The sequence below is a fragment of the Mycoplasmopsis californica genome, from assembly GCF_000695835.1.
Taxonomy (GTDB): domain Bacteria; phylum Bacillota_I; class Bacilli_A; order Mycoplasmatales; family Metamycoplasmataceae; genus Mycoplasmopsis; species Mycoplasmopsis californica.
In genome coordinates this window covers 461,371-692,056 of the sequence record NZ_CP007521.1, presented here as the reverse complement: position 1 = coordinate 692,056, position 230,686 = coordinate 461,371, and the positions used below count along the sequence as shown (strand labels likewise).

Annotated in this window: 193 protein-coding genes, 7 tRNA genes, 4 rRNA genes, 1 other RNA gene and 1 pseudogene (1 of these 206 cut by a window edge); 105 read left to right on the top strand and 101 right to left on the bottom strand. The window is 31.5% G+C overall.

What is annotated here, in order from left to right; all coding sequences use genetic code 4:
• The 3 genes from gpmI to secA form a co-directional block, all read left to right on the top strand.
• Positions 1-1,304: the 3' portion of a 2,3-bisphosphoglycerate-independent phosphoglycerate mutase gene (gpmI, locus tag MCFN_RS02860; protein WP_038562152.1), read on the top strand. 187 nt of this gene lie to the left of the window's left edge; only the last 1,304 of its 1,491 coding nucleotides appear in the window; its start codon lies beyond the left edge, outside the window; the stop codon is at positions 1,302-1,304.
• 8 nt (positions 1,305-1,312) lie between these two features.
• Entirely contained in the window at positions 1,313-2,176 is an 864-nt protein-coding gene (locus MCFN_RS02855; RefSeq protein ID WP_220094635.1) for an HAD family hydrolase, read from the top strand.
• Positions 2,177-2,307: 131 nt separating this feature from the next.
• The gene (secA, locus tag MCFN_RS02850) at positions 2,308-4,860 is read left to right on the top strand and encodes a preprotein translocase subunit SecA (RefSeq protein ID WP_051604586.1); all 2,553 of its coding nucleotides are present in this window, start codon (positions 2,308-2,310) and stop codon (positions 4,858-4,860) included.
• Positions 4,861-5,178: 318 nt separating this feature from the next.
• On the opposite strand, the pseudogene MCFN_RS03725 reads toward secA, so the two are convergent.
• The 8 genes and pseudogenes from MCFN_RS03725 to rplM form a co-directional block, all read right to left on the bottom strand.
• Positions 5,179-6,194, bottom strand: a pseudogene (locus tag MCFN_RS03725) (IS30 family transposase).
• 163 nt (positions 6,195-6,357) lie between these two features.
• Positions 6,358-9,048 carry a cation-translocating P-type ATPase gene (locus tag MCFN_RS02840; protein ID WP_038562146.1) on the bottom strand — a complete coding sequence of 897 codons (2,691 nt, stop codon included), beginning with the start codon at positions 9,046-9,048 and terminating at the stop codon, positions 6,358-6,360.
• 73 nt (positions 9,049-9,121) lie between these two features.
• A tRNA-Ser gene (locus tag MCFN_RS02835) sits at positions 9,122-9,212 on the bottom strand.
• A gap of 176 nt (positions 9,213-9,388) precedes the next feature.
• Positions 9,389-9,928 carry an NUDIX domain-containing protein gene (locus MCFN_RS02830; RefSeq protein ID WP_038562143.1) on the bottom strand — a complete coding sequence of 180 codons (540 nt, stop codon included), beginning with the start codon at positions 9,926-9,928 and terminating at the stop codon, positions 9,389-9,391.
• A 22-nt stretch (positions 9,929-9,950) separates the two neighbouring features.
• Positions 9,951-10,835 (bottom strand): UTP--glucose-1-phosphate uridylyltransferase, encoded by an 885-nt coding sequence (locus MCFN_RS02825; RefSeq protein WP_038562141.1) that lies wholly within the window; start codon positions 10,833-10,835, stop codon positions 9,951-9,953.
• 214 nt (positions 10,836-11,049) lie between these two features.
• Positions 11,050-11,126 (bottom strand) — tRNA-Ile (locus MCFN_RS02820).
• Positions 11,127-11,185: 59 nt separating this feature from the next.
• Positions 11,186-11,587 (bottom strand): 30S ribosomal protein S9, encoded by a 402-nt coding sequence (rpsI, locus tag MCFN_RS02815; protein ID WP_038562138.1) that lies wholly within the window; start codon positions 11,585-11,587, stop codon positions 11,186-11,188.
• A gap of 1 nt (position 11,588) precedes the next feature.
• Positions 11,589-12,023: a 50S ribosomal protein L13 gene (rplM, locus tag MCFN_RS02810; protein WP_038562136.1), complete on the bottom strand. Its 435-nt coding sequence runs from the start codon at positions 12,021-12,023 to the stop codon at positions 11,589-11,591.
• 270 nt (positions 12,024-12,293) lie between these two features.
• Here rplM and MCFN_RS02805 point away from each other — a divergent pair, with 270 nt between their 5' ends.
• Genes MCFN_RS02805 through MCFN_RS02785 form a run of 5 tightly spaced genes read left to right on the top strand, consistent with a single transcriptional unit; the run spans position 12,294 to position 16,928 of the window.
• On the top strand, positions 12,294-13,451 hold the full coding sequence (locus MCFN_RS02805) for an aminotransferase class V-fold PLP-dependent enzyme (RefSeq protein ID WP_235619435.1): 1,158 nt from the start codon (positions 12,294-12,296) through the stop codon (positions 13,449-13,451).
• Positions 13,452-13,476: 25 nt separating this feature from the next.
• Positions 13,477-13,866 (top strand): iron-sulfur cluster assembly scaffold protein, encoded by a 390-nt coding sequence (locus tag MCFN_RS02800; protein ID WP_038562541.1) that lies wholly within the window; start codon positions 13,477-13,479, stop codon positions 13,864-13,866.
• The gene (locus MCFN_RS02795) at positions 13,853-15,091 is read left to right on the top strand and encodes a Y-family DNA polymerase (RefSeq protein ID WP_038562132.1); all 1,239 of its coding nucleotides are present in this window, start codon (positions 13,853-13,855) and stop codon (positions 15,089-15,091) included. Before MCFN_RS02800 ends, MCFN_RS02795 begins: the two co-directional genes overlap by 14 nt.
• Complete coding sequence (locus MCFN_RS02790) at positions 15,091-16,182, top strand: nicotinate-nucleotide adenylyltransferase (RefSeq protein WP_038562131.1); 1,092 nt, start codon at positions 15,091-15,093, stop codon at positions 16,180-16,182. Before MCFN_RS02795 ends, MCFN_RS02790 begins: the two co-directional genes overlap by 1 nt.
• 5 nt (positions 16,183-16,187) lie before the next feature.
• Complete coding sequence (locus MCFN_RS02785; RefSeq protein WP_051604584.1) at positions 16,188-16,928, top strand: pseudouridine synthase; 741 nt, start codon at positions 16,188-16,190, stop codon at positions 16,926-16,928.
• 6 nt (positions 16,929-16,934) lie between these two features.
• Here MCFN_RS02785 and MCFN_RS02780 read toward each other — a convergent pair whose 3' ends face one another.
• A complete protein-coding gene (locus MCFN_RS02780) occupies positions 16,935-17,849 on the bottom strand; it encodes a DHH family phosphoesterase (RefSeq protein ID WP_038562126.1) in 915 nt (304 codons plus the stop codon).
• A gap of 191 nt (positions 17,850-18,040) precedes the next feature.
• On the bottom strand, positions 18,041-19,444 hold the full coding sequence (rmuC, locus tag MCFN_RS02775; RefSeq protein WP_038562124.1) for a DNA recombination protein RmuC: 1,404 nt from the start codon (positions 19,442-19,444) through the stop codon (positions 18,041-18,043).
• 143 nt (positions 19,445-19,587) lie between these two features.
• On the opposite strand from rmuC, the gene MCFN_RS03555 reads away from it, so the two are divergent.
• Positions 19,588-19,755, top strand: a complete 168-nt coding sequence (locus MCFN_RS03555; RefSeq protein WP_158419990.1) for a hypothetical protein — start codon at positions 19,588-19,590, stop codon at positions 19,753-19,755.
• Positions 19,756-20,138: 383 nt separating this feature from the next.
• Here the strand turns inward: MCFN_RS03555 and MCFN_RS02765 are convergent, their stop codons facing one another.
• A complete protein-coding gene (locus MCFN_RS02765) occupies positions 20,139-20,861 on the bottom strand; it encodes a phosphotransferase family protein (protein ID WP_038562118.1) in 723 nt (240 codons plus the stop codon).
• 67 nt (positions 20,862-20,928) lie between these two features.
• Between MCFN_RS02765 and lepA the strand changes: the two genes are divergently transcribed.
• The 15 genes from lepA (at position 20,929) to hpt (ending at position 35,655) form a co-directional block, all read left to right on the top strand.
• Entirely contained in the window at positions 20,929-22,725 is a 1,797-nt protein-coding gene (lepA, locus tag MCFN_RS02760; RefSeq protein WP_038562116.1) for a translation elongation factor 4, read from the top strand.
• Positions 22,726-22,793: 68 nt separating this feature from the next.
• Entirely contained in the window at positions 22,794-24,542 is a 1,749-nt protein-coding gene (locus tag MCFN_RS02755) for an MAG1210 family protein (protein WP_038562114.1), read from the top strand.
• Positions 24,543-24,594: 52 nt separating this feature from the next.
• Positions 24,595-25,266 carry a LemA family protein gene (locus tag MCFN_RS02750; protein WP_038562111.1) on the top strand — a complete coding sequence of 224 codons (672 nt, stop codon included), beginning with the start codon at positions 24,595-24,597 and terminating at the stop codon, positions 25,264-25,266.
• Positions 25,267-25,381: 115 nt separating this feature from the next.
• Complete coding sequence (locus MCFN_RS02745) at positions 25,382-26,404, top strand: nicotinate phosphoribosyltransferase (RefSeq protein WP_038562109.1); 1,023 nt, start codon at positions 25,382-25,384, stop codon at positions 26,402-26,404.
• The gene (plsY, locus tag MCFN_RS02740) at positions 26,397-27,173 is read left to right on the top strand and encodes a glycerol-3-phosphate 1-O-acyltransferase PlsY (RefSeq protein ID WP_051604583.1); all 777 of its coding nucleotides are present in this window, start codon (positions 26,397-26,399) and stop codon (positions 27,171-27,173) included. The genes MCFN_RS02745 and plsY overlap by 8 nt, the downstream gene beginning before the upstream one ends.
• Positions 27,174-27,383: 210 nt before the next feature.
• A complete protein-coding gene (efp, locus tag MCFN_RS02735; RefSeq protein ID WP_038562106.1) occupies positions 27,384-27,947 on the top strand; it encodes an elongation factor P in 564 nt (187 codons plus the stop codon).
• The gene (locus tag MCFN_RS02730; RefSeq protein WP_038562105.1) at positions 27,947-28,249 is read left to right on the top strand and encodes an MMB_0454 family protein; all 303 of its coding nucleotides are present in this window, start codon (positions 27,947-27,949) and stop codon (positions 28,247-28,249) included. The genes efp and MCFN_RS02730 overlap by 1 nt, the downstream gene beginning before the upstream one ends.
• A gap of 62 nt (positions 28,250-28,311) precedes the next feature.
• A complete protein-coding gene (gene mnmA / locus MCFN_RS02725; RefSeq protein WP_038562102.1) occupies positions 28,312-29,427 on the top strand; it encodes a tRNA 2-thiouridine(34) synthase MnmA in 1,116 nt (371 codons plus the stop codon).
• A gap of 8 nt (positions 29,428-29,435) precedes the next feature.
• Entirely contained in the window at positions 29,436-32,054 is a 2,619-nt protein-coding gene (alaS, locus tag MCFN_RS02720) for an alanine--tRNA ligase (RefSeq protein ID WP_038562100.1), read from the top strand.
• Positions 32,047-32,475 carry a Holliday junction resolvase RuvX gene (ruvX, locus tag MCFN_RS02715; RefSeq protein ID WP_038562097.1) on the top strand — a complete coding sequence of 143 codons (429 nt, stop codon included), beginning with the start codon at positions 32,047-32,049 and terminating at the stop codon, positions 32,473-32,475. Before alaS ends, ruvX begins: the two co-directional genes overlap by 8 nt.
• Positions 32,475-33,167 carry a BC85_0335 family putative methyltransferase gene (locus MCFN_RS02710; RefSeq protein ID WP_038562095.1) on the top strand — a complete coding sequence of 231 codons (693 nt, stop codon included), beginning with the start codon at positions 32,475-32,477 and terminating at the stop codon, positions 33,165-33,167. The genes ruvX and MCFN_RS02710 overlap by 1 nt, the downstream gene beginning before the upstream one ends.
• 56 nt (positions 33,168-33,223) lie before the next feature.
• Positions 33,224-33,712 carry a transcription elongation factor GreA gene (gene greA / locus MCFN_RS02705; protein WP_038562092.1) on the top strand — a complete coding sequence of 163 codons (489 nt, stop codon included), beginning with the start codon at positions 33,224-33,226 and terminating at the stop codon, positions 33,710-33,712.
• A 43-nt stretch (positions 33,713-33,755) separates the two neighbouring features.
• Positions 33,756-34,424, top strand: coding sequence for a deoxynucleoside kinase (locus MCFN_RS02700; protein WP_038562088.1), 669 nt, complete (start codon positions 33,756-33,758; stop codon positions 34,422-34,424).
• Positions 34,390-35,088 carry a deoxynucleoside kinase gene (locus MCFN_RS02695; protein ID WP_081817285.1) on the top strand — a complete coding sequence of 233 codons (699 nt, stop codon included), beginning with the start codon at positions 34,390-34,392 and terminating at the stop codon, positions 35,086-35,088. The genes MCFN_RS02700 and MCFN_RS02695 overlap by 35 nt, the downstream gene beginning before the upstream one ends.
• A gap of 33 nt (positions 35,089-35,121) precedes the next feature.
• The gene (gene hpt, locus MCFN_RS02690) at positions 35,122-35,655 is read left to right on the top strand and encodes a hypoxanthine phosphoribosyltransferase (RefSeq protein ID WP_038562086.1); all 534 of its coding nucleotides are present in this window, start codon (positions 35,122-35,124) and stop codon (positions 35,653-35,655) included.
• Positions 35,656-35,791: 136 nt separating this feature from the next.
• Here hpt and MCFN_RS03690 read toward each other — a convergent pair whose 3' ends face one another.
• The 4 genes from MCFN_RS03690 to MCFN_RS02670 form a co-directional block, all read right to left on the bottom strand.
• On the bottom strand, positions 35,792-35,920 hold the full coding sequence (locus tag MCFN_RS03690) for a hypothetical protein (protein ID WP_268745192.1): 129 nt from the start codon (positions 35,918-35,920) through the stop codon (positions 35,792-35,794).
• A 293-nt stretch (positions 35,921-36,213) separates the two neighbouring features.
• Positions 36,214-36,450, bottom strand: coding sequence for a hypothetical protein (locus tag MCFN_RS02680; RefSeq protein ID WP_038562080.1), 237 nt, complete (start codon positions 36,448-36,450; stop codon positions 36,214-36,216).
• Between the two features lie 295 nt (positions 36,451-36,745).
• The gene (locus tag MCFN_RS02675; RefSeq protein WP_038562077.1) at positions 36,746-37,012 is read right to left on the bottom strand and encodes a hypothetical protein; all 267 of its coding nucleotides are present in this window, start codon (positions 37,010-37,012) and stop codon (positions 36,746-36,748) included.
• Positions 37,013-37,066: 54 nt separating this feature from the next.
• Positions 37,067-37,285 (bottom strand): hypothetical protein, encoded by a 219-nt coding sequence (locus MCFN_RS02670; protein ID WP_038562075.1) that lies wholly within the window; start codon positions 37,283-37,285, stop codon positions 37,067-37,069.
• A 563-nt stretch (positions 37,286-37,848) separates the two neighbouring features.
• Between MCFN_RS02670 and MCFN_RS02665 the strand changes: the two genes are divergently transcribed.
• The gene (locus MCFN_RS02665; protein WP_038562072.1) at positions 37,849-39,207 is read left to right on the top strand and encodes a hypothetical protein; all 1,359 of its coding nucleotides are present in this window, start codon (positions 37,849-37,851) and stop codon (positions 39,205-39,207) included.
• 384 nt (positions 39,208-39,591) lie between these two features.
• Here MCFN_RS02665 and MCFN_RS02660 read toward each other — a convergent pair whose 3' ends face one another.
• The 3 genes from MCFN_RS02660 to MCFN_RS02650 form a co-directional block, all read right to left on the bottom strand.
• Positions 39,592-40,602, bottom strand: a complete 1,011-nt coding sequence (locus MCFN_RS02660; protein WP_038560885.1) for an IS30 family transposase — start codon at positions 40,600-40,602, stop codon at positions 39,592-39,594.
• Between the two features lie 396 nt (positions 40,603-40,998).
• On the bottom strand, positions 40,999-42,387 hold the full coding sequence (locus MCFN_RS02655) for a variable surface lipoprotein (RefSeq protein ID WP_158419989.1): 1,389 nt from the start codon (positions 42,385-42,387) through the stop codon (positions 40,999-41,001).
• Between the two features lie 226 nt (positions 42,388-42,613).
• Complete coding sequence (locus MCFN_RS02650) at positions 42,614-43,054, bottom strand: hypothetical protein (RefSeq protein WP_038562068.1); 441 nt, start codon at positions 43,052-43,054, stop codon at positions 42,614-42,616.
• Between MCFN_RS02650 and MCFN_RS02645 the strand changes: the two genes are divergently transcribed.
• Complete coding sequence (locus MCFN_RS02645; RefSeq protein ID WP_038562065.1) at positions 43,008-43,862, top strand: hypothetical protein; 855 nt, start codon at positions 43,008-43,010, stop codon at positions 43,860-43,862. The genes MCFN_RS02650 and MCFN_RS02645 overlap by 47 nt on opposite strands.
• Positions 43,863-44,257: 395 nt before the next feature.
• On the opposite strand, the gene MCFN_RS02640 is transcribed toward MCFN_RS02645, so the two are convergent.
• The 4 genes from MCFN_RS02640 to MCFN_RS02625 all read right to left on the bottom strand — a co-directional run bounded on the left by MCFN_RS02640 (position 44,258) and on the right by MCFN_RS02625 (position 44,680).
• A tRNA-Val gene (locus MCFN_RS02640) sits at positions 44,258-44,333 on the bottom strand.
• Between the two features lie 3 nt (positions 44,334-44,336).
• Positions 44,337-44,412 (bottom strand) — tRNA-Glu (locus MCFN_RS02635).
• 5 nt (positions 44,413-44,417) lie between these two features.
• Positions 44,418-44,492 (bottom strand) — tRNA-Asn (locus MCFN_RS02630).
• Positions 44,493-44,606: 114 nt separating this feature from the next.
• Positions 44,607-44,680, bottom strand: a tRNA-Gly gene (locus tag MCFN_RS02625).
• A 306-nt stretch (positions 44,681-44,986) separates the two neighbouring features.
• Here MCFN_RS02625 and MCFN_RS02620 point away from each other — a divergent pair.
• Positions 44,987-46,165: a coiled-coil domain-containing protein gene (locus MCFN_RS02620; protein ID WP_038562062.1), complete on the top strand. Its 1,179-nt coding sequence runs from the start codon at positions 44,987-44,989 to the stop codon at positions 46,163-46,165.
• 192 nt (positions 46,166-46,357) lie between these two features.
• Here MCFN_RS02620 and MCFN_RS02615 read toward each other — a convergent pair whose 3' ends face one another.
• The 5 genes from MCFN_RS02615 to MCFN_RS02595 form a co-directional block, all read right to left on the bottom strand.
• A complete protein-coding gene (locus MCFN_RS02615; protein ID WP_038562059.1) occupies positions 46,358-47,506 on the bottom strand; it encodes a hypothetical protein in 1,149 nt (382 codons plus the stop codon).
• Positions 47,507-47,637: 131 nt separating this feature from the next.
• Positions 47,638-48,330, bottom strand: a complete 693-nt coding sequence (rnc, locus tag MCFN_RS02610; RefSeq protein WP_038562532.1) for a ribonuclease III — start codon at positions 48,328-48,330, stop codon at positions 47,638-47,640.
• Positions 48,323-49,327, bottom strand: a complete 1,005-nt coding sequence (gene plsX / locus MCFN_RS02605) for a phosphate acyltransferase PlsX (RefSeq protein ID WP_038562057.1) — start codon at positions 49,325-49,327, stop codon at positions 48,323-48,325. The genes rnc and plsX overlap by 8 nt, the downstream gene beginning before the upstream one ends.
• Positions 49,327-50,946, bottom strand: coding sequence for a DAK2 domain-containing protein (locus MCFN_RS02600; protein ID WP_038562054.1), 1,620 nt, complete (start codon positions 50,944-50,946; stop codon positions 49,327-49,329). Before MCFN_RS02600 ends, plsX begins: the two co-directional genes overlap by 1 nt.
• On the bottom strand, positions 50,939-51,229 hold the full coding sequence (locus tag MCFN_RS02595; protein WP_038562053.1) for a hypothetical protein: 291 nt from the start codon (positions 51,227-51,229) through the stop codon (positions 50,939-50,941). Before MCFN_RS02595 ends, MCFN_RS02600 begins: the two co-directional genes overlap by 8 nt.
• Before the next feature lie 239 nt (positions 51,230-51,468).
• Between MCFN_RS02595 and recO the strand changes: the two genes are divergently transcribed.
• The 6 genes from recO to MCFN_RS02565 all read left to right on the top strand — a co-directional run bounded on the left by recO (position 51,469) and on the right by MCFN_RS02565 (position 56,975).
• Positions 51,469-52,152, top strand: a complete 684-nt coding sequence (gene recO, locus MCFN_RS02590; RefSeq protein ID WP_038562050.1) for a DNA repair protein RecO — start codon at positions 51,469-51,471, stop codon at positions 52,150-52,152.
• Between the two features lie 161 nt (positions 52,153-52,313).
• Positions 52,314-53,282, top strand: coding sequence for a DHH family phosphoesterase (locus MCFN_RS02585; protein ID WP_038562047.1), 969 nt, complete (start codon positions 52,314-52,316; stop codon positions 53,280-53,282).
• A complete protein-coding gene (locus MCFN_RS02580) occupies positions 53,282-54,268 on the top strand; it encodes a DHH family phosphoesterase (protein ID WP_038562045.1) in 987 nt (328 codons plus the stop codon). Before MCFN_RS02585 ends, MCFN_RS02580 begins: the two co-directional genes overlap by 1 nt.
• 8 nt (positions 54,269-54,276) lie before the next feature.
• Complete coding sequence (locus tag MCFN_RS02575) at positions 54,277-55,467, top strand: phosphopentomutase (protein WP_038562042.1); 1,191 nt, start codon at positions 54,277-54,279, stop codon at positions 55,465-55,467.
• Between the two features lie 121 nt (positions 55,468-55,588).
• Positions 55,589-56,518, top strand: a complete 930-nt coding sequence (gene msrB, locus MCFN_RS03715) for a peptide-methionine (R)-S-oxide reductase MsrB (RefSeq protein WP_038562041.1) — start codon at positions 55,589-55,591, stop codon at positions 56,516-56,518.
• A gap of 118 nt (positions 56,519-56,636) precedes the next feature.
• Positions 56,637-56,975, top strand: a complete 339-nt coding sequence (locus MCFN_RS02565; protein WP_038562038.1) for a DNA methyltransferase family protein — start codon at positions 56,637-56,639, stop codon at positions 56,973-56,975.
• 320 nt (positions 56,976-57,295) lie between these two features.
• Here MCFN_RS02565 and MCFN_RS02560 read toward each other — a convergent pair whose 3' ends face one another.
• Positions 57,296-58,996, bottom strand: coding sequence for an amino acid permease (locus tag MCFN_RS02560; protein ID WP_038562036.1), 1,701 nt, complete (start codon positions 58,994-58,996; stop codon positions 57,296-57,298).
• A gap of 134 nt (positions 58,997-59,130) precedes the next feature.
• The gene (locus MCFN_RS03575; protein WP_051604581.1) at positions 59,131-61,512 is read right to left on the bottom strand and encodes an MAG6410 family transglutaminase-related lipoprotein; all 2,382 of its coding nucleotides are present in this window, start codon (positions 61,510-61,512) and stop codon (positions 59,131-59,133) included.
• Between the two features lie 180 nt (positions 61,513-61,692).
• Here MCFN_RS03575 and MCFN_RS02550 point away from each other — a divergent pair, with 180 nt between their 5' ends.
• On the top strand, positions 61,693-62,520 hold the full coding sequence (locus MCFN_RS02550; protein WP_038562033.1) for an LlaMI family restriction endonuclease: 828 nt from the start codon (positions 61,693-61,695) through the stop codon (positions 62,518-62,520).
• A gap of 12 nt (positions 62,521-62,532) precedes the next feature.
• Here the strand turns inward: MCFN_RS02550 and MCFN_RS02545 are convergent, their stop codons facing one another.
• The 9 genes from MCFN_RS02545 to deoD form a co-directional block, all read right to left on the bottom strand.
• On the bottom strand, positions 62,533-63,519 hold the full coding sequence (locus MCFN_RS02545) for an NAD(P)H-dependent glycerol-3-phosphate dehydrogenase (protein ID WP_038562031.1): 987 nt from the start codon (positions 63,517-63,519) through the stop codon (positions 62,533-62,535).
• Between the two features lie 39 nt (positions 63,520-63,558).
• On the bottom strand, positions 63,559-63,939 hold the full coding sequence (locus tag MCFN_RS02540) for a hypothetical protein (protein ID WP_038562028.1): 381 nt from the start codon (positions 63,937-63,939) through the stop codon (positions 63,559-63,561).
• Complete coding sequence (gene rsmA / locus MCFN_RS02535) at positions 63,939-64,721, bottom strand: 16S rRNA (adenine(1518)-N(6)/adenine(1519)-N(6))-dimethyltransferase RsmA (RefSeq protein WP_038562026.1); 783 nt, start codon at positions 64,719-64,721, stop codon at positions 63,939-63,941. Before rsmA ends, MCFN_RS02540 begins: the two co-directional genes overlap by 1 nt.
• Entirely contained in the window at positions 64,708-65,475 is a 768-nt protein-coding gene (locus tag MCFN_RS02530) for a TatD family hydrolase (protein ID WP_038562023.1), read from the bottom strand. The genes rsmA and MCFN_RS02530 overlap by 14 nt, the downstream gene beginning before the upstream one ends.
• A gap of 6 nt (positions 65,476-65,481) precedes the next feature.
• Complete coding sequence (mnmE, locus tag MCFN_RS02525) at positions 65,482-66,819, bottom strand: tRNA uridine-5-carboxymethylaminomethyl(34) synthesis GTPase MnmE (RefSeq protein WP_038562020.1); 1,338 nt, start codon at positions 66,817-66,819, stop codon at positions 65,482-65,484.
• A 76-nt stretch (positions 66,820-66,895) separates the two neighbouring features.
• Positions 66,896-66,969, bottom strand: a tRNA-Gly gene (locus MCFN_RS02520).
• A 150-nt stretch (positions 66,970-67,119) separates the two neighbouring features.
• Positions 67,120-67,782, bottom strand: coding sequence for a deoxyribose-phosphate aldolase (gene deoC / locus MCFN_RS02515; RefSeq protein WP_038562018.1), 663 nt, complete (start codon positions 67,780-67,782; stop codon positions 67,120-67,122).
• Between the two features lie 14 nt (positions 67,783-67,796).
• Positions 67,797-69,095 (bottom strand): pyrimidine-nucleoside phosphorylase, encoded by a 1,299-nt coding sequence (locus MCFN_RS02510; protein ID WP_038562015.1) that lies wholly within the window; start codon positions 69,093-69,095, stop codon positions 67,797-67,799.
• Entirely contained in the window at positions 69,095-69,808 is a 714-nt protein-coding gene (gene deoD / locus MCFN_RS02505; protein ID WP_038562012.1) for a purine-nucleoside phosphorylase, read from the bottom strand. The genes MCFN_RS02510 and deoD overlap by 1 nt, the downstream gene beginning before the upstream one ends.
• 393 nt (positions 69,809-70,201) lie before the next feature.
• On the opposite strand from deoD, the gene MCFN_RS02500 reads away from it, so the two are divergent.
• Positions 70,202-71,050 carry a Cof-type HAD-IIB family hydrolase gene (locus tag MCFN_RS02500; RefSeq protein WP_038562011.1) on the top strand — a complete coding sequence of 283 codons (849 nt, stop codon included), beginning with the start codon at positions 70,202-70,204 and terminating at the stop codon, positions 71,048-71,050.
• Positions 71,051-71,122: 72 nt separating this feature from the next.
• The gene (obgE, locus tag MCFN_RS02495; protein WP_038562009.1) at positions 71,123-72,388 is read left to right on the top strand and encodes a GTPase ObgE; all 1,266 of its coding nucleotides are present in this window, start codon (positions 71,123-71,125) and stop codon (positions 72,386-72,388) included.
• 76 nt (positions 72,389-72,464) lie between these two features.
• Here obgE and hisS read toward each other — a convergent pair whose 3' ends face one another.
• On the bottom strand, positions 72,465-73,775 hold the full coding sequence (gene hisS, locus MCFN_RS02490) for a histidine--tRNA ligase (RefSeq protein WP_038562008.1): 1,311 nt from the start codon (positions 73,773-73,775) through the stop codon (positions 72,465-72,467).
• Between the two features lie 178 nt (positions 73,776-73,953).
• Here hisS and MCFN_RS03435 point away from each other — a divergent pair, with 178 nt between their 5' ends.
• Together MCFN_RS03435 and MCFN_RS02485 are read left to right on the top strand one after the other, a co-directional pair.
• The gene (locus MCFN_RS03435; RefSeq protein ID WP_051604580.1) at positions 73,954-74,139 is read left to right on the top strand and encodes a hypothetical protein; all 186 of its coding nucleotides are present in this window, start codon (positions 73,954-73,956) and stop codon (positions 74,137-74,139) included.
• A gap of 30 nt (positions 74,140-74,169) precedes the next feature.
• Positions 74,170-78,072 (top strand): DEAD/DEAH box helicase, encoded by a 3,903-nt coding sequence (locus MCFN_RS02485; protein ID WP_051604579.1) that lies wholly within the window; start codon positions 74,170-74,172, stop codon positions 78,070-78,072.
• Between the two features lie 72 nt (positions 78,073-78,144).
• On the opposite strand, the gene tpx is transcribed toward MCFN_RS02485, so the two are convergent.
• Entirely contained in the window at positions 78,145-78,630 is a 486-nt protein-coding gene (tpx, locus tag MCFN_RS02480) for a thiol peroxidase (RefSeq protein WP_038562006.1), read from the bottom strand.
• A gap of 187 nt (positions 78,631-78,817) precedes the next feature.
• On the opposite strand from tpx, the gene MCFN_RS03430 reads away from it, so the two are divergent.
• The 8 genes from MCFN_RS03430 (at position 78,818) to glyA (ending at position 88,888) form a co-directional block, all read left to right on the top strand.
• Positions 78,818-79,288, top strand: coding sequence for a helix-hairpin-helix domain-containing protein (locus MCFN_RS03430; protein WP_051604578.1), 471 nt, complete (start codon positions 78,818-78,820; stop codon positions 79,286-79,288).
• Positions 79,213-80,589: an MAG0480 family ComEC-like protein gene (locus tag MCFN_RS02465; RefSeq protein WP_408633504.1), complete on the top strand. Its 1,377-nt coding sequence runs from the start codon at positions 79,213-79,215 to the stop codon at positions 80,587-80,589. Before MCFN_RS03430 ends, MCFN_RS02465 begins: the two co-directional genes overlap by 76 nt.
• Before the next feature lie 81 nt (positions 80,590-80,670).
• Positions 80,671-82,449, top strand: a complete 1,779-nt coding sequence (dnaK, locus tag MCFN_RS02460) for a molecular chaperone DnaK (protein WP_038562002.1) — start codon at positions 80,671-80,673, stop codon at positions 82,447-82,449.
• A gap of 166 nt (positions 82,450-82,615) precedes the next feature.
• On the top strand, positions 82,616-83,839 hold the full coding sequence (locus MCFN_RS02455) for a replication-associated recombination protein A (protein WP_038562000.1): 1,224 nt from the start codon (positions 82,616-82,618) through the stop codon (positions 83,837-83,839).
• A complete protein-coding gene (pheS, locus tag MCFN_RS02450) occupies positions 83,826-84,785 on the top strand; it encodes a phenylalanine--tRNA ligase subunit alpha (protein ID WP_038561998.1) in 960 nt (319 codons plus the stop codon). The genes MCFN_RS02455 and pheS overlap by 14 nt, the downstream gene beginning before the upstream one ends.
• Entirely contained in the window at positions 84,772-85,446 is a 675-nt protein-coding gene (locus MCFN_RS02445) for a uracil-DNA glycosylase (RefSeq protein ID WP_235619434.1), read from the top strand. The genes pheS and MCFN_RS02445 overlap by 14 nt, the downstream gene beginning before the upstream one ends.
• 2 nt (positions 85,447-85,448) lie before the next feature.
• A complete protein-coding gene (locus MCFN_RS02440; protein WP_038561996.1) occupies positions 85,449-87,626 on the top strand; it encodes a phenylalanine--tRNA ligase subunit beta in 2,178 nt (725 codons plus the stop codon).
• 8 nt (positions 87,627-87,634) lie between these two features.
• A complete protein-coding gene (gene glyA, locus MCFN_RS02435) occupies positions 87,635-88,888 on the top strand; it encodes a serine hydroxymethyltransferase (RefSeq protein WP_038561994.1) in 1,254 nt (417 codons plus the stop codon).
• Between the two features lie 67 nt (positions 88,889-88,955).
• Here the strand turns inward: glyA and MCFN_RS02430 are convergent, their stop codons facing one another.
• The 3 genes from MCFN_RS02430 to MCFN_RS02420 all read right to left on the bottom strand — a co-directional run bounded on the left by MCFN_RS02430 (position 88,956) and on the right by MCFN_RS02420 (position 94,328).
• Complete coding sequence (locus MCFN_RS02430) at positions 88,956-91,145, bottom strand: MSC_0775 family lipoprotein (protein ID WP_038561992.1); 2,190 nt, start codon at positions 91,143-91,145, stop codon at positions 88,956-88,958.
• Positions 91,135-91,968 carry an MAG4940 family membrane protein gene (locus MCFN_RS02425; protein WP_038561990.1) on the bottom strand — a complete coding sequence of 278 codons (834 nt, stop codon included), beginning with the start codon at positions 91,966-91,968 and terminating at the stop codon, positions 91,135-91,137. The genes MCFN_RS02430 and MCFN_RS02425 overlap by 11 nt, the downstream gene beginning before the upstream one ends.
• 137 nt (positions 91,969-92,105) lie before the next feature.
• Positions 92,106-94,328 (bottom strand): hypothetical protein, encoded by a 2,223-nt coding sequence (locus MCFN_RS02420; RefSeq protein ID WP_038561988.1) that lies wholly within the window; start codon positions 94,326-94,328, stop codon positions 92,106-92,108.
• 539 nt (positions 94,329-94,867) lie between these two features.
• On the opposite strand from MCFN_RS02420, the gene MCFN_RS02415 reads away from it, so the two are divergent.
• From MCFN_RS02415 to MCFN_RS02405, 3 genes are all read left to right on the top strand, one after another.
• Positions 94,868-96,380 (top strand): 16S ribosomal RNA (locus tag MCFN_RS02415).
• A gap of 308 nt (positions 96,381-96,688) precedes the next feature.
• Positions 96,689-99,570 (top strand): 23S ribosomal RNA (locus tag MCFN_RS02410).
• Together the 16S and 23S rRNA genes form the textbook arrangement of a ribosomal RNA operon.
• A 934-nt stretch (positions 99,571-100,504) precedes the next feature.
• Positions 100,505-100,690: a hypothetical protein gene (locus MCFN_RS02405; RefSeq protein ID WP_038561986.1), complete on the top strand. Its 186-nt coding sequence runs from the start codon at positions 100,505-100,507 to the stop codon at positions 100,688-100,690.
• A gap of 695 nt (positions 100,691-101,385) precedes the next feature.
• Here the strand turns inward: MCFN_RS02405 and MCFN_RS02400 are convergent.
• From MCFN_RS02400 to recA, 5 genes are all read right to left on the bottom strand, one after another.
• Positions 101,386-102,261 carry a glycosyltransferase family 2 protein gene (locus MCFN_RS02400; protein ID WP_051604577.1) on the bottom strand — a complete coding sequence of 292 codons (876 nt, stop codon included), beginning with the start codon at positions 102,259-102,261 and terminating at the stop codon, positions 101,386-101,388.
• A gap of 51 nt (positions 102,262-102,312) precedes the next feature.
• Positions 102,313-102,645 carry a glycosyltransferase gene (locus MCFN_RS03425; RefSeq protein ID WP_051604576.1) on the bottom strand — a complete coding sequence of 111 codons (333 nt, stop codon included), beginning with the start codon at positions 102,643-102,645 and terminating at the stop codon, positions 102,313-102,315.
• An 803-nt stretch (positions 102,646-103,448) separates the two neighbouring features.
• Positions 103,449-103,829 carry a hypothetical protein gene (locus tag MCFN_RS02395; protein WP_038561984.1) on the bottom strand — a complete coding sequence of 127 codons (381 nt, stop codon included), beginning with the start codon at positions 103,827-103,829 and terminating at the stop codon, positions 103,449-103,451.
• A 196-nt stretch (positions 103,830-104,025) separates the two neighbouring features.
• Positions 104,026-104,190, bottom strand: a complete 165-nt coding sequence (locus MCFN_RS03550) for a hypothetical protein (RefSeq protein WP_158419988.1) — start codon at positions 104,188-104,190, stop codon at positions 104,026-104,028.
• 150 nt (positions 104,191-104,340) lie between these two features.
• Positions 104,341-105,327 (bottom strand): recombinase RecA, encoded by a 987-nt coding sequence (gene recA / locus MCFN_RS02390; RefSeq protein ID WP_038561982.1) that lies wholly within the window; start codon positions 105,325-105,327, stop codon positions 104,341-104,343.
• A 243-nt stretch (positions 105,328-105,570) separates the two neighbouring features.
• On the opposite strand from recA, the gene MCFN_RS03420 reads away from it, so the two are divergent.
• From MCFN_RS03420 to MCFN_RS02250, 28 genes are all read left to right on the top strand, one after another.
• Positions 105,571-106,089, top strand: coding sequence for a hypothetical protein (locus MCFN_RS03420; RefSeq protein ID WP_051604575.1), 519 nt, complete (start codon positions 105,571-105,573; stop codon positions 106,087-106,089).
• Between the two features lie 9 nt (positions 106,090-106,098).
• Positions 106,099-109,245: a hypothetical protein gene (locus MCFN_RS02380; protein WP_038561980.1), complete on the top strand. Its 3,147-nt coding sequence runs from the start codon at positions 106,099-106,101 to the stop codon at positions 109,243-109,245.
• Entirely contained in the window at positions 109,193-114,823 is a 5,631-nt protein-coding gene (locus tag MCFN_RS02375) for a coiled-coil domain-containing protein (protein WP_038561977.1), read from the top strand. Before MCFN_RS02380 ends, MCFN_RS02375 begins: the two co-directional genes overlap by 53 nt.
• Positions 114,816-120,881: a hypothetical protein gene (locus MCFN_RS02370; RefSeq protein ID WP_038561975.1), complete on the top strand. Its 6,066-nt coding sequence runs from the start codon at positions 114,816-114,818 to the stop codon at positions 120,879-120,881. The genes MCFN_RS02375 and MCFN_RS02370 overlap by 8 nt, the downstream gene beginning before the upstream one ends.
• Positions 120,882-121,146: 265 nt before the next feature.
• Positions 121,147-123,543, top strand: coding sequence for a hypothetical protein (locus tag MCFN_RS02365; protein ID WP_038561973.1), 2,397 nt, complete (start codon positions 121,147-121,149; stop codon positions 123,541-123,543).
• Between the two features lie 416 nt (positions 123,544-123,959).
• Complete coding sequence (gene rpsJ, locus MCFN_RS02360) at positions 123,960-124,271, top strand: 30S ribosomal protein S10 (RefSeq protein WP_038561971.1); 312 nt, start codon at positions 123,960-123,962, stop codon at positions 124,269-124,271.
• A 52-nt stretch (positions 124,272-124,323) separates the two neighbouring features.
• A complete protein-coding gene (gene rplC / locus MCFN_RS02355; protein ID WP_038561969.1) occupies positions 124,324-125,130 on the top strand; it encodes a 50S ribosomal protein L3 in 807 nt (268 codons plus the stop codon).
• Entirely contained in the window at positions 125,130-126,125 is a 996-nt protein-coding gene (gene rplD, locus MCFN_RS02350; RefSeq protein WP_038561967.1) for a 50S ribosomal protein L4, read from the top strand. The genes rplC and rplD overlap by 1 nt, the downstream gene beginning before the upstream one ends.
• On the top strand, positions 126,125-126,562 hold the full coding sequence (rplW, locus tag MCFN_RS02345; protein ID WP_038561965.1) for a 50S ribosomal protein L23: 438 nt from the start codon (positions 126,125-126,127) through the stop codon (positions 126,560-126,562). The genes rplD and rplW overlap by 1 nt, the downstream gene beginning before the upstream one ends.
• A 63-nt stretch (positions 126,563-126,625) precedes the next feature.
• Positions 126,626-127,471 carry a 50S ribosomal protein L2 gene (gene rplB / locus MCFN_RS02340; RefSeq protein ID WP_038561963.1) on the top strand — a complete coding sequence of 282 codons (846 nt, stop codon included), beginning with the start codon at positions 126,626-126,628 and terminating at the stop codon, positions 127,469-127,471.
• A complete protein-coding gene (gene rpsS / locus MCFN_RS02335) occupies positions 127,471-127,746 on the top strand; it encodes a 30S ribosomal protein S19 (RefSeq protein WP_038561961.1) in 276 nt (91 codons plus the stop codon). The genes rplB and rpsS overlap by 1 nt, the downstream gene beginning before the upstream one ends.
• The gene (rplV, locus tag MCFN_RS02330; protein ID WP_038561958.1) at positions 127,746-128,078 is read left to right on the top strand and encodes a 50S ribosomal protein L22; all 333 of its coding nucleotides are present in this window, start codon (positions 127,746-127,748) and stop codon (positions 128,076-128,078) included. Before rpsS ends, rplV begins: the two co-directional genes overlap by 1 nt.
• 10 nt (positions 128,079-128,088) lie before the next feature.
• Entirely contained in the window at positions 128,089-128,742 is a 654-nt protein-coding gene (gene rpsC / locus MCFN_RS02325) for a 30S ribosomal protein S3 (RefSeq protein WP_038561956.1), read from the top strand.
• Positions 128,742-129,170: a 50S ribosomal protein L16 gene (gene rplP, locus MCFN_RS02320; protein ID WP_038561954.1), complete on the top strand. Its 429-nt coding sequence runs from the start codon at positions 128,742-128,744 to the stop codon at positions 129,168-129,170. The genes rpsC and rplP overlap by 1 nt, the downstream gene beginning before the upstream one ends.
• Positions 129,160-129,354 (top strand): 50S ribosomal protein L29, encoded by a 195-nt coding sequence (gene rpmC, locus MCFN_RS02315; RefSeq protein ID WP_038561952.1) that lies wholly within the window; start codon positions 129,160-129,162, stop codon positions 129,352-129,354. The genes rplP and rpmC overlap by 11 nt, the downstream gene beginning before the upstream one ends.
• Positions 129,354-129,623: a 30S ribosomal protein S17 gene (rpsQ, locus tag MCFN_RS02310; protein WP_038561949.1), complete on the top strand. Its 270-nt coding sequence runs from the start codon at positions 129,354-129,356 to the stop codon at positions 129,621-129,623. Before rpmC ends, rpsQ begins: the two co-directional genes overlap by 1 nt.
• Positions 129,623-129,991, top strand: a complete 369-nt coding sequence (rplN, locus tag MCFN_RS02305; RefSeq protein WP_038561947.1) for a 50S ribosomal protein L14 — start codon at positions 129,623-129,625, stop codon at positions 129,989-129,991. The genes rpsQ and rplN overlap by 1 nt, the downstream gene beginning before the upstream one ends.
• An 8-nt stretch (positions 129,992-129,999) precedes the next feature.
• Entirely contained in the window at positions 130,000-130,326 is a 327-nt protein-coding gene (rplX, locus tag MCFN_RS02300; RefSeq protein ID WP_038561945.1) for a 50S ribosomal protein L24, read from the top strand.
• Between the two features lie 2 nt (positions 130,327-130,328).
• Positions 130,329-130,874 carry a 50S ribosomal protein L5 gene (gene rplE / locus MCFN_RS02295; protein WP_038561943.1) on the top strand — a complete coding sequence of 182 codons (546 nt, stop codon included), beginning with the start codon at positions 130,329-130,331 and terminating at the stop codon, positions 130,872-130,874.
• 2 nt (positions 130,875-130,876) lie between these two features.
• Positions 130,877-131,062: a type Z 30S ribosomal protein S14 gene (locus tag MCFN_RS02290; RefSeq protein ID WP_038561942.1), complete on the top strand. Its 186-nt coding sequence runs from the start codon at positions 130,877-130,879 to the stop codon at positions 131,060-131,062.
• Between the two features lie 2 nt (positions 131,063-131,064).
• Positions 131,065-131,460 carry a 30S ribosomal protein S8 gene (gene rpsH / locus MCFN_RS02285; RefSeq protein WP_038561939.1) on the top strand — a complete coding sequence of 132 codons (396 nt, stop codon included), beginning with the start codon at positions 131,065-131,067 and terminating at the stop codon, positions 131,458-131,460.
• Between the two features lie 9 nt (positions 131,461-131,469).
• Positions 131,470-132,009 (top strand): 50S ribosomal protein L6, encoded by a 540-nt coding sequence (rplF, locus tag MCFN_RS02280; RefSeq protein ID WP_038561936.1) that lies wholly within the window; start codon positions 131,470-131,472, stop codon positions 132,007-132,009.
• Positions 132,010-132,023: 14 nt separating this feature from the next.
• Entirely contained in the window at positions 132,024-132,386 is a 363-nt protein-coding gene (gene rplR, locus MCFN_RS02275; RefSeq protein WP_038561933.1) for a 50S ribosomal protein L18, read from the top strand.
• A complete protein-coding gene (gene rpsE, locus MCFN_RS02270; protein ID WP_038561930.1) occupies positions 132,386-133,006 on the top strand; it encodes a 30S ribosomal protein S5 in 621 nt (206 codons plus the stop codon). Before rplR ends, rpsE begins: the two co-directional genes overlap by 1 nt.
• 70 nt (positions 133,007-133,076) lie before the next feature.
• Entirely contained in the window at positions 133,077-133,517 is a 441-nt protein-coding gene (rplO, locus tag MCFN_RS02265; RefSeq protein ID WP_038561927.1) for a 50S ribosomal protein L15, read from the top strand.
• A 123-nt stretch (positions 133,518-133,640) separates the two neighbouring features.
• Positions 133,641-134,597 carry a hypothetical protein gene (locus tag MCFN_RS02260; RefSeq protein ID WP_038561924.1) on the top strand — a complete coding sequence of 319 codons (957 nt, stop codon included), beginning with the start codon at positions 133,641-133,643 and terminating at the stop codon, positions 134,595-134,597.
• A 256-nt stretch (positions 134,598-134,853) separates the two neighbouring features.
• Positions 134,854-136,367 (top strand): 16S ribosomal RNA (locus tag MCFN_RS02255).
• 307 nt (positions 136,368-136,674) lie between these two features.
• A 23S ribosomal RNA gene (locus MCFN_RS02250) occupies positions 136,675-139,556 on the top strand.
• A gap of 164 nt (positions 139,557-139,720) precedes the next feature.
• Here the strand turns inward: MCFN_RS02250 and MCFN_RS02245 are convergent.
• The gene (locus MCFN_RS02245) at positions 139,721-140,104 is read right to left on the bottom strand and encodes a hypothetical protein (protein ID WP_038561921.1); all 384 of its coding nucleotides are present in this window, start codon (positions 140,102-140,104) and stop codon (positions 139,721-139,723) included.
• A 41-nt stretch (positions 140,105-140,145) separates the two neighbouring features.
• On the opposite strand from MCFN_RS02245, the gene MCFN_RS02240 reads away from it, so the two are divergent.
• From MCFN_RS02240 to MCFN_RS02190, 11 genes are all read left to right on the top strand, one after another.
• Positions 140,146-140,913, top strand: a complete 768-nt coding sequence (locus MCFN_RS02240; RefSeq protein ID WP_038561917.1) for a F0F1 ATP synthase subunit A — start codon at positions 140,146-140,148, stop codon at positions 140,911-140,913.
• 9 nt (positions 140,914-140,922) lie between these two features.
• Complete coding sequence (atpE, locus tag MCFN_RS02235; protein WP_038561915.1) at positions 140,923-141,150, top strand: ATP synthase F0 subunit C; 228 nt, start codon at positions 140,923-140,925, stop codon at positions 141,148-141,150.
• Between the two features lie 9 nt (positions 141,151-141,159).
• Positions 141,160-141,711 (top strand): F0F1 ATP synthase subunit B, encoded by a 552-nt coding sequence (gene atpF / locus MCFN_RS02230; RefSeq protein WP_051604574.1) that lies wholly within the window; start codon positions 141,160-141,162, stop codon positions 141,709-141,711.
• Positions 141,711-142,256, top strand: a complete 546-nt coding sequence (gene atpH / locus MCFN_RS02225; protein ID WP_038561912.1) for an ATP synthase F1 subunit delta — start codon at positions 141,711-141,713, stop codon at positions 142,254-142,256. Before atpF ends, atpH begins: the two co-directional genes overlap by 1 nt.
• Positions 142,256-143,836, top strand: coding sequence for a F0F1 ATP synthase subunit alpha (atpA, locus tag MCFN_RS02220; protein WP_318023851.1), 1,581 nt, complete (start codon positions 142,256-142,258; stop codon positions 143,834-143,836). The genes atpH and atpA overlap by 1 nt, the downstream gene beginning before the upstream one ends.
• A complete protein-coding gene (atpG, locus tag MCFN_RS02215; protein ID WP_038561907.1) occupies positions 143,837-144,688 on the top strand; it encodes an ATP synthase F1 subunit gamma in 852 nt (283 codons plus the stop codon).
• 8 nt (positions 144,689-144,696) lie between these two features.
• Positions 144,697-146,127, top strand: a complete 1,431-nt coding sequence (atpD, locus tag MCFN_RS02210) for a F0F1 ATP synthase subunit beta (protein WP_051604573.1) — start codon at positions 144,697-144,699, stop codon at positions 146,125-146,127.
• A complete protein-coding gene (locus MCFN_RS02205; RefSeq protein ID WP_038561901.1) occupies positions 146,114-146,533 on the top strand; it encodes a F0F1 ATP synthase subunit epsilon in 420 nt (139 codons plus the stop codon). Before atpD ends, MCFN_RS02205 begins: the two co-directional genes overlap by 14 nt.
• Before the next feature lie 329 nt (positions 146,534-146,862).
• The gene (locus MCFN_RS02200; protein ID WP_038561898.1) at positions 146,863-148,041 is read left to right on the top strand and encodes a M20 metallopeptidase family protein; all 1,179 of its coding nucleotides are present in this window, start codon (positions 146,863-146,865) and stop codon (positions 148,039-148,041) included.
• A 1-nt stretch (position 148,042) separates the two neighbouring features.
• On the top strand, positions 148,043-148,660 hold the full coding sequence (locus tag MCFN_RS02195) for a trimeric intracellular cation channel family protein (RefSeq protein WP_038561896.1): 618 nt from the start codon (positions 148,043-148,045) through the stop codon (positions 148,658-148,660).
• A 249-nt stretch (positions 148,661-148,909) separates the two neighbouring features.
• Entirely contained in the window at positions 148,910-149,920 is a 1,011-nt protein-coding gene (locus MCFN_RS02190) for an IS30 family transposase (protein ID WP_038561894.1), read from the top strand.
• Between the two features lie 305 nt (positions 149,921-150,225).
• Here the strand turns inward: MCFN_RS02190 and MCFN_RS02185 are convergent, their stop codons facing one another.
• The 8 genes from MCFN_RS02185 to MCFN_RS02150 form a co-directional block, all read right to left on the bottom strand.
• Positions 150,226-151,554, bottom strand: a complete 1,329-nt coding sequence (locus MCFN_RS02185) for a hypothetical protein (protein ID WP_038561890.1) — start codon at positions 151,552-151,554, stop codon at positions 150,226-150,228.
• A 13-nt stretch (positions 151,555-151,567) separates the two neighbouring features.
• Positions 151,568-151,846 (bottom strand): hypothetical protein, encoded by a 279-nt coding sequence (locus MCFN_RS02180; protein ID WP_038561887.1) that lies wholly within the window; start codon positions 151,844-151,846, stop codon positions 151,568-151,570.
• Between the two features lie 3 nt (positions 151,847-151,849).
• Positions 151,850-152,878, bottom strand: a complete 1,029-nt coding sequence (locus MCFN_RS02175; RefSeq protein ID WP_038561885.1) for a carbohydrate ABC transporter permease — start codon at positions 152,876-152,878, stop codon at positions 151,850-151,852.
• The gene (locus MCFN_RS02170; protein ID WP_038561882.1) at positions 152,787-153,887 is read right to left on the bottom strand and encodes a carbohydrate ABC transporter permease; all 1,101 of its coding nucleotides are present in this window, start codon (positions 153,885-153,887) and stop codon (positions 152,787-152,789) included. Before MCFN_RS02170 ends, MCFN_RS02175 begins: the two co-directional genes overlap by 92 nt.
• Complete coding sequence (locus MCFN_RS02165) at positions 153,880-156,021, bottom strand: ATP-binding cassette domain-containing protein (protein WP_038561879.1); 2,142 nt, start codon at positions 156,019-156,021, stop codon at positions 153,880-153,882. The genes MCFN_RS02170 and MCFN_RS02165 overlap by 8 nt, the downstream gene beginning before the upstream one ends.
• Positions 156,022-156,134: 113 nt before the next feature.
• Positions 156,135-156,968: a thermonuclease family protein gene (locus MCFN_RS02160; RefSeq protein ID WP_038561877.1), complete on the bottom strand. Its 834-nt coding sequence runs from the start codon at positions 156,966-156,968 to the stop codon at positions 156,135-156,137.
• Between the two features lie 74 nt (positions 156,969-157,042).
• Positions 157,043-159,310, bottom strand: a complete 2,268-nt coding sequence (locus MCFN_RS02155; protein ID WP_081817284.1) for a P68 family surface lipoprotein — start codon at positions 159,308-159,310, stop codon at positions 157,043-157,045.
• 200 nt (positions 159,311-159,510) lie between these two features.
• Positions 159,511-160,755 (bottom strand): hypothetical protein, encoded by a 1,245-nt coding sequence (locus MCFN_RS02150; RefSeq protein WP_038561871.1) that lies wholly within the window; start codon positions 160,753-160,755, stop codon positions 159,511-159,513.
• Positions 160,756-160,860: 105 nt separating this feature from the next.
• Here MCFN_RS02150 and MCFN_RS02145 point away from each other — a divergent pair, with 105 nt between their 5' ends.
• Both MCFN_RS02145 and pgsA read left to right on the top strand, forming a co-directional pair.
• Positions 160,861-161,373 carry an MHJ_0274 family protein gene (locus MCFN_RS02145; protein WP_038561868.1) on the top strand — a complete coding sequence of 171 codons (513 nt, stop codon included), beginning with the start codon at positions 160,861-160,863 and terminating at the stop codon, positions 161,371-161,373.
• On the top strand, positions 161,351-162,241 hold the full coding sequence (gene pgsA, locus MCFN_RS02140) for a CDP-diacylglycerol--glycerol-3-phosphate 3-phosphatidyltransferase (RefSeq protein ID WP_051604572.1): 891 nt from the start codon (positions 161,351-161,353) through the stop codon (positions 162,239-162,241). The genes MCFN_RS02145 and pgsA overlap by 23 nt, the downstream gene beginning before the upstream one ends.
• A gap of 14 nt (positions 162,242-162,255) precedes the next feature.
• On the opposite strand, the gene MCFN_RS02135 is transcribed toward pgsA, so the two are convergent.
• Complete coding sequence (locus MCFN_RS02135; RefSeq protein WP_162471739.1) at positions 162,256-162,474, bottom strand: hypothetical protein; 219 nt, start codon at positions 162,472-162,474, stop codon at positions 162,256-162,258.
• Positions 162,475-162,510: 36 nt separating this feature from the next.
• Positions 162,511-165,588: a hypothetical protein gene (locus tag MCFN_RS02130; RefSeq protein WP_038561863.1), complete on the bottom strand. Its 3,078-nt coding sequence runs from the start codon at positions 165,586-165,588 to the stop codon at positions 162,511-162,513.
• 33 nt (positions 165,589-165,621) lie between these two features.
• On the opposite strand from MCFN_RS02130, the gene MCFN_RS02125 reads away from it, so the two are divergent.
• On the top strand, positions 165,622-166,350 hold the full coding sequence (locus tag MCFN_RS02125; protein WP_144238977.1) for a hypothetical protein: 729 nt from the start codon (positions 165,622-165,624) through the stop codon (positions 166,348-166,350).
• A 7-nt stretch (positions 166,351-166,357) separates the two neighbouring features.
• On the opposite strand, the gene MCFN_RS02120 is transcribed toward MCFN_RS02125, so the two are convergent.
• The 11 genes from MCFN_RS02120 to tuf all read right to left on the bottom strand — a co-directional run bounded on the left by MCFN_RS02120 (position 166,358) and on the right by tuf (position 174,822).
• Positions 166,358-166,876 (bottom strand): hypothetical protein, encoded by a 519-nt coding sequence (locus tag MCFN_RS02120; RefSeq protein ID WP_051604571.1) that lies wholly within the window; start codon positions 166,874-166,876, stop codon positions 166,358-166,360.
• 337 nt (positions 166,877-167,213) lie between these two features.
• A complete protein-coding gene (locus MCFN_RS02115) occupies positions 167,214-167,501 on the bottom strand; it encodes a hypothetical protein (protein ID WP_038561857.1) in 288 nt (95 codons plus the stop codon).
• Positions 167,502-167,574: 73 nt separating this feature from the next.
• Positions 167,575-167,966, bottom strand: a transfer-messenger RNA (tmRNA) gene (ssrA, locus tag MCFN_RS03505).
• A gap of 98 nt (positions 167,967-168,064) precedes the next feature.
• Complete coding sequence (locus MCFN_RS02110; RefSeq protein ID WP_038561854.1) at positions 168,065-168,976, bottom strand: YwaF family protein; 912 nt, start codon at positions 168,974-168,976, stop codon at positions 168,065-168,067.
• A complete protein-coding gene (gene ffh / locus MCFN_RS02105; protein WP_038561850.1) occupies positions 168,976-170,331 on the bottom strand; it encodes a signal recognition particle protein in 1,356 nt (451 codons plus the stop codon). The genes MCFN_RS02110 and ffh overlap by 1 nt, the downstream gene beginning before the upstream one ends.
• On the bottom strand, positions 170,324-171,133 hold the full coding sequence (locus MCFN_RS02100) for a GNAT family N-acetyltransferase (protein WP_051604570.1): 810 nt from the start codon (positions 171,131-171,133) through the stop codon (positions 170,324-170,326). Before MCFN_RS02100 ends, ffh begins: the two co-directional genes overlap by 8 nt.
• A 77-nt stretch (positions 171,134-171,210) precedes the next feature.
• On the bottom strand, positions 171,211-171,450 hold the full coding sequence (locus tag MCFN_RS02095) for a YdbC family protein (RefSeq protein WP_038561847.1): 240 nt from the start codon (positions 171,448-171,450) through the stop codon (positions 171,211-171,213).
• Positions 171,451-171,669: 219 nt separating this feature from the next.
• Positions 171,670-172,602, bottom strand: coding sequence for a tRNA (adenosine(37)-N6)-threonylcarbamoyltransferase complex transferase subunit TsaD (gene tsaD / locus MCFN_RS02090; protein WP_038561844.1), 933 nt, complete (start codon positions 172,600-172,602; stop codon positions 171,670-171,672).
• Positions 172,603-172,605: 3 nt separating this feature from the next.
• Entirely contained in the window at positions 172,606-173,154 is a 549-nt protein-coding gene (locus MCFN_RS02085) for a peptidase M22 (RefSeq protein ID WP_038561841.1), read from the bottom strand.
• Positions 173,154-173,546, bottom strand: a complete 393-nt coding sequence (tsaE, locus tag MCFN_RS02080) for a tRNA (adenosine(37)-N6)-threonylcarbamoyltransferase complex ATPase subunit type 1 TsaE (RefSeq protein ID WP_038561838.1) — start codon at positions 173,544-173,546, stop codon at positions 173,154-173,156. The genes MCFN_RS02085 and tsaE overlap by 1 nt, the downstream gene beginning before the upstream one ends.
• An 85-nt stretch (positions 173,547-173,631) precedes the next feature.
• Positions 173,632-174,822: an elongation factor Tu gene (tuf, locus tag MCFN_RS02075; protein ID WP_038561836.1), complete on the bottom strand. Its 1,191-nt coding sequence runs from the start codon at positions 174,820-174,822 to the stop codon at positions 173,632-173,634.
• A gap of 362 nt (positions 174,823-175,184) precedes the next feature.
• Between tuf and aspS the strand changes: the two genes are divergently transcribed.
• The 3 genes from aspS (at position 175,185) to MCFN_RS02060 (ending at position 178,660) form a co-directional block, all read left to right on the top strand.
• Complete coding sequence (gene aspS, locus MCFN_RS02070) at positions 175,185-176,894, top strand: aspartate--tRNA ligase (RefSeq protein ID WP_038561833.1); 1,710 nt, start codon at positions 175,185-175,187, stop codon at positions 176,892-176,894.
• Positions 176,895-176,897: 3 nt separating this feature from the next.
• A complete protein-coding gene (pip, locus tag MCFN_RS02065; RefSeq protein ID WP_038561830.1) occupies positions 176,898-177,845 on the top strand; it encodes a prolyl aminopeptidase in 948 nt (315 codons plus the stop codon).
• Between the two features lie 119 nt (positions 177,846-177,964).
• Positions 177,965-178,660: a hypothetical protein gene (locus MCFN_RS02060; RefSeq protein WP_038561827.1), complete on the top strand. Its 696-nt coding sequence runs from the start codon at positions 177,965-177,967 to the stop codon at positions 178,658-178,660.
• Between the two features lie 39 nt (positions 178,661-178,699).
• Here the strand turns inward: MCFN_RS02060 and MCFN_RS02055 are convergent, their stop codons facing one another.
• The 5 genes from MCFN_RS02055 to MCFN_RS02035 form a co-directional block, all read right to left on the bottom strand.
• Entirely contained in the window at positions 178,700-179,470 is a 771-nt protein-coding gene (locus tag MCFN_RS02055; protein WP_038561824.1) for a hypothetical protein, read from the bottom strand.
• Complete coding sequence (locus MCFN_RS02050; RefSeq protein WP_038561822.1) at positions 179,471-181,189, bottom strand: GIY-YIG nuclease family protein; 1,719 nt, start codon at positions 181,187-181,189, stop codon at positions 179,471-179,473.
• Positions 181,189-181,530: a thioredoxin domain-containing protein gene (locus tag MCFN_RS02045; protein ID WP_038561820.1), complete on the bottom strand. Its 342-nt coding sequence runs from the start codon at positions 181,528-181,530 to the stop codon at positions 181,189-181,191. Before MCFN_RS02045 ends, MCFN_RS02050 begins: the two co-directional genes overlap by 1 nt.
• Before the next feature lie 14 nt (positions 181,531-181,544).
• Positions 181,545-183,248, bottom strand: a complete 1,704-nt coding sequence (locus MCFN_RS02040; RefSeq protein ID WP_038561817.1) for an ABC transporter permease — start codon at positions 183,246-183,248, stop codon at positions 181,545-181,547.
• Positions 183,249-183,399: 151 nt separating this feature from the next.
• A complete protein-coding gene (locus tag MCFN_RS02035; RefSeq protein ID WP_038561815.1) occupies positions 183,400-184,230 on the bottom strand; it encodes a deoxyribonuclease IV in 831 nt (276 codons plus the stop codon).
• Between the two features lie 312 nt (positions 184,231-184,542).
• Here MCFN_RS02035 and rpoB point away from each other — a divergent pair, with 312 nt between their 5' ends.
• From rpoB to MCFN_RS03415, 3 genes are all read left to right on the top strand, one after another.
• Complete coding sequence (rpoB, locus tag MCFN_RS02030; RefSeq protein ID WP_038561812.1) at positions 184,543-188,163, top strand: DNA-directed RNA polymerase subunit beta; 3,621 nt, start codon at positions 184,543-184,545, stop codon at positions 188,161-188,163.
• The gene (rpoC, locus tag MCFN_RS02025; RefSeq protein WP_038561810.1) at positions 188,156-192,547 is read left to right on the top strand and encodes a DNA-directed RNA polymerase subunit beta'; all 4,392 of its coding nucleotides are present in this window, start codon (positions 188,156-188,158) and stop codon (positions 192,545-192,547) included. The genes rpoB and rpoC overlap by 8 nt, the downstream gene beginning before the upstream one ends.
• Before the next feature lie 184 nt (positions 192,548-192,731).
• Positions 192,732-195,596 carry a coiled-coil domain-containing protein gene (locus tag MCFN_RS03415; protein WP_144238975.1) on the top strand — a complete coding sequence of 955 codons (2,865 nt, stop codon included), beginning with the start codon at positions 192,732-192,734 and terminating at the stop codon, positions 195,594-195,596.
• Between the two features lie 495 nt (positions 195,597-196,091).
• Here MCFN_RS03415 and MCFN_RS02015 read toward each other — a convergent pair whose 3' ends face one another.
• From MCFN_RS02015 to rpsF, 9 genes are all read right to left on the bottom strand, one after another.
• Positions 196,092-197,660, bottom strand: a complete 1,569-nt coding sequence (locus tag MCFN_RS02015) for a hypothetical protein (protein ID WP_038561805.1) — start codon at positions 197,658-197,660, stop codon at positions 196,092-196,094.
• A 156-nt stretch (positions 197,661-197,816) separates the two neighbouring features.
• A complete protein-coding gene (locus MCFN_RS02010) occupies positions 197,817-198,710 on the bottom strand; it encodes an aromatic motif membrane protein (RefSeq protein ID WP_051604568.1) in 894 nt (297 codons plus the stop codon).
• Positions 198,700-199,527, bottom strand: a complete 828-nt coding sequence (locus MCFN_RS02005) for an aromatic motif membrane protein (protein ID WP_038561800.1) — start codon at positions 199,525-199,527, stop codon at positions 198,700-198,702. Before MCFN_RS02005 ends, MCFN_RS02010 begins: the two co-directional genes overlap by 11 nt.
• Positions 199,514-200,503, bottom strand: a complete 990-nt coding sequence (locus tag MCFN_RS02000) for an aromatic motif membrane protein (protein ID WP_038561798.1) — start codon at positions 200,501-200,503, stop codon at positions 199,514-199,516. The genes MCFN_RS02005 and MCFN_RS02000 overlap by 14 nt, the downstream gene beginning before the upstream one ends.
• On the bottom strand, positions 200,481-201,185 hold the full coding sequence (locus tag MCFN_RS01995; protein WP_038561795.1) for an ABC transporter ATP-binding protein: 705 nt from the start codon (positions 201,183-201,185) through the stop codon (positions 200,481-200,483). The genes MCFN_RS02000 and MCFN_RS01995 overlap by 23 nt, the downstream gene beginning before the upstream one ends.
• 2 nt (positions 201,186-201,187) lie before the next feature.
• Complete coding sequence (locus tag MCFN_RS01990) at positions 201,188-202,999, bottom strand: ABC transporter permease (protein ID WP_038561793.1); 1,812 nt, start codon at positions 202,997-202,999, stop codon at positions 201,188-201,190.
• Positions 203,000-203,176: 177 nt separating this feature from the next.
• Positions 203,177-203,494 (bottom strand): 30S ribosomal protein S18, encoded by a 318-nt coding sequence (gene rpsR / locus MCFN_RS01985; RefSeq protein ID WP_038561790.1) that lies wholly within the window; start codon positions 203,492-203,494, stop codon positions 203,177-203,179.
• An 11-nt stretch (positions 203,495-203,505) separates the two neighbouring features.
• On the bottom strand, positions 203,506-204,072 hold the full coding sequence (locus MCFN_RS01980) for a single-stranded DNA-binding protein (protein WP_051604567.1): 567 nt from the start codon (positions 204,070-204,072) through the stop codon (positions 203,506-203,508).
• A 46-nt stretch (positions 204,073-204,118) separates the two neighbouring features.
• On the bottom strand, positions 204,119-204,538 hold the full coding sequence (rpsF, locus tag MCFN_RS01975) for a 30S ribosomal protein S6 (RefSeq protein ID WP_051604566.1): 420 nt from the start codon (positions 204,536-204,538) through the stop codon (positions 204,119-204,121).
• 323 nt (positions 204,539-204,861) lie between these two features.
• On the opposite strand from rpsF, the gene topA reads away from it, so the two are divergent.
• From topA to MCFN_RS01940, 7 genes are all read left to right on the top strand, one after another.
• Positions 204,862-206,688 carry a type I DNA topoisomerase gene (gene topA, locus MCFN_RS01970; protein ID WP_038561788.1) on the top strand — a complete coding sequence of 609 codons (1,827 nt, stop codon included), beginning with the start codon at positions 204,862-204,864 and terminating at the stop codon, positions 206,686-206,688.
• Positions 206,689-206,803: 115 nt separating this feature from the next.
• Complete coding sequence (locus MCFN_RS01965; RefSeq protein WP_158419987.1) at positions 206,804-207,727, top strand: ABC transporter permease subunit; 924 nt, start codon at positions 206,804-206,806, stop codon at positions 207,725-207,727.
• Entirely contained in the window at positions 207,715-208,806 is a 1,092-nt protein-coding gene (locus tag MCFN_RS01960; RefSeq protein WP_038561782.1) for an ABC transporter permease subunit, read from the top strand. Before MCFN_RS01965 ends, MCFN_RS01960 begins: the two co-directional genes overlap by 13 nt.
• The gene (locus MCFN_RS01955; RefSeq protein ID WP_038561779.1) at positions 208,799-210,919 is read left to right on the top strand and encodes an OppA family ABC transporter substrate-binding lipoprotein; all 2,121 of its coding nucleotides are present in this window, start codon (positions 208,799-208,801) and stop codon (positions 210,917-210,919) included. The genes MCFN_RS01960 and MCFN_RS01955 overlap by 8 nt, the downstream gene beginning before the upstream one ends.
• Positions 210,919-212,823 (top strand): MAG3240 family lipoprotein, encoded by a 1,905-nt coding sequence (locus MCFN_RS01950; protein ID WP_038561776.1) that lies wholly within the window; start codon positions 210,919-210,921, stop codon positions 212,821-212,823. The genes MCFN_RS01955 and MCFN_RS01950 overlap by 1 nt, the downstream gene beginning before the upstream one ends.
• On the top strand, positions 212,813-213,367 hold the full coding sequence (locus tag MCFN_RS01945; protein ID WP_038561773.1) for a hypothetical protein: 555 nt from the start codon (positions 212,813-212,815) through the stop codon (positions 213,365-213,367). Before MCFN_RS01950 ends, MCFN_RS01945 begins: the two co-directional genes overlap by 11 nt.
• On the top strand, positions 213,368-214,396 hold the full coding sequence (locus MCFN_RS01940) for a ZIP family transporter (protein WP_051604565.1): 1,029 nt from the start codon (positions 213,368-213,370) through the stop codon (positions 214,394-214,396).
• Between the two features lie 139 nt (positions 214,397-214,535).
• On the opposite strand, the gene MCFN_RS01935 is transcribed toward MCFN_RS01940, so the two are convergent.
• The 16 genes from MCFN_RS01935 to MCFN_RS01875 all read right to left on the bottom strand — a co-directional run bounded on the left by MCFN_RS01935 (position 214,536) and on the right by MCFN_RS01875 (position 227,969).
• Positions 214,536-216,824: a DEAD/DEAH box helicase gene (locus tag MCFN_RS01935; RefSeq protein WP_038561770.1), complete on the bottom strand. Its 2,289-nt coding sequence runs from the start codon at positions 216,822-216,824 to the stop codon at positions 214,536-214,538.
• Entirely contained in the window at positions 216,818-218,248 is a 1,431-nt protein-coding gene (locus MCFN_RS03570; protein WP_187468863.1) for a site-specific DNA-methyltransferase, read from the bottom strand. The genes MCFN_RS01935 and MCFN_RS03570 overlap by 7 nt, the downstream gene beginning before the upstream one ends.
• Positions 218,206-218,547 carry a hypothetical protein gene (locus tag MCFN_RS03590; protein ID WP_081817282.1) on the bottom strand — a complete coding sequence of 114 codons (342 nt, stop codon included), beginning with the start codon at positions 218,545-218,547 and terminating at the stop codon, positions 218,206-218,208. Before MCFN_RS03590 ends, MCFN_RS03570 begins: the two co-directional genes overlap by 43 nt.
• 17 nt (positions 218,548-218,564) lie before the next feature.
• Positions 218,565-219,176 (bottom strand): ORF6N domain-containing protein, encoded by a 612-nt coding sequence (locus tag MCFN_RS01925; protein WP_198763705.1) that lies wholly within the window; start codon positions 219,174-219,176, stop codon positions 218,565-218,567.
• The gene (locus MCFN_RS03710) at positions 219,113-219,370 is read right to left on the bottom strand and encodes an ORF6N domain-containing protein (protein ID WP_198763704.1); all 258 of its coding nucleotides are present in this window, start codon (positions 219,368-219,370) and stop codon (positions 219,113-219,115) included. Before MCFN_RS03710 ends, MCFN_RS01925 begins: the two co-directional genes overlap by 64 nt.
• Positions 219,310-219,444 carry an ORF6N domain-containing protein gene (locus MCFN_RS03595; protein ID WP_220094637.1) on the bottom strand — a complete coding sequence of 45 codons (135 nt, stop codon included), beginning with the start codon at positions 219,442-219,444 and terminating at the stop codon, positions 219,310-219,312. Before MCFN_RS03595 ends, MCFN_RS03710 begins: the two co-directional genes overlap by 61 nt.
• A 789-nt stretch (positions 219,445-220,233) precedes the next feature.
• Positions 220,234-220,839 (bottom strand): variable surface lipoprotein, encoded by a 606-nt coding sequence (locus tag MCFN_RS01920; protein WP_038561767.1) that lies wholly within the window; start codon positions 220,837-220,839, stop codon positions 220,234-220,236.
• An 88-nt stretch (positions 220,840-220,927) separates the two neighbouring features.
• On the bottom strand, positions 220,928-221,521 hold the full coding sequence (locus MCFN_RS01915) for a variable surface lipoprotein (protein ID WP_038561764.1): 594 nt from the start codon (positions 221,519-221,521) through the stop codon (positions 220,928-220,930).
• A 74-nt stretch (positions 221,522-221,595) separates the two neighbouring features.
• Positions 221,596-221,844 carry a Smr/MutS family protein gene (locus MCFN_RS01910; RefSeq protein ID WP_051604564.1) on the bottom strand — a complete coding sequence of 83 codons (249 nt, stop codon included), beginning with the start codon at positions 221,842-221,844 and terminating at the stop codon, positions 221,596-221,598.
• Positions 221,844-222,668: a DNA-formamidopyrimidine glycosylase gene (gene mutM / locus MCFN_RS01905; RefSeq protein WP_038561761.1), complete on the bottom strand. Its 825-nt coding sequence runs from the start codon at positions 222,666-222,668 to the stop codon at positions 221,844-221,846. The genes MCFN_RS01910 and mutM overlap by 1 nt, the downstream gene beginning before the upstream one ends.
• A gap of 7 nt (positions 222,669-222,675) precedes the next feature.
• Positions 222,676-223,374: a 16S rRNA (uracil(1498)-N(3))-methyltransferase gene (locus MCFN_RS01900; RefSeq protein WP_038561757.1), complete on the bottom strand. Its 699-nt coding sequence runs from the start codon at positions 223,372-223,374 to the stop codon at positions 222,676-222,678.
• Positions 223,375-223,480: 106 nt separating this feature from the next.
• Positions 223,481-224,593 (bottom strand): cell division protein FtsZ, encoded by a 1,113-nt coding sequence (locus MCFN_RS03410; RefSeq protein ID WP_051604563.1) that lies wholly within the window; start codon positions 224,591-224,593, stop codon positions 223,481-223,483.
• Between the two features lie 12 nt (positions 224,594-224,605).
• On the bottom strand, positions 224,606-225,766 hold the full coding sequence (locus MCFN_RS01890; RefSeq protein ID WP_038561754.1) for an MAG3720 family protein: 1,161 nt from the start codon (positions 225,764-225,766) through the stop codon (positions 224,606-224,608).
• Between the two features lie 15 nt (positions 225,767-225,781).
• Complete coding sequence (gene rsmH / locus MCFN_RS01885) at positions 225,782-226,684, bottom strand: 16S rRNA (cytosine(1402)-N(4))-methyltransferase RsmH (RefSeq protein ID WP_038561751.1); 903 nt, start codon at positions 226,682-226,684, stop codon at positions 225,782-225,784.
• Complete coding sequence (locus MCFN_RS01880; RefSeq protein ID WP_038561748.1) at positions 226,684-227,115, bottom strand: division/cell wall cluster transcriptional repressor MraZ; 432 nt, start codon at positions 227,113-227,115, stop codon at positions 226,684-226,686. The genes rsmH and MCFN_RS01880 overlap by 1 nt, the downstream gene beginning before the upstream one ends.
• 182 nt (positions 227,116-227,297) lie before the next feature.
• The gene (locus tag MCFN_RS01875; RefSeq protein WP_038561745.1) at positions 227,298-227,969 is read right to left on the bottom strand and encodes a potassium channel family protein; all 672 of its coding nucleotides are present in this window, start codon (positions 227,967-227,969) and stop codon (positions 227,298-227,300) included.
• A gap of 70 nt (positions 227,970-228,039) precedes the next feature.
• On the opposite strand from MCFN_RS01875, the gene MCFN_RS01870 reads away from it, so the two are divergent.
• Positions 228,040-229,578, top strand: coding sequence for a TrkH family potassium uptake protein (locus MCFN_RS01870; protein ID WP_038561742.1), 1,539 nt, complete (start codon positions 228,040-228,042; stop codon positions 229,576-229,578).
• Between the two features lie 609 nt (positions 229,579-230,187).
• Here MCFN_RS01870 and MCFN_RS01860 read toward each other — a convergent pair.
• Positions 230,188-230,574 (bottom strand): hypothetical protein, encoded by a 387-nt coding sequence (locus MCFN_RS01860; protein WP_038561736.1) that lies wholly within the window; start codon positions 230,572-230,574, stop codon positions 230,188-230,190.
• Positions 230,575-230,686: the final 112 nt, after the last annotated feature.

Here is a 230,686-nt window from a genome sequence, read left to right as displayed (position 1 = left end):
GTCATTTAAATATTGGTGCTGGCCGTGTTGTTTATACAGGCTTAAGTTTAATTAATCATTCAATAAAGACGGGTTATTATAGACAAAACAAAATATTTTTAAATGCAATGCAAAGTGTAAAAGATTCTAATAAGACATTGCATTTAATCGGGTTATTGAGTCCAGGGGGTGTGCATTCACACGAGGAACACCTATTCGAATTAATTGAGATCGCGCATCTTCAAGGATTAGAAAAAGTTTCGTTGCATTTAATTGGAGATGGGCGTGATGTTGCGCCTAAATCAATAATGAATTCAATTGAAAAGGTTAATTCACTGTGTGAAAAATACGGATATAAAATTTCTTCAATTGGGGGTCGTTATTACGGTATGGACCGTGATAAAATGTTCGATCGCGTGCAATCGCATTTAGATGCAATTTTAGGAAAAACTTCTCAGGAGTTTGAAGATATAAAAGAATATGTTTTATCAATGTATTCACAAAACATCACTGATGAATTTATTGTGCCGGCAAAGCAAAAGAATGGTTTATTTATTGAAGACGGTGATTCAGTAATTTTCTTTAATTTTAGACCAGATAGAGCACGCCAACTTTCTCACTGTTTAATTGGATCTCAATTATTTGAATACATTCCTAAAATAAAAGTTAAAATCGCAAATTTTGTGACAATGATGAAATATGAGGGCATTGATTCGCAAATTGCTATTGAAGAAATGAAAGTTAAAAATCCTATTGGCGAGGTTATAAGTAAAAATAATTTAAAACAATTAAGATTAGCAGAAACACAGAAATATTCACACGTTACATACTTTATGGATGGTGGTGTTGATGTCATTTATCCAAATTCAGATCGTATTATGGTTGATTCATTAAAAGTTGCAACATATGATTTAGCACCACAAATGAGTGCAAGGGAAATTACTGATAATTTAATTAAAAAAGGATTAAATTATGATTTAGTTATAATGAATTATGCTAATCCTGACATGGTTGGTCATACAGGTAATTTAACTGCATCTATTAAGGCTGTTGAAGTGTTAGACACTCAGCTAGAGCGTGTGCTTCAATGAGCGAATGAGCACGATGTTACTTTATTTATTACAGCAGATCACGGTAATGCCGAAGTTATGATAGATAAAAAAGGCGGTCCAGCAACCAAGCACACTGATAATCCAGTTATGCTAGTTTGCACAGACAAGCAAGTTGTATTAAAAGATGGTAAATTAGGAAATGTAGCGCCAACTATTTTAAAATATATGGGAATTGAAAAACCGGTTGAAATGACTGAGGATTCATTAATCTAATGGGAAATTTGGAGTTTAAAAGAATTATTTTTAGTGATGCTGACGGAACAATTTATGAATTTCCAGGTCATAAATTGTCTTCTGCGACTAAAAAATCAGTACTCGAAGCTAAAAAACAAGGCGTGGAATTTGTCATAGTTACTGGAAATCCATTGTATCAAAAAATAAAAGACTTAGCGACTGAGTTAGAATGTAGATATGTTGTGTGTTCAAACGGTGCCGAGATTTATGATATGAAATATCAGGAATATGTTTTTAAAAATATTATTCCTGAGCAAGATTTAGAAAAAGTTATGGCCATTGTTGAAGCGAATAATGGTGCGATATCTTGAAATTCTGAAACGGATTTTGGATTATATAACACAAGCTCAAAAACTAGAGAATTTTATGAATTTTTCAATGATTTCAGTAACTATAATTTAACCAAAAGTGCAATAAAAGGAGTATTTAAGCTCGAAGTTATTGAACCGGTAGAAAAAATGAAAAGTATTTATAAACAAATAATTGAAAAAAATGTAAGTGCTGAGGTTGTGCTACTGGATTCGCACATTGAAATTACAGCAAAGGGAATTTCAAAAGGGAATGCTCTTAAATATTTGTGTGAAAAGATTTTCAAAACATCAATAAATAATGTTATGGCAATAGGCGACAGTGAAAATGACTTGAGCATGCTTGCAATTGCAGGATATTCATACGCAATGGATAATGCTTCGCAGAAGATTAAAAGCAAAGTAAAATTATATGCTGCTTCGGTAGAACAAAACGGCTTAGGTGATGCGATAGTGGATTATATTTACCGTACTCGTCTGGAGTTTGAGAAAGCTGAGATAAGTGCAAAAATTGAGCGTCAAAAAGCTAAATTAAATCGATAAAAAACGCAAAAAAGCGTTTTTTATTGACGGTTTACAGTATTATCACTATTTAATCGCCAATCGTAATTTTAGAATCAATTGTCTTTATAATATATAAATTTTAATTTATATTTAAGGTAAAATATGTAAATATGAAATTATTTGAATTTAAATCAACAGAAATGCGTATTGCTGAAAAAGCTTTAAAGAAAATTAATCAGTACGAGCCAATAATCTCTAAATTAAGTGATAGGGATTTGCAAAATAAAACAGTTCAATTTAAAGCTCGTTTATCAGCGGGTGAAACATTAGAATCGATGCGAGCTGAAGTTTTTGCAGTTTCAAGAGAAGCGACAAAACGTGTTCTTGGCAAAAGACCTTATGACGTTCAAATGCTAGGCGGTTTGCTCCTAGATATGGCATCTGTTGCCGAGATGAAAACCGGCGAGGGTAAAACAATAACCTCTATTGCCCCGGTTTACCTAAACGCTCTTGAAGGGAAAGGAGCTATTGTCTCAACTGTTAATGAATACCTTTCTGAGCGTGATGCGATTGAAATGGGACAAGTTTTTAATTGATTAGGAATGAGTGTTGGCATAAACAAAGCTCAAATGGATCCTGAATCAAAAAGAGCAGCTTATGCAGCTGACATTACTTACTCAGTACACTCAGAATTAGGATTTGACTACCTACGTGATAATATGGCTTCATCAATGAGTGAAAAAGTTCAACGAGGACTGAACTTTTGTTTAATTGACGAGGCTGATTCTATCCTGATTGACGAAGCTAAGACCCCATTAATTATTTCTGGTGGAGAGGGCGAGGATACCAAGGAGTATTTTTTAGCCGATCGTTTTGTTCGAACTTTAACCGAAGATGATTATGAGATTGATGAAGAAACAAAAGCTATTTTATTAACTTTTAGTGGTGTTCAGCGGGCTAATTCATATTTTGGTTACAATGATTTATACAGTTTTGAAAACAGCGAAATGGTACACCGGATTCAAAATTCATTGCGAGCTCATAAAGTTATGCGCGAAAATGTTGAATACATTGTTCGTGATGGGAAAATTGAATTAGTTGATGCTTTTACAGGTCGTATAATGGAAGGTAGAGCCTATTCAGAGGGGTTGCAACAAGCGATTCAAGCGTGTGCTGGTGTTGAGATTGAAAATGAAACAAAAACATTAGCAACAATCACTTACCAAAACTTTTTCCGTATGTTTACAAAGCTTTGCGGAATGACAGGGACAGCTAAAACAGAAGAGCAAGAATTTATTGATATCTACAACATGCGTGTTAATGTTGTTCCGACAAATAAACCGGTTATAAGGAAAGATTTGCCAGACTCAATTTTCGCAACTGCATACGGAAAATGAACTGCTGTAACTGAAAAAATTAAAGAACTTTACGAAAAAGGGCAACCTGTTTTAGTTGGTACAGCTCAAATTGAAGATTCTGAGATTTTACACTCATTTTTATTGCAAGCGATGATACCTCATACAGTTTTAAACGCTAAACAAAATGCTTCAGAGGCACAAATTATTGCAGATGCTGGGCAAGTTAAGTCAGTTACTATTGCAACAAATATGGCTGGACGTGGTACAGATATTAAATTATCACCAGAAGCAAAAGAATTGGGCGGATTATATGTGATTGGTACTGATCGCGCGGAAAGTCGTAGGATTGACAACCAATTACGTGGGCGTAGTGGACGTCAAGGTGATCCTGGCACCTCGAAGTTTTATGTATCCTTAGACGACCAATTAATGCGTCGTTTTGCTAATTATCTTGAATTTAAGGAACAATTTAAAGATAAAGGCGATTCAGAGATAACTACTAAATCATTAATTTCGGGTTTTGAAGCGGCTCAGAAAAAAATTGAGGGTTTTAATTACGATTCTCGTAAAAGTGTGTTGCATTATGACGATGTTATTCGCCAACAAAGGGATGTTTTTTATACTCAACGTGATTTAATTCTGGTTCAAGAGGATATTAGCCACATAATTGAAAGAATGATGAAAAATGCAGCGAATTCAATTGTTAATCAAAAAGAATTCTTAACTAAGACTGGTACATTTATTCATGATCGCTTGTTAAATTACTTAAACAATCAATTTTTAGGGCGAGGAGTTCGAGATAAATTCAATCTAGATGAAATTTCAAAAATTCATGAAAGTGATATGAAAGAATATTTAATTGAAAAAATAATCGGTATGTATCAACATTGACGCGAAAATTATGAGAATTTTTTATCGAAAGATTATTTACTTTATACTGAAAAAAACACAGTTTTATCAGTGTTAGATAGATATTGACAAAATCATATTAATACTATGGATAAATTACGTTCTAATGTTAATTTAGTTCAGTATTCTCAAAAAAACCCTTATCAGGTTTATACTGAGGAGGGAAGCAAAAAATTTGATCAAATGCTGGCTAATATTGCTACAGATGTTTCTAGGTCGATATTCGATGATCGCCAAGGAGCAGACACATTAATCCCTGTTGAAGTGAGAAACGACCCTTTATTTTTGAGTATTCGAAGCATTATTAATTTTGACGACGATAATATGAGTGATGTCGAAAAAGAAAAACAATGATTGGAATTATATTATGTCGCCAAAGAGAATCAGGAGCTGGCGGAACAGCAACAAGAAGTTGCAAATACAGAAGTTAACATTGATTTTCTTAACGAGAATTAAATTTAAACTTAATAAAAGCTGACATTGTAAAGTGTTAGCTTTTTTGTTGAAGTGTATAGGTTTTCAGAATAAAAAACACAGCTTATGCTGTGTTCCTAAATAGTAAGTTCAAGTGCAACACATGCACTTGGCTTTTTTTATTTTAACATTTTAATGATTTTTTTCTCATTTTTTGCAAATATTAGTTACGATAAAAGCCCCTTATGCAAGGGGTTGGGGGTTAGGAAGAAAGAAAAGTCCCTTTTCAAGGGGTTTGGGGTTAGAAAATAAAGAGGCGGATTGTGTAAGCGGATAGAGCTTATGCAACATAATAAGCGACTATCATACTAGGCCGTAAAAGTTAGCCTCGATAAATAAATCATTGGCAGATTTTCAACCCAAAATTTCTCTTGGCATATCATTTATTCTTTTGGTAATTTGGTCTAATATTTCTTGCGAAATTTGATTAAAATCAAATCCTTTTTTGTATTCGCGTCTTATAAGTCCATTTCAGTGTTCGTTTGATCCTCTTTGAAAAGAGGCGTATGGCTCAGCTCTATATATTTTTATATCGAGTCATTTTGCCAAAATACCTATTTTTTCGAATTCTATGCCATTATCAATAGTTATAGTTTTTACTATTAATTGTCTTTCTAAAAGGAGTTTTCTTAATGCTGCATTCACCTTCATTGGGTTTTTACTTGGTATCAAAATCGCAAAACCGACTCTGGTTTTTCTCTCTGTTAAAGTAAGAATGTTGTTATATCCAGTAGCTCTTTTCCCAACTATCATATCAGCTTCTCAATGACCATATTCTTCACGATTATCTATCGATTTGGGTCTTGTTCATATCGGGAATACATAATCAGCTGATGTTACAAGGCGACTAATTACGCTTGCATGTCTTTTTCCACCCTTTTTATATGAGGAACGCAATAAATTTGATCTTTTGATTATTCATTTATTTGTTTTGATTCAATTGAATACTGTTTTTAAGCAAGGGATTTTAATTTTAAAATTCTCTTTTATATATTTATGGGTAAGTTTTACCCCATAATATTTTTTGTCAAATTTTTTTACTAAAGAAATAATTCACTAAATTCACTATATTTACTATTCAAAAATTTAAAATAATATTTATGATAATGACGTCTTTGGGCTTTGATATCAGCATAAAATGGGGAATATTTCCCAAATTTATCTAAATTTCTTTTTATTTCTCTACTTACTGTAGATGGGTTTTTATGTAATATATTTGCAATTTTTCTTATTGATAAATTTATTTCTAAATAACTTTTAATTGCTTCTCTATCACTTTTTGTTATATGGGTATATTTTTTAATGCTATAATTCATATGAAGTTCCTGGCCAATTTGGAGCTTTTTTCTTTTTTTATTTTAAAGAATAATCGAAACAAAAAAGTTCAAGCCCCACAATTTAATTTTACATTAATTTGTGTTGCACTTGAACTTACAATCAAGCAACACAGCTTATGCTGTGTTTTCAAGTTTTTTTAACTTATTTACTTAATTTAAAATTTATTATTTGCTTAACAATTTTAATTATTTCATGGGTTATAATCAAACATAAACCAAGACTTAATGAACTAATAATAAGTTTTGGATGTTGAGTTATGTCAGCCATTCGAAAAACGTGTGAAAGTGAAGGGATTAATGCAATTAGTAAAATAGTTGTTGCTGAAAATATTATTGCGACTCATACTAATCAGTATTTTTTAATTGAGGACATAAAAATGGATTTTTCACTCACAAAATTAATCGTGTTAATTCCGCAAGCTAAACCTAATGTTATAAAACCACAAGTTGATGCTACTTTTGCAAGATCCAGATTATTTGCGATAGCATATTCAGCACCAATAACATATGAAACAAGAGTTGCAAGACTTAATAGGGTTGATTGTCAAATTAAATATGTACCCATTCCACGTGAAAAAATACTTTCTTTTTTATTGTATGGATTTCTATTCATTACGTCTTTTTCGCTCTCAACTAGTCCAAGAGCAATTGCTGGCAATCCGTGTGAAACAAGATTAATTCATAAAAGTTGGCTTGCTCCAAAAATATAAAATTCTTGGTATTTTCCCTTGTAAGCGAAAAAGAAAGCGACCATACCAACAAGCATAACTACAATTTCAGCAAGTGAAGAAATTAGCAAGTTCATAATAATTGTTTTAATCTTGTCAAATGTCGAGCGTCCATTTTTAATAGCACTAACAATTGTGTTAAAGTTGTCATCTACTAGGATTAAATCTGAAGCTTGTTTTGAAACATCGGTTCCAGTGATACCCATTGAACAACCGATATCAGCAACTTTTAAAGCCGGAGCATCATTCACGCCATCACCAGTCATTGAAACTACTTTTTCGTGTGATTGTCAAGCTTTAACAATTCTAAGCTTATCTTCGGGGTTTACGCGAGCATAAACACTGATTTTAGACACGTTTTCTCGCAATTTGACATCATCTCAGCTTGACAATTCTGAGCCACTAACACACATGTCTCCGTCTTCATAAATACCCAAATTTAAAGCAATAGCTTTTGCGGTTGTGATGTGATCCCCTGTAATCATCACTGTTTTAATACCAGCTTTTTTAGCGGCGAGCACGCTCTCTTTAACAAGTTCTCTTGGCGGGTCCATTAAAGCGATCATTCCGATAAATTCAAAGTCATCTTCATCAACAAAATCAATTGACGACGCAGTGATTTTTTTACGCGCAAGAGCAATAACTCTATACGATTGTGAAGATCATTTTTCATTGATTTCAGCTATTTTATCTTTATTAATATTGTTTGATTTAGCAATAATTATGTCAGGAGCACCTTTTGTTATCATAAACTGCTGATCATTATGTTTAACAAGTACTGAGTGCATTTTCCGATCACTATCAAAAGGTATTGAATGAACTATTGTATATTGATTTTTTAATGATTCCTTAGTGATTTTATACTCATTCGCTCAAATTAACATTCCGGTTTCAGTTGGATCTCCAACCTCGTTAAATTTCTTATTTTGCTCGTCAAAAGTAATAAAAGCATCGTTGCACAAGGTTAAATACGTTGCTATTTGCTCAAATTTTTTAGTGTTTTCAGTATTTAACTCTTCGTCATTCACAAGATTATACGCGTTGACAACTTTCATTTTATTTTCAGTTAAGGTACCGGTTTTATCAGTACAAATAATTGAAGCTGAACCTAGTGTTTCAACAGCTAAAAGGTTTTTGACAAGAGCTTTTTCCTTCGCGAGATTTTTAATGCCAACGGATAATATCACAGTTGTAAATATTAAAAGACCTTCTGGAATTGCGGCAACAGCTAAACTAATTGCCGTAACTGTAGCGTGAGTATAAATGTCTAGATTGCTTCAAGATCCAGTGGTTAAATTGTTTAATAAAATTTGAATAATTAAACTGATAAACAGCAAAATAATTCCACCAATTCCAAATCATTTGCCTAATTTATTCAATTTATACTGTAAAGGCGTGATATTTTTACCCTGTTTCTGAATTAAATCATTGATTTTACCAATTTCAGTATCTACCCCTGTTGCAATTACAAGTGCAATGGCTTTTCCATTAGTCACATAAGTGCTTGAATATAATAAGTGAGTATTTTCGGCTAAAATTGCGTTTGCAGGTTTATTAAAGTTAGCTTTTTTATTAACAGGCAAACTTTCGCCGGTTAAAGAAGCTTCAACAACCATTAAATTAGATGATTCGATTATTTTACAATCAGCACTTATTGTATCGCCGGCAGCTAAAATAATCACGTCCCCTGGAACTAATTCTGTTGCTTTGATTTTACGCACAACTCCATCGCGTACAACATTCGCATATGTTTCATTTAATTTTTCAAGTGCTCTAACAGCACGGTCAGATTTTACTTCTTGATATGCGCCCAGCAATGAGTTTAAAATAATTACTAACATAATAATTGCTGGTTCAACATAGCTAATAACCAAGTCTGCACCAGTTTTTTTACCACTGACGTGTTCAAAAATTGATAAACCTAGTGAAATTGTCGCACCAATAATTAAAAGAATTATCATAGGATCGATAAATTGCTTGAAAAAAGCAACAATCGGATTAATTTTTTTATTTTTAATTAGTGCGTTTTCGCCATATTTCGCCAAGGCTTCTCGAACTTGTTGAGAAGTTAGTCCTTGTTTTAAATTCGGGTCAAGTTGGCTCATAATTCCTCGCTTATTTATTTATTATTAATATTTTAATATTTTGTAAAAATTGTATAAAAAATAATAAAAAAAATGGCGGAACAGAGAGGATTTGAACCTCCGCGGGTGTTGCCACCCCTACAGTCTTAGCAGGACCGCCTCTTCAGCCACTTGAGTACTGTTCCGTATTTTTGCTTTTAAATTATATATTAAAAAATATTTTAATTAATTAAAAAAGCAAAGAACATTAATTTGTGTAATAGTTTAAATGAATGCGAAATAACAAAAATTGCATTTTTAAATGCTTTATTAAATAATAAAGATTATTTTTACTGAGGTTTATTTTAAGAAGACTAAATTCCTAAGAAATAGATTTTAAAAATCATAAGTATAAAGTGTGAAGTGAGCTAAGGGTATATTCATTTAATAAAATTGATTCAAACTCCTCCTGATCTACTCATTTATTAAATGCAACAGCTTCAAAAATTGAGCCGTCAGTTTTTGGAGGGAATTGTTCTAAATTTGTTACATCAACTAGAAGGTTGAATACCTGTTCATTCATTTGTGTTGTAGCTATATTTTTGATTATTTTCTTTATATTTAATCTATTTATGTAAAACCCGGCTTCTTCTTTCACTTCATTTATACAGCAATCAATTGGACTTTGATTGTCTTCTATACTGCCGGTGATGGGACATGCATAAGGCTGGTCTCAATATTTTTTTTGTTTAATTTCGGGTAAAGGTTGATAGTGGATTAAAAATTCATATTTGCCATTAATCATTCTGTATAGTAACGCAGCAATAGAATCGACACTTTTACGCTGGCAATATGTAAATCCTTTTTCGGATTGATAAACACTAATCCATTCATTTCTAAATAATTCAGAGTTTTTACTCATTTTTACTCCGTTTTAACAATATTTATAGATTTTTCGCTCTTATATAGTCGCTGATGCTAGCTTTAATTTCATCGTTTTCTAAGGCGTAATCAATGGTAGCTTTAACAAATCCATCAATTGAACCCAGATCGTATCTTGTGCCTTCAAATTCAAAGGCGTATATTTTTTGTTGAAATTCATTTTGCAATTTTGCAAATGCATCAACTACTTGAATTTCATTTTTGCCATCATATTCTAGGTTAGAAAGAATATTTAAGATTTCAGGATTGAATACATAACGACCTAATATCGCTTTATTTGAAGGTGCTGAGTCAAGTGTTGGTTTTTCGACAGCGCCTTTTATTTCAAATGATTTTAAATCCTTTTCTCCGATATTCAAGGGTTGCACAATGCCGTATTTATGTACATTTTCGTCTGTGACGCTTTGAACTCCTAAAATATTAACCCCTGTTTGATTGTAAAAATCTATTAGTTGTTTTATTGCAGGAATGCTAGATTTAATTAAATCATCCCCTAAAATTACTGCAAAAGGCTCGTTACCGATTAAATCTTTTGCACAAGCTAAAGCGTGACCTAATCCTTGTTGTTCTTCTTGGTATACAAATTTGATTTTGTTTTGACGGTTAGTCAATCTTACTTCTTCAAGTAATTTGATTTTGTTTTTTTGAGATAGTTCTATTTCTAACTCTTGATTAGGTTGGAATAAATTTATAATATTTTTTTTACGTTCGCAAATAATTAAAATTATTTCTTCAATTCCAGAATTTAAAGCTTCATCAACAAGTAAGTCAAGAGAAGGGCGATTTAAAATAGGAACAAGCTCTTTATGTACGATTTTAGTTAAGGGTAGAAATCTAGTTCCTCATCCGGCGGCTGGAATTATTAGTTTTTTTACAGGTTTTATCATTATTTCTCCTAATTTTTACTGCGTTTATTGTCGCTTATGTTGCATTAATTTTTAAGCTAAGTAGCTAGGTAATTTTATTAAATGACAATTAAGAAAATCCATTTAATAATTTAACCTACTAAATAAATTTTAAATTATTATTTAAATTGCATAATAAGTTTACTTAATTCAAATAAAAAAAGCCAAAAAGGCTTCTATGATCACTGTTGTGAAATGGTGCGAACGAATGGACTTGAACCATCGACCTCACGATTATCAGTCGTGTGCTCTAACCAGCTGAGCTACGCTCGCATAATACATTGCGGGATTATTATACCGCAACTTTTTAAATTTATAAGAAAAAAATAAAATTAACGTTTTGAGAATTGACGTGAACGACGAGCTTTACGTAGACCTGGTTTTTTACGTTCTTTAACACGTGCATCACGAGTTAACATTCCCGCAGGTTTTAATTTAGCTCTATATGAATCGCTAGCTAATAATAACGCACGAGCAATTCCTAAACGAATAGCTCCTGCTTGACCACTTAGACCACCACCACGAACATTAACAGAAATGTCAAATTTTCCAACTGTTTCAGTTAAAGTTAAAGGTTGTGAAGCATCTTGTAAAAATAAATCTGAAGCTAAATATTCTCTCGCATCACGAGTATTAATTTTGAATGACCCATTACCTGGTCTTAAAATTACACGCGCAGTTGAAGATTTACGACGACCTAAACCACGGTATTCAATTGTTGATTTTGTAGCCATATTATTTTACCTCTAGACTTTCTGGTTTTTGTGCTTCATGTTTGTGTTCTGGACCGGCATAAACAAATAAGTTTTTCATTTGTTTGTTACCTAATTTTGTGTGAGGCAACATACCTGCAATAGCTTTTTGTACTAACGCTGTTGGTTTTTTTACTCTTAATTTAGCAGCGTTAATACTTTTTAGACCACCAGGGTAACCTGAGTGGTGGTAATACATTTTATCTTCTTCCTTATTAGCTGTAAGAACAACTTTTTCAGCATTGATAACAATTACATAATCACCCATATCTGCATTAGGTGTGAATGTAGGTTTATTTTTCCCTCTTAAAACAGAGGCGACCATAGCTGCTAAACGTCCTAAAACTTGCCCTTGGGCGTCAACAACGTATCATTTCTTGTTTGCGTTTTCTTTATTTACAATAGTTGTTTGTCTCATTACGACTTCTCCTCAATATTTTGATATTGGTTTACCAATTTCGTTAACGGGATTTTTTACTGGATTTTGCTCGTCGAACCAAGCATTTATAACGAATATAATGACACAATTTATTCGATATAAATAATAATATACAACAAAACTTAAAATTTCAAAACATTTATTTATTAAGGTGTTTATAGTTTAAGAAAATTTAAATAAATTAATCATAAAAGATCAATGAATATTTCGAGCTTACGATTTTCTAAGTGGTAAAATTTATATTAAATTATGAAAAAGATACGTGATTACTTTAAAATGGTTAAAAAAATTATTTATTTCGACAGTGCTGCTTTATCATTAAAGCCCGATATCGCTGTTCGAGCGTGTTCAGATTTTTATAATAAATATTCAGTTAGTGTTCGAACCTCGAATTCACCTCTTGGGATAAAAAATAATAGTTTAATCAGTAATTTACGTGTAAAAATTGCTAATTTATTAAATACAGACACGAACAAAACTGCTATTATATTCACTTCCGGCGCAACTGCATCATTAAATTTATTTGCACAATTGTATTCTTCTAAAATTTCTAGTTCAGATGAAATTTTAGTTTCAGCATATAATCATTCTTCAAACTTTGTTCCTTGGATAGAAATTGCTAAGCAAAAAGGGGCGAAAGTTGTGGTTGCTGAAGATATAATTAGCAAAATTAATGAGAAGACAAAAGTCATTGCGATTTCGCAGTTAACTAATAATTTTGATACGCAAGAAAATATAGATTTAGTTTATAAACGCGCACAAGAAGTTAGGGCAATTGTGGTAAATGATGCAGCACAGGCGATAGTTTATGAACGGGTTTATGCTCGTGAGAATGAAGTAATAGCTTTTAGTGCGAATAAATTTTATGGTCCCACAGGATTAGGTATTTTGGCACTTGATAATAATTTGCTTAGAGAACTTGATCCAGTGAATTTTGGCGGGGGATCAGTATTAAATATCGATTCGCAGTGTAGCTGAGTAAAAAAAGATTCGATCGAACTCTTTGAACCTGGAACGGCAAATTTTTCTGCAATGTATATGTTTGATAAATCCCTTGATTTCTTTAATGAAAAAATTGGTTATGAACTAACCTCACATAAATTGAGTGAATTGAGTATTTATGCACATAAAATACTAAAAAAAATACCAAATATTAAGATTTATAGCAAGCCGGGTAGTCATATTATTTTATTTAATGTAGATGGTGTAGATAGTCATGATGTAGCTCACTATTTAGGAACAAATAATATTTATGTTCGTTCTGGGTTGTTTTGTGCTCATTATGTGCGAAATATTAAAAACGAGAATTCATATGTTAGGGTTTCATTAGGGATTTATAATAATAAAAACGAAATAAGAAAATTAGCAGATGTATTAAAGAATGGAGGTGATTTCCTTGTCATATAATCAAAATCAAAAGCGAGAGCTGATAATGGCTCATTATACTAAGCCTATTTATAAAAAGGAAATTAACGGCGACAAAATAATTAAACATGGACAAGCGTGTGCTGATTATTTAGAATTTAATTTTGAGATAAATGATGGCAAAATTCAAAATTTAATTTTTGATGGAAGAGGATGTGCTTTCATGATGGCGTCAACTGACTTATTAATTAAACAAGTTGATAATAAAAATATTGAGTTTGTACTGGATTTTATTGATAAATACGATGATTTTGTTAAAAATAAAAATTCAAAAGTGAGTGAAAATCATTTAAGGGAAATGGCAATATTTAAAAATGTGAACGAACATCCAAATCGATATTTTTGTGCAACAATGCTTTCAAGTGCTTTAAAAGAAAAAATAAATGAGCAAAGATAAAATAATTTTTCATATGGATTTTGATTCATATTTTGCTTCTGCACACAGGGTTATAAATCCACAATACGATAATAAACCAATAGCTATTGGCAGGAAACAAAGACGTTCAATTGCGTGTTCAGTTAGCTATGAGTTAAAAACAAAAGGGGTAAAATCAGGCTGACCTAATTTTAAAATTTTACAGGTGGAACCCAGAACGATTTTTATAGAACCTAATTTTGATTTGTATATAAATTTGAGCAACAAAATTTTTAATTTTATTGCTCAAAAATACACAAAAAAGATTGAGGTATACTCAATTGACGAGTGTTGAATGGATGTAAGTGATATCTGCGATGAACTAAGCGCAAGACAATTGGCAAGGCAGATACAAGTAGATATCAAACAAAAATTTAGAATACCAGTTTCCATTGGTGTGTCTTACAATAAATTTTTGGCTAAAATTTCAACAAACCTAGCTAAGCCATATGGAATTTTGCAAACAACAAAAGAACACATTGAGCAACGTATATGGCCATTAGAGATTGAAGAGTACTTCGGAATAGGGAAATCAACTGCGAAAAAATTGCGTTCAATTGGTATTGATACTATTGGAAAATTAGCTCACGCCAATAAAGATGATATTGAAATATATGAAATTTTTAGGTCTCAAACTAGGTCATTTATTCAACAAGCCAAGGGTGAAGGGTCTGATAATTTAAACTATGAACACAATGAACTTAAATCAATCGGAAATGAATTAACTTTTTTAAGTGTGGACCTTGATGATCGCAATGAAATACTGAAAATATTGTATAAATTGTGTGAAAAAGTTAGTCTTAGAGCCCAAAATCGAAATTTAAGAGGTTATGTTATTACATTAAGCATCCGTAGTTTAGATCGTGCTTGAAAACGTAAGCAAATAAGTCTCAAAACACCTATAAATAACGTAGAAGAAATTTATGACGAGGGAGTAAAAATATTTAATAAATTGTTCAACGACCAACTTATTAGAGGAATAGGTATTAAATTAAGCTCGTTAGTAAATGAATTGGATTTAGCTCTGCCCCAGTCACTTTTTGACAATAATATCGAACAAAAAAGCGAACTTAAGAATTTAGTTGATAAAATAAATTTAAAAATAAAGAAAAAAAGTTTGAGCTTGGGCAATGAATTTGCAAAAGACGTCACAAAGAATTCGATTCATACTCGTTTTATGGATGAAGACAAGGGAGGAAAAGTATAATGAAAATAGGTTTATTTGGTGGCAGCTTCAATCCTATTCACAATGGGCATATTAAAATTGCGATTTATGCTTATGAGCATTTAGGTTTAGATAAATTAATTTTTATACCAGCCGCAACTAATCCATTTAAGAAAAAACAAAAAAATGCTCCAGCTGAAGATCGTATTGCGATGATTGAACTTGCAATTAAAGATCTAACACAAAATTTTGAAATAAGCCAATATGAAACTAAAAAAGGTGGCTTGAGTTATACATATCAAACGATAAACTATTTTAAAAATAAATTTCCTGACGATGAGTTATTTTTTATAATCGGCTCAGATTCCTTACCGTCGTTGCACAAGTGAGAATTTATTGAAGAAAGCACACAAAAAGCACGTTTTGTTGTGTTTAAACGCTCAAACAATATAGATAAAATAAATATTAAAAAATTTAATATTTTAAGATTAGACAACCCACTCTACGAAGAATCCAGCACAATGGTTAGAAAAGGCGCTCTAGAATTCACTCCATTAGCAGTAAATCAATATATCGGAAATCATAAATTATATGCAAAAGAAATTGTTCATTCAATTCTTTCAGCTTTGCGCGCTAAACATTCAGTTGCTTGTGCCCAGTTCGCTGGTAATTTAGCTAAAGCGCACGGATTGAGTTATAATCAAGGATATTATGCAGGATTATTTCACGACATAGCAAAAGAAATAAAAGAAGAACAATCACGAGAGTTCATAAGTTTTTTTGGTTTCGATGGCTATGACAAGAAATTATATCCATGACACAAATTGCACCAGTTTTGTGGTTCTCTTTGAGTAAAAAATATTTATCAAATTAATGATCCTGAGATCGTTGAAGCAATTGCGTGTCATACAACCTTAAAAATGGATTTAAGTAAGTTAGATAAAATATTGTTTATTGCTGACAAAATTTGTGACGGCAGAGCTTTTAAAGGAGTGCAAAAATTACGTCAATTAGCTTTAGAAGATTTGGATACCGGATTTCAATCTGTTGTCTCAACAAATTATCAGTATAATCTTAATAAAGGTGTTATTTTTGATGAAGAAGCTGATGCAATTTACAAAAAGTGAATGTAGGATTTATGGAAAAATTAATTAGAGTGCAAAAAATAATTTCAAATAGTGGATTTGCTTCACGCCGCGAAGTTGAAAAAATGATTGCTGACGGCGAGGTTACAATTAATGGACGTATCGCAATTCTGGGAGATAAAGCCAAAAATACTGACGCCATTACTGTAAAAGGTAAACTTTTATCACTTGAGCAAAGCCAAAAGGTTTATTATGTATTAAACAAGCCTCCCAAAACAGTTTCAACATCAAAAGATCAATTTAATCGCCGTACGGTTGTTGATTTAGTCCCTAATACTTATCGAGTTGTACCTGTTGGTCGGCTAGATTATAATACGACAGGAGCTATTTTATTGACAAATGATTATGAACTAGTTAATAATTTAATTCATCCAAAATATCAAATAAAACGTGTCTATCGAGCCCGTTTAGATAATCCGCTGACGCTAAAAGAATTTCAACAGCTAAATAGCGGTGTAATTGTTAATGGTAAGATCTCACATCAAATTGTAGATCAAGTTGAAAATAAATCATATATGGTTACTTTACACGTAGGAACCTATCATCACGTGAAGAAATTATTTGAAGCTGTCGGCCGTAAAGTTGTTAATTTAAAACGAATTAGTTATGCAAACATTGATGTAGCAAAAATGCCCGAGGGTTATTGACGGCCACTAACTCTTAAAGAGTTAAAAGATTTGAAAGCGATAGTTCGTGAGCAAATTCAAAAATATAATGAAAATAATGAAGAGTAAACTTCATTATTTTTGATTAATTCTTTTTAAAACAACACTTAATTCTTCGAGATTGCTAATATTGAATCCGGCTGAGTTTTTATGTCCTCCTCCACCAAATTCTTTTGCCACTTTCCCAACATCATAAGAATCGACAGACCTTATTGAACATCTATAAAATCCACCTTTTTGTTTTAAAGCAACCAGGCCAACCTCAGTATTTATTAAAGACAAGAATTGATTAACAAGAGGGCGAACTATATCATTTGATATTTCTTCCTCAGACACCAAAAAAGACACATTGCCGTCAATTTTTAAGGTAGAAATAGTTTTAAAAATAAGTCGTTTTTCTTCAGGGTTTAATTTCAGCTTTTGAAGAACTTTTTTGTACTCTAAACCTTGCGACATTAAAAAAGACATGGCATCAAAAGTTGTTGATGATATATTACGCTCGGTAAAATGAGCTGTATCGGTAATTAGTGCTACGGCTAAGCCTTCCAGTGCTTTTTGGTTAGTTTGCAAATTAAGCTCCATTATCATTTGAGTTAATAATTGACCCGTCGCCGGTCAATTATCGCCTCCGATACCAAACAAAAATTGGTCTTCAACAGGATGATGGTCAAATTTTAGCGATTCAGAGGCAATAACTCGCGAATCAAAAACACGTTTTACTGTTGATGTATCTACAACTACTTTTAGCGATTTAGCAAACATTTCTTCATCAACCAATCCAAGACCTTCAGGGATTAAAAATTCAAGGTTGCGTGGACAATCGCCACCACTTATTTTAACTTTTTTTACGTTAGGTAAATTTAGCTCAATAATTTCTTTGAAAGCTACTGATGAACCAATTGTATCTCCATCTGGATTTTTATGTGTGCATAACGTGATATATTCATGTTGGCTCAGTATTTGCCAAAACTTTTGAAATTCTTTTCTCATAATTTTAATTATATTCAAATAAATTAAATTGCAGTTTTGAAATATTTGGATGTAGAAATTGGCGTAAATAACTGAAAAATTGAGTTTTTAATAAAATCTATCTTAAATTTTTGTTGTGTCAGTATGATTAAAGTGATTTTAATATTGGTGATTAAACGAAAAATAAATAGCAAAAATTATACTTTTTCTATTTATTTTTCGTCATCAGAAGCTTCTAATTTAATTCTTTCTATATCCTTTTTCTCTAAACTTAATTCTTTTGCTTGTTTATTTATTTTATTCATGACAGCATCAGAGTGTGATTGAGCAGTTAAAAGTTTTTTTCTAGCACCATCTACTCCTTTGATACTTTCATTTATACTTTTAGTTAATTTAAAGTATGTATCCTGAACACCCACGAATAAATCACGAATTTTATCTATTTGTTTCGAAATATTATGAGCTTCTTTTTGCATAGAAAAGTTATATATAAATGCCATAATACTTGTTGGACCTAGAATAAAAATTTTGTGATTGTGAAATATGTTTTGAACAAATTGAGGATCGTTTTTAATTAATTCTAAATAAATTGTTTCAGCTGGTAGATACATAATGGCTCATGGCGTAGTATTATTTGAAGCTTTTACGTATTTTGTGGAAATGCTTTTTGCTTTTTCAGTTATATTATTTTTGAATTCTTTAAAGAGCCTGCTTTTTTCGCTTCCATTTTCCTTTTCGTCATAAGCTCTTCAGCTTTCTAGTGGGAATTTAGAATCGATAGGAATAATAATGTCTTGTTCAATGGGACCGTTTTTTTCCTCTTTCACACTGATTGATTTAATAGCGAAATCAACTTTTTCAGATGAGGATGGATCAAGTGCATATTGTTCAAATCAAAGTTTATCTTTTAAATCTGAAAAAACGTGTTCAAAAATTTGCGATAAACTAAACTCACCATATGTACCAATGTTTTTATTTGATTTGAATACTTTGTTTAAATCAATAACGCTTTGTTGAACAGTTTCGAATTGCGTCATCCCTTTATTCATTTCATCCATTGAGGTTTTGATATTTTGAAATTGTTCTTTAATATGCTTTGTTAGTTTATCTTCAAAGTGTTCGTCAATTTTTTTCTTAATATTTTCAAATCATTCATTGTTTTTCTTGTCAATATCTGTAATTTTTGCTTCAATTTTATTGACTAATACTTCATTCGCTTTATTGTTTTGATCTGCTATGTTGTCTTTAAGTTTTGTGAAATTATCATTTAGCGATTCCTTAAGCTCGCTAAACTTATTAGTGTTATTTTCGTTCAATTCAGTAAATTTTGTTTTTTGACCTTCTAAATTGTTGTTGATTATTTTTTTCAATTCATCAAACTTTTCATTTCTGCGGTCTTCGTTTTCAATGTTATTTTTATTAATCTCATCTTTTAAAATATTCAAGTTTTCCAAAATTATATTTTTAACTTGTGTGTTTAAGCTATCAAATAGCACATTCAAATTATCTTCTTTTATATTTTTATGTTTTTTAAAAGAATTATGAATCAAAATAATTAAGGTTGCAATTCCTATCAAAACTAAAAATAATAATACTATTAATATGGCTATACTCATTTTACCCTCTTCAAAATAATTTTAACTAATAAGTTTATTGTCACAAGGTTTTTTACTTTACTTTGCATTATTAATTATAAAATTATTAAGTAGAACAATTATTAGTGTATTGAATAATGGCTAATGATAGTGAAATTTTTCTTATGGCAATATTTACGTTGCAGAAATTAACATCCAATGCTGAAAAACGTTATTTATTCCAGTTAATAAGCCTTAAAATGGATACATCTATTTCTATAGATAATAATGAATTATCTAATCTTATTGAAAAAGAAAAGGAAGAAATTATGGAATATGCAAAAAAATCATAAACGATAATTCTAGCAATATTAAAAAAATTCAAGAATCTTGAATCGAATTAAAATCTATAAATAAAGATACAAAATCAATTGATAAAAAATGACGGTATAAAACTGAATGTAAATTTTTCAGTTTTTTTCTCTATCTCTATTATGACCTTGCTTGCGTGATTGTTATTTGTTGATATCGTATGATTTAGACAACAAAAAAACATATATTTTGAAAAGCACGTAGAATGGAATATGAAGTACCAATAAAATATTATCAATGCTCGATGTGAAGTATAGAATCAGTAGAATTAATCCCGGCGACTAACGAGTAAATTTTACTTGTTAGTTGCTTCGAAAAATTAAATAATTCTTTCTATTAATGTGTGTAAAACACTGAAAAATGACTAATACATTTCTTTTAATTGCTTGTCAAGTTCATAAATTTTTTGTTCAAAGGGAGTTGTATCAAAAGGTATATTTTCTTGAGCATTTGCTCACAAGACTACAAGATAGTTTACTAATATTTTGTGTCTTAGCAAAAATAACGGATTATACTCACCATAGGTTTTTAAGAATAATTTTTCACACTCGCCAGTAATTCTGGTAGCTTCAATTACATAAGCTAATTCAAAATGTTTATCGCCCATGCAAGCATATTCTCAGTCAACAAAATATATCTTGTTGTCTTTAGAAATCATGTTGAAAGGTCATAAATCATTGTGTAAAGGAGTATTTTTACTCATTTTGGCAAGTGTTTGGTTTACAGGACGATAAAAATCATCAAGCACTTTAACACGCCGTCCAAACTTTTTTAAATCTTGGCGATATTTTTTAATTCGTGCTGCGTGATTTGAAGGAGGAAATTTAATATTGCTTTTGTGAATCTCGAGAATTTGTTTAGCTAATAATTCAACATTATCAAGGCATATTACTGGTTCATCACCTTCAATAAATTCTCATTTTGTGTATTCGTTAGTCGCCTCTAATAGACGTGGCACAAAATTAAATTTTTGAATCAAATTATAGTCAAGGTGATGGTTAAAGCCGTTGTACATTTTTTGTTGAATAAAAACATCTCCATCGCGGAATGAAATATTAGTAAAACCTTTATTTATTTGTGTTTTCATGATATACCTCATACAAAATTTAGTTTATATTATACAATTATAAATAAATTGAAATAAGGAGTTTAAAATGGATAAATCAAAAATTAGAAACTTTGCTATTATTGCTCACATCGATCATGGGAAAAGCACCCTTGCCGATAGAATTTTAGAGCTTACAAATACCGTTGCAAAGCGTGATTTAGAAGAACAAATTCTTGATACTATGGATCTTGAACGTGAGCGTGGCATCACTATTAAATTAAATGCAGTGCAAATTAAGTATAAAGACTATATTTTTCATTTAATCGATACTCCTGGACACGTTGATTTTACATATGAAGTTTCTCGTTCTCTGGCAGCAACAGAGGGTGCATTACTGATTGTTGATGCTACACAAGGGATTGAAGCTCAAACATTAGCAAACGTGTATTTAGCACTCGAAAATGACTTAACTATTATTCCTATAATTAATAAAATTGACTTGCCGTCAGCTGACATCGAAAGAACAAAGGAAGAAATCGAACGTGTTATTGGATTACCATGCGATAATGCAGTAGCTATATCAGCGAAAACAGGTATTAATATTGATAAAGTGCTTGAGGCAATTGAGCAATATATTCCGGCGCCAAGCAATGCAGATGATTCAAAACCTTTAAAAGCTTTGATATTCGATTCATATTTCGATGAATATCGTGGGGTAGTGATGCTTGTTAGAATTGTTGAGGGTAAACTACACCGAAATGACAAAATAATGTTTATGTCTTCTGGAAAAATTAATCAAGTTGCTGAACTTGGGGTTAAAAATCCATGAGAAGTTAAAAAAGATTTTCTTGAAGCAGGTGAGGTTGGTTGAGTGGCGGCCACAATTCGCGATGCCCGTGAAGTCAGTGTCGGTGACACAATTACTTTAGCTGACAATCCCGCCGAAAAGGCTTTAGCTGGTTATAAAAAGAAACAGCCAGTAGTTTTCACTGGTTTTTACCCAATTGACACTCGTGATTACATGGAATTGAAAGAGAGTTTGGAAAAGATAGCGCTAAGTGATAGTTCAATATCTTGGGCTCAAGAGACATCAAAAGCCCTAGGATTTGGTTTTAGAGTTGGTTTTTTAGGTATGTTGCATATGGAAATATTGCAAGAGAGACTTAATCGTGAGCATCATATTTCCGTGATTGCAACGAGCCCTTCAGTAGAATATAAAGTTTATCGTACAGATGGCACAATGGAGATGGTTTCAAACCCCTCTTTATTACCCGACCGCACATATATCGATCGAATTGAAGAGCCATACATTTTTGGCACAATTATTGTGCCAGATGAGTATATCGGCAATGTAATGGAGTTATGTCAAGGTAAACGTGGTGTGTATCGCGATATGGAATCGCTTGAAGGTTCACGAAGTAAAATTACTTATGAAATGCCATTAGCAGAAATCGTCGTTGACTTTTTCGATCGCTTGAAATCTTCGACAAAAGGTTATGCATCGTTTGAATATGATTTATTTGGCTACAAAGAAACAGATTTGGTGAAGGTTGATATTTTACTAAATGGCGACAAGATTGATGCATTTACTATTATCACGCACAAGGATAATGCTTATGCCAGAGCACGTGATTTATGTGTTAAATTAAAAGACGCTATACCACGTCAAAATTTTGAAGTTCCTGTGCAGGCTGCTATTGGCGGAAAAATAATTGCTCGTGAAACAATAAAAGCTTATCGTAAAGATGTTACAGCTAAGCTTTATGGTGGAGATGTTACGCGCCGTCAAAAACTTCTTAAAAAACAAAAGGAAGGTAAAAAACGGATGAAAATGCTTGGTTCAGTTGAGGTTCCACAAGATGCTTTTTTAAAAATTTTGAAAACAAATATTGATGATAAATAACTTATGTTTATCCGTATTTAGGTCAAAAATAGTAAAATTTATACATAAACGTGATAAAAAGGGGTTTTATGGAAGAAATCGTATATATAAATGAACCATTAAAAGAGTTCGGTTTTTATGCTGAAAAACACCAATACAACACAGAAGATTATCTTGCTCGCTTAGTTAGAAAGTCGAAATTAAATATTGATGAGAATAGAGCACAAGCTAAAAAAGTAGATAATCTAGAAAAAAAATTATCTTCTGCTTTTAAAAGTTTAAAAAGATGAAAAATTTTTAAAAAAGTTAATATTGCTTTTTTAATTATTTCATTGTTATTTTTTGCCGGTAGTTTAGCCATTGCAATTTTGAATAAATATATTGCTTCTATTATTTGTTCAGTTATATTTGCGCTTTTATTTATAACCACAATTCTAATTCACTTTTTATGAATTAGAAAATCGTTAAAATCAGCTGACCAAATACATACAAAAATAAAAAATGAATACAACAGGGAAAAAGAAATTGCGCAAGCGCAGGTTCTTCCCTTGTTGTCATTGTTTAGACCAGGTATGAAAGTTGCGTTGTTCAACAAAACACTTCCTTTTGCTAAAATGGATTCATACTTAAGTAACGAGCGATTAGCACAATTAATTGAACAGTATAATTTTAATGTCGATACTGGCAATGAATCAATGATTCAAGCAATGCAATCAGGTTCTATTTATGGTAATCCATACGTATTTTTTAAAACATTAAATCATACAATGGGCACTAAAACTTATACAGGATCAATCCAGATTAGTTGAACAACTTATTCATATAGCAACGGAAATCGTATAGCTAATCACCATACACAAACGTTGACAGCGTCAATAGACAAACCATATCCTTATTTTGATGATAATTATTTTATGATATTTGGTTCGCACGCTTGTCCTGATCTTTCATTTACTCGCGAGCCTAACTCATTGCATTTAATGAGTGAAAAAGAATTGGGTAAATTTGTAAAAAAACGCGAAAAAGAAATAGCTAAGTTAAAAGAAAAAAAACCTGGCTTCACTCCGCTTGCAAATACAAAATTTGAAGCTCTATTCAATGCGTTGGATAGAAATAATGAGCACCAATACAGAATGTTATTTACCCCGCTAGCTCAACAAAATATTAGTACTTTATTGCTGGATTCAAAAGAAGGTTATGGCGATAATTTTATATATCACAAGAGCGCCCGTATCAATTTGTTTAAACACAAACACCTTAATAATTTATCGCTAAATGATGAATTGCACCAATATGTAGCTGACTATTCTTATGATGTCATTAAAGAAAAATTTATTAATGAACAAACAGAATACTTCAAAAAAGTTTATTTTGCATTAGGTCCTTATTTCTCAATCCCAATTTTCCAACAAACAAAAACGCTTGACTATATTTACAGAAGAGTAAATGACGCACAATTAAATGAATTAGAATATGAGTGCGCTATTTCAAGAATGGATGATTCAATTTTTAAAGATCCACGTGTAAAAACAAGACAAATTAGTAAAACTCAATATCTACAACAAGTAAATGGCAATGACAATATTGTGGTTCATAATTTTGGCTACGACATTGAAGAACGTGTCGAATATGTGTCGAAAATTGGGGGAGATGGTAAAGTTCACCAAATTCCAGTTTACTGAGACGAATATATCCGTTATGATAATACATCACAAACTGAGGTTAGTGTTCCTAGATACGAAATTGAATATGGAGAAGATGAGGAAATAGTTGAATCAGAAACCGAATCAAAAATGATGAATGTGGAACAAATTAAAATTACAGACACAATAGAGTAAAATAATTTTAAATTTAATATAATTAAATAACCAAAATATAAAAGGAGTATTAATGGCAAATCAATTAGATGAAATGAATGGTCCAGTAATGGAAAATGGCCGTGATATCAACGTTATTAATCAAAGAATTCCAGTTAAAACAGGTGTTGGTTCAGTAATTTTCGAAGTAATACTATGGCTTCTATTTATTATTCCCGGAGTTATTTTCTTGTTTAAGAAAATTAAAGCAAAAAACTATTTAGCACAAGTTGAACAACGTATTCAACACAACGCTTCACAAATTGATAACTACTTAGAACAACGTGTTCAAATTATGCAAAATATGGTTTCAATTGTTCAAAAATCAGTTGATCTAGACACAGAAGTGATGACAAAAGTAGCTGCATTACGTAGTGGATTGAATTTAAATGATGAAAATAGAAGTACTAGCGCAGCAAATATTGATGCAGTCGTTGGCGGAATTAATGTTCAATTAGAAAGATACCCTGAATTGCAATCGCATGGTGCTTTAAGAGAAGCTTTACAACAAAATGCTTATTTACAAAGAGAAATTACAGCAGCAAGAGAAATTTACAATGATACTGTTTTTGAATGAAACAGAGCAATTAATGAATGACCAACAAAAATGATTGTTGCATCTAAAAATGGATACACAACCAGAATTCCATTTGCGACATCAATAGAAGTTAAGGAAAAAGCGCGTTCAAATTTCTTTGAAAAATAACTATAAAAAGCACGCTTCGGCGTGTTTTTTATAACCTGACGCACTTGCACAATCGTTTAAAAAGACACTTTTATGATATAATTTCAAAACAATAATATGAGATAAAAGGGGCTTTATGAGCACTAAATATGACAAGTATATTTCATCTTATTTCCATCGTACTAACGAAATAATTGAAAAATACAAGCCAAATAACGTAATTAAATTACAATTTTTTCAGCGAACTGACAATTGCTTATTAGCTGGAATGGATGAGGTTTTAGATTTACTAAAAAATAACACTGACACAAGCAAATATACGATTCGTCACCTACCTGAGGGAACAATTGTAAATAATTTAGAAATAGTGTTAGAGTTAGAAGGTCAATATCAGTATTTTGGCAAATATGAAGGTATGATAGATGGTATTTTATCTCGTTCTTCAAACATTGCAACAAATGCTAGAAATTGCGTTTTAGCAGCTAATGGTAAAGATATAATTTTTATGGGCGATCGAGCCGATCACTGAATGTTACAAGAAATTGATGGTAAAGCTTGCCGTTTAGCCGGATGTACTTTAATGTCGACTGAGGCTCAAGAGGCGCCGGGCATAAAAGAAGCCACATTCGGTTCTGTTCCGCACTGTTTGATACAAAATTTTGATGGTGATGTTGCCTCAGCAATGCAAGCATATATGGAGCTATTCCCACAGGATAAATTAATTTCACTGGTCGATTATCACAATGATGTTATTGCAGATTCCCTTGCTTCGTATAAAGCTATTGGACAAAATTTATACGGCGTTCGTGTTGATACATCAAAAAATATGAAGGATCACATGTTTGATAATGAACCAGACAATCCAGAGTTTTATGGGGTTAATGTTGAACAAATTAAAAGATTACGCCAAGCTTTAGATAATGCTGGTGCTAAAAAAGTTAAAATTGCTGTAAGTAGTGGTTTTAATGCTGCTAAAATTGCAAAATTTGAAGCATCTAATGCACCAGTGGATGCTTATGGAGTAGGTCAAGCAATTTTTAAACCGATCGTTTCATTTTCAGCAGATGCTACGTGACTAAATGGCCACGCCCAAGCCAAAGAAGGTCGCTGATATCGCCAAAATAACAAATTAATTACCTACAAACCTCAAAATGATTAAGTATCCAAGTAATATTGAACAATTTCTTTGTATCATCGCTTTAAATATTGGCATAATTCTTGTGGGATATTTAATTGGTTCATTTAATACTTCAATTATTCTTTCACGAAGATTGAAAAAAAGTGATATTCGCAATCATAATTCGCAAAATGCAGGGGCAACAAATTCATTACGAACATACGGGTTTAAGTTCGCAATCACTGTTTATTTAATTGATTTTTTAAAAGTAGCTTTACCAACTATGGTTTTTATACTTATGCAATATTACGTGTTTTATGACTTTGCAAAAGTATATTGAATGAGTCCCCAGAGTATTGGTTTTGGTGTGATCATTGGGCATTGCTGACCTATTTTTTACAAATTTAAAGGTGGCAAAGGTGTTGCATGCACTTCTGCCTACATTTTAGTAATTAATCCAGTATTTTTTATAATTGCTGCAATTATTTTTCTCACAACGGTTATTAAAACTAAGAAAGTTTCATTGGGCTCAATTATTACTCCCACAATCCTTACGCCGTTATTATTTATCCCTTGATTTACTCAGGGAATTACTGGTTTTTGACTGAATTTTGTTAATTATTCTGACAATATAACACCTTCACAATTACAACCTTATTGATTTGTTACGCCTTTATACTTCTTAATTACCACAGTTATTGTCATCACATTGCACAGAGGGAATATTAAACGTTTAATTGCTGGTAGCGAATCACAATTAAGCTTTAAAAATAAGCATTCTAGCAACTTGAGTAATCCTCAAAAAAGCTAAATGCTTATTTATTTTTTCTGTAAAAAAGCCAAATTATACACATAAAAGACTGCTAAACACTCGATTTAATCGAAGTGAGTTTGCTAAATCTATTGGTACTCAATGAAAATTTAAATCAATAACATAAAATTTATTTTTATAATGACGCTTTTATAATAAAATTTGAATATTAAATTTAATTATTAAATTACAACTCTAAGGAGAAAATCTATGATTAATGTTAATACATTTAAAGGCGGAATAACATTTGAAGATGAGGGAGAAATTTTTGTAGTTATTGAAGCTCAGCACTCAAAGCAAGGTCGTGGTCAAGCAAACGTTAAAGCTAAGGTTAAAAATTTAAGAACTGGGGCAATCACAATCAAGTCATATACTGGCGGAACAATGATTAAGAAAGCTCACATTGATAAGAGACCAATGAACTTTTTATATTCAGATGGTGCTAATATTATTTTGATGGATAATGAAACTTATGAACAAGTTGAAATCCCGACTAAAAATGTTGAATGAGAATTAAATTTCTTAAAAGAAGGTGCAACAGTCAAAATTAGAAAATTTGGTGATGAAATTCTTGATGTCGAACTTGAGTCATCAGTAAATTTACAAGTTACCGAGGCTCCTGACGCTGTTAAAGGTAATACAACAACCAATCCTCAAAAAAGAGTTACAGTTGAAACCGGCTATGAATTAGACACTCCAATGTTTATTAAAGAAGGCGATATTATTACCATTTCAACAGAGACCGGTAAATACCTAAGTAGAGGAAAAGAATAATGAAATTCATTACCGTTTCGTGTGGTTATGATCAATCATATTCAGTGTCTGAAGATGTTTTACGTCAATTAATTCAACAGTGTGCAAATAATACTAAATTTTTAAAACTTGAAGGAATGCCGCGTATTGAATTAAACAAAGATAATTCCAATGCATCATTTATTATTGATGTTAAAATCAAAAAAAATAAATCTTTAAGCGAGGTAATAGACAATTTTATTAAGGATTTTGAAACTCGTTTTGTAAGTTTAATTGATATTAAGCCGCAAGATATAAGAATTTGCTTTAGCGGTAGCTACTAATCCCAACCGCACTTGTGGTTGGCTTTATTATTTAAATTGGTTAATTTGTGAAAGGAGGCTAAATGAAGAAAAAAGTTATTTTAGGTATGTCGGGCGGCGTTGATTCATCTGTTGCCGCTGCACTTTTGATTGAAAGTGGTTACGATGTTGAAGGTCTATTCATGCGTAACTGAGATTCGTATGTAAATAATGATTTTTTAGGTAATGAAGACATAAATAAAGAAATTTGTCCGCAAGAGCAAGATTATCAAGATGCTTTAGCAGTTGCTCAAAAACTAAATATAAAATTGCACCGCGTTGACTTTATTAAGGAATATTGAGACAACGTTTTTGAGAATTTCATTTCTGAATACAAAAAAGGAAGAACTCCCAATCCTGATATTTTATGCAATAAATACATTAAATTTAGCGCTTTTGCTGATTATGCATTCAATGTTTTGCGTGCTGATTATATTGCAATGGGTCATTATGCTGACGTGCGTGAAGGACACTTATATCGTGCCAAAGATCAAAATAAAGATCAGACTTACTTTTTAGCTCAATTAAGTAACCAGCAACTACAACGAGTCATTATGCCTCTTGCCTCATTTACTAAAGAACAAATACGCCAAAAAGCAGCTTCATTAGGTTTAGTTACGGCTACCAAAAAAGACTCGACAGGTATTTGTTTTATTGGAGAGCGTAATTTTACAAAATTTTTACAAAATTACATTCCCGCACAGCCAGGTAAAACTGTTTCCATTGTTTCAGGAGAGGTGGTTGGAACTCATGATGGGTGCTATTACTATACATTAGGTCAAAGAAAAGGCTTAAATTTAGGCGGTATGAGCGAACCACACTATGTTTGCGGTCATGATGTTGCTCAAAACATAGTTTATGTCGCCCCGGCATCAGATATGTCTTATCTAGAATCAGATGCACTGATAGCTAGTGGCTTAACGTTAAATAATACAGATTATAATCCAGAAAATTTAAGTGCTAAGTTTCGCTATCGTCAAAATGATATTAAGGTCAAAATAGAGATACTTCCAAACAATCACGTTAAAGTAATTTATCCCGATAAATCTCAGGCTGTTACACCAGGCCAGCAAGTTGTCATATATGATGGTCAAAAATGTATTGGTGGTGCAACAATTGAAAAAATATTCTTAAATAATACTGAAAAAACATATGTTTAGGAGCTAAAATGAATTCAAAACAAATTAGAGAGCAGTGGTTAAAATTCTTTGAATCAAAAGGCCATTTAATAATTGAAAGCAAGAGCTTAATTCCAGTAAATGATCCATCATTGCTTTGAATTAATTCTGGAGTTGCAACTCTGAAAGATTTCTTTAGTGGTAAAAAAATACCACCACATAATCGCTTAACAAATGCTCAAAAAGCAATTAGAACTAACGATATCGAAAATGTTGGCGTAACTTCTCGTCATCACACATTTTTTGAAATGCTTGGCAATTTTAGTATTGGTGATTACTTCAAATCAGAAGCTATTGAATTGGCTTATGAATATATTACTACAGTTTTAAAGCTAGACTTAAATAGAATATATATTACTTATTTTAATGAAGATGAAGAAACGAAGAAAAAATGATTATCATTAGGCATTGATCCAAATCATCTTATTTCTGGTTCAAGGGATACGAACTTTTGAGATGTAGGTTCTGGCCCTTGTGGTCCATGCACAGAAATTTTTTATGATCGAGGACCTAAATACGATACACACGGCCCTGAATTAATTAAAGAAGATATTGAAAATGACCGTTTTATTGAAATCTGGAATATAGTTTTTAGCCAGTTTAATAATGAAGGCGACAATAAATACACTGAGTTAGCACAAAAAAACATTGATACTGGCGCGGGTTTTGAGCGTATTGTTTCAATTATGCAAGATGCTCCAACAAACTACGATTCGGATTTATTTCAAAATATTATCCATGAAATTGAAAAATTCACTGAATTCAAATACGATATTAACAACTACTTCACAAAAGAGCCCGTTCAAAGGGAGATAAACACTAATTTTAAAATCATTGCCGATCATATTCGCACAGTAGCAAATGCGTTAGGAGATGGCGAAACAATCTCGAACGTTGGACGTGGTTACATAATTCGACGTTTAATAAGACGTTCAATTTATAAAGGGATGCAATTAGGTATTAAAGATTTATTTTTATATAAAATTGTTCCAGTTGTGAAAGAATCATTGCCTTTTGAATATGATGTTTTTTCAGTTCAAAAAGCTATAAAGGATGAAGAAGAATTATTTGCTAAAACAATTGAAAATGGTAAAAATTTACTTCAACAACATGTGGTAAAAAACACTAAAATTTTTGATGGAACTATTGCTTTTCGCTTATTTGAAACATATGGTTTTCCAATCGAGTTAACAAGCGAAATTTTAGCTAAGCAAGGTATTCAGGTTGATTTAGATGAGTTTGAAAACGCTAAAGCAAAACACGTTGAAGCAAGTCGGAGCAACAAACAAGCAGGTATGCAGAAAGCTATTAATTCACTATCATTAATAACTGCTAAGATTTCACAATTTGTGGGTTATGATTACACTCAATATAAAGCGAATATTATTGAATTGTTTGACACTGAAAAACGTATTGATTCGTCAAATGTACAATCATATGTTATTTTGGATAAAACACCATTTTACGCAACGAGTGGTGGTCAAAAACATGATGAAGGATACTTGTTACAAAACGGCAATAAAATTAAAATTTTAGATGTTTTTAAAGATAAGTTTGGCAATCATATTCACGTAGTTGAAGGTCAAATTGAAAAATCTAGTCCTGTCGAATGTTTTGTTGATGAATATGTTCGTTTAAATTGTGCTCGTAATCACTCAGCTACGCACTTAATGTTTTCAGTGATGAGAAAAGTGTTAGGTAATCACATTAAACAATTAGGTTCGGATATTAATGAGCAAAGATTTACTTTTGACTTTCCAGGTGATGCTCGTCCAACTGATGCACAAATTAATGAAATTGAGCAATCAATGCACAATATTATCAAAGGCGATATTCAACGTGAATATATTATTGCAACAATTGAAGAAGCAAAAAATTTACACGCAGTAATGACAATTGAAGAAGATCAATATATGGACCCTAAGGCAGTAAGGATTGTTAAATGAGCTGATGTCACCTCTGATTTATGTGGCGGAACACACTTGCCTCATAGTGCTATAATGGAAGATTTTAAAATTACAAGCGTAGAAAAAAAACAAGCAGGCGTGTATCGTTTCAGGGTAGTTACTTCACATGAATTAGTCGATAAATGATTAAGCGAGCAAATTGAAATATCGCTAGAAGAGTTCAATAATATTGTTGCTAAAATTAAAGATTTAGAACCAGAATATATGCCTGTTTTAGTTTTAGATAAAGATTTACGCACCAGCTTAAAATCTATTCAAGAAGCCATTACACAAGCTCGAGAAGATTTCAAACGAGCAAATAAACAAAAATCTCAAGTGGAATTTGATTATGAAACAATTGAATTTCAGAAAATTGGGAATTATAACGCTTATATTAATTTAAATGTTAATCCCGCTCAAGTTAAAGTAATTGCCTCTACATTGAGAGAAAATTATCCAGACGCACAAATTATTTTAGGTTCTCCTTCGGATAATCAAATATTAATTGCAGTAGCTTCTAAAACATTGAATTCGAACTTAATTTTTAACAAAATAGCTTCAAAAACCAATGGACGTGGTGGAGGTTCGGCTATTTTAGCAATGGGAAAAGTTGAAAATAAAGACGATATTAAAGAAATAATTATTGAGGCTTTAAATGCGTAAATTAGCATTTGATTTAGGCACCAAGACGTGTGGATTTGCAATTACTGACTCAATGTCTTTAATTGCTAACTCACTTGAAACTATATATTTTGCTGATCAAGATTTTGCGCCAGTATTCAAGAAGGTTTCGCAATTTTTGGTTCAATATAGTGATATAGATGCCTTTGTTGTTGGGTATCCATTGCGTAGTAACGGTACTAAAAGTGAGCGTACAATTATGATGGAAAAATTTGCATTGGACTTAAAAAAGAAATTTAATATAAATGTTTATTTAGTTAATGAATATGGATCAACAATCAAGGCTGAGAATACTTTAAAATCATCGAAAATGAGTGCTAAAAAAAGAAAAGCGTTAAAAGACACAGTATCAGCAGTAATTATTTTGCAGGAGTTTTTAGAGTATGGAGGTATTAAAATATAATGGGTATTTTAGTTCCTGTCTGAGTTAAAACATTATTGATTGCGTCATTTTTCATTGTTGCCGCTTTTGGTGTTGGTGTTTGATTTTGGTCTCGTTGAAAAGTTAATCAAATTAAAGCTCGATATGCAAGTGAACAAGAAAAAATAAATCGGCAAAAATTAATCGAAAAACGTGGGGACAATTGAAATAAAGTTCCTTACGAACTTAAAGACTTTTGAGACTCAAAAACGGATGATAATGACTTAGAAAACTGAATCAACAGTGTTTATTTAAATGATGCCCAAGAGGTTTTAGTGGCAACAGAATCACTTGAATATGAGACTGCAACTTTATTAACGCAAACGCAGGCAAATATTAGCACTATTTCAGCAAATATCAAGGTGAATTGGTGAAATAAAATGGTATCAGAGTTCCCGCATTATTTTAAACGAGAACTAAGTCTAGTTGAGCATTCAACGCTACAAGACAAAAAGTTTAATTTGATTTTAGCGAGCAATTTACATCAGTCAAATATCAGTATTTATGAGTATTTTTATTCAAAATTAACTGATAATGGCATGATAATTATTCGTCAAGATAAAGTCAAAAAGAGCGATTTAAAAGAACTAGCTTCATTACTTAAAACTAGCCAAATTACTCATGAAATTTCAAGTATCAAAAGTAAATTTATATATATAGTTAAAAATATGTAATCTATTTTATGAACAAATTGATAAAATAAATATTAATAATTTATAAGGAGTCTAACATGGCAGAAAAAGCACTAGAAAAAATTTATTTAGCACAAGAAACCCTAGATAAATATAAAGCAGAATACCAAGAATTAGTTAATATTAAACGAAAAGAAGTGCAACAAGCCCTAAAAGAAGCCCGTGCGCAAGGTGACCTTTCCGAAAACGCTGAGTATGATGCCGCTAGAGAACTTCAAGGTAGTGTTGAGGGCAGAATTCGTGAACTAGAAGCGATTTTAGAGCGTGCTGAGGTTATTACTAATGATGATAGTAGAGGTACTACTAAGATTGGTGTTGGTGCAACTGTTACATATCGTAAAGTTGCTTCTGGTGAGGTTAAAAAAGTAACAATAATGGGTGTGCACGATAGCGATCCCTTAAATAACAAAATATCAAATGAATCTGCTTTAGCCTTGGCTCTTGCAGAAGGAAAAATTGGTCAAGTGGTGGAGGTTGACGTAGCTACAAAATACTCAATCGAAATTCTTGATGTTGAATACAGGTAATTATTAATTCATAATTACTTTTTTTATATCTTTGGAGGCTTAAATGTTAATTGGGATTAGCGGAATGATCGGCAGCGGTAAAAGTGTTTTGAGTCAAAAATTACTGAACTATTTTCATAATTCAGTGTTACTAAAAGAATTTGACGAAAAAGATCCAGTGTTCAATCAATTTTTATCATGATTGTATCAAGGGACACAAAACCTTTCGATGAGTTTTCAAGCTTATGTAATTGAGTCGCATAGTTTTAATCTTAGTCAAATTCTTGCAGATTTTCACAGAAAAGGACACAAACATAGCCAATGTCATATTTTTTTAGATCGTTTCAGTATTGAACATTATATTTTTGCCCAAGTTAATCTCGCTGATAAACCAAAATACTTGCAAGCTTACAAAGAAATGTTTACCGAAATATTTACATCTGAACTTATACCCGATTTAGCAATCTATCTTGATATTAATTTTGATACGTTTAAAAAACGTCTTTTTGCTCGTGGGCGAGAAGTCGAAATTGCAAATTATGCTCAAAATCAAAAATATTTTGCCAAACTGCTTGCAGTGTATAAAGATACATTTATTAAGCTGGCAAATCATTTTAAAATGAACTACATTATAATTGATGCAAATCAACTTAGTGAAGATGAAGTATTTCAAAAGGTAAAAGATATAATCACTAATTATGATTTCAGTTCTTGTGAAAGGGCGAATAATTAAAATGATTGTTAGTATAAGTGGTTTTATTGGTGTTGGTAAGTTTAGTTTAGCTCATAAACTTAGTCAGCATTATAAAAATTCAATATTGATTGATGATTTAAATAATTCAAATGATATTTTTGAGATTTTTCTTAACTGATTTTATAACAAAAAAGAAAATATTAATCTTGGTTTTCAAGCATATATTATTGAAGAAACGACACAAAAATTTAATAATGCATTTTTAAAATTCCAAAAATCTAATTTAAGTAGTCAAGGTAATTATATTTTTTCAAATCGTTTTAACCTGGAACACTATATTTTTGCACTAATTTCAATGAAAGATAAACCCCCAAAATATTTACGAGCTTTCGATAAAATGTTTGTAAATATGGTTTATCCAAAGCACAATCCACAACTAGCAATATTTATTGACGTAAATTACGAAATGTTTGAAAATTACATATTTTCAAACCCTGGGTCAATAGAATCGCAGTTTTACGCTGATAATATTGAGTATTTTAAGGAGTTATACGCACTATACCGTGATTTATATGCTAACTTAATGCAACGCTGAAATATACCATTTGCAATTATTGATGCAAATAATAAAAATGAATATGAAATACTGGGAGAGGCTATTAAAATTATTGACAATTTCAATTTTAACTGAGTAAATGAGTAAACAAGTAAAATATATAATAAAGAGGTAATAATTATGGACAAAAGATTTACAAAAATTTTATATACAAGAGAACAAATTGAAACTAAAATTAAAGAACTAGCTCAGTGAGTTAATGAGACATATAAAGATTCTAAAAACTTAGTATTAGTAGGTTTATTAAAAGGGGCTGTCCCATTTATGGCGCAACTAATTAAAGATATAGATGTTGAATATGAAATGGCATTCATGATAGCTTCAAGCTACCAGGGTGGTACTGAGTCAAGTGGAAATGTTAAAATTATTATGGACATTGAAACCGATATCCTAGATAAGGATGTTTTGGTAGTCGAAGATATTATTGATTCAGGTATAACATTGAGCAAAATATCAGCAATATTGAAATCCAGAAATCCACGTTCATATAAAATTATTACTTTATTAGATAAACCAGCTAATCGAAAAGTTAATCTTAAACCAGATAAGTGTGCATTTGTAGTTGAAGATGCCTTTTTAGTTGGATACGGTCTTGATTATCAAGAAAAATTTCGAGGTACACCATTTATTGGTATTTTTGATCCTAAAAAATAGATAGAGAAAAGAGAATATTTATATAAAGGGTGGTTTATAGCTTTTTTGTTCTGCATTTGTCCATAGATATACATTAAGTGGTAGACTTGCGACAGCCTCAGAAAGTATACGGACATATAACTATATGGGTGGCTTTTTACATAGTTGAACGTTCATTTACTATTCTTCATGATGACGACACACAGAGAAGAAAACTATATGAAGATCCATTTGTTCTATTTGTGGGGTTATTTTTACTTTTAAATAAACAGCTTATTATTCCCATACAATTTCCTCCTAATTTTTGATAAAACAAAAAAACTACTGTAATTTGTAGGTGCTTTCCCTTAATATCATATCATCCCTTAAAAGAGCTATTAATTTAAGAAATTTTTATTAATTAAAGTTGTTATTACTTTTAACTGTTTTTGTAAATATTGATTAAAAAGTTTTGTATATATTTCTTTGTTAATGTGTTCGTATTGATCATATTGCTTTTGAGTATGTAATAATACGTCCATGGTCTTTAAGAGGCGATTTCATAAAGGATTTTTTTTGACTAAGACATCTTTTTTGTTTTTATCTTCACCTTCATATTCTTTTTTCAAGTTTTTGAACTAAATAATTAAAGTTTTGAGTGTCTTCAATTGTAAAATCATAGTTCTTGGCGACTAGTGATTCAAATTCTTTAATTTGTTCTAAACTTGTACCTATTTTTGTATATTCATTAATTTCATCTTCATTACTATCAATAATTTGTGGTAATAATGTGGTAATTGGGGTCGAAATAAAATAATCACGATCATAAAAGTTCATTGTTGAAGGAAGAGTAAAAGGATTTATAGTTTAATTCAGCATGAATGTGAATATCTTGTTCATCTTCATTGATGATGTTGTCAGCGCTTAACATTACTTTTTCACTGGGGTCATAAGAATCGCTTTCGCCTTTTAACCCTTGTGATGAATATACTTTTAGTCCATATTTATTACTATTGTTATATTCTTTAATTTTAGCTATTTTGTCTTTATCTCCTGATAAGGTAAATGATAAATACTTTCTATTGGTTTCATAATTTGAGACAGTAATGTCTTTGAATAACTCTTGTAACTCTTATTTAATTTTCACTAACTCTTGTGCTTTGTGGACTATTTTATCAATGTCAGGGATGTTTTTAATATCATTGATCAACTGAATAGGTTGTTTATATACAAGTTTTTCATGAGTGGTTAATTCACTGATTTTATCAATTGCTAAGTAAGCTTTATCATACGACTCTTGTAATAATTTGTTATTTTCATTTAAACCATTAATAACTTTTCCGATGTTATCATTGATTGTTTTTTCAAACGGTATTTGTATTTGGTGATTTATGTACATGCTTCAAAATATTTAAGACTTTTTCTTTGTTTTTCTCAATTTTGAGATAAATATTTAATTTTTTATCATCCTTTTTTCTTTTTTAAGTGATAATTTTTGGTTGTCTTTATGTTGTTTTAGAGGTGTTTTAATAGCCTTATTACCATCAATTTTAGTTAAAGGTATAGTTTTTGAACTCTTTTTATTTTTAATTATTTTGAAGGCATCAATTATGCCTGAAGGATGTGTTTGTTGAGCATCGATTTTAGTAATCGGGTTTTTATCTTTGGTCACTGCGACCACTGTAACAGTCCCGATTATGGCTAAAGTGGCTAGCGGCAGACTAACCCCTAGGATTATTTTGGTTTTTCTATTTATTTTTTCCTTTCATATTAAGAGAAGTGAAGCTTATCATTTCTTTTTTTAATAGATGCACAACTATCATAAAAAAAGGAAGCAAATAGCGCCCTTTTCCATATTTTTGCATTTTTTATAAAAAACAATATTTATAATTAAAGTAAAATTAACCTATTCTGAGAGTGCATTGTTTTATAATTTATTTTTATATTGTATTTTATAGGGGGTGCTAAAAATATAATGTTTATATATTCTTAAAGTAAAGTACAACCTTCTTAAAAACTAAAAAATGATCTCAAAGTTTCAAAAATCGCTAAGGTTTACAAAACGCCTCACAAAACCATATAGACTTATAATCTAAATTTTTATCCATTTATTCTCATTAAAATAAAGACACCATTAAAACCTGAGATCAAGCTCAAATCGATCAACTAAAAGCTCAAATCGAAGCTCAAAATAATGCTAAGGTATCTACTAGAACAACTAAAATTGCTTTATTAATGGCATTAAGTGCCCAAGAACAAATTAAAACTGAAAAAGAATTCTTAGAAAAAAGCTATCCAAAATTAGCTCAAGCAAGAAAAGCTAAAGAAATGATTGCTAAACTAGAAGCTGAAATCGCTGCTAAAACTAAGGAAGTGGAAACTAAAACTGCTGAAAAAGTTGCTAAGGAAGCTGAATTAACTAAAGCTCAAGCTGATGTTAAAGCAAAAGAAGAAGCTTTAAATAAAGCAACAGAAGCCAAAACCAAGGCAGATGAAGTAGTTAAAGCCACTGAGGGTTCACAAACTGAATTAACTAAAGCTATTGAACAACTAAAAGCCTCAATTAACAAATTCAAAGAAGAGCTAGAAAAAACTACTGACGAAGCTAAAAAAGAACAAACTAAAGCAACTATTACAACTCTTGAAGAACAATTAAAACTACTGGAAGCTGGTAAAGGTGAAAAACTAAAAGTAGCTAAAGATGCGCAAACAGAAGCTCAAAAACTTGTAACCCAAGCTACAGAAGCAAAAGATAAAGCTGAATCTAGCGTTAAAGAAATTGAAACTCAAAAAACTAAACTTGAAGAAGAATTGAAAAAACTTGAAGCAGAACTAAAAGAAAAAACTGCTGAAAAAGTTGCTAAGGAAGCTGAATACACCCAAGCTGACAACGCTACACCAGATTCAGTGAAAAAACTTTTAGCTAGCCTAGAAGCAATCGAAGCTAAAATCGCTGAATTGAAAAAAGAAGCAACTCCTGAAGAATTAAAAGAAGTTGAGCATTATTTAGCAGTGGCTAAGGAATTAGAAAGAGTAAAGGGTGTGGAGAACAAAATTGAAAAATTAGGTAAAAAAGACCCTGTATTTAGAGAAATCTTAGAAAAAAATCCAGAATTATTAACTCAATTAGATGAAGATGCTGAGTATCTAGATGAACTAGTTAAAAATGATGAAGAATTTAAGGATTTGGTAAAAGGATTATTAAAACAAAAAGAAAATAAAGATATCAAGAAACTACACGAAAATGCCAAAATCGTTGGTAGTGCGGATGACATTATTGAAAATAATGATGAACTTATTGATTCTCTAATAGATTATATTCAACAATATAGTTCTGATTACGATCTTGAACAAGGTTATAAAAAATTCTTTGATCCTAAATTTGACAAAGTTACAGCAATTAAAAAATCATTAGAACTTGGACATATTAAAGAAAAAAAACAAAATCGAAAAATTAAAGAACAAATTGAAACAATTGAATCTTTACAAAAAATTATTAAAAGTAAAAAATTAATAGAATTTTATAAAGAAGTTTTATTAAATAGAGAACTGGATGATAAAGGAGAATATCCAAATCATTTAGCATATTTATAATGATAAATTTATTATATTTTCATTATAAAATACATTTTAAAAAATAAGCTTTAAATATTAAGTATCTTTTACAAAAAAGATCAAGCTAATATAGTGCTTGATCTTTCCTAAATAGTAAGTTCAAGTGCAACACATGCGCTTGGCTTTTTTATTTTAACATTTTAATGATTTTTTTCTCATTTTTTGCAAATAGTAGTTACTATAAAAGCCCCTTATGTAAGGGGTTGGGGGTTAGGAAGAAAGAAAAGCCCCTTTTCAATGGGTTTGGGGTTGCAAAAAGATAATACAACTTATGATGAAAAGCCCCTATGTAAGGGGTTTGGGGTTAGAAAATAAAGAGGCGGATTGTGTAAGTGGATAGAGCTTATGCAACATAATAAGCGACTATCATACTAGGCCGTAAAAGTTAGCCTCGATAAATAAATCATTGGCAGATTTTCAACCCAAAATTTCTCTTGGCATATCATTTATTCTTTTGGTAATTTGGTCTAATATTTCTTGCGAAATTTGATTAAAATCAAATCCTTTTTTGTATTCGCGTCTTATAAGTCCATTTCAGTGTTCGTTTGATCCTCTTTGAAAAGAGGCGTATGGCTCAGCTCTATATATTTTTATATCGAGTCATTTTGCCAAAATACCTATTTTTTCGAATTCTATGCCATTATCAATAGTTATAGTTTTTACTATTAATTGTCTTTCTAAAACGAGTTTTCTTAATGCTGCATTCACCTTCATTGGGTTTTTACTTGGTATCAAAATCGCAAAACCGACTCTGGTTTTTCTCTCTGTTAAAGTAAGAATGTTGTTATATCCAGTAGCTCTTTTCCCAACTATCATATCAGCTTCTCAATGACCATATTCTTCACGATTATCTATCGATTTAGGTGTTGTTCATATCGGGAATACATAATCAGCTGATGTTACAAGGCGACTAATTACGCTTGCATGTCTTTTTCCACCCTTTTTATATGAGGAACGCAATAAATTTGATCTTTTGATTATTCATTTATTTGTTTTGATTCAATTGAATACTGTTTTTAAGCAAGGGATTTTAATTTTAAAATTCTCTTTTATATATTTATGGGTAAGTTTTACCCCATAATATTTTTTGTCAAATTTTTTTAGAAATAATTCACTAAATTCACTATATTTACTATTCAAAAATTTAAAATAATATTTATGATAATGACGTCTTTGGGCTTTGATATCAGCATAAAATGGGGAATATTTCCCAAATTTATCTAAATTTCTTTTTATTTCTCTACTTACTGTAGATGGGTTTTTATGTAATATATTTGCAATTTTTCTTATTGATAAATTTATTTCTAAATAACTTTTAATTGCTTCTCTATCACTTTTTGTTATATGGGTATATTTTTTAATGCTATAATTCATATGAAGTTCCTGGCCAATTTGGAGCTTTTTTCTTTTTTTTATTTTAAAGAATAATCGAAACAAAAAAGTTCAAGCCCCACAATTTAATTTTACATTAATTTGTGTTGCACTTGAACTTACAATCAAGCAAAAGATCAAGCTAATATAGTGCTTGATCTTTTTTGTAAATATAATAATGTTAATCCTAACTATTATTTTTGCTTTCCGATTTCTTTTTTAATCCGTCGACAAATTTTTTCAATTTAGTTAAATCAGGATTCTGATTTACTACATCGATAAATTCGGGATTATCGGCAAGAAGTTTTTTTACCTCACGTGAAATATTTTTATCTTTTAGATTAGTGATTTTGGAATTAATATCCTCTTCCTCTTTTTTTAATCCATCTTTTATATCTTCTATATATTTTTAAATGAATCTGGGTCATTTATAAACTCTTCATTTAATGTGGGGTCTTCTTCAAATAATTGTTTAAGTTCTGGTTCAGAGTGTTTTAAATTATCTATCTCAGTAATCACCCTTTCCTTTTTAGCCAATCTGCCAAGACTATCTACCCAAGGTTTTGACTTAATGAATTCTGGATTTTCTAAAATAAATTTTTTAAATTCAGGTCTTTTTTGTAATAGTAAAAGAATGTCTTTATTTCCTAAAGCAAGAATTTTGTTCTCCACACCCTTTACTCTTTCTAATTCCTTAGCCACTGCTAAATAATGCTCAACTTCTTTTAATTCTTCAGGAGTTGCTTCTTTTTTCAATTCAGCGATTTTAGCTTCGATTGCTTCTAGGCTAGCTAAAAGTTTTTTCACTGAATCTGGTGTAGCGTTGTCAGCTTGGGTGTATTCAGCTTCCTTAGCAACTTTTTCAGCAGTTTTAGTTTCCACTTCCTTAGTTTTAGCAGTAATTTCTTCTTCAAGTTTAGTTTTTTGAGTTTCAATTTCTTTAACGCTAGATTCAGCTTTATCTTTTGCTTCTGTAGCTTGGGTTACAAGTTTTTGAGCTTCTGTTTGCGCATCTTTAGCTACTTTTAGTTTTTCACCTTTACCAGCTTCCAGTAGTTTTAATTGTTCTTCAAGAGTTGTAATAGTTGCTTTAGTTTGTTCTTTTTTAGCTTCGTCAGTAGTTTTTTCTAGCTCTTCTTTGAATTTGTTAATTGAGGCTTTTAGTTGTTCAATAGCTTTAGTTAATTCAGTTTGTGAACCCTCAGTGGCTTTAACTACTTCATCTGCCTTGGTTTTGGCTTCTGTTGCTTTATTTAAAGCTTCTTCTTTTGCTTTAACATCAGCTTGAGCTTTAGTTAATTCAGCTTCCTTAGCAACTTTTTCAGCAGTTTTAGTTTCCACTTCCTTAGTTTTAGCAGCGATTTCAGCTTCTAGTTTAGCAATCATTTCTTTAGCTTTTCTTGCTTGAGCTAATTTTGGATAGCTTTTTTCTAAGAATTCTTTTTCAGTTTTAATTTGTTCTTGGGCACTTAATGCCATTAATAAAGCAATTTTAGTTGTTCTAGTAGATACCTTAGCATTATTTTGAGCTTCGATTTGAGCTTTTAGTTGATCGATTTGAGCTTGATCTCAGGTTTTAATGGTGTCTAATTTAGTTTTTAATTCGGGAACTAGTTTTTTTAGTTCAGCATTACTACTTTGTTGAGATTCAAGAGTAGAGATTTTTTGTTCTAATTCAGCAATTTTAGGCGCGCTAGAATCTTTGCTTCCACAAGAAGCAGCGACAAATGGTACAGCAGCAACTGATGTTAATGAACCTAAAATTAAGCTAGTTTTAAATTTTTTCATTTGTAGTCCTTTCATACTAAATATTTTTGCTTAAATTATACTAAAATTTAATTGTTTTTTTTTTTTTTTTGTTTTTGATGCTATGATACGACAAGATTTAATTTAAGTTACAGAAATATAGCCAAATAATTTATAAAAGAGATAATAAAAATCATATTAATTAATGTTATTTTGTATGATAAAATATAAATCTTTTATAGTGGATATAAATTTTAGTTTTTTCTTATTATCAATTCAAGGAAACTAAATCTAGATCTAACGAAGCCAAAACCAAGGCAGATGAAGTAGTTAAAGCCACTGAGGGTTCACAAACTGAATTAACTAAAGCTATTGAACAACTAAAAGCCTCAATTAACAAATTCAAAGAAGAGCTAGAAAAAACTACTGACGAAGCTAAAAAAGAACAAACTAAAGCAACTATTACAACTCTTGAAGAACAATTAAAACTACTGGAAGCTGGTAAAGGTGAAAAACTAAAAGTAGCTAAAGATGCGCAAACAGAAGCTCAAAAACTTGTAACCCAAGCTACAGAAGCAAAAGATAAAGCTGAATCTAGCGTTAAAGAAATTGAAACTCAAAAAACTAAACTTGAAGAAGAAATTACTGCTAAAACTAAGGAAGTGGAAACTAAAACTGCTGAAAAAGTTGCTAAGGAAGCTGAATACACCCAAGCTGACAACGCTACACCAGATTCAGTGAAAAAACTTTTAGCTAGCCTAGAAGCAATCGAAGCTAAAATCGCTGAATTGAAAAAAGAAGCAACTCCTGAAGAATTAAAAGAAGTTGAGCATTATTTAGCAGTGGCTAAGGAATTAGAAAGAGTAAAGGGTGTGGAGAACAAAATTGAAAAATTAGGTAAAAAAGACCCTGTATTTAGAGAAATCTTAGAAAAAAATCCAGAATTATTAACTCAATTAGATGAAGATGCTGAGTATCTAGATGAACTAGTTAAAAATGATGAAGAATTTAAGGATTTGGTATTAGAAAACAAAATCAAAAATTCAGTCGATGAAAACAGTCTTTTACTATTAGAAAAAAGACCAGAATTAAAAGAACTTATTTTAGAAAATCCAGAATTCATTAAGTCAAAACCTTGGGTAGATAGTCTTGGCAGATTGGCTAAAAAGGAAAGGGTGAAGGATGTAGAGTTAAAAATCCAGGAATTAGGTAAAAAAGACCCTGTATTTGAAGAATTATTCAAGGAAGAGCCTGCATTAGTAGAAGAATTCAAGAAAAACCCGGAACTATTTAATGAATATTTAAAAGACATCAATAATGGATTAAAAGAGGAAGAGGAAAAAATATTAGCTGAAATAAAAGAAAAATTCAGTTTTGAAGATGCTGTTATTGAAAATATTAGAGATTTCTTACAAAAAAGACCTGAATTTAAAGAACTTATTTCAAAAAATGAAGATTTAATTAAGTCAAAACACTGAGTAAAAAGTTTAAGAAAACTTGCTGAGAAAGAAAATTAATACTTTTTCCAGACTATAAAAATATATTAATTTTAATAAAAAAATAAGCTAAGTCATTCACTGATTTAGCTTATTTTTTATTTTGATATATCAATTTTAACTTCTTTTAATAAATTAGCTAAGGACAATCAAATTTGGCATACTTTTTTATTTACTGATATTGAATGCTTTTTCAATTCTAAAATAAAGGGTATAAATGTGTTGATATTAGAGGTAATTCCTTTAATTTTTTTCTTTTCTTTTGTTTCTTTTAGTGTCTAAAATAATTTATTTTTTTGAGTATAAATATTTAAAGTGCAAATAAAAAGCCCAAAAAGAACTTAACTCAAAAACTCGGAAAAATAAAGAAAAAAGCTATAAAAAAACTAGCTTAAAACTAGTGGCGCATTTACAAATGGTGGAGAATAAGGGGCTCGAACCCATGACCTACGCCTTGTAAGGGCGCCGCTCTCCCAACTGAGCTAATTCTCCAAATGGCAGTCTGTACGGGGATCGAACCCGTGTATGCATGGATGAAAACCATGTGTGTTAACCGCTTCACCAACAGACCATATATGGCGCCGATTGCGGGGATCGAACCTGCGACCAACTGGTTAACAGCCAGCTGCTCTACCGCTGAGCTAAATCGGCATTGCAAAACATGCTTCATTATTATATAATAAATATTTTTTAAAAGAAATATTTTTATAATTTTAAACACTTTTGCCCAATTTCGTAGATATTTCTACTTGGTGTTTACACATATGGAGCAAACGAGGGGAATCGAACCCCCATTACTAGCATGGCAAGCTAGAATTTTGCCATTAAATTACGTTTGCAAGTGCATATAAATAATAATACTTTTTTTAAAAAAAAGAAATATTTTTTTATATATATTCTTAAAGTAAAGTACAACCTTCTTAAAAACTAAAAAATGATCTCAAAGTTTCAAAAATCGCTAAGGTTTACAAAACGCCTCACAAAACCATATAGACTTATAATCTAAATTTTTATCCATTTATTCTCATTAAAATAAAGACACCATTAAAACCTGAGATCAAGCTCAAATCGATCAACTAAAAGCTCAAATCGAAGCTCAAAATAATGCTAAGGTATCTACTAGAACAACTAAAATTGCTTTATTAATGGCATTAAGTGCCCAAGAACAAATTAAAACTGAAAAAGAATTCTTAGAAAAAAGCTATCCAAAATTAGCTCAAGCAAGAAAAGCTAAAGAAATGATTGCTAAACTAGAAGCTGAAATCGCTGCTAAAACTAAGGAAGTGGAAACTAAAACTGCTGAAAAAGTTGCTAAGGAAGCTGAATTAACTAAAGCTCAAGCTGATGTTAAAGCAAAAGAAGAAGCTTTAAATAAAGCAACAGAAGCCAAAACCAAGGCAGATGAAGTAGTTAAAGCCACTGAGGGTTCACAAACTGAATTAACTAAAGCTATTGAACAACTAAAAGCCTCAATTAACAAATTCAAAGAAGAGCTAGAAAAAACTACTGACGAAGCTAAAAAAGAACAAACTAAAGCAACTATTACAACTCTTGAAGAACAATTAAAACTACTGGAAGCTGGTAAAGGTGAAAAACTAAAAGTAGCTAAAGATGCGCAAACAGAAGCTCAAAAACTTGTAACCCAAGCTACAGAAGCAAAAGATAAAGCTGAATCTAGCGTTAAAGAAATTGAAACTCAAAAAACTAAACTTGAAGAAGAATTGAAAAAACTTGAAGCAGAACTAAAAGAAAAAACTGCTGAAAAAGTTGCTAAGGAAGCTGAATACACCCAAGCTGACAACGCTACACCAGATTCAGTGAAAAAACTTTTAGCTAGCCTAGAAGCAATCGAAGCTAAAATCGCTGAATTGAAAAAAGAAGCAACTCCTGAAGAATTAAAAGAAGTTGAGCATTATTTAGCAGTGGCTAAGGAATTAGAAAGAGTAAAGGGTGTGGAGAACAAAATTCTTGCTTTAGGAAATAAAGACATTCTTTTACTATTACAAAAAAGACCTGAATTTAAAAAATTTATTTTAGAAAATCCAGAATTCATTAAGTCAAAACCTTGGGTAGATAGTCTTGGCAGATTGGCTAAAAAGGAAGCGTTGATAATTAACAAAAAATATTCTAGTCTTAGCGATGAACAGCAGAAAAAAATAAAAATAATATTAAATAAACAACCTAGTTTATACGAGACATTATCTTCTGATCCAAAAGTCATTGAAAATATCAATAAAATAAAAGCTGAAAGTTCTGATCTTCTTGATGAATTTCTTAAAAAACTAGAAAAAGATCCAAAATATATTGAATTAATAAAAGAATAAAAAAAGTTAAAAAATAGGTTAAACTTATGTATGGTTTAACCTATTTTTATTGTCTGAAACTGGGAAACTAGGAAAGCAATATGTTTTTGGATATCATCCTTTGTTACTTTACTTATTTATTCGCTTATAATGGTTGTATTCCGTCTACATTCCCTTTTGGGGGTTCGTATGTGCTACTGGTCTTGGTTTTTCTTAAGCGGGTGTTGATTCTTTAACATTTTCTTCATCAAGCACTAAACCTTCATCCTCTATATCCTCAGCCTCTTCAGAGTCATCGATTTTATAGGTTTCATCGGTCTCTTCATCGTCATCAAGTGCTAAACCATCGTCTAAATCGTCAAGTTCTCCCTCAGAACCATCACTTACTAAACCTGTTTGCGGAACAATTTGTGTTTCTATTAGTGAGTTTAGTTCTTTTTTAACTGCATTAAAGTGTTGATTTATTTGGTTTATTAGAGCGTTATCCATTGACAGTGATAAGTTATCTTTTTTACTGATTAATAAGCTGATAAGATTAGAAAAAGCATTATTGAACTTATCAATTTTGGTTGTGATATCAGGCGTAGATTTTGCTAGATGTTCATATCCTAACATATTAGTTCCTTCGATTAACGAACTTAAAATTTTGAAGACGATAAGTTGTGCTTGTGGTTTGTCTTTAATTGAATTAATTAATTCTTTTAAGGTAGCTTTTTTGTTATCAGTATTTAATTGTGCTGATTTATTTGAAATTTGTGTTATTTTTTCAAGATAAATATCTTTATCCTTAATTGATGAGCTCGCAAGTTTCATTGTTTCTAATTTAAGTTGGAACTCAGATATTAGTTTACTTAAAACAGATGGAACATCAGCGGCTCCCTTAAATGGATCTAAAAGAATTTTTTCTATATCTGTATTTTCGATGAAATCCAATAATACTTGTAATGATTTTTCAAATTGATTTACTTGATGTAAAATGGCACCATCTTTTTCGCTGACCGAATTAGTGATAAATTGAGATACATATTTTAATCATAATAAGTGTTGTAATATTTCGAATGCTTCTGGTTTATCAATGCTTTTATCAATATAAGAGTCTATACGGCTTTGTGCATCCTTGATTGATAATAATGAGTCTTTTAATTTTTCGTTTGTTTCTAAATCTTCTTCCTCATTATTAATTTCAATGCTGTCAATATTTTTATTACCTTGATTTTCTCGCTCCGTTTGTACTTTTGAATTATCTGTTGATTGAGGCTGCTTTTGTGGTTTTTGTTCTATGGCTTGATTGCCACAAGCGACAGCAATCAACGGCAATGATAGAGGCATTAGCCCTAAGATTAATTTATTTATTTTTTTCATAGTTATCCTTTACTTATAAAAAATATTATAGAGATTTTTGTTTTTGTATTTATTAAGGGAATCTATGATGAATGCTAAATCAACGGTAATATTACCATTTTAAAAAATAAATCCCGTCTGCACGAGATGAATTAATTTTGTTTGATTGCCATCTTATCTAAAGCATCTTTTGCGGCGTTTTCTTCAGCTTCTAATTTACTCGCTCCATAACCTATGCCGTATATTTGGCCATCATGATTTAGTTCGGCAAAAAATCGTTTTTCACTTTCCTGGATTGTATTATAAATAGCAGCAATTCGCGAAAAAGATTGAACATATTCTTGAAAGCGTGTTTTTGAATCCTTCAGGGTAGTAGTGTCAATTTGCGTTTGAAATAAAGTTTGATTTAAAAATGAATTAACTTTTTGTAATCCTTGGTCAATATATAAAGCGCCAATAAACGATTCAAAAACATCAGCGCCAACCTTAGCAGAAGTTAAAACATCCTTTTGAATTAAGCCCGGACCAGTTAAAAGAAATTGTTTTAAGCCTAAATCGTTTGAAATTCTATTTAGGTTTTTAGTTGAAACAAGTTGAACACGCATTAATGTTAGTTGACCTTCATTTTTATTTTTGTATTTGCTCATCAGATATAGACTAGATAAGAATTGCAACAAAGAATCACCTAAAAATTCAAGTTTTTCGTAATTAGGCACTTTGGAGTTTTTACCAAACTTAAAGTATGAGGGATGAGTGAAAGCAATTTCATAGTGTTCTATTTTTTTAATATTTATGCCAAATTTTCGTGTAAATTGAATGAATTTATCTAAATTGTTTTTATTCATTTTCAATGGCCTTTTTGACCTTAGCTAGTATATTATTTTCCAGTGCTATTTTAATTTGATTCAACGCACCTAAATAAGCTTTTGAGTCGCTGCTTCCATGTGACTTAATAGCCACGCCATTTACACCAATAACTCAGGCTGCACCAACATTTCTATAATCTAAGGTTTCAGCAACGTCGCGAAAGGCGTTTTTAGCAAGTAAAAAGCCTAATTTACGAGTAGGTGTCATCATAATTTTTTCTTTAAGGAGTTTTTTAAAGCTTAATATTGCCCCTTCAAGACTTTTTAGAACTAAATTTCCACCATAGCCATCAATAACAGCGACGTCGCAAACATAGTTTAAGATATCGCGGGGTTCACGAAAGCCAATATAGTTTAAGCTTTTATCATTTTTTAAAATTTGATGAGCTTCACGCACAACCTCAGTCCCTTTTGAATCTTCAGTTCCGATATTGATTAATGCTATATTAGGTTTTTGTGTATTTAAAATCACCTTAGCAAAAACGTTGGCGATTTTAGCTCATTCTACTAAAAAATCAGATTTAGAATCGATGTTGGCACCAACATCCAAAAGTAGGAATTTACGACCAATAATTGTAGGTATAATCGGCATAAAAGCCGCACGAGAAATATTAGGTAGTCTTTTTAGTTTAAAAGTAGAGGTTGCTAAATATAATCCGCTATTTCCTGAACTTAAAACTGCATCAGCTTGTTGATTTTTAACTAACTCAATAGCTTGATTCATTGATGTGTCTTCATGCAATGAGGCACGAATGTTATCTGGATTGGAAGCGATATTAGGGTTATCTATTATAGAGATATTTTGAGGAAATGTTGAGTATTTTTCAGTAATTAAGTCTTGAATTTGACTTTGTGGACCAATTAAAATTATGTTGAAGTGAGGGTTTTTTTGCGCGAATTCCACACTAGCTTGTATGGCAGCAAAAATACCATTATCATTGCCATTAATATCAAAGGCTATCTTGTAGGAATCCATTATTCAAATCCTAAAATAAAGTGGTAATTTGGCTGAGCTCCATTAATCACTTCAACATCAACATCATATTCACTTGTGATGAAACTTTCAAGCTCAAGAGCGTCAGCTTCGCTTATATCATTTCCATAAAAAATTGTAATTAGTTCATGTTCATTTTTAATTGTTCTTTTAACTAATTCCTTGGCTGCATCAATATAATTAGGTTGAGAAAGAATAATTTTATGATCAACAATCCCTATATAATCGCCTTCTTTAATTTTTACATTATTCATTTTTGTTGAGCGAATAGCTGTGGTAATTTCTCCTGTAATAACTGTATCTATAGCCTCAGTCAGTAATTTTTTATTTTCGTCTGCACTTGATTCACTATTGAAATGCATCATTGCAGCAATACCTTGAAGTTGTGAACGTGTTTGAATAATATAAACGTTTTTATCATCAATAATTTGGGCTGCTTGTTCAGCGGCTAAGAAAATATTTGAATTATTCGGCAAAACAAAGACATTATGGGAATTGACTGAACGGATTGCATCAACTATATCCTGTGCTGATGGATTTTGAGTTTGACTACTTTCAATTATCGCATCACATCCTAGATCTTTCATGCGAGAAATAATTCCGTTACCTAAATTGCAAGAAACGATTGCACACTCTTTAGCATCTTCGGTTGACTCATTTAAAACTACATTTTTATTTCTGCTTTCTTGTGCTTGAAGTGACATGTTTTCTGATTTAATTTTGATAAACTCACCAAATTTTTGACCGAAGTTTAACAAATCACCTGGACGCAAGACGTGGCCGTGCACTTTTAAAATTTCCCCATCTTGAACAACTACTAAGCTAGTTGCAAAACGATTAACAGCTTTTTCAAAAAGTGGTTTTTTAAAAGTATTAGCATCTTTTAGTTCAACAATGAATTCTGTGCAATAACCAAATTCACCATCATAAACCTCACCGTCTTGAATAAATGTTTCAATCGAGTTTGATTCTTCTTTAATTGGGACTGGAATCCCTTTAATAAATGAGTTCATACCAGCCATAATTGCGTAAAATCCTTCTCCACCTGAATCAGTTACACCAACTTCACGAAGTAATTTTAAAAGGTTAGGTGTATTGTCACAGGCTTTACGAGCAAATTTTTCCGCTAATTCAAAAAATACTTCAAAAGTTGTTGTGTTATCAACAATTTTGCTTAATTCTTCTGTAGTTTGACGAATAACTGTTAAGATAGTTCCCTCAATAGGTTTTAAAACTGAACTGTAAGCTTTTTCTGTTGCTTTTTTAAAGCCTGTTAATAAACCTTCAACATCTGTGCTTTCTTTATCCTCGAATGCTAGGGCAAAACCTTTAAAAATTTGACTTAATATTACTCCACTATTGCCACGAGCACCAAATAACATGCCCCTGGCAAAATCTTTAGCTACCTGTCCTAAATTATCATTATTACGCGATATTGATTCAATAGCAGACTTAACTGTGGATGACATGTTTGTACCAGTATCACCATCAGGTACTGGAAAAACGTTTAATGCGTCAATACGATTTTTATTATTGATCAAATTATTTGCACCTGATAGACAAAGGTCATAAAAAAGTTTTCCATCTAATTTTTTAATCATTGCTTAAACCCCCTACAAGTATGTTTAATTTTCCAAGTTTTTGGCCTTTTTTACGCAATGCAAAACGTAAAGCTGATGAAATTGATGTTACAATATTTTTTAAATTACTATTTTGTAAAATGGTAATTGCAGCAGTTAAATCTCAAATATTTTTAGAAACATTATGAACAATTACTGAGTCTGTGCTTTTATTTTGTTCTTCAAAAAGATTTTGAATACTATAGACCCCTGGCGTCGTTTCAAGGATATTAATAAAAACTTGACTAACCTCAGCTTTCTCCATCTCACCTCCTTAAAAATAATATTAAGAATTATATTCGAATTATTAATTTATAATAGCACAAATATTGATGAATTTTTTGAAGAACGAACTGAAAAATTAATTTAAAACAATTTAATTTTCAGTCTTTTACACACAAGTTTTCAATTTAACTTATTGGAAAATAAAATAAGAATATTCATAAAATGATTTTATATTAATTTAAGTACGCTAAAAAAGCGTAATAATGTATATTTTAAAATATGGCAGAAATAATAAATACATTTATTGTTCTAAATATAGAGAACCATAACGAATTTCCTGATGATGCTTATGTGGATCTGTTTGGCTCTTATGGGCAGATACGGTTGCTAGCACGAGGTATAAATAAAGCTAATTCAAAAAATAGAGCAAATTTATTGCCTGGTTGTGTGTCAGAAATTGAGTATTTTCCGGCTAGAAAAAAAGGTTCGATTGGGCGATTAAAGAGAGCGAACCAAGTGATGACTATCAATTTTCAGGATATGAGCAATATAACTTTCACAAATAAAGCAATAAATTTATTAAAGAATATAAAAACTGATTGCTACTCTGTATATAAATCTTATTTACAGATTATTAAACGACTTAGCGAAGGGCAAAATAAAAAGCTTATTTTATACTTGGCAGCTCAGTGTTTGAATCACTATGGAATTATGGTCAATTCAAATAGTTGCGTGGAGTGCAATCAGTCTTATGACTTGTGTGATTTTAGCTTTTATAAAGGCGGTTTTTTATGTTCGCAACATTCTAATTCTCAACGTTGAAATAAAGAATTAAAAACTATCTATTATTTGTTTAATGATTTTGACCGATTCTACCAAACAGCTACCGATTCTATTGCATCAGTACTTTTAATTGAACTTAAGCAACACTTTGCGGATAATGGAATATTAATTTATATTTAACTACATTAAATTTACTTATACACTCATTTTTCAGAGTATTTAGGTATTTTATTATGCCGGTTAAGCATGAGTTAATGTTTCCTTATTGAAATTCAATATTAAGTAATGGAAAACGTTGAAAGAGTATAATTTAAATAAGTATATATTTAAGGAGAATGTTGATGAAAATTGGAGACACACAAGTTGCAATAGAAGCTATAAAAAAATATCAAAATATTGTTATTTTTCATCACACTAGACCAGATGGCGACTGCTTAGGTTCGCAACATGGTTTAGCACAAATGATTAGAGACAATTTCCCTGAGAAAAAAGTTTATACAATAGGTGACAATGCAGGTTCTTTTGAATTTATGAATTATCACTTTGACCCAGTAGAATCAATTGATTTTAACAATTCATTAGGAATTGTGGTGGATGCATCAAGTTCTGATCGAATAGTTCATTCAGATTTGTTATTAGGTGATAAGTTCACTGCTAAATTGCGTATCGACCACCATCCTAATGGAAGCGATATAGTTTATGATTATTTATTTGTCGATGAACACTATGTAGCAGCCGCTGAACAAGTTGCTCATATCGCTTTTGACGCTCAGTGAAAAATTTCAAAACAAGCTGCTTTACACACATTTTTAGGAATTACGACTGACAGCGGGAGATTTTTATACGCTGATACATCGGCGAGAACATATAAATTAGCAGCATTTTTAGAAGAGCAAAGCGGAATTGAACCTTGAAAATTGCATAGAGAATTAGGCAAAAAATCTCTTAAAGATATTAAATATATTGGTCATATTTTGTCAAATTTTGAGCGTAAAGGCCGTGTTTTATATTTTGTTGCCACAAAAGAAGTTCAGGAAAAATTTGGTTTTGATGAATTAAAAGCAGCTATTTTCGTAAATGAATTAGCAAACATAGAAGATAATGCGTGTTGAGCCTTTTTTATTGAGCAAGCAGATGGAAGTATTAGAGCTAGATTGCGTTCAAATGGACCGCTAGTTAATGAAGTTGCTAATATTTGAGGTGGCGGCGGCCATGCAAATGCCGCGGGAGTAACCATTTCTTTTGCACAAATTGATCTTGTTTTAGATGAATTAAATAAAGCCATTATTAAATGAGAAGGGAGTCAATAATGAAGATAGCAGATACAGGTTCGTGAAAAATAGCGGCCGATAAACTTGAGCAATATGATTCGATAGTTATATTTCATCACATTAGACCAGATGGCGATTGCCTAGGTTCGCAATTTGGATTGCGGGAATTGTTGAGAATTAATTATCCAGAGAAAAAAGTTTATGCAGTTGGGCAATCAAATGGATTGTTTTCTAACTTTTTAGATTTAGATTTTGACGAGGTACCATCAGATGATATTTTGAAAAAATCTTTAGGTGTTGTAGTTGACGCTAATCAAAAAGATCGTATTCAAAACCGTGAAATTTTAGATAAAAATTTATTTGCAGAAACACTTCGAATTGACCACCATCCAAATGAGGATGATTTAGATAAAGTTACTATTTGAATGGAAGAAAATAGAATCGCTGCTGCCGAAATGATAGCGGAATTAGCTTACCAAAAGGGCTGAAAATTCAATGAAAAAGCTGCAAACTGCGTCTTTTTAGGTATAGTGACCGATAGTGGGCGTTTTCAATTTTCAGATACAAGCTCGCGCACACATGAGTTAGCGGCATATCTTTATAAAAATGGCTTAAATGCCGAAAAAGTTTATTTAGGATTGGCACAAACTAGCATTGAAGATTTAAAAGTTCAATCTACATTAATGAGTTCTTTAAAAACAAAAGGGCAAGTAGCTTATATTCAAGTAGACTACAAAACAACAATCGCTCTTGGCAAAAAACCTAACGATATGGCACGTCCAAATTTAATTGGAAATATTAAGGGTTATCCATTGTGAGTTTCTTTCAACGAAGAGGAGGATAATAGAATTAGGGTTGAGTATCGTTCGAATGGACCGATTGTTAGAAATGTTGCAATAAAATGAGGTGGCGGCGGACACGATCGCGCTTCTGGTTCAATGATTTGTTCATTTGATGATGTTGACAAAGTTATTGATGATTGCAATGAAGAAGTCTTACGCTGACAAAAGGAAAATAATAATTAGGAGTAATAATGGCTAAATTTAAACGTATTTTTATGATTGTAACAGATGGTTTAGGAATCGGACCTGACCGTGACCAAGTATCGTTTGGAGATAAAGGAGCAAATACTATTTTATCAGCTTCAAAAAGTTCGATGTTTTTTATTGATACGTGAAAAAAATTAGGTATTGGTAATATAACTACATTGGAAGGCAACTACCACGTTCGTAAACCACTAGCTTATATGGCAAAAGTTCAAGAAGTATCGAATGCAAAAGATACATTGGCAGGACACTGAGAAATGATGGGGATTAAAACACTTGTTCCATTTCCAACTTTTACTGAAAATGGTTTTCCACAAGATTTAATTAACGAGCTTTCAAAGGCGTTTGACGGCCGCAAAATTGTATGTAATAAAAGTGGCTCAGGTACTGAAATTATTGATGAATATGCACAAGAACAAAAAGAAACTGGTGCAATTATTGTTTATACATCAATGGATTCAGTGCTACAAATTGCTGCGCACGAAGAATGAATCGGTTTAGAAAATCTATACCGTTATGGCAAGGCAGCGCGTGAAATTTGTTCTTCTAAACCTGAATGAAATGTCGGAAGAATTATTGTAAGACCATTCATTACTGATGAAAATGGTAAATATAAACGAACATTTAATCGCCATGACTATGCTAACCAACCCCGTGAAATGATTTTAAACGAATTACAAAGAGCGGGTGTTGAAGTTGTTGCAGTTGGAAAAATAAACGATATTTTTGTCGGTCAAGGTGTCACTCGTGCAATTCACTCTGATGGTGATGCGCACGCAATGGATATAACTATTGAAGAAGCTCAAAAAGAGGGTGAAAACAAATTTATTTTTACTAACTTAGTTCAATTTGATTCTCACTACGGCCATCGTCGTGACGTGGACGGTTATGCATCGAATATTGCTTTATTGGACACAAAATTAGCTGTTTTAATCAATTCTATGCGTGAAGATGATTTATTGATTATGACCTCAGATCACGGAAACGATCCTTTATATCCAGGTTTTAATCACACTCGTGAAATGCTACCTTTAACTATTTTTTCTAAATCATTTAGTGAACCCAAAGTACTAAAAGATGTAGAAGGCTTAGGAACAAGTGGCAACATTGTGGCACGTAATTGAGGAGTGCCAATTGTTTCAGAGACTGGTGACGATATTTTCGATCAATTAGTGTAAAAAATGAAATATGCAGTATTAAAACTGTGTATTTTTTTATTTTTTAATAAAAATTACTTTTTTAATATGGAAGTATTAGTAAAATTAATACATCAAGAATTGAATACATAAGAGGAGAAAAATGAATAAAAATATTTATCTAGCTGGAGGGTGTTTTTGAGGTGTGCAGGCATACTTTTCACGTCTTAATGGCGTAATTAATACGTCAAGTGGTTATGCAAATGGTATAGATGAGAATGCAACATATAAAAACTTAAAAAATAGTTTACATGCTGAAGCGGTTAAGGTTGAGTTTGATTCTACAATTATAAGTGTCGAAGAGCTGGTTGTTCATTTATTCAGACTTATTGAACCTGATTCGTTGAATAAGCAAGGCAATGATATCGGAACTCAATATCGAACTGGGGTTTATTACGAAGACCAAAATGATAGGTTGATTATTGAAGCTATTTTTAATAAATTTAAAAGAAAATATGCTAAATTTTATGTTGAATTAGAACCGCTAAAACACTTTATTCCTGCTGAAGAATATCACCAAGACTATTTAGAAAAAAATCCAAATGGCTATTGCCATATTAATTTAAATGTTGATTATAAACTAAACGATGGCGAGTTAAATTTAATTAAGCAAGCACGAAAAGAAATGACTTTAACTCAGTTAAGCTATGATGTTTTAAAAAACTCAGCAACAGAAAGACCACATACATCTGAATTAAATAGTGAATATCGCAAAGGAATTTATATTGAGAAAATTACAGGTGAAGCTTTATTTTCTTCATCTACAAAATTTGATGCTGGATGTGGATGACCTAGTTTCTCAGAACCAATTCAATCAGAAAGTGTACAATATCTAGATGATACATCGTATAATATGTATCGCATTGAGGTTCGTTCGGGACAAGGGGACCATCATTTAGGTCATGTTTTCAATGATGGTCCAAAAGAAATGGGCGGAAAAAGATACTGCATTAATGGAGCGGCATTAGAATTTATTCCGCTTGAGGAAATGGACGAAAAAGGATATAGTGAATATAAAAAGTATGTTAAATAATCTAATTCATACTCAAATAATTTTTGGAGCTTATAAATAACGCTAAAACAGTAATATAAATAGCAAGAAACTGAGGAAACTCAGTTTTTTATGATTTAACAACAAAAAATATAAAGATTTGCCAATAGCAAAAGAAGAACTAATAGTAAGAACACTAAAAAACACATTATTATCAGAAAATATTAATAAACCCGAGAATAGAGAAAGTCAATTAAAAAGAATATTTTCTAAAATAGTAGATGATTTAGGTATTTACTATAAAATAGGCTTAACGACAGATTTTACAGGTAAGCTATTTAATGAAATGTATTCATGGTTAGGATTTGTGGAGGATAAGTTAAATGATGTAGTTCTAACACCATCTTATGTAACAAGTCTTTTAGTAAAACTTGCAAGAGTAGATAAAGACAGTTATGTTTGAGACTTTGCAACAGGTAGTGCTGTGGATTATTGGTAGCAGCGATAAACGAGATGATTATTGATGCAAATGAAAAAATAACATCACCACATCTGACAAGTAAAGTAAATCGACACTATAAACAAATTTTAGAAGTTTCTTGCTGAAGATACTTCTATTTTTTATACTATTATGTATTATCAACCAGATTGTTGCGTCGTTTACGTCGCAACTTTTCGATAGAAAGGTGTTTTTGTACAGTAGATGAAGTAATTTATCATCGTAACAGGTTGAGTTGAGTATAAAAGGTAATAAAGAATTAAAAGAATAAAAATATGTTTACTATTTTAAAAATAGCCGCCATTAAAAGGAAGCTATTTTTATGTTTGTGTGTATGGAGAAGGGTATTTTTGTAAAATTAGATTTCGATGTTGATGGAATTTTTCGATTGAACCATATTTTTGTTTGTGAAAACAATTTTGAATAGGATCGCTAGCAAAGACAATAACATGAAAAATAATTAACATTACAACAAGCATTGTGCGACCAACAACCAAACCGATAAAAAATTGATGTGCTTGTGAATAAGTTGCGTTTTTTCAATGCATATAAGAATTATGGTCAAATCCGATCGTCATAAATAAGTCAATTATTGGAATTAGAATTAATGCCAACATTGATAATGATACAAAAAATACTGTAATATAAGCAAAAAGACTGAAAAATTTAACTTTTTGTTTAATTTTTATTTTTTGATTTTTTCGATTTTTAATTACCCCTAATATTGCAAAGGCAATAAATACGAATGTAAAGACAGTGACTCAGTTTGCGATTAAATCAGTGAATGAGTATAAACGGGCCATACCGTCAGTATATTTCAAGTAATCATTATTAGTTGAAATATACAATGTCGCACCAATTATTGTGAAAATTATATTTGAACCAAGACCAATGATGACGGAATATATTACTCCGACAGTAGGTCGATTTGGATTTAGTTTAGATATAAATTTTTCTCAAAACGGAAGCTCGCCTTCGGCCAATAGGGATTCGATGTAACGTGGCATTCACATTGAAAATCCATTTATAACGCCCATAACACCAATTGCGATAGCAATATTGATTAAACCAAAAATTATTCTACTGACCTTTTGTCCTAGTAATGATTGAATATACTGAAGCATACTGCTAAATGAACGGCCATTTATTGACATTGAAATTGCAATTAAAATGTAAAAAATCGTAATAATTATTAATCCAAGAGACAACGCTCAACTTGTTTTTTCGGGTTTTTTCATTTCAGTTTGCATTCCGGCCGCGATATAAAAGCCATCGTAAGCAAAAAATATCGATCCAATTGAAATAAAAATTCCAATAAAGCCACCTAAATGGTTATAGCGAATTAAGCCTGCCCCTATTTTAATGTCATCAAATTTTTCAAAACTTGTTATTTTAATGTTGTCGGCTCCACCTTTACCACTAATAGCTAAAACAATACCAATAATCATAATAAAAATTAAAGGTATAAATTTAACTGAAAGGACTATTACATTATGAATATTGCCTATTTTAGAAAATAAACTAGGTATTGTTAGGAAGTATAACCCCATTAATGTGGTTATAGCAAGCCAGATCACCCAATCATAACTAGTTCCAAAATTAAATGCTGATGCATTTTTATTCGCTATTGCCCCAATTCCATCCTGCAAAGTCATGACCACGTAAATAGGCATATAAAAAAATGTTAAAGGCAAGGTAATATAAGCCATAAAGTTTTTTGAAGCCTGAGCAATTCAACGTGAATTAAATAGACGGTTTCAACTTACAAGCGAAAGATTATCTTTTTTATTGCCCGCAATTTCAACAAGGGCAATAGCCATTGAAATTACGGCGATTGAGGCCATAATTCAGCAAAATATTGCTAGAATTAAATTACCTCTTGAATTATTTAAAACTTCTTCAGATTTAAAAAAAATTCCAGCACCAATTGAACTTCCCATAACAATCATCATTGAAGAAAAAAAGCCAATTTTTTTCTTCGCTGGTTGTTTAGTTGCCAGTTGATTGTTTTGTCGCTCCATTTTGCTCCTTAATATATTGATTAAAATTATAGCAACCTTTTAAAATTTTGATTGTATTTATTGCTTTATTGAGTAAAAATAAAAAATCAGTATTTTACAGATATTGAATACTGATTTTTACTATTTTTTATATTTTAAATTGTTAGCACAACATATTCCGAAGGTAAAATATTTTTACCAGGTTTAACTCTGATTTCATAAGTGCCTCTATCTAGACCGCTTATTTGATGAGTGGTAATTTCATTTCAATCATTGGTGTTGATTTTGCGATATTGCATTGATTTGTCGACACCGATAATTTTTCCTTCGAACACCTTAGCTCCACGAATATCGGGATGTTTTTGTGTTTGGATTATTTGAATATCAGAGGCAGCAATGCCAGGGGTCGCTTTAACACGGATTGAAATAGGTTTGGTACCTACATCAGTAAGCTCAACTTCGGAATTATTGATGTTATGTCACTGGCCATTACCTGTTCTATATTCCATTGTTGAATCAACATTTTTTAAAATTCCCGATTTTGGGTCTTTAGCTTCGAAATACGCATCAGGTTTATTGTGTTTAGTAACATTGAATTTTAGTTTTTGGTTTTTAACGTTAAAATCATAATTAAATTTAAAAATACTAATTGAAACTTCATTTTCACCAATTTGTTTAAAGTTATTTAAATAAATTAATGTATCATCACCATTGCGTTCAATTTTTTCAATAAAAGCCCCTTCTATCTCAATATTCTGTACATTTATATCAATATTTTTTGTATTTTTAATCCGGATAAATTTGGAATCATTATCAACAACAAGCTCTAATGGATGCTTACTTATATTTGTTTGATTACTCCTAATTGAATTTCAAAATTGATAACCAAACTTGTAAATATTAAATGATCTATTCTGACTTGTATGTTGAGCGCCATATGGACTAATATTTTTCGTAATTAAATCACTGATTTTCCTATGTTGTTCAAATTTAAGAGGGAACTGTAATAATAAAGTTTTTGAATCGGGATTTTCTAATTTTGTTCGTTCGATTATTTTTTCAGCAGTTTCAACATCAGGCGCATAATTTTTTATCATTGCAAAACGATATTTTTTGCCCATGATTGATTCATCGGGTTTTATGAAGTCACGATTTTGACCAAAATCATCATTACCTAATAAAAAGTAGTTATAGTTATTATCACCAGGCTTGTGTCTATTAATTCCTCAGGTTGCATCAACGTGATATCAGCCGTCATCTAACTCAACTAAGTTTCAAATATGTCTTTCATGCCCAATTGAATCATCATCTACATCACCTGTTAGCGACTGGCAAGGAACGCCTAGTATGTCCATAAACATTTTAAAACCTCTTGTATATCCAGTGCAAACAGATCTTTTTTCAATGATCGAAGAATATGCAGTCTGATCCACTTTTTCTCCACGTTCTTCATAGGCGACGTTTTTTGTGATTCATTCGTAGGCGTTTAACGCCTTTTGGAAAGGTGATAAATTGTGTCAATCTTGTGATATTTTGATCGCTTCTTGTCTTGCTTGCTCTTCTTGCCATTCATCAAGGGAATGTTCAAAATTCAGAACTTTTATAGTTGTTCTGAATAAAGCGCCTTGGTATTCTGCTCATATTTCTGCAAATCTATCTTCATGATTAAAAGGGAGAGCTGATATTGTGCCATCCTTTTTTAGATCTACGATTGGATTGGCGTATGTTGCTTCGGCTGGGAACACATTATCTTGTGGATAATGTTGCATTACATATCACTTTACACCATTAACTGTATTTCCTTGCTCATCAATTAGTTCTAATTTAATTTGATTTTTTGTGTGTGAATTCAGTATTTGCCCAGTGTTTTTAATTGAATAATTAGGATGAGAAAAATAATTGAAAGTTGTTTTCTTTGTGCTTAAAATTTTTCTTTTGATTTCCTCTTCATTTATTGTGGTTGGAATGAATTTAGGAGTAAATTGTTTAGGATAAACTATTTTTTCTTGCTCATTCATTTTGCTAGAAATGGAATTATCATCAATTTTTTTCTCAACATCTTGGTTATGCTGAATAATTTTATCAATTGGCTCGTTGATTTTGCTTTTTGGCGCAGTTTCAGTGATTTTTTCAGTCTTTGAAACAGAGATATTATTTTTTGGTTTTGAATTGTTTTGGTTAGTTGGTTCTTGTTTTTTATTTATTGGCTTTTTTAATTGCGTTTGTTCATTTAGATTTTTTGAGTTCGATTCTACTTTACGAGTTGTCTTTTCATTGAAAGAATCATCGGATGTTACTTTCTTAGCATTAAGTTCGCTGTCAGTGGTTATTGAATGATTTGGTGTTATTTTCTGGGTTTTTGAATGATTATTCTCATTATATTGATTCTGTAATTTATTTTTTTGTGTTACCCTTGTTTTTTCGATGTTTTCGGGTAATTGTTGTGTATCTTGATTTGCATTACAACTAATAGCTAAAAATGCAACCGATGCAATGTTTGACGTAGAGATAATAGGCAATAAAATAACTTTTTTCATTTTCACAAGTACCACCTTTACAATTTTGGAGATTATATACAAATTATATTTAGTAATTTTTATTAATTATATGCAAAAATTCATTTATAAGTGTATTTTTACTCATTTTTTATTAAAAAAGTACTATTTAAATTTATTAAATAAGTTCTTTAATATCATATATTATGTGTAGGTAATAAATTGCGTAAACAAGAAGCCCTTTGGTACATCGTGAGTATTTTTAGAAATAAAATTAAAAATAAACGCCCAAGCGTTTTAGATTTTGATATTGATAATAGGATTAATAAACATTGATTAGAACAGAAATTTGGACTTAATTATAATGGAGAATGTATTTGTTCTGATGTTGGTTATGAGTTAAAAATTGAATCAGAAAAGATGATAAATTTTGGTGATTGGACACCAAATTATTATATTTATAATCAAACTGATTATTTAGAAATTTTTCCTGGCAACACGCCTGCTGAAAGAAGAGTATCTTTTCTTCTGATGTTTGCCGGCGATTTTGATAGAAATAATAGATACTATTGAAATGGTGAAAATTGTATTCAAACAAAATGCAGTAATTATTGTGGGTTAATATTGCGAGTGGAAGACAATAGCGATATTAGTATTATTTATAATTTTTCTGAGGATAAGAGAATAAATAAGTATGAAGTTGTAGATTTTAGATTGCAAAAGGAAAATGTAATTTTAGCTCAATGATTTGGGAGAAAAAATACCAAAGTTAAGCGAAATGGTATATTCAATGGTCGTAGTTTGCAAAGTCGTTTTGAGGATAAGTATGAAGGTAAAGGATTTTGCGTAGTTAAAAGCGACCATCAGGGATATTATCGCAGTATTAAATTTGGATATAAATTAACTTTTAGAGATTGAGTGCAACAAGTTGAAGAGGGTAATGTGATATATTCGTGCGAAATGAACGCTGAAAACCATAGAACGTATGCTCGTTGAGAATCTGCTAACAATATATACTGAGATCGTGTTGCGAATATTGAAATAAAATAACTCCCTTAGGAGTTAAATGAAGTTTAAAATTTCTCTTGGATTTAAATTGTGTAGTAAAACACTGATAATGTTACTGATGAACGGGGCTTCCGGTGCTTTTTTGTTTTGTAAAATTTTTTCAAGAATTTTGGCAGTGTTATAACCTTCAACCGTTTTCACGTTCATCGCAATCGCTTTTTGAACACCATTTTTTGCAATTTCTAGACCAAAACTAAAGTTGCGACTAGTTGGATTTAAACAGGTTAAAACTATGTCACCAACAGCTGCTAATTCATAGCCGACAGTATCAGAAGTTTCGGGGCTTAGGAATTTTGCAATTTGAAAAATTTCTTTAAGACCAAGTGAAATTAGAGCTGGTAATAAATTTTGTGAGTCGAATAGACCACTTGCAATACCCATTCCAATTGCTAAAACGTTTTTCAATGCCGAAAAAGTTTCACTAGCTTTTTCATCAGTATTTGGTATCAATTTAAAAGAGCTTGTGGTGAAATAATTTGTAATTTTTGTTAAAAATTCAATATTTTCACCTACTGCATTCACCATAGTCATCTTATTATTGAATACATCAATAGCAAATGATGGTCCGATAACTGAACAAATATCAATTAAATTAGAACCTATTGCATTTTTGATAACTGCAGAGAAAAATTCTTTTGTTTCAGGGTTAATTCCTTTAGCAACATTTATGATGCTAATTTTCCGGTTGCCAAGGTGTGTTTTAACCTGTGTTAGTACTGGTGAAATCACTGGAGTTGGCACTGCAACCACAATAATGTCAACATTTTCAAGGGCATATTTTAAATCGGATGTAGCTTCAATATTTTCAGGATTATTAAATTTTGAAGATGCAAAATATTTTGTATTAACACCTTTATTTATATCTAATATTTCCGATTTATCTATTCCCCACATTTTAATTTTGTGTCCATTTTTACTCAACATGGATGCTAGAGCTGATGATCAAGCACCTGTACCTAACATAACAAAATTTCTACTCATTAGACTCCTAATATTTGTATAAAGTTAATATATTTTACTTTATTTAGAAAGCGTCTTAAAACTTGTTCAATCAAAACTGGATATTTTGTAAAATTTATACCATTTCTTTGATTTTTTCTCATTATTAATACTTAAATTTTTAAATGTTTTTCAGTAAGATAAAGAAACAAATCATAAACTAAATGCATAAATAAAAGAGATTGTTGAAAGAATTATAAATAAGGCTAATACGATCCCGGTTATAAGAGTATTATAACTAAAAAATCAGTGTAAAATGGCATTACCCATTCAAATAACTAGGCAAATTAAAGTAAAAAACTCAGCTTTTTTTAAATTCATTTTATGTTTTTTCTCGTCAAGAGAATTATTCTCTTTAAAATATTTTATTTCATCGTTAAAGTCGTATTCTCAAATTTTCATTATTTACTCAATTCATTAAAAATATCAACTACTTGTTCTAAAGATAATTGTTGTATCCTAACCATTTCATTTAAGTTAAGTTTTGCGTAGGCATTCAGTATTTTTTCCTGAGAATACTGAGTTTTTAGAGCTCAGGATAATTTTTTGCGACGTGCTAAAAAGCACAATTTGAAAAAGTCTTTTAATTCTTTATATTGTTGGGTTTGTTCTTCACTTTTATTCATTTCGAGAGTTATTATTGCTGAATCAACATTTGGAATTGGATCGAATTTTTCTCTACCAACTTTTAAATCTAGATTTATATTAGCTAGATACTGTGCTGTTAATGTTAATTTTGAATAATCAGGGCTATTTGGTTGGGCGCAAAGTCGATCAGCAACCTCTTTTTGAACCATTAAGGTTATTTTTTTAAAGTTTTTGTGTGCATCAAATATTTTTAGCAATATTTCACTTGTAATATAGTACGGAATATTTCCTACTATTTCATAATCGTTATACTGGCTTAAATCAGTATTTAAAAAGTCTTGTAGTTTAACTTGATCCGGTTTTAAAATATTATTTTTAATTAAATACTCACGCATTTCAGGATCTATTTCAAATGCTATGTAATTAGAAGCCGAGTTTGCTAAATGGTAACTAAGAGCCCCCTTTCCAGGGCCGATTTCGATTATTTTTTTGCCTGATACATTGGCAATCTCAATAATTTGAGAAATTAGTTTAGGATCATTTATAAAATTTTGTCCGTATTTTTTCTTTGCTTTAGGATCGCTATTTTTTTGCATTAAGATTAAAGAATTCCTTTGTGTTTTTATATACCTGTTTAACAAATTTTTCAATCGGCATTTTTTTAATACCGGCTATAAAAATCGCTGTTTCGATTACGTTTTGGCTTACATTTTGTTCGCCACGTTTTGTTGCGGGTGAAAGATATGGCGCATCAGTTTCTGTTAATATTTTATCAATCGGTAATCAATCTATTACCTCAATAGTTTGCTGAGCATTTTTGTATGTTGCTACTCCTGAAAAACTGAAATACACTCCTATTTCTGCGAATTTCTTAGCTCATTCTAGGTTTCCACTGAAAGTATGGATCATGAATTTAACATCAGGGTAGTGACTAATTATTTCAAATAATTGGTCATATGAATCGCGCATATGAATAACAACGGGCAATTTATGTTTTTGAGCAACTTGAATTTGTGAGTGAAATGACTCAATTTGTGTGTGTTTTGGTACTGAATCTCAGTAAAAATCAAGGCCGATTTCTCCAATTGCAACAACATCCTCATTAACTTGTTCTTCTAATAAGAGACCGTCGTTTTTGCCTGTTGCATTATTAGGGTGTACGCCGATAACGGGATAAGTAAACGGAAATTGTGATGCTAGTTGTTTAACTTCGTTATTTTCTTTGAGTGAACATCCTGTAAGAATCATGATAGATACCCCAGAATCGTGTGCTTTTTTGATAATTTCAATTGGTTCTGAGTAATACTCTTTGAGTGGGTGCGTATGAACATCAACGAATTTTAAAGACATAAATACCTACTTTCCAAGGCAGAAATTTTTAAACATATCATCTAATAAGTCCTCATTATCTGCTCTGCCAGCAATATCAGACAAGTTTTGTCACGCTTCATTTATGTCTACTATAACCATATCAGCATAAATATTATTTTCAAGAGCGTTTAAGGCGTTTTGGACTGATTTATGGGCTTTTTTGATAAGCGATAATTGACGAGCGTTAGTTAAATATTCTGCATTATCTAAATCAATTTGTGTAAATTTATGTGCAAGAGCGTCAAGTAAAGGTGTAATTTTTCCTTCGTTAACGCTAATACTGATGGTACCGGCTGGTGCATCAATTAAGTCATTTTTGTTATAAACTTTTATAACCTCTTTATTATATTGTCTTGCTAAATCGGTTACTTTTTGATCGAATTCATTTTCATCTTGTATAGTGTCAAAAACGTGTATTACGATATCAGCTTTGCAAATTTGGTCAAAGCTTTTTTGAATACCGATTTGTTCCGCTTTTGCGCTAGCCTCTCTCATTCCGGCGGTATCAATTAATTTAAATAAAAGACCATTATACTGTCATGATGTTTCGATCACATCTCTTGTTGTTCCTGCCTCATCAGTAACGATAGCTTTTTTCTCACCGACTAAATAGTTCAATAGTGAACTTTTACCAACATTGGGCTTGCCAACAATAGCTACTTTAATTCCTTCAAAAATTAAGCGTGAGTTTTCACTTTGTTGTATTAATTTTTGCATTTTCAATTGAATTTTTTCTAATTCTTCTTTTAATCCATTTTCTAAAATTCGTTCAACGTCGTCATACTCTGGATAGTCAATGTTAACTTCGATACGGCCAATTAAGTTCATTATTCATTGGCGGAGTTCATCAATTAATTTAGATGTTTGTCCATCGAATTTTTGTACTGCGAGTTGAGTTTGACTAAGTGATTGTGCATGTATTAAATCATTGATAGCCTCAGCCTTTATTAAATCCATTTTACCATTCAAAAAACTACGGCGACTAAATTCACCTGGTGTGGCTAGGCGAGCTCCGTTTTGGAGTAAAAGTTCAAGAATCCTGTTGGTAACTACTACCCCGCCATGGCAATTGATTTCAACTGTTGTTTCACCAGTAAATGTTTGCGTCCCGATGAACCACATAACTAAAACTTCATCAACGACACGTTCGTTGTTGAAGTTATCAACAATTTGGCCAAAAGTAATTGTATTTTTCTTTCCGATTCGCCCTCTAAAAATTTTAGAGACTATATTTATGCTATCTTCTCCACTAACTCTAATTATTGAAATAGCTTGGTTAATTTTGCCACCTGATGAAATGGCTGCGATTGTGTCATTAATCATATATAACATTTTACCTTAATTCTAAAATTGATAAAAAAAGCAGAGATGCTGCTTTTTGGTGTTTATTCTAAACAAATGGAGCGGATGACGGGAATCGAACCCGCATAATCAGCTTGGAAGGCTGGAGTTCTACCATTGAACTACATCCGCATAACTGCTTTATAATTATAAAACAAAAAAATAATTATAAAAGCAATTTTATTTAATTTTTCTTTTGAAAATTTCGGCATTTAGATTTGACTTTATTTCTAAATATGACTGAAAAAAACAAAAAAACACACAAAATGTGTGTTAACTTAATTAATATCCTTCGTTCGATTCCTTACCTTCGATAATTGCAATTGAACGACTTGTGCCAAATCTATTAGCTCCGGCTTCGACCATTGCGATTAAATCAGCTTTATTACTAATTCCACCAGCTGCTTTAATTAATAATTTATCACCACAAACAGATTTCATAATTTTAACATCTTCTAAATTAGCCCCACGTGTTGAAAAGCCGGTTGATGTTTTAATAAATTCAGCTCCTGATTCCATAACAATTTCAGTAACTTTAATAATTTCTTCATTAGTTAGTAAAGCGGTTTCAACAATAACTTTTAAAACATTATTTGGGAGTGATGCCTTAACTGTTTTAATGTCTTCAAGAACAAAGTTATAGTCACCTTGTTTCATTTTACCGATATTAATTACCATATCAATTTCGTCAGCACCAGCTCTGACTGCTTCTGCCGCTTCAAATGCTTTTACGTTGCTTAAACATGCTCCTAATGGAAACCCGATTACAGATGTAATTCCGACATTTGTTCCTTGCAGTTTTTCTTTTGCATAGGCAACTCATGATGAGTTAACACAGATTGTTTTAAAATCATATTTAATCGCTTCGTTAATTAACTTATCAATTTCAGCTACCGTAGCATCAGCTTTTAGATAAGTGTGGTCAATCATTTTATTGTAATTCATTTTATACCTCTTTATTAAGATAATTTTGCAATAATTATTTTGTTTTCTACTTTTTTATCATTGAATTTGTATGAGTTTTTTAATTCATCAATTAGTTTTATATCAATAGGTTTTGAAGAATACAAAGTGAATATAGTTTCACCTTTTTTAACTTCTTCATTTGTTTTTTTGTTTAAAGTAATACCTGCTTCAAAATCAATTGGATCTTCTTTTTTAGCACGACCTGCACCCAGCTTCATTGCTACTATGCCAAAAGTTAGTGAGTCAAAAATTTCTAGATAACCATCTCGCTCAGCTTTGACCTCAGTTTTGTACTGAGGATTTCAGAATTTTGTTTCGTCTCTGATAATTTGATCATCGCCACCTTGAATTCTAACCATTTCATAGAATTTTTCTAAGGCTTTTCCATTTTGAATTACTTCATCAACCCTAGCCTGAGCTTGTTCATAATTGTCACAAATTTTAGATTGTAACAAAATTGTGGCACAAGAAGACTTAACTAGTTCATTGAAATCACTCGGCCCTTCCCCTTTAAGAGTTCTAATCGCTTCTAAAACCTCATTTTTATTTCCGATTTCACGACCGATTGGGCGGTTCATGTTGGTAATTTCAGCTCTAACATCAACGTTAAGAGACTTTCCTATATTGATCATGGTTTGTGCTAAATCAATCGCTTCTTCTTCTGTTTTCATGAAGGCGCCATTACCACATTTGACATCTAATAAAATAGCATCGGAACCAGTAGCAAGTTTTTTTGACATAATTGATGAAGCGATTAGTGGAATTGATTGCACGCAATTTACTACATCACGTAATGCGTACAATTTTTTATCAGCCGGCACTAATTGTCCAGTTTGACCAATTACTGCAATACCGTGGTTTTTAACTTGTTTAATAAATTGTTCTTCAGTTAATGAGAAGTTGAAACCAGGGATTGATTCAAGTTTATCCAAGGTGCCACCGGTATGGCCTAAACCACGCCCTGACATTTTAGCTACCGGCGCTCCGCAAGCGGCAACGATTGGAGCTACGGCTAGCGTAGTTTTGTCTCCCACTCCACCAGTTGAGTGTTTATCAACTTTAATTCCAGGAATTGAACTCAGATCAATTACATCACCTGAATACATCATAGTTTTGGTAAAGGTTGCAATCTCATCTTTAGCCATTCCGTTGAACATAACTGCCATTATAAAAGCAGCCATCTGATAATCAGGAGTTTCTCCTGCAACATAAGAATTAATTAAATAAGCAATTTCTTCATCGCTAAGACGCTTATTTAATCTTTTTTTCTCAATTAAATCTACAATACGCATTATAAGATACCTAAAGCAACTTTCATCATGTTTGTAAATGCTGTTTGTCTTTCTTCGGCGGTTGTTACCTCATGAGTAGCTATGTTATCTGAAATAGTTAATAAACAAGCAGCATTTTTACCTAATTTTTCAGCATTTGTGAATAAAGCGACTGATTCCATTTCAACACAAATAGCACCAGTGTCTTTAATTCTTTCTTCTAATGTTTGAGCAGAATAGAAAACGTCTGACGAGTGAATTGTTCCTTCAACAAGTTTGATACCTTGTTTTTTAGCTGATTCAATAATTTTATTATTTAATTCTTGAGATGGTTTTGAGACTTTTGATGCATGTTGAGCACCTAAAACTAATCTACGAAAATGGTCGCTGTCAGCAACTGCGTGTGTAGCAAGAACTGTGTCATATAATTTTAGTTCCTTAACATAAGCACCGGCTGAGCCAATACGAATAATATTTTCAACGCCATAAAAAGCAAATAATTCATAGCTATAAATTCCAATTGATGGACATCCCATTCCTGAGCCGGCTATTGAAACTTCTTTTCCTTGATATTTTCCAGTGTAAATAAACATATTTCTTACTGTATTTACTAATTTAAAACCAGGTTCAAGAAATGTCTCGGCTATAAATTTGGCTCTTAAAGGATCCCCTGGCATTAATACTGTTTTGGCAATTTCGCCTTGCTTTGCATGTATGTGTGGTGTTGGTATCATAAATATCTCCTTTTTTGCTGAAAGTCTAGTGAAACCTGATAAAGTGCGATTTAAATATACTGTCTTTCATAAATAAAAATATAAGCATAAATCTTATAACTTAATTTTACCACTTTTAATGTATAATGGATTGTAGATTGTAACCACAATAACTTAAATCTAAATTTTTAATATGAAAATAATATGGCACAATAACAACAAGGGATAAATTTAAATTAATAGATTTTTTCAGTAAAAAACGTGTATAAACATAGAATTTTATCAAGCCACACTGAGCAAAAAAGTTTATTTAGCCACTAATTTTTGTTAATTTAACAATGAAATTTATTCATTAAGTGTATTATTATTTAGCTTTTATAAAAAATATTAAGTTTTTCAAAAAAAGGAGATTCTATGAAAAAGAAACCTATAGTTTTTAGCGATGTCGACGGTACAATTTACACTTCAAATGGTTATGTATCAATTAGTAATTTAAATGTTATTAAAAATAATAATTTAAGCTTCAATATTGCAACTGGTAACCCTATTTGTCCAAAAATGTTTAAGTTAGCAAAACTAACAAACGCTGACTACATTATTGGATCTAGTGGTGTACAAATTTATGATTTTAAGCATTATAAATTTGTTCGTGAAGAATTTATTTTACCAGCAGATGTTAAAAAAATTTTCGACTTATTTAGAGAACATAAAATTTCAGCAGCTGGTTGAAGTTCGGATGCTTTTTATATTTTTCGTGAGGACGATAAAGAATTTTTAAATAGAATCTATTTCAAATATGAAAATTTCGATCAATTTGAACTTTATGAAGGTCAAGAAATCAAAAAAGTATCAAAAATCGAGGTATACTTTGAGATGACTGAAAATGTTGATGAATTGATGGAAAAACTAAAAAAATTCAATGTTAAATTAATTAAAACACATATGAATCTTGAAATCCTTCCGAAAGGAGCATCAAAAGGCAGAGCGATTCTTTGAATGTTGGAAAATATTTTTACTCAGCACTCAACAAATGATGTTATGGTAATTGGAGATAGCGAAAACGATTTTAGTATGTTCAAACGTTTCAATTATTCATATGCAATGGACAACTCAAAAGACTTTGTAAAAGAAAAAGCTAAATATGTTACTCGTTCAGTCCAAGAACATGGATTGGGATTGGCGATTTTAGATTATTTATCGAAATTTAATTCAGGCGAGGTTGATAAAACTGAACCTAATATTATTGATGAAGATGATGATTAATTATATATAATCAGTATAAAAGACTGTTTTTCTAAACATTTAAGTCTAATATGCGTAAAAAGAGAGGGTTAAATGGCGAAGTTTATTGATGAAATTAAAATTCAGCTGATTGCTGGAAAAGGTGGTGATGGAATGATTTCGTTTCGCCGTGAGGCCCACGTTGATAAAGGTGGGCCAGACGGCGGCGATGGCGGCCGTGGTGGTAATATCTATTTTGTAGGTGATTTAGGAAAAAATACTCTTTTATCACTATACGGAAACAAAAAAATTACTGCTGATGATGGAGTTAATGGTGGCCCGAAAAACCTATATGGAGCTGCGGGAAAAGATAAATATATACAAGTTCCAATTGGTACAGTTGTTTATAAAAATGGTAAAGTAGTTGCCGATATTATTGAGCCAAAAGAATATTTGGTGGCAAAAGGCGGTCAAGGTGGCCGTGGCAATATGAAATTTAAATCTCCACGGAACACCGCTCCAAGAATAAGTGAAAACGGTACAAAAGGCGAGCAATATGAAGCTCATATTGTTTTAAAAATAATGTCAGATGTCGGTGTTGTTGGTAAGCCATCAGCTGGAAAAAGTACATTATTGAGTGCAATAAGTAATGCTAAAGCTAAAATTGCTGAATATGAATTTACAACGTTAGTGCCACAACTAGGGATGGTTAAATATTATGACAAATCATTTGTAATTGCAGACTTGCCTGGATTAATTGAAGGGGCATCACAAGGAAAAGGATTAGGTATTCAATTTTTACGCCACATTGAGCGTTGCCGTGTAATTGCTCACATTATTGATTTTGGTAGCGAATACAAGGATCCGATCGCAGATTTTGAAATAATTAACCAAGAGTTAAAATCATACAGCTTAAATCTTGAAAATAAGGATCAATTAGTTATAGCTAATAAGTCTGATTTACCAAATTTTGCGGTTAATATTGCTAAATTTAAAGAAAAATATCCTCATACTAAGATTGTTGAAATTAGTGCCTTAGGTGTTGAAAATCTTGACGAGGTTAAAAAAGAATTACTTGAACTAATTGAACTTAACAAATTGAAACCGACTGAAGAAATTGAAGATGATTCAGTTGTGGAAATTCAACTTGAAGAAGATTATAAGGTGATTTCTCCATATGCAGGGTATTTTGAAATTAGTGGACCAAAAATCCAGCAATTATATGACAAAATTCCACTAGTTAGCTACGATAACCTCTTAAGATTTAATCATATTTTAAAAAAAATTGGCGTCTGAGATGAATTAATAAAAAAAGGTATTCAAACAGGTGATAATGTTAGAATATTTGAATATGAATTTGAATGAGACGGAGAATACTAAAAAAAGAGCAATTATTGCTCTTTTTTTAATTTACTTAAACAATAGTAAAATGTGTTTATTAGTAAAACACAACTTCTTATTCAAGATAGTCATCTAATTCTTGAAATTGTCTAAGTTCATTGTCTTCGAGAAATTGAAATAGATCTACTAAACCATCTTCTGAATCTGTGAAGTAAATTTTATCGTTAGTTTTTAAGTTTTTTGCTAAAAACCTTGGATTATTATTTACTGTATCATTCATAATTAAAAAATCAGAATCTAGTTTTTTTGCTCTTTCAAATATTTTTTTACTTTTAGACACATCTTTAATAAATTCAACATTGACATCAAGCGAACGGAATTTATTTGAAATTAACAATAGAAAATCCATTGATTCTTTATTGGTTGATCCAATTGTAATATGAACTTTTTCTAACTCTGAATTATCTGGAACTAAATCATCCTCAAATAAAATATCTGCGGCCCTGTCTACACCAAAACCTCAACCACTTGCAGCAAGTTTTGGGCCGCCAAGGTCTGAAATAAGATTTGAATATCTACCCCCACCAATTATTGTTGATTGTGATCCTTTATTTTTAGATGTTGAAACAAATTCATACACGATTTCATCGTAGTAATCTAGACCCCGAACTAATGAGTAATCAATTTGATATTTTATTTCCAAGTAGTCAAGAATTGAAAGTAGGTCATAAAAATATTTATTGCTGTTTTGGTTTAAAAAATTATTGATTTTAGGTGCTTTTTTAACAAAATCTTTTTTAGAATCTTCTTTATCGTCAAGAATTCGTAAAACATTGCTTTCAAGTCTTTGTTGAGAATCTTGTGATAGATCGTTTTTGTATTTAGCGAAGTATTTTTTTAATTCATTTTGATATTTATCCCTAGCTTCTTGATCACCTATTGAATTGATTTTTAGCACTGTATTTATACCCATGATTCCTAAAATTTGTTGTGCAAAAGAAATCAATTCGGCTTCAATATACGGATTAGCCTCTCCAATATATTCAGCACCTGCTTGATAGAATTGTCTATAACGCCCTTTTTGTGGTTGTTCATAACGAAACATTGGTCCAAAGTATGAGAATTTTTGCACTGCTTCAGTTGAATATCATTTATTTTCAATGAAAGCACGCACAAATCCGGCGGTACCTTCAGGTCTTAAAACAACTTCTCGATCACCTTTATCTTTAAATTCATACATCTCTTTTTTAACTATATCACTGCCTGCAACAGAGCGCTTAAAAAGCTGCGCTGGCTCAATAATTGGTGTTTCAACATAGTTAAAATTGAAATTTTGTGATGATTTAATGAAAATAGAACGAATGGTTTCCGTCGTAATTGCTTGTTTATGCGAATAATCCCTTGTTCCCTTGATTCGATTGAACATTTTCCCTCCATTGCTTTATATTAATCTATATTATACAAAAAGTGTGTTCTGCCCGTGTAAAAATGTATTATGAGATATTTCGCCAACATCAAATATTAATTAATTTATAGTATTAATGCTACAAAATCACGTACATTTAATATAATAATTTAAGTATTAATTAGGAAGGTGAAATATCATGTTTACTGAGAACGAGAAAAAATACAAAACAATCTTAAGCAATCTTTTAGGAGTGAGTGCGGGGGATAAAGCTATCTTTACAAAGATAGATAATACATATTTCTTTGATTTTTATAAAACCTTTGGCAAAGACGTTTTTGATCAAATTTATAATAGCAAAGACTTTAATATTGACATTTTATAGCAAAAATTTTACACAGTTGCAAAAGCACTAATGGAGTGTGAAGACTATCACCAAGCATTCGCAATAATTCAGGAAAATAAAATTAATGTAAATGATTACAAATTGCGCATGCTGAAACGTGACTTTAAAACAAGTGTTAAAAAAATAGCTGACGATTTAATTGTCCAGTATCAAAAGCAATCAGTTAAATGGTCAATGTTTTTAAACCGTGCTCAAGAAGTATATGAACAAACTAATATTTGACCGATACACATCGGATTTATGTATGTTAAAGTGAATATAGAAGGTAAAAGTATTTATGCTCCATTGTTTTTAAAGGAAGTGAACATCAGCCTTGACAATTCAAAACCTCGTTTATATTCAATTAGCGGTATTAAACCCAATGAAAAATTATTGTTTTTATTAAATAATGCTAATTTTGATGTTAATACTTCAATTGAACCAGAGAATCTAAGTATTCGTGAGTTTTATGAAGCTCTAAAACATAATTGAAGTAAAATGTATCCTAATTTAGCACCACTTAACAGCGAATTTGAAATACAAGGTCCGGAAGAAATAACTAATGAACCTCTTGAATTTTGTCCCGGTGTTGTTTTAGGTTTATTTCAACCATCAGGTGGTTATATTCGCAACAGAATGATGGAAATTATTAAAAACGGTGAGATTAATAAAATTATTACTACTGAGTTTAAAAAACAAAAATACATTGATAATGTTGAAAATTTTGTTCTTCACCCACAAAAAAGTTTATTCCGCATTACACCTACAAACTTTAGCCAAGATCAAGCAATTGCATCTTCATTAATTCAAAACACAGTGATTTGAGGTCCTCCCGGAACAGGTAAATCACAAACTATTGTTAACTTATTAACTAATATCTTGATTTATAAACGAACAGCTGTTGTTTGTTCTCAAAAAAAAGCTGCTCTTGAGGTTATTAGAAACCGTATGGGGTCATTAAAGTCTTTTTGTTTATTCATGTTGAACACAGCAAGTGTTAACAAAAAAGCTTTTTATAAACCATTAAAAGAATATTTAGATTTTATTGAACATTTTAATGAAGATGATAATTTAAAGCCATTACGAATTTTAAGCGCTAGAGAACTTAAATATGTAAGCTCAATCGCTGATTTTGCTAATGATCACAAGTTTAAATTGATTGCCCGAATTTTACCACTAATTAACGATTATTTACCATATTTAAATAAAGAAAAATGGGAGTTTTTACTGAGTTTACCTTCATTTTTCACTTATCCATCTAAATTTGGTTTTGCCACACTAAAAGAACTGCAAAATTGATTATTAAAAACAAACCGCTTACAATGGAATTTTTTCACACGCAAACGTAGTGCTCTAATTAAGTTATCAGAAGGTATTTTTGAACACTTCAATGGCACAGAAATTAATTTAGCATCTCTAAAACATATTGCATCAGATATGGATTTAACTGATTTTGAATTTATGAATTCACTTTTAGCAATAATTCCACCTGAAAATCGTCGTGAAATAAACGATGAAAATGAAATTAAAAAATATGTTTCAAAAATAATTGTTGATCGTTATGAGCAATTAAGTCCTGAAGAAAAAGAAATGTATTCAGAGTTTGCTGTTACAGTCAGAATTGGTAAAACTGAACCATATAAATTCATTAATAAATTTGCTAATATTATCAAAAAATTATTTCCAATTATTATTGTTACTCCTGATGTCGATTTATCGGCGTGGTCAAAAGAAGAATTTGATTATGCAGTCTTAGATGAATCGAGTCAAATATTTGTTGAGCAAGGTTTACCTGTGCTTTACTTAGCAAAAATTAAAGTGTTGGCCGGTGATGACCAACAAATGAAGCCTTCAAGTTGATTTGAAATTAGAGTAACTGATGATGAATCGGTTTATGGTATTACACTTTCATTGCTTGAATTTGTTACAGGGCTTGGCGTTCACAGTATTTTATTAAACAAAAACTATCGTTCAAGACAAGCGGCACTAATGACTTTTAGTTCAAAACACTTCTACGATTCAAAACTTGATGTAATTGATTCAGCAGAGATCAAAGATAGCGACGTTGCAATTGAGGTTATTGAGGCCAACGGACATTGAATTGACAATAAAAACTTAATTGAAGAAGAAATTGCAATTGATCTATTGCAAAAAAATCTTAATAAGTATGAAAAAATTATTCTTTTATGTTTCAACTCGCCACAACAAGAATCGATTACAAAAAGGTTATTTGAATATCATCCAGAAATCGCTGACAACCTAAAAAACAATAAGCTTTTACTTAGAAATATTGAAAACATTCAAGGTGATGAAGCCGATTTGGTTATTGCAACTATTGGATATGACGCCAGTGCAAAAATCCACTCAACATTTGTTGGGCGTAATGGTGGCCGTAACGCCTTAAACGTTGCGATTTCACGGGCAAAAGATAAAATGATCGTAATTAAGTCTATTCAGTCAAGTGACATTATAATTTCCAAAGAAAATGAGGATGTTTGAACATTTAAAAAATGACTTGAGTTCTTAGAGCTTGACCATAAAGAAAGAAAAGAATTCTTGAATTTAGATATCCAAAGAACTAGGGAAATTGAATTAAATGTAACTAAAGAAAAATCTGAGCTATTTTTCGAAATTTACGAAACATTGAACAAACATGTTCAACAAAAACCTTGAATTGAAGTTTACCAAGATTATCCATTAGGTACTTTTAATGTAGATCTTTTAGTGAAATACAATAATGATAATGCATTTGCTATCATGGTTGATGATTATGAGTACGCAAATGATCCAAAAAAATATTTAGAATTTAAAGATTTAAATAAATTTATCCGTGCAAAAGAATATAAATTATATGTTCTAGATCGCTTAAAATGAGAGCAAATTAAGGACGATATTACCTATCAACTTGATTCATTACCAATCCCTAAGGTTATTAATGATTCATCTGAAGATACTGCACTAACTATTGATGGATTAACGAACAATAGTTTAACGCAAATTACACAGGATGATAAGTATGACCAAAATAACAATTTTTCAAGTAATGACCCATATTTAGAATATATAGATAGTCCACAGACGCCATCAAGCAAAAACACGTTCACCCAAGTGCAACAAACTCACACTCAAACTATTGAACATACACAAATTGATACAGGTTTTACACAATTAAACACACAAAATTTAAGTAATTTTAGTTTTTTGCAATCTCCCGAAATGGAGTTAGAAAACGATATTGACACAAGTACAATAATGTATTCAAATGATGATTTAGTCAGCACAAATACGCAGATAGAAGAAAATGATTCAGACTTAATTCTTCCACCTCCGACCGAACTTTTGGTTCGAGAAAATGCTGAAAAGGATATAAATAACGTTGATTTATCTGAATTTGATCATTCAATAAATGTTTTAAACAACTCTGAAACTGAGAAAAAAACTAGTATTCATTTAGGTTTGATCCCTGAAAAAAATGTAATACAAGATCAAATAAATGAAGTTCAATCTGCTAATGAATACTTAAATTATGAAAACTCGAGATTTAATAAAAACCAAGATGAAAACACTACTTCAGAGCGAACGGAAAATTATACCCTTGAAGATAGTGTTGTTCAAGATTTTGATACACAGCAACATGACTTATTAAATAATAATAAATCAATGTTTGAAGACACAAACACAATAGTATTAGATTCTGTTGCTGACGACATCGAACGTAAAACCAATGAAATTCTGGATGATTTAGACAACTATGATTTTGATAACAAACAAAGAACAAAAAATCATAAACAATTTATAAATACACACAAAAATACTGATTTAACACAAGAAAATACTAATTCATCTGAGCTATCCTTAACAGCAGAATTAGATGCGATGAACGCTGTATTCGATGAAAAAGCGGACACATACGACAACACTCACAAAAAATAAAAACACAAATTTAAATATTTGTGTTTTTTATAGTATTTATTGTTTAAATTAAAGTATTTTATAAGTAATTAATTATGAAAAATAAGCATAAACCTTATCGTAATCAGGTTCAGTAGAAACTTCTGGAACATATTCAACGTGTAAAACTTTATTATTTTCATCTAAAACGAATATTGCACGCGTCAATAATCCCACACCTTCTAAAACTGTACCGGTTTTTAAACCAAAATCTCTATGTCTAAACTCACTTAAAGGAATGATTTTTTCATTATTCTTAGCTGTGCATCAACGGCCAAAAGCAAAAGGTAGGTCACAACTTACAGCGACTACTGGATAGTCTTTATCTTTGAAAAAGTTCATGAATTTAGTCGTTTCCATTTCACAAACACCTGTGTCAATTGATGGAATTGAGAATATTAATTTTTTAGATTTCGGCAATGAATTTAAGTGAAAATCGCTCATGTCCAACTTAACGCCCACGAAATCTGGGAATATATCACCAGCTTTAATTTCTTTACCTAATAAATTAGTTGGGTTATTTAAAAATTTAACTTGCATATTTAACCTCCAAAATTGTATATAAATTATACCTTAATGGAATAGTACTTTTTATTTTTCCAATTTGTTCAACGATATATATTGTCTTCATTTTTATATTTTAGTAATATTGTTGTGTTTTTAACCTAAAAGTGATAAATTTTTCCATTTTGGTATCTTTTCTAAAAAAAGAAAAAATATATAAGTGATGAGAAAGAAATTATGAATACTAGGAACTGTTTCTGCTGTTGGTTTTTTTGGTCTTGCCTTGTCTTTGACTTTTGATCAAAAGCAAACTTATATTCAAAAACAAATTGAACAAAATGAATTGAAAGAAAAGTCCAAAACATCAAGACTAAATAAAAAAATAATAACAAACCAGGAATTAAAAGTGAATAAAGTTGAAGATATTGTCGGTAGTATAAAAACAAATAAACCACCAAACAAAAAAATGATTAAGACTACAAATTTTAATGAAAAAGAAGAGAAAAATAAAATATCATGAAAGGAGATAAACAGTACCAAGCAACTAATTAGTTTAGGAATTTCTCGCTCAGTTGCAACCAAATTAGTAAAATATCGTAAGTCAAACCATGAAACATCATGAGAAAACATCGGAAAGATAAAAGGCATTGGTGCGAAAACTATAGAAAAATTAAAAATCTTTTTAATCCTGTAGTATCTAGAATTTTAGTTGTACTTAGCCCATTATGCTTGCACTTGTCACTCTCACCAATTCAAACTCAGTACTTTTGAATTTTATCTTTTGCTCTAATATCGGTTTTAATATTAATATTTCACCCTAAAATGTTATTGCTTTTGATTTTCATATCATCATTCTATTTAATATTTAAATTTTTGCGAGCCGGGGAATTTTATGAAAATGGAAATTATTTTATTAAAGCAAAAGTAACCAAAGTTTCCCAAAAATATGCAATTTTAAACGTTAACAATAATAATTTTTTGATTTATTTAACACCTTATACAACAAAATATCCATTGCGTCCAGGACAACTTGTTGAAGTGCAGGCAAAAATAATAAAAATAACCCAGGATAATAATTTTTATTTTTCAAACAATATCAATTACTTAATTGAAAAAGGAGTTGTAACAAGAGTTGACGAGCCTTTATATTCTTTTTTCTTTGCAATCGAGAATTGAAGTAAAAAGGGTTCGTTATTATTCCAAAAATACTGAAAATTAATTGTTTTTGGTCAAAATTATGAAGCAAATGATATTACAAAAAGAGCTATTGAAATCAATATATTATACTTATTAGTTATATCGGGATTACATTTTGATATTCTTTTTAATTTTATTTTTACTTTAATAGGCAAAATTAAAAACAAAAATGTAAATAGAGTCGCCGAATGATTTGGAATTTTTATTTGTTTTCTTTACTTATGTTCTCTAATTAATTTTATAAGTGGGTTACGAGCTTTTATTATGCAAGTATTTAGCCGAAAATTCAAAAAATATAAAATATATTCAATTCCAGTTGCAGCTATTGTAATTTTTTATGTTAATTTTAACTTAATAATTTCAATTAGTTTTATTTTGAGTTTTAGTACAACTATAATTATAATTTTGGTGAACAAGAATTTAAAAATATTTAAAGTAAAGAACATATTTTTAAATTATTTAATAATAAGCGTGTTAATTTATTTTTACACATGCTTGTGAACACTCAAATTAAATAATTTTATTAATATAACAGGATTTTTATATGCTATATTTTTTGCTCCTGTTGTGGAAATTATCTATTTATTTAGCTTATTGTTTTGATTTAGTCCAGATTTTTTACACTTTATTTATTTTGCACTAGACCAATTAATAAATATTGCTTCTTATTTTAATCTTTTAGTTATTTTTGATATTTATATATCGCAAAATTCCATGTTAATTTGGTTGTGTTTATGAGGGTTTTTGTTATCTTTTAACCTAATTTATAGGCATTTTAGAAAAATAAAAAAAATTTAGCAGAATAAGTATTAGAGTGCTAAATTATGGTAAAATAATTGCATACAAAAAGCAGATTAAAAATTTGAAAGGAATAAAATTATGGCGAAAGAAGTTATTATCGGTATTGACTTAGGTACTACAAACTCGGTTGTTTCAATCGTGGATAACGGTACACCTGTTGTTTTAGAAAATATGAATGGAAAAAGAACAACTCCATCTGTTGTTTCATTTAAAGACGGCGAAACAATTGTTGGTGAAAATGCCAAAAATCAAATTGAAACAAACCCAGATACAATTGCTTCTATTAAAAGATTAATGGGAACAAAACAAACTGTTAAAGCAAATGGAAAAGAATATAAGCCTGAAGAAATTTCGGCGATGATTCTTGCTAATCTTAAAAAATATGCTGAAGAAAAAATTGGACACAAGGTTGAAAAAGCGGTTATTACAGTTCCTGCATACTTCAATAACGCACAACGTGAATCGACAAAATTAGCTGGGAAAATTGCCGGTCTAGATGTTTTAAGAATAATTAACGAACCAACAGCCGCTGCATTAAGCTTTGGTTTAGATAAAACCGAACAAGAGAAAAAAGTTTTAGTTTTTGACTTAGGTGGTGGTACATTTGATGTTTCAATTTTAGAATTGGCTGATGGTACATTTGAAGTTTTATCTACTGCTGGTGATAATGAGTTAGGTGGTGACGATTGAGACTATGAAATTGTTAACTGGCTAGTTGAAAAAATCCAAAAAGACCACAATTATGACGTAAAACAAAATAAAATGGCAATGGCTCGTTTAAAACAAGCCGCCGAAAAAGCGAAAATTGATTTATCTTCTTCAATGGTGGCAAATATTTCACTTCCATTCTTAATTTTTATTGACGGACAAGCTCCAATTAACATTGAAGCAACATTAAAAAGAAGTGAATTTGAACAAATGACTGCTAAACTTCTTGAAAGAACCAAAGCTCCAATTGATAGAGCTCTAGCTGATGCAAAAGTTTCATTATCTGAAATAAGTGACGTTCTATTAGTTGGTGGTTCAACAAGAATGCCTGCTGTTCAAGAATTAGTTGAAAAGAGATTGGGCAAAAAACCTAATAAATCAGTAAACCCTGATGAGGTTGTTGCTATGGGTGCTGCAATTCAAGGTGCCGTTTTAGCTGGTGATATTGACGATATTTTATTGGTTGATGTTACTCCGCTTACACTTGGAATTGAAACTGAACATGGTGTTGTCGCAGCTTTAATTGAACGTAATACTCGTATTCCGATTACTAAAACTAAAACATTTACGACTGCTGCCGACAATCAAACAGCGGTTACAATCCATGTTTTACAAGGTGAAAGAAAATTAGCAAATGACTGTAAATCATTAGGTAGATTTAACCTAGAAGGAATTGAACCGGCACCAAGAGGCGTTCCTCAAATTGAAGTTTCATTTACAATCGATGCAAACGGGATTACAACAGTTGCAGCGAAAGACGCTAAATCAGGTAAAGCTGAAACATTAGTTATTAAAAATTCATCGAAAATAAGTGATGAAGAAATTGAAAAAATGCTGAAAGACGCTGAAGCAAACCGAGAGGCAGACGAAAAAAGAGCACAAGAAATTGAAACAGAAGTTCGTGCAGAATCGTTAATTAGCAAAATGAAACAATCTCTTGAAGAGAATAAAGATAAAATTAATGAAGAACAACAAAAACAAACACAAGAAAAAATTGATGAGTTGCAAAAACTTCTAGAATCAAAATCATACGATGAGCTAAAAAATAAACTTGATGAAATTGATAAAGCTTTTGAATTTATTGCTCAACAAATGCAAAAACAAGGTGAAAATAATCAAGAATTTACTGAAGAGGACGTTGAAAAATAATTCAATATTTAATTGAAGACAAAAAAACACGGAGAACTATCTGTGTTTTTTCTTATTTTGTGAGAAATCAAAGGAATTTCAACACCAACCTATATTTTATTTTATATATTTTGGGAATTTTTGAAATATGTGATTTTTTTTGAGAGTTTGAACTAAAATATATATTATGAATAATTTAGCTAATGAATTAAGACCACAAACACTTGATGATATCATCGGACAACAAAATAACGTTAACTTATTAAAAGAAATAGTTGAAAATAAGCTAAAAACATCTTTTATATTTTATGGCGAATCGGGAACAGGGAAAACTTCGTGCGCTATTGCATTAGCTAATGATTTAGGTCTTAAATATGATATTTTCAATGCGAGTATTGATTCAAAAGTTGATTTGATTGACAAAATTAGCTCCAATCAAATTGTTATTATTGACGAAATACACAGATTGAATAAGAATTTGCAAGATATATTGCTTTCTTATCTTGAATTTGACCGCGTGACAATTTATGCAACAACTACCGAAAATCCATATTTTAGAATTGTTCCGGCGCTAAGAAGTAGGATGCAAATATTGCAATTCAACAAACTGAGTGAAGAAGAGGTTTTCAACGGTATTAAGAAGGTAATTAAGTCCAATTTTTCTAATCTGCAAATTGATGATGAAAATATTAAAATTCTAGTTAAACATTCAACTGGTGATTATCGGTTTTGTTTAAATAATTTACAAATGTTAGCTTTTTTATCTAAAAGTCAAGTAATAACGAAGGAAACTATTACTAAATTAATACCAAATATCAATTTTTATTCAGATATGAACTCCGATGCTCATTATAATAATTTATCAGCATTCCATAAATCAATGCGAGGTTCTGATGTTGACGCCGCACTTTATTGAGGTGCATTAATTTTAAAAACTGGCGATTATCAAGGACTTTTTCGCAGAATAAGTGCAGTTGTTTATGAAGATATCGGATTAGCAGATCCAAATGCAGCATTACGAGTTGAAGCGGCTTTAAACGCAGTTGAACGACTGGGATTTCCTGAAGCAAATTTACCGATTTTTTACCTAATTTCATTTATTGCTTTAAGCCCAAAAAGTAATAGTACATATTTAGCAATGCAAAATGTCCAAAAATTTATTGATGAGGGAAATATTTATGATGTGCCGATGCACCTTCGTGAATCGCATTATGCCTCAGCATCTAATTTAGGACATGGCATTGGCTATAAATATCCACACAATTACCCAAATCATTGAACTAAGCAAGCATATTTACCCAAAAACATACAAAATATTGAGTTTTTTACCCCTGCTCAAAATGACTTAGAAAAAGTAAAAACTTATTATCAACAAATTAAATCTTGAAAGGAAAAAAATGACAAAAATTAATTTAGAACAAATTAATACATTTGAAGAACTTAAATTAGCTAAAAACAAAGTATATGGCAAGGATGGTGAAATTGCCAAATTACAGAATGAATTAAAAAATGCTCCAAGTACGGAAAAAAAATTAATAGGCCAAAAAATAAATGAGTTAAAACAGCAATATGAACAATTATTCGCACAGGCTGAAAAACATATTGAGGAATTAAGGATTTCTAGACAAATCTCCAGTGAATATGTTGATGTTACTACACCGGTAAATAAACCTGGTTCATTGCACCCCTTAACAATTATTTGTGATAGATTACGTGATTGATTTACGCAAAACGGTTATTTTGAATCAAAAGCTGGTGAAATTGTCTCAGATTATTACAATTTTGAAAAATTAAATATGCCATCAGACCATCCGGCCAGAGCCATGCATGATTCACTTTATTTAAATCCGACAACACTTCTTCGCACCCATAATACTGGGATAAGTGCGCTAGAATTAGAAAAAAACGCAAATAAACCACTGAATAATTTTGCTATTGGTAAAGTTTATCGTAATGATGAAGACGATGCAACTCACTCTCATCAATTTATGCAATTAGACTTTGTAAGTGTTGGTCAGGTAAGCTTCCCGAATTTAATTTGAACATTAAAGTCGCTATTAAGCTATGTTTTTGAAGAAGAATTAGAGTTAAGATTACGTCCAAGTTTTTTCCCATTTACTGAACCAAGTGTTGAAGTTGATATTTTTTATAAAGGTCGTTGGATTGAGGTCTTAGGTGCCGGAATGCTACATCCAAACGTAATGAAATTAGCTGGATATAACAGTAAAAAATATAATGGTTTCGCAGCCGGAATGGGAATTGAAAGATTAGCGATGATTAAATACGGAATTAAAGATATTCGCGAGTTTTATAATAATGATTTAAGAACGTTAAAACAATTTAATGCTGAAAAATAAATTTAATAATTTTATTAACACAGAAAAAACCCAAGAATACTTTAAAAAACTAATAAAGTCGCTAAAAATTGAGCAAAAAACACACAAAATTTATCCACCAGAGAATCTTTGATTTCGATGCCTAACATATTTTGAGCCTGAAGATACAAAATTAATTATTATTGGTCAAGATCCTTATCATCAAGAAAGTGTTGCAGATGGACTTGCCTTCAGTACATCGTGTATCAAAACGCCAGCATCACTTAAAAATATTATTAGAGAAATAATTAACGATTATCCTAGCTCGATTATTCAAACCAATTCACTAGAATCTTGAGCAAAACAAGGAGTTTTATTGATAAACTCGATATTAACAGTTCGTGAAAATGAACCACTAGCACACAAAGATATTGGCTGAGAAATATTTACAACGAATTTGCTTAGATTTGTGTTGCGAAATAATCCCAATGTTATATTTGGCGTGTGGGGTACAAATGCTTTAAAAATTGTTAAAAGTTTGCAAGCTGAAAATTTAGTTTCAAATGCTCAAATTGTTTATACGTCGCACCCTTCGCCACTAAGTTATGCTCATGGGTCAAGTTGTTTTAAAAATTCTGGTTTTTTCAAAAAGATTAATGAAAAATTGAAGAAAAAAATTGATTTTAGTTTAAGAAAGGAATAAAAATGATTGTAACATTGAAAGAATTAAATAAGTTCATGCCAAATAAAGTACTTGATTTAAGCATTGAAAAAGACATTAATAATTTAGGTTATGAAGTTGAAAGTATAACGCCTCTTAGCGATGTTCGGGGCGTTAGATTTGCTAAGGTCGTTGATGTTTACCCTAACCCAAACTCAAAAAATTTAACTATTGTTGAATTAGAGCTCTTCTCAAAAGAACGTATTGTTATTCAAACGAATGCAAAAAATGCGAAGGTAGGCGCCTACACAACCGCTTTTGTTGTGGGTTCATCTAAAGGGGATATAACTTTTAGTTCCAAAAAAATGGCCGGATTTGAATCACAAGGAATGCTTTGCAACTTTAATGAATTAGGCTTTGATATTTCTAAATTACCATTCAATCCTGATGAAGTTATGATGCTTGATGATGAATTACCTCTTGATGCTGACCCAGTTGAATATTTTGGTTTGGATGATTATATTATCGACATTACAACACCAGCTAATCGCTCTGATGCCAACTCATATTATGTTTTAGCACAAGAACTAGCTGCCTTTTATGACACTGATTTTGTTTGATTTGATTGAGATAACAAAAAAATCAAGCCTAAATTTAAAACCTCAGTCAAAAGTAACAAAAATAACACAAATGCTCTTAGTTTTATTCAAATTAAGCTATCAAATTCAAAAACCAATCTTTTAGATATGCTGTTTTTAGCTAAACACGGAATTGAGGCTAAAAACATTTGAGCAATTGATGTAAGTAATATGGCATTAATATACACAGGTGCTCCTACTCACTCATATGATTGCTCCAAAATTGAGTCGCGCCTAAAAGCAGAGATATACAGTGGAAAAGTCAATATTCTAGGAAATAAAGAAATTGAAGTAAATAATGTTTTAGCAATAGTTGATAAAAATGGCCCGGTTTCTCTTGCTTGTGTGATGGGATTGGAAAATAGCTCAGTTGATGCAAAAAGTAAAAACATATTGTTTGAAATTGGCTCATTTGAGTCTAAATTAGTACGTCACGGAGCTAAGGAAATAAAATTGGAATCTGCATCAAGTATCCAAGGGGGACGTGGCGTAAACACACAAATGGTGCGTTTTGGAATGCAATACTTACAATTTAAGTCCTATCAAGATAAACGTAGCTTTTCAAATATAGTTGGTCTGCCAGCTAAACGAAAAGGCACATCCGTTACTCAAAATCGTAAAAAATTAGCACTGTATGCTGATTGCGATATTAAAGACTTAAAGCAATTTAGCGAGGTTGAAGCTAAATTGCTGAAATTAGGTTTTAAAATGGATAAAAATCGAGTAATCGCACCACCATATCGCAAGGATATTGCGCGATATGAGGATGTAATTGAAGAATACTTTAGATTTTATGGTTATACTAAATTTGATCCAAAGCCACCATTGCTAGAACCTTTTAAAGTCGACCGTAGAGATATCAGTAAAAACTTGTTACAGGCAATGGGCTATAACGAAATCATTACTTTTACACTGGAAAGTGAGCAAAATAATAAATTAAATCCATTTGGATTTACAAATGATGTCAAATTACAAACATTCGTTTCTAAAGAACGTGAAGTTGTTAGAAATTCAATTATTACTTCCATGCTTAAAGTAGCTGAGTACAATGTTAAACGCAAATTAGATAGTTTTAGTTTATTTGAAATAGGAATGATTAATTACAATGAGTATACCATTGGTTTAGTATCGAATATCAAAGATTTCAATGAGATAAAACAGGATATTATTAATTACACAAAATGTTACGATCTTGAATTTGTGCCATTTAAGGACAATAAGTATATTCACCCAAACGTTTCTGCTAAGATATTTTTCAAAGGAGAAATGATTGGTTGAATTGGCAAAATTCACCCAGCTTATTCTCAGTTGAATTTATGGGTTGCCGAATTTAAAGATTTACCAACAAAAAAAATTGAACTATTCAAACAATATGACAGCACACCATTAAAAACAATTGATTTAACATTTAACCTTGAATTGAATGAACCGATTAGTTCGAAAATTAATGAAATTAATTCAGCACATAATATATACTCAATTACTCAAATTGATACGTTTATTATTCAAAACGTAAAAAAAATAACACTGCGAATTACTGCGGATACAACTACGATAGATGCTATAAGTTCGCAATATAATTAGGAGTCTAAATGTACAAAAAAATTAAACTAATTGACAAAGATGTTGAAAAAGCAATAAACAAAGAAATTAAAAGACAAAATGAACACATTGAATTGATAGCATCAGAAAATTACGTTTCTAATGACGTTTTGAAAGCAACCGGCAGTGTTTTGACCAATAAATATGGCGAAGGATATCCTGGTAAAAGATATTATGGTGGCTGTGAAAATGTTGATGCTATTGAAAATTTAGCAATTGAAAGATTAAAACAACTTTTTGGAGTTGAATTTGCAAATGTACAGCCATATTCTGGTTCTGTCGCTAACGCCGCAGCTTTAGCTTCGCTTGCTAAACCGGGCGATAAAATAATGGGTCTTTCATTAAACTCAGGAGGACACTTAACACACGGGTATAAAATTAGCTTCAGCGGCATTTTTTACAAATCAGTATCTTACGAGGTTGACCAAAACGGCGTTTTAGATTATGAAGAAATAAAACGCATTGCCATTAAAGAAAAACCAGTGGTAATAATATGTGGATATTCAGCATATCCTCGGATTGTCGACTTTAAAAAGTTTCGGGAAATAGCAGATGCTTGTGGCGCAAAATTAATGGCTGATATTGCTCATATTTCGGGTTTAATCATTGCTGGCGTTCATCCTTCGCCAGTTGGTTATGCAGATGTGATTACCTCGACAACGCATAAAACACTTCGTGGCACGAGAGGAGCAATCATAATGACAAATGACGCAGAGATTGCTAAAAAAGTTGATAGATGAGTATTCCCTGGTTATCAAGGAGGGCCGCTATTCCATGCGATTGCGGGTAAAGCAGTTGCATTCGGTGAAGCTTTAAAGCCAGAATTCAAAGAATATGGACGTTCAATTGTAGCAAATGCAAAAATGTTCAGTGAGGCATTTATTAACCGAGGTGTTGAAGTTGTTTCTGGTAAAACTGACAACCATTTATTTACGCTCAACGTTTATAAAAGTTACGGAATTACAGGTAAAGAAGCTGAAAAAATATTAGGAAATATTAATATTACAGTAAATAAAAATACAATTCCAAACGACTCTTTAAGCCCAATGGTTTCAAGCGGTATTAGAATCGGAACAGCTGCAATGACCTCGCGTAAATTTACTAAGTGAGAACAATTAGCTGAGATCATTCATACACTTCTTTCAAACTTTATGGTAATTAAAAAAGATAAAACCTTATTAAAAGAGCTTAAACAAAAAGTTAAAGATCTAAGTGCGCAGTTTCCTATAATTACTGAATACTAATTTCAGTATTTTTCCAAATACTCTGAAAAAGACTGATAAAAATACCAAGAACATCTTGGTATTTTCTTTATTTTAACTCGTTAAATAGCTCATGAACATCAAAAGCTAATGAATTTATATCCCTAAAATTGAAGATGATATTAGGATCAAATAAGTTTTCATTGATTTCTCAATCTTTAATATTTAATAATGTATTTCTAACGGCATTCTTTTTAATTTCTGAGCCATTTACATTGCCGTTTTCATCTGTTTGATACTCAGAAGTGTTTATTTTTCCACTTTGAGAGGGTAATTGACCCAATTCAACGCCATGAACTCTAATATTGAATGACTGATTATCAGCTTTATATTTTTTGTATCTATCGGTGTTATCATTAGGTTTATACAAATAGCCATTGTCATCCTTGATGAATTGTTGTTGTTTTCAAGTTGCGATGTGGGCATGAGGCATTCAACCACCATTATTTGAAGGTTTTCCGACTATACCAATTACTGCACCTTTTTTTATCGGCAACGGATTATTTAGAGTAATGTCTAATTTAAGATATTTTTCTGTTTCAAATTTTTGTCTGTTTAGTCCATTTTTCTCTAATACACGCAGTGTTGCTGCGATATCAAGGTGAATTAATCCAATGTAAACATATTCAGCATCTGCAAATAAATCCTGATATACGTTTTGATTGATAGAATCGATTAATTGCTCTTTTTTAACTCTTAATACTAATTGTCCACCAATTCCGGTAAAGGGTTTTTCGTTTTTAGCCGCGCCCAGAGAAATAATGTCGCCATCAAAAGGAGCAATTATTTCAGTGCCTTCTTTAACCAAAACATCTTCACCAAGATGAAGTTGTTTTGGAGCGTTTTTATTATTATAAAAACCTCTTAATTCACCATAACCACCAGGTAAAATACGAGATCTATTTGCCTTATCGTATATGTTTTGAGTAATTTTGGTCAAAATATTTGAGTCAATATCACCTAGCAATAAGTTAAATTTATTTAAGCTATCTTGCAATTCAGGTTGAAAAATATATGTGTGTTTATCCACTCCGGCTTCAATATAAACTTCTTTGTTATTAAATTCTGCAACATCAGAATTCGTAACTTTTAAGTTAAATCCTAATCTTTGAGGGTGATCAAGTTTTTTGATTGATTTAATTTCGTATTGCAGGCCGTTTACTTTAGATTTTGCTACAAAATCATTTTTATGAGCTTGTGCAAAAGGGTAGTTGGTAAAACTTAGATTATATTTAAGTTCAACTATTGCGTTTTGTTTTAAAAATTCATCAGCATCAACTGTTTTAAAACGTCCTTTATATACTAAATTTACTCCTATATTTTTGATTGTTGTGTCGACAGATCATCGGTTCGACTTTATTTTAATACTTGGCGAACCATAAGCTAACTTAAATTTAATGATGAAATTTTGGTGATTTTGTGGATCAACTTCAAAACTTTCAATGTACACATTAAATAAATCGTTTTTAGAATCGGCTTTTTTAAGTGAAGCAAGCTCTTGCTTTTGTTGCTGGGTTAGATTATTAAAATAAAGTTTATTTTCTAGATCTTTAAATCTTAACTTGATAGTTTTGTTTAATTCGTTTCTTGAAATCTGAGTTAATTTGTAATCTAAGTTAGCGCCCGGTGCCATTTCCAGACTCATTTTTTCGACTTTAACAACATTTAAGCCATCTTGTACATCGTATTTATCTTTTAAGAAATTTTCAAGTTTAGTTTTACGCTTTTTATTTTCTTCATTAATGCTTAATCCTTTTAATTTAAAGAAAATTTTACGTGTTTGAAATTCATTGATTTGCCCACTAACTGTTTTAATGTATCTTTTTATTACCACAGGCACTGATAAATATTCAATATTTGAATAGTCACGATTGACCTCATTGAAAACTATTTCAGCTTTTATTTTATCAAGATGTTTAAAACCTAAATTTTTTAAAGCTTCATTCAATTTATTTTTGTTTATTACTAAATTATTTTGTAAAAAGTTATTTAGATATAGATTTTTAACTTGTATTTTAGCTATATCTGTTTTTGGATTTTTTCATTCTAATATTGCAGTGTGATCAGCTAATTTATCCAGATTGTCTAAACTTGCACTGTCGATTTTTCCCTGATTTAAGGTCTCAATTTGATTAGTGTATGTTTCAGTTTGCGAACAGGAAATGGCGAATACAGGTGCAGAAATTAGTATGCCAGGACCAAATAAGTTTTTAATTATTTTCTTTCCTTTAATAAACATAGGTGTGTTTTCCTCCTTTATAAATGCCAATAGTTATTAATGCGACTATTATTGGTACAGCAATTGTGATTGCTAGATTTATAAAATAATGTTTGATAATTTGTGTTTTTTTCTTGTTATCATCTGCCAAAATTAAGTTTAAAATTGCAAAACCAGTCGCTAGGAAGATGTGAAAAGCGAAAAAGTTAAAATATGATGAAATTGTTAAGATTGTAAACAAAATTATCATGTTTAAAATCACTGATGTAAAGTGATTTAAACTGTATGTGTGTGGTATCCGCGGTGTCATTGTAATAGTGATTGCTAGCAAAAACACAAATATAGTTTCTTTTATTGTAAATGCTAATGTTTTTTCATTGTGGTTTTGGAATAATATTTCCTTCAATGTTACGCTTGTCTGGTTTTCAAAATAATTTGATGGAATTTTTTTGAATAAATAAAACATGGCAACAAACAAAATAAAACCACTCATTGATCCTAAAAATTGAAATCCTAAGATATACGGCACTCCTATAAAACTCTTGAATATAGAACCTTTAGTATTCAATGTTTCAACGACTGCATCAAATAATACACTGATCGGATTTATATACATAATTGGGGTATCATCCGACACAGCAACCATAAGACCTCAAAACATTACAATTGCGACAAATGTAATTAACGTAAATATCAATGATTGTATGATTTTAGATGTATTTTTAGCACGCTTAAATATATATAAACTCAACAACACAAAAAAAGCTAAAAAGCAATTTGCCCCAAACTCGCTCAGAGCAACTGTTTTGTTAAAATTATTAGTTAAAACGTGTAGTCCTGTCATTTTTCCTCCTTTTTATGAATGATTATAAACAATTAATGATTAAACGGCTTTGATATAAGTAAATTTATTTGTTTTTTCCTATTTTTATCACAAAAAAACAAACATACTTCATTAAGTGTGTTTGTTTTGATGAATTCTTATTGAAAAAAACTCGGGTCGGTACCACCATTTTCATAATAGTGTTTCGCCGCTTCATAATAAGCCATTGATAATTGATTTAATAAATCATTATATTGATCGAAGCTTAATGTTGTTGGATCGCTGGTTTTAGTAATTATTTCTTTTGTAATTTTATCTAGTTTATCTGCTTGTGTCATAAATTTTGAATCTTTTAATAATTTTTCGCGTAATTTTCCGTTCTTAACTAGTTGATTTTCAAGTGCATCTTGCACAACTTTGATTCTATTTTCTGCTCGCATTTTTTCCAATATAACATTTAAATCTTGCTTTGCTTTATCGTAATCTTCTTTTGTTAATTTCGATTTTTGAAGAGTTTCTTTAATATTGTTTATTTTGTGCTCATAATTAAGCTTAATTTCTTGATGTTTTTGGTTTATACTTCGGAAAAACATATCTATGCCTTCAACAACATTTTGGTATTCTGCTTTTGCTTGCTTGATTTCCTCAGGTATGTTTTCGTCTTGTTCTTTTTCTAAATTGTTAATGGTGTTTTCTAAAATTTCGTATGCTTTTAAAAATTGCGAAATATTGTGGCTGTTATCAGCAATTAATTTTTGTGCTTGGTCAATAGCTAACTTAATTTTTTGTTTTTTATTAGTGTGATTTGATTGTTTTTCAATTTTTTCAAGTTCCTTTTTCAATTCATAATATGAGTTAATAATTTTGTATTCATTTTGCATTTGAATTAATAATTTTTGTAAGTTTGTGTAAGCTTTTTCATAGTTTGTTTTTGAATTTAAGTCGCTTTTTAACTCATTATTAACTAAATTTATTTTAGATTGCAGAACGTTTTTGAAGAAATTTAACTGGGGGTCAGTGATGTTTGTTAAAAGTGAGTTAGCTTTTGAAAGTAGATCTTGATATTGGTTTTTAGCAATATCGAGAATTTGTTTGGTTGCGTTATTTTCCAAAATTTCTAATTCTTTAAGGGCAAGATTGTAATCTTGTACTGAGATATTATTATTTTTTAATTTGCTAATTATTTTAGTTAAATTATTTGCTAGTGATTGTCTAACTTGCATATACTCAGAACGCGAAATTGACAAAATGAATTTTTGAAGTTTATTAACTTTTCCTTGAAATTCATCAACTTTATTTTTTAACTCATTATCATTATTATTAGTGTCAGTGCCAACTTTATCTAATGCATGTAAAAGTTCTTCGTGAGCAGAAGAAATTTGTAATAAATCTGGATTATTATTTAATAAATTTTTACCTTTTTCAATTAATAAATGTATCTTTTCGTAAAATGGATTGCTCCTATTTATTTTATTTAATAATTGTTTAGCTTTATCGACTGTCAATCAATATTTGGATTTATTTAATTCTATTTTAGCTTTATTTGTTAGCGATCCGAGTTTTTTAAGTTTTTCAATCAACTCCGGTGAGTCGGTTGTCATACCTTTCAAGTCTTTAATAATAATTTCGATATCAGCTAAATTAATTTTAAGTTTTTGTTCAAATTCTTCAATATTTGTAATTGTCTTAGGTTTGGTGATAAACTCTTGAATTAATATTGAAATATTAGTTGAATATTTTTCGATTTGATTGCTTACAGTTGAAGATGAATTTAAATTATTATTTTTGAGTTGTGAGACTTTTTTTGCGTTCTCATCTATTTTTTCAATAATTGAATTCAATTCAGGGATTGTTATTTCAGTTTTTTGCGTTTTTTGAAGTTCATCAACAAATTTTTTCAATTCAGTTTTAGCATTTTTGAATTCATTTGAATTTGATTCAGTTTGTCCTTGCAATAAATTCTGTGCTTTAGTTATTGCTTGCTCAATTTTTTGTTCTGTTTTTTCAATTACAGGCTTATATTTATTAATTCTATTTTCAAGTGAAACAATATTTAAATTTAGGTTTTCAATCGATTTTTGAAAACCAGGTCAGGTCTTTTTAAGCGTTCTATTTTGAAGATTTTTTTGAATTTTTTTCAATTCACCAAGATAATTTTCAGCATTAATAACTTCTGTGTTTAGAATTCAGTATTTTTCTTTATTTTTATCAAGGTTTTCTATATGTTGGGTAGCGTTTTTTAACGCTGCTAAGACATCATCATTTTTATAATTTTTTTGTTTAGGTGTAACTCCAACTCCTATAGCTATAATACTCATTGCAACAATGGATGAACCAATAATTGCGGAAGGAATCCAGATTTTTTTTGTTATTTTTTTCATATTACTCCATATTGTAGGTTAAGACATTTTTTTATTATATTTATATTGAAGAAAATTTCAATACAAATATATTTTTTATTGCAGTAAACTTTTCAATCTTTCCTGTTTTGCTTATATTTTTGAATGTTATTATACTTATTTAAATTTAGTCAATAGGATTGAACATATTCTAGGTTTGTTATTTATTATTAGATATTTTATTTTTTAAGCTTTCTAACCTTCTTTAATCTTTTTATTTTATTTATATATGGAAGTGAAAATAAAATATTAAGGTTTTATAAATTAAAATAATAAAGCGGTCTAAATGTACTTAGTATATAAAATTAAAGGCAGCTTGTTTTTTCAAAAATATTAAAATTTATTTTGTACTGAAATAAAAAAGTGTATATTTATATCAGCAACTTATAACAGCAAAAACGCTAGCAAAAAAATTAAAAAAATTCTTTTTGGTTTTGAAAAAAGTGCTATGATAGTTGAGCAACTTGTTATTGTTGTAATCGTTCTTTGAAAACTAGATATATAAACATGACGAAGTCAATTTTTTCGAGAGTTTGATCCTGGCTCAGGATGAACGCTGGCTGTGTGCCTAATACATGCATGTCGAGCGAAGTACTTGTACTTAGCGGCGAATGGGTGAGTAACACGTACTCAACGTACCCTTCAGATTGGCATAGCGGTTGGAAACAACCGATAATTCCAAATACTCGTTTTTATCGCATGATAATTACGTAAAAGACGCCTTTAAAGCGTCGCTGGAGGAGCGGGGTGCGCAACATTAGCTAGTTGGTGAGGTAACGGCCCACCAAGGCAATGATGTTTAGCGGGGTTGAGAGACTGAACCGCCACACTGGGACTGAGATACGGCCCAGACTCCTACGGGAGGCAGCAGTAGGGAATATTCCACAATGGACGAAAGTCTGATGGAGCGACACAGCGTGCAGGATGAAGGCCCTATGGGTTGTAAACTGCTGTGGTAAGGGAATAAAAAACAGTGTAGGAAATGCCACTGTATTGAATGTACCTTATTAGAAAGCAACGGCTAACTATGTGCCAGCAGCCGCGGTAATACATAGGTTGCAAGCGTTATCCGGAATTATTGGGCGTAAAGCGTCTGTAGGTTGTTTGTTAAGTCTGGCGTTAAATTTTGGGGCTCAACCCCAAACCGCGTTGGATACTGGCAAACTAGAGTTATGTAGAGGTTAGCGGAATTCCTTGTGAAGCGGTGAAATGCGTAGATATAAGGAAGAACACCAACATGGCGAAGGCAGCTAACTGGACATATACTGACACTGAGAGACGAAAGCGTGGGGAGCAAACAGGATTAGATACCCTGGTAGTCCACGCCCTAAACGTTGATCATTAGCTGATGGGGAACTCATCGGCGCAGCTAACGCATTAAATGATCCGCCTGAGTAGTACGTTCGCAAGAATAAAACTTAAAGGAATTGACGGGGACCCGTACAAGCGGTGGAGCATGTGGTTTAATTTGAAGATACGCGTAGAACCTTACCCACTCTTGACATCTTCTGCAAAGCTATAGAGATATAGTGGAGGTTAACAGAATGACAGATGGTGCATGGTTGTCGTCAGCTCGTGTCGTGAGATGTTCGGTTAAGTCCTGCAACGAGCGCAACCCCTGTCCTTAGTTACTAACATTTAGTTGAGCACTCTAAGGAGACTGCCTGAGTAATCGGGAGGAAGGTGGGGACGACGTCAAATCATCATGCCTCTTACGAGTGGGGCAACACACGTGCTACAATGGCCAGTACAAAGTGAAGCAACCTGGTGACAGTGAGCAAACCACAAAAAACTGGTCTCAGTTCGGATTGGAGTCTGCAACTCGACTCCATGAAGTCGGAATCGCTAGTAATCGTAGATCAGCTACGCTACGGTGAATACGTTCTCGGGTCTTGTACACACCGCCCGTCAAACCATGGGAGCTGGTAATGCCCGAAGTCGGTTTATTAACAAACTGCCTAAGGCAGGACTGGTGACTGGGGTTAAGTCGTACAAGGTATCCCTACGAGAACGTGGGGAAGGATTACCTCCTTTCTACGGAGTACAAAGTTGTTAAATTAACAACATTAACCTTTATTAGTCTAGACCTACTTATTTTTAGCAGTCATGGCTTGTTAGGTCGCAAGCAATATATCTAGTTTTGAGAGGACATCTCTCAAAATGTTCTTTGAAAACTGAATAGTAAATATTTTAAAATATTACAACGACATCAAAATTGAATAAATTTGGTTTTATTCGTATTGATTCATCGAGTAATCATAATTATTATGATTCATTGAAATGTCTTAAAATACACATCATAACAACAATAGGAAATCTTAATTTTTTAATTAAGGACATACTTTTAAATAAGTAAGAGTTTGTGGTGGATGCCTTGGGTCTGGAAGTCGATGAAGGACGTGATTACCTGCGATAAGCCTCGTGGAGCTGGATATAAGCTACGAAACGGGGATTTCCGAATGGGGGAACCTAGCTAGGGTAATGCCTAGTTGCCATCTTCTGAATACATAGGAATTTGAGCGAGACACCATGTGAACTGAAACATCTTAGTAGCATGAGGAAAAGAAAATAAACAATGATTTTTTTAGTAGCGGCGAGCGAACGAGAAAGAGCCCAAACCACATTAGTGGGGTTGTAGGACAATCTATACAGAGTTACAAAGTTAAATGATAGCAGAAACGTTTGGGAAGACGTAGCATAGAGGGTGATACTCCCGTAAGTGAAATTATTTAACCTCTTGATTGTATCCTGAGTAGGGCGGGGCACGTGAAACCCTGTCTGAATCTGCCGGGACCACCCGGTAAGGCTAAATACTAACCAGACACCGATAGTGAACTAGTACCGTGAGGGAAAGGTGAAAAGAACCCCGAGAGGGGAGTGAAATAGATTCTGAAACCACTTACTTACAATTAGTCAGAGCCCATTTAAGGGTGATGGCGTACATCTTGCAGTATGGACCGGCGAGTTATGTTATCATGCGAGGTTAAGCGGAAAAAAGCGGAGCCGTAGAGAAATCGAGTCTTAATAGGGCGCTTTAGTATGATGGCATACACCCGAAACCAGGTGATCTATTCATGAGCAGGCTGAAGCTTGGGTAACACCAAGTGGAGGGCCGAACCGTAGTACGCTGAAAAGTGCCCGGATGACTTGTGAATAGCGGAGAAATTCCAATCGAACTTGGAGATAGCTGGTTCTCCTCGAAATAGCTTTAGGGCTAGCGTGTGGTGTTAAATGATGGTGGTAAAGCACTGAATGTGGAATGGCCGCGCCTAGCGGTACTGACTATAATCAAACTCTGAATACCATCATGTATTGCCATGCAGTCGGAACCGGGGTGCTAACGTCCCGGCTCGCGAGGGAAACAACCCAGATCGTCGGCTAAGGTCCCAAATTCGTGTTAAGTGAGAAAGGTTGTGGGGTTTCATAAACAACTAGGAAGTTGGCTTAGAAGCAGCCATCTTTTAAAGAGTGCGTAATAGCTCACTAGTCAAGAGACCCTGCGCCAATAATTTAACGGGACTAAAACACGAAACCGAAGCCACGGGTACATTTATGTACGTTAGAGGAGCGTTCTTAGGGCAATGAAGTCAGACCGTGAGGACTGGTGGAGCGCTAAGAAGTGAGAATGCCGGTATGAGTAACGATTCGTGGTGAGAATCCACGACGCCTATTGGGGAAGGTTTCCTGGGCAAGGTTCGTCCACCCAGGGTTAGTCAGGACCTAAGGCGAGGCGGAAACGCGTAGTCGATGGACAACAGGTTAATATTCCTGTACTTTCTATAATTGTGATGGAGTGACGGAGAAGGATAGGCTTACCTCTTACTGGATTGAGGGGCAAGTAGCAACTGGGAATTGTAGGCAAATCCGCAATTCATTAACCGGGAGCTATGATGCATAGGCGTTAGCTGAATTAGTTGATTTCATACTTCCAAGAAAAGCTTCTAAACTTTAAAATTATGGAAACCTGTACCGAGAACGGACACACGTCCCCAAGATGAGTATTCTAAGGCGAGCGAGAAAACTAGTGTTAAGGAACTCTGCAAAATGACCCCGTAAGTTCGCAAGAAGGGGTGCTCACGCAAGTGAGCCACAGAAAATTATGAGGGGCAACTGTTTATCAAAAACACAGCTCTCTGCTAAACCGCAAGGTGATGTATAGGGGGTGAAGCCTGCCCAGTGCCCGAAGGTTAAGTGGATGCGTTAGCTTATGCGAAGCGTTGAAATGAAGCCCGGGTGAACGGCGGCCGTAACTATAACGGTCCTAAGGTAGCGAAATTCCTTGTCGGCTAAATACTGACCTGCACGAAAGGCGCAATGATCTCTCAACTGTCTCAACACTAGACTCGGTGAAATTATGGTCCCAGTGAAAACGCTGGGTACCCGCATCAAGACGAAAAGACCCCATGGAGCTTTACTACAACTTCGTATTGAAATTTGGTCTAACATGTGTAGGATAGGTGGGAGACGTTGAAGCTAGGACGCTAGTTCTAGTGGAGTCAACCTTGAAATACCACCCTTGTTATATTGAGTTTCTAACCTGCCATCATAATCGGGCGGGGGGACAGTGCGTGGTGGGTAGTTTGACTGGGGCGGTCGCCTCCTAAAGAGTAACGGAGGCGTTCAAAGGTACACTCAATACGGTCAGAAACCGTATGCAGAGCGCAAAGGTAGAAGTGTGCTTGACTGTGAGACTTACAAGTCGAGCAGGTGCGAAAGCAGGACTTAGTGATCCGGCTGTACATTGTGGAATGGCAGTCGCTCAACGGATAAAAGTTACCCTGGGGATAACAGGCTTATCTTGCCCAAGAGATCACATCGACGGCAAGGTTTGGCACCTCGATGTCGGCTCATCGCATCCTGGAGCTGGAGTCGGTTCCAAGGGTTGGGCTGTTCGCCCATTAAAGCGGTACGCGAGCTGGGTTCAGAACGTCGTGAGACAGTTCGGTCCCTATCTGATGTGGGCGTTGGAATATTGATGAGAGCCGTTTTTAGTACGAGAGGACCGAAACGGACGTACCGCTGGTGTTCCAGTTGTTCCGCCAGGAGCATAGCTGGGTAGCTAAGTACGGAAAGGATAACCGCTGAAAGCATCTAAGTGGGAAGCCTCCTCAAAGATTAGTATTCCCTTGAGATTCCTTGAAGACTACAAGGTCGATAGGCTGGAGGTGTAAGCATAGTGATATGTTGAGCTGACCAGTACTAATAAATCGATAGGTTTAAAAGTAATGTGTATTTAATACATTTCAATGAATTTTAAATTACTATTCAGTTTTCAGAGAACACGCTGCCAAAAGCAGTATTTTTTTTATTTTTGTGTATTTATATTAAAGACTTTATAAGGCATAACCGAGTTTCTGAGTTAAGTTCTTTTTTGGACTTTTTATTCGCCCTTTAAGTATTTATATTTAAAGGAAAAATGCGGAAAAACATTTGCATGAATGTAGGGGTTTTAGTAATTTATTCAGTAGTTGATAGCTTAAATATTTTTAATCAACTATCAAAACTAAAAAAATTAAAGGAATTATTAAAATAGCCAATTAGTTCAAGAATTCTGAATAATTATTCAATGGTTAAATCCTTTCAAAATAAGGACAATTTTGCAAATGGTATCACAACTAAGAAAGATACTTTTTACAACGCGCTAGATTTTTTTGGTAGATGACGAAAATAATATAATGTAAATATTAGACAAAGAGATTTGTAGTAAAACTGATAGAAATATCGAATTAGTTTTTTATATTTCTTAATAGTTTATTTTGACAACATCGTTAGGGATTGGTTGAGACAATCAGAATATTGAAAATAAGGAAAATTTAAAGAAGACTAAGTTGTTAATGGTGTGGCAACTGATTCTAATGGTATTTAAATTTTTCTAAAAGTTTTTAAAGGAAATGTTTTTGATATCAAGACATTTATACCCTTTATTTTAGAAATAAAAAAGCATACAATATCAGTAAAATTACAATAATCGCTGATAAAGGTATGAGTTCTAGCAAAAATATAAAATTTTTGGAAAATCTTCGAATCGATTTTATTATTTTGTATAGAGCTAAGGTTTGTTCACAAAATCTTAAAATATTACTCTTGTTCCAGTAGGCTGTCTAGGTGATGAAAGTTTTAAATGTAAAGAATTAGAATACGAATCCACTTGAAAATGAATGAAAAATGGCAAAATTAGAAGAAAAATAATCGCATATTCAAAATCAAGAACTAATAAAGATGCGCGAGATAGAAAAATATTGATTGGAAATTTTAAAAACCTCAGAATAGTAAGGGTATTATTAAAGGCAAATAAATATCAGGAACTAAAAAGTAGGAATATTTCAAGCAAGTTCGAAATTTAAAATTTATGTTGGATTATCAAAAATGAAGAAGACTCAAAATTTGATGGCGTTTATGTCTGTAAAACGTCAATACTAGATTTATCAGCGTCTGAAATTTTTCAAATTTATGATAAACAGAAACAAGTTAAAAACTTTTAGTTCCCTTAAAAATGATCTTAAAGTCAGATTTATTTACGTTTGAATTAACAACACATAAAATGGCATTTTATTTTATGTTTTATAGTGCTTGTTGTATTAAAGTGCAATAAACAAATTCTATAGTGAAAACGGAGTAATTGAAAAATACACAAATAATACGTGATTGAATTATTAAATTCTTGTAACAAAGTTAAAACTTATAAAAATAATTATCTAATAAACAGCAAATTTATAAATAATATGTCTAAACCATACACGTTAGATGAATTTAATGAAATAATGAGCATCTTAAAAAGTTGCATATAAAAAAAGCAAAAAGTTAAATTAAGAGATAAATTACCTATAATTTTTAGCTTTTTACTTTAAACCCCGAAACTCAGGGGAATATGATCTCATTAAAAAAATGTAATTAAAAATAACTAAAACCACTTTAAATAGATGTATTCGTTATTTTTAATGTCTGAAACTGGGAAAGTACAGAAAAAGAAAAGTCACTGCTTAATATTTTATTATTTAAGACATGTTTTTACTATATTTGAATGGGAAATGTGCAAAAATTACATTTGATCTATATTTTGATTATTCGTGTGTTTGATTTGAGTTCAAATAACTCTTCGTTTAAATAAAGCAATTATAAAGATTATTGCATAGATGAATACAGCTAAAGGAGATATGAATATATATAATATTTTTTTATAAAAGGGAGCTTTTAATTTATTTCATTCGAGAATAGTTGTTGTAAATAACATGAAAAAAGAAATTAAATATATTATAACTATTGTTTTAATTATTTCAAAAAGTCCAGCATTACCAAGATTAATGTCATTACTTATATATCCTACTGTCATAAAAGTTAAATTAACAAGCAAACCTAAAACAATTAAACCTGTTAAAGGAAAAATAAAAGTAAAAAAATCTATTGCGCTTAAACTTCTTATAAACTTAGACAATAATCCACAAGAATACTTGCCAAAAACTTGCAAAAAACCTTTTGCTCATCTAATTCTTTGCTTGTAAAATGTTTTAATATCCTCTGGTTGTTCATCATATGTTATTGCATCTTTTGCGTAACCACATTTAATACCTTTTATAACCATGTCCGTTGATAATTCGATATCTTCGGTTAGTAGATTATATTTTCATTCATTATTTAAAAGCTTAGCATCAACTAAAAATCCAGTACCTGAAATAGAACAGTTTAATTTTAATGTTTTTCGCGGTCTTTGTAAAAATATAGATTCTCTGACAAATAATAATCCAGAAATCCCAGCAATTAATGAGGAATTAAAATTTTTTGCAGTTCTATAAGATGTGACAACTTTATAACCTTTGGAATACTCAATATTCATATATTTTAAAAAATCTTTATCGACAACATTATCTGCATCAAAAACAATATATGCATCATAAGGTTTTTCCATATTTTGTGACATATTTGATATCTTTTTAATTGCATAATCTAATGCATAACTCTTACCAATTAACTATGTATTAAATCTTTCGATAACATTAGCTTTTGCTTCCAAAGATACATTTTTTGTTTTATCTGTACAATTATCAGCAATTACAAATATTTCAAATAATTCTCTTGGATAATTTTGTTTATTTAGTGAGTCAATCAAGTTTTTAATAACAATTTCTTCATTTCTTGCAGGGATTAGTATTGCAAATTTATGGTTTTTGCATTCATAAACTACTTTTTTTCTTTTAAAAATATGAAGAAAAAACCCAACTATAAAATATAAGAATTGTGGAATTGAAAAGACAAATAAAGAAATCCCAAGTATTAAATTAAAATACCATAAAAAATTTAACATAAAACCGCCTCAAAAAAATCATAGTTAAATAATATTTATATGTTAATAAAAGTTTGTTTTCATTAGTTAGTAAGATATTATATCATTATCTAATAGTGTGATGTTTGATTTATAAATTTTAAATTCTTAAAGTAAAGCGCAATCTTTTATAAAAACTAAAAAATAATATCAAAGTTTAAAAAATAGTAAAGTTAGCAAAGATACCCTATGTACTTATGTTATTTATTAGTATTTATGGAATTTATAAAATTCCTTGCTATCTAGTTTAATTTCCTAAATTCAATTGAAAAAGCCGAAATGTTTAGTTTATTCAATTGAATTTATTTTTACATAGTAGCAAAATTTAGAGTTTTTGCCACTAGGGTGAAAATGTGAAAATTGTAATTAAAAATAACGAAATCCCATAAAATAGTGGTATTCGTTATTTTTAATGTTTAAAACTGGAAAAGAAGGAAATATTTTGCTCTTTAAGACATGTTTTTATTTTTATACTTAAATGGTAACTTTCAAAAAGTCTTTACTCAGTTTTTACGTGATGTTTACGCTTTATTTCTATTTAATTGGTGATGTCTATAGGTAATAAAAGTAATACTTTGTATTTATTTGTAATTACGCATTTTATATACACCGGAATGAATAATTTAAATTACGAATAATATATTAAAATTTTGTTTTTTATTTAATTTTAATTATTTACAAATTCTAAATCATTTTCAACAACCCATTTTCATTGTTCATTATTGTTTTCATGAACTCATCCACCGAGGTTGTCGCTATAATATTTTGATTTATCTGGCAACGCTCTAATAACAAACCATGTTCTTTTGCTTTTGAAGCCCTTTTAAAAGGATAAATCTTAAATTATTATTGTCTCCGCTGTTAAAGGCGATACCTTTTGCTCAATAATCATAATAATTGTATTTAGATTCGTTGTTTGTAACGTCAGTTTCTTCACTTAAATCATAGTGAAAGTTAACATTAAAATTGTAATATTTAGATCTATAATATTTATCATCTAGGACTAAATTGGGGTTTTTCCTGTTTCTTGGGTTTTCTAAATATGAGTGCTTGATTGATGTTTCGACAAATTTATTTCATGCTGGCGCTGTATCTGGCATTATCCATTTTCCATTTCCGATTAAATTAATTATTTCCTTTTTAAAAATGAGTTTTTTTGTTTCCATAAATGCCAGATGGGTATCGTTGCTAATTTGATTTAAATATATAGATAGATTCTTGATACGCTCATTACTCAAATATGTCGCTATTTTTAGTGTTTTTTCAGATCATTTATTATATCCTGCTTTAATACCCTCATCGTTTCTTGTATATTTATATGTAATTAGTTAAAGGTTGTAATATATTTATCTACAACTTCTTTTATTTTTTCAATTTATCTTTTTTATTGTTTAATAGTTTATTGTTGAAATTGTGTTCAAATTCTGCATCATATGATTTAATTAAATTTTTATATTTTTGGACTATAAATTTAGGTGTTCATACTTGACCTAGATTTAATTTATTTTTATTCTCATAGTCTTTCATTTATAAAATAATATATTCTTTTAATTCTTTTATAAATTCTGTCAATTTTATTTAGCTAAACTTCGTATTGGGCATCAACAATATTGAAATTCAGTGCGTTAATATCCAATTTCAATTTTTAAATAGAATGAAAAAGCCAAGGTATTTGGCTTATTCTATAGAATTTATTTTGTTTTCAATCTCATTTTTAAATTCTTCATTTTGACGTAAAAAGTCTTTAAGGGCTTTTTTGCCCTGACACAGATTTTCACCATTATAAGCATATCAAGAACCTTTTTTCTCAATAACCCCTTTTACACACGCTAATTCAATTAATTCTCCAAGAGCGTCAATTCCTTGCCCAAAAATAATTTCGGTTTGGAATGATTTAAAAGGAGGAGCTAATTTATTTTTAACTACTTTTATCTTAATGTCATTGCCAACAATTTCTTTTCCTTCGGCAATTGATGAAACACGCCGAACTTCTAACCTTATTGATGAATAAAATTTCAATGCCCGTCCACCAGTTGTTGTTTCAGGATTGCCGAACATAACACCAATTTTTTCCCTAATTTGATTGACAAAAATAACTGTTGTGTGTGTTTTATTCAGTGTTGCAGTGATTTTTCTCAGTGATTTTGACATTAAGCGAGCTTGAAGACCAATTTGATTATCACTCATTTCTCCGTTAAGTTCTGCTTCTGGCACAAGTGCAGCAACTGAATCTACTACGATCAAATCAATAACTCCACTTTTTGCTAACATATCAACAATGTCCATTGCCTGTTCACCACTATCTGGTTGGGAAATAATCAATTTATCTAGGTCAATACCTAAATTTACTGCATAATTTGGGTCAATTGCATGCTCAGCATCAATAAACGCCGCAACACCGCCACGTTTTTGTACTTGGGCAATTGCGTGGAGGCAAAGGGTAGTTTTTCCTCCACTTTCAGGTCCGAATATTTCAATTATTCTACCTTCAGGATAACCTCCAATACCTAATGCATCGTCAAGTAAATAAGATCCAGACGGTATAGTTTTAATATTTTGACTTAAATTTTCACGGTCAAAAAAGGCAATCGCTTCCTCACCAAACTTCTTTGTAATATCAGCAATGGCTTTTTGAACGTTTTGATCTAATTTGTTTTTGTCCATTTCTTCCTTTCGCTAATATGTATTCAAAAAATTTAAATTTTACCTCAAAATAAACTTTATTTGCATTTTTTGCACATTTAGGCTAAAATTTTTCTTTAATTTTTTATACCTACAGATATAACTTAATTTTATTCTTATTTTGGCAAATTGAGTGTTTTTACAGCATTTTTGCACGTAAATCAACATTTTCGCTATAATTTAAATATTAATATTTACATATGTATTAGGAGTTATATTTAAAATATGGACGAACTTTTAGAGAAATATAAATTAAAAAAATCTAAGTTCAAATCTAAGATGACTAAAGTCAAATCACAAGCAAAAGTTATGAAGATTAAGGCAAAATCTAAATCTTCACAACCTCAGCAAATTAATATTCAAAACCAAACTAAACCTCAAATTCAATCGGAAACAGTTGATGAAGCAATAGTTAAAAAGTCAATTACACAAGTTAAACCGTTTCAATCAGCAGTTGATGATGTTAAGCCAATTATTGAAACCTATAAACCTGATGATATCGAGGTTGAGCCAATTGCAACGCAAACGCAAGTTGAGCCTAAAAAAATCTATGCTAAACCAAAATCGGGTTCAAAGATTGCTTTAGCATTTATGATTATTGCTTTTATTTTCATTTTAGCTGTAATTGTTTTTGGGATAGTATTGATTGTTGATTTTGCTTACCATAACGGAAGTCTTCAAGACGGTTGGATTTGAACAGTTCAACAAAGAAATCATGGATTATTTAATTGATGAAATAAATAGGAGGATATCGTGGAAAAAACTCGTAGAAATAAAATTATTTTAGCTTCTTTATTAGGGACAACTCTGCCCGCTGCCGCTCTAGCATTAACTATTCCTTTTTTGTACTCAAACAACGATTTAGTTGAGTACAAAATGGATACAACAGCACATCGTCAGCTTAAACAAGCTATTGAGCAAGCTCAACAAGTTTTAAATAGCAATCACAAAGCGGATTTTAAAGAAAACTTAATTAAAGAAGTTAAATTAGGCAAGCAACTTTTAGCTAAGAATACATTTAAAACAACTGATGACACTCGTTCAGTAATTTTGAGCATTATTGAACAAAGAAACAAAATTAGAGTTTTAGTTGCAAAAGCCAACACACTAAATTCAATGGGTTATAATTCAGTTGGAGCTAATAAACAATTAGCAATTAATTCTCACCATTTCACACAAATCTTTAAGCACTTTGACAGTTTAGTAACATTCGAGGACTTAAAACGCCATCAATTGGATTTAGCTAAAAAAACGGATTTAGATTTTGGCGCGACATTAGAACAAATTGAGAAATTAGCCTTACAAAATAGCATGGCATTATTAAGTTTAGAGACAAAAATCAATGTTTTTGAGCTTAATTTAAAAACTCGCCAAGATAACTTACACATTCGCAATCAAGTTCAAACAACCAAAGCGATTGTTGATTTTGTGATAAAACAAATTGAACGCCTAATTCCTACACGTGATCAAGCGCTTGTTTTAGAAAAACTTATTGATTCAGCCCTTGACAAATTGTACGCATTGGAAACAGCGAACAATGATGATTATGTTAAGCCAATTTATCAAAAACTAGTTAGTGCCAAGGATAATGTTGCTTCAATGCAACTTGAAGATGCAGTTAAAACTAAACTACTAGCCGAATTAGATTCAATTGAAGAATTTGTCCGTTTAAATAAAGGACTTTTACAAACGCAACTAAGTGACCAAAAACAGACTCTAGCTCAGATTATTGATAAATATCTAAGTGTATTTTGAGAACGCAATGCTCAATATTGAACAAATACTAACCAAGCTAAAGCCAATTTAGAAGATATTTTAAAACAAGCTCAATCTCAACAACAATTTATCCAAAAACAATTACAACAACCTTTACAAACTTTAACATCTAAGATACAGCAATTCATTAAAGACGGTAAATGAGAAAAAATTTATGAATTTAACTCTGATTTTATGCGTGAGTTCAACTTGCTTAAAATTGCTTCACAATTGTTGGCAACAAGTTTAAATTTAGCTCAAGATAACCAAAACGCAATCGCAAAATTAAATGCAATCAAATACAGTGATTTCTTTGCTTTTGTGCAAGACTTAAGTGCAATCGATGCTCAAATTTTAGCCAGCAAACAAATCAAGGAATTTTTCGCATCAGAGGTTGAAATTTTACAAAAGCAATTTGAAACAAGTGCTAATAATTCAAAAATTTTAAATTTAACCCCTGATTCAGAATTTACTAAACAAGCTAATGACTTAAATAAATTAAGTGCCAAAATTTTAGCGCAATCTGATTTAAATGTTGTAGCTGATCAGTTTGCAAGCGTAGCTAACCAAGTACGCCACAATGATAAAGTTATTCTAAATGCGCTATTTAAATCGTTAGAAACAGAATTTGCTAAGGACACTATTTCTGCTTCGCCACAATTGCAAAAACAATATAACTTGCTAAAAACCATTTTCCATGATTACTCGCAACCTTACTCAACAGCTTCAAGACTAGAACTTTCAGCTCAAACTCCATCTGTGCAAACTGCATCAGACCACGCTATTTATCACGCTTTTTCAATTCGTGAAAAAGCTATTTTAGCTAACAGCACTAATTCAATTCAATCTTCAAGCTCTGATTTAGAACAAATTATTGAGCAAACTTACAAGGACCTTAGCGATAAAGATGCGAAACAGAACTTAATTGACCAAGTACGTCACTATGCTTCGCAAGCTAAATTGATTGAACAAGACAATAATTTAAATCTTGAACAAAAACAAGCACAACTACAACAAGTTAAAACTTGACAAGAAATTTTTAAATCAAAAATTGCTTTTGCTAAAGACCTAGATGATTCAATTAAAGAAGCAACAAACATTTTAGATGCCAATGAAAATGATGATATTGCCATAACTTATTTTGCTAAGGAAATGAAGGAAATCATGGATTTGAAAAAGCAAGCTCAAGAAGCTTTAAAAAATCCAGGTGATGCAGATGTTGATTTAGTTGGTATTAACAACAAATTAAAAGAAGCGTTAGCTGATTTGGGTAATAAAATCACTAAGGCTGGTAGCGGTTCGACAGCAGCGGCAATTAAAAAACAAATTAAGGATACTTTTGCTCCTAAACGTATTAATGGGCAAGAGTCTTTAATGGAACAAAAATTAAATAAAGCTATTGAAGATTTAGCTAATGAAGCCAAAGCTAATCGTGAAAGTGATAAAACCGAGACCCAAAAACAATTGGAAAATGACAAAATTAAAAACAAAATGTTCATTTTACACCAAAGTATCAAACCTTTATCATACTTAGATTCTGAGAAAAAATATTTAGAAAATGATTTAAATGATGCTAAAAAACACTTAGCTAAATTAGTTACCGAAGCTAATGAATTACCTGAAGGTGAATTAAAACAACAAACCTTAGAAAAAATTAAAGAATTACAAAAAATTAACGAACAAATTCAGAGCAAAATTGATGCAATCGATAATTTAAGCCAAAATCTATTTGATCCAGCAGTTCACAACAAGGGATATATTGAATCATTGCTACGTGATTTAGCTAATTCACGTAAGCTTTTAGCAATCGAAGAATCAAAAGTTGACTTAACCAAAGAATTTGCAATTTTAGCCCAAAGCGAACTAAAAGCTAACGATTTAAAATCAAGCCAACTTGATCAAGAACCTTTTGCTCAACTTGTATCCGATTTTGATTTAATTAAAAAAGCAAAAGCAGACGCTGAGGATTTTGCAACTAATTTACAAAAAGAGATTGAAAACGACCAAAAAGTAATTGATGATAAAAGTAAACAACTCCAAGATCTTTATCGTGCTCGTTTAGATTTAACTGATTCAGAACAAATTAAACAAAATGCACAGGCAATTAGCAACTTGGAAAAAAGAGATAAATGAATTAAACTCTAATTTACAAACTAAAGAATTACAACTTAAAAATAGAGTTCACAATACGGCAACGACACTTGAGGCACATCAAGACTTATTAGCAACCTTAAATCAAGCCGCTAAAGAACTTGATGGCATTGATAAAAACGCCTTTCCTGAGCTGTATAAAAACTTAACTGATGCAATTTTAGTTAATCGAGCAGTATTATCAGGCGATTCCGAAGAATCGACTGGTCAAATTAATACTAAGTTATTTGCTTTAAAACAGGCTATAGACAAAGTAGCAGTAAGTAAAGAGGCTAAAGAAAAATTAAGCAAATTACAAGAAGTTAAAACAAATCAATTTAAAGAAGATGGTGACAACACGCCACGTGCAATTTTTGCTCAAATAGATGACCAAATTCAAAAAGAAATTGATAATTTCCAAAAAATTATTGACGACCCTAAATCAAGCAAAGTTCAAATTGAAAATGCTACCGAAGCAATGGAAAGAGCCATTGAGCGTCACAATGAGGAAAAATTACGTATCAGTCAAAGATTGGACAACGAAATTAAAAGTCTTGACGATTTAATTAACTCTTATGAATCTAAGGAAGATACCTTAGGCATAACTCACGATGCAAACAGTGAAATTGGTAAATTAAAAGCTGAATTTGAAGCTTTAAAATCAAAAACTAAGACTGACAATTCACCAAGTGCATTTGACCAATTAACTTCTGAAAAAATTCAAGCTGTTAAAAACAAATTGGATTTAGCTTACCAAAAAGATAAATTCTTCAGCAAGAAAAAAGAAATCGATGCCAAAATTAAAGATTTAGAAGCTAAAATCAATTCTAACCCTGCAGTGAATGGTGCTGGTGCAAACGGTAAAAGCGTTGTTGAACAATTGCGTGAAGCTGTTGAAGCAATGAACCAAGACACACAAAACAGTAACCAAATTTATGATACGGCTAACATCATCAAACACGTTGCTAAACTGGATGCTTTAAGCGATTTAATTACGACCCAAGATAAAATTATTGAAAAAGTTAAAACTGATACTGACAAATATAAAGAGCTAGCTACTCAATTTAAAGAAGCTAAAATTTTAGGCACTTCTGGTCAAGCGACTGCAAACAATCCAACATTAGAATCAATTCAAAACCTAACCCAAAATCTAGAAGACACCCTAGATAGTTTTTCCACACTGGAAGAAGTTAAAAAAGATGTTTCTAAACTTGTTGAAGACACTAAAAATGCATTTGATTCTAAAATCGCAACCGTAAGTTTTAGCGTTCCTGAAGTTAAAACTCAAATTGATGAGTTACTAAACTCATACCAAACTGAGATCAATAACATTAATCAAACAAGCAACTTACATGAAGACAAGAAAAAAGTTCATGCAGTTGAAAGTAAAACTAAGAAAGTTAGAAATAACATTGACCGTATCGTTGAATACGCTTCTAAGATTGATCAAGCTCAAACTAAACAAAAATCAGCTTCCGAAGCACCTTTAAGAGAAGCTCTTTCTATGATTAAAGAAACTCTGCAACAAAAAATCGACACAGCAAAAGCTGATTTTAAAGACTTTACTAAATTTGCCTCAGCCGAAAAAGAAATTGATACTGTTTTAGCAAAACTTGACAAATTTGAAATCGCAAATGCTAAGTTTAAAGAACTTAAAGCATTAATTGACGCTATTGAATACAAACAAGGTCATGATACTGCTATGACCCCGGAATCTAAAAAACAACAAATCAATGCATTTTTCAATAAATTAGTTGAATTTGCGACTGGAATGGTGGGTAATACTGACGACATTAGCATTCAATTATTAGGCAATACAGTTGAAAAAACTAAAGAGCTTGTTAAATTACAAAAAGAAAAACTTGCTAAATACGATACGTTAGGAACTTTTGAATTTGAAAGTCAAAATTACGGCTACGAAATAGATGTTAAAAACATTGGCGATATTGTTTTAAAATCGGTTCCCGAAGTAAAAAATCAAGTATTCGTTGCCACTGAATTAGATGACCAATTATCTAAGTTGCACAACCAATTAGAAAAAGATTCATCACAAGCCAAAATTCTTTATGAAGCTAGAAAAGCTGCTTTTGAACACATTCAAGAAGTATTTACCAAGGATAAAAAAGCGCTTGATGATGCGAAAACAGATGAAAACGACAAAACATATTCTGAACTTGATAAGGATATGGTAATTTACTTTAAGGAAGCGGTTGCTGACATCAGCAAAGTTCAACCAATTGATAAAGCGAGTGAAATTACTGCTAAATGAAAAACTTTTGATACAACAGTTGCTTTAAGACCTACTTATATGAAGTTAGCAAAAGTAGTTGCTGAAACCACTAAGAAAAAAGAAGAAGCAAGCAAAGAAAGTCACAAATCAACCTACTTGTTAGAAACAATTAATGGCACTGATGCGATGGTTGAAAAAATTAATAAAAAATCTGCTACAACAACAGCCGATAATTATTACTATCGCCAAAAAAACAATACTTTATTACAAAAAGATATTAATGATATTGAAGCAAATACTGCTAAAATTGATGTTTTCAGATTGCACTCGGAAAAAGAATCTGAGTTGAAAGATTCTAGTCTAGACGAACCAGCTAAAAAAATATTAGAAAAACGACTAACTTTATTTGCTGATGAAATTAGTAAAAATACATCAATTAGTACTGGTAAAGTTGAAACTCTTAAAAAAGAATATATTGAAGGTTCTCAATTAAGTTTTGCCACTCTAATTAAAAGTTCAGATGAGTTGAGTAAAACTATTAAAGAAGCTGAAAAATTCATTCCTACTGATGATGCTTATCTAAATTCTTCTAATGAATCATCCGAAATGATTGAATTGTACAATGAATTAAAAAAATTATTTGCTGAGGCTAAGGATTTATTAACAAACGTAACTCATGCAACAGATTATTCTCTTGAAGGTAAACGTCAAAACGTCATAGATAAAATAAGCAATGATTCATATGGAGTTATTTCTAAATTGAAGGCTCAGAAAACTCGTGAATTAAATAGTGCTCTTGTTGAAATTAACAATATAAAAACTTATATAAAAGAGAACTTCCAAAATGAAAACGGTGTTTGAAATAATGGTTTTGAATCGCTTGATATTACAACGGAAGCTAAGCAACAATTTGATGGTTGACAGAAAATAAAAACTTCAAACGAGTTTTTAGTAGATGTCAACAAAAAAATCGAATCTCAAAAAGAAAAAGTATTCACATATAGCAGCGATAGACTTAAAGCATTCAATACAATCTTTAAAAAATATATTGATTATTTAAATTCTGTTACCGTACCTTCTATAAATAATGCTCCTGAAACTCTTAGAAATTATTTAGGTTTAGATAAGTTTTTTGATGAATACGAAAAAGACTTGCAAGATGCTGAAGGTCTAGTTGCCAAAAATTATGACCAAAAACTTTATGAAGCTCAATCTCGTGCAATAAACAATCAATTCAATAAGTTGATTGCAGATTATAAATCATTGAATTCAATTTCTAGTTCAAGTTTAAAACAAGTCGAAAAAGATTTGGATGCGTTTAATGCTGAATTAAATGATAGCAATGACACACTTTATAAAAAAATTGAAGAAGCAAGCAAAAAAAATTCTGGTCAAGATAATATCAATCAACAACTAAAACAACAAATTGATAAAGTTAAAACTGCTATTACAGCCGTTGAACACAAAGAAACCTCATTCACGCCTTCTGGAAAATTAGACAACTTTAAAAATGTTGGTAGCGATTCTTCGCAAACTCAAGGGTATGAGCGTGTTTTCGCAAGTTATAAAGCCGACACTCAAAAAATGCTAGAAGCAATTGGTGAATTAGACAAACTTATCTATGGTCAAAACGAGACTGATGAAAGCAGTCTTCAAGGAGTTTATAATAATTTAATTACTAAATTAGACTTGACTGAAATGCTTCAACTAATTGCATCTAATAATCATAGAGAAAATAACGCAAACAACAAGGTATTTGACAGTTTAATCTCAGTGTATAACGCACAATACGATTCATTAAAAAACTCAAATAAAATAGCAACCGATGCTGTTTTACAGAATAAAAACAGCAATTTTGAACTAAAATTATCAGCTTTACAAGGAGTATACAACCCAGGTATTAGTTTAATTAAATGAATAAATGAAAAGCCGAACAAGTCATTATTCTTCAATGTTCTAACATTAGAAAATTCTAAAAAAATGAGAGATATTAAGCCTCTCTCTAAAAAACAAGATGGCGATAAAACAAGAGATTTATTATTTGAAGATTTTAGAGATGCAGTAAAAGCTCTAGATAGATCTAATAATAAAACTGAATTAGATATTACCAGTGAATCATCAATACTTGATTTATTTGAAAAATTCAATATTCTTAAAGGAAACGATAATTACTTTAATACGGACAATGTAAAAGTTTATTTAACTAGGGATTCAGCGAATTCTGATTGAACTCCAGAATTTCTCCAAGCAGACACATCAATTAAGAAAACAAAAATTAATCTAAAAATTAAGTACACCAAACCTATGAATGTGCCAAGCAATTTCTTTAAATTCGTTGATACATTTGAAATCGAATTCAAAGATATCTGAATTACCTTTAATACACTGAAAAAATTCAACATTATTAAATCTGATATGGTTTCAAATAACAGTACAAATAATGATGAATACCGTAGAAATAAAGCAATTTTCGAAGCATCAAAAGCTGGTTGAAGTAGTAAAACATTTGGAATCAATTTATTAACTATTTTTGCAAATAATGCTACTTACATGAAAGAAAAAGGATTGCAAATTTTACGTGAAGATGTTTCTTTTGAAGATGATAAGTGAAACGACGCTATCGACAACAAAATTGAAAAACATAAACAAATAACATCTAATTTTAAAGATGTGTCGCCTGAGTTATATAATGCGATTAAGACCCAAAGTAACTACGATTGATCAACATCTGGTGAAAAAGTTAAATATAAAATAAAATTAAATAATAAATTATTACAAGCTAAAGGTAAAAAATGAAAACCTGCTAAATTTGCAGGAAAACAATTTATGTTTTGATATCAAACAGGTTCTGATTTAACAAATGAAACCAATAACTTCAAATCTTTTATTCCTTTCTTCATTACAATACCTGTTGTCTCAGAAGATGGAACTCAGTATGGGGTAATTCACCTATACTATGAAAACTATATTGAAACTCAATGAAATAGTTGAGACGGATTCGCATTTAAAAATATTGTCCCTAATGGTCAAAGAAATAAAACACATTGATATTTATTCATTCCTGGGGGAGATAACCCTAATAAACTTCAAAGCGTAGTTAATTCAGAAATAAATAAATACAAATCAGTAACTAGTGATGAGAAAGAATTAAATAATATAAAAGCAACCGTATTTGCTGAAAATTTTGCAAAAATATATACAGATAAGTTAAATAAACCAACTGATAAACCCAATGTTTATAGAAACAACTCTAAAGAAAAAATTGATTCTTGAAGTGGACAAAAAATGTTCAATATTATTGACAAATATGAGTTATCAGTAAGAATTTATCCAGAAAATAAAGAAGGAGAAAGCAATGAGTAAAGCTAAAGGATTTGCAATAGGTGCAATTTCTATTTTAGGTGGAGCCGCAGCTATTGGTGGAACTCTATCTATAATTAGTAATAGATTTGAAGAAATCACTAATAAAGCTATACTAAGATATAGAGATTTTAATGAACCTTTTATTAAAAATTTAGATAATATTCTTTCTTCTGGTGATGATATCAAGCAATTAAAATATCTTTCTGACACATTAGAGGTTCAGTTGCACTCAGTTGAATTAAGTGCTTTGCAAAAATATGTTTTAATTCAGCAAATGGGTCAAAAACAAAAAGATATTATTTATCAATGAGCACAGTCTCAAATTGACAATGATACTCTTAATGCTAAATCAGTGTTGATTTTACGCCAATTATTAGAAGGTCAAACAAAACGTATTCAAGAACTTGATCTTAAAGCACAATTTAACTCGCTTGAATTAAGTAACTTAAAACTTTCGCTATATAATTTTTCATCACTATCAAAACAACAACAAACTAAGTGATTCAACGATTATAAACAAGCATTGGATTTTGCTTTAGATACTCAATTTAAGTTGGTTTCGCAACAACTAATGCAATACAAAAACTCCTTAGATGATAATGTTTTACAGCTTGAAAGACTTTTACCGACAAAAGCTTTAAAAGCTAAGGCTGTGCAAAACATTCATCAAATTGAGGACTCTATATTTGAGCCTTCATTCAGAATAAATGACTTAGCTCGCAATAAGCGTGTTGTTGAGCACATTTTAAGTGATGCTAAGAGTACTAAATTTGATGTTATCCGAGAAAAATTTGCGAACAATATGGATAAAATGAAGTCCTTAGTTAACGCTAATGTTGTTAACGTAGCACAAAATATTATTAACTATACCAATCATATTTATCCGCTAAGTTTAGATATACAAAATCAACTTCTGGATCTAAAAACAAAATTAAATGTTGATGCTAATATAGAATTTAACTATGCTATCATCAAAACTATTTTAGAATCGATTGAAAATTCCCAAAAATTAAGTAAAAAAGAGTTTATTGAGATTTTAGAACTAAATTCAGTAAATAATTACCTTTCACTTGCTCATCATTATTTACAACATACATCTCAATTATTAGACTCATCAGTTAGCGAAGCTGATTTAGACAATGCTTTAAACAATTTAAAAACTGCAAAAAAAATGATCGATTCATCAACATCATCTATTCCAGTTATCGTTAATGAATTCAAGTCATTTGTCAACTCATTTGCAAATAGTTTTACACATCTTGATAAGTTATTCAAATCACTTTCGACAGATAATGCTTATGTAAAAGTTCTATCAGCAAATGCCGACAATTACTCAAAAACTGACTTAATTAAGGGCATAACCAAGTACCGTAATTTAATCAATCAAATTTATGTGTCTGAGCAAAAATTAGCATTAAATACAAACAAACTAGATCTTTTAGCAACCTCAGAAACTGAAATAATTAACAAAGATGAAGTAGCTCAGTTCAAAAAAGAAATAAGAGAGATTGCAAATTCTCAACTTGATGTGGTTAAGGCTCTTGAATTAATTGAAACAAAAATTAATGCAATCGAATCGCTAATTGATACACGTAGCGAATTTAAAGAAATTGTTAATAGCGTTAAAAATAATGTTTTAGACTGAAACGTAACTAATGACCAAATTAGAGCTAAATATATTAGTAATCAGGCAGTGCAATTAGGAACTGACCTTATTAACCAAGTTCGTGATTTGGTAGTTAAAACTGAATTAGATTCAAATAAAATTGTTAATACAAAATATGCTCTTCGTGAACAATTACGTTCAATTCAAAAAATTCAGCTTTTACACTTACAAAAACAAACTCATTTGGACATAGTTAGCCTTAAAAATCTAGACAACTTAATTGCAACTAAATTTGATACAAAAACTGCACAAAAATACACAAAAAATGCAATAAATACTCATAATTTAGTTCAATTAGCCACACAAATTAATGCACAATCAAATGTTATTACGTCTTCTAAATTCAATCCAATTACATCAGAAGATTTACAAACCCAAATTAACAAGTATTTATTCCTTGTTAATGCTTTAGAACGTGCAAATACCCAAAACAAAAATCTAGTTAAATTATTAGAAGCTAAACAATATGCGCAAACAGCGTTTAATTCAACTCAATTAAACCCTGCTCAATATTCAAAAGTTGAGCAAGCTTATTTAGAAAATCTAGAAGCTGATTTTGCACAATATAGCAATTTAAATACCAAAATAAATGATGCTATTACAAATTTTGTTTCATTAGACAATTCACAATGAGATAAAAAACAATTAGAAGAAATTTTTGAATATGACAAGTTCAATAAAGCTAATAAAAAAACAACTAATTTAGCAAGTCAAAATCAACAAATTGCCATTTCAGGGGCAAAGGCAAGTGATATTTTGGACGAGTTAAGAAAAGCAAAAGCTGATATTATTGCACAACATGATGACCCAGATAGTTTTGCAGTTGAATTTGCTCAAATTGACGAAATTGAAGCACAATTATCTCAAAAATTAACTTCACCAAATGTTGATTTTGCTGAAATTGATAAACTGACGAAACAATCAGATGAGTTGTTGCACAAGGTTGTGCAAATGCGTAAAGACGGCTCACTGAATGTTAAGTTAAATAAGCTAAAAGATAAAATCGACTCAGTGTTTGAACCTAAGGATGAAACTAAAATGAGTCCGGGTGAAGCTAATATTCGTGCTCGTTGAAAAGATCTATACAATCAAGCACAAGATCAAAATTTAACTAAGGAAGAAAAATTGATTTTGCACGAAAAAATCAATGCACTACGAGATGTTATTGACAAGGTTAAAGAACTCGAAACAGTTTTTGATGCCTATAAAACTAAGGAAAATGAATACAGCAAATCAAATGAGGGCGGAACAAATGTTCCTACAGCCATTGCGGCAGCTCAAAATTTAAAAGATGATATTCAAACAATTTTATCTACAATTAGCCTAAATGAAAAAACACCAACAGCCGCTTTAATCGACCAATTAATTAGACAAGTAAAAGATTCGAACGCAGCGCTTGAATTAGCCTATGCTAAAGATAAAATTTTAGCCGCTAATAATAACTTTGAAACCTTAAAAACACAAATTCCTCAAGATCCCGAATCAGGAGAAGTGTTAAAAGATTCGATTGATAGGTTAATTAGTTACGCAAAAAGTAAGCAAAACATTGATTCAACTACCGATGCAAAAGATTCGCAAGAATTAATGTCTAATGAAGTTAAATTAGTTCATAGCTTAACTGAAGCAATTAAAGCAAAAGCTAAAATTGCTCAAAACTCATTACTACCCGAATCTGAAGCTAAACAGGATACAGATGTTTTGGCTAAAATTATTGCCCAAAACTTACCAAATGTTGAAACTGATCCAATAGATACTCCAGAAATAATCGCTGCTAAGGTAGCGAAAGTTAATAATGCAATTGCAGTCACCGAACAAAAACACGAGTTACGCAAAACTTTAGTTAATAACTTGCACAAAATATTACCTGCTGAACAAAATGATTGAAAAATTTATGGTGGTTTAAAAACTAAATTAGACGCCTTAGAAACTAAATATCGTAATATTCTAAATAGTGATCCAAGCACATATTCGCCAGAAGAAATAGAACGTCAAGAAAAAGAATTAAAAGCTCAAATTGCCAAATTAGAGCAAGAAAAAGCACAAATTGACAAAGATTACGAAGATGCTAAACAAAAAAGCGAACAAACTAAAAATGAACTAGGAAGCAGAATTAATATTTTAAAAGAACAAAATAAAGATTCATTCCCGATTCATTTCACTAATTATGAAGCAGCATTGGCCAAATATGAAGAGGAGATTGCTTCTCGTCCTAATTCAACAACTAAATCACTAAAAGAAAAAGAGCAAGCTCTAAAAGAGGCATACTTTAAAGACCTTGCAATTCATAAAAAAGAAGAATTTAAGTCTTTTGTTTCACAAGAAATTGATACATTAGACCATGCAGATAAAGCAAAAGTTAAAGATGTGGTAACTGCATTTAATAACTATGCAGAAGATTTAGTTAAAAAACCACTTGACGAATCTAAGGTTGAAGAATTTATCAATATATCAAGAGAAATGAAAGCTTATAACAAAACGCAAGCTGACATTGTTAAATTTATTAAAGAGCTTGAAGAGAGTGATGAACCAACTAAAGACAAAGCTCTACCACAATTAAAATTGCTTCTTGAATCTGCTTATCACCCAACTCAGCCCTATTCAGTGACTGATATTCAGAAAAAAACTGCTGAAATCAACAGAAAATGAGAAGAAATCAAAGCTGAAGCGGCAATTAGATCTGAAAACAGAATTCACAGTGAAAAAATGCAAGAAGGATTTAAAGATTTCGTTGCTAAACCAGAACTTTCAGATGGTAAAAACACCAAAAGAAAAGCGGCTAATGAATTATTAGAAAGTTTAAATCTTCAAGACAAAACCCCAATTAGTGAAAATAGCGTTGATAAATTAATGCCTGAGCTAGCCAACAAAGCATTAGCGAAACTTATCGAAGATAACAAAAAAGCAACAAGTCTTGAGCAATTAAGAAATGTTAAAGCACACATTGAAACTGTTGATAAAATTCAACCTTATATTGACGCTTTAGGTTTACAAATTGCTTCTGTTGAAGCGCAAAAAGATGATTTAGAAAGAGCGAATACTGAACTTACTCAGTCTTATGCCGAGAAATACTTATCAACTTTAATTACAAAAGCACGTGAAGATTATGGTCTATTAGCTAAGGTTGGACACGGTGAGCAAAACTTAAAAGACGCTTTCGCTAAACGAATTAAAGAACTTGACCAAGCTAAAGCACTGGTTAAAGATGTTAAAAAACTTGAAGAATTACTAAAAAACGTTGAAGAAATCAATAAAAACACTAACTATAGTGAGGTTAAAGGAATTCAAGGTAATTCAAACATTAAAACAGTGAATGAATGATTGCAAAAAATCGTTAATGAAGCTGCATATGATCAATTAAATCAAAGTGTTGAAGCTCAAAGAGCTAAAATTGAACAAGCAAGCTTAAAAGTTGAAGCGGCTAAAAAACACCTTGAAAAACAAAAAGAGGTAGCTGATAAAATCGCTGCTTGAAAAGCGCAACGCGATGCAGATTCAAAATATTCTTCAACACTAAAAGACGAAGAACAATTAACGTCAAATATGTGAAAAATACTGGTAGAATTGACAGCAACTACCTCAGATGTTGATACAATTAATTCTAAAACTCGTGCTTTAACCGATGCCTTAACTACTCAGGAGGCGATTAGAACAAAACGTGTTGAAACTCGTGAACTAATTGATTCGATTAAAGAAGAATCTTCATATGAGCAAGCAGGACACTATCCTCAGCTAAAACAGTTATTGGACACAAAAATCACTCAGTTAAAAACACAGAAACGCAATGCCGACACTATTGAACAATTGCAACAAGTTCAAGATGAAGTCGCCTTAGTTAAACAAATTTTGCCAAAACAAGTTGAATTGGGTGCTAAGGTAAGTGAAATTATTCAATTTAATGCAGCTTTAATTCCGCTAAATACTGAAATTGCACAGAAACAAACTGAGCTATCAAATGCACTGGCAGAGGCTGAAAAATTATTAGTTAAGGAAGTTCCAACTAAAGCCGAAATTACTCAGCGAATTGCTGATATAGATAAAACAATTAAGACTTTAGATTTACATAAAGCCAGAGTAAATGTTTTCCAAGAATGAACTGAAATAAAGCAAAAAGTTGATGACAATGACACAATATTTGCTGAGGAAAAGATAGCTTTAACTGAAATTTTACAGAGATTTACTACTGAATTAAACGCAATCAAGTTAGATGAAAACACTGACGCTACTCAGTTTAAAAATATTTTAAATAAATATATTGAGGGTGAAACTGAGCAATCAGTACCATATTTACTAAAATTATCAGAAGAACTATCTGATACTTTATCTAAAGCTAAGGACGTCTTAGAAACAAATGTTAGAGTAAGAAGGTGAGAATGTATCTTCAAGTGCTGTTAAAGCACTTTACGATGATTTAACTAAATATGTTGATGAATCGAAAACTGGAATTCAAAATAGATCAAAAGCTTCAATTGAAAATAAAAAAGAAATAATTAAAAATACACGTTTAAAAGTTAGAGCAATCATTGATGAAAAAGTAAATTCAATTAAAGGTGTTAGAGCTAAAGCACATGAACTTAAGGTAGTAGCACTGAAACATCCAGAATTAAACTCAGCAGTTGGTAATGATTTTGAGCAAAACGCAATTACAGCTCTAACTGATATGCCAACAATTGACTATACAAATGCAATTGTTGAGATTAAACGTCTAGACTCTGCTATTGCCAAGGCAATTGCAGCTAATACCAAGGCTATAAAATCCATTTATGAAATTCAGCATAAAGCAATAAATTCTCAGTACAATGCAGCTAACAGTTTAGTTGAATCAATTAATGTTAAGGATATTTGAACAACCACAACATCAAATAAATATAATGAAATTAAGACATTACTAACTTCATTAAAAGAATACTCAATTCAAAAAAACTATCAGGATGATGCCCTTAAAAAATTCGCTGAACTTGAAACAACTCACAACTTTGTAACAGAATATCTAAATAGAAACTTAGAATTAGTTGCTGAAGCAAAAGAAAAAATAAGCACGTTTAAAACAAGCGCTAAAGGCGATATTGAATTGATTTTAGGTGATAGTGGAAAAGTTAAGAAATTTATTGATTATGTGAGTTCAAAAGATATAATTACCAGCTCTCAACCACAAGCCTCAAACCCTGCTAAAAGCAAACTTGAAGAAGTCGGTTTCAGTGATATTAAAGGAATTTATGATCGTGTAAGTTCTGAATACAACGCAAATAAAGATATAAGCTCATTAAGTTTAACTGACCAAAATGTCAATGAAATTCAAAAACACTTATTAAATTCGAAAAAATTAATTGAAGAAATAGATTCATTCTTCAGTAAATTAAAAGAAAAAACTACTGAATTTTTAAGAGTTCGTGATACAACTGATGAAATAATGAATTATGTGTTCAAAGAAGAACATCGTGCTGATGGTCGAAGAACCATTGATGCAATTTACAATCCAAAAAGAGATGAATTAAAATCTGAAGAACAAAAAATTACTAAAACTAAAGCTGACAACTTTATTTCAGATTCCTTTATTAATTCAGTAGAAAATGATATTTTTGCAAAATTATATGATTTCAAAAATATTATGAGTACTGATGGAGTTAAATCAGCATTTAAAGCAATTCTAAACACAGAAACTCCTGAGGTAAAAAATACTGTTTTACCTTCTGAATTTAAAAAAGAATTAAAAGCAATTACGGATCAAGCCACTGGTAATACACTTGAAATCACTTACAATGATCGCTTATTGCAAATGTTTAATAAATTTGGCAATACAACTATTGATAATTCAGCTAAATTCAACCCAGTTTATGTAAAAGTATATTTAGTTAAACATACTTCAACAAACGAATGATTCACAGAAGATTCTAAAAATGAAACCAATCAAAATGTAAAAATTAAAGTTAAATATGAATACAAACCTGATAATTTGAATATTTTTGCTGATGATTTGAAAGGTTTTGACGATGAAAAAGAATACACAATCACTTTAACGAATGCTAAATCACTAGGTTTAGCAAACAAATCAAGACATATTTTCTATGGTGATAAAAATGAACACGGCTATAATGCTAAACAAGTGATTGGGAACGTTGGCGATCTTGGTTGAGATGTAACAGAAAAAGATAAAGTTATTGAAAAAGTTGTCCAAAAAATTTCGAAAGCATTCGGAATCGAAAATGGTAAATCAATCTTGATTAGCCATGGCGAAAATAAAATTTATGACTTGGTTAAAGCAGGAGTAAATAATAATCAATCTGGTTCATTAAATGAAAAATCAGAACTAAATCTTGAAAAATCTAACATCAAATTTATTTTCCCTGAATTTCATATTTATCAACAATCTAGTTCAATAAACTCGTTTAATAGCAAACAATATGTGAGTTTATCAGCTGATAATAAAACAATAACAGCAAAAATTATAGTGCCATCAAACTTAATTGTTGGTAAGCAAAACTGAAGAGAAAACAAAAATTCAATTCACGCAGAAAACGGCTTGATTGACGATAGTAAGGCAATGCCGTCAGCATTAATTAATACTATTAAATTTAGTTTTGATTATGATCAGGATAAAAAAGATATTTCAATGTATATTTCGCATTATGACTCTTATCATTTAGCAAAACATAAAAGTTTACAAGCAGATGGAATATTTAAGGTTGAAGGTGATAAAGTTATTCAAAATGATGTGAATAATGGTAACAAAACCACATACATCTGAACAGGTGATCAATTCGCTAAATATTTAGCAATTCACGAGAGTGAATGAGACGCTTCAAAAGTGAGTCAAATTAAAGAAAAATATGCAACTGCAGGTACAGATTTAAATCGAAAAAAACACGGCAACGGCTACTTAGGTAAAGAGATTACAGGCAAATTCTGAGTTAAAAACCCTCGTTCTGCTGGTGAATATATTAAAACAAATAGCGAATCCCAACCACAAACACAACAAACTCTAAATGGTACCGATATGGCAGCTGTGTTTAACTCGGGTATTGAAATCTTTAAATTTGAAGACATTAAAGAATCTTAATTTAAGCAAAATAGTTATTATAAAATACGTGCGAGCGCGCGTATTTTATTTATAATAACAGCAATAAATTACAACAACTCTTATTGGTGTATCAATATAAATTAGGCATGAAAATTAAATTAATTTAGGATGAGCGTAATTAATTGGAGTAAATAAAGCGCTTTACAACCGTAATGAAAAAGTTATTTTTTAGCTCAAATTTTTGGTAAAAAATGACTTTTTGCTACAACTCTTTTTGGCGGTTCGTACTGCACTAAAATATTTACAAATTTTATTTTGATAATTTTATTTTTATTGTAGAATATAAAAGCAACTATACGATGAAACATGAGGTTGTTAAGTGGCCATTTGTTGTTGAGGACCGCTTAAGAAATTTGTGTGGAGTATGTTCGCTAGATGAACAAAGGAGACAACAAATGAGCAAAATTAATATCAAATTAAAAGCTTTCGAACATGAACAACTTGATTTTGCTGCAAAAAAAATCGTTGAGATTGCACAAAAAAACAATGTTAAGTTCTCAGGACCTGTAGCTGTGCCAACTAGAAGACACGTAGTTACTATCCTTAGATCAGTTCACATCAATAAAACATCACGTGAACAATTCGAAGCTAGAGTACACCAAAGAATTGTTACTCTAATTAATGCAGATGCTAAAACTCTAGACCAAATTCGTCGTTTTGAATTTCCAGCTGGAGTACAAATTAGCGAAATTAAACAAAGTAAATAAATCCAACTTCAAATGAAGCAATGGTCGCTAAAAAACTAGCGTGGAGGAAAATATGAAAGGAATCTTAGGACGTAAAGTTGGTATGACTCAAATTTTTACTGAAGATGGTATTTCAGTACCGGTTACAGTAATTGAAGTTAAGCCAAATGTTGTAACAAAAGTTTTAACAGCTGATAAAAACGGTTATACAGCAACTCAGTTAGCGGTTGAAGAAGCTAAACAAAGTCGTGTAAATAAACCATTAGCTGGTCAATTTAAACAAGCAAACACAACACCTAAGCGCTACATTAAAGAAATTCGTGGCATGGAAGGCTATGAATTAGGACAAGAAGTTAAAGCTAATATCTTTGTATCAGGACAATTAGTTGATGTTACTGGTATTTCAAAAGGTAAAGGTTTTGCCGGAACAATTAAAAGATGAAACCAACACATTGGTCCAAAAAGCCACGGTGGTGGTGGTGGTTCACAACCTGTAAGACAAACCGGTTCGCTAGGAGACATCTCAGGGAACAAGGTGTTTAAAGGGATGACAATGCCAGGACATCTAGGTGCCGTACAAACTACTGTTCAAAACTTAGAAGTTGTTAAAGTTGATACAATCAACAACTTATTATTAGTTAAAGGTTCAATTCCAGGACCTAAAAAATCATTAGTAATCATTAAAGAAGCTGTTAAAGGATTACCATCTCACAAACCTGTTGTGTTAGTGGATGTCGATGAAGTTCTAAAAATGAACGATTTAATTGAAAGAGCTAAAAAAGTTAACATTGAAGTTAAAGTTGGAATGCATTCAAGCGAATTAGAACCAATGATTATTGAAGCAGAAGCTGCTTTAGCTAACGCAGAAGGAGATAAATAATGGCTGTTAATAAATTTTATTTATCAGAAAAATTTGACAAAGACCAAAATTTAACTTTTAGCGTTAAAAGAGAAGGTTTAAAAACAGCAAGAAACTACAAAACTTTTAAAGAAGCTCTAGAATACTTTACAAAATCAGCAGCTAAATTAGAAGGTGAATCGAGAGTTTGATTCCAAATTGATGGCCAATTCTTAGGTTCGATTCCAGTGTATAAAGTTGAAACCGTATTATCAACTTTAGAAGCTAAATCAGTAGCTGATAGAGATGCAATTAAATTCTTAAATGATGAAAAACTAGTTGATTCAAGCGAAGCCAAAGCTAAAAAATCAACTACTAAAAAAGCCGAAACAACCACTGTTGAGAAAAAAGCGAAAGTGGCAAAAGTTGATGAAAATGCTAAATTTAATTTTGACACAAGCAAACTACCAGCTGAGGTATTCGGTTTAGAAAAAATTTATGAACAAGCAATTTTTGACACAATTTTGTCAGAACGTGCTTCAAGAAGACAAGGAACCCACGCCGTTAAATCACGTGCTGAAGTAAGGGGTGGTGGTAAAAAACCTTGAAAACAAAAAGGTACTGGACGTGCTCGTGCTGGTTCAACTAGATCTCCTATTTGAGTTGGTGGTGGACGTGCATTCGGACCTCGTGTTGAACGTAATTACACATTAAAAGTTAACAAAAAAGTTAAAAAAGCCGCTTTCTTCAGTGCTTTAACATTATTAGCGAAAGATAATGCAATCGTTGTTGATGATTTTAGCTTAGACAAAATTTCAACTAAGGATGCAGTTGCTAAATTAACACAAATGAATTTAGCGAATGTAAAACATGTTTTAGTGGTTTCAAGTAATGATGTAGTTTATAGATCATTGTCAAATGTTGTTAACGTGGCAGTAATCAAACCATCATCAGTAACTGTTGAAGCTTTAATTTGAGCTGATGTAGTTATATTATCAAATGAAGGGTTACAAACTTTCGAAAGGAGAGCTAAATAATGGAAAAAACTCAAGTTATTCGTAGACCAATCCTAACCGAAAAAACCCAAGTTCTACTAGAACAAAACAAATATACATTTGAAGTTGATTGAGCCGCTAACAAATTCCAAATTAAAAATGCAGTTGAATTTATTTTCGATGTAAAAGTGGTTGATGTTAAAACTATTAAAGTTGATAAGAAAGCGAAAAGAGTGGGACGTTTCAACGGTTTTACAAACCGTTATAAAAAAGCGGTAGTAACTTTAGCAAAAGATGACAAAATTGTTTTCTATGCTAACGAAAATGAAGCTCAAGACCAAGCTAAAGCCGAAGCTAAAGCTGAGAAAGTGAAAGCTAATAAAGCTCAAGACCAAGAAGTTGAAAGCAAATTAGCAGAAAAAATTGCTGCTAAAAAATCAAAAAAAACAGCTAAAGAAGCTGAAAAAGACAGCAAATAAGAGGACTAAGTAGCTGCTTAAAAGACAAGTGCCTCGAATATTTTTAAGCAAGGAGAAAAGACAATGGCAATTAAACATTATAAGCCAACGACAAATGGTCGTCGTAATATGTCATCTCTAGACTACGCCCAAAACCTTTCAGGACATGCTCCTGAAAAGTCATTACTAGTAATTTTGAAAAAGAATTCAGGTCGTAATAACCAAGGAAAAATTACTGTAAGACATCACGGTGGACGTGTTAAGAGATTTTATAGAATTGTTGACTTTAAACGTAATAAAGACAACATTCCTGCAATTGTTAAATCAATTGAATATGACCCAAACCGTTCAGCTAATATCTCATTATTAGCTTACGCAGACGGTGAAAAAAGATACATTTTAACTCCAAAAGGATTAAAAGTTGGTCAAAGTGTTATTTCAGGTGACCAAGTGGATATTTTGGTAGGTAACTCATTACCTTTATCATCAATTCCAGAAGGTACATTAGTTCACAATATTGAAATGCAACCAGGTGGTGGCGGAATTATCGCTCGTTCAGCTGGTACAAGTGCTCAAATTTTAGGTAAGGATGACAATGGTAAATATGTTGTTTTACGTCTAAAATCAGGAGAAACTCGTCGTATTTTAGCTCGTTGTCGGGCAACAATTGGTGAAGTAGGTAATGAAGAACACTTACTAGTCGATTTAGGTAAAGCTGGACGTAATCGTCACAAAGGTGTGCGTCCAACTGTTCGTGGTTCTGTAATGAACCCAGTAGATCACCCACATGGTGGTGGTGAAGGTAAACAACCAATTGGACGTAAGTCACCACTTACTCCATGAGGTAAAAAAGCTCTTGGTGTGAAAACTAGAAAAACTAAAAAATCTTCAAACAAATTGATTTTAAGAAGAAGAAAGGATGCTAAATAATGGCACGTAGTCTGAAAAAGGGACCATTCGTTGATGACCACTTAATGAAAAAAGTTGTGGCCATTGTTGAAAATGGTGCGCCTAAAAAACCAATTAAGACTTGATCGAGACGTTCAACAATCTTCCCTAACTTTGTTGGTTTAACATTCCAAGTTCACAACGGTAAAAGCTTTATTGATGTTTATGTAACTGATGATATGGTTGGACACAAGTTGGGAGAATTCTCACCAACACGTAATTACACTGGTCATGGTGCTGATAAAGGTAAAAAATAATGCAAGCAAAAGCACATATTAAAATTCAACGTGTTTCAGTACGCAAGGCTGCTTTAGTAGCTGCTCTATTTAGAGGTAAAGACGTACGTGTAGCATTAGGTATTTTACAAAATACAAACAAAAAAGCAGCTCCATTATTCATCAAGTTAATCAATTCAGCAATTGCTAATGCAACAAACAACCACGGAATGGATGCATCAAAATTATTTGTTAAAGAAGTTATAGTTAATGAAGGTCCAACACTAAAAAGATTTCAACCACACTCACAAGGTAGAGCATTTTCAATTTTTAAACGTACTTCAAACTTATCAGTAGTTTTAGAAGAAAGATAGGAGCATAAATATGGGACAAAAAGTTAATCCAAATGGTTTTCGTTATGGTATTACCAAACCATTAAATACAACCTGATTTGCTGATAAAAAAGATTTTGGTACTCAACTTGTTCAAGATGACAAAATCTACAAATTCTTCGATAAATTAGTACGTAAATACCAAATTGGTCAAGTTGAAATTAAAAGAGTTCAAAGCGGAAAAATCACAGTTTATCTTCATGTTGTGCACCCAGCCAAAATTTTAGGCGAAGGTGGTAGCAATATTCAAGCCCTAAATCTACAATTACACAAATACCTAAAAGACAAAAAAGCGGATATTAATTTACAAGTTGTGCAAATCGCCAAACCAGAACTTAATGCTCGTTTAGCTGCTGAAGCAATTGCGATTCGTCTAGAAAATCGTGAAAGTTTTAGAATTGCTCAAAAATACATTATCAATGATGCCTTAAAAGCACATGCTAAAGGTATTAAAACTGCTGTTTCAGGCCGTCTAAACGGTGTTGATATGGCTCGTACAGAAGGATATAGCCGTGGAGAAATGAAACTTCACACTCTACGTCAAGATGTTGATTACGCACAAGCAACAGCTCGTACAACATATGGTGCAATCGGTGTTAAAGTTTGAATTTCTAAAGGTGAATTTTTGGAAGGGGGTAAAAAATAATGCTTCAACCAAAAAGAACCAAATACCGTAAACCTTTTGTATTACGTCACGATAAACGTAAAGCGCACAAAGGAAATAAAGTTTCTTTTGGAGAATTCGGCTTACAAGCAATTACTTCTTCATGAGTAGATGCTCGTCAAATCGAATCGGCTCGTATTGCGATTACTCGTCGTATGGGTCGTGAGGGTCAAGTTTTTATTCGTATCTTCCCTCACTTTCAAAAAACCTCAAAACCAATTGGTGTTCGTATGGGGTCAGGTAAAGGGTCTCCAGATAAATGATATACACCAGTTAAAGTAAATACCATGATGTTTGAAGTTTCAGGTGTTAAAGAAGATATTGCTCGTGATGCTTTGCGTTTGGGCGGGCACAAATTACCTGTTAAATGAAGAATTGTAACCAAAGAGGAGATCAATAATGAACTTTAAAGATATTAAAGCCAAACCAGTTGCGGAAATTAAAGCTTTAGTTAACGATTTAAAAGCTGAATTATTGACCTTACGTTTTAAAAACGCAACTGGACAATTAGACCAAAGCCACAAAATTAAAGCCATTAAAAAAGATATTGCTAGATGCCTAAGTGCCTTAACACAATTACAAGGAGACAAATAATGCAAAGACTTACCACACGTAAAACCCTTAGCGGTAAAGTTACTTCAGTTCGTGGTGACAAAACCATTTTTGTTGAAGTTGAAAGTTACCGTTCACACAACTTATACTCAAAACGTTATAGAGTGGTTAAGCGTTTCGCAGTTCACGATGAAAAATTGCTTGCTTCAGTTGGTGACATCGTTACAATTATGGAAACACGTCCACTTTCAAAAACCAAACACTTCCGTTTAGTAGAAATTAAACACAAAGCCCAAAGAGGTGAAGAATAATGGTTATAGAATTATCAAAATTAAAAGTTGCAGATAACTCTGGAGCTAAAGAAGTTGGTTTAATTAGAGTATTAGGTGGTTCTCGTAAAAAAACAGCTAACATTGGTGATATTATTGTTTGTTCTGTGAAAAAGGCATTACCTAATGGTGCAGTTAAAGAAGGTCAAGTTGTTAAAGCAGTTATTGTTAGATCGCGTTATGGTGTACGTAGACCAAACGGCTCGCACATTAAATTTGATGACAATGCAGTAGTTATTATTAAAGAAGATAAATCAATGCGGGGAACTCGTGTGTTTGGACCTGTAGCACGTGAATTACGTGATAAAGGTTATTTAAAAATTGTTTCACTAGCACCCGAAGTATTGTAGGAGTATCTATGAAAATGAAATTTAAAGCAAACGATGAAGTTATCGTAATCGCTGGCGCTCACAAATGATCACAAGGTCGTATCATTCGTGTTGATGCTAAAAATAACACTGTATACATTAAAGATGTAAATATGCAAACTAAACACAAAAAACCTTCACAAGCTAGCGACGGTGCAATTAAAAGACAAGAAGGCCCAATCCATGCTTCGAATGTGGCCGTAGTGGCAAAAAAAGGTACTAAAACATCCGCTCCTGTTGTATCAAGAATTGGTTACAAAATTGACAAAAACGGCGTTAAAACAAGAATTATCAAGAAAACTGACAAGGAATATTAATTATGAATTTAAAAAATCATTATATTGAAAAAGTGGTTCCTGCTCTAAAAGAAGAATTCAAATTTTCTTCAATTATGCAAGTGCCTCGTCTTGAAAAAATTGTTTTAAATATGACCGCAGGTAAAGAAGTTACAAACTCAAAAGCTATTGAAGAAGTTTTAAACGAATTAACACTGATTGCTGGGCAAAAACCTTACCAAACAGTTGCCCGTAAATCAAATGCATCATGAAAATTAAGAGAAGGTATGCCGATGGGAGGAAAAGTTACTCTTCGTCGTCAACAAATGTGAGACTTTTTAGAAAAATTAATCCACATTGCAATGCCTCGTATCCGTGATTTCCGCGGAGCTAATCCAAAAGCCTTTGATGGTAGAGGAAATTACTCATTAGGAATTAAAGAAGAGATCATTTTCCCAGAAATTGATTTTGACAAAATTAGAAGAATTAAAGGTTTAGATGTTCAATTAATCACTTCAACTAATTCAGATGTTGAAGCTCGAAGATTGCTAGAATTAATTGGTATTAGATTTGCTAAAGGAGATAAATAGTTATGGCCAAAACATCACTAAAAGCAAAACAAAAAAAACATGCTAAATTCTCAACACGTGCTTACACACGTTGTGAATTATGTGGTCGTCCACATGCTGTTTTAAGAAAATTCAAAATTTGCCGTATTTGCTTCCGTGTGAAAGCACACGCAGGACAAATTCCAGGCTATAAGAAAGCGAGTTGATAATTATGTTTATTACAGATCCAATTTCAGACATGATTGTGCGCATTAAAAATGCCAACCAAAGAAGATTTAAAACAGTAAACATTCCTTTTTCAAAAACTAAAGCCAAAATTCTAGATATTTTACTAAATGAAGGTTATATTCAAGCTGTTAACATTAAAGGTGAAGGTGTTAATAAAGAATTAGAAGTAAGCTTGAAATATAAAGGTAGCCAAAGAGCGATTATTGACATCAAACGTATTTCAAAACCAGGACTAAGAGTTTATTCAGCGGCTCAAGAATTACCAACTGTTTTATCAGGTTATGGTACAGCCATTGTTTCTACATCAAAAGGAATGATGACTGAAAAACAAGCACGTAAGGAAAATGTTGGCGGTGAAGTTATCGCTATCATTTGATAGGGGGGAGTTATGTCACGTGTTGGAAACAGAATCTTAACAATCCCTGCTGGTGTTGAAATTAATTTAGACGGTACAATGTTTAGTGCAAAAGGGAAATTAGGAACATTAAGCGCTAATTTCTCACCACTAATCGCAATTAAAATTGAAGATGGCAAAATTAGTACACTACGTGCTAATGAAGAAAAAACAACTAAACAACTACACGGAACAACTAATGCTTTAATCGCTAACATGTTAGTTGGTGTTTCAAGCGGGTTTAAAAAAGAACTTGTGATTAAAGGGGTTGGTTACAAAGCAACTCTAAAAGGTCAACAATTAGAATTAGCAGTTGGTAAATCACACTTAGAGTTGCTTGATATTCCTAGCGACGTGCAAGTTGAATTACCAAAACCTACCGAAATTATTTTAAGCTCAATTTCAAAAGAAAGTGTTGGACAATTTGCCGCAATCGTGCGAGCAACTAGAAAACCAAGCCCTTATTCAGGAAAAGGTGTCGCTTACAAAGATGAGATCATTCGTCGTAAAGAAGGAAAAACTGCTGCTAAGTAGTGAAAGGATAAAATATGGCTATATTATCAAGAAACCAAGCGCGTCAAAAGAAACATTTACGTGAGCGTCAAAGCATTATTGGTACAGCTACCAAACCACGTCTATGTGTTTTTAAATCGCACCAAAACTTTTATGCCCAACTAATCGACGATGCTAAAGGAGTTACTTTAGCCTCAGTAAGCACTCTTACTCTTGAAAAAGGAATTTATCACGGTAACATTGAAGCGGCTGCTCAAGCTGGTAAAGAAATGGCTACTAAAATTGAAGCTTTAAAATTAAGTGAAATCGTTTTCGATCGTGGAGGTTATATCTACCATGGTCGTGTCAAAGCTTTTGCTGAAGCGGTAAGAGAAAACGCCAAAGGAGTTAAATTCTAATGACAGAAATTAAAAATGAACAAGTTGTAAACGCAGTAGCTACTCAAGAAGTTGTAAAACCAGTTGAAAAAGCTACTAAAACCCGTAGTGCAAAACCTACTCGTGAGCGTACTCGTGCTCCACGTCGTAGCCAAAATGTTGATAATGAATTTGGCGAAAAAGTAATCGCAATTTCGAGAGTTTCAAAAACCGTTAAAGGTGGTCGTAGATTCTCGTTCTCAGCTTTTGTTGTAGTTGGTGACAAAAAAGGCCGTGTTGGCTTTGGTCACGGAAAAGCTAATGAGGTTCCAGACTCAATTAAAAAAGCAGTTAAAGATGCTAAAAACAACTTAATTACATTACCAATTTTAAATGGTACAGTACCACATGAAAACCAAGCTAAATTCTTAGCGTCAAAAGTTATGCTAAAACCAGCCGCTAAAGGTACAGGGATCGTTGCTTCATCAACAGTTCGTGCAGTAGTTGAATTAGCAGGTTATACAGACGTTTATTCAAAAACATATGGTTCACGTTCAAAATCAAATATTGTTCGTGCAACTTTAAAAGCCCTAACTCAAATGCGTACCCCAGAACAAATTGCTGACATTAGAGGTAAAGAAGTTAAAGATTTATTAAATTAATTAGGCTAATAGCAACTTGAAACACGATTTTCAAAAGTACTATTATTAATTAATTTAAAAAAGGAGAATAATGAGCATTTCATTAAGCAAACTAAAATTTACCCCAGGTTCACGTCAAGACAAACATCGTGTTGGTCGTGGTCATGCAGCAGGGAAAGGGAAACAAGCAGGTAAAGGGCAATCTGGACAAAATAAACGTCACGGTCACAGACCGGGATTTGAAGGGGGTCAAACTCCTTGATTCCGTCGTATTGGTAAACGTGGTTTTACAAATGTAAACCACATTGAATTCCAAGTTGTTAATATTCAAGATCTTGAAGCTAGATTTAATGATGGCGATGTAGTTGATATTGCTGCTTTATTCGCTGCTAATTTAATCAAAAGAGTTTTACCAGTTAAAATTCTTGGTAATGGTAAATTAAGCAAAAAACTTAATGTCGAAGTTCATGCTGCTTCCGCTTCAGCGATTGAAGCTATTCAAGCAGCTGGCGGAGAATTTAAAGAACTTTAATTCCACAACAAGCTTTAAAGGCTTGTTTTTTTATTTAAATTATTTTCATAATAAGATTTAATATGTACAATAATTTAAATAAATTAATACGTTTTCAACCTGAAATGAAATAAAGGAGTTAAAATGCGCAAAAAAATATGGATTCCAACTACTATTGCAATTACAACTGCTACGACTGCGACGGTTGTGGCAGCAATTGGGGTTGGGATATGAGGTAAAAAAGATCCAGGAGATTCTAAAATGTTTTTAAATCGTTTTCAATACTTAAAAAAATCTCCCCAAAAAATTGAATCACAACCTATTAGCTCTCCACAACAAAATATAGCAACTCCTAAACCAAAAATTAATGAAGAACCAATTTTACCACCAACCAAAATCCAACCCCAAAGCATGGATGAAAAAATCAACCCGACACCTCAACCAAATCGAACTTTAACGCCAATTAAACCCCCAATCATTACCCCAAAAAAACCTTTAACCACATCTCCTAGTCGCGTTTTACCCAATAAATATAATCCGCCTAGATCTATACCGAATGAACCAAAACTTAATTTTGCTCCGCCCGCCAAGCCAAAACCAACAACTCCTAAATCCACTATTAAAATAAATAAAGAATTACCATCACAACCAAAAGTTCTAACTCCAAAACCAAAAAATAAAAAAACTATAGCCTGAACTAAATTAAATCCCCCAATCCCAATCGAAAAAGAGTTGAGTAAGGAAGAAATTAAAAACGGCTTAATTAAACAGTTGGACTGATTAGCTAAAAACGAAAATAATATAACCCAGCAAGCCAAGGATGAAGCATTTCGCGTTCTACCAAAATCTAACGGGATTGAAATTTATGATACTAAATTAGAAATTTTGTTTGGCAATGATAAATATGAACCTTTATTAACAAGCTTTTTTACTAAACAATGATCAAATACTAAAAACATAAGAAGAATTAAAACACTTTCAAAAGAGTTATGAAAAGCATTTTTCAATAATGAATCACGAGAATGACTTGGTGGTGTTGAAAATGTGGTTAAAATAATTAAAGAAACATCGATAAAAAATTTTATTGATAAGTGATATTAAAGTTGGTTTTAAGCCGACTTTTTTTATTTATTAAACTTAGAAAAAAATTATTTAAAAAAACTAAAAAAATATTTTGCCTTTGTTAAAAATAATGTATATTTATATCAACGTCTGATTTGTTGGGCGTTAAATAAAAAAACACAAAAAATTAATAAAATTCTTTTAATTAAAAAATATTGTGTTATCATATTTGAGCAACTTGTTATTGTTGCAAACGTTCTTTGAAAACTAGATATATAAACATGACGAAGTCAATTTTTTCGAGAGTTTGATCCTGGCTCAGGATGAACGCTGGCTGTGTGCCTAATACATGCATGTCGAGCGAAGTACTTGTACTTAGCGGCGAATGGGTGAGTAACACGTACTCAACGTACCCTTCAGATTGGCATAGCGGTTGGAAACAACCGATAATTCCAAATACTCGTTTTTATCGCATGATAATTACGTAAAAGACGCCTTTAAAGCGTCGCTGGAGGAGCGGGGTGCGCAACATTAGCTAGTTGGTGAGGTAACGGCCCACCAAGGCAATGATGTTTAGCGGGGTTGAGAGACTGAACCGCCACACTGGGACTGAGATACGGCCCAGACTCCTACGGGAGGCAGCAGTAGGGAATATTCCACAATGGACGAAAGTCTGATGGAGCGACACAGCGTGCAGGATGAAGGCCCTATGGGTTGTAAACTGCTGTGGTAAGGGAATAAAAAACAGTGTAGGAAATGCCACTGTATTGAATGTACCTTATTAGAAAGCAACGGCTAACTATGTGCCAGCAGCCGCGGTAATACATAGGTTGCAAGCGTTATCCGGAATTATTGGGCGTAAAGCGTCTGTAGGTTGTTTGTTAAGTCTGGCGTTAAATTTTGGGGCTCAACCCCAAACCGCGTTGGATACTGGCAAACTAGAGTTATGTAGAGGTTAGCGGAATTCCTTGTGAAGCGGTGAAATGCGTAGATATAAGGAAGAACACCAACATGGCGAAGGCAGCTAACTGGACATATACTGACACTGAGAGACGAAAGCGTGGGGAGCAAACAGGATTAGATACCCTGGTAGTCCACGCCCTAAACGTTGATCATTAGCTGATGGGGAACTCATCGGCGCAGCTAACGCATTAAATGATCCGCCTGAGTAGTACGTTCGCAAGAATAAAACTTAAAGGAATTGACGGGGACCCGCACAAGCGGTGGAGCATGTGGTTTAATTTGATGCTACGCGTAGAACCTTACCCACTCTTGACATCTTCTGCAAAGCTATAGAGATATAGTGGAGGTTAACAGAATGACAGATGGTGCATGGTTGTCGTCAGCTCGTGTCGTGAGATGTTCGGTTAAGTCCTGCAACGAGCGCAACCCCTGTCCTTAGTTACTAACATTTAGTTGAGCACTCTAAGGAGACTGCCTGAGTAATCGGGAGGAAGGTGGGGACGACGTCAAATCATCATGCCTCTTACGAGTGGGGCAACACACGTGCTACAATGGCCAGTACAAAGTGAAGCAACCTGGTGACAGTGAGCAAACCACAAAAAACTGGTCTCAGTTCGGATTGGAGTCTGCAACTCGACTCCATGAAGTCGGAATCGCTAGTAATCGTAGATCAGCTACGCTACGGTGAATACGTTCTCGGGTCTTGTACACACCGCCCGTCGAACCATGGGAGCTGGTAATGCCCGAAGTCGGTTTATTAACAAACTGCCTAAGGCAGGACTGGTGACTGGGGTTAAGTCGTAACAAGGTATCCCTACGAGAACGTGGGGATGGATTACCTCCTTTCTACGGAGTACAAAGTTGTTAAATTAACAACATTAACCTTTATTAGTCTAGACCTACTTATTTTTAGCAGTCATGGCTTGTTAGGTCGCAAGCAATATATCTAGTTTTGAGAGGACATCTCTCAAAATGTTCTTTGAAAACTGAATAGTAAATATTTTAAAATATTACAACGACATCAAAATTGAATAAATTTGGTTTTATTCGTATTGATTCATCGAGTAATCATAATTATTATGATTCATTGAAATGTCTTAAAATACACATCATAACAACAATAGGAAATCTTAATTTTTAATTAAGGACATACTTTTAAATAAGTAAGAGTTTGTGGTGGATGCCTTGGGTCTGGAAGTCGATGAAGGACGTGATTACCTGCGATAAGCCTCGTGGAGCTGGATATAAGCTACGAAACGGGGATTTCCGAATGGGGGAACCTAGCTAGGGTAATACCTAGTTGCCATCTTCTGAATACATAGGAATTTGAGCGAGACACCATGTGAACTGAAACATCTTAGTAGCATGAGGAAAAGAAAATAAACAATGATTTCTTTAGTAGCGGCGAGCGAACGAGAAAGAGCCCAAACCACATTAGTGGGGTTGTAGGACAATCTATACAGAGTTACAAAGTTAAATGATAGCAGAAACGTTTGGGAAGACGTAGCATAGAGGGTGATACTCCCGTAAGCGAAATTATTTAACCTCTTGATTGTATCCTGAGTAGGGCGGGGCACGTGAAACCCTGTCTGAATCTGCCGGGACCACCCGGTAAGGCTAAATACTAACCAGACACCGATAGTGAACTAGTACCGTGAGGGAAAGGTGAAAAGAACCCCGAGAGGGGAGTGAAATAGATTCTGAAACCACTTACTTACAATTAGTCAGAGCCCATTTAAGGGTGATGGCGTACATCTTGCAGTATGGACCGGCGAGTTATGTTATCATGCGAGGTTAAGCGGAAAAAAGCGGAGCCGTAGAGAAATCGAGTCTTAATAGGGCGCTTTAGTATGATGGCATACACCCGAAACCAGGTGATCTATTCATGAGCAGGCTGAAGCTTGGGTAACACCAAGTGGAGGGCCGAACCGTAGTACGCTGAAAAGTGCCCGGATGACTTGTGAATAGCGGAGAAATTCCAATCGAACTTGGAGATAGCTGGTTCTCCTCGAAATAGCTTTAGGGCTAGCGTGTGGTGTTAAATGATGGTGGTAAAGCACTGAATGTGGAATGGCCGCGCCTAGCGGTACTGACTATAATCAAACTCTGAATACCATCATGTATTGCCATGCAGTCGGAACCGGGGTGCTAACGTCCCGGCTCGCGAGGGAAACAACCCAGATCGTCGGCTAAGGTCCCAAATTCGTGTTAAGTGAGAAAGGTTGTGGGGTTTCATAAACAACTAGGAAGTTGGCTTAGAAGCAGCCATCTTTTAAAGAGTGCGTAATAGCTCACTAGTCAAGAGACCCTGCGCCAATAATTTAACGGGACTAAAACACGAAACCGAAGCCACGGGTACATTTATGTACGTTAGAGGAGCGTTCTTAGGGCAATGAAGTCAGACCGTGAGGACTGGTGGAGCGCTAAGAAGTGAGAATGCCGGTATGAGTAACGATTCGTGGTGAGAATCCACGACGCCTATTGGGGAAGGTTTCCTGGGCAAGGTTCGTCCACCCAGGGTTAGTCAGGGCCTAAGGCGAGGCGGAAACGCGTAGTCGATGGACAACAGGTTAATATTCCTGTACTTTCTATAATTGTGATGGAGTGACGGAGAAGGATAGGCTTACCTCTTACTGGATTGAGGGGCAAGTAGCAACTGGGAATTGTAGGCAAATCCGCAATTCATTAACCGGGAGCTATGATGCATAGGCGTTAGCTGAATTAGTTGATTTCATACTTCCAAGAAAAGCTTCTAAACTTTAAAATTATGGAAACCTGTACCGAGAACGGACACACGTCCCCAAGATGAGTATTCTAAGGCGAGCGAGAAAACTAGTGTTAAGGAACTCTGCAAAATGACCCCGTAAGTTCGCAAGAAGGGGTGCTCACGCAAGTGAGCCACAGAAAATTATGAGGGGCAACTGTTTATCAAAAACACAGCTCTCTGCTAAACCGCAAGGTGATGTATAGGGGGTGAAGCCTGCCCAGTGCCCGAAGGTTAAGTGGATGCGTTAGCTTATGCGAAGCGTTGAAATGAAGCCCGGGTGAACGGCGGCCGTAACTATAACGGTCCTAAGGTAGCGAAATTCCTTGTCGGCTAAATACTGACCTGCACGAAAGGCGCAATGATCTCTCAACTGTCTCAACACTAGACTCGGTGAAATTATGGTCCCAGTGAAAACGCTGGGTACCCGCATCAAGACGAAAAGACCCCATGGAGCTTTACTACAACTTCGTATTGAAATTTGGTCTAACATGTGTAGGATAGGTGGGAGACGTTGAAGCTAGGACGCTAGTTCTAGTGGAGTCAACCTTGAAATACCACCCTTGTTATATTGAGTTTCTAACCTGCCATCATAATCGGGTGGGGGGACAGTGCGTGGTGGGTAGTTTGACTGGGGCGGTCGCCTCCTAAAGAGTAACGGAGGCGTTCAAAGGTACACTCAATACGGTCAGAAACCGTATGCAGAGCGCAAAGGTAGAAGTGTGCTTGACTGTGAGACTTACAAGTCGAGCAGGTGCGAAAGCAGGACTTAGTGATCCGGCTGTACATTGTGGAATGGCAGTCGCTCAACGGATAAAAGTTACCCTGGGGATAACAGGCTTATCTTGCCCAAGAGATCACATCGACGGCAAGGTTTGGCACCTCGATGTCGGCTCATCGCATCCTGGAGCTGGAGTCGGTTCCAAGGGTTGGGCTGTTCGCCCATTAAAGCGGTACGCGAGCTGGGTTCAGAACGTCGTGAGACAGTTCGGTCCCTATCTGATGTGGGCGTTGGAATATTGATGAGAGCCGTTTTTAGTACGAGAGGACCGAAACGGACGTACCGCTGGTGTTCCAGTTGTTCCGCCAGGAGCATAGCTGGGTAGCTAAGTACGGAAAGGATAACCGCTGAAAGCATCTAAGTGGGAAGCCTCCTCAAAGATTAGTATTCCCTTGAGATTCCTTGAAGACTACAAGGTCGATAGGCTGGAGGTGTAAGCATAGTGATATGTTGAGCTGACCAGTACTAATAAATCGATAGGTTTAAAAGTAATGTGTATTTAATACATTTCAATGAATTTTAAATTACTATTCAGTTTTCAGAGAACACGCTGCTAAAAGCAGTATTTTTTTTATTTTTTGAAACAACTTTAAAAATTAAAATAAATTTTGTTTAATTAATTTAATAAAGTACTAAAATAAGTAAAGTATTTAATTATTGAGTGAGCAAGATGAAAAATAAGGGATTTATTGATAGAGCTATTATTATTCATTGAATAATTTTTGTACTATGTTGCTTTGTTTTTGGAATTGCTATAATATATTCACACTCTTTAATATTAGGATACGTAATTGGGTCATCGTTGTCATATTTACTTTTGGAAATGAGAATATTTTTTACAACCAAGAGTTTGAGCTCGAAATCAGCTGCGTGAATTTTTAGCATTTTAAGTTGATTAAGTTCACTTTTGTTAGTCAGTGTAATTTTAGCCAGTATTCTTTTAATTAATAAGTATGTCAGCACTCAAGAAAACTTAATGACAGGTTCAATTAATGTTTTTGCATTTAGTTTTTCATTAATTCAAATACAAATTGCCATAATGATATCTCACATTAAGTTTAAAATAAGAAAGGGGTAAAATGGAAAAATTTCGTGAAAATTTTGGAAAATGAAATCAGCCACAGTTATTGTCGTTAATTGTCACTGTTTTAATTATTTTTACGATAGCTTTAATTATTTTTATTAAGATTAAAAAACATTCAAGACCAAATAAAGCGCCAACAAAAACAGTATTAGTAGCCGAAAATTTCGTTAGTGCAATGGATGCTTCGTACGTCGAGAATACTAACGACACTCTTTCGATTGCTCGTTTCTATATTTTTTCACTATTTACTTTCTTATTAGTTGGGAATATGCTTGGATTGATTGGATTAGAACCAATTGCCACATCATATTCAGTTACATTAACATTAGCAGGAATCACATTTGTTGGTATTTATTTAGTTGGTTTATGATATCAAAGATTGCGTTTCTTCTTGCGTTATATTAAAAATCCGCCAGAAATTATTGGTCAGTTTGCCCCTTTAATTTCGCTAGGTTTTAGGATGTTTGGTAACATTACTGCCGGTTCTGTAATTATGTATGCTACTTATTTTCTTAGCGGATGAATTTGGAGCGTAATATTTCCAGGACCACAAATGTATTTTTTTGCAGTGGTAATTACGCCATGGATGCACATGTTTTTTGACATATTCGGAGCTTTGATTCAAGCATTAATTTTTAGCGTTTTAACAACTATTTATTGGTCCAATGAAGTTGAAATCAGACCAAAAAAACAACGTAAAAATAATCAAAAATCAATGGAAAAAGAAAATAATATTATAACAATTACAAAGGATATTTATTAGGAGGGAAAGATGGACAAAGGTTTATTTGCTGTTGGGGCAGGATTATGTATGATGGGATGTATCGGAACCGGATTAGGTCAAGGTCTAGCCAGTGGGCGAGCTGCGGAAGCTGTTGGGCGTAATCCAGAAGCTGCATCAAAAATTAGAACAATTATGATTATTGGTATGTCTCTTTCAGAATCGTCAGCGATCTATTGTTTTCTAATTGCGATCTTGATCTTGTTTGTTTTAAGATAAGAGGAAAATATGGTGCATTTAAATTTTATTGCTAAGCCAGTAAAACTAAGTGGCATTAGCACTGGAATTGAAGAAAAAATTCAACAAATTTATCCAGCTTGACCAATGATGATAGCCACCCTAGTGGCACTTGTTATTGTGATGGTTATTTTGTGATTTTTATTGTATAAACCAGTAAAAAAAGCTATTTTAGATCGGCAAGAATATATTCAAAATAATATTAATCAAGCCGAACAAGCTCGCAAGAGTTCTCAAGCTTTATTAGATCAAGCGAATGAAAAATTACAATCAGCGCAAGAACAAGCCCAAGGTGTTATTAATGCTGCACGCAGCCGTGGAGATAAAGTTTTAGAAAACTATATTAACAAGGGCAAACGCGAAGCTGAGCGGATTATTAAAGCAGCTAAAACTGATATTAAATTGCAGAAACAAGCATTACAAGAACAAAATAAAGCACAAATAGCAGCCGTCGCTAGTGCTTTAAGTCGCAAAATATTAGCAGAGCATGCAAGCGAAGAAATTGAGCACAAAATTATCGACGAGTTTCTTAAAGGAGCATAATGTATCAAAAGGCTAATGTTGAAGCATATGCTTACGCTTTATTTAGTTTAGCACTTGAAAATGATGAACTTGACAAAATTAAGCAAGCATGATTTGATTTTAATACAGCGTGTGAACTTAATGATAAATTTAAAAATGCGTTGAGTAATAAAGCTATTTCACGTTGTGAAAAATTTAGTTATCTAGACCAAATAATGGGCGATTTAAACCTCGACACCTTATTAAACTTTTTTAAAGTTTTAATTGAACGCGATACATTCAGCCTTATTGACCGCATTTATTCTAAATTTAAATACTTGGTTAATGAACATAAAGGTATTAAAGAGGCATTTATTTATACAACTAAACCATTGAATATTACTCATAAAATGCGTTTTAAACATTATTTGGAATCAAAATACAAAACTCAAATTGAATTACATAACATTATTGATCCATCATTAATTGGTGGGTTTAAAATACAAATTGACTGCGATGTGATTGAACAAAACTTAGCATTAGATTTAATCAAACTAAGTAAAATCATTGCCCACAAAGGAGCATAATGGCTTATAGTGAAGATATTTATAAATTGATTAAGGCCCGTATCAAAAATTTTAACAGTGAAGTTGATTTTAGTGAGATTGGCCAAATTATTACCATCGGCGATGGAATTGCGTTAGCTAGCGGTTTAAATAATGTCAAAAACGGTGAAATCGTCTCTTTTAAGGACGATATTTACGGCATGGTTTTAAATCTTGAAGAAGACGTGGTTGGTATTGCGATTTTTGGCAATGCTAATAAACTCAGCGAAGGGGATGAGTGTAAGCGAACTGGGCAAGTTATTGCGATTCCAGTCGGTGATGAACTTGTTGGGCGAGTAATTAATGTTTTAGGTCAGCCTCTTGATGGCAGAGGAACAATCAAGACGACAAAAACAAGAGAAATTTTTCGTGTCGCACCAGGCGTTATGTCGCGTAAAGAAGTAAATGTCACCTTGGAAACTGGAATTATGGCTATTGACTCAATGATTCCTATCGGACGTGGGCAACGTGAATTAATTATTGGCGATCGTCAAACAGGTAAGACAGCAATCGCAATTGACACAATTATCAATCAAAAAGGAAAAAATGTCAAGTGTGTTTATGTGGCTATTGGGCAAAAAAATTCAACCGTAGCCCAAATTGTTCACAATCTTGAAGAGCATGGAGCAATGGAATATACAACTGTTGTAGTTTCTGGCGCTGCTGAGCTAGCTCCACAACAATATATCGCCCCTTATTCAGGAGTAACTATTGCTGAGGAGTGGATGGAAAAAGGTGAAGATGTTTTAATAGTTTATGACGATTTAACTAAGCATGCTGTTGCCTATCGAACTCTTTCTCTTCTTCTACGCCGCCCCCCAGGCCGTGAAGCTTATCCCGGCGATGTCTTTTATCTACACTCACAACTACTTGAAAGAGCAGCTAGGGTTAATAAACAACACGGCGGCGGTTCAATAACTGCTTTACCAATTGTTGAAACGCAACAAGGGGATATTTCGGCGTATATTCCAACTAATGTGATTTCAATAACTGATGGCCAAATTTTTACTCGTGAGAACTTATTCCATGCGGGTCAGCGTCCTGCTGTTGATGTCGGTTTTAGCGTTTCACGTGTTGGTTCAGCAGCTCAAATTAAAGCGATGAAAAAAGTTTCGTCTTCACTGAAATTAGAACTAGCACAATACAACGAAATGCTAGCTTTTGCTCAATTTGGTAGCGATCTTGATGCTTCGACAAAGGCGATTTTAGAACATGGTGCTAAGGTTTTCGAACTTTTAAAACAACCACAATATCATCCAATTAATGTTTATGCTCAGGTTGCAATCTTGCTAGGGAATAAAGAGCGAATTATCAATCCTTTACCAAAAGAAGCAATCGCTAAATATCATGCAAAAGTTTATCAGTGAATGAGCAGTCCTGAAGGGATTATTATTAGCGATGAAATTATTCACGCTGATAATGATTTAACCGAGGAAATAAAAGAGACTATCATTACTAAATTGATAGCCATTGTTAAAGATATTATCGCTTCTTGACCACACTACGATCCAAGACAACACAGTCCAATTCCTGCTAAGTATCGTGACCGTTTCGAGGTGTAAATGGCCAGTCTACAAAAAATTAAATCGCGCTTACAAACCGTTGAATCAATTCGCAAAATTACACACGCTATGGAACTTGTTTCGACTTCAAAAATGAGGCGTGCACGCGATTATTTTAATACTGCCTCACTTTATCATGACCAAGTAGTAGACTTGCTTGATAAATTTTTAATCAATGTTGACGCCAGTGAGTTACGCGAATATTGAGGACGCCAACTCCAACCACACCAAATTCATATTATTTTAGCTTCCGATATGGGTTTGGCTGGATCTTACAATTCCAATGTTTTAAAACTAGCTAGCCAACAAATTAAACCTGGCGATGAATTAATTTTAATTGGCTCAAAAGCAATTGGCGCTTTTGCTCAAAAGTATCAAAATCAAGTCCTATTTTCTTGAAAATGAGAACAAATTGAACCTAATATAATTGCCAATCAACTTAGCCGTAAATTGATCGACAGGTATATTGACGGCAGTATTGGTAAAATTAATGTAATTTACAACAAGTTTATTAATAATTTAGTTCAACAAGAATGTATTGAGCAAATTTTGCCTTATGAAAGAGGTCAAGAGCTAAATCATAATGCTAAGGGAACACAAATTATTGATTTTGAACCCAACGCCCACGATGTTTTAGTAAATGCCTTGCCTATTTTTGTTAGTGCCAAGATTAATCTAGCATTTGCTGGCGCAATTATAAGTGAATATGCGGCTCGACGATCAGCGATGGAAACAGCTACTGATAATGCCGACGAATTAATAAACGATTTAAATCTAGAGTACAATCGTAAACGCCAAAGCAATATTACTCAAGAATTAAACGAAATAGTTGGCGGAGCCAACGCAGTATAAGGAGCAATATGAATTCAAAAGGTAAAATAGTTCAAATTTTAGGTCCCGTTGTCGATGTTAAATTCCCCGAGGGACAATTACCAGCTCTTTTGAACGCCCTTGAGGTAAATTTTGAAAATAAAAAATATACTCTTGAGGTTGCTCAGCATATCGGAGATGAAACCGTCCGTACTATTTCAATGGTGTCTACCAATGGTTTGGCGCGTGGTGTTGAGGTTGTAGATACAGGCGCCCCAATTTCTGTTCCTGTTGGTGAAGGGGTTTTAGGTCGTATGTTTAATGTTTTAGGTGAAGCAATTGACGAAAAAGAGCAGCCAAAAACTGAATTAATGCCAATTCACGCGAAGGCGCCGACTTATGAAGAACAAAAAACAGTTAGCGAAATTCTCGAAACAGGTATTAAAGTAGTTGACTTATTAATTCCTTATGCCAAAGGTGGAAAAATAGGACTTTTTGGCGGAGCTGGCGTTGGTAAAACAGTTCTTGTTCAGGAGTTAATCAACAACATCGCCACACAACACGGTGGTCTATCAGTTTTTGCTGGCGTTGGCGAACGCACTCGTGAAGGAAACGATCTTTACCACGAGATGAAGGCTACCGGCGTTTTAGATAAAACTGCACTAGTTTTTGGCCAGATGAACGAACCCCCGGGAGCTAGAATGCGTGTTGCTTTAACTGGATTAACAATGGCTGAATATTTCCGTGACCAGCAAAATCAAGACGTTTTATTATTTGTTGATAATATCTTTCGTTTCACGCAAGCTGGTTCTGAAGTGTCCGCCCTTTTAGGGCGTATGCCGTCAGCAGTTGGTTATCAACCTACACTTGCGACAGAAATGGGTCAACTACAAGAGCGTATTACTTCAACAAATAAAGGTTCTATTACATCGGTACAAGCTGTTTATGTGCCTGCCGATGATTTAACTGACCCTGCACCGGCTACAACTTTCAATCACCTTGATGCAAAAACTGTTTTAGACCGTAACATCGCTGCACTCGGGATTTATCCAGCTGTTGATCCTTTGGAATCGAGTTCAAAATTGCTTGACCCACTAGTGGTTGGACAGGAACACTATAATGTTGCTCACGGCGTTATCTCTATTTTGCAACGTTTTAAAGAATTGCAAGATATAATCGCAATCTTAGGGATGGGCGAACTAAGCGAAGAAGATAAATTAATTGTCTCGCGAGCACGCCGTATTAGAAACTTTTTATCGCAACCTTTTAGTGTTGCTGAGAAATTTTCTGGTAAAAAAGGTGCTTATGTTAAATTAAGCGACACTATTACCAGTTTTAAGGCAATACTCGAAGGTCATTATGATGATGTCCCCGAAGATTTATTCCTTTATGCCAGTGATATAACTGAGGTTGACGCACGTTACGAATCATATAAAACTCAACAAGCATCTTCTACAAACCGAGAAAATGACGCAAAATAAAACCACTCACTTATTTATTTCGACGCCAACCGGTATATTCTTTGAAGGCGATGTTGAATTAGTAATATTATCAACTATTTCCGGTGGCAATATTACATTAATGCCTAATCGCACGCAATTTATGTCTAATATTGCTGTTGGTAAATTATTAATTAATTCAGTTGGTCATCCTGAACACAAAGTTTGTGCTATCGGTGGTGGAATTGTTTATGCCGACGCAAAGCAAATCAAAATTATTACTGATGATATTGTTTATGACAAAGATATTGTTCTTTCATGAGCAGAACAACAACGTGACAATGCATTAGAACATATGAAATCAGCCACTGCGGATGAATATGCTAAATATGAAGCTCAATTACGAAAAGCTATTTCTAAGATCAATATTTACAACGGTCAAAAATAATTAAGTCATGCCCAACAAGGGCATTTTTTATTAAAAAGTGCATTTTGCACTCAATTTAATACTGCTTTTATTGATTTTTGTTGCATAAATCTATTATTAACTGGTGGTAGTTATCTTAGTCTGCGTAAAAATTTCAACACAAATAAAAAACTGGCACAATAGGCCAGCATATATATGAACTCTACACAAGGGAAGATGCCCTAGCAATATAATTAAGAAAAGCTATATTTTTATCTTAAACATATTAAAAAACAGTTTGCCAGCGTCTTTTTAGACTTCTTAGCGATAAGTATAAGTATAATATATATGATTTAAGAAAAAGAGGAACAATGACATTATTAGAGTACGCAAAATCAATATTTAACGAAATGAAGCAAATTAGACGCCAAATTCACCAACATCCTGAATCTGGTTTTGTTTTACCGAATACAACAGCTTTAATTAAGTCAGTTTTAGACAAATATAATATTTCTTACCAAAATTTAGCAGATACTTATGCAATTGTTGGTTCGCTAGGAGATTCCAAAAAAGGAAAAACAGTTCTTTTACGAGCTGATATGGATGCAGTTAGTGTTGATGAGCAATCAGGGTTAGAATTTGCATCGACAAATGGCAAAGCGCATTTGTGTGGGCATGATATCCACACAACATCTTTGATTGCCACTTTAATCATGTTGAAAGCACATGAACATGAATTAAACGGTGAGGTTAAATTTTTATTTCAGCCCGCTGAAGAAACGTTGAATGGTGGCAAATTAATGTTAGAAAAAGGGGTGTTGAGTTCTAAAATTGATGCCGGTTTAGCTTTACATATGTGACCTAATGGCGAAAAGTTAGGAATTATTGTGCAAAAATCACAAGTTTTAGCTTCTGCATTAAATTTCAGGATTGAAATCGAAGGAAAAGGAGCGCATGGAGCGATGTCTTTTAATGGTATTGATCCAGTGATTGTTGCTTCGCAAATTATTAGTGCATTCAATATTATGGTGGCACACGAATTACCATCGAATAAATCTGCTTCTGTCTCGGTTGGTTTAATTAATACTCCCGGGGGCGGTGTGAATGTTATTCCGCCAAAAGTTATTCTCGAAGGTACTGCTCGATCATTGTTCAATGAATCAGCGCTTCATGTTCAAAAACGCCTACCTGAGATTGCAAATTATATTGCTCAAGCTTATCGCGCAAAAGCTAACTTTGAGGTGTTAGCGAACGTTCCTGCCTTAGTTAATACGCCGGAAATGAGTGAGTTAGTGTTCAATAGTGCTCAGTCAGTTTTAGGTAACAACTATGACTTAAGATATTCGGAACCTGAACTTGCGTCAGAAGATTATGCCTACTTAGCAAGTCATTTGCCACAAAGTTGTTATTTCTTCGTTTCCTGTCCACTCCCAAATAAAAGCGGTCAAATATATCAAGTTCACAATCCACAAGTATTATTTAATGAAGAGGCTTTAATAATAGGTCCGGCCACACTTGCCCAAGCAGCAATAGATTTTTTAGCGAAATAATATGTCATATAACATTCAAGATTTAATTATATTAATTTTAGAAATACTTGGAACTATGGCTTTTGCCGCTTCTGGAGCAAGTGTGGCAATTAGCAAAAAAATGGATCTTTTTGGCGTGTGTACACTAGGCGCTACAACAGCGGTTGGTGGGGGTATTATTAGAGATTTAATTTTAGGTAAATTTCCGCCTGCGGCGTTCAAAAATCCAATTTATGTGCTAACTAGTCTTCTTGTTTCGTTGCTAGTTTTCTTTCTTAATGGTCGTAAAGTTAGTGCGTTAGCAAAAAAAGGTTATTCATTTGTTGATGCAGTTGGATTAGCAGTCTTTTCCATTGTTGGAGCAATTCAAGCAATTGATCACGACAACTTATTCTTGATTGTTTTTGTTGGTGTAATAACAGGTGTTGGTGGGGGTATGCTTAGAGATATTTTCGCTGGCAAAATTCCAATTATATTTCAAACCGATATTTATGCCACTGCTTCTGTAGTCGGTGTTCTAGCTTTTGCGGGGCTATACCGCTGAAATGGTTATGTGGCAACTGCGTTAGGTTCCATTATTATTTTATTGATTCGGATTTTAGCAATCAAATTTAATTGGTCTCTGCCAAAAAACAAGTAGTGAAGCTACTTGTTTTTTGTTCGACTATTTAAATTCAGATATCTATGGCAAACTTGAATAAGCTGTTTCGAGATGTAAATTGACCAAAAATACACAAAAAAGCAATCATAAAGATTGCTTTGCTTGATTGTAAGTTCAAGTGCAACACAAATTAATGTAAAATTAAATTGTGAGGCTTGAACTTTTTTGTTTCGATTATTCTTTAAAATAAAAAAAAGAAAAAAGCTCCAAATTGGCCAGGAACTTCATATGAATTATAGCATTAAAAAATATACCCATATAACAAAAAGTGATAGAGAAGCAATTAAAAGTTATTTAGAAATAAATTTATCAATAAGAAAAATTGCAAATATATTACATAAAAACCCATCTACAGTAAGTAGAGAAATAAAAAGAAATTTAGATAAATTTGGGAAATATTCCCCATTTTATGCTGATATCAAAGCCCAAAGACGTCATTATCATAAATATTATTTTAAATTTTTGAATAGTAAATATAGTGAATTTAGTGAATTATTTCTAAAAAAATTTGACAAAAAATATTATGGGGTAAAACTTACCCATAAATATATAAAAGAGAATTTTAAAATTAAAATCCCTTGCTTAAAAACAGTATTCAATTGAATCAAAACAAATAAATGAATAATCAAAAGATCAAATTTATTGCGTTCCTCATATAAAAAGGGTGGAAAAAGACATGCAAGCGCAATTAGTCGCCTTGTAACATCAGCTGATTATGTATTCCCGATATGAACAAGACCTAAATCGATAGATAATCGTGAAGAATATGGTCATTGAGAAGCTGATATGATAGTTGGGAAAAGAGCTACTGGATATAACAACATTCTTACTTTAACAGAGAGAAAAACCAGAGTCGGTTTTGCGATTTTGATACCAAGTAAAAACCCAATGAAGGTGAATGCAGCATTAAGAAAACTCGTTTTAGAAAGACAATTAATAGTAAAAACTATAACTATTGATAATGGCATAGAATTCGAAAAAATAGGTATTTTGGCAAAATGACTCGATATAAAAATATATAGAGCTGAGCCATACGCCTCTTTTCAAAGAGGATCAAACGAACACTGAAATGGACTTATAAGACGCGAATACAAAAAAGGATTTGATTTTAATCAAATTTCGCAAGAAATATTAGACCAAATTACCAAAAGAATAAATGATATGCCAAGAGAAATTTTGGGTTGAAAATCTGCCAATGATTTATTTATCGAGGCCAACTTTTACGGCCTAGTATGATAGTCGCTTATTATCTTGCATAAGCTCTATCCGCTTACACAATCTGCCTCTTTATTTTCTAACCCCAAACCCCTTACATAGGGGCTTTTCATCATAAGTTGTATTATCTTTTTGCAACCCCAAACCCATTGAAAAGGGGCTTTTCTTTCTTCCTAACCCCCAACCCCTTACATAAGGGGCTTTTATAGTAACTACTATTTGCAAAAAATGAGAAAAAAATCATTAAAATGTTAAAATAAAAAAGCCAAGCGCATGTGTTGCACTTGAACTTACTATTTAGGAAAGCAATCATAAAGATTGCTTTTTGCTTATTTTCATTTTGAGTGTGTAGGGTTAGATATTACTTGATCATCAACAAGTGTGTAGCCATCATTGTTTAGTTCAACTTTTGTGCGATAAATTTTAATAGGTTGAGCTGTGTATGATGAGTGAGGATCAGTTGTTAATCTTTTATTTTTGTCTGCAACGCTTTCGATGTAAGAAGAAGGGTTAACTAAGACACTATTACCCTCTTTATCGACAAATTGCACCATATAAACAGTTTTATTATTTTTTGTTGTGGCTAATATTTGAATATTAGTTGGATTGATTGAATATAAACTATATGCTACTAATTCTGCTAAACCGTATGAACCAATACCTTTTTTGTATTGATTGATATTATTACTTAATCCATCTAAATGCGAATAAATAAATTGATTGCTAATTTTATCTTCTTTTATGTATTTGACAGCAAATTTAAGTATATCCTTAGACATTTCGTCAATCAGTGAATTATAGTCTTTTTCGTTAAGTGAATGAAGAATTTCAGGTTTGAATAGCGCTCATTCACCACCGGCGTTACTTGTATACATATTGTCAACATATTTATATGATTCATCAGCGCTATTTGGATTATCTTTTGGATTTTTTAATAAGTAATAAATTGGTAATAAAGCATTAGTTGTATTAGTTTCTTCCTCACCTAGGCCATAAACAAATTTTGACAATACTTTCATAACATTTGTATAGGCTTTTGTGAATGAATCGATTGTTGCATTCTGATAAAATTCCTCAGTATACATTCTCTCTGAAAGTAATTTAGGAATGATAACATAGTTTTCTAGACTATTACTAATTGGTGAGTTAGGACCCTCAAATTTAATGCTATCCTCATTAGCTACTAAATCTTTAATTAGTTTTTGCTCTTTATGTAATAGTGAATATCCAAATGGAGACTTAGCGAAAATATAGTGTGCAAATAGCTGAATAGCCTCTTTTTTTAGTGGCACTTTAACATGAACTATTTGCCCGTTTTGGTCTTCTTTAGTGTAGTAATTTGAAATAACTAGATTATTAATTTGTCAAAATTCTCGGAATTGGTCCAATGAGACAAAATATGAAGCTCTAAGTTGTTTAAATGAATTTTCGAAGGCCTTTATAACCTCATTTAACTCATCTTCACTGCTATATATATTTTTATCTTTTAGTATTTTTTTGAATTCGTCAATTGATTTATTGTTTAAAAGATTGTTTTTCGTGTGTAAATTACGTGCTTTTTTAATTGTTTGGTTATCTCGGAATGGATTAACACATGAAATTGTTGCTAGTGGCGTAATTGTTGCTAGTGGTGCTAAGGTTAATAATAATTTTTTCATATATATTTAACTCCTAAAGCGTTGCTGAGTAATTTCATGATTTAATTCCTAGATATGTAATTATTGATGAAATTACTAAAACAACAGAACTAAATGACAAAATCCCTATTCCATATGCCTTATAAGCTCGATATGGTTGAATTTCGTTATCTCAAATTTGAACACTAGTAATTGTTTCTATATCTCTTGAAATACGAACAATTAAAACTATTGATATAATCGCGGCAACAAAAGCAATCAACCCAACAAAAGCTCACGTAATTGTATTTTTCTTAACATTAACTTTACGCATATTTTATCCTTTAATTGTACTTCCTTGACGACTAATAGCATTCATAATTTTTTTCCGAGCAAAGAAGAAGAAGATGAACATTGGTGCAATAACCATAATTGAACCAGCCATTTTAATATTATAGAAAATACGAGCATCACTAGTTGTGTTATCAGTACCAACATCAAATAGTCACACTGACATAACTCTATAATCTCTCCCTGCGATTAATGAAGGTCATAGATATGAGTTTCAAGAAGCAAGAGTTGTTAAAATTACAATTGTAAGTGTTGTTGGAGTTACCATTGGGATAGCAATTTTAAATAGATATTTTGCACCAACAACACCATCAACCATCGCAACTTCCTTCATTCTATTCGGAATAGATTCAAAAGCATTACGATACATTAAAGCGTTGAAGATTGAAGCCACAAATGGAATTGCGATAACAAATAAGTTGTAATTAAATAATCCAAATTTATCGTGTGATGGTGGTTTTATTGCATTATTCATCTGTACAACTACTCATTTTTGACCTGAAAGCAATGCTACTTCAGGTAAAACAAGCATCATAATTAGAATTGATCAAACTAAGTTTTTTCCTCTTCATTTTTTCAAACTAAAAGCATAACCTAGTAACATTGTTAAAAAGATTTTTAAAACAATTGAAATTAAAACGTTAGCAATAGTTAAAAAGAATGAAAATAAATATCCTCTTTCTCACCCTTTTTGTCAAGGTCAAAAGGCTTTTGCGCTACCGACAGCAGCTTTACGAAGGTTAGAAAATAATTGTCAACTTTGAGGTCATAAACCTGAGGTACCTTGTTTAATTTGGTCGGCCTGGTTATTGTCGACTGAGGCAATCAAAATCATGTATGCAAACGGGATCATAACAATCATTGCAAAAAACACTAGCAAAATTAATTTAACAAAATATTTAGTAACAAGTGATGCTAATGAATTATCACGTACTTGTTGAGTAACTGAATCTCGAGTGCGTTTTAGCCTTGAATTCTGTCATTTCTGCTGAATTTTTAATTTTGTTTCAAACATCAGATTCTCCTTTGTTAATTGAAGCTAGTGTTAGAGCTCTAAATCCGCCCCGAATGATTGTTGAGTATGTTACCCCGATAATAAATAGAACAATTGAAGCTGCGCCAGCTAGGGCAAATTGATTATTTTGCACAAAATGATAGATGAATAGCATAATTGTTGATGCCCCGGCACTAATTGCAGTATTAGATTTATTCTCGAATAAAGCTAGTGGGAAAACTTTAATACCATTGATAATTCCCATCGTCATAATAAAAGTGATTGTTTTATTGATTGATGGTAATGTGATTGTGAAAAATTGTTTAGCACCACTAACTCCATCGATTGAAGCTGAACGATATAAGTTTTTATCAACTGATAACATTGCGGTTGTGAAAAGAAGAATGTTGAAAGCCAAACCTCCTCAAACACCGTTAATTAGCATAACTAACATTGATTTGAAAGCGGTAGTATCTAGTCCACCTAGTCATTCTGTATTACCTTCTAAACCGAATCCTCTAAGTATTTGGTTAAATACACCATTTGTTTGGAAAATTTGAACAAATGCAAGCGAGACAGCAACTATGTTTGTTACGTAAGGTAAGAAGAATATAGTTTGTAAAAAACCTCTTAAACTTTTACGTACGACTGTTGCTATTAATGATGATATAAGTAACGAAATAATCATCGATAGTGGCAATACTAAAATACCATAAATAAATGAGTTTCTTATACCTACAGCGAATGACAATTTATTAAATAAATCAACAACGTTTGCAAATCATATAAAATTACCACTTTTATCAGTAACCGCTGAATATATATTACGCACAAAAGGTACAGCAGTAAATGTAATAAGTACTGATAAGGCCGGAATAATAAGTAGTAAAGCAACAAAGAAACTTGTGCGACGATCAACTACTGATTCACTAATTGCATTATTTCTTTTGGCTTGTTTATTAATTGTGAAGTCGAAAATAAAACGACTTTTTGTATTTAAACTTTTAGTTTTATAAAATTCATTAAACATGATATTCAATTCTTTCTTCAGTTGTTGAATCGAAAATATGCAATCTTCTTACAGGAATGTTAAAGTGGATTAAATCTCCGGCTTTGAAATCGTATTTATTATTTACTAAGAAGTTTAGTTTTGTTTTTTCGCTTAATTCGACAATTAGTTTAGATTCTTTTCCAAACTGTTCGATAACTTTAACTTTACCGCTAAATTGAGCCTTGCTTGCATCATCGATGATGATGTAGTCCTCAGCACGAACACCAACATTAACTTCGGCGGCATCTTTATTTTCTAAGGTGATACCGTCAATATTAACGCCCATAATGCTTAGTTGGCCGTCTTTGTATTGACCTGGTAGAAGACCCATTTCTGGCATTCCTAAGAAACGAGCCACAAATTGGTTAACTGGCTTGTTGTATAGTTCCATTGGTGTACCCATTTGTTGAACTTTGGCTGTTGACATACAGATAACAATATCAGAAATTGACATCGCTTCTTCTTGGTCGTGAGTAACAAACACTGTGGTGATACCTAAACTTTGTTGAATTTCACGGATTCATTGACGTGTACTAATCCGTAATTTAGCATCAAGGTTTGATAGTGGTTCGTCCATTAATAAAATTTTTGGTTTTTTAACAATTGCCCGGGCAATTGAAACACGTTGTTGTTGCCCACCAGAAAGTCTAGTTGGTTTTTTCTGTAAAATTCCCAAAATATTTACACGTTTAGCAACTTCAAGAACATCACGGTGTAACGCTTTTGGAATTGAGATAATATCTTTGGAAATTTCAGCAATTTCGGCACGCTCTTCGGCTGTTAAATTGAAATTACGATTTTTAATATCCTCGGCCATTATTTTTTTGAAGCCAAATTCAGTATCTAATTCTTTTTCTAAACGTTCATGCTCTTTTTGCATAATAATTGGAATAATCCGCATATTTCTTTCAGCACGTTTAACTTTATCTTTGCTAATGGTTTTTAATTCTTTTTTAGCTTGATCTAAATCATCTTTAAGTGCTTTAATTTTATCAATATTTTCTTCACGTATTTTGTGTAATTTTAATGAATATTTACTGATAGCTTGTTCAGTTAAAAGGTCACGTTCAAATTTAGACAGTGCGATTGCATCTTTTAACTCAAAGTTCATTTTTTCAGCTTCCATAATTGTTTTAGCTAGTTCATCGAAGCCGTCGTGAATTTTTTGTACATATTCAATGCCATTAGTTGCAACTGATTTATGACCTTTAAATCTAAATCATTTACGTTTAAATTCAGTTATATTAGCTAAATTTAATTCAGTCATGCCTTCATTAAATATTGCTGGAAGAGCAAATTTAACTTCCTGAATTTCTCTTTGAACGCCATTTACTTTTTCAATTGCTTTTTCTTGTTTTAAATTAGCAATAATTTTTTTGCATTCAGATTTTAAATCACCAAGACGTTCTAAAAGATTTTTAGCAAGCATAGTAGATTTAGCATTATATTTATTTTGGGCAAGTTTGTAATTACTTTGAGCGGTTGAAAAATTACGTCTGCGAGTAGCGATTTCACGTGATTGCAATCTCTCTAATTCATCCAAAACTCCACGAGTATTAATTACATTTTTCAAATATTCATCAAGTTTTTCTTGACTAGCGCCAAGTTTTCTTAAATAAATGTTATTAATTTTTGTTTTAGCAATTAATGATTTGGTAATAATGCTATTTTGCCATGCAGGGTCATTTTTTAGTGGGAATGCAATATTTGCATACACGCTCATGTGTGGATACAAGGCATAGTTTTGGAAAACGAATCCGATTTTACGTTTTTGTGGTGTTAAAGCGGTAACGTTTTTACCATAAAAACGAACCTTACCACTACTTATTGTTAATAATCCAGAGATTGCATTAAGTGCCGTTGTTTTTCCAGAACCTGATGGACCTAAAAGAGTAACAAGTTTACCTTCTGGAATTTTAAAACTTACATCATCAACCGCAAGCGTTTCACCAAAGTCGATATAAACGTTTTTTAATTCAATGGCTGGTAGTTCCTTATCTTCTTTTTGAGAAGAAACTAAGTCTAATATACGTTTATATTCGTTAAAATCTTCTTCAGTGTACTTAGTTAGTTTCTTCTTCAAAAAATTAATTGTACGACCAATTATTCTCATAAGAATCCTTTCTTAATTTTTTGTTTTTATTTTTAATAGTCACTAATTTCCTGATAATCAAAAAATAGTGTTAACTGCTTTTGATTTTTAGGAATTGTCGAGTTATTAAAGATTTATTTATTTCTTTTAAAATTTTCAGGAATATAACCTTGATTTTGCTCTATCTTTGTAAAAACTGATTTTTTTTCTTTATATCAAAATGGTTTTCAAGCATTACCCAAAGGTTTAATTTTATAAACCTTAGAAAAATCAGCTGGTGTTTTGCGTCATCATAATCATCCCGAGTAAAAACCTCTCCCGTTTTCATAGGCGTCTTTTAAGGCCAAGCCCAGTGCGTTATAGGTATATCAAATTAAGCCATATTTATAAATATGATAATATGTATTTATTTTTGATTTATCTTGTTCATATGGCAACGTTAAACCAGCTCTTGTGATTTCCACTGAGTATGAACTTAAAGGCATATCCAAAGTTAAAGGATGTATTTTTTGTCCGTTTGCATCCGTAGGCAATTTATCAATTTTAGGATTAAAGAAAATATCTGCTGTTGTTCGACCAAAACCATCTTTTTCACCTACAAAAAGGTAAACCGGCTTTCCTAATGGTAAAGTGTCTTTACCGAATTTTGAAGCTTTTTCACCTCATTTTAATTCATTGGGATCTGGGATTCGCCCGCCAACAGATTTTTCAGGAGTATCTATACCGGCTAGTCTAATTGTGATTTCTTGGCCTTTTTTAAAATCGCCTTTGTCTTCTGAAATTTCGACATCAAACGTGTCACCATCTTTATGTCTAGTAATTTCTGCCTTCACTAATCTACTTGTGGTCTCTGTTTTTGATGTATCAAAGCGAAAATCTCAATAGGTTTTTGTGCAGGCGGCACTAATAGTCAATGTCTGAACCGGGATTGCTAAAAGCGAAACTCCACATAATATTTTATTTTTCATATTTTTCCTTTGAATAATAGAAACACTTGTATCTTTGGATACAAATGTTTCAGAGGATTAAATTTATAAATTAATTAAGATTTAAATGTTTGAGCTTCATCATTTAGTAAGCCCACGATGGTTTCGAATGAAGTTGATTTTTTCTCTGCTTCAGTCAATGATTTACCTCATTTATCTCTTATTGTTTGAGCAGCTGCTTTATAAGCACTATTAAATTGATCTCTATATGGTGCTGAGAATTTGCTTGCCGGTTCTTCATATCAAGTAGTATTTTTGTCAGCAAAAAGATCAAAGGCGATTTTTAGATATTTATTTTTTTCAATTACCTTTTTAAGGTCGTCGCTTTTATCGAAATTTTTATATGGAATAATGTAAGAAGCTTTAAAAGAAATGTATCCTAAGTTTGTAGTTTCGATTGATTGATCTTCGCCGTGATTGAATGTAGTTTTTTGATTATTATTTATTACATAACTTAAAAATCTCATCGCCGCTTTATTTAAGCGTTCACCTTTGTCGATTACGTAAAGGTTAGGACCTTGAAGGAATGCGGTATCTTTTAGTGAAGACGCATCGTATTTTTTAGGGGTTCTATATGCAACAAGTTCACTTTCTTGTAGAGTATCTTTCGGACTACGTGTAGCAACTTTATATTTATTTTCAATTGTTTTAGGTGTTGTGTCAAATGAATAGATATTTCAAACAGTTTGAACTTTTGTGTCCTTGTACTCAGAAATAACACCTAATTTTTTAACAGGTGAATCAGCTTCATTAGCTAGCTTTTCGATATTATCAAGTTGAGCTTTACCATTTGTGTCTTTATCTTTTGGTTTGCTATTAACTCTAATGATGTAGTCTGTGTCTTTTAATGCATTAAGTTTTTCGATAAGTGCATCATCATTTTTTGCAGTTTTAAAGTAGTAACCTTTTTCCAATTTAGAATTAGATGCTACATATGCATTAGGGTACTTAAATTTAATTTGTTTTTTATTATCTTTATTTGTAATTTGTCCAACGTTGTCATTTTCAATTATTGCAATTGGTTTATTAGCGTTGTCAAAAAATTGTATATATGGTTTGAATTCTTTATCGCTAACGAAGTTGTGTGTGTAACCAGCTGTTGATCCAAAGTTAGCTCCAACCTTGTGGTTAACTTCATCAGTTGATGAATATGATCCGCCACCATAGATTTTTAATGCACCAGCTTTAACAGCTTCTAAAAGTAATTCATACATTTCTTTATGTGCCTTATATGCATCAGATCCATTATTTAATTGGTCAAATTTAACAATCGTTTTACCTTCACCGTCTTTATCGACAGCCATTAACATTTTCTTGTCATCTCCGTTGAATTTAGAATAAATTACCGTGTTTAAAATTCCAGACGGGTCATCGATACCAAGTAATGCAACAGTTGAACCTGGAACAGAAGATTTTTCGAAGATTTTGATTGCATCAGTGATAAATTTAATAAATGTTTTGAATTCTTGAAAAATTGATTTTTTAATTTCTTTATTTGGGTATTTTTCAGTAGTGAAAATTTTCTCAATTTCTTTTTTATCCTTAGCTTTTCCGAAGTAATCGTCACTACTAATAACACTAATGTCATCTTTTCAAGATTCGTCATCTAGTTTAAAGTCTTTTGTTAATTCGGAATCAATTGTATATCCAGCTTTTTTTAAGGTTTGAAGTACGTATTTATAAATAGGCCCATTAATACCGAAAGCAACAGTTGATTTTAATAGAGGGATTGAGTAATTTGCTCCTGGAGCAATACCTTGAATTCTATCGTTTACAGCCGTGAATCTTTCTTCAAATTTAGATCTTTCAATTTTATTTTCGCCAAATTTAGGATCGGCTAAATTGACACCTTTTTTAAATCTGATTATTTCTGAGATTGTAGAACCGTAGTTTACTGTAATACTTGGAATATTTGATGTATCATTATTTTCTAACGCAGACACAACGTAATTGTGACCGGCTGAATAACCCGAACCGATGTTTTTAAGTTCAACTCTTAATAAGACGTTATCAATTTTATTTTGATTTTCATCAATTTGTTTTTTTAGTTCTTCTTTTTTTGCTTTATCTTTTTCAGTCTCTAGTCGTGTTTTAAGAGTTTTAATCTCTTGTTTTGCTTTGATTTTTTCTTCTGCAACTTTTTCGTTGTATTTATTAATCACGCCCTCAAGTGCGTTTCATTGTTCTTTTCCCTGTGAAAATGTAACACCAACTTTTACTGTATTTTCTTCTTGTTTACCACAAGATGCAGCAATAAGTGGGGCAGTCATTGTCGTCACACCTGCCAACGACATAAATGGAAGTATTATTTTATTCTTTTTCATTAATTTTAATTTTCCTCTCAAAAAATCCTTATTGCAATATATGAACACGCTACAAAAATATAAACCCTACGTTTTTGTATTAGCAATTAAATTATACTATTTATAACGGAATTTAAGATTTTGGCAACCACCTGATATAGAAATAATTCCAATTAAAAAATGAAGAAAAACACCTGCTAAATGCTACTTTTAGCGGTATTTTATTCTTTTTTGTAATTACGCGATAAGTTCTGATATGTTATTTGATAAATAATTTTTTCAAAATCTAATTGTACTTGGTATTGAAGTTCATTTCTCATATTATCATTTTTACTAATAAGTTGTTTTTTATTCAGTTTATTTTTTCAACTTATGAACTTATTATTTGTGCTGGTAATTCTTATAGTTCAATCTGTTAATTCATCCAGAAGTCCAAGCTTTTTAAGTTGGTTAATAGATGCGGGTTGAGGTCCTATTGAAAAAATAAAATTAGTAAAATTTTTATATGCTGCATAAACTTTTGAATAGTAATTCTTTTTGACAAAATAAAGTTTATTAATTCAGTCATCAACTTGATTTTCACTGATCATTTGTGTGTTTTTAGCTAATTTATTTTGGCGAGCTATATCTGAAAGATAAAAAAACCATTGTTGATGAAAGTAATTATAAAATACAAATGCCCGTTTTGTTTTGCTATAAATTTCATTTAAAAACGGATTGAGTTTTTTTGCATTCTCAATAAATAACTTATATTCAGAAATTAGTCAATAATTTGTGTATGGATTTATTGTTGCTAGTTTGTTTTGGATAGCAAGAGAATCCTTATCAAATTCTTTTACTAGCTCGTTGGTTGTAGGGTATTTATTGAATATTTGTGTCCATTTTTGATTTAAATCTTTATCAGTTAAGAATTCAAATAAATTAGCTAGGTCAGCTAAAACAAAGCTAAAAGCATCTGCTGATTTTGATTCGCTTGCTTTTTGTCCCAGGTATTTGTAGTGGTTAAGTCATGATAAAGCAAAAATTTTAAGTGGTTCAAGTAAGTTTGGTAGTTGCTCAATTTGATTTTCTATTTGAGCAACAATTTTATTAAATTTGTTCAGATCTTCAGTATATTTTTCAGTATTTTGATTAGTTTCTATAATTTTATTGGCTATTTCCATAGTATTATATATATGCTGATTTAATTCTTGGGCATGTAATGAATTTTTATCTTCAATATCTCTATAAAGCAATAGATAATCTAAAAAATAGTAATCAAGAACCTCTGCTTTTGCAGTTGTGATTTTGTCATTTTTTTCGCCATATTGTTCTAAGCTAAGATTAAATGATTTTTTAAATGCATTTTCATATTCGTGGTAAATTACGCTTGAATCGCGATTATCGTTGTTGCAACTTGCTGTAAATAAAATTGGAGATAGGATTGCTGGTGTTAATGTGATAAATTTAATTTTTTTTATTTTCATAATGTTAATTATATAAATTACTATTAAAATATAAATCAAATAAAATTCAAGTTTTATAATATATAATATTTAAATATTTATGTAATTAAGGAGGTCTTAAAAATTATGATAATGTGAATTATTTTCGGCGTTGTAGTGGTTCTTTTAATTGGGTTTATTGTATTTTCAGCCATTAAAGATAGAATTGCTAAAAAGAAAAGAAGAATGCAAGAAATTGCTTTTAAAGCCTTAGCTCAGGAAAGAAAAGAAGCTACCGTGATTATGTTGCAATTATTAGTTGTCAAAAACCAAGAAGTCTTAGATAGCTTTGAACCTAGCATAGGGTCATTTAAAATGAGCCAAGTTGTTGATACTGCACGTGATTTTTTATTGCAATATCAACAAGAAAAGGAATTTAAAGATTATGTTTCTACATATACAGGCAATAAAACATTGATGAAACACTATGCAATACTGCGGGATCGACGCTCAACTTTATGAAAAAATGAAAAAAATTCGTTGAAATTTATTGAAGATGAGTATTTCTTAATTGATCAAGACAATAAAAAAGACTTAATTACTGAAGTAAAAGAAGAAATAGAGGAGTTTTATAATAATGCATTCAATAAAAAATCTTAATCTTGCAAATAAGTTGACATTAACTAGAATGATTTTACTTATACCGCTTTTATTAGTAACAGCATTATATGTTGTTTTATCACGTTTTAGTTTGCAAGTATCACCAACGCTTATAGCTCCAAGAATTTTAATTGTATTTGTACTGTTAATTTTTGGTGGTGCAATGATAACTGATTTCTTGGATGGTTATTTCGCTCGCAAAAATAAAACCATAACCCCATTTGGTAAACTATGAGATCCAATCGCTGATAAAATGATTACAACTGTTACTTTAATATTTATAGCAGTGATTTCAAGCGGTTATGTTTCTTATTTACTTGTTGCCTTGCTGATTGTGAGAGATTTAATTGTCGATGGATGTCGTGTTGTTATGAAAGAACACAAAATCGATGTTGCCGCATCGATTTGAGGTAAAATTAAAACTATAATTTTATCGTCAGCAATAGTATTTATATTGATTTTAAACATTGTTTGACCATCTCTTGACCTATTTGTTATTAATTATGTTTCTGGAATATCTTTGGATGCGATAACTTGAGGGTTATGATGAGTTGTGAATATACCTTTAATGTTAGCTCTTGGTTTTAGTGTTTTCTCTGGTGTATTATATGTAGTTAAAGCGTGGAAGTTGGTAATTGCTGAGACAAAAGTACAAGAAAGCGATGTTGATCTAAGTAATGAGGACAAAGCACTTAAACCCGCTCCAACACAATTTGGTTCAAAAAATGACCCAGATTTTAAAGAAGATATTAATATAAAATCGCTTGATATGCAGGAAAATAATTCGGATATGAAACCAAAAAATATTAATATTGAAGATACAAGTGAGTATTCAGACAATAGTGTTGGACGCTTCAATTTAGATTAATTAAAAAATTAAAATTAAAAAGACACAATTATGAGACACCCACAGTTGTGTCTTTTTAATTCGCAAGCTAACTCAAAAGTTAAAATAAAATAAATTATTGCTTTATGTGTTCTAGTCAATGTATCAAAATAACTATAAATATCAAGGTATTTAATCTTGTCAATTAAATCTAGGTCATTGACATTTGGTAAAATTCTAAAAATTTGCTCTCCGTTGGCACTAATTGCCTTCATTATTCACATTATAATTAAAGTTATCAAATTACCTCCTTATGAAACTTTTAATAAGCCTATTTTTACCACGTGCATTTCATATTCTTCATCTGTTAATCCTGTTTGTACCGTTATTGTTTTGAATGTGTCAATTGTTTCAAAACGGTTGGTGTTAGCATCGCCAATTCTTAAATTAGAAATTATGGTCGGGTTGTGTTGGTCAATCCGTATAGTAAAATGAATTAATAAAAATGCCATATCATCTTCAATTATCACGTTACCTTCTTCTAATTTTTTAGTAATTGTTCGCTTCGATTTACCTACTAACTTCTCAACACCTTCAACCGTTGCATAACTATACGATTCAACATCAAAACGGGCGTGAGTCATTAGCATACTATTAATGGCATTTAAGTTTGTGAATAATTGAGCTATGTTTTCGCTTCATTGTTTATTTTTTTGCTTGTCTTTAAACATTACTCAGTTAAAAGTCTTATTTAGAGTTAGCTGGATGTTGTCGTTTTTGTGTTTATAGTGTAAATTGTCTTGGAATTCATCAATTACGTTGCCGTTGTTGTCTAGGAATTGAATTACGCAGTTATTTTCTGGAACATCTCATATAGTTTTTAACCCTGATGGAGAATTTAAGGTCGTTTTATTAATGTTGCCAATCATACTTACAGTGTTGTTATTAACTTTAACTGAGTGAATATTAGTACAAAACTCACCGTGTTTTTCATAAATTAAAGCCGGCATAAAATTATTTTTTAAATTATTGCGTCCCTCATTTGTTTCATAGATATAAGGTCAATTTGTTTCATTGAAATTTTTACCGTCATAGCGAATATTTATCATTTTACCTTTTGGTTCGTCTGCAAGGCTATATGTTAAGAACCTTGTGTTCAATTGTTCTCTAAATGCTAAAAATTTATTTTCATCAGTCAATGCTTGAAATTCTAACGGAGCAATAGAGCTAACTCTTAATGTTTTATCGCCATTAAATGAGGTAATAAAATTTTTATCAACTACAAAAACTCAGGGGTTGTCGTATTGTTCTTGTTTTAGTGTAATAACTTTTGGATTGTCAGCAAGATAATCAATAGTTCCAACACGTGTTGGGGTTTGTTTTGTTAGAAGTGCTCGACAACCGTATTGACTACTACACGATCATTCAAAATTATAATTTGACTTAAAGTTTCACAACGCTCAGGTATTGGTTGTCTTGCTAAGTACTGGCATCAATATTTGGTTAGAATTAATAACAGCCCCAGTTCCTGTTTTTTCGACATCGCTTAGCCCTTCATCTCTAACAAATACAAGTTTTTTCGACTCATTTGGTGTCTTTGTGTTTTCGGTAAAAGCGATGTTTATTAGTTGGTTTTTTTGAACTCCACCAGTTATAATTTCAGCTGTTGTATTAAGAGAAAGCCCTATATGTACAACGTAAAAATCAATATCAAATAACTCTTTTCTTAATACATGCTCACCCTTATCCTGTTCCGCACTCTTTACAATAAATTCACTCAACAAAATAGAACCAAAATATATTCTTAAATGAAATTCGTGTCCTTCTATTTGCTGAACAGTGACTCTAATTTCTTCATCCCTGGATAAAAATCTATTTAACGCTGCTCCATCTGAAAATTTAACAGCTATAAAATTGAGTTCATGAACTCCTGACTTAGGGTGTAAATAACTCATTCGAGCCTCGTCACCTCTATTTTCAATTCATTCCGTATCTGTCTTTTTGGTTAAAGCATCAATCTCTTTGTATATAATTTCTCCATCTTTTATCCCTAACCTTTTTCTTTCTAATTGAACTAATCTTCTAAGAGTTTTCTTGTTAGTCTCGCGAAAGTTGTGTATTTTAATTTCTTCGGGTTGTGCATATTCTTCTCTTTCATAAATGCGTTTAAAAAATTTTTCTTTAATACTTAGAACGGGACGGAAATTTAATTCTATATCTAATCGACAATTATTTAAATCTCATTTTATATCTTGAAAATCAACAACTTCCTTAGCTTTTTTGTAGTATTGAACTCAGGGTTGTATATTAAAATAGCTGACGGTTCTTTCTTCAAATCCTGCAACTGGAATTCAGGTTTTTTCTTCTATTTCCTTTCTCGGCACGTTGAATTGGTCGGTTGAATAACGCTCAAGTTCATTTACATAAGGGACAAGAATTTCCTTAGCTTGAACTTTAAAATCACGTAGAAAATTATGACGTTTGTGTGATATGGAATATGGAAATCTCTCACTTTTTAAACTAGAATTTATAGATCCACCATCGACCCCGATTAGAATGTTTCCATACATTTTAGTTTCACCCTTATCAGCTTTTCTTTCTATTGTTGAAATCAATGAGTCTTTAACATCAGTTACGCGAAATGGTAATGCCTTTTCGTTTTCATTTAATATTATAAATTCATTATAGACAAAATCCTCATCGGGACTTTTACTTGTATCTACTTGAATATATGCAAATTGATTTGCATCCTGAAAATAAACTAGCATATCAAATAGCGAGTTGTTGATGGAGCTTTCATTTATTCAGTATTGTAATTTTGAATTATCAACATAAGAAATATCAACAGGATTGTGAAGACTAATTATTTTTTTAAATGTGAAATATACACCTTCATCTTTGTTTTCGTCGTTTAATAGGTCATTTAACTTGACAAATCTACGCCAAATGCGTGAAGTTGTTACTCCACATAATGCGCCTGATCGTGTTTGGACTATTGTCGAGAATTGATCGAATTGTTTATTATTCACTGCATCTTTAAAATAAATAGCTTCCTTGCTACCACCGCTTGAATAATTGTCAATAACCTCAAAAAATGAACCTAATTCAAAATTGAAAACATTTACTAGCCTTGTTGAGTTGTAAAACCTTGCGACCAATTCCTTGCCTCTTCATAACCTTGTAGCTTCTTCTTGACGATTTGAATATTCTGGATAAGCCTTTAAAAAGTGAATTAGTCACCAAATTTCTGAGGCTTCTCAGGTTATATTTATTTGTTTTGGTGCAACTGCGACTTTATATGAATAGTCCTCAGCGTTTTGTGAAATTGTGGAACTTGAATTCGTTCCAGTTAGTGTTTTTACCAATGTTTTGAACCATTGTTTTGACATTTAATCTCCTTTATATGTATAATTTTGAGCATTATGAGAAATAGAGTTATAAAAAATATATTAATTTGATTGTGCGTGATTGTATCACTTGCGATGTTGATTTTTGGTATTTGTGCATTAGTGTCAATTAGCAGGGATAGAGTTTGAGAGTATAGAGTGTTTGAAATAACAAAATCGGACGGAAAAACATTTGCAGAATATACGTCACCAAAAGAACTAGAACGTATGAAAAAAACAATTGAATCATATTCTACGTTTTTTAATAAAACTTATTTACAAATACATAAAAACACCTTAGAGCCATATGTGTTAGTTGATTATGTTGCACCACGCTTAGATAGTTTTATTAAGTTTGCTATAAATGATTTGACTGACGATCAATTCGCCTCAATATTTAAAACTGAAAAAGGCTGAAGTGTAGAGGTTTGAAGAGATGCAACCAAAAATAATGAAATATTTATACGCTTTAAAGATGCATTAAATAATAATCAATTTAAGGATATAACACGTAGCGAAATTTTTAATTATACCTCATCAAAATATAATGGAGCAGCAAGACATTTTTTAAATCCCGTTAAGTTTAATATTGTTGCCTACAAATCCACAAAAAACTTATGAACATTGCTGACTTCATTTGCTGCATTCACAACCGTAATTACCTCAATTTTAGCCACTTTAAATACTGTCCAAATAACTAAATGATACAAGCGAGTAAATGGCGACAAATGAAGCAAACACACAACACTTAAAGCACTAAATTAGGTGCTTTTTATTTAAATTTTCACGTGCTTAAATTATTTGCCTTGGTTTTTGTTTGTTTATTATAACCGTATAAATAATGCAAGTTACCCTCAGAAGCATAGTCTTTATATTTATAAAGGGTTGTTCCTTTCGCTCTAACTAATAGTGGGTTAGTTCTATAAGTTTGGTTATCGTAAATATTTAAGAGCGTGTCCGAGTTAAAACTATTACGCAGCAAATAAGTAATATGCAGACCGTGAGTATTAGCAAAATATTTAGCATTGAAGCCATAACAAATATATCGCCCATCAAATTTGAAATCGTTGAAATTTAAATCAAGTGTGTCGCCTAATTCTAAAAATGGTCTTGTGGTTATCACCCGTAATTCTTTTCGTGGTTGTGAGTTGATTTTAAGGTTGTTATTAGTTTTGTTGAATAAGTCGTCATAGTCAGATAAGTCGTTGAATTTCTCAAATTTAAAAACATCGCCATTAAATGTATTTAATTTATGAACTCTGGCAATTTCTTCGCTATTTTGCAGTGTCACGGCGGTTTTATTAAGTGAGTAATAAGCTATTTTTAAAATACAGCCGTCTCAGTCTCAATTATCATTGAAAACTAATTCCCGCGAGCCTTGCTCATAGTAAAGGTGACAAATTTTACCCAGCGTATAGTCTTGTTTAGTCGCTATTTTTAACTCAATAAGCTTATTTGGCTCATCTATTATTGATTTTAAACATTGTTTGACCTATTTGTTGTCGATGTTTGTGAATATCTTGGATGTGTTAAATGATACCGATATAAACCTGCGTAAAAAAACAATTATGGATATCCCATAATTGTGCCCTAGTTTAATCCTTAGTTTTTATTTTTGCATGAGTGATTTAGACAAGATCAAAGACAACTCCGGCGAATAAATATATTAGTGTTGCTATTAGAGTTATGCTTATTAAAAAAATGGCAATAACAGATAAAAAACGCTTACGACGAGCATTTTTAATTGATTTTTCATTGTTTAAAATGTCGTTTTTTACTTGTTTAATTATTTGTGAGCGAGCGAAGTCTGGAAGTTTTTGAATTTCTTTTTTGGAAATATTAACTTTTGGATTGAATTCAAGAGTTTGGTCTAGTTCAATTGTTTCTTGTTGGTCGTCATTTTTATCTAAAAACATAAGTTATATTTTACTATGTAAATTAAAAAATAGAAAAAAATCTGCATGAAGCAGATTTGGTTGCATAAGCATTTGGTGGAGATGACGGGAGTTGAACCCGCGTCCACATAACAAGATGTGTTTGCACTTTTTACAGTTTAGTTTATTTATTAGTGCTAAAAGTTAAAGGAAATAAACAAAACTCTTGACTTTTAGTGTGCATTCAATTTAAGTTTTTTCTAAGCACGAGAAAAAACCGAGCCTAAATTACCACACTATCGTTCTTAGGCTCTAACGATAATGCACTAGTTCGCAGAATTAAGCGAAAGCTAGATTTGATTGTAATTGATTTGCAATTACTAAATTTTGTAGCCCAACGTGAGCTTTTTTGTTTTTGTTTGCGACTATAAAGCCTAGAAGTATTTATGGTCTACTACACCACTGATGCGAACACTACCTACTACATGTCGAAACCATTACATCCCCGTGTGCACTAAATTTATACCACAATTTGCTAATTTTTGCAGAACTTAGCAAGATATGTTTAAATTTAGCTTTATTTTATATTTAAGTTTAAAGTTGATCTAAACTTTTACAAATGATTTTGCCTTAAATCTATGTCAATGTTCAGATCGTCTAATTTTTATACTGAATTTCCCATTAATTAAATCTATTACTATTTTATCCTGCACCATTCAAATTATCATAGAAATTCCGTGAGCGAGCAATCCAACACAAATTCAAGTAATTAAATTTCAAGGTCATTTTGATAATGGTCCGAATAAGTTTGCTTGTGAGTTAATGTCGTCTTTACCCAGATATAAGTAATTACTTTTTCAGCTATTTGAACTAGCATATTCATAGGTTAATCAATTAATTCCAAATGCTAATAGTGCGATTGCTATGAAAAGAATTAGCGTGATTAAAAAGTCAATAGGTTTCAATTGTGTCGGTGTGATAACAAAAATTGCGGCGACAATTAAAATTAAGAAGCAATGGATAAATATATAATCATAAAAATATATTGAATCAAGTCCTATTTTTTGTGGTTTAATCGGTTCAACAAAATCAAAACTTGGATTGACGATTGCAACAAGAGCACCAATTAAGGCAACAGATCCATAATATTTAATGAAATTAAGTTTATTAAAAAGCAAGCAAAAAGCGGTAACAATTAATAATAATCTGCACAAATGAAACGGTAATGCTTCATACATATTTTTATAGTTAGACACTATGAGCAATAAACTTCTTAAACTCATAAAAACAATTATTGAAGCGCCAATAGTAGTTTTTAAAGCTCGTGTTGAAAATATTCTAAGATGTGTTGATTTAGCATTAAATCAACGATAAATAGGTCTTTTGAAGGTTCAAAGCAACAAAACGGATATGCCGGTTAAGATTGCGAAAATTAGATATACAGCAAGGCTGGCTCCATTAAAATAAAAACTTTTATTTTCAGATTGCCAACGAAAGAACTCAGGTAGATTGATCATTAAAACATCCCGCCCAAACCCATTTTGTTTAAGTCTGATAGATTGCCGGATTTAATTTTTTTCGCCATTTCGCTCATTTGTTTGCTCATTGCCTCAAAATCATTTATTAGGCGATTATATTCAAAAGCACTACGCCCTGAGCCCGCTAAAATTCTTGCTTTTCTTGATGCTTGTTTTAGTAATTTGGGATTTTTACGCTCTTTTTTAGTCATTGATGAAATTAATATTTCATATGAAGCCATTTTTTGTTCAGCTTCACTAATTTTGTCATCGCTAATTTTATTTGCTAAACCAGGAATCATTTTTAAGATAGATTTCATTTTACCTAGTCGTTTAATTTGACCCAAATTACTCATTAAATCGTCCAAAGTGAAGCTTCCTTTAAGAATTTTAGCAATCATGTTGCTGGCATCATCAGGATTATAAACTTCTTCTGCTTTTTCAATTAAGCTTAAAACATCGCCCATTCCCAAAATTCGATCAGCCATTCGATCAGGATAAAATAAATCAAGATTAGAAATTTTTTCACCCGTACCAATAAATTTGATTGGTAAGCCAAGAACTTTTGCAAGGCTCAATGCAGCTCCGCCACGGGCATCCGAGTCAAGCTTAGTAATTACGCTTGCAGTTAAATTTAATTTTTCATTAAAAGTTGAGGCTACATTAATGATATCTTGGCCACTTAATGCATCGGCAACAAAAAAGATTTCATCAGGGTGAGCAATATGCTTTAAATCTTCCAACTCATTCATCAATGCATCATCAATTGATAAACGTCCAGCAGTATCGATTATAATTAAGTCATTTTTATTTTCATTTGCGTATGTAAGTGCCTCAGCAACGATGTTTTGAGCGCTTGTTGCTACACCTTTTTCAAAATAGTCCACTTGAATACTTTTTGCTAAAGTCACAAGCTGTTGCACGGCAGCTGGACGATAAATATCGCCTGCAACCAGTAATGGCTTATTGATGTAATTTTTTTTACGTAAGTAGTAAGCTATTTTGGCACTAGCAGTTGTTTTTCCTGATCCTTGAAGACCAGTCATCATAATTATGAATGGTTTACGAGTAATTTTAATATCTTTAACACTTCCACCTAGTATTTCTTGTAATTCAGCATGAACGATTTTAATCATTTGTTCACTGGCGTTTAATGAACCGACAAGACGCGATTCTAAGGCTTTTTGTTTAACGTTATTTACAAATTCTTTTACAACTTTTAAGTTAACGTCAGCTTCAAGCAACGCCATTTTAATATCGCGAGTAACTTCAATGATATCTTCTTCATTAATCATTGTTTTTTTATTCATTTTTTGAATTGATTTTTGAATTCTGTTTTCCAAAAAATTAAACATGATTCTCCTTTAAAACAACTGTATAAACTTTTCCAATTGGTTCAAATCCAAGTTGTGTATAAATTTGCCCTGCCACAGGATTGTGATAAAACAAGACAGGTGTACGATTTTGGTCCATTATTCAGTTCGCTAAGGCGCCTGTAACTTGTTTGGCTAAGCCCTGATTGCGGTATTTTTCAAGTGTAAAAATCCCACCTATAACACTTATTTTGCCGGCGTTAATCCCAATAGTCGCACAGCTTATTACGCCATCAATTTCATTCTTAATTATAAATGGATTTAGTACACCTGATTTAAAACTGTGTAAATACGACTGAAATTCGGCTTGGTAAGATTGTGAAAAACTTGAAAACTCAGCAATTTTTAGCCGTGACCATACAATGTGTGGGATATCATCAATTGTTGCTTTTTGTACAATCGAGCTATCAATATTGATTTTTTTATCTAATTTAGCAAGCGTTTGTGCGTGGATGGTGAAGCGAGAAATTGATTCAAAATTGAAACGAAAATGCTCAAACATTTTTTCAGAAAGATTAATGTTAGATATTTTGTATTCGTTGATTAACGATTCAATTTCTTCTCAACTTAATCTAAATTCGGGATCATAAAATAACAATGTTTGGTTAAAAACGATTAAAACTGTTTTGATTTTGTTATCAATAGTTTTAATAAGTGTTTTATGGATATTTGAATTAATGCCAAACTGTTCAATGTCTCCAATGAAAAAGAAGTTATTGTCAACATCGGTGTGCAATAACTGCATTATTTCTTCAAGTTGTTCTTTATTTGCAATTTCTATCATAAAACACTCCTACTAAATCGTCTCGTATATAAAAAAGCCCTTAGATACTAAGGATTGGCATTATTTTTTAAAATCTATTATAAATTTTCCACTTCTTTGTCAATTAATAGTTTTAACTCTTTTAATTCTTCGGCTGTTAAAGTAATACCTTTACTTGAGCGTGCGTGGTCTTCGCTTCAGTCTCTAATATCGTATTTTGGTTCATTTTCATTTCAAGCTACAAGGTTTAATTCTTTTGTGTAACCACTTTTAGTTAAAGCGATCTTACCTATGTGACGAACGATCACGTTTTTAATTGCATCTTTTTTAATTGCCATATGTTTACCTCTTATACATAATATAATATTTATACTTATAATTGTAATTATATATTTAAATATGATCTATTATGAATTTTTTTATTCTCTAATTTAAATTAATTTATATTTAAGTAGAGTTTTAGGTATTTTTTACACCATTAAATTGCAATTTAAAAGGATGATTATTTTATCTTACAACCTAAAAAGGTTTTTGATATTCAATTTATTTATCAGGAATTAATTTTTGAATTTTATTTTTTCGTATGCACACATAGCGATCATTGCACCATTATCAGTTGTATATCCTTTTAATGGGACAATACTTTTAGGGCTAAGTTCTAGAAATTGTCGTCTTAGTTCTGTATTTGCGCTAACTCCGCCGGCCAAAACAAGAGATTTTCAATAATAATTTTGCATTGCTAGTTTAACTTTTTTGATTAAGTATGCAATCGCTGTGTATTGAAAACTTGCTGCCACTTGTTTTTTGTCAATCTCTTTACCTTTCATAACTGCTGAGTTATAAAAATTAAGAACTTGTGACTTTAGTCCGCTGAAACTAAAATCATACTGATTTTCTGTGTGTGGGTGTGTGAATTTTAAATATTCGCCAGTGTAAGAATTAAATATTTTATCTATTATCGGCCCACCAGGGAAGCCTAGCCCTAATTTTGAACCGACTTTATCAAAAGCTTCACCCACAGCGTCATCTAATGTTTCGCCTATAACACTCATTTTATAAGGGTTTTCGACATACATTAATTGTGTATGGCCACCAGATACCAGTAAACAAAGAGCGGGATATTCAATAATATTTCCGATTGCGTTTGAATAAAAATGACCTTCTAAGTGGTTGACTGGGAACAATGGTTTATTCAGCGCTATCGATAGGGCATTTGCGAATAAATAACCAATTTGTAATGTACCTATTAACCCTGGTTTTTCAGTATATGCAATATAATCAATAGTGTTTAAATCAGTATTTTTGAGTAATATTTGTTGAATTAAAGATATGTTTTTAACATGCATTCTTGAACTTAATTCTGGAATTGTTCCACCAAATTCCTTAAAAAAATCTATTTGACTAATTGTGTGTAATTGTAAAACTTTCCCATCTTCTAAAAGTGCAATTGAGGTGTCGTCGTGACTTGTTTCTATTCCGAGAATTCTCATTTACTAAACTCCAATCTGTGGCGATTTAATGTAATAAGGTTCGATATTTATGATTTCATCCCATTCTTTGAATAAAGGTTCATAGCGTGTAAAGTTTTCTAAGAATTCATTGTAATCAACCACATCAAAATTTGTGTTATTGTTCTGCATAATTTTTACATCCTCAATAGTAAATTCAGTACTTTTAGGTGAGTAATAATAGTGTTTATTGCCACTTGCATTAATAAATAATTCATTTTTATTAGGATTTTGCATAGCTAATATTTGCATTGAACTAATTGTTTTGATTTTAGCATTGGTTATCATAGCTATTGTGCGCAGATATACCAGAGATATTCTAACCCCCGTGAATAGGCCGGGACCCAAATTTGTGTAAAAATGTGTAAATTTGTTGATTTTAATATTTAAATCATTACAAATTTTTGCACAATAAAATGGAATAAGAGGTACTTTTTTAGGCTCTGTAATTATATAACTAGCTATCAGATTATTGTTTTGATTGAATGCGGCTATTACAAATTTTTCGCCAGTAGTGTCAAGATAAAGTTTCATTATTCTACCTTTCTTATTTTAAAAATATGTTCATTTTCAGCACCTAAATTAATTCTTATATCCAAATAATTATTGTAATTGTGTGTTATGTTATCTGATCACTCAATTGCAACTATGTTATCTAAGTAATAATCTTCAAATTCATCCAAATTTTCGCTTAAATGATAAGCGTCAATATGGATTAATCCTTCATAATTTTTCATAAAGTTAAAAGTTGGAGAGGTAATTTTATCTTTAATTTGAATGAGTTTAGCAATACTTTTAACTAGTGTTGTTTTACCCGCTCCTAAATCGCCATTCAATAAAATAATTTTGCTTGCTGTTAAATTATTAAGCACATAGCTTGCTACCTCTTCAATTGATTCGTTTTCAAATTTGATAAATTCTTTCATAATACCTCACGTAATTTTAAATTATATATTTAAATAGCTTTAAACAATATAAAAACAAGGGCATTGCCCTTGTAATAAAAAACTATTATTTAATAATTTTTGTAACGTTACCGTAACCTACAGTGTGTCCACCTTCACGGATTGAGAATTTTGTTCCTTCTTCAACAGCGATTGGAGCAATAAGTTTAACTTTTAGTTCAACGTTTTCACCTGGAGTAACCATTTCACGTCCTGCTTCAAATTCAACACCACCTGTAACGTCTGTTGTACGGAAGTAGAATTGAGGTTTGTAGTTTTTAAAGAATGGAGTGTGACGACCACCTTCATCTTTTGTTAGAACGTAAATTTGAGCAGAGAATTCTGTGTGAGGAACAATTGAACCTGGTTTAGCTAGAACTTGACCACGTTCAATAGCTGATCTTTCAATACCACGTAGAAGTAGTCCGGCATTGTCACCAGCTTGAACTTCTTTAAGGTTTTTTCTAAACATTTCCATACCTGTAACAACAGTTTTCTTTGTAGCTTTTAGACCTACAATTTCAACTTCTTCGTTAAGGTTAAGTTTACCACGTTCAACACGTCCTGTAGCAACTGTACCACGACCTGAAATTGTGAAAACATCTTCAACAGCCATTAAGAATGGTTTGTCAAATTCTTTAACAGGTGTTTCGATTCAAGTATCGACAGCGTTCATTAATTCCATAATTTTTTCTTCTCATTGAGGTTCGCCTGCTAATGCTTTAGCAGCTGATCCACGTACGAATGGAGTATTGTCACCATCGAAACCATATTTTGATAGAAGTTCACGAACTTCCATTTCAACTAGGTCAACCATTTCAGCTTCTTCTTCTGAAAGCATATCTGTTTTGTTTAAGAAAACAACCATACGAGGAACACCAACTTGTTTTGAAAGTAGAATGTGTTCACGTGTTTGAGGCATAGCTCCGTCAGTTGCAGCAACAACTAGAATAGCACCATCCATTTGAGCAGCACCAGTAATCATGTTTTTAATGTAGTCAGCGTGACCAGGACAGTCAACGTGCGCATAGTGACGTGCTTCTGTTTGGTATTCGATGTGTGATGTGTTAATTGTAATACCACGTGCTCTTTCTTCAGGGGCGTTGTCAATTGAAGCGTAATCACGAGCTTCAGCTAAACCTTTTTTCGCTAATGTCGAAGCAATAGCAGCTGTTAGAGTGGTTTTACCGTGGTCAACGTGACCAATTGTACCAATATTAACGTGTTCTTTATCACGGTTAAAATCAATTTTTGCCATGTTATTTATTTCCTTTCAGTAAATAATAAAATTTGTTTAGCGCTAAACCAACCTAAGTGCGGCCTTTCATCCGCATCCTATCCATGGCCATATTATAAACTTAGATATAAAATAGCATTATTATTTTAACAAAGAATTATATTTGGCAAAATATTTATTAACGTTGAAAATTCATTTCAATTAATAATAGAATAATTCATTAATATAGATAATTTTACTTATTCAAAAGTAATTTTTTAATGTGCTATTCAATAAAAAATATTTTTTATTAAATTTTATAATCATTACTACTTTGATAAGTGTTGCACGTAATTTTTGGCTATTTAGTGTATAATTTTTTTTAACATTTTACGGAGGTAATAATGATTACTAAATCAATAAATAATAACTCGTTATCAACTAAAAATATTGGTGAAAAAGTAGTGCTTCATGGTTGAATCGCTAATAAACGTCGCTTTGGAGAAATGACTTTTGTTGACCTAAGAGATCGTAGCGGAATTGTTCAATGTGTATTTGCAGAGGACTTAAAATTAACCAAAGAAAGCGTCATTGAGGTACATGGAAATGTGGTAGCGCGAAAAAGCGTAAATAAAGAGCTGGCGACTGGCGAGATTGAAATAATTGTTGAATCTTATACTGTGTTTTCAACTTCATTGGAGGAGTTGCCTTTCGCAGTTAGGGATGATATTGATGTTAAAGAAGATTTAAGATTAAAGTATCGTTATTTAGACCTTCGTAGACCTAAAATGCAACGCAATATTATTTTAAAAAATGAAGTTATGTTCGCTGTGCGTGAGTTCATGAATAAAAATGGCTTTATTGATATTGAAACACCTCTTTTGGCACGTTCAACTCCCGAAGGTGCTCGTGATTTCTTAGTTCCGACCCGTGATTCGAACTCATTTTGAGCACTGCCTCAAAGTCCACAATTATTTAAACAAACATTAATGATTTCGGGATTTGAGCGTTATTTTCAATTTGCACGTTGTTTTCGTGATGAAGACGGGCGAAAAGATCGTCAGCCTGAATTTACACAGCTAGATATTGAAACATCTTTCATAAATGTTGATGATTTTCAAAAAATAATAGAAGATCTATTCAAGCATATTTTTGCGAAGTTAGGTATTGAATTAAAAACGCCTTTAACAAGATTAAAGTATTTCGATGTCTTTAGAGATTATGGTACTGATAAGCCTGACTTGAGATTTGGTTACAAAATTCAAGACATCAAAAATTACTGAGAAAATACTGATTTTTCAGTGATAAAAGACACAAAAGCGAGAAGGATGTTATATGTACCAAATTTAATCAGTAAAAAGGATTTTAAACACATTTCAGAAATAGCGCTTAAAAATAAGGCTAATATCTTGTTTTACTTTGTTGTAGAAAATGGGCAAATTTCTCATACAAATTTTGCCAATAAAACACCCGAATCAGTGACACAATTGATAATCGACAGCGGAAATAAAGATGGTTCGTATTTTATTGTTGCTAATACGTATGAAAATGCTTCAAAATCCCTTGGAGCGGTTCGTGTTGAATTAAACGATATGTTTTCGTATGCTAATCCAAATGAATATCATTTATCTTGAATTACTGATTGACCTATGTTTGAATATGATGAGACAACCAATTCTTGACAAGCTGCCCATCATCCATTTACGCAATTTGATCATGAACTTGAAGAGCTGGATCGTTTGGAGATAGACAAAGTGATGGCACGAAGTTATGATTTAGTACTTAATGGATTTGAATTAGGTTCTGGTTCTGCCCGTATTTTTGATGCAAGAACGCAACAAAAAATGTTTGATATGATTGGTATGAGTGCCGAAAAACAACAATCAATGTTCGGGTGATTTACAGATGCATTAAAATATGGTGTTCCGCCACACTGTGGTATTGGATTGGGCTTGGATCGTTTAGTTATGATTTTAACACAAGAGAAAAGTATTAGAGAAGTTATCGCTTTTCCTAAAAACGCTAAAGCTCAGGATGTATTCACACAAGCGCCTGGCGCAGTCGAACAAACACAATTGGATGAATTACACATTTGTATTAAAGAAGAAAAATAATTTATGACATATTTAAAATATCTATTTTCGCCAATTGAGCCATATTTTAAAGATTTTTATCAACCATTAGATAGCGAACATAAAATATATTATGAAATCAGCGGAAATCCTGAAGGTATCCCTGTAGTTTATATACACGGCGGGCCCGGAGGTGGAACATCTCCAGTTTGCAGACGCTTTTTCGATCCTAAAAAGTATAAAATTATTTTAATCGATCAAAGAGGATGCGGGCAAAGTAAGCCTTCAATGTTAATGAAAAATAATACTACTGATTTTTTAGTTGAAGATATGGAAGCTATTCGCAAGTTGCTAGGTATAGATAAATGAGTACTTTTTGGCGGATCATGAGGAACAACGTTGAGTTTATGCTATGCAATTAAATATCCAAATAATGTTGCGGCAATGGTTTTACGAGGAATTTATTTAAATAGACAAAGCGACATTGATTGATTATTTCAAGAAGGCGCTAGTTATATGCGTCCAAAAGAGTTTGCAAAATTTATTGAACCTCTTGGGTTGCATGAACGTCAAAATATCGTAGACTCTTATTTTGAAAGAATGAATTTTGGTGATGAAGAAACAAAAAAAGCTGCATTAGCTGCTTGATGTGAATGAGAGTGTGCTTTAATAAGCATGAAGAAAATTAAAATTGATGTTTTTAAAGACTTTAAGTCAACGGCTGAAATTTCGTACATTGAGAATTATTATTTTAAAAATAAAGGATTTATGCCGGAAAACTATATTCTGGACAATGTGGAAAGAATAAAACACATACCAACACACATTATTCATGGTGAATATGATTTAGATTGTCGGCCAAGTGGCGCTTATGAGTTGCATCAAAAGCTACCTAATTCGTCGTTATGAATGCTAACTAATACAGCCCACACACAACGAGAGTGGAAAATAGCAAAAAAATTAGTGGAAATAATGCAGAAATTAGAAGTTTAGTATTGCATTATTTTTTATTCTCTCTGTATAATTAAATAGCAAATTATGAGAATATTTACATTTAAGCGCAAATGTAAAACTCGAAAAATAAAGACATTAAGAAACAAAAAAGGAGTTAAATGTTAATATTATTCAATCGTAGATTTTCACGTCAACTTCACTTGGCGACAATTACTGTATTTAAGCTTTTTGAATTTGAGAATGTGATTAAAAATCAAAAAGCATATGATGAATTAAAAAAATCTGCACTGGAAACCTTGAAAAATGAGGCGAAAATTGAGAAATTTAAGCAAGAACTTGCCACAAAGGTTGTTAAAGACAATTCATTTATAAAAATTATTGAAGCTGGCGAAAAATCCTTTGAAACTCAGGATCCATTGCAAAATGTAATTAATATGCTAACTGTTATTAATGGCTACACAATTTCACTTTTACCAATATCTAAACGTTATGGACGTTTAGAGGTTGATTACTTAGATGATAAATATGTATATGTAAATAATGGCGAAAACATAGGTTCAATTTATAAGCCAAACATTGAAAAAACAAACGCTGGGCAAAAGAATTTATTATTTCTTGAGGCAGTTGATGAAACAAATTACGAAGAATACCTTGAAGCAATCACATATACAACATCAGCATTGATGACAATATTTGAAACCGAAACATTACGTAAAATAATGTCAATAGTTGCTGACAACGTTGATACTGAATCGACAGCCGAAATTGACTGGACCACTGAAGGATGAGATCAATTCGGTGAGGTGTCTTTAATAAGAAAATCACGTAAAGGAACACCTAAATGTCATATTTAAAATTAAAAACTTAGTTGGATTAAAACTAAGTTTTTAATTTTATTTTCGCAAATTAGCAATTATACTTTCAATATTTTGTTCCGGGTCTTCTATGGCGATTTGATTAATTACGGCAGAGTACAACAAATGTGTGTGCATCATAATTTCATCACCTTGTTCAAAGAAGAAAGTATGTGATTTAGCTAAGTAATATCTAAGAATTCGATTATTTAGTCTTGTTTTACCAAATGTTTTTAAGAAATAATAGTCTTTTTTTCAAGTAACATCTGTATCTTTTAGATTTTCAGGTTCATATTGGTGAGTTATATTATCTAGTCAGCGAATTTGAAAATTTTTATTTTTGAAGTTTAAATTGTATTTATAACAGTAATTTTTAACAGTTTCTCAGTCAATATTTTTATTTATTATCATTTTTTTATATGAAAAAATTAATAACAGTCCGCAAACTAAGCTAATTCCAAACCATATAACAATAGATGCGAGAATGCTTCAACGATAAGATTGCCATTTATGTGTATTTTTGAATCCTAATTCGCCAATCAACATTGTAATTGCAAGTATGACGACCCCGATAAATCCAATTAGGCAAAAAGTTATTATGTTTTTCAATTTTTCTTTTTTAATAATTGCAATTCACACTTGATTTTTATGAAACAATTTATGTTTTTTATAAAAAGTACGAAATAATAATATTTGATAGATCAGAGGAGACAAAATAAGAGACATAATAATTAAATTTAGTCAACTATCAAAAGAAAATACTCACGTAAGCGAAATTGATTCTGATACATTAACAGGATTATTCGACATTTATTCCTCTTTTAAATATTCTTTGTTAAATATTTTTTCTGCTAAATCAGTCGAGACGACTTTTTTTAATTCGTTGAGAGTAGCATTATAAATATTATAATAATTTTTAAAGTGATTTAGAAGTTTTGCCTCAATTTTGTCGCCAATTCCTTTAATTTTTTGCAATTTACCTTCGAGTGAGGCGATTTTTTTCTTGTTTCTAAAAACCGATTTTGCATACCGATCCACCTCAATTTGAATTTGGCTTAAAAAATTTTTTAAGCTCTGTGGTTTAATTGAACGTAATTGCGAATTTACGTCAATTATTTTAGCTGTGCGATGATATTTATCCTTAACTAAACCAATTACAGGAATTTTTATATTTAGTTCAGTTAAAACTGATTTTATTTCATTAACTTGTGAAAATGATCCATCAGCAATAATTAAGTCTGGAATCAGATTTTGGGTGCTATTTTCAAAGTATTTAAGCGCACTTTGACGCATATACTCAACATCTGCTTGCCGACTAGAATCAAGGTTGTGATTAAATTTACGGTAATATTGAGTGTTTTTGAAGCCGTTTGTGTAAGTGACTGCCACTCCGACTGGATTAGTATTGGCATAATTTGAATTATCAAATGCAACAATTTTTGTACATAATTTATTGTTGGTGTATGATTTCAAGTCTTCAAGATGCTGAAAAACCTTTTGTTCATATGTGTTTTCTGTACTAGATTTGGTTTTTAGATATTCTTCTAAATTCAATTTGGCAATGTCTAATACTTTTTTGTATTGCCCTTTTTTAGGGAAAATAAAATTTAAAGATAATTGTTCATCAAGATTGAAATCTAAAGTGTTTTGTTCAGAAATTATTAGGTCAGGAGCTTGATTATTTGTGTAATAATTATTAAAAAATTGGACTAATGTTTCTAATTCGTCAATATACATTTCATGAGTTAAATTATGTTTTCCAATTAAATTACCGTGGCGATAAAACAAAATTGTTGCTGATAATTTATGGTTTTGGAAGCGATAGGCGATAACATCAATGTTGGCGAAGTTTTTTAATTCGATAACTTGGTCTTGTTTAATTTTTTTTAAAAATTGTAAGCTATCGCGAATATCGCGTGCAATTTCGAATTGATGTAGGTCACTTGCTTGATACATTTTTTGCTCTAATTCGCTAATATATTGATCTTGAAAAGTGATTATTTTTTTAATTTGGTTGAATTTATTTTCTCAGTAACTAGAGTCTTTTGTACTGATTTTAAGTCCGTTTTCGTAAAAAGCTTCGCGTTGGAGAAGTTTTACGATAACACCAGCACCAAAACCCATTGGAAAAGGTCCGAAGAATATCGTTTTTGTTGAGTTTTTTTTCTTAATTCGACGCACGATGCTAATATCTAAACTATGATTTTTAAGTTCTATTTTAATATAAGGATATACTTTGTCATCGAGTAAAAGAATATTGTATTCTGGATTAAATTTTTCGATTAATAATTTTTCAAGTAGTAATGCTTCTCTGTCATTACGTGTAATGAAAATTTCAAAATCAGAGATTTTTTGAACCAGTGCGTGTGTTTTATATGAATTTATTGCCCCTTCAAAATATTGGTGCATTCTATTAAATAAATTTTTAGCTTTACCAACATAAATAACTTTACCATCAATATCTTTTCACGAATAAACGCCTGAATTCTTAGGAACGTTTTTTAGATTTTCAAGAACTTTTTGGCTCATTATTCAATATTTTCCTCAATAAAATCAATGATTATTTCATATGGATAAAAACCCGCTCCCCGACGCAGTATTTTATTTGCTTTAATTACAAAAAACATGGGTACTTGCATTACCAAATAAATATTATTAATATCGCGATATATTCCCGCTTCTTCAATATCTACTTCTAAAAATTTAACCATATTTTCGTTTTTAAAGTGATTTTCTACATACTCATATGTATCACTCATAATTGCGGTTTCTAAGTCATTTTCTTTTGTGAAAACAACAAAAAAGATAAAATTTGCGTATTTTTTATCACTTATGATTTTTTGAGCATGGTCTCAGTTATATTTCTTCATTAACTAACCTCTAATTAAAATGGGTCAATTCAGTTGTCATCGTCATTCATATTATTTTCGAGAACATTTTTTCATCCTTGCTTGTATGATTTGTCGCGCGGATTTAATCTTTGGATTTCTTGTTCGTGTTTTACTTCTTCATTCATCAATTCCACTTCTTGGGTGTTAAGTTGAACAAAACCGTAATTTTCTGAATTGGTAGAATCATTTGTTTGTCTTAAATTTACAGAATGAGTTAAGGTTGGTGAGAATGATGAATTTTGACTAATTAAATCTATATTTTCAATATTTTCGTTAATATTTTGAGTATTATTTTGCATTACAAGAACCATCGAATCAGTGTGTAATTCAGCTTTGGGGTTAATTTGCAATGGTGATGTCATTCCTTCTTGAAACTCTTTTGTATCAATGCTGTAAACTTCTCTTGTTTTGTCAATTTCATTTGTTTGTAATTGAGCTGAAGCTAAATTATTTGCAGTTGTATTTTGGATTGGATGTTCAATGTCTTGACTTTGAGAGTATAAAAAGGATTGAGTGTTTGTTGTTTTATCAGCTTCTTTATCAAAAATTAAATTGGTAGTATTCTCTTCATCTGCATTGAATAAATAATTTTCATCTTGAATTTGTGAATTTTGTATTGATATATCAGTAGTTCCTGTGTAATGTTGGTTGTTTTTAAACTCATCAAGCTCTTCTTGATTTAATATTTCTTCATCAATTGTCGCATGATATTGTTCATTATTAGTTTGATTTTTTTTGTGTTTATTTTTTTGAATAAAATAAACACTTGTTAAAGGATTATGACTGAGAATATCCATATTTTGCTTCATTAATCGTAATAATTTATTCATTGAGATAGTTTCAATATCTAATTCCAAAACCTTTGCCGCCGAGCTTAAATAATCTAGATATCTTTGTGCTTCTGGTGTGTAATAAAATACTGTATTTAGTTTTTTCAAGTGTTCGCGTACGTGCGGAATAGTTTTAGATCCTGTTAAATTTTTTAAATAGTCAATTGGCTTTAAGGTTAATAAATATGTTCATGCTAATGTTTGAATTGCGATCATTAATATCAACACAAATCATGGCCCCACTGAAATTATGTGTAAAATATTTAGAATTGTGTCAATAAAGACTCCGACATTGCCTGTCGCATTAACAACTTTCAACGCCTCAGTCTCACTTTGTGTGAATGAATAATATCATCCGTGTGTAAAAAATGTCTTAAAATCTTCGTGATTATAGACAATTTTGCTTGAAATTGGTCTTTGAGATAATAAATATCAGTGATATCCAATCGCTATGGTTGCAAGTGTTAAATAAATTCAAAACTTGACACGTTTTCGAATTAATCAATAATCTACTCGCGTATAATTTTTGACTCAAACGCTATAATAACGCTTGAGAATAGATTCTAATCAATTAATAATTAAAGAACAAAATAAACCAATCAAAACAAATCAAATTAAATCACCAAAAGCCAAACCGAATGAATATAAATAAAATTGCATAAATATTTTTCCGGTATTTTGACCAAACATTCTGGTGCCATAGTGTGCAACTACAAAAACAAACATTAAAAAAATGAATAAAATAAACTTGATAAGTTCGATACCAAAGTTCAATGATTTAGTAGATACAATTTGCTCATGCTTCTTTTTTTCTATTTTTTTAAAATAGGGTTTATATAAGTTTCTTGTTCTTTGTTTTTTATTCATAATTTCAATTATAAACTTTTATATATATTAATACTAATATTTATTAATTTTGAATATAAAATATTTGGATTGATTGAACTATTCATATTAAATCAGTCTGCGAATTATAATAAAAACCAACGTGAGTTAATTTATATCACGTTGGCAAAATTTATTTATATTCTAGAAGCATTTTAATTTCTTGGTCATAAATAGGACCGTTTTCAGTTCAAGGTGTTTCTAAAATAATTGGAATATCTTTTCAGTCTTTGTCGTGCACAAAGCGAGCTAAAGTTTTTAATCCAATTTTACCTTGACCAATATTTGCATGTCTATCTTTGCGCGAGCCACACTCATTTAGCGAATCGTTTAAATGTATAACTTTAATATGTTTCATAATTTTGCTCTTATGTAAGAGGTTTTTGAAATTTTCATAATCAGTTAAATCGTAACCAGAATCTCAAATGTGACATGTGTCTAAACATACTTGAACACGTTCATTATTAACGCGATCTAGAATGTATTTAATTTGCTCAAAATTACGACAAACTTCTGTACCTTTTCCGGCCATTGTTTCAAGGCAAATAACTACATTTTCAGTATTTTCCAGTACTTTTATAAGATTTTGAGCTAATGTATCAAGACTTAAGGTTATATCAAATTTAGTGCTAGCACCCGGATGTAATACTATATATTTAGCGCCGATAAAATTAACTCTTTTTATTTCCTCAATCATAAAGTTAACGGCGAATTCTCCTTTTTCAACCGAGGCCATATTAATAATATATGGAGCATGTACAACTATATCGCTAGGCGCAATTTTATCAGCATATTCTGCATGAAATTTTTCAAGCTGAAAACGACTTGTATCAACTCGTTTTGTTGACTGGGGTGGACCAACAAAAATCATCATTGTGTTGGCCCCGTTATTAATACTTGTTTGTGCTGAGCCTGCTAAATAGTGTGGCGAATTAAAGGGGACGTGAGAACCAAGTTTAATCATATTGAACCTCTTTCATAGTAATTAAGAAATTATATTAAATAATATAAAATAAAAATTTCATTCAAATTAAATTAAAATAATTTTCTTTTAAATTTTCTAAAATCAATGTGCTTTTAAAAAAGCAAAAATGAGTAAAAAATACTGAAAAATACTAAAAAAAATTGATTTTTATGAATTAAAAAACTTTATAAAAAATACCTACAAAATTAATTATGAATAATTTTTTTTATGTTAAAATTTAACTATTAATATACTATTTATAGAATCTTTCTATATTTTAGCACGCAAAATTTTATTTCAAGGAGAGTTTTTATGGAGCAAAAAGTTACCAAAGAATACGTTAACAAGTACCCATATAAAATAAGTGAATTTGGTGCCGGAACTGAACGTAGAGATTACTCAGTAACCAAAAATATTTATCAAGTTCAAGACTTTTTAAAAACTTCAAAAGAGTCGTTTGAATGATTCAAAAAGCAAGGTATTGAGGAAGCGATTAGAGCCCATTACCCAATTTCTTCTTCAAACAAATTAGTTGTTTTAGATTATATTTCAGGTAGCGCTCGCATTGAGGCAGGTTCTCGTGAGTATGAAGATGTAACAAACGCTAAGGTTAAAGGAACTAATTACTCAGGAAAACTATATGCTAAGTTTCGTTGTACAACAACTAATGACGGTTTAGTTAAAGAAGATGAGGTTTTCTTAGGCGAAATTCCTTTGATGACCTCTGGTGGAAGTTTTATCATTAACGGGAGTGAAAAAGTTATTGTTAGTCAATTAATTCGTTCTCCTGGGGCATATTTTGGTCGAGGCGTTCGTAATAAACAATCTGATGATCTGTTTAACAAATTAGAAATTTTACCTCGTCTTGGTTCGTGAGTTGAAATTTCTCATAAAGTTACTTCTAAAAACCCAGACAGCGTAAAAATTAAAATTGACAAAAACAAAAATGTTAACATTGTAACTTTTTTAGGCGCATTAGGCTTAAATCATAAAGATATTCACTATTTATTTGGAAATTCTGATGTTTTAAAAGAATCGATTAAGAAAGATAAAAAGTTAGCACCAGATCTTACACCTGATCAAGCAATCAAAAATTGTCAAGAAGAGTTATTTAGAACAATTAGAAAAGGTGATCGTGTTTCAGATGAATCGATTGCAAACTTAATTCCAGGTTTACTTTTTCATAAAAAACACTATAACTTAAGTCAAACTGGCCGTTATATGTTGAATATTAAATTGAACTTAGTAGATCGTATTTCAGGAACAATTTTGGGTCAAGACCTTAAAATTTGAGATAAAGAGGGCAACGAAATATTTCTTGAAAACGGTACACCAATAACTCATAAATTGGCTGTGCTAATTCAGTGAAACTTTGATAATTCAAAATTACCAGCTGAAAAACTAAAATGTGTAAAAACTGATGTAGTTTATGCAAAATTATTGAGTGATGAGACAAATTCATCGCTAAAAAGAAGAGATAAGATTATTTCAATTAGTGTTTATCCTTCGAAAAAATGAATGGAAAAAGGTAAAGAACCGGTTCGTGTAATTGGTACTGATCCTAAGGCAAACGAAACTCACCTTGTTATTTCTGACTTAATTGCAGCAATTAACTATTATTTCAATCTACTGGACGGTATTGGTCAAGATGACGATCCAGATGCATTAACTAACAAACGTATTGTGGCGGTTGGTGAATTGGTTCAAAATAACCTTAAAGTTGGTTTAGCTAAACTTGAAAAAACTACTCGCGAGAGAATGGGTGCTAAAGAACCGGATAAAGTTAGTCCAAAAAATGTTACAAACAATAAATTGATTTCAAATCAAATGAAAACATTTTTTAACTCTTCAAAATTATCACAGTTCATGGCCCAAATTAACCCATTAGCTGAGATTAGCAATGAAAGACGTATTACTTCTCTAGGGCCAGGTGGTTTAAATCGTGATACAGCACAGTTTGAGGTTCGTGACGTTCATGCCACTCACTATGGCCGTATTTGTCCAATTGAAACTCCTGAGGGGCCAAACATCGGGTTAATTTTAAACTTTGCTACATATGCTCGTGTTAATGAGTACGGATTACTTGAAACTCCTTATTACCGTGTTGAAAAAGGTGTAATTGATTATTCAGAACCTGTTTATTTAACCGCTGCTGGTGAGATGGGGTATAAAATTGCTCAATCGACTGTAAAAGTTGATGAAAATAATAAAATTGTTGATGAACAATTGACAATTAGACATAATTACACATATGAAATGGGCCTTGCTGAGGATATTGATTTTGTCGAAGTTGCACCAAACCAAATGGTTTCGGTAGCAGCTGGTTGCATTCCTTTCCTGGAAAACGACGATGCCAACCGTGCACTAATGGGTGCTAACATGCAACGTCAAGCTGTTCCGTTATTAGAAACTGAAGCACCATTTGTTGCTACCGGTATTGAAAGTGAGATTGCTAAGTATTCATCAGGTAACTTTGTAGCTAAGTCTGATGGTGTTGTTGATTATGTTGATGGACACAAAATTAAAATAAAAACTAATTCAAATAAAAATGAATCATACACATTGAAAAATTTCCAACGTTCAAACCAAGATACAGTAGTTCACCAGAAACCTTTAGTTAAAGAAGGTCAAGTTGTTAAAAAAGGTGATCTTTTAGTTGATGGCTCATCATTTAAAAATGGTGAATTAGCTCTAGGTAAAAATGTTTTAGTTGCCTTTAGTACATATAAAGGGTACAACTATGAGGATGCTATAATCTTGAACGAAAGATTAGTTAAAGATGATGTATTTACTTCAATCCACATTGAAGAACAAACAATTCAATTCAGAAATTCAAAAGCTGGAAACGATGAATTAACTAGCGATATCCCAAACGTATCTAAATATTCAACTCGGCACTTAGACGAAAGAGGGATTGTACGTGTTGGTTCGGAAGTGGTTCCAGGCGATGTTTTAGTTGGTCGTGTAAGTCCCAAAGGTGATGATAATCCATCGCAAGAGGAAAAATTATTGCTTGCCGTTTTACAACAAAGACAACACCCTGTAAAAGATACATCATTAAAAGTTAAAAATGGTCATGGCGGTACTATCATTGGTGTTGAAATTTTAGATCGCCAAAACAAAGATGCTCTTGAAGATGGTATTGACAAAATTGTAAAGGTATCAATTGCTGTTAAACGTAAAATTAAAGTGGGCGATAAAATGAGTGGACGTCACGGTAATAAAGGTGTTGTATCAATTGTGTTGCCTGAAGAAGATATGCCACACTTAGAAGATGGTACGCCAGTTGATGTTATGTTAAACCCACAAGGTGTTCCTTCGCGTATGAATATTGGCCAAGTCCTTGAAATTCACTTAGGTATGGCTGCTAGAGAACTAAAAACCAAATTTGTTACTCGTGTTTTTGACGGTATCAAAAAAGAAGCTATTTATGATGTTATCCAAGAAGCTGGATTGCCAATTACTGGAAAACAAATTCTAATTGATCCAATTACTGGAAATAAATTTGATAATCCTGTCTCGGTTGGAGTTATGTACATGCTTAAACTTAATCACATGGTTGATGACAAGATGCATGCTCGTTCTGTAGGTCCTTATTCATTAATTACTCAACAACCATTGGGTGGTAAATCGCAAAATGGTGGACAAAGATTTGGTGAGATGGAAACCTGAGCTATTGAATCTTATGGAGCAACTAACATCTTGCAAGAGATATTGACTTATAAATCGGATGATATTATCGGGCGTAATCAATTGTATGCTGCTTTGGCTTCGGGTCGTGAGTTACCAAAACCAGGTGTTCCTGAGTCATTTAATGTATTGAAATATGAGTTGCGTGGTTTAGGAATGAAATTAGATATTGACCACGTTGAAGTTGACGAAGATGAAGAAGCGATTCAACATTTTGACATTATAGGAGGCTTAAATGAGTAGATATAATAAAGATAATAAGACTTTAATTGATAAAATCACTCTATCATTAGCCACTGATAAAGATGTACAATCTTGATCAAATGGTGAAGTTACAAAACCAGAAACCATTAATTATAAAAGTTATAAACCTGAGCGCGAGGGACTTTTTGATGAAATAATTTTTGGTCCAACAACCGATTACAAATGTCCAGTATGTAACACAAAATACAAAAGAAGTGATGAAAATACAGATTGTGTTCGCACCCCTATGTGTGTAAAACACAAATCAAAAATTTTGCCAAAAATAAGCCGTCGTAGTCGGATGGGGCACATTCAATTAAAAAATCCAGTTGTTCATTTCTGATTTTTCAAAATCGACCATTCAATTATTTCGAAGCTTTTAGGTTTAAAAGTAGCAAATAGTTCTCGCTCGGTTACAAAATCTGAGTTAGAAAAATTAATTTACTACAAAAGCCACATCGTCTTGGAAGATGGTGGTCTAAAATCACTGAAAAAGAATACAATTATTGATATTAGTGAAGCTGCACTTGTCTATTTTGAAGCGCTTAAAGAATTACGTGAAAATTTCGATCCACAGGGCGATGAATATGACCAAGAAGCTTACGAAGTTATTGATGAAGCTCTTAATGATTTACGTGAGCAAGCAACTTCAAAAATGGGTCAAGACTATGGTATTGACTTTTATGAATATAATGAAATTATCCACGAATATTCTGATGCGTTAATTTCCACTGGTTCTAAAGCTATTGAGTATTTATTAGAAAATGTAAACCCACAAGAAGAAGCTGACAAGTTAGAAGAAGAAATTCGTGAGTTAAGTGCTCAAATCGCCGCAAATCCTTGAGCAAATGCTAAAATTCAAGAAAGAGCCAAATTATATAAGCGTTTTTCAGTAATTAATGCCTTCATTAAGTCGGGACAAGATCCAAAATCAATGTTAATATACAACCTTCCTGTTATCCCCGCCGACTTACGTCCGCTAGTTCAATTGGATGGCGGTCGCCACTCAACAAGTGATATTAATGAATTGTACCGTCGGATCATTATCCGAAATAATCGTTTGAAAAAATGAGAAGAAAGCGATGCTCCAATGTTGATTAAACAAAATGAGTATCGTATGATTCAAGAGGCTGTCGATTCTTTAATTGACAACGCCAGAAGAAAACCGAATCCGGTCGCTTCAAAAGATGGTCGTCCATTTAAATCAATTTCTGATGCCTTAACTGGTAAAAAAGGTCGTTTCCGTCAAAACCTACTAGGTAAAAGGGTTGATTATTCAGGCCGTTCAGTTATTGTTGTTGGTCCAGAATTAAAAATGCACCAAGTCGGAATTCCACGAGAAATGGCAGCAAAATTATTTGAGCCTTGAATCATTAATGAATTAATTAAATCAGACAAAAACTCAATCAATTCAATTAAAGCGGGTAAAAAAGCAGTTGAAAATCTAGATCCAATTATTTGGCCATACGTTGAAAAAGCAATTGAAGGCCGTCCTGTATTACTTAACCGTGCTCCAACATTGCACCGTTTAAGTATTCAAGCTTATGAGCCGGTGCTAATTCGTGGAAAAGCGATTAAATTACACCCACTTTCATGTACCCCTTTTAACGCTGACTTCGATGGTGACCAGATGGCTGTTCACGTACCAATTAGTCCTGAAGCTACTCGTGAAGCCCGTGAATTAATGCTTGCTTCCAAAAATATTCTAGGTCCAAAAGATGGTGAGCCTATTATTAACCCAGGACAAGACATGATTTTAGGTTTATATTACCTAACAATGGAAAAAGCGGGGGGATTAGGTGAAGGTAAATTCTTTGCAACTTATGAAGATATGCTAACAGCATATGAAAATAAAGCAATAAGCATTCACTCTAGAGTTGTATTACCAATCGAACAAGCAAATAAAAAATGAATTAACAGCGATGAAAAAAACAAGTATATTATTTCAACAGTTGGTAAATTTATTTTTAACCGTGCTTTTCCAAATACTTTTGAATTTATTTTTGGTAAATATATTACCCCTGATGGAAAAGAAATCGTTCACACATCAGCTAAGGGAGAACATTTAAGTCATTATTTACTGCCTGCGGGCTCAAATTTTCCTGACTTGATTGCACAAATGCCAATTAATTTAGCGCTTACCAAAAAAGACATCGCTAAGATTGTTCGTCGTGTTTATGACCAATATGTTAGTGTTATTTGCATGGAAGATTTAGCGGCTATTTTACAAGATATTAATAGCAATGATTTAGATAAGATTTTTGAAAAGTGCGCTTCTTTAACTACTTACAATAATGAAACTTTAAATAGTTCGCATGCTGAGATTTTAACTAAATTAATAACAGAAGAATTCAATAAAATTAATCACAGTGTTTTAAACCGTAATGAATTAAAAATACCAGCCTGAAACATTGAAGATCACACATTATTACTGGAAAAAGTATGATTTAAATACACTAATGTTGTCGCCAATGTTCTTGACAAAATTAAGTCATTAGGTTTTCATTTTTCAACAATTTCAGGAACAACAATTGCTGTTAGTGATGTAATCACTTTACCTTCAACCAAAGACAAAATTAAAGAAGGTGAAGCTTACATTGAAAAATTAAAATCGTTCTTTGCTGAAGGTATGTTAACCGATGATGAAAGATACTCATTATCAATTAAAAAATGAGCAGAAATTAAAAATTCTATTGAGGATGAGTTGAAAAAAGTAACTAAATCCGATCCTCATAACCCATTATTCATGATGTTTACATCAGGAGCGCGTGGTAACTCAAGTAACTTCGTTCAACTAGCTGGAATGCGTGGATTGATGAATAACAACGTTAAAATTCTTAAAGCCGACGCCGAAAATGAAAGAGTTGTTCGTTCAACTGTTGAAATTCCAGTTAAATCTTCATTCCTTGAAGGTCTAACAGCTTATGAATTCTATTCATCTACTCACGGGGCTAGAAAAGGGCTAACTGATACTGCTCTTAACACGGCTAAGTCAGGTTACTTGACACGTCGTTTAGTGGACGTTGCACAAGGTATTGTGGTTCGCGAAGAAGATTGTGGAACCGATTATGGCTTTGTTGTCCGTGACATTAAGGACTCAAAAACAAACACAATTATTGAGTCATTAGCCGAAAGAATCGAAGGACGTTTCACTAACAAACCTGTTATTGATGCTGATGGAAATCAAATTATAGGCGTTAATGAATTAATAACACCTGAGATTGCTAGTCAAATCAGTGAAAATGGCATTGAAGAAGTTGAAATAAGATCAGTTCTGTCTTGCTACACACGTAATGGTGTATGTAAAAAATGTTACGGAAAAGATTTAGCATTAAACCGTGTTGTTAATATCGGAGAGGCAGTTGGAGTTGTTGCAGCGCAATCAATTGGTGAACCCGGAACGCAGCTAACTATGCGTACTTTCCACACCGGTGGTGTTGCCGGGGTTGTTGATATTACAGGCGGTTTTGGTCGTTTGATGGAATTAATCGATGCTTACGATTCACCTTGAGGACGTCCGGCTATTATCGCACCTGGATACGGGTGTGTGAATTCAATCACAACTCCATTTGACCACGGCCGCGATTTTAAGGTTATAGAGATAGAAATTTATAACGAAAAAGGCGAGTTAGAAACTATAAAATATGAAACGAAAGCTGACCGTCGGATTGTTGTCAAAGAAGGACAAAAACTACAACCAGGGCAAAAAATTGTTGAAGGACCTATTGTTTTAGGCGATTTATTAAAATATGCTGACACACGTTCAGTTCAAAATTACTTATTAAAAGAAATCCAAAAACTTTATCGTTTACAAGGTATCTCAATCGCTGACAAATATATTGAAATTATTATTCGTCAAATGCTTTCAAAAGTTCTAATCACAGACCCTGGAGATTCTAGATTTTTCTCAGGTTCATTAGTCGATATCTTAGCATTCCAAAAAGAATCAGCACGTTTATTAGCTAAAGGGCAAAAACCACCATTTGGTGAGGTTAAAATTAAAGGAGCTAAACAAACGCCGTTATTATCTGATTCGTTCTTGGCTGCCGCTTCATATCAAGAAACGCCAAAAATTTTAGTTAACGCTTCAATTGCGTCACAAACTGATAATCTAGAAGGTTTAAAAGAGAATATTATTTTAGGTCATAAAATTCCAGCGGGTACAAACTCAAATTTTGAACTTAAAGGAAAATATGATATCAGAGATCCTCGTAGTTACTTTAGTGGTAAATATGAAGATATATCTACCGATATTGAACAACCTCATGATTTCATTTTTGATATGGAAATAGATCATCAACAAGATATTGATGAAATGTTTAGACAATTTAATGTTCATGAAGTAGAAGACAATTTCAGTTTACTTGAAGAGGAAATTGAATAATATAAAATCTCAGGCTAAGCTTGAGATTTTATTTTTGATCAAAAGCAATGAAACTATAATATTAATAAAATGCTTGCACACAAACAGGATTTATGTTAATATAACGGCCTGTGTAATGCGCTTTTTAACAAATTTTTATAAAAATCCTTGTATTTTGATAAAAAAAGAAGAAAATTATAAACGTATGAATAAAAAAAGTATTAAATTGGGAGTTATAAGCGGAGCTGCAACTTCATTTTTACTTGTGACCGTCCCTGTAATTATATTTACTAATAATCATAATAAAAAAACTAAAAACAATTCAAGTTATTTTGAAGAATTAAATTTCGATCTAGACAAGGTTAAAGTCTTAATGAAAATTCTTGATAACGAGCAAAACTCGCTTGAGTTGCAAGAAAAAATAATTCAAGATGCTCAAAATCTGCTAGATAAAGTCAGGGTTAATTTTGCTTTTATGGCAGACAGCAAAAACGATAAGCTACAAGCACAAGTTGCAAAGTATCTAAATGAATTAGAGCATAAATTGCATCATCACAGACAGAAGATGAACCAGTCTATTTTGGAGAGTGGCAGAATTTCATTAAATAAATCAAAATTAACAACAAAAATAATAACTGATATCTTCGAAAATTACAACAATTTTGTGGATTCGAAACTTAAGGATAACGTTAACAAGTTTAATAAACTAAAAAACGAGATTGAAAAAAATTTAAGTAAAAAACTAAGTCGACAAAGTGATGTAAATAACTTACGCACAATGATAGAAGAATTAAGGGAAATTGACAAGATAATCAATAACAATTTAACACAAATTATTAATAAAGTAAATCAAGCTAAAAACAATGAAAGATTCTTAAAAATAGATACTATTATTGATGAATTAAATGAATTTATTGCTAATTATGCAAACTCCAAAAATAACTCAACTTTAGATAACGATGATGAATTGATTAAGAAGTTAAGTAATATTATCTCTGAGGCGGACAAAATTATTGAAAATTTAGAAAAATACAAGTCTGATTCAGAGATTGATTCAAAAATAAAAATAGCTATTAAAACTGTATCAAAAGCGAAAGAATTATTGAATCAATTAACTCAATCAAATGATAAAAATCAATTATTAGAAGAACTTGAAAGTATTAAAAATACAATACAAAATACTGAAAAATTATTAAATAATGCTGATAATTTAAATACATTGGAGAGTATTTATAACGATTCTATTCTTCAATCAAGTAAGCGACTTAATGCAATTAAGAGTAGTGCCGAGAAACAAAATATTAGCATACACAATCATCAAATTGATGACTTGGAATTAAAAAACAATGAAAATAAATTAAATATCATTGCCAAAATGAAGACTATTTTATTAGAAACTTTGAAAAATAGTGGGATAGAACCAGTTGAAAATATTAAGTATCAAAATGAAATTAAAAAATCAGAATCAATTTCCGCGCTAAAAGATATAAGTGTTGCTATTAATAAAAACGTTCAAAACCAAAAAATAAACAATAATTCAAGTATTAAAAATGATGATCAAACAAGTGAACAAAATTTTGATATTCCCGCATTAACAAACGAATATCAAGAAATACACCAAAAAACTATCGATTGATTGGAAGAAATTAAGAACTCATTTGATTATGACTCAACTGCAATTGATAGTGTGTCTAATGTTGTTAAAAATATTTATATTCCAATGATAGAAAATATTAATTCCCAATTTTCAAGTGCACGTAATGATGGTAAAAGGTTATCAAATTTAATTGAAGAAATAAAAACTTTTAATAGCGGTGCTAAGGAATGATATGACCTAAAACTAACTTTTAATGATCAGTTTTTTCTAACTAAATACTACTTTAATGAATTAGTTCAAAATAATGATTTTTTCAATGAACATAACGCAATGTTCCAAAATATTGTTGAGCAATATGACAATGAATTAAAAAACAATAAAATCCCTACTAAAGAAACATTAAAAGATTGAATAACAGTATTAAATAAAATATACCCATTATTAAAGGAACAGCTTGAAAAAGAAAATGAGATTGCTAAAACTATTGATATCACAAAAGAAATTACAGATTTTTTCAATCAACTGGAAAAAGAATTAAGCAATGAACGTATCCTTTATTATGTAAAAAGCCCGCAAGATAGACTTTTCAATTATTACTTTAACCATGTAGCTAAGTATGAAGAGCCTTATAATGAGTTCAGAACAAGTTTATACTATAAATACACATCTAATGAGCAATTTAATGAAACATATTCAACACTTAAAAGTAAACTTGAAATAAAAGAAAAAATTCAAAATTATAAAAATTTTGTTGAATCGCAAAGAAAAGCCTATTTCAATTCACAACGGTATCTATCAGATATCGAGGATCAAAATAAGAAGGTTGATCCAATATGAATTTTTAACAAGATACAAGAATTGAAAGCGTTAGTTAACTCTGAATTCTTTTTAGAGCGTTATAATAATCCTAAATATAAATGATTAATTTATGACGATAAACAAAATAAAGACCAAAATTATGAGTATTATTACAGCATAGATAGTAAAGAGACTTTCGACAAAAGCACCCCTGAGGAATTGGAGAAATTCACTACAGAAACTGAAACAAACAAATATATTTTTGCTTTTCCAAGAAATAACTTTTTCCCTTGAAAACGATTAATTGCCGGTTATGGAATAAAAAATCCTGGAAATTCCGATTATCGTTTCTCATTAGGGTTAATGAGTGATAAATTAAGTTACTTAGCATATTGAATCAAGTGGGGTGTCGATAGTTTTGCTCGAAATGAATCATTTAATTTGGAAATACCTGACCAAAATAATCCTTCAAAAACGACGAAAAAACATGTTTTTGAATTATCGGAGGAAGAATTTAGACAATTAAGCTTTACTGATACTTTTAATGATATGGCACAAAAAATTTACGAAATTTTAAAATACGTCAAATTTTATGATGAACAGCTAATTTTGAAAGAAGATGAAAAGATTAAATGAGATTTCACTAAGAACAAGCCTATCTTCAGTGAAGATTAGGTGCTTGAATTCATTAAAATAATAAAATGCACTTAAAAATGAGTGCATTTTATCTTATATTAAGTAAATATTAACGCTTAATCATGATCAAAATAATTATTTTATTAATATCTAGCAAAATAAATATACCTGCGATAACACTTAAAAACACAATGTTAAGAATACCGAACGGAATTTTTTCATCCTTAGTCATCTCTGTTTTAATTTTTCAATGTTAAAACACCTATATTTATTGGAAATATTAATATAAATCCAAAAATCATGCAAATAATGCTAAATATTTTAATAACTAATTTATATGTTTTATTTTTCATATATCTTCTAAGATGCATATTAGTTACTTTAATTTTAGCGTTTTTATCTTTCAATTCTAAATAGATTGCTTAATGAAGCCCTGACTTCAAAGGTTTATAAAGCTATTTTGTGTTAATGGATGTCTAATTATTAAAAAAATCAAAGGCAAGTTGAATGTGTTATTTGATTTTTAATATTAATTTATTTTAAAAACGAAAAGTCATTTCTTATTGTTTTTTCTATCTTATTATTGCTGAATTTGAATTTAGCAGGTTCAATAAGTGTGTTTTCTCTAACTTGTTGTTTAAATGTGTTAGAATAAACTTCTCCCTCTAAGATAGCTCAAATTGTGTTTTCTCACTCACCCTCTCAATTTTCGCTAATGCCTAGTTGAAATTCCAATTGCCCGTTACTTAAATTCTGTGGAATGTGAATTTTATATGGACCTTCTCATAACTTGTTTTCAACCGGCGTTACATAGACGCTATAGTATTTGCCCTCAATTAATTTGGGATCGGTAACCTCAAATTTAATTTTAACATTTGGCTTTTCTAGTGAATAATCGGTTATACGAACTTTATTTAAAATTTTAGCTTTATTTTCCTCTATTTTATCAATATATATTTTAGTATCATTAGTAGCTGCTAAATTAATAGACTTTATGTGTCATTCCTCATTAATTTTTAAATCCATTGTTGTTTTTAATGTTATTTCATCATTATTTACTGAAATATCATTGATTTTGAGTGTTTGTTCTGCCTTAGTTCCTGGATGTAATTTATTAGCAATATATTTTCCTTTATAATCCACTGTAATTGACGATAAATCTTTTTTAATTGAACTAATAATTGCGGGATTAGATGCTTTTATTTTAATTTCAATTATCGTTTTTTTATCCTGTTTATACGTGTCGAATTTTTGTTTCACGCTTTGTACTTCATAGATGTTTTTATTTTCGATTTCTTCGCCATCATTATATTCTTTATCTAATTCTTTCAAGTAATTAATGATATTTTTAATTGCTTTTTCATACTCTTCTTTTGTTGGAATGGATGAAATCTGGTTATTGAAACTTGTTATTTTTTGTTCAATTTTTTTAAGCTCTGCTATTTCCTCGTCATCAATTTCTATATCCTGATTAATATTGTCTTTTTTATTTGTCTTAAGTTGATATAAAGTATCTCTCATCTCTTTTAAAGAATTGTAAAATTTTTCATAATTCTTCTTCGCTTCTTGAAAATCTTTGAAAGTTAGTTTTTCGCCTGTGATATCATCAGTTTCAGGTGTAAATTCAGTATTATTGCTGATATTCTCATCTTTTTTTAATTCTGTTTTGGGTATTTCTTCACTTTTTTTAGGATTATTAACCTTTGAATTAGAATGACTATCATTTTTTGGCATTGTTTGAGGAGCTACATGTATTCTAGGACTCTGAGGTGTAGTTTTAGAATTGTTTTCTTGTATATGTTTTATATTATTATTATTATTATTATCTACAATAGGTGTTTTAGAGGTTTGCGACTCTGATTTTTTGTTTGCTATTTTTCCAACTTTTGAACTTTGATTTTCTTTGGGAGTATTTCCTTCGGTGATTTTTTTCTCATTTTGAATATTTTCTATCTTATTTTGATGTGAGTTGGAGTTTTCAGCATTTTTGTTCGAATCAGGTTTAGATGGGTCATATTTTTTTTGACAAGCAATAACAAAAAATGCAGGTGCAATTACAGAAATCGCTGACGAAACATTTAATAACAACTTGCTTTTTTTCATATTTATGTTTCTCCTTTTAATTTACTTTTGAATACAAAACATTTTATTATAAAAAAAAAAGAGAAGCATTTTGAAAAATTTCCATAAATTAACATTTTATTTAAAAACAAGCACGTCCAGTATGGATTTGTGCTTGTTTGATTGGTATATAATCTACTATTTCGTTGTTTTGTTATCGATATCCACGATCGTGAACCGCAATGGCTCTCCGCCGTATTTGTCATCGAAAAGAATTTTATCAGTTCTACGCTTAGGAAAATTTCGATATGTTTCTAAGGTAGCTACATATTTAGATAAATCGAATTTTTCAAGTTCCTCAGCATTTTGGAATAGTGATGGATAAATATAAGAATACGTATACACAGAAACTTGTGGAATTTTTGATTTTGTATCAGTCAGTGGAGCAGTTATAGAAATTTCTAAAATAATTCCCTGTTTTGTTAATAAATATACGTGAAACTCTTTGTTTTCAGTATTATGACTTTCATAAATAACGTGCTTAAGAACTTCATTTGTCCGTGGCCGATTAAATGAACCTAGTTCAAGTGAGCTTTTTTGTATATCTAAACTTAAGGTTTCGAGGTCTGCTTTAAATTGATCAAATGTATCATAATAAGCAAATGTAAAGCGATCTAAATTGAACAAAAATCAAAGTCAATTTTGCGTGAATAATTGTTCTAATTTAGGGCCAAATTCTTGCAATGGAATTACTTTTTTACTTCCATTATCCTCTGAACGGCTAAAAGCTGTTATATTGTTGGCATAAAATAAATATTCCTTAACATCTGTTAAATATTTATTAGGGATTGCGATTTGTTGTTTTATAAATTTATTTTTTTCTGCTAAATGGTTGCCATAAACAAGATTTAAAAGCGAATTGACATATTCATATTGCAAGAACAAATTTCATTTATCTTTGTGTTTGTTTTCAATGTTACCAGTAGTTTTTTCAGTATTTTCAAGCATTTTAGATTGCTGACAAGAAATTGATAAAATCGGCAATAATGACTGGGAGATTAATGCGAATTGTAATATTTTTTTAATTTTCATCATTTTCCTTTGTGAGCAATAAACCTAAGGCAGGGTAACTATAATTTTTTATAACATCATTTTCAAATGTGTCATAACCATCTTGATTGCCGTGAATTATCGCATTATGCACTGAGTCGGAGATTAATTTAACAGCAATTCTTTCATTTCTAGCTCTTGGAAAAAGAATAAACTTATCAAATATTAGTTTTTTAACACTCTTTTTGTTTCTTGTTATAAAAACTCTGACTATCATTTTGTCTTTCTTTAGGTAGAATACATCATCTGGAGATTCTGGTGATTCGTCTCCAACAGTTAAACTTTCTCAATAATTATTTATAAATCTGTAATTATCAGGAATTATTTGTGAAGAAATTTTTTCTAAAAAAGTCTCCGAGTGACGAGTCTCACCTATTGATGGAAATGTTCATCAATTTGTGTATTTTCATTGAAAATTATCAATATTTTTCAGTAAAAATAGTCAATTTTGTGAGTAAAAACTTCTCAGTTTTTCAGCGTTTTCATTAGATTTTTCAAATTTATAGGTTTTACTTAACTCTTTAAATTCGGATAAGAGTTTTTTTGTATCTTCTTGACTTTTTAAAAAATTGGTTTTTGCGACATCGTTATTTTTAAATTGCTGATTTAGGATTCATTCTAATATCTCACTTGTCTTAGCTTCTGCTGAATTGTAATCCTTAGGAATGTATTTAAATCCTTGTGGAATTTTTAATTCATTTTTTGTATAATCGCTTTCAATACACGAAACTAATGCAAAAGGGGTTAAAACAGATGAAAAAGGGAGTGTTTTTAAAATTAATTTGTTAAATTTGATCATCTACAAACCTCATGCTAAATCTAAAAATATTTAATTCATCTTTTCCTTTGTGCATTTCATTAAGGACTTGAGTCAAAAAGTAATTGTACTGATTCAGTCCCTGGAATTCCATAAAAGAAGAATCTATGTAGTGTTTAATAAATTCTTCTTCATTAAATTCTTCTTCAAATTCAATCGCGCTTAATTTTTCTTCTTCATATTTTTTGGCAAATTCTTTAACCCTTTTATGGTGTATATTTGATTCGATTGTTTGAAGCTTGCTTTTTATTTCATTATGATTAAGATTTTTCTCAAAAACGAATAAATCTGTTGTTATTTGGATAAAAACACTGTTATTATGCTCGTATTTTCATATTCTTAAAGCTTTATTATAGTCAAAAATTAAATATCAAATTTCTTTATTAATATAATGATTATATTTTTTAGTTTGTTCGATATCAACAAATGGAATTTTAATTAAACTTGTCGGATTTGGGTCATTAATCTTGGCTATTAATGATCCAAAATTGTTTTTAACCTGTTCAAATCATTTTTTTTCTTTTTCAAAAGTTTTATATCTATCGCCGTAAGGATTAAAAATAAAATAGAATTTCTGAATATTATCAAGAGTTCAATATCAATCTTGCGATAGTGTGTTTTTTATTACATTTTTCGATGTATTAGCCAAAAAATTATATTCTCCACCTGTATTATGTACGCTTTTTAAAATAAATATAGGATCATAAACAAAGGCATACTTTAGTTCATTATATTTTGCATAAGATTGATTTTGTTGTTGCGAAATGTAGATATTTCTTTTATTTATGTCGCTATTTGTAAAGATGTTTAACATTTTATTAACTTGTTCATTTTGATAAAGTTTTTGTTTTTTACTCTGGGGTGTATTAATTGATTCTGGTGAATCGGTTTTTGTACAACTTATGGTAGTTAGAGGTAGTAAGGTCAAGCCAAAACTATTGAGAAATAACTTTTTCATAGAATAACTTTTCTAATGATTGTACTTTGGGTCCAGAGTATAAAATTTTGCCTTGGTGAATTAAAGTGACTGAGTTAACGTATTTATCTATTTCAGCTAGGACGTGTGATGAAATTAAGATAGTAATCTTATTTTCTTGATTGATTTTTTGCAATAGATTAAACAACTCGTAACGCGCCGTTGGATCTAGATTGGCAGCAGGTTCATCAAGAATTAATAATTTTGGTTCATGTAAAAGGGCTTGAATTAATAATATTTTTTTCTTTTGTCCAGATGAAAAAGTGTAAGGTTTTTCGTGTGCTAATTTTTCCATTCCAAACAATTTTAAAAAAGTATCAATCCTACGGTTGGCATCGTTTTTAGGGATATTTGATAGTATAGAAAGATTAAAAAGATATTGATATACACTCAATTCACGGGGAAAAATAGCAACCTCAGGGACATAACCCACGATTGAACGCGCTTGAGCTTTTTGGATATTAATGCCATTTATTAGAACTTCGCCCTCATAATTGGCATAAGCGCCAATAATTGTTTTGATTGTAGTAGTTTTTCCCGCTCCGTTTTCACCGATAAAGGCATGAAAATCGCCTGAAGGAATACTAAAACTTATATTTTTTATGCCGCGATCAGTTTTTTGAAATATTTTTTTAAGATTAACAATTTCTAATATGTTACTCATATTTATTTGTAATCCTTTCTTTTATAAACTGCATAAACTGTGCCAAATAAAATAGCGATTGTTGCAATTCATAGTACAAAATAGATGTTTTTGTTAACAATTTGTTTATCACGGGCAATACTGAATAATTCGGGGCTAGCTTGGAAAAGATGATTTGAACTCGATTTTGTTAAATCGTATCTCACTAATACTTTTTCAGCATTATTCTTTTTAACTATGTACAATTTTTTTTCGAAGGAAGAATAACCACCAATTTCATATTTGAATCCATTGATTTCAAGTTTGAATTGAGTGTTACCAAAACTTGCTATTTTAGTATTTTTTATCATCGCCTTGAATAGATTGGTATCTTGATTGTTGAAGTAGATATAGTTCATTAAAGCAATACTAAAATAAATTTTTCTTTCGATTTCAGACTGAAGTTTTTGTTCTCTAATAGCATATTCATTAAAAATTGTGACGTTAGTGTTTGTATATCTGTTTATTTGGCTTTCAGGATTATTTACATACTTTGAAATAGCATCAATTAAGTCATCATGAATTCTATTTAAATCAGTTTCTTTACTGTGTTTTTGATTGAAATTATCAACAAAATTTGCCGCAATTTTATTAAAGTTCTCATCTTTTAATGCTTCGTAAATGTATTCTCATTTCAATTTACCAACTAAATTATTTTGCGAAGAAAATTGAGCTTCATCCTCGGGGAACTCAACATCAATTTCTGATGCACCCTGGCGAGCATAAATTACACCAGTATTTACTGTGTTAGGAATAACTGAGTTATTTTTTAACAAACCGGGAATTATATAAGAGGGAACTAATTGATCTCCTTGTAAATTTGGGTATTTAGTCTGACTTACAGAGGTATTTAATTTGTATTTGTAGGTAATATCATCTAAGTCGTTGTAGTAAACATAGCGATCTAGGTTTGAAAAATTGTTTTTGCTAATTGTTTCAAAAACATTTTTATTTTTTGGATTGAATACGTCAAGCAATTGATAAGGTAATGACAACCATGAATAGATTTGCCACTCAGTTGATGATTTGTTGGCGATTTTCATAACATTTTCCAGGTAATCTTTTTGTTCTTTGGAAAATGTTTTATTATCCTGTCCGTTTGGTATTAATAATAATTCATCTTTGCGATTATTAATATAGTATGGTTCGGCATTAACTTCATTTCCTGATAGGTGATAAGGGTACTTTTTGTTTAAAAAGTATGCCACATTATTGACATTTGATGTTGTATTTGCTGACAGCAAGACTCCTCCAAGAGTCATCGGGATAAAGAAAGCTAGTGGCAATGTTATTGCAATTTTTTGATTAACTTTATAAGCAATTAAAGCTGTAATTAAACCAATTATTAAATATGTACACAGACCAACAAAGAGATATAGTAGTGCATAAATAAATAGAGTGCTAACTGCATAAACTCCGTAAAGTCCAGTCAATGCAGAAATAGATAAAACTAATGCTCAAATCAAGCCAAAATATATTAAAGTAACCAACTTACCTAATATTAATTGGCTTCTTGATATTGGTTTAGAAAGACTTATTAATTCTAGCCCTTCATGCTCAAAGTCTTTAAATATATTTAAGGCTTTTATTGAAGCAAAAATTACTGTAATCAATAATATTGTAAATGCATAGAGATAACCCGCAAGACTTAAATATTTGCTACTAACGGCAAATTGAAAAATAAACCCAACAATAATTGAGCAAACAAAAATTATAATTGGCATAATTATTGTGCTTTTTTTCTTGATAATTGTATTAAAAGCAAAGCGTGAATAATTAAAAGCTGTTGTTTTCATATAAATTCCTTTAAATTATTATGAATCTTCAGCTATCTTAATATGTTAATCTACATTGTTTATAGCGCTTTAAAAACACTATACCAATATATTTAAATTTTACACAAAATTTATAAATTCGAAAATTGGTTATTTTTTAATTTTTAGTAAAAAAACACTCAAGCGAGTGTTTTGATATTATTTTTCTGTTTTTTCTACAGAAGACGATTTTTCGCCAGCTTGTTCGTTTGTGACAGTTGGTCTGCTTAATACACGAATACGCTCTTTTGCATAAGGCATTAAAGCCATAAAACGTGCTCTTTTAATTGCCATCGCAACTTTTCTTTGATCTTTAGCATCTAATCCAGTTAGAGAACGAGCTTTAATTTGCCCAGTTCCTGTAACGAATTTACTCAATAGGTCAATATCTTTGTAATCAATGTAGTTTAAATTTAGTTCAGCAATTAGACTTCTACGACGTTTGTTGAAAAAAGGTTTTTTACGTAATTTAGCCATTATTTATTCTCCTAGTTTAAATCATCGTCGTTAATGCCATTAATAAAAATATCAGCATCTCCGAAATCGTGATTTGGATTTTCTACATGTTGCATTGGCTCAAAATCTGTGCCAATTGTATCAAGAGGTTTTTGTGATCCGTTGAATTTTGGAGCACCTTGATTGTATGAATTATTTGGTTTAGAATTAGTCTGAGAAAAAGAACCGTTTCTATATGAGTTTTGAACCATATTATTTTGCATCGATTCTCTGTGCTCACGTTGACTTCTACTCTCTAATGTGTTTATTGCGTCAATTGTGACCTCATAAGAACGAACAATTTCATTGGTGCCCGGTCTTGTAAAGGAACTTGTTGTAAAACTACCTTCAACCGATACTAAAGCACCTTTGCTTAGGTACTTAGCCATGTAATCAGCAGTCGCTCTTCAAGCGACAACAGGAATAAAATCCGCAATTGGTTCGCTTGAATTTGAACGACGATTGACTGCGATACTTGTTCGTGCATAATTAACGCCAGTTGATGTTGTATAAGTTCTAATGTCGTTAGCTATACGACCCACTAATAATACTTTATTCATATAACCTCTTTATCTACTTTACTTATAATAATTAAATTAAGTAGTATTATTCAGCTTTTTCAGCTGGTTTAGATTTTTTTTCAACTTTTTCGCCCTCAACAAATCTTCTTCTTGGTTTTTCACCATCAAAATCTTTGTCTTTGTCTCTAAATTTGGCACTTAAAGATTGTTTTCTTTCTTTGCCGTAACCTTTTTCTGAATCTAAATTTATTGCTAGTTGTCTTCAAATGTCTTTTGAAATATTTGAACGACGTACAAATTCTGAAATTAATGAAGGTTCAGAATTTAATCGGAATAAAAGATATCTACCTTGTGTTGAGTGTTTGATTGGATATGCTAGAGTTTTAACTTCTAGATCTTCTGCTTTAATGATGTTTGATTTCCCGAAAACGCTCTCGACTAAATCAAAACCAACTTTTGATTCAGCTTTAGGGTCTAGGATCATCATAATTTCATATTTATGCATTTTTCCTCCTTATGGACTTCAGGGCCGAGATGGCCAAGGAGTAATAAATTACTCTTTTAAATTATAGCGAAAATAGTGTTTTTTAAAAATATAAATTTTAAAGTTAAAAAAATGATGTTTAGCTTTGTAAAAATAATTATAAAATTTACTAAATACATTGAAAAATGAGTGCAATTGGTAAATTGTATTAATTATAAAATAAGGGTAATTCAGCTTCATGAAAAATAAAGATGAAAAAATTAAAGTAATTTAAGGTCAATTAAAATATTGAAAAAAATGTTAATTTTGAGCTCTTATTTTATTATTGTGGTAAAGTTATTTTTATGAGCAAATTAGTAATCGTGGAGTCGCCTAATAAAGTGGCGACTATTCAAAAGTATTTAGGAAAAGAGTATGAAGTGGTGGCATCTGTTGGTCATATCACAAAACTTTCCACTAAAAATTCAGGCGCTTCAATTAAAATGGGTATAAACGTTGAAGAATGAGAACCTGTATATGTTTTAGACCCTGTCAAAAGAACAACGGTTAAAAAACTAAAAGATAAAGCTGCAAAAGCTGAGGAAGTTTTAATTGCAACCGACCCTGACCGCGAGGGCGAGGCTATTGGCGATCATTTAGTTAAATTTTTAAAATGCGAGCAAAATTACTCACGTGTTAAGTATAATGAAATAACCAAAGAAGCAATCCTTAATGCGGTTGCTAAGTCAGGAAAGTTAGATCAAGCACTAATTGATGCCCAAAAAGCTCGTAGAATGCTGGATAGAATAATTGGTTTTAAATTAAGTAATTTGATCAAGCAAAAGCTTTCAAATTCACCAACTAATCCATCTGCTGGACGTGTTCAATCAATTGCTTTAAAATTAATTGTTGACCGCGAAGCGGAAATCGAAGCTTTTATTCCTCGCGATTATCATAAAGCTATAGCGCTAATTAGTCAAAATGTCAAAGCAACATATTTTAATGAGAAAAATATCGCTGAGGAAAGAGAGTGAATTTATCCCCACGAGAAAGATTTTATTGAAAATGCACTGAATTTAACACCAAAATCGTTGGTTGTAAGTGATATTAAAGAAACTAAAAAAAGATTAGGGGCAATTACACCGCTTAAACAATCGGCATTGTACAAAAAATCACCATTTTCATCAGCAAGCACGCAAGCAGCTGCCCAAAGACTTTATGAAGGGTATGGAGACGGCGGTCTTATTAGTTATCCACGTACAGATTCAACGCGTTTAAGCCAGTATTTTATTGATAATGCACGTAAATTTATCATTGATCAATTTGGGGCGGAATATGTTTCCAAAGAGTTAAAAGGCTTTTCTGGCGATCAAGATGCTCACGAAGCTATTAGACCAACTGATATAAGCTTAAACCCTGAAATTGCGCGCGAAAAATTTAATTTAAATAATTACGATTATAAAATTTACAAACTTATTTATGAACATACATTGCAAGCGTTGATTACACCACCATTAAGAGCAAGCAAAGCTTATACTTTTGTTAAAGGTGATTTGAAATTTAAATATTCTGCTTCAAAAATTCTTTTCCCTGGTTACTATGTGGTAAAAGATGATAAAGAAGACGCTTTTGATCCTGGTTATGAATTAGGGCAAATTGTTAATGTTGAAGAATTTGTGATTAGCGACCATCAAACGCAACCTCCCGCTCGTTATAGTGAAGGTTCATTAATTGAAGCCTTAGACAACATTAAGGTTGGCCGTCCTTCAACATTTGCTTCAACGGTTAAAATAGTTCTGGAAAGATTGTATGCCGAGAATCAAAATGGCTCTCTTCATCCAACAGATTTTGGCAAAATTGTTATGCACAAACTTATTGATTCATTTCCTGACATAATTGAAGAAGGTTACACGGCACTCGTTGAAGAAGAATTGGATATGATTGCCCAAAGTAAAGTTTCATTAAAACCAGTGATGCAAAGCTTTTGAGATAAATTTAATCAAGTTTACACACGTGCTGAAGCAACAATGGAACACACACAAATAGCTCACGATTATTTAAACGAAATTTGTGAAAAAGATGGCGGCGATTTAGTTATTAGAACCAATAAGGCAAACGGTAATAAATTTGTTGGTTGCAAAAACTTCCCAAAATGCCGTTACACAAGAAACCTAGATGCAAAAACTAATTAATTTTAATCCGCGACACACGAATTTGTTGCGGATTTTAGTTTCGATGATAACAATTAAACACAAATAAAATCAAATTAATTTATAATATAAAAGATTAACATATAAACATGTAGAAATGAGCTTAATGAAGTTTTTAAATGTTTTAATGTATGTATTTAAGAGTGCTGGTCTTAATTTTTTAATAATATTAGCCACAATATTTTCATTTAACCTAGCGATGGGTTCATTTTTGCTATCTGATTACACAATTTATGACTCATTTAACTACTTAGGAAATTTATTAAAATTTAATTACGGTGACCTTAATTTATCGCCAAAAATGAGTATAAACTCAGTATTTAATCAGTATTTTGGTTTCAGTTTGCTTTTAGTTACAATCAGCTTTATATTCATTTTTGTTTTAGGCTTCGCTTTAGCTTATTGGATGTGTAAGTGGACCAAAAATAAGTTTTTAACAATCTTAAATTCATTTTTAATAGCTTTAAGTTCAATACCGATTTTTATTTTTGGTTCCTTTGTTTTAATTTTTAACAAACAAATTGCATTGCCAATTACTTATATTGATAAATATTATGGTTCTATTGCTGCGACGGCGTTTTCGTTATTAACTCCAATTTTAGCTTTAGTTTTATTTGTGCTGCCTTTAAATATTGCGATTAATTACCCAATAATTTATAAAATAATTTTTTCTGATTATTATTTGTGGGCGAAAGCTAATGGTATGAGCAATTTTAAGATTTTTTGAGCAGTTTTAGTTCGGAATTGGATAAGTCATTATTTACAAAACATTATATTTATATATATTTACTTAATGACATATGCAATGGTTCTTGAAAGATTTTTCTATATGCCAGGTCAATCATTCATTTTTCAATATTTAAAGAGTGCTGAATATTTTTTACTTTTAAATTACGCTATATTGTTAAATGTTGTGGTTATTTTTGTTATTAAAGAAATATGTTTGTTAGCAATCTATGTTCTAGATGAAAAGCGAAAATATTTTCAGTTTTGAAGCGGGGTATTTAAATGAAGAAAATAAATCAGTTTTCACTCGCGCAAAAGAAACTATCTTATTTATCGCCAACGGAGCCAATTTCTTCGGCTAAACGTTTTTGATTGAGGTTTTTTAGCTCAAAGCTTAATATATGCGGAGTTATTATTGCAATATTGTTGATCTTATTTTTAATCTTTTCATCACTTTTTAATAATCAAGATGCATTTGTTCCAATCAATAAAGCAACTGCACTAAATTCAAATTTACCATCAACAATCTCTCCATTTAAAAAAATTATTTTGCCTGAGGGTGCTGATTTAGACGTTTATCGCGAGCTTCGAATTTTAAATCCGAATAATATCAGTATAAATGAAATCATTAATAATAACGATGGACTAAGAACTTACGAAGTTATAGCAAATAATTATGCAATCTTTAACGATAATAATACTCACCTTTTAGGTACCAATGCCGATGGCATAGATATATTTGCGCGTATTTTATACGCCTTTAAAAATGCGATTGTAATATCAATCATTAGTGCTTTAATCGCATTGATTTTAGGAGTTTATTTAGGATGCATATTTGCAGTTTATTTCAATAGAAAATTAAGCGTAATTGTTGAAAAAATACTGTCAACTTACACATTTATCCCTTATTTAATAATTGCATCGGTTTTATTCTTGGTGATCAAAAACACTCTAATTAATTCAATAGTTTTATATAGTTTTATTTCAACGTTTATTATTATTTTAAGTTCATATCAGAGAGCTTATGAAATTATGCAACGTGAAAGTACAAAAGCAGAAATTTCGTGTGGTTATACTAAATTTTACTTGTTGCACAAAAGCTTGTTCAAACCAGTTTTCTTTCATGCTTGTATTCAAGCTATTGAGCAAATAAATTTAATTTTAGTCTCAATAGCGGCAATTTCAATTTTTGATATTGATTTAGAGACATTAAACATTGGTACTCTTATTAAAGAAGCAGTTAATATTTTTGGTTCTAATTCTGCATATTTATGATTTATTACGGCGTTGATTTCTCTTTATGTATTTAGTTTAAAAATAATTGTGTTAGGGCTTAATAGCGCTTACAACAATATAAGAGGTGATTATGTCTAAATTTTTAAAATATTTATCTGGCTTAACACTGTTTTCTTTTTTGCCACTTCCTCTAAGCTGCGTTGCCGCTTTAAAAATACCTAAAAGCACTTACATTATCGAAAAAAACAGTCCAAATACTAATTTAACACAATTTCATCCAATATCAGGCATATTCGCACAACGAAGCACGCTTAACGATTCGCTAACCGGCAACTACTTATTACGCTATGCATATGTTGGCGAATCTAAATACGACTATTTAAATAAATACTTTCAAAAAGACGGAATTAGTGCTAAATTTTTAAAATTCGGCATTATTGATGGCATCAAAATTATAGATAGCAATGGCACAGAACACATTTTTGATACAGACAGTTCAAATGAATTTCAAAATCCTCATGATTTTGTTAAACCTGACATTAATAGGGGTTATAAAAAATATATTTATCAAATATATAGCAAAAATAAAAAATCAATTAATTCCCGTCATTTTTTCAATGTCCTAAAAGATGCCAAATCTATTGAGTTTAGCATTCCGCAGAATAAGCCATGATTTGATAACGAGGGAAAACAAACTGGATTATTAATTTCTGGCTTTGATGTTTTAAACTCGCTTATAAATGCCAATTTATCCAAACAGCAGTTAAGAGAACTTGAATTAGTTGGGTTTAATAATGTCTTAAATAAGAATAATTTTGAGCAAAATCGTGTATTTTTTGCTTTAAATTCAACAAAAAATTTTCAACTATTGCTAGAACAAATTGTGTCAAATAAGATTTTTAGCGCTTATAGTCAACATGGTTATTTCGGCGGAGCCTACGCAATGAGGGTTAATGATTTTAAACATACTGAATATATATCGCTTACAAACGCAGATATTAAGCGAGTTTTAGTGAAATATAATCCAGTTGGTAAAGTCGACCGAAATACTCACAGATTACACATTCTTAATGAATATGAACAAGGATTAATAACATCGGAATATTTGTCCTTGTTCAATAGTTCCCAACAACAAAATCTTTTGGATAAATTTAAATCACAAAATTCAGCAGTAAAATTAAATATTATTCAAACCCCTAATATAAAAACTCAAACATTAATGTTCAAGGATAGAATAGAATTGAATAAAACACGCAATCTTTATGAACAATTGATGTATGGATTCGATGAAACTAAAATTGATTGGTTGAATTTTTATAGTGGATTTGGTTTTAAATTTAGAAATTTAATTACACAAGTTTTGAATAAATACTCGCTAAACTTCAGCGCAAAAAAAACTCATTATTATGATAATTTCATAAATCCTGAGGCTAAAATTTCAAATGCGAATAATACAAACTATCAAAGAGTAATTGATGCTATTGATCACGTCAATAAAAATGTTATTTACACTGATAAAATGACGAAATATTACTCAGAATCTACTAAAGAGCATTATTACTTGACTACAAGTTTTTTAGATTCGTTAAAACAAATTAAATCACCATATTATAGTGAGATAAAACTTTCTCTGAATAGACTTTTAGACAAGTTTTATACTGAAAATTTAATCAAAAATACTGAAAAAATTGTGTTTGTGCTGCCTCTTGAATTAGAATTTTTGAATTCCAGTTTAGCTGATGTAATTTCTTTAGCAATGAATGAATTAGATTCTCGTCTAATTGTAAAATTAGTCGATGTTTCAAGTGAGTTGGCTAAAAAATACTACAATAAACATGAATTTGTTTCTAAAAATACAATGGAGTATTTAAATAATTTGTTTCTTACTAAGGACAATAACCTTATCAGAGCGCTAGAATTTCTTGATAGCAAAAACACCCCTAATTTAACAAAAATTAAACAACATTTTGAAAATTTTTTCGGGAATTTAAATACAGATAAAATTTTAACTGGAGTCAATTATCCAGCAAAAATAAATGAGTTTATTTTTCAGATTCATCAAAAGCTAACTTATTGAGAAATAATTAATTTAATAAATGAGATTAAGATCTTATATTCAGTTCCGTATAATTTGAGTGCCAGTGTAGATTTAGAGAGCTTTAAATACGAATTAGTTCAACCTTGAATAATTAAACCTACACGTGATGATAATTTAGTGTATTATGAAGATATTAAAATAAAAGAGGAATAATGTTGAAAAAAATAGCATTTTTAGCACCGATTTCAATTATGACAGTGATTACAACATTAAGCTGTAATCATAGTGTTAAACTTGCAAAAAATGAGAAAATCGTCTATAAAACTACTCAAAACAACTCAATTTATGAAATTTTTACATTTGATCAACTGAAAATAATAAATGATTTTCAACCTATTTTTTCTAAAGTAAACAACCAATTATTAAAATCGTCTGATATTACTTTTAAAAACAATGATATATATATTAAAAATAAATACAGGTTAAGTCGAATAACACCAAACATTCGTTTCCCAAAAAAAATAAAGCTTGAACTTAAAAAAAAGAATGATTTTGTTTATATTGAAGAATCTAATAAAAGCAATTTAGATACAGATCAGTATCAGTTTTTATTCAAAAACTATGATTACATTTTCAAAACAGAAAATATTGATTGACCTGGTATTAATAATATATTTAGTCGCATTGCTAAATCCGCGCTAAATGATGATTTAAATATATTGATTCCAAATTTTATCCCGCCTTCGTGAATAAGGGCGAAGGCCTGAATTAAAAATAATGAGCAAATTGAATATTGAGAAAAATTAATTTTACTAGAATTAAAAAGATTTGACTTTGGTCAGTTAAATTCAATTGAAAAAGTAAAAATTACTCCTGTGTCCTACATTGAAAAAGTAGAAGGTAAAGTTTTGAAAAATGCACCTGTAATCAAAATAGATTTTTTAGATAAGGACAATAAGAGTTTGCTACCTAATGAAATTAGACAACAAGAATGGATTATAGGAAATATTGATAACTTATTTTTATTACCTAATAATGTACAAAATCGTCAAAAATTTCAGTCTTTATTTAAGGATTACAACTCAAAAAGTGATTTCAATCACACGCTTGATATTGATGATGACCAAATTTTATTTAATGAGTACATAAATCCTTATTTTGGTGATATCACAATTTTAAAATATCGCAACAAATACACGCTAAATGATAATCAATATGAACTCTATGTGAACCCTCAATATAATTTTAATCACGCAACAGCTCGCTCATTCGCTTGATTTTTGAAAAATCAGTACAGCAATTTTGAAATATCAGTACCTCAGTGGCGCAAAAATATAGATGCTAAATACACACTTAAAAATGTTAAAATCAATAATAAATATTTAAATGGCACGCAATCATTAATTGAATTAGATGTTGAAGTTACTCGAATAAATGGCACTAAAAAGATGTATAAATGATATTCAATTGACATTAACGCCCATTATCATACTTTTGCCCAATACAAAACAAGTGCTGACTTTGACTGAAACTCTAATTTAGTTTATGGTTGAAATGAAAAAATAGAGAAAGATATTAAGATAAAACCAAAAGAGGTTGTTGATCCAAATGTATTTTATGAAAAAATACTGCCAAAATTAATGAGCATTCAAATCTATCGTTTAAAAAATTATTTAGCACTATTTAATAATCGCCCCATGGATAAATATGAAGCTCATTTAGCTTTAAAAAATAGCGATTTTTGAGAACAATTTAAAACTAAACTAGGTATTGATATTTTTAAGTATCTGGTTGGCACAAGTATTCAAGAAAAAGATTGAGTTGATGATTTTGCAATTCAAATTATTGGACTTGATAACCAAGCAGGGAGTATTTTGGTTAGAGTTGACTTACTTGATAAAGATAAAAAATCACTACTAAATACACAAAATAGAACGAAAATACTGAGAATTGGTGGATTTAATGGCTATGATTTTAAATTAATTAATGAGCAAATAGCAAAGTATAATATTGAGGAAATTAATTTAGAATATTTAATAAAAAATAGAGCTTTAAAATTAAAAAACCCTAACAATATAGTTGATTTTGTAACTTGAAAGGATAAATATGAAAATTAAAAGTGGACTTTTGTTGCCTATCGCATTTATACCAGCGGCCTTTTCAACAGCTTGTTTTTTGGATGGTGGCTTCAATGAAAGAAAACAACCCTGAGACTTTACAAAATTTAAAAATATAAAGGACGCAAAAAATGTTGCGATTGATTCAGTGAAAATTTCGTTTAAAAATAATCCAAGTCAGCAATACAAATTAGAAGTAATTAAACCTGAAGCAGATGAAGTAGCTCATGACAAAGCAAAAGCAATTGAATTTATAAATAGATATTTTGTAATATCAATGATAGTTACACGTCCTCACAACGGCTGAGACGCTGGTAATAATTACAGTCATATTCACAATGAAAGAGTTACAGATGCAACTAAAAAACACGAAAAAGTTCTTGATTTTGAGTTTAATTTACACAAAAAACCAAAATTTATCAATATTAAAGACAATGTAATATCATTCGATCTTGAGTTAGCTAATAAGATTTTTGACCATGAAAACAAAGAAGAACCATTATATTATTTACACAAAACATTCACAATAAATTTAGAGGGCTAGATGGACAATAAACTTCATAATATTTATCAATGATTGAGTAGCTTACCAAACATGAATGAGTTGTTATCGAAATTGATTTTTGGCTTAATTGTAAGTGTTTTACTGCTATTTATACCTATTTTTATTGCTTTGATTGTGCCGTTGGTTCTTAAAAAACCGCGAAAAGAGCTTTCAATTTACATATATGCTTTTATCACAGGAATGTTTATTATTTTGGGTTCGTTTGGTTATTTACGTGAAGCTATTGAAATCACTAGTTCGGGAAAAGGTTTAGTTGGCCAGAATATACCGATTGAAAATATATATATTTATAATATTTTAGTAATTGTTGGTGGCGCCATTATCGGGATAGGGGCTGCTAGCTTAGTCAAATTTGGAGTGTATAAAATTATTAAAAGTAAATACAGTAAAAATTCAATCTTTATACACACTCATGAGGCCGGGCATCATCACAAAGGCGAGTTAGCCCATGAACATAAACATGAAGATCACATTTTTAATTCCAACGACATTGTAGCGGTAAATGAAAATTCAAAAGCAAAAACTAAAAGCAAAATTTCAGCTCTTTTATTACTTTTATCACACCGAATTCCTGAAGGATTATTAATTGGGATTAGCTTGCATAGTTTAATAAACGATGCACAAATTTCCGCTATCTCCGTTGCATTTTTTGTTTCGTTTGTTTTGCATACAATTCCTGAGGAAATAGTGTTTTATTATCGCCAAAGAGAAATGGGAATTAAACCTCTAAATGCAACATTAATTTCAATTGGCGCCTTAGCATTAATTATTCCATTTATTTTTATAGGCTTATATGGTGGCGCTGCATTGTTGCAAAACCATAAGTTAAAAGCAATTATTATGGCAATAGTTGGAAGCATAATGTTATTTACCTCAATTGTTGAATTTTTGCCCGAATTTTATCATCACAATATGAAGAAAAAACGCTGACTATTAACTCTTGCAATGTTTTTTATTGGGGTTATCTTTACATTATTTATTCTTTCATTCCATACTCACGGAATTTAATCCATTAGGTTAAAAAGTTGTTATTAAGAAAAAAATGCACTAAAACAAAATTAGTGCATTTTTGGTATTACCCCGTGTTTATGGGCTTCGGGTAAATTTAAATTAAGTTGCAAGCAATCTATGTTTATTGCATTTTTCTTTATTTATCGCTCGGCACAATATCAAATATTTTTTTGATAGGTATTCATTTATCATTATTCATATCTTGGACATAATCTGTATTATTGATGAATAATTCATTATTTTTATCTCTGACAAAACCAAATTTATAGCCATTCTTTTGAGAAAATTTTTTTAAGGCTATAAATTTATTTTCGGCCTGAGGATCAATATTTTTACTTTCTCCCTGAAATTCGCCACCCTTTGTTTCTATTATCCAAATCGAACCATCATTCAGTTGTACAACATAGTCAGGGTAAAATAGTCGTTGTTTAAGAACCGTATCATAAACTATTGATAAATATTGTTGGCCACTATTTCCATTTTTATATAAGTATTTAACATTTTTATTATTATCACAAAACTTTTCAAAAAGTCTTTCTGACGTAGAACGAAAATCATCAGTTATCATAGAGGAGTTATATTCTTTATACACATTAGTTTCTATGTTTTGGATATTATTTTCATATGGTACATATCGGTAATATTCTTCGAGTGGTATTGAAAATTCTTCTATTTTTTCCGGAAGTTTTTTTATTTTATCATTCAAATTATCTTTTATAGTTTGTTCTAAAAACGAAGAGAAATCTTCTTTTAGTCTTTGAATATTATTTATAATAAATCCGTAAAACTCTTTTAAATTTAAGTTTAGTAACTTATATTTATCATTGCCAAATTTTTCCCGAAATAATGTTTTTAATATTTGATTAGTTTTATCGTAACTAAGCCCAATAAGTTTTTTTATTATGCCAACACAGTGTTGAAGGTCAATTCCGTGAGCGTGAGTACTTATTTTAACCTCCATGGTTCCATGTTGCGTATTTTCATCGCTTACATCGCTTAAAGTAGAATATTTACCAGTTAAGTAACTTCTTTTTAAAGTTGTGCCAAATATAAACCTGTTATTTTCTAGTCGAATTTTATTTTCTTTTGGTACAGTACCTAGCGAATATTTATCTTTAAAAAACTGAAAAATTTGATATCTAATTTCTTGCTCATCAACATACTCAGCGTCAAAATTTCTAAATTCTTTTTTTAGTTTGATAGATTTTGCTTCTTCTTTAAGAAAAACTCTCTGAGTTTCAAATGCGCCACCAGCTTTTATTACATCCAATTTATATTTTTCATCAAATGTATAAAGGTAAGAGCAATCTAAAATATCTTTTCCATAATGTTTTGCATTTGGCATTCTTCTAAGTCTGCCTAGCGTTTGAATTTCAAAGGTATCGTTCATATTTTCGCGAAGTTTTACAAGTATTTTAGCTCGTGGGCAGTCTCAACCCGTTGCGAGCGCTTGCTTAAATAGTAAAAATACAGGAGTTGCGTTTTTATTTGTTATACTATCTTCAACGCTTGTGCCAATATTTATTTTGCCGAGTTTTTTAGATTTTCTATCTTTATCATCTTTATTTTCAGCACTAAACCAAGAAGCGAGAAGCTTATTTTCATAGGTATATCCCATACTATTAAGTTTATTTTCAACAAATTCAATAAGTTCATCATTTAAGTTTGGAAATTGAATTAACACAAGCGGCCTTATATCTTCTCTCACATCAACATAAGCCTGTGCAATTTCCTTTCTAACTTGGTCAGCTTTTTCTAAAAGTAATTCAGCTTCATTTTTAGGATTATCAACTTTTACAGAATCTAAATCTTTGTTAATATACATGAAACGAGTAATTAATCCTTGATTGATTACATCAATTTCCGATATTTCATGAAACTCGCCAACAGCACGCTTAACAGGTGTGGCGGACACTCTAATTTCATATTTTGCATTAATACTTGCAATAATATCATCTGCTTTTGATGTGTTGTTTTGGTGTTCCTCGTCTATGATTACAATAAAGTTTTTACCCGCTCTATGAGCCTCGGCGATCCTTTCAAAAAGGTTTTTTCTTTCGCTATCTTGTATGGCGACATTATCTTTTTTAGTGATAGTTTCTCAGTTAATGAAGTAGGTTGTCCCACTTATGAATCCACTAGATATAACATCGTTTAAAGATCCGCTTTTTAAGTCAGGAGCAAAACGTTTCATTTTTTGCATTGATTGTTCTTCAAGTTCGCCTTTACCAGGACAAAATCAACAAATAATATCATCCCGATTATAATCTAAATATTTTTCAATATAGGCTACCAAAATAATTGTTTTGCCGCTTCCTGTTGGGCTTTGCAATATGATTTTAGGTTTTGCTTTGCTATCTGTTGTTTTATTGAATAAAAAATCTACTGCATTTTCTTGAAAATTTTTAAGTTTTAAATCTATCATAATTCCCCCACCTCTCTTAATTCATTTCGGAAATAATATTCTGGGATGTCGATTACACTTATATTTTTTTCTTTGATTATACTTTGCTGTGTTCTTGATAGAAATATTCCAGAGGGAATAAATATTTTTCCATCTTCCTGAATATCTCTAAGAACAGTGTCTAATTTTTCCTCGTTGTATAAGATAATATACTTTTTGTTGTCTATTTCAATATGATGTTCTAGTTCGATTAGTTCTTTGATGTGATCTAGCATTTTTTCAGAAATGGTTTTTTCATCTTCTTCAGATTCATATTTAGAAATAAAGTCAGTCTTAAAATATTTGAGATTGTGGGGTAGATCGGTTTGAATATTTTTAAGACGTTGGTAGGTAACTTTCTGACAAATGTTGTTTTCATTGTTGGTGCAAAGGATGTATTTTCTATTTCCGCCGTCTTCTTTATTTAGTTGCATTACTGCGTGGCCGGTGGTACCAGAACCTGCAAAAAAATCAAGAATAATAGAATTTTTTTGTGATACTAAAAATAAATCTTTTATTAAAGCAATAGGTTTTGCATTATCAAATGGTGCTTCTCCAAAAATTTTTTGTAATTCTTTTTTACCTTCTGAAAATTCTATTATTACTGATTTTTTAACTTCTGTTTCCACAGTTGTAAGCAATCTTTTAAATTGTGGAACTGTTGTTTCATCTTTACCAAAATATATTAGACCATTTTTTATATGTTCTTTCATTGTTTCTTCGGTATATCTCCATCCACACTTGGGTAGTTTACAAACTTTTCCAGTTATAGGATGTAACACATTATATATTGCACCTTTACCAGTAGATTTTGGAGCAGAAGAATCTGAAATTCTAAAAACATTCCAATTAATATCAATATTATTGTACATTGAAATACCTTTAAATTCAGGGTTATCTTTAAAAAGTTGTCTTAGTTTTTTTTGAGTTTCTTCTATTGTTAAATTTTCTTTTTTTGAATTAGAGATTAGTTCTAATACTTCATCATAACCTTCTTTTCTTTTTCTAAAAAGTTGCAAATTTTTTATTAATTCTATATTTTTAGCATAGGTAATAATATATTCATGATTTGTAGATGTAGTTTTAGATAAATTTTTAGTAGAATTTTTTATCCATATAAAATTTTCTACAAAATTTAATTCACCAAACACATCGTCACAGAGCAATTTAAGTTGAGCAAATTCATGTTCATCAATACTTATAAATATAACGCCCTCATCACTTAAAAGTTCCCTTGCAATTACAAGTCTTTTTTGCATAAAACTTAGCCATTTACTGTGTGAATAGCCATCTGTTTTGTCTATAAATGAGTCGTCATAAATAAAGTCTTTATTACCGGTGTTGTAAGGGGGATCGATATAAATTACATCAATTCTACTTTTGTGTGTTTTTGTAAGAAGTTTCAATGAATGGAGATTATCTCCCTCAAGCAAAAAATTGAATCTCTCTCTCTCTCTCTCTCTCCTTCTACTTTATCTATAACAATTTTCTTTTTACCATCTTCAACAAAAATAGGGATGTTATGTTCTAACATTTCATCAACTTTTTCAGAATGTTCCTCTCATACAAGACCATATTTCTTCTCGCTTAGTGCGTTTTCTATTTCAACTATAGCGCGCATATTTTCATCATCGCTATTAATTTGTTTTAATTTATTAAGATATTCAAGCATTTTTTCACGCTTAATTTTTGATAAATTCGCCATATTTTACCTCACTTTACTTAAAAGGCTATTATCAAGTCGGTATCTTCTATTTTCGTAATACCAAAACTCTTTTTACCTGCATCTTTTATAGAAGCTCCTATATGATAAACTTCTACTTTATCTATGATTATAAATCTATCGTGAAAATCTGAAGTGGTTTTAAGCAATAAATTTGGATTTTGCGCATTAAATTTCGCAATATCTTTTGTTGATAAATTCTCTTTGCTTGCCGTCATAATGTCAATGTCTGCATCTTTATTCTTCTTGGAAAGAATGTTTAAAGTGTTGGCATCACCATAGTTATTAATTAGTATTATTTCTTTCTTAGCTTTTTGGATAAGACCTACAATAAAGCTGAATGCATCACAGATTTGACCATTAAAAAAGATATTTTGTTTTACTTCAGTATTTGATGCAATATAGTGAAATACTTCATCTAATTTTTTATCTGTTTCTAATTGCTTTAATTCTAATCGATCTAGTCTTGCAAACAATTCTTGATTAGATAGTAAAAATTTTCGCATTTCTACAAAACTATTCATAATTTTAATGCTTACATCCACAGCTATATCATTTTTAAGAACAGCAGAAAGCATGGCAATTCCTTGTTCTGTAAAGACATAGGGCATATATCTTCTACCACATAATTATTATTTGAACTTGAGGTTCCATTTTGGCACCTCAAAAATTCATATTCTTCTTTCGTTAATTGAAAACAAAAATCCTCTGGAAATCTTGATGCATTTCTATTTCTTTGCTTATTTAAATACTTTGTTTCAACTCGCGATATAACTCTGCAAGGCCACTGTCCAGCATTACCCATTTCCCTCTAATGGTATAAATAATATTCTGTATTTCTATATTATCGACAATGATGAGATTTTTATCTTTTGTCATATATACCTCCTTCTTTTCCTTAGAACATCACGCAACCTGTACCTATAATCTTACCTTATCTCGGGGTCTATTTTTGTGGTAATGTCCATAATGTTGTAATTTAACTAAAATTAAGAGTCAAGTGCTTAGTTTTGTGCATCTCGCTTACCGGAAACAAACTACATGGATTTCAGCTGTCTACAAATTGTAGCTAATGCACCCCCCTTTTTTTTAGTCTTGTTTTCAATATGCACCAATACTTTTTTGGATTATTACTTTAAAAAAATACCTAAAATATCAATAATACTAGACAGCATTCTTGTTTTTCATTACTCAAATATTTTGATTTTGTTATCCATTTATAGCTAGCCACCTCGCTCAATTTGTTTTAAAACAATATTTTAGAATTCAACAACACTTATTTTTATTTTAATATTCTTTAGTTTGTTCTTATTAAAAGTATTTAATATTTTCATATTACTAAATGTTTTTAAGAATTTGTTTGATTTAATTAATATATTTTTAGTATTTAGTTAGGATACTAAAATGATTTTATATTTATTAGTATGTAACTATCAGTATTTAAATTAAGACTATCTGGATATTTGGTAGAATGATGAATAACTTTTAAAAAGTTGCATATAAAAAAGTAAAAAGTTAAATTAAGGTTGTAAATAAGTTTTATTTTTATGTTTTTAGTAAAACTTAGAAACTAGGAAATTCATATTTTTACGCCATATTTTTAAAATAAAAAATAAGTTAAGGACATAGTTAGCCTGAACTTATTTTGAATAACTACATATTTAATAATTAATCTAGAGTTAAAGTGTATAGTTCGGTAGAAACTTGAATTTTGCCATCAGCATCTTTTTTAAACAATCTAAATTTAATTTCAAATTTACCATCTTTTTTCTTAACTTTTAAGAAGCCACTTTCTTTATTTTGATTATTTCTATCATTATAGACGGGATTTGAATCCTTAGTTAAGGTAATTCCTTGTGGAAGGCCTTTAACTATTCCGATAATTGGGCCATCTGCAGGTGTTTTGTTATTTTTTACTTGAACTAATTGAATAACTCCGTCTTTTGTCGTTGAAAATACAGTCGCCTTTTTGGTTACAAGTGCAGTCATTGTGTTTTTGGATTCGAATGATAGAGATTCGGCTGAAATACCAAATTTAGTTGCCACAGCAACAACTTGATTTTTCGCTTTATATTCGTAACCTTCTGCACTATTCTTTTCAGTGTTTTCAACTAATGCAAATACTGGCTTAAATTGCTCAGTCTCTTTTAGAGTTGAACTTGTAGTAGTTTGATCTTTTGGTTTTTGTTCATTTGTGTTGTTGCAAGCAACAATAGTGAATGGTAAGATACCTGCAAAAGAATATAGACCGCTTAATTTAATTAATTTTTTCATTTTATCCTTTTCTCACTAATAAATATTAAGTTTAGGATTAATATTTTTATACAAAATGACTGGTTTATCCAGTCAATTTACTGATTTGTTAGTTTAGCACCATTTCATAAATTTGTGTTGAAATAGATACAGCACCCTTAGCTTCTTTTTTAAACAATCTAAACTTAACAACATATTTACCGGCATCATTTTTGGTAACGTTTAAATAGCCGCTATTATTTAGGTAGTGTTTATCGGGTTTTTTCTTATCTTTTTTAATATAAATCGGTTCCTTATCATTAGTTAATAAGTAAGAATCAAGTCCAGAAATAGTTGCAATTTTCGGTGCCTCTCATGGTTTTTGTTCGGGGGTTTTTTTTGTACCATACAATGCAACAACATTACTGTATGAATTAAAGAATACTTGTAGCCCATTGTCTTTTTTACTTGTTAAAATATCGTCATTGATTTTTGTATTTGTAAATTCTAATTTAACTTCACTTTCATCAAAAAGAAGATCTTTATAAGTTGCTCTATTGTCGTTATTCTTATTTGGTACAGTTTGATTAGCTAATTCAGTGCTTGTTCCAACTAATTTAACACGTGATTGAGATTCAGTTTTCCCACAAGATGCAGCAATCAATGGAACTGCAACAGTAGTACTTAATACGCCTCCTAGCGAAATTCAAAATTTATTTTTCATTTTGTTCTCCTTAATCAATAAAGAATTTTCTATAATAAATTATAAACTTAATTTTTTATAATAAAACAATCTAATTAATAATCAAAAGGCTCTTGATAATAAATAGGGATTAAATAATTACCCTCTCTTATTAGTTCAAATTCCAATCCTTCAGAATGTAAATATTCTTCAACCACAGTTTTCATCGCCCCTGTTCCTTTGCCTGTAATAATTAAGGCGCAATCATAGCTGTTATTTTCAGCGTTTGCTAAACCTAAAATTATTTTTGATATTGCCTGTTCAACATTGCACCCGTGGAGATCTATTATATATTCATCGTACATTATTTTGTCTCCTGCTGACAACTAGGGCAAAAGTAACTTCCACGCCCACCTACTCATATTTTTTGGATTGAATCTGAGCATTTTAGGCATTTTTGTCCGTTTTTACCATGAACTTTTAATAAGTTTTGATAGCTCCCTTTTTGCCCGTTTAATGATGAATAAGATTGAATACTACTCCCGCCCATTTGGGTGGCAATATCCATAATTTTACCGGCAGTTTGGATTAAATTGTTAAGCTGATTTTTTGTTAAAAAATTAGCAGGTGTGTTAGGGTGTAACGAACACTCAAAAAGCGATTCATTAGCGTAGATATTACCTATACCTAAAACTAATGATTGATCAAGTAATATGTTTTTGATTGGCGAAGATTTTTTCGCTATCTTTTTGTACAATCAGTCAATATCAGTTTCAAATGGTACTTTACCAAGTTTATTCAAAGGTGAGGTTGAATATAGTTTATCTGCGCTTTTAAGATGGAATGTAGCAAAAGCGCGTGCATCATTAAAATATAAAAAACCATTTGATAATTCAAATACAACGTGGTCATGCAGGGTTGGTTCATGTCATTTTTGGTAAAAACTATATTTCCCACTCATTCTTAAATGATTTAAAATGAAGATATCGCCCTCAAGTGCAATAATTATATGCTTACCAACATTGAAAATATTTTTAATTTGGCGATTTTCAATTGATAGTTTAAAATCCTCAGCATTAATATCTTTTATTAGTTTTTCTTTGTAAATTAATACTTTTAGAATTTTTGAACCTACAATTTTGGGTTGTAATGAACGAACAACCGTTGTAACTTCTGGCATTTCTGGCATAATACTCCTATTCTTGAATTTTAGCAAGCATTGCAATGGCTGCTGTTTCAGCTCGTAAAATTCTCTTTCCTAATGAAATAAATATAATTTTAGAATAATTCAGGTCTTTAATCGCTTGAATTTCTTTGTCATTAAACCCACCCTCAGGGCCAGCTACAATCAATGAATTAGTCGTCAATGAAGTGATTTGATATTCAGAATTCAGTGTTTCGTGAGCAACATAGATTGTATAGTTAAGTTTGGCGTAGTGTGAGATTGTGTTTAAAAGTTTATCTGGTTGAGTAATTTGGGGCAAAATATTGCGAAAACTCTGCTCGGCAGCGTTTTTTATTTTAGTTTGATAACGCATATATTTTTTGGGATTGAAATTGCTTTCAATTAATTTATGATTACAATATTGAGATATGGTTGGGATAATTGTTTTTACACCTAATTCCACTGATTTTTCTAACATTCATTCAAAACGGTCTGGTTTAATAATGGGAGCTGCTAAAACTACATTACCATTAAATTCATTGTCAATATTTCATTGTGCAATTATGTGTGCTTTTTCAGTGTTTTTTTCAAAAAAACACTCATAAAATTGATTTTTATAATTAATTAAAAAATTCTCGTTTTCAAGTCGAGCAACTTTAATGTGGTGCAGTAAATTGGAATCAAGGACAAAGGTATCTCCATCTTTTTGGTCGCAAAAAAATCTATGCATTTAAACCTCCATTTTATATGTTTAATTATACATTATGGAATAGTTTTAAGCGTTGATTGAGATATCAAAAAAGCAAAATAAAAACTAGCTTACGCTAGATTTATTATTAGAAATTAGGAATTTTGTCTCTGTTTTGGTTTTTTTCACCAGTTTGGAGATCTGAGCTTGTTCAAGAATTATTGAATGCAACGTTTCGAGTTAACTCATCAATATCGCTTTCTGATTGAGTTTGAGTATCATCTGGTTCGGTTTTATTCATTTGTTGTACTATTTCTTGTTCAGTGGCAATAAAGCTAAATTGTAGGCTATCATCTTTTGAATCTGGACTTTCGTAATTACCAATGGCTAATCTAGTGTCGATTGTACTATCCATATTAAAATGTTCAATTAAAGAATTCTTAAGGGCAATTATTTCAGAATATGCTGAATGTTGGTCAAGTAAGCAGTGGAATATAACGTGTGAAAAACTTTGAGGTTTATCAATTATGTTCGCTGATTCAGTTGCGTTTGCAAATACGGACTGAATTTTGTTATCACCTTGAGCTTTGCCTGAGCCAATCACGATTTTACCGCCATTTTGCAAGATAGCTTTAAAATCATTGAAGTCGACATTGATTTTTGTTGGTTGATTAATAATTTGTGTTATTGTACTTAAACACTTGGCAACTATTTCGTCAATCATTTTAAATGCTTGTGAAAAAGGAAAATCTATATTTTGTTGAACTAGTTTTTCATTGCTCAACACCATGTAGGCATTGACACTGTCTTTTAATTGTCTTAATCCCTGATTTGCGATTGCACTTACACGTGAACCTTCGAACTGCTCGAATGGAGTTGCGACCATTGCAAGTGTTAAAATACCTTTTTGTTTGGCTGTTTGAGCAATAACCGGTCCAGAGCCTGTCCCTGTCCCTTTACCTAGGCCTGCAACGACAACGACGATGTCAGCACCCTCAATAGATTTTTCTATTTCGTCAATGCTTTCTTTAGCACACTGAGCCCCGATTTCTGGGTCACCCCCTGTACCTAGTCCTTTTGTTGAGTCACCTAAGTAAATTTTTTTCTCTACTGGGCAATTGTTTAGTACTTGAAAGTCTGTGTTAGCAACTATTAAATCAATGTTTTCTAATTCTTTTGAAACTAAGGATGAAACAATATTGTTGCCAGCGCCGCCTACACCGATTACTTTAATTTTAATTAAGTTTTCAGTTTGCGACATATTAATTCCTTTTTAAGCATTATAATTTTTTGAAAAACCAAAGATTTTTTGCAAGAAATTCTTAGGTCTTAAATTTTCAATGTCTGTTAGTGTATTTGCTAGGTTAATAACTTTATTGCCGTTTGCAAATACACTCGCTCCAAGCTGAGCTGGGGTTAAATTTGTATTCTGAGCCATACTTAAGTCAATGGCTGATACATTCAACGATGTATATTGTTTTGATAAATACTCTAAATATTTTGGCTGAATTCCGCTGATTATATAGTCGACATATTGGCCTTGACCGTAATTATCATTATATGATTGTGTAATCATTTTAAAAACGATCTTACACATCAAATTCCCTAGGGCCTGAAATATTGTCCGTTCTTTTGAATCTTCGTTGACATTTTTAAGATGAAAATTTCAATTATTAACTACTGCATTTACAATGTGTTTGGCAACTGTAATACTGTGATTGTATTTTTTAGCAATGTTTGCAAAGAATGCTTCAAAATTCAAGTTGTATTTTTGTTTTCAAACAGGTATTGAGTTAAAGAAGCCATTAATTATAATTGAGTCTCAATTAAGTTCCACTAAAACTGAGTGAGTATTTTTTTCTTGCAAAACATTTTGGCACGTTGAGCTTAATAGAATTCGCTTAAACTCAATTGAATTCTGGCTGAATGTTTTGACAATGGCAGTATATTTAGTGTCTTTTTTGTCAATCAAGACCATACTGTGATAAAAAATAATTTTATTTGCATTTTTGTTTAGTGGGAAGTGAGCATACTTTTTACTTTCGCCATTAAACACTGTTTCATACATAAATGGAGCTTGAGATATTACATAATAGTTAGGATTATTTCTAGCAGATAATAAATATTTGTCTAGTTTGTCTTTGTGAGCAACTTTGACTTGATGCTCAACTTTAACTTCATAGCTATTGTGCAAAATTTCATTTTGGACCATTGCATCATCTAAAATCAGTGTATATTCAATGATATTTTTTTTACTAGGCAATTTATTTTTAATAAATAATTTAACTTCATTTATTAAATTTTGCAATATTTCAAAATCTCATTGTGCGATGCTTCGAGCAAATACAGAACTAAACGAAGCTGTATTGATAGTAGCGATATTGACATCGATTTTTTTATCAGATATTTCAAAATTCACTGAGTACTTGTTCATTTAGTTCTCCTTTCGTTATTTTAACTTAGTTAGCACACGTAGCTTTGCACTGCGCGAGCGATTGTTTTGCTCGATTTCGTCTTTTGATGGAGTGTAAATTTTAACGCTGTACTCTTTTGTCTCGACAACAGGCATTTTTGCTGGCAATTTATTTTTAATTAAATCGCCAAAAAAATGTTTTACAATCCTATCTTCTAATGAGTGAAAACTGATAATGGCAATTGAGCCACCACAGTTAAGCAACTTAAGGCTTTGTTGCAACATTGAGCGCAATGAATCTAATTCATTATTAACTTCAATACGAATTGCCTGAAATACAGCTTTGCAAGGGTTTTTTACCTTAACAACTTTTGCCGGCAAACCACTTCGTATCACATTAGCTAATTCTAATGTTGTCTCAATTGGGCGCGAATACACGATGGCATTCGCAACTTGACTAGCAAGCTTAACCTCTGCGTTATCGCGTAATATACGCACCAATTGAGCAACATCATAATTATTTATGATATAGTGGGCATTAAGTTCTTGTGATTGATCCATCCGCATGTCTAGCGGGGCATCTTTGTTGTAACTAAATCCTCGAGTTGGGTTATCAATTTGTGGTGATGATATTCCTAAATCCGCCACAATTCCATCAACTTTGTCAATTTTTAACTTTTTTAATTCTTCAGTAATATTTTGGAAATCTGAATGAATTAAAGTAAAATTGTTGCTTATTTGACTTAATCTGCTACGACTTTTTTCTATCGCGAATGCATCTTTATCAAAAGCATACAGATGACCAGTTGTTAATTGTGACAAGATCTTAGCGCTATGACCGCCCATTCCCAATGTTAAATCAAGATAAATTCCATCTGGTTTGATTTTCAGGGCGCTAACGGTCTCGTTTAATAAAACTGAATAATGTTTGTCCAGCATTAACGTTCCTTATCAGCGAGCGCTCTAGCAGCTAAGGCAATATCTTCATCGCTAATTGATTGTTCATAATTTTTAAAGGTTTCGGCTCCTCATAATTCAACAAAGTTACCAACCCCAATAAAAATTACATCTTTTTGGATTTCTCCTTTAGCTAGTGCGGGTTTAGGTATAATGAAGCGCGCTTGTGCATCCAATTCAATTTCGTGTGTATTACCCAAAATATATCTTTTTAGCATTCTGGCGTTGGCATCATAAATGCTTTGTGCATTTAAGTTTGCCGTCATTGAGTTAAACTCAGCTTCGTCCCTCAATTCGATTACATTATTCATGCTAATAGTCAAATAAAATTTGCTACCCAAAGCATCACGCAGCTTTGCTGGCAACGCCACACGGTTCTTAGCATCAATTGTTCGTTCAAATTGTCCGTACACCACTTCCTCCCACTAGCTACCACAATTATAGACCTTTTTATGTTTTTAAATGTTTAAATTTATTTAAATTCTTTAATTTTTGTCTCCAATCGTTGTTAATAAAATTAAAAAACGCAATTTTAGCCGTTTTTATTAGCATAAATTGCGTTTTTTAATTTTGTGAAAAAGTGGTAATTTTTTCACTATTCTTTATTTAAAATTCCAAAAACATGAGTGACATCGCTAACTTTACCTAAAATCGTGATTAAATCACCCTGCTGTAACATTGTATATCCAGAAGGTAAAATATTTTCAGCGCCCCGTTTGATTAAAACAACACTAACACCTTTTTCGACAAATTTTGCTTCTTTTAAAGTTTTATTAATAAATTTATCGCTAGTTAGTAGGGTTGTCCCCATTACAAAACCATCTCCTAATTCCTGTAAGCCTAGTGAATACTTAGCAAAGTTTGGGTTGGCAGCAATTAAAGCTGTACGTACGCCCGCTTCTTTTTCAGGGCTAATAATAGTTTTAACTCCAATTTGGCGCAAAACATTTGCGTGTCTTTCTGATTGAGCTCGAGCTATAATGTTATTTACTTGCAACTCAGTTAAAGCTGCCACAATTTCAGTATTATCATTTGTTGCCACCACGACAATATCGATGTCTTTAATTCCTAAGGCTTCTAATGAAATTGGATCGGCACCATCAGCGACAACTAATTTATCCACCCGATTAGCAAATGGTTTAAGATTTTTTTCGTCCCTATCTATTAGCAACAATGAAACGTTCATGGTTAGAAGCTGATTAATAACCGCACTACCAAAACGACCTGCACCAATAACTGCAATATTTTGATTTAATTTTTTACGCATAAGACCCCCGCAAAATTTCTATTTAATTATATTATGTTATTTTTATGTTTAATGTATTAAAATTTAATATATGAATAAAAGTGATATGTCAAATCGTTGGCGAAATTCACGCTTTCGAGCCAAAATTTCTGCAACTTTACACTGATTGCGTAAAGTTTCAAATGTAAGAATAATATTTTTTACTTATTTATTGATAGTTTTAGCTTCATCACTGTTATTGTGAAGTCCTATTACGCATGCTGAAGAGGGTAAAAATAAAATTTCATATATGGATGCAATTTTTACAACTGCATCAGCGTTCAGTGACACTGGTTTAGTTAGTGTCGATTCATATTCAACTTGAAATATGTTCGGTCAAGCAATCATTGCAACACTAATTTTATCTGGCGGAATTGGAATTTTTGCGTTAAAAATATTCTTTATTTCAATTTTGTTTCCCCGGGCTAAAAACTCTGTTAATTCAATGCGAGTTATTGCACACGAACGAGGCTCTGATGAATTAGGCACTACAAAACAAATAATTCTGCATTCTGTAGCAACTTTGTTAATCATTACTTTTATTTCGGGTATGTTTTTAAGCTTATATTTTTATTTAGCATCACCAAGATCGACTGGAAATATTGATTTTCATGGTCAATTTATTTCGCCAAAAGGTAATGTTTCACTCGCTTTTCGGTATGGTTTTTTTCACACGATTTCAGCAATAAATAATGCTGGTTTTGACATAATTGGTCAAAACTCTTTAATGAGTTATTACTGGAATATCGAGTTGCAATTATATTTTGCATTTCTATTTTTAATTGGGGGATTAGGTTATCCGGTTATTTATGATATTACCGGCTTTATAAAACATCTACTTACTAATCGCAAAAATAGACAACGTTATATTTTTAAATTGATAACTAAAATTTCCGTTACTACTTATTTAATTACAACTTTAATTGGATTTTCATTGTTGTGTGCTTTTGAATTTGCTGCTAAATCGAATTCTTTTGCATCTAATGGGGATTATGGAAACTGAGCACAAAAAACTTGACAACTTTTCTTTTTAAGTTTATCAACTCGTTCAGCAGGATTTAGTACAATTCAAATCAATCATTTAACTAATGGCTCAATTATTGTATTAACAATTTTAATGTTTATTGGCGCTGGTCCTGTGTCAACGGGTGGTGGGGTACGTACCACAACAATTGCAATTCTAGTGCTTGCTATCTTCAATAAAATATTGGGACGTCCAACTGTTAGAGTCTTTAAAAGACGTATTCCGGATGAAACTGTGAAAATGAGTTCAATTGTCTTTTGTATTTCAGCCTTTTTAACCTTTGCGTGAGTATTGATTATTTCTTCAAGTTTAGATACTTATGGAGGTAAATTAAACGCGATTGAGTATAATTTTGTTCATTTAGCATTCGAAGTTTGCTCAGCGTTAGGAACATCGGGATTGACCGTCGGTGTGACACGTGATTTAAATATTGTGTCAAAAATATTTTTAATTATAATGATGTTCATCGGTCAATTTGGTATTACAAGCAGTGTGTTGGTGTGAGGAAAAAAAGCTAATAATTCATTCAAGTATGAATATATTCAAGAAGAGGTTATGATTGGATAATTCAATATTAACCCCATCTCAACTTACACACATTTCAAAACGAAACAATAAAAAAGCATATACAATTTTCTTATTAATTTTGGCTTGCCTACTGATTATTAGCTTAATAACTGTGTTTTTTACATGAAAATATATTGAAAATTTAAAAATTACGTTAATTATTTTAATTAGCATTTCCATTTTAATGTTGTGATGTGCCTTGGCCTTAAATTATGCTCATTTTTGCTTGTTAATAACTCGAATTTTGAATCAAAAAGACAAAAACACATCTAATAAATTTAAAGTGAACACTTTTTCTATATTATTTAAAACCTTTTGCGCAGTGCTATGATTTAATAGTACACATCAAAAATCTGATTGAATAACTCAAAAACAACACAAACAACTTAAAAATTTACTAATAAAAACTCAATAAAATACTCGTCTTCTCAAGTTCTTTGTTTTTGGCATTAAAAATAACGAATACCTCAATTTTATATTGGTTTTCGTTATTTTTAATTTATTTTTAATGAGAACATATTCCGGTTTTGTATCTGAAATAACTTTTGAAAATAATTGGTAAATTAGATCGTGATATAGACGAGATCTAATTAAGACCTAGAATATTTATTATGTTTTTTCGATCACCCCGTACTTTAAAGCAATATCTTTAAACATGTAGATATTTAAAGATTCATAGCCTTTAATAAATGTAATTTTCATTTTAGAATAATAAACGTTGTCATAAGAATGAACGATTCCTAAATATACTACACATCTATTTATATGTTCTGAGTTTTTGACTCTAAAAAGCAGTGGATAAGATGAGGCGCATCAAAAATTTCATCTATTATTAGCTCAATTGCCACGATTGAAATTATAAGAAAATTTATCAAGCATTATTTGTTCTTCATTTGAATTAATATCAATAAAGCTTTCAATATAGTTTTTTCTATTGCTATTATTTTTTAATAATTGTAGTAGTTTTGATAAATAGGTAATTAGACAACCTAACAAAATAAAGTAAACAATAAATACCTAAAATAAAGCATGTAAGATAAATGTATATATTTCGATTTCGAATTTGAAGAATTTTTTAGCTATCCAAGAATTAAGTAGTGATTGCAAG